204 protein-coding genes, 1 tRNA gene, 6 pseudogenes and 2 riboswitches are annotated in these 217,974 nt (G+C 68.3%); of the genes and pseudogenes, 88 read left to right on the top strand and 123 right to left on the bottom strand.

From position 1 onward, the window contains the following. Positions 1-690 precede the first annotated feature (690 nt). The 6 genes from J2728_RS15880 to sdhC form a co-directional block, all read right to left on the bottom strand. On the bottom strand, positions 691-1,011 hold the full coding sequence (locus J2728_RS15880) for a 2Fe-2S iron-sulfur cluster-binding protein (protein ID WP_013077360.1): 321 nt from the start codon (positions 1,009-1,011) through the stop codon (positions 691-693). Between the two features lie 27 nt (positions 1,012-1,038). Beyond that, positions 1,039-2,277, bottom strand: coding sequence for an NAD(P)/FAD-dependent oxidoreductase (locus J2728_RS15875; protein WP_310000657.1), 1,239 nt, complete (start codon positions 2,275-2,277; stop codon positions 1,039-1,041). 204 nt (positions 2,278-2,481) lie between these two features. Beyond that, positions 2,482-3,264 carry a succinate dehydrogenase iron-sulfur subunit gene (locus J2728_RS15870; RefSeq protein ID WP_013077358.1) on the bottom strand — a complete coding sequence of 261 codons (783 nt, stop codon included), beginning with the start codon at positions 3,262-3,264 and terminating at the stop codon, positions 2,482-2,484. 7 nt (positions 3,265-3,271) lie between these two features. Further along, entirely contained in the window at positions 3,272-5,059 is a 1,788-nt protein-coding gene (gene sdhA / locus J2728_RS15865) for a succinate dehydrogenase flavoprotein subunit (RefSeq protein WP_310000654.1), read from the bottom strand. Beyond that, positions 5,059-5,514: a succinate dehydrogenase, hydrophobic membrane anchor protein gene (gene sdhD / locus J2728_RS15860; RefSeq protein WP_310000683.1), complete on the bottom strand. Its 456-nt coding sequence runs from the start codon at positions 5,512-5,514 to the stop codon at positions 5,059-5,061. The genes sdhA and sdhD overlap by 1 nt, the downstream gene beginning before the upstream one ends. After that, complete coding sequence (gene sdhC / locus J2728_RS15855) at positions 5,481-5,888, bottom strand: succinate dehydrogenase, cytochrome b556 subunit (protein WP_310000652.1); 408 nt, start codon at positions 5,886-5,888, stop codon at positions 5,481-5,483. Before sdhC ends, sdhD begins: the two co-directional genes overlap by 34 nt. A 180-nt stretch (positions 5,889-6,068) precedes the next feature. Here sdhC and J2728_RS15850 point away from each other — a divergent pair, with 180 nt between their 5' ends. Then, the gene (locus J2728_RS15850) at positions 6,069-7,502 is read left to right on the top strand and encodes a sensor histidine kinase (protein ID WP_310000651.1); all 1,434 of its coding nucleotides are present in this window, start codon (positions 6,069-6,071) and stop codon (positions 7,500-7,502) included. On the opposite strand, the gene J2728_RS15845 is transcribed toward J2728_RS15850, so the two are convergent. Both J2728_RS15845 and zapE read right to left on the bottom strand, forming a co-directional pair. Continuing rightward, positions 7,499-8,086 carry an NUDIX hydrolase gene (locus J2728_RS15845; protein WP_310000650.1) on the bottom strand — a complete coding sequence of 196 codons (588 nt, stop codon included), beginning with the start codon at positions 8,084-8,086 and terminating at the stop codon, positions 7,499-7,501. The genes J2728_RS15850 and J2728_RS15845 overlap by 4 nt on opposite strands. 10 nt (positions 8,087-8,096) lie before the next feature. Further along, positions 8,097-9,215 (bottom strand): cell division protein ZapE, encoded by a 1,119-nt coding sequence (gene zapE, locus J2728_RS15840; protein ID WP_310000648.1) that lies wholly within the window; start codon positions 9,213-9,215, stop codon positions 8,097-8,099. An 86-nt stretch (positions 9,216-9,301) separates the two neighbouring features. Between zapE and tsaE the strand changes: the two genes are divergently transcribed. The 6 genes from tsaE to trxA (J2728_RS15810) all read left to right on the top strand — a co-directional run bounded on the left by tsaE (position 9,302) and on the right by trxA (J2728_RS15810) (position 18,449). Continuing rightward, entirely contained in the window at positions 9,302-9,748 is a 447-nt protein-coding gene (gene tsaE, locus J2728_RS15835) for a tRNA (adenosine(37)-N6)-threonylcarbamoyltransferase complex ATPase subunit type 1 TsaE (RefSeq protein WP_310000646.1), read from the top strand. Then, on the top strand, positions 9,738-10,823 hold the full coding sequence (gene amgK, locus J2728_RS15830; RefSeq protein WP_310000644.1) for an N-acetylmuramate/N-acetylglucosamine kinase AmgK: 1,086 nt from the start codon (positions 9,738-9,740) through the stop codon (positions 10,821-10,823). The genes tsaE and amgK overlap by 11 nt, the downstream gene beginning before the upstream one ends. Before the next feature lie 17 nt (positions 10,824-10,840). After that, positions 10,841-11,545 carry an N-acetylmuramate alpha-1-phosphate uridylyltransferase MurU gene (gene murU, locus J2728_RS15825; RefSeq protein WP_310000681.1) on the top strand — a complete coding sequence of 235 codons (705 nt, stop codon included), beginning with the start codon at positions 10,841-10,843 and terminating at the stop codon, positions 11,543-11,545. Then, a complete protein-coding gene (gene addB, locus J2728_RS15820) occupies positions 11,542-14,529 on the top strand; it encodes a double-strand break repair protein AddB (RefSeq protein ID WP_310000643.1) in 2,988 nt (995 codons plus the stop codon). Before murU ends, addB begins: the two co-directional genes overlap by 4 nt. Next, complete coding sequence (gene addA / locus J2728_RS15815) at positions 14,526-17,987, top strand: double-strand break repair helicase AddA (RefSeq protein WP_310000641.1); 3,462 nt, start codon at positions 14,526-14,528, stop codon at positions 17,985-17,987. The genes addB and addA overlap by 4 nt, the downstream gene beginning before the upstream one ends. 129 nt (positions 17,988-18,116) lie before the next feature. Continuing rightward, positions 18,117-18,449 carry a thioredoxin gene (gene trxA, locus J2728_RS15810; protein WP_066686019.1) on the top strand — a complete coding sequence of 111 codons (333 nt, stop codon included), beginning with the start codon at positions 18,117-18,119 and terminating at the stop codon, positions 18,447-18,449. Positions 18,450-18,515: 66 nt separating this feature from the next. Here trxA (J2728_RS15810) and J2728_RS15805 read toward each other — a convergent pair whose 3' ends face one another. From J2728_RS15805 to J2728_RS15770, 8 genes are all read right to left on the bottom strand, one after another. Beyond that, positions 18,516-18,623 carry a hypothetical protein gene (locus J2728_RS15805; RefSeq protein WP_004617960.1) on the bottom strand — a complete coding sequence of 36 codons (108 nt, stop codon included), beginning with the start codon at positions 18,621-18,623 and terminating at the stop codon, positions 18,516-18,518. Between the two features lie 85 nt (positions 18,624-18,708). After that, the gene (locus J2728_RS15800; protein WP_310000638.1) at positions 18,709-20,025 is read right to left on the bottom strand and encodes a bifunctional folylpolyglutamate synthase/dihydrofolate synthase; all 1,317 of its coding nucleotides are present in this window, start codon (positions 20,023-20,025) and stop codon (positions 18,709-18,711) included. Between the two features lie 8 nt (positions 20,026-20,033). Then, positions 20,034-20,960, bottom strand: coding sequence for an acetyl-CoA carboxylase carboxyltransferase subunit beta (locus J2728_RS15795; protein ID WP_310000636.1), 927 nt, complete (start codon positions 20,958-20,960; stop codon positions 20,034-20,036). A gap of 12 nt (positions 20,961-20,972) precedes the next feature. Further along, a complete protein-coding gene (gene trpA / locus J2728_RS15790) occupies positions 20,973-21,800 on the bottom strand; it encodes a tryptophan synthase subunit alpha (protein ID WP_099444535.1) in 828 nt (275 codons plus the stop codon). 12 nt (positions 21,801-21,812) lie between these two features. Continuing rightward, entirely contained in the window at positions 21,813-23,033 is a 1,221-nt protein-coding gene (gene trpB, locus J2728_RS15785) for a tryptophan synthase subunit beta (RefSeq protein WP_310000632.1), read from the bottom strand. A 16-nt stretch (positions 23,034-23,049) separates the two neighbouring features. Further along, complete coding sequence (locus J2728_RS15780; RefSeq protein WP_310000630.1) at positions 23,050-23,694, bottom strand: phosphoribosylanthranilate isomerase; 645 nt, start codon at positions 23,692-23,694, stop codon at positions 23,050-23,052. 48 nt (positions 23,695-23,742) lie between these two features. Then, positions 23,743-24,012, bottom strand: a complete 270-nt coding sequence (locus J2728_RS15775; protein WP_066686031.1) for an usg protein — start codon at positions 24,010-24,012, stop codon at positions 23,743-23,745. A 97-nt stretch (positions 24,013-24,109) separates the two neighbouring features. Then, on the bottom strand, positions 24,110-24,982 hold the full coding sequence (locus tag J2728_RS15770; protein WP_310000628.1) for an EamA family transporter: 873 nt from the start codon (positions 24,980-24,982) through the stop codon (positions 24,110-24,112). 123 nt (positions 24,983-25,105) lie between these two features. Between J2728_RS15770 and J2728_RS15765 the strand changes: the two genes are divergently transcribed. After that, positions 25,106-25,471: a PRC-barrel domain-containing protein gene (locus tag J2728_RS15765; protein ID WP_310000625.1), complete on the top strand. Its 366-nt coding sequence runs from the start codon at positions 25,106-25,108 to the stop codon at positions 25,469-25,471. Between the two features lie 44 nt (positions 25,472-25,515). Here the strand turns inward: J2728_RS15765 and J2728_RS15760 are convergent, their stop codons facing one another. Genes J2728_RS15760 through dapB form a run of 4 tightly spaced genes read right to left on the bottom strand, consistent with a single transcriptional unit; the run spans position 25,516 to position 30,181 of the window. Then, positions 25,516-25,872: a YdbL family probable chaperone protein gene (locus J2728_RS15760; protein ID WP_310000623.1), complete on the bottom strand. Its 357-nt coding sequence runs from the start codon at positions 25,870-25,872 to the stop codon at positions 25,516-25,518. Between the two features lie 14 nt (positions 25,873-25,886). Continuing rightward, positions 25,887-26,069 (bottom strand): YnbE family lipoprotein, encoded by a 183-nt coding sequence (locus J2728_RS15755; RefSeq protein WP_013077335.1) that lies wholly within the window; start codon positions 26,067-26,069, stop codon positions 25,887-25,889. 35 nt (positions 26,070-26,104) lie between these two features. Further along, the gene (locus J2728_RS15750) at positions 26,105-29,341 is read right to left on the bottom strand and encodes an intermembrane phospholipid transport protein YdbH family protein (protein ID WP_310000621.1); all 3,237 of its coding nucleotides are present in this window, start codon (positions 29,339-29,341) and stop codon (positions 26,105-26,107) included. A gap of 51 nt (positions 29,342-29,392) precedes the next feature. Then, positions 29,393-30,181, bottom strand: coding sequence for a 4-hydroxy-tetrahydrodipicolinate reductase (dapB, locus tag J2728_RS15745; RefSeq protein ID WP_310000619.1), 789 nt, complete (start codon positions 30,179-30,181; stop codon positions 29,393-29,395). A gap of 237 nt (positions 30,182-30,418) precedes the next feature. On the opposite strand from dapB, the gene J2728_RS15740 reads away from it, so the two are divergent. Next, on the top strand, positions 30,419-32,716 hold the full coding sequence (locus tag J2728_RS15740) for an NADP-dependent malic enzyme (RefSeq protein WP_310000617.1): 2,298 nt from the start codon (positions 30,419-30,421) through the stop codon (positions 32,714-32,716). A gap of 84 nt (positions 32,717-32,800) precedes the next feature. Here the strand turns inward: J2728_RS15740 and J2728_RS15735 are convergent, their stop codons facing one another. Together J2728_RS15735 and J2728_RS15730 are read right to left on the bottom strand one after the other, a co-directional pair. After that, positions 32,801-33,415: a flavodoxin family protein gene (locus tag J2728_RS15735; RefSeq protein WP_310000615.1), complete on the bottom strand. Its 615-nt coding sequence runs from the start codon at positions 33,413-33,415 to the stop codon at positions 32,801-32,803. Positions 33,416-33,556: 141 nt separating this feature from the next. Then, entirely contained in the window at positions 33,557-33,979 is a 423-nt protein-coding gene (locus tag J2728_RS15730) for an Rrf2 family transcriptional regulator (RefSeq protein WP_310000614.1), read from the bottom strand. A 181-nt stretch (positions 33,980-34,160) separates the two neighbouring features. Between J2728_RS15730 and J2728_RS15725 the strand changes: the two genes are divergently transcribed. The 3 genes from J2728_RS15725 (at position 34,161) to J2728_RS15715 (ending at position 37,822) form a co-directional block, all read left to right on the top strand. Further along, positions 34,161-36,146: a potassium transporter Kup gene (locus J2728_RS15725; protein WP_310000612.1), complete on the top strand. Its 1,986-nt coding sequence runs from the start codon at positions 34,161-34,163 to the stop codon at positions 36,144-36,146. Between the two features lie 3 nt (positions 36,147-36,149). Then, on the top strand, positions 36,150-36,512 hold the full coding sequence (locus J2728_RS15720; RefSeq protein WP_310000610.1) for a hypothetical protein: 363 nt from the start codon (positions 36,150-36,152) through the stop codon (positions 36,510-36,512). 83 nt (positions 36,513-36,595) lie between these two features. Further along, the gene (locus tag J2728_RS15715; RefSeq protein WP_310000608.1) at positions 36,596-37,822 is read left to right on the top strand and encodes an argininosuccinate synthase; all 1,227 of its coding nucleotides are present in this window, start codon (positions 36,596-36,598) and stop codon (positions 37,820-37,822) included. Between the two features lie 65 nt (positions 37,823-37,887). Here the strand turns inward: J2728_RS15715 and J2728_RS15710 are convergent, their stop codons facing one another. Next, the gene (locus J2728_RS15710) at positions 37,888-38,424 is read right to left on the bottom strand and encodes a hypothetical protein (protein ID WP_310000607.1); all 537 of its coding nucleotides are present in this window, start codon (positions 38,422-38,424) and stop codon (positions 37,888-37,890) included. A gap of 51 nt (positions 38,425-38,475) precedes the next feature. After that, positions 38,476-38,676, bottom strand: coding sequence for a KTSC domain-containing protein (locus J2728_RS15705; protein WP_310000606.1), 201 nt, complete (start codon positions 38,674-38,676; stop codon positions 38,476-38,478). Between the two features lie 172 nt (positions 38,677-38,848). On the opposite strand from J2728_RS15705, the gene J2728_RS15700 reads away from it, so the two are divergent. From J2728_RS15700 to J2728_RS15690, 3 genes are all read left to right on the top strand, one after another. After that, a complete protein-coding gene (locus J2728_RS15700) occupies positions 38,849-39,256 on the top strand; it encodes an MAPEG family protein (protein ID WP_310000604.1) in 408 nt (135 codons plus the stop codon). Positions 39,257-39,298: 42 nt separating this feature from the next. Continuing rightward, positions 39,299-39,931, top strand: a complete 633-nt coding sequence (locus tag J2728_RS15695; RefSeq protein WP_310000680.1) for a LysE family translocator — start codon at positions 39,299-39,301, stop codon at positions 39,929-39,931. A gap of 108 nt (positions 39,932-40,039) precedes the next feature. Next, entirely contained in the window at positions 40,040-40,633 is a 594-nt protein-coding gene (locus J2728_RS15690) for a CC0125/CC1285 family lipoprotein (protein ID WP_310000602.1), read from the top strand. A gap of 135 nt (positions 40,634-40,768) precedes the next feature. Here J2728_RS15690 and J2728_RS15685 read toward each other — a convergent pair whose 3' ends face one another. Further along, on the bottom strand, positions 40,769-41,551 hold the full coding sequence (locus J2728_RS15685) for an SDR family NAD(P)-dependent oxidoreductase (RefSeq protein ID WP_310000601.1): 783 nt from the start codon (positions 41,549-41,551) through the stop codon (positions 40,769-40,771). A 54-nt stretch (positions 41,552-41,605) separates the two neighbouring features. Here J2728_RS15685 and J2728_RS15680 point away from each other — a divergent pair, with 54 nt between their 5' ends. From J2728_RS15680 to J2728_RS15660, 5 genes are all read left to right on the top strand, one after another. After that, positions 41,606-42,016 (top strand): YkvA family protein, encoded by a 411-nt coding sequence (locus J2728_RS15680; RefSeq protein WP_310000598.1) that lies wholly within the window; start codon positions 41,606-41,608, stop codon positions 42,014-42,016. 7 nt (positions 42,017-42,023) lie between these two features. Then, positions 42,024-42,479 (top strand): nuclear transport factor 2 family protein, encoded by a 456-nt coding sequence (locus J2728_RS15675; RefSeq protein WP_310000597.1) that lies wholly within the window; start codon positions 42,024-42,026, stop codon positions 42,477-42,479. Positions 42,480-42,569: 90 nt separating this feature from the next. Further along, positions 42,570-43,751: a class I SAM-dependent methyltransferase gene (locus J2728_RS15670; RefSeq protein WP_310000596.1), complete on the top strand. Its 1,182-nt coding sequence runs from the start codon at positions 42,570-42,572 to the stop codon at positions 43,749-43,751. 106 nt (positions 43,752-43,857) lie between these two features. Continuing rightward, the gene (locus tag J2728_RS15665; protein ID WP_310000594.1) at positions 43,858-44,634 is read left to right on the top strand and encodes an AAC(3) family N-acetyltransferase; all 777 of its coding nucleotides are present in this window, start codon (positions 43,858-43,860) and stop codon (positions 44,632-44,634) included. Next, entirely contained in the window at positions 44,634-45,932 is a 1,299-nt protein-coding gene (locus tag J2728_RS15660) for a DUF4910 domain-containing protein (protein WP_310000592.1), read from the top strand. The genes J2728_RS15665 and J2728_RS15660 overlap by 1 nt, the downstream gene beginning before the upstream one ends. A 37-nt stretch (positions 45,933-45,969) precedes the next feature. Here the strand turns inward: J2728_RS15660 and glmS are convergent, their stop codons facing one another. Next, positions 45,970-47,805, bottom strand: coding sequence for a glutamine--fructose-6-phosphate transaminase (isomerizing) (gene glmS / locus J2728_RS15655; protein ID WP_310000590.1), 1,836 nt, complete (start codon positions 47,803-47,805; stop codon positions 45,970-45,972). Between the two features lie 217 nt (positions 47,806-48,022). Between glmS and glmM the strand changes: the two genes are divergently transcribed. Both glmM and J2728_RS15645 read left to right on the top strand, forming a co-directional pair. Beyond that, entirely contained in the window at positions 48,023-49,369 is a 1,347-nt protein-coding gene (glmM, locus tag J2728_RS15650) for a phosphoglucosamine mutase (RefSeq protein WP_310000587.1), read from the top strand. A 330-nt stretch (positions 49,370-49,699) separates the two neighbouring features. Then, positions 49,700-52,510: a TonB-dependent receptor gene (locus J2728_RS15645; protein WP_310000584.1), complete on the top strand. Its 2,811-nt coding sequence runs from the start codon at positions 49,700-49,702 to the stop codon at positions 52,508-52,510. A gap of 46 nt (positions 52,511-52,556) precedes the next feature. Here the strand turns inward: J2728_RS15645 and J2728_RS15640 are convergent, their stop codons facing one another. Then, the gene (locus tag J2728_RS15640) at positions 52,557-53,303 is read right to left on the bottom strand and encodes a DUF6065 family protein (protein WP_099444508.1); all 747 of its coding nucleotides are present in this window, start codon (positions 53,301-53,303) and stop codon (positions 52,557-52,559) included. Positions 53,304-53,381: 78 nt separating this feature from the next. Between J2728_RS15640 and J2728_RS15635 the strand changes: the two genes are divergently transcribed. The 4 genes from J2728_RS15635 to J2728_RS15620 all read left to right on the top strand — a co-directional run bounded on the left by J2728_RS15635 (position 53,382) and on the right by J2728_RS15620 (position 55,819). Next, the gene (locus J2728_RS15635; RefSeq protein ID WP_310000582.1) at positions 53,382-53,885 is read left to right on the top strand and encodes a prolyl-tRNA synthetase associated domain-containing protein; all 504 of its coding nucleotides are present in this window, start codon (positions 53,382-53,384) and stop codon (positions 53,883-53,885) included. Between the two features lie 113 nt (positions 53,886-53,998). Further along, positions 53,999-54,907 carry a thioredoxin gene (trxA, locus tag J2728_RS15630; RefSeq protein WP_310000580.1) on the top strand — a complete coding sequence of 303 codons (909 nt, stop codon included), beginning with the start codon at positions 53,999-54,001 and terminating at the stop codon, positions 54,905-54,907. 23 nt (positions 54,908-54,930) lie between these two features. Continuing rightward, the gene (locus tag J2728_RS15625) at positions 54,931-55,596 is read left to right on the top strand and encodes an LON peptidase substrate-binding domain-containing protein (protein ID WP_310000578.1); all 666 of its coding nucleotides are present in this window, start codon (positions 54,931-54,933) and stop codon (positions 55,594-55,596) included. Positions 55,597-55,621: 25 nt separating this feature from the next. Continuing rightward, positions 55,622-55,819: a Trm112 family protein gene (locus tag J2728_RS15620; protein ID WP_310000576.1), complete on the top strand. Its 198-nt coding sequence runs from the start codon at positions 55,622-55,624 to the stop codon at positions 55,817-55,819. Positions 55,820-55,931: 112 nt separating this feature from the next. Here J2728_RS15620 and J2728_RS15615 read toward each other — a convergent pair whose 3' ends face one another. Next, positions 55,932-57,179 (bottom strand): UbiH/UbiF/VisC/COQ6 family ubiquinone biosynthesis hydroxylase, encoded by a 1,248-nt coding sequence (locus J2728_RS15615; protein WP_310000575.1) that lies wholly within the window; start codon positions 57,177-57,179, stop codon positions 55,932-55,934. A gap of 45 nt (positions 57,180-57,224) precedes the next feature. Beyond that, positions 57,225-57,938: a MarC family protein gene (locus J2728_RS15610; protein WP_310000572.1), complete on the bottom strand. Its 714-nt coding sequence runs from the start codon at positions 57,936-57,938 to the stop codon at positions 57,225-57,227. A 97-nt stretch (positions 57,939-58,035) separates the two neighbouring features. Between J2728_RS15610 and pyrF the strand changes: the two genes are divergently transcribed. Further along, the gene (gene pyrF, locus J2728_RS15605; protein ID WP_310000571.1) at positions 58,036-58,737 is read left to right on the top strand and encodes an orotidine-5'-phosphate decarboxylase; all 702 of its coding nucleotides are present in this window, start codon (positions 58,036-58,038) and stop codon (positions 58,735-58,737) included. Positions 58,738-58,760: 23 nt separating this feature from the next. Here the strand turns inward: pyrF and J2728_RS15600 are convergent, their stop codons facing one another. Beyond that, on the bottom strand, positions 58,761-61,310 hold the full coding sequence (locus J2728_RS15600) for a cation-translocating P-type ATPase (protein WP_310000569.1): 2,550 nt from the start codon (positions 61,308-61,310) through the stop codon (positions 58,761-58,763). 128 nt (positions 61,311-61,438) lie between these two features. Continuing rightward, positions 61,439-61,663 (bottom strand): DUF1674 domain-containing protein, encoded by a 225-nt coding sequence (locus J2728_RS15595; RefSeq protein WP_310000567.1) that lies wholly within the window; start codon positions 61,661-61,663, stop codon positions 61,439-61,441. 92 nt (positions 61,664-61,755) lie between these two features. Between J2728_RS15595 and J2728_RS15590 the strand changes: the two genes are divergently transcribed. The 4 genes from J2728_RS15590 to J2728_RS15575 all read left to right on the top strand — a co-directional run bounded on the left by J2728_RS15590 (position 61,756) and on the right by J2728_RS15575 (position 66,425). Continuing rightward, complete coding sequence (locus J2728_RS15590; RefSeq protein WP_310000566.1) at positions 61,756-63,039, top strand: RsmB/NOP family class I SAM-dependent RNA methyltransferase; 1,284 nt, start codon at positions 61,756-61,758, stop codon at positions 63,037-63,039. 84 nt (positions 63,040-63,123) lie between these two features. After that, complete coding sequence (rpe, locus tag J2728_RS15585) at positions 63,124-63,783, top strand: ribulose-phosphate 3-epimerase (protein ID WP_310000564.1); 660 nt, start codon at positions 63,124-63,126, stop codon at positions 63,781-63,783. A gap of 4 nt (positions 63,784-63,787) precedes the next feature. Continuing rightward, complete coding sequence (locus J2728_RS15580; protein WP_310000562.1) at positions 63,788-65,536, top strand: heparinase II/III family protein; 1,749 nt, start codon at positions 63,788-63,790, stop codon at positions 65,534-65,536. A gap of 58 nt (positions 65,537-65,594) precedes the next feature. Then, positions 65,595-66,425 (top strand): DUF3800 domain-containing protein, encoded by an 831-nt coding sequence (locus J2728_RS15575; RefSeq protein WP_310000561.1) that lies wholly within the window; start codon positions 65,595-65,597, stop codon positions 66,423-66,425. A 227-nt stretch (positions 66,426-66,652) separates the two neighbouring features. On the opposite strand, the gene J2728_RS15570 is transcribed toward J2728_RS15575, so the two are convergent. From J2728_RS15570 to J2728_RS15560, 3 genes and pseudogenes are all read right to left on the bottom strand, one after another. Next, the gene (locus J2728_RS15570) at positions 66,653-66,745 is read right to left on the bottom strand and encodes a hypothetical protein (RefSeq protein ID WP_310000679.1); all 93 of its coding nucleotides are present in this window, start codon (positions 66,743-66,745) and stop codon (positions 66,653-66,655) included. A gap of 53 nt (positions 66,746-66,798) precedes the next feature. Then, positions 66,799-66,891 (bottom strand): annotated as a pseudogene (locus J2728_RS15565) (hypothetical protein); the annotation flags it as partial. Between the two features lie 126 nt (positions 66,892-67,017). After that, positions 67,018-67,317 carry a hypothetical protein gene (locus J2728_RS15560; protein WP_310000559.1) on the bottom strand — a complete coding sequence of 100 codons (300 nt, stop codon included), beginning with the start codon at positions 67,315-67,317 and terminating at the stop codon, positions 67,018-67,020. A 317-nt stretch (positions 67,318-67,634) separates the two neighbouring features. Here J2728_RS15560 and J2728_RS15555 point away from each other — a divergent pair. The 4 genes and pseudogenes from J2728_RS15555 to J2728_RS15540 all read left to right on the top strand — a co-directional run. Then, positions 67,635-67,783, top strand: a pseudogene (locus J2728_RS15555) (hypothetical protein); the annotation flags it as partial. Beyond that, positions 67,784-67,903 (top strand): annotated as a pseudogene (locus J2728_RS15550) (hypothetical protein); the annotation flags it as partial. A 237-nt stretch (positions 67,904-68,140) separates the two neighbouring features. Then, positions 68,141-68,413, top strand: a complete 273-nt coding sequence (locus J2728_RS15545; RefSeq protein WP_310000677.1) for a DUF4242 domain-containing protein — start codon at positions 68,141-68,143, stop codon at positions 68,411-68,413. Between the two features lie 70 nt (positions 68,414-68,483). Then, entirely contained in the window at positions 68,484-69,476 is a 993-nt protein-coding gene (locus J2728_RS15540) for a GlxA family transcriptional regulator (RefSeq protein WP_310000557.1), read from the top strand. 12 nt (positions 69,477-69,488) lie between these two features. Here the strand turns inward: J2728_RS15540 and J2728_RS15535 are convergent, their stop codons facing one another. Beyond that, entirely contained in the window at positions 69,489-70,367 is an 879-nt protein-coding gene (locus tag J2728_RS15535) for an isoaspartyl peptidase/L-asparaginase family protein (RefSeq protein WP_310000555.1), read from the bottom strand. A gap of 70 nt (positions 70,368-70,437) precedes the next feature. Between J2728_RS15535 and J2728_RS15530 the strand changes: the two genes are divergently transcribed. The 3 genes from J2728_RS15530 (at position 70,438) to J2728_RS15520 (ending at position 73,589) form a co-directional block, all read left to right on the top strand. Continuing rightward, complete coding sequence (locus tag J2728_RS15530; protein WP_310000554.1) at positions 70,438-71,436, top strand: NADPH:quinone oxidoreductase family protein; 999 nt, start codon at positions 70,438-70,440, stop codon at positions 71,434-71,436. 372 nt (positions 71,437-71,808) lie between these two features. Continuing rightward, complete coding sequence (locus J2728_RS15525) at positions 71,809-72,699, top strand: SDR family NAD(P)-dependent oxidoreductase (protein WP_310000553.1); 891 nt, start codon at positions 71,809-71,811, stop codon at positions 72,697-72,699. Continuing rightward, positions 72,696-73,589: a DMT family transporter gene (locus tag J2728_RS15520; RefSeq protein ID WP_310000552.1), complete on the top strand. Its 894-nt coding sequence runs from the start codon at positions 72,696-72,698 to the stop codon at positions 73,587-73,589. Before J2728_RS15525 ends, J2728_RS15520 begins: the two co-directional genes overlap by 4 nt. Here the strand turns inward: J2728_RS15520 and J2728_RS15515 are convergent. The 3 genes from J2728_RS15515 to J2728_RS15505 all read right to left on the bottom strand — a co-directional run bounded on the left by J2728_RS15515 (position 73,577) and on the right by J2728_RS15505 (position 77,500). Next, the gene (locus tag J2728_RS15515) at positions 73,577-74,551 is read right to left on the bottom strand and encodes an SDR family NAD(P)-dependent oxidoreductase (protein WP_310000551.1); all 975 of its coding nucleotides are present in this window, start codon (positions 74,549-74,551) and stop codon (positions 73,577-73,579) included. The two genes, J2728_RS15520 and J2728_RS15515, sit on opposite strands and share 13 nt — an antisense overlap. Beyond that, a complete protein-coding gene (locus tag J2728_RS15510; RefSeq protein ID WP_310000550.1) occupies positions 74,548-75,861 on the bottom strand; it encodes a UDP-glucose dehydrogenase family protein in 1,314 nt (437 codons plus the stop codon). Before J2728_RS15510 ends, J2728_RS15515 begins: the two co-directional genes overlap by 4 nt. A gap of 157 nt (positions 75,862-76,018) precedes the next feature. Continuing rightward, positions 76,019-77,500 (bottom strand): helicase HerA-like C-terminal domain-containing protein, encoded by a 1,482-nt coding sequence (locus J2728_RS15505; protein ID WP_310000549.1) that lies wholly within the window; start codon positions 77,498-77,500, stop codon positions 76,019-76,021. 97 nt (positions 77,501-77,597) lie between these two features. Here J2728_RS15505 and J2728_RS15500 point away from each other — a divergent pair, with 97 nt between their 5' ends. The 3 genes from J2728_RS15500 to J2728_RS15490 all read left to right on the top strand — a co-directional run bounded on the left by J2728_RS15500 (position 77,598) and on the right by J2728_RS15490 (position 85,141). After that, positions 77,598-78,698 carry an AI-2E family transporter gene (locus J2728_RS15500; protein WP_310000548.1) on the top strand — a complete coding sequence of 367 codons (1,101 nt, stop codon included), beginning with the start codon at positions 77,598-77,600 and terminating at the stop codon, positions 78,696-78,698. Positions 78,699-79,059: 361 nt separating this feature from the next. Continuing rightward, positions 79,060-83,880, top strand: a complete 4,821-nt coding sequence (locus J2728_RS15495) for an NAD-glutamate dehydrogenase (protein ID WP_310000547.1) — start codon at positions 79,060-79,062, stop codon at positions 83,878-83,880. 64 nt (positions 83,881-83,944) lie between these two features. After that, the gene (locus J2728_RS15490) at positions 83,945-85,141 is read left to right on the top strand and encodes a DUF418 domain-containing protein (RefSeq protein ID WP_310000546.1); all 1,197 of its coding nucleotides are present in this window, start codon (positions 83,945-83,947) and stop codon (positions 85,139-85,141) included. Here J2728_RS15490 and J2728_RS15485 read toward each other — a convergent pair. Together J2728_RS15485 and purH are read right to left on the bottom strand one after the other, a co-directional pair. Further along, on the bottom strand, positions 85,138-85,890 hold the full coding sequence (locus J2728_RS15485) for a dienelactone hydrolase family protein (protein ID WP_310000545.1): 753 nt from the start codon (positions 85,888-85,890) through the stop codon (positions 85,138-85,140). The two genes, J2728_RS15490 and J2728_RS15485, sit on opposite strands and share 4 nt — an antisense overlap. A gap of 16 nt (positions 85,891-85,906) precedes the next feature. Then, positions 85,907-87,496 (bottom strand): bifunctional phosphoribosylaminoimidazolecarboxamide formyltransferase/IMP cyclohydrolase, encoded by a 1,590-nt coding sequence (gene purH / locus J2728_RS15480; RefSeq protein ID WP_310000543.1) that lies wholly within the window; start codon positions 87,494-87,496, stop codon positions 85,907-85,909. 26 nt (positions 87,497-87,522) lie between these two features. Next, positions 87,523-87,603, bottom strand: a riboswitch (ZMP/ZTP riboswitch). 776 nt (positions 87,604-88,379) lie between these two features. Here purH and pgm point away from each other — a divergent pair. The 3 genes from pgm to J2728_RS15460 all read left to right on the top strand — a co-directional run bounded on the left by pgm (position 88,380) and on the right by J2728_RS15460 (position 92,306). Further along, positions 88,380-90,035 carry a phosphoglucomutase (alpha-D-glucose-1,6-bisphosphate-dependent) gene (gene pgm / locus J2728_RS15470; protein ID WP_310000542.1) on the top strand — a complete coding sequence of 552 codons (1,656 nt, stop codon included), beginning with the start codon at positions 88,380-88,382 and terminating at the stop codon, positions 90,033-90,035. A gap of 262 nt (positions 90,036-90,297) precedes the next feature. Next, the gene (locus J2728_RS15465; protein ID WP_310000541.1) at positions 90,298-91,956 is read left to right on the top strand and encodes a lysine--tRNA ligase; all 1,659 of its coding nucleotides are present in this window, start codon (positions 90,298-90,300) and stop codon (positions 91,954-91,956) included. 140 nt (positions 91,957-92,096) lie between these two features. After that, complete coding sequence (locus J2728_RS15460) at positions 92,097-92,306, top strand: hypothetical protein (RefSeq protein ID WP_310000540.1); 210 nt, start codon at positions 92,097-92,099, stop codon at positions 92,304-92,306. Between the two features lie 71 nt (positions 92,307-92,377). Here the strand turns inward: J2728_RS15460 and J2728_RS15455 are convergent, their stop codons facing one another. Continuing rightward, entirely contained in the window at positions 92,378-93,016 is a 639-nt protein-coding gene (locus J2728_RS15455) for a S24 family peptidase (protein WP_310000539.1), read from the bottom strand. Between the two features lie 199 nt (positions 93,017-93,215). Between J2728_RS15455 and J2728_RS15450 the strand changes: the two genes are divergently transcribed. The 7 genes from J2728_RS15450 (at position 93,216) to J2728_RS15420 (ending at position 101,372) form a co-directional block, all read left to right on the top strand. Beyond that, the gene (locus J2728_RS15450; RefSeq protein ID WP_013077278.1) at positions 93,216-93,695 is read left to right on the top strand and encodes a MerR family transcriptional regulator; all 480 of its coding nucleotides are present in this window, start codon (positions 93,216-93,218) and stop codon (positions 93,693-93,695) included. A gap of 66 nt (positions 93,696-93,761) precedes the next feature. Continuing rightward, positions 93,762-95,555, top strand: a complete 1,794-nt coding sequence (locus J2728_RS15445) for an acyl-CoA dehydrogenase C-terminal domain-containing protein (protein WP_310000538.1) — start codon at positions 93,762-93,764, stop codon at positions 95,553-95,555. A 2-nt stretch (positions 95,556-95,557) separates the two neighbouring features. After that, on the top strand, positions 95,558-96,721 hold the full coding sequence (locus tag J2728_RS15440; RefSeq protein ID WP_310000537.1) for an acyl-CoA dehydrogenase family protein: 1,164 nt from the start codon (positions 95,558-95,560) through the stop codon (positions 96,719-96,721). Beyond that, positions 96,718-97,098, top strand: coding sequence for a hypothetical protein (locus J2728_RS15435; RefSeq protein ID WP_310000535.1), 381 nt, complete (start codon positions 96,718-96,720; stop codon positions 97,096-97,098). The genes J2728_RS15440 and J2728_RS15435 overlap by 4 nt, the downstream gene beginning before the upstream one ends. 66 nt (positions 97,099-97,164) lie before the next feature. Then, the gene (locus J2728_RS15430) at positions 97,165-98,370 is read left to right on the top strand and encodes an acetyl-CoA C-acetyltransferase (protein ID WP_310000534.1); all 1,206 of its coding nucleotides are present in this window, start codon (positions 97,165-97,167) and stop codon (positions 98,368-98,370) included. An 18-nt stretch (positions 98,371-98,388) separates the two neighbouring features. Then, on the top strand, positions 98,389-100,590 hold the full coding sequence (locus J2728_RS15425) for a 3-hydroxyacyl-CoA dehydrogenase NAD-binding domain-containing protein (RefSeq protein WP_310000531.1): 2,202 nt from the start codon (positions 98,389-98,391) through the stop codon (positions 100,588-100,590). Positions 100,591-100,721: 131 nt separating this feature from the next. Further along, positions 100,722-101,372 (top strand): hypothetical protein, encoded by a 651-nt coding sequence (locus J2728_RS15420; RefSeq protein WP_310000528.1) that lies wholly within the window; start codon positions 100,722-100,724, stop codon positions 101,370-101,372. Here J2728_RS15420 and J2728_RS15415 read toward each other — a convergent pair. The 6 genes from J2728_RS15415 to hemC all read right to left on the bottom strand — a co-directional run bounded on the left by J2728_RS15415 (position 101,369) and on the right by hemC (position 105,998). After that, the gene (locus J2728_RS15415) at positions 101,369-101,668 is read right to left on the bottom strand and encodes a hypothetical protein (protein WP_310000525.1); all 300 of its coding nucleotides are present in this window, start codon (positions 101,666-101,668) and stop codon (positions 101,369-101,371) included. The genes J2728_RS15420 and J2728_RS15415 overlap by 4 nt on opposite strands. A gap of 97 nt (positions 101,669-101,765) precedes the next feature. Further along, positions 101,766-101,841, bottom strand: a tRNA-Thr gene (locus tag J2728_RS15410). Positions 101,842-101,882: 41 nt separating this feature from the next. After that, entirely contained in the window at positions 101,883-103,418 is a 1,536-nt protein-coding gene (locus tag J2728_RS15405) for a heme biosynthesis protein HemY (protein ID WP_310000521.1), read from the bottom strand. After that, positions 103,415-104,296, bottom strand: coding sequence for a COG4223 family protein (locus J2728_RS15400; RefSeq protein WP_310000517.1), 882 nt, complete (start codon positions 104,294-104,296; stop codon positions 103,415-103,417). Before J2728_RS15400 ends, J2728_RS15405 begins: the two co-directional genes overlap by 4 nt. 43 nt (positions 104,297-104,339) lie before the next feature. Further along, a complete protein-coding gene (locus J2728_RS15395) occupies positions 104,340-105,026 on the bottom strand; it encodes a uroporphyrinogen-III synthase (RefSeq protein WP_310000515.1) in 687 nt (228 codons plus the stop codon). A 3-nt stretch (positions 105,027-105,029) separates the two neighbouring features. Next, positions 105,030-105,998, bottom strand: a complete 969-nt coding sequence (hemC, locus tag J2728_RS15390; protein ID WP_310000512.1) for a hydroxymethylbilane synthase — start codon at positions 105,996-105,998, stop codon at positions 105,030-105,032. A gap of 70 nt (positions 105,999-106,068) precedes the next feature. Here hemC and tsaD point away from each other — a divergent pair, with 70 nt between their 5' ends. The 6 genes from tsaD (at position 106,069) to J2728_RS15360 (ending at position 111,195) form a co-directional block, all read left to right on the top strand. After that, positions 106,069-107,172, top strand: a complete 1,104-nt coding sequence (gene tsaD / locus J2728_RS15385; protein WP_310000510.1) for a tRNA (adenosine(37)-N6)-threonylcarbamoyltransferase complex transferase subunit TsaD — start codon at positions 106,069-106,071, stop codon at positions 107,170-107,172. Then, a complete protein-coding gene (locus tag J2728_RS15380) occupies positions 107,169-108,167 on the top strand; it encodes an NAD(P)H-dependent glycerol-3-phosphate dehydrogenase (RefSeq protein WP_310000508.1) in 999 nt (332 codons plus the stop codon). Before tsaD ends, J2728_RS15380 begins: the two co-directional genes overlap by 4 nt. 15 nt (positions 108,168-108,182) lie before the next feature. Then, positions 108,183-108,464 (top strand): YciI family protein, encoded by a 282-nt coding sequence (locus J2728_RS15375; protein ID WP_013077265.1) that lies wholly within the window; start codon positions 108,183-108,185, stop codon positions 108,462-108,464. 4 nt (positions 108,465-108,468) lie between these two features. Beyond that, entirely contained in the window at positions 108,469-108,834 is a 366-nt protein-coding gene (locus J2728_RS15370) for a Rieske (2Fe-2S) protein (RefSeq protein WP_310000501.1), read from the top strand. A 120-nt stretch (positions 108,835-108,954) separates the two neighbouring features. Then, on the top strand, positions 108,955-110,754 hold the full coding sequence (locus tag J2728_RS15365) for a methyl-accepting chemotaxis protein (RefSeq protein WP_310000500.1): 1,800 nt from the start codon (positions 108,955-108,957) through the stop codon (positions 110,752-110,754). A gap of 96 nt (positions 110,755-110,850) precedes the next feature. After that, a complete protein-coding gene (locus J2728_RS15360) occupies positions 110,851-111,195 on the top strand; it encodes a YciI family protein (protein ID WP_310000499.1) in 345 nt (114 codons plus the stop codon). A gap of 13 nt (positions 111,196-111,208) precedes the next feature. On the opposite strand, the gene moaC is transcribed toward J2728_RS15360, so the two are convergent. The 5 genes from moaC to moaA are packed head-to-tail and all read right to left on the bottom strand — an operon-like array spanning position 111,209 to position 113,987. Continuing rightward, positions 111,209-111,682, bottom strand: a complete 474-nt coding sequence (gene moaC, locus J2728_RS15355) for a cyclic pyranopterin monophosphate synthase MoaC (RefSeq protein ID WP_310000497.1) — start codon at positions 111,680-111,682, stop codon at positions 111,209-111,211. A gap of 13 nt (positions 111,683-111,695) precedes the next feature. Further along, the gene (gene moaB / locus J2728_RS15350; protein WP_310000494.1) at positions 111,696-112,250 is read right to left on the bottom strand and encodes a molybdenum cofactor biosynthesis protein B; all 555 of its coding nucleotides are present in this window, start codon (positions 112,248-112,250) and stop codon (positions 111,696-111,698) included. Positions 112,251-112,261: 11 nt separating this feature from the next. After that, on the bottom strand, positions 112,262-112,705 hold the full coding sequence (locus tag J2728_RS15345) for a molybdenum cofactor biosynthesis protein MoaE (protein ID WP_310000493.1): 444 nt from the start codon (positions 112,703-112,705) through the stop codon (positions 112,262-112,264). Further along, positions 112,702-112,941 (bottom strand): MoaD/ThiS family protein, encoded by a 240-nt coding sequence (locus tag J2728_RS15340; RefSeq protein WP_310000492.1) that lies wholly within the window; start codon positions 112,939-112,941, stop codon positions 112,702-112,704. The genes J2728_RS15345 and J2728_RS15340 overlap by 4 nt, the downstream gene beginning before the upstream one ends. A gap of 2 nt (positions 112,942-112,943) precedes the next feature. Further along, complete coding sequence (gene moaA / locus J2728_RS15335; protein ID WP_310000675.1) at positions 112,944-113,987, bottom strand: GTP 3',8-cyclase MoaA; 1,044 nt, start codon at positions 113,985-113,987, stop codon at positions 112,944-112,946. Between the two features lie 29 nt (positions 113,988-114,016). Here moaA and J2728_RS15330 point away from each other — a divergent pair, with 29 nt between their 5' ends. Beyond that, positions 114,017-114,676, top strand: a complete 660-nt coding sequence (locus J2728_RS15330; protein WP_310000490.1) for a nucleotidyltransferase family protein — start codon at positions 114,017-114,019, stop codon at positions 114,674-114,676. Here J2728_RS15330 and J2728_RS15325 read toward each other — a convergent pair. The 3 genes and pseudogenes from J2728_RS15325 to J2728_RS15315 form a co-directional block, all read right to left on the bottom strand. After that, entirely contained in the window at positions 114,648-114,866 is a 219-nt protein-coding gene (locus J2728_RS15325) for a hypothetical protein (protein WP_310000488.1), read from the bottom strand. The two genes, J2728_RS15330 and J2728_RS15325, sit on opposite strands and share 29 nt — an antisense overlap. Positions 114,867-114,937: 71 nt before the next feature. Further along, entirely contained in the window at positions 114,938-117,112 is a 2,175-nt protein-coding gene (locus tag J2728_RS15320) for a xanthine dehydrogenase family protein molybdopterin-binding subunit (protein WP_310000486.1), read from the bottom strand. Continuing rightward, positions 117,057-117,564 (bottom strand): annotated as a pseudogene (locus J2728_RS15315) ((2Fe-2S)-binding protein); the annotation flags it as partial. The gene J2728_RS15320 and the pseudogene J2728_RS15315, both read right to left, overlap by 56 nt. Positions 117,565-117,703: 139 nt before the next feature. On the opposite strand from J2728_RS15315, the gene J2728_RS15310 reads away from it, so the two are divergent. Both J2728_RS15310 and J2728_RS15305 read left to right on the top strand, forming a co-directional pair. Then, a complete protein-coding gene (locus tag J2728_RS15310; RefSeq protein ID WP_310000484.1) occupies positions 117,704-118,015 on the top strand; it encodes an MliC family protein in 312 nt (103 codons plus the stop codon). 17 nt (positions 118,016-118,032) lie between these two features. Next, a complete protein-coding gene (locus J2728_RS15305; protein WP_310000482.1) occupies positions 118,033-118,941 on the top strand; it encodes an NAD(P)-dependent oxidoreductase in 909 nt (302 codons plus the stop codon). Here J2728_RS15305 and J2728_RS15300 read toward each other — a convergent pair. From J2728_RS15300 to J2728_RS15285, 4 genes are all read right to left on the bottom strand, one after another. Beyond that, complete coding sequence (locus tag J2728_RS15300; protein WP_310000480.1) at positions 118,938-120,590, bottom strand: MFS transporter; 1,653 nt, start codon at positions 120,588-120,590, stop codon at positions 118,938-118,940. The genes J2728_RS15305 and J2728_RS15300 overlap by 4 nt on opposite strands. Before the next feature lie 66 nt (positions 120,591-120,656). Beyond that, complete coding sequence (locus J2728_RS15295) at positions 120,657-123,389, bottom strand: PAS domain-containing hybrid sensor histidine kinase/response regulator (RefSeq protein WP_310000477.1); 2,733 nt, start codon at positions 123,387-123,389, stop codon at positions 120,657-120,659. Between the two features lie 93 nt (positions 123,390-123,482). Continuing rightward, positions 123,483-124,166: a Fe2+-dependent dioxygenase gene (locus J2728_RS15290; protein WP_310000474.1), complete on the bottom strand. Its 684-nt coding sequence runs from the start codon at positions 124,164-124,166 to the stop codon at positions 123,483-123,485. A 149-nt stretch (positions 124,167-124,315) separates the two neighbouring features. Then, on the bottom strand, positions 124,316-126,625 hold the full coding sequence (locus tag J2728_RS15285; protein WP_310000472.1) for a TonB-dependent receptor: 2,310 nt from the start codon (positions 126,623-126,625) through the stop codon (positions 124,316-124,318). Positions 126,626-126,786: 161 nt separating this feature from the next. Then, positions 126,787-126,868, top strand: a riboswitch (ZMP/ZTP riboswitch). 23 nt (positions 126,869-126,891) lie between these two features. Here J2728_RS15285 and J2728_RS15280 point away from each other — a divergent pair. The 3 genes and pseudogenes from J2728_RS15280 to J2728_RS15270 all read left to right on the top strand — a co-directional run. Beyond that, complete coding sequence (locus J2728_RS15280; RefSeq protein WP_310000469.1) at positions 126,892-127,524, top strand: LysE family translocator; 633 nt, start codon at positions 126,892-126,894, stop codon at positions 127,522-127,524. A 66-nt stretch (positions 127,525-127,590) separates the two neighbouring features. Next, positions 127,591-128,295: a ribonuclease T2 gene (locus J2728_RS15275; RefSeq protein WP_310000466.1), complete on the top strand. Its 705-nt coding sequence runs from the start codon at positions 127,591-127,593 to the stop codon at positions 128,293-128,295. 1 nt (position 128,296) lies between these two features. Next, positions 128,297-128,427, top strand: a pseudogene (locus J2728_RS15270) (hypothetical protein); the annotation flags it as partial. Positions 128,428-128,435: 8 nt separating this feature from the next. On the opposite strand, the gene J2728_RS15265 reads toward J2728_RS15270, so the two are convergent. From J2728_RS15265 to rimP, 13 genes are all read right to left on the bottom strand, one after another. Then, on the bottom strand, positions 128,436-129,272 hold the full coding sequence (locus tag J2728_RS15265; RefSeq protein ID WP_310000463.1) for an alpha/beta fold hydrolase: 837 nt from the start codon (positions 129,270-129,272) through the stop codon (positions 128,436-128,438). A 129-nt stretch (positions 129,273-129,401) separates the two neighbouring features. Beyond that, complete coding sequence (locus J2728_RS15260) at positions 129,402-130,262, bottom strand: DUF1206 domain-containing protein (RefSeq protein ID WP_310000460.1); 861 nt, start codon at positions 130,260-130,262, stop codon at positions 129,402-129,404. A gap of 220 nt (positions 130,263-130,482) precedes the next feature. After that, positions 130,483-132,621: a polyribonucleotide nucleotidyltransferase gene (pnp, locus tag J2728_RS15255; RefSeq protein ID WP_310000457.1), complete on the bottom strand. Its 2,139-nt coding sequence runs from the start codon at positions 132,619-132,621 to the stop codon at positions 130,483-130,485. Positions 132,622-132,866: 245 nt separating this feature from the next. Next, on the bottom strand, positions 132,867-133,136 hold the full coding sequence (rpsO, locus tag J2728_RS15250) for a 30S ribosomal protein S15 (protein ID WP_096052942.1): 270 nt from the start codon (positions 133,134-133,136) through the stop codon (positions 132,867-132,869). Between the two features lie 14 nt (positions 133,137-133,150). After that, positions 133,151-134,083 carry a tRNA pseudouridine(55) synthase TruB gene (gene truB, locus J2728_RS15245; RefSeq protein WP_310000453.1) on the bottom strand — a complete coding sequence of 311 codons (933 nt, stop codon included), beginning with the start codon at positions 134,081-134,083 and terminating at the stop codon, positions 133,151-133,153. A gap of 2 nt (positions 134,084-134,085) precedes the next feature. Beyond that, a complete protein-coding gene (gene rbfA, locus J2728_RS15240) occupies positions 134,086-134,532 on the bottom strand; it encodes a 30S ribosome-binding factor RbfA (protein ID WP_310000451.1) in 447 nt (148 codons plus the stop codon). A 109-nt stretch (positions 134,533-134,641) separates the two neighbouring features. Next, the gene (locus tag J2728_RS15235; RefSeq protein ID WP_310000449.1) at positions 134,642-135,427 is read right to left on the bottom strand and encodes a dienelactone hydrolase family protein; all 786 of its coding nucleotides are present in this window, start codon (positions 135,425-135,427) and stop codon (positions 134,642-134,644) included. A gap of 56 nt (positions 135,428-135,483) precedes the next feature. Then, positions 135,484-136,047, bottom strand: a complete 564-nt coding sequence (locus J2728_RS15230; protein ID WP_310000447.1) for a hypothetical protein — start codon at positions 136,045-136,047, stop codon at positions 135,484-135,486. Then, complete coding sequence (locus J2728_RS15225) at positions 136,044-136,559, bottom strand: DUF2939 domain-containing protein (RefSeq protein ID WP_310000446.1); 516 nt, start codon at positions 136,557-136,559, stop codon at positions 136,044-136,046. The genes J2728_RS15230 and J2728_RS15225 overlap by 4 nt, the downstream gene beginning before the upstream one ends. 205 nt (positions 136,560-136,764) lie before the next feature. Continuing rightward, positions 136,765-139,815, bottom strand: a complete 3,051-nt coding sequence (gene infB, locus J2728_RS15220; RefSeq protein ID WP_310000445.1) for a translation initiation factor IF-2 — start codon at positions 139,813-139,815, stop codon at positions 136,765-136,767. Between the two features lie 292 nt (positions 139,816-140,107). Then, complete coding sequence (locus J2728_RS15215) at positions 140,108-140,758, bottom strand: RNA-binding protein (RefSeq protein ID WP_310000444.1); 651 nt, start codon at positions 140,756-140,758, stop codon at positions 140,108-140,110. 84 nt (positions 140,759-140,842) lie between these two features. Beyond that, positions 140,843-142,519, bottom strand: a complete 1,677-nt coding sequence (nusA, locus tag J2728_RS15210; RefSeq protein ID WP_310000443.1) for a transcription termination factor NusA — start codon at positions 142,517-142,519, stop codon at positions 140,843-140,845. A 2-nt stretch (positions 142,520-142,521) separates the two neighbouring features. Next, positions 142,522-143,097, bottom strand: a complete 576-nt coding sequence (gene rimP, locus J2728_RS15205) for a ribosome maturation factor RimP (RefSeq protein WP_310000441.1) — start codon at positions 143,095-143,097, stop codon at positions 142,522-142,524. Between the two features lie 238 nt (positions 143,098-143,335). Between rimP and ppa the strand changes: the two genes are divergently transcribed. Then, entirely contained in the window at positions 143,336-143,869 is a 534-nt protein-coding gene (ppa, locus tag J2728_RS15200) for an inorganic diphosphatase (RefSeq protein ID WP_310000439.1), read from the top strand. Positions 143,870-143,971: 102 nt separating this feature from the next. On the opposite strand, the gene trmB is transcribed toward ppa, so the two are convergent. The 14 genes from trmB to J2728_RS15130 form a co-directional block, all read right to left on the bottom strand. Beyond that, positions 143,972-144,652, bottom strand: a complete 681-nt coding sequence (gene trmB / locus J2728_RS15195; protein WP_310000437.1) for a tRNA (guanosine(46)-N7)-methyltransferase TrmB — start codon at positions 144,650-144,652, stop codon at positions 143,972-143,974. A 90-nt stretch (positions 144,653-144,742) separates the two neighbouring features. After that, on the bottom strand, positions 144,743-145,966 hold the full coding sequence (gene metK, locus J2728_RS15190) for a methionine adenosyltransferase (protein ID WP_310000436.1): 1,224 nt from the start codon (positions 145,964-145,966) through the stop codon (positions 144,743-144,745). Between the two features lie 109 nt (positions 145,967-146,075). Then, complete coding sequence (locus J2728_RS15185; protein ID WP_404979774.1) at positions 146,076-146,498, bottom strand: helix-turn-helix domain-containing protein; 423 nt, start codon at positions 146,496-146,498, stop codon at positions 146,076-146,078. 34 nt (positions 146,499-146,532) lie between these two features. After that, complete coding sequence (gene lnt / locus J2728_RS15180) at positions 146,533-148,125, bottom strand: apolipoprotein N-acyltransferase (RefSeq protein ID WP_310000432.1); 1,593 nt, start codon at positions 148,123-148,125, stop codon at positions 146,533-146,535. Further along, on the bottom strand, positions 148,122-149,042 hold the full coding sequence (locus tag J2728_RS15175; protein ID WP_310000431.1) for a hemolysin family protein: 921 nt from the start codon (positions 149,040-149,042) through the stop codon (positions 148,122-148,124). The genes lnt and J2728_RS15175 overlap by 4 nt, the downstream gene beginning before the upstream one ends. 8 nt (positions 149,043-149,050) lie before the next feature. Then, entirely contained in the window at positions 149,051-149,506 is a 456-nt protein-coding gene (gene ybeY, locus J2728_RS15170; RefSeq protein ID WP_310000672.1) for an rRNA maturation RNase YbeY, read from the bottom strand. Positions 149,507-149,524: 18 nt separating this feature from the next. Continuing rightward, positions 149,525-150,469 (bottom strand): PhoH family protein, encoded by a 945-nt coding sequence (locus J2728_RS15165; RefSeq protein WP_310000430.1) that lies wholly within the window; start codon positions 150,467-150,469, stop codon positions 149,525-149,527. Beyond that, complete coding sequence (gene miaB, locus J2728_RS15160; RefSeq protein ID WP_310000427.1) at positions 150,466-151,812, bottom strand: tRNA (N6-isopentenyl adenosine(37)-C2)-methylthiotransferase MiaB; 1,347 nt, start codon at positions 151,810-151,812, stop codon at positions 150,466-150,468. Before miaB ends, J2728_RS15165 begins: the two co-directional genes overlap by 4 nt. A 63-nt stretch (positions 151,813-151,875) precedes the next feature. Further along, a complete protein-coding gene (locus J2728_RS15155; RefSeq protein ID WP_013077224.1) occupies positions 151,876-152,283 on the bottom strand; it encodes a Fur family transcriptional regulator in 408 nt (135 codons plus the stop codon). A 46-nt stretch (positions 152,284-152,329) separates the two neighbouring features. Continuing rightward, complete coding sequence (locus J2728_RS15150; RefSeq protein WP_310000425.1) at positions 152,330-152,782, bottom strand: GNAT family N-acetyltransferase; 453 nt, start codon at positions 152,780-152,782, stop codon at positions 152,330-152,332. Then, the gene (gene tsaB / locus J2728_RS15145) at positions 152,779-153,423 is read right to left on the bottom strand and encodes a tRNA (adenosine(37)-N6)-threonylcarbamoyltransferase complex dimerization subunit type 1 TsaB (RefSeq protein WP_310000423.1); all 645 of its coding nucleotides are present in this window, start codon (positions 153,421-153,423) and stop codon (positions 152,779-152,781) included. Before tsaB ends, J2728_RS15150 begins: the two co-directional genes overlap by 4 nt. 3 nt (positions 153,424-153,426) lie before the next feature. Further along, positions 153,427-154,062: a DUF1131 family protein gene (locus tag J2728_RS15140; protein WP_310000421.1), complete on the bottom strand. Its 636-nt coding sequence runs from the start codon at positions 154,060-154,062 to the stop codon at positions 153,427-153,429. Between the two features lie 76 nt (positions 154,063-154,138). Next, positions 154,139-154,726, bottom strand: coding sequence for a malonic semialdehyde reductase (locus J2728_RS15135; RefSeq protein ID WP_310000419.1), 588 nt, complete (start codon positions 154,724-154,726; stop codon positions 154,139-154,141). A 77-nt stretch (positions 154,727-154,803) separates the two neighbouring features. Beyond that, positions 154,804-155,376 (bottom strand): NifU family protein, encoded by a 573-nt coding sequence (locus tag J2728_RS15130; RefSeq protein WP_310000417.1) that lies wholly within the window; start codon positions 155,374-155,376, stop codon positions 154,804-154,806. Between the two features lie 119 nt (positions 155,377-155,495). Between J2728_RS15130 and J2728_RS15125 the strand changes: the two genes are divergently transcribed. After that, complete coding sequence (locus tag J2728_RS15125) at positions 155,496-156,764, top strand: cytochrome P450 (RefSeq protein ID WP_310000416.1); 1,269 nt, start codon at positions 155,496-155,498, stop codon at positions 156,762-156,764. Between the two features lie 76 nt (positions 156,765-156,840). On the opposite strand, the gene trpS is transcribed toward J2728_RS15125, so the two are convergent. The 3 genes from trpS to murJ all read right to left on the bottom strand — a co-directional run bounded on the left by trpS (position 156,841) and on the right by murJ (position 159,695). Next, positions 156,841-157,887 (bottom strand): tryptophan--tRNA ligase, encoded by a 1,047-nt coding sequence (trpS, locus tag J2728_RS15120; protein ID WP_310000415.1) that lies wholly within the window; start codon positions 157,885-157,887, stop codon positions 156,841-156,843. Positions 157,888-157,983: 96 nt separating this feature from the next. Continuing rightward, positions 157,984-158,031, bottom strand: coding sequence for a hypothetical protein (locus J2728_RS22315; RefSeq protein ID WP_404979777.1), 48 nt, complete (start codon positions 158,029-158,031; stop codon positions 157,984-157,986). Positions 158,032-158,063: 32 nt separating this feature from the next. Beyond that, a complete protein-coding gene (murJ, locus tag J2728_RS15115) occupies positions 158,064-159,695 on the bottom strand; it encodes a murein biosynthesis integral membrane protein MurJ (protein ID WP_310000413.1) in 1,632 nt (543 codons plus the stop codon). Positions 159,696-159,815: 120 nt separating this feature from the next. Here murJ and J2728_RS15110 point away from each other — a divergent pair, with 120 nt between their 5' ends. Next, positions 159,816-160,424, top strand: coding sequence for a DsbA family protein (locus J2728_RS15110; RefSeq protein WP_310000410.1), 609 nt, complete (start codon positions 159,816-159,818; stop codon positions 160,422-160,424). A 13-nt stretch (positions 160,425-160,437) separates the two neighbouring features. On the opposite strand, the gene J2728_RS15105 is transcribed toward J2728_RS15110, so the two are convergent. The 5 genes from J2728_RS15105 to J2728_RS15085 form a co-directional block, all read right to left on the bottom strand. Beyond that, positions 160,438-163,260: a [protein-PII] uridylyltransferase gene (locus J2728_RS15105; protein WP_310000408.1), complete on the bottom strand. Its 2,823-nt coding sequence runs from the start codon at positions 163,258-163,260 to the stop codon at positions 160,438-160,440. A gap of 79 nt (positions 163,261-163,339) precedes the next feature. Continuing rightward, a complete protein-coding gene (gene mutS / locus J2728_RS15100; RefSeq protein ID WP_310000406.1) occupies positions 163,340-166,054 on the bottom strand; it encodes a DNA mismatch repair protein MutS in 2,715 nt (904 codons plus the stop codon). Between the two features lie 100 nt (positions 166,055-166,154). Then, on the bottom strand, positions 166,155-167,312 hold the full coding sequence (gene dnaJ, locus J2728_RS15095; RefSeq protein WP_013077212.1) for a molecular chaperone DnaJ: 1,158 nt from the start codon (positions 167,310-167,312) through the stop codon (positions 166,155-166,157). Positions 167,313-167,475: 163 nt separating this feature from the next. Continuing rightward, positions 167,476-169,374 carry a molecular chaperone DnaK gene (gene dnaK, locus J2728_RS15090; protein WP_310000404.1) on the bottom strand — a complete coding sequence of 633 codons (1,899 nt, stop codon included), beginning with the start codon at positions 169,372-169,374 and terminating at the stop codon, positions 167,476-167,478. A 333-nt stretch (positions 169,375-169,707) separates the two neighbouring features. Next, entirely contained in the window at positions 169,708-172,371 is a 2,664-nt protein-coding gene (locus J2728_RS15085) for a M1 family metallopeptidase (RefSeq protein WP_310000403.1), read from the bottom strand. Between the two features lie 93 nt (positions 172,372-172,464). Here J2728_RS15085 and J2728_RS15080 point away from each other — a divergent pair, with 93 nt between their 5' ends. Next, on the top strand, positions 172,465-173,076 hold the full coding sequence (locus J2728_RS15080; RefSeq protein ID WP_310000401.1) for an alpha-ketoglutarate-dependent dioxygenase AlkB: 612 nt from the start codon (positions 172,465-172,467) through the stop codon (positions 173,074-173,076). A 91-nt stretch (positions 173,077-173,167) separates the two neighbouring features. Here J2728_RS15080 and dnaA read toward each other — a convergent pair whose 3' ends face one another. The 9 genes from dnaA to J2728_RS15035 all read right to left on the bottom strand — a co-directional run bounded on the left by dnaA (position 173,168) and on the right by J2728_RS15035 (position 180,518). After that, a complete protein-coding gene (dnaA, locus tag J2728_RS15075; protein WP_310000400.1) occupies positions 173,168-174,643 on the bottom strand; it encodes a chromosomal replication initiator protein DnaA in 1,476 nt (491 codons plus the stop codon). Between the two features lie 402 nt (positions 174,644-175,045). Then, positions 175,046-175,321 carry a 30S ribosomal protein S20 gene (rpsT, locus tag J2728_RS15070; protein WP_004617408.1) on the bottom strand — a complete coding sequence of 92 codons (276 nt, stop codon included), beginning with the start codon at positions 175,319-175,321 and terminating at the stop codon, positions 175,046-175,048. Between the two features lie 146 nt (positions 175,322-175,467). Beyond that, on the bottom strand, positions 175,468-176,256 hold the full coding sequence (locus tag J2728_RS15065; RefSeq protein WP_310000393.1) for an enoyl-CoA hydratase: 789 nt from the start codon (positions 176,254-176,256) through the stop codon (positions 175,468-175,470). A gap of 181 nt (positions 176,257-176,437) precedes the next feature. Further along, a complete protein-coding gene (locus J2728_RS15060) occupies positions 176,438-176,779 on the bottom strand; it encodes a phosphoribosyl-ATP diphosphatase (RefSeq protein ID WP_310000392.1) in 342 nt (113 codons plus the stop codon). Continuing rightward, positions 176,776-177,558 carry an imidazole glycerol phosphate synthase subunit HisF gene (hisF, locus tag J2728_RS15055; protein WP_310000390.1) on the bottom strand — a complete coding sequence of 261 codons (783 nt, stop codon included), beginning with the start codon at positions 177,556-177,558 and terminating at the stop codon, positions 176,776-176,778. Before hisF ends, J2728_RS15060 begins: the two co-directional genes overlap by 4 nt. Then, positions 177,558-178,292, bottom strand: coding sequence for a 1-(5-phosphoribosyl)-5-[(5-phosphoribosylamino)methylideneamino]imidazole-4-carboxamide isomerase (hisA, locus tag J2728_RS15050; protein WP_167535147.1), 735 nt, complete (start codon positions 178,290-178,292; stop codon positions 177,558-177,560). The genes hisF and hisA overlap by 1 nt, the downstream gene beginning before the upstream one ends. Then, positions 178,280-178,921: an imidazole glycerol phosphate synthase subunit HisH gene (gene hisH, locus J2728_RS15045; protein WP_310000386.1), complete on the bottom strand. Its 642-nt coding sequence runs from the start codon at positions 178,919-178,921 to the stop codon at positions 178,280-178,282. Before hisH ends, hisA begins: the two co-directional genes overlap by 13 nt. Before the next feature lie 9 nt (positions 178,922-178,930). Beyond that, positions 178,931-179,521 carry an imidazoleglycerol-phosphate dehydratase HisB gene (gene hisB, locus J2728_RS15040; protein WP_066681513.1) on the bottom strand — a complete coding sequence of 197 codons (591 nt, stop codon included), beginning with the start codon at positions 179,519-179,521 and terminating at the stop codon, positions 178,931-178,933. Between the two features lie 7 nt (positions 179,522-179,528). Further along, positions 179,529-180,518: an adenosine kinase gene (locus J2728_RS15035; protein ID WP_310000382.1), complete on the bottom strand. Its 990-nt coding sequence runs from the start codon at positions 180,516-180,518 to the stop codon at positions 179,529-179,531. Between the two features lie 147 nt (positions 180,519-180,665). Between J2728_RS15035 and J2728_RS15030 the strand changes: the two genes are divergently transcribed. After that, a complete protein-coding gene (locus J2728_RS15030; RefSeq protein WP_310000671.1) occupies positions 180,666-181,523 on the top strand; it encodes an ATP-grasp domain-containing protein in 858 nt (285 codons plus the stop codon). Positions 181,524-181,660: 137 nt separating this feature from the next. Here J2728_RS15030 and nth read toward each other — a convergent pair whose 3' ends face one another. Then, positions 181,661-182,374: an endonuclease III gene (gene nth / locus J2728_RS15025; RefSeq protein ID WP_310000380.1), complete on the bottom strand. Its 714-nt coding sequence runs from the start codon at positions 182,372-182,374 to the stop codon at positions 181,661-181,663. Positions 182,375-182,426: 52 nt separating this feature from the next. Between nth and J2728_RS15020 the strand changes: the two genes are divergently transcribed. Then, positions 182,427-182,903, top strand: a complete 477-nt coding sequence (locus J2728_RS15020) for a DUF2244 domain-containing protein (protein ID WP_310000378.1) — start codon at positions 182,427-182,429, stop codon at positions 182,901-182,903. 62 nt (positions 182,904-182,965) lie between these two features. Beyond that, positions 182,966-183,907, top strand: a complete 942-nt coding sequence (locus J2728_RS15015) for a methylated-DNA--[protein]-cysteine S-methyltransferase (protein WP_310000376.1) — start codon at positions 182,966-182,968, stop codon at positions 183,905-183,907. Positions 183,908-183,992: 85 nt separating this feature from the next. Here J2728_RS15015 and hslU read toward each other — a convergent pair whose 3' ends face one another. Genes hslU through hslV form a run of 3 tightly spaced genes read right to left on the bottom strand, consistent with a single transcriptional unit; the run spans position 183,993 to position 186,752 of the window. Further along, positions 183,993-185,285 carry an ATP-dependent protease ATPase subunit HslU gene (hslU, locus tag J2728_RS15010; RefSeq protein WP_310000374.1) on the bottom strand — a complete coding sequence of 431 codons (1,293 nt, stop codon included), beginning with the start codon at positions 185,283-185,285 and terminating at the stop codon, positions 183,993-183,995. Beyond that, positions 185,282-186,121 (bottom strand): DUF4440 domain-containing protein, encoded by an 840-nt coding sequence (locus J2728_RS15005; RefSeq protein ID WP_310000372.1) that lies wholly within the window; start codon positions 186,119-186,121, stop codon positions 185,282-185,284. The genes hslU and J2728_RS15005 overlap by 4 nt, the downstream gene beginning before the upstream one ends. A 28-nt stretch (positions 186,122-186,149) precedes the next feature. Next, complete coding sequence (gene hslV, locus J2728_RS15000; RefSeq protein ID WP_310000371.1) at positions 186,150-186,752, bottom strand: ATP-dependent protease subunit HslV; 603 nt, start codon at positions 186,750-186,752, stop codon at positions 186,150-186,152. 5 nt (positions 186,753-186,757) lie between these two features. Here hslV and J2728_RS14995 point away from each other — a divergent pair, with 5 nt between their 5' ends. The 3 genes from J2728_RS14995 to J2728_RS14985 are packed head-to-tail and all read left to right on the top strand — an operon-like array spanning position 186,758 to position 189,497. Beyond that, a complete protein-coding gene (locus J2728_RS14995; RefSeq protein WP_310000369.1) occupies positions 186,758-187,558 on the top strand; it encodes a HesA/MoeB/ThiF family protein in 801 nt (266 codons plus the stop codon). Between the two features lie 32 nt (positions 187,559-187,590). Further along, complete coding sequence (locus tag J2728_RS14990; RefSeq protein WP_310000366.1) at positions 187,591-189,102, top strand: acetyl-CoA hydrolase/transferase family protein; 1,512 nt, start codon at positions 187,591-187,593, stop codon at positions 189,100-189,102. Then, on the top strand, positions 189,099-189,497 hold the full coding sequence (locus J2728_RS14985; RefSeq protein ID WP_310000364.1) for a group II truncated hemoglobin: 399 nt from the start codon (positions 189,099-189,101) through the stop codon (positions 189,495-189,497). The genes J2728_RS14990 and J2728_RS14985 overlap by 4 nt, the downstream gene beginning before the upstream one ends. Positions 189,498-189,537: 40 nt before the next feature. Here J2728_RS14985 and J2728_RS14980 read toward each other — a convergent pair whose 3' ends face one another. From J2728_RS14980 to timA, 3 genes are read right to left on the bottom strand one after another with little or no spacing between them, the layout of a single operon-like run. Beyond that, entirely contained in the window at positions 189,538-190,122 is a 585-nt protein-coding gene (locus J2728_RS14980; RefSeq protein ID WP_310000362.1) for a Smr/MutS family protein, read from the bottom strand. A gap of 1 nt (position 190,123) precedes the next feature. Continuing rightward, entirely contained in the window at positions 190,124-191,293 is a 1,170-nt protein-coding gene (mltA, locus tag J2728_RS14975) for a murein transglycosylase A (protein ID WP_310000360.1), read from the bottom strand. After that, the gene (gene timA / locus J2728_RS14970; protein WP_310000358.1) at positions 191,293-191,889 is read right to left on the bottom strand and encodes a TIM44-related membrane protein TimA; all 597 of its coding nucleotides are present in this window, start codon (positions 191,887-191,889) and stop codon (positions 191,293-191,295) included. The genes mltA and timA overlap by 1 nt, the downstream gene beginning before the upstream one ends. Positions 191,890-192,114: 225 nt before the next feature. Here timA and secB point away from each other — a divergent pair, with 225 nt between their 5' ends. Further along, the gene (gene secB, locus J2728_RS14965; protein WP_310000356.1) at positions 192,115-192,603 is read left to right on the top strand and encodes a protein-export chaperone SecB; all 489 of its coding nucleotides are present in this window, start codon (positions 192,115-192,117) and stop codon (positions 192,601-192,603) included. Positions 192,604-192,809: 206 nt separating this feature from the next. Here the strand turns inward: secB and J2728_RS14960 are convergent, their stop codons facing one another. Beyond that, positions 192,810-193,496, bottom strand: coding sequence for a response regulator transcription factor (locus tag J2728_RS14960; protein WP_310000670.1), 687 nt, complete (start codon positions 193,494-193,496; stop codon positions 192,810-192,812). Between the two features lie 75 nt (positions 193,497-193,571). Here J2728_RS14960 and J2728_RS14955 point away from each other — a divergent pair, with 75 nt between their 5' ends. After that, positions 193,572-194,081: a L,D-transpeptidase family protein gene (locus J2728_RS14955; protein WP_310000354.1), complete on the top strand. Its 510-nt coding sequence runs from the start codon at positions 193,572-193,574 to the stop codon at positions 194,079-194,081. 184 nt (positions 194,082-194,265) lie between these two features. Here J2728_RS14955 and J2728_RS14950 read toward each other — a convergent pair whose 3' ends face one another. Next, positions 194,266-194,919 (bottom strand): YggS family pyridoxal phosphate-dependent enzyme, encoded by a 654-nt coding sequence (locus J2728_RS14950; protein WP_310000352.1) that lies wholly within the window; start codon positions 194,917-194,919, stop codon positions 194,266-194,268. 13 nt (positions 194,920-194,932) lie between these two features. On the opposite strand from J2728_RS14950, the gene J2728_RS14945 reads away from it, so the two are divergent. Then, positions 194,933-195,553, top strand: a complete 621-nt coding sequence (locus J2728_RS14945; RefSeq protein WP_310000668.1) for a thiamine phosphate synthase — start codon at positions 194,933-194,935, stop codon at positions 195,551-195,553. A 6-nt stretch (positions 195,554-195,559) separates the two neighbouring features. On the opposite strand, the gene J2728_RS14940 is transcribed toward J2728_RS14945, so the two are convergent. Beyond that, positions 195,560-195,970: an NtrZ family periplasmic regulatory protein gene (locus J2728_RS14940; RefSeq protein ID WP_013081289.1), complete on the bottom strand. Its 411-nt coding sequence runs from the start codon at positions 195,968-195,970 to the stop codon at positions 195,560-195,562. 250 nt (positions 195,971-196,220) lie between these two features. On the opposite strand from J2728_RS14940, the gene J2728_RS14935 reads away from it, so the two are divergent. The 4 genes from J2728_RS14935 (at position 196,221) to holA (ending at position 201,058) form a co-directional block, all read left to right on the top strand. Beyond that, positions 196,221-196,748: a DUF3576 domain-containing protein gene (locus tag J2728_RS14935; protein WP_083778439.1), complete on the top strand. Its 528-nt coding sequence runs from the start codon at positions 196,221-196,223 to the stop codon at positions 196,746-196,748. A 135-nt stretch (positions 196,749-196,883) separates the two neighbouring features. Further along, positions 196,884-199,484 carry a leucine--tRNA ligase gene (gene leuS, locus J2728_RS14930; RefSeq protein WP_310000347.1) on the top strand — a complete coding sequence of 867 codons (2,601 nt, stop codon included), beginning with the start codon at positions 196,884-196,886 and terminating at the stop codon, positions 199,482-199,484. A 5-nt stretch (positions 199,485-199,489) separates the two neighbouring features. Further along, complete coding sequence (gene lptE / locus J2728_RS14925; protein ID WP_310000346.1) at positions 199,490-200,002, top strand: LPS assembly lipoprotein LptE; 513 nt, start codon at positions 199,490-199,492, stop codon at positions 200,000-200,002. A gap of 3 nt (positions 200,003-200,005) precedes the next feature. Continuing rightward, positions 200,006-201,058, top strand: coding sequence for a DNA polymerase III subunit delta (holA, locus tag J2728_RS14920; RefSeq protein ID WP_310000343.1), 1,053 nt, complete (start codon positions 200,006-200,008; stop codon positions 201,056-201,058). 387 nt (positions 201,059-201,445) lie between these two features. On the opposite strand, the gene J2728_RS14910 is transcribed toward holA, so the two are convergent. The 6 genes from J2728_RS14910 to J2728_RS14885 all read right to left on the bottom strand — a co-directional run bounded on the left by J2728_RS14910 (position 201,446) and on the right by J2728_RS14885 (position 207,459). Further along, a complete protein-coding gene (locus tag J2728_RS14910) occupies positions 201,446-202,360 on the bottom strand; it encodes a ParB/RepB/Spo0J family partition protein (RefSeq protein WP_310000341.1) in 915 nt (304 codons plus the stop codon). Positions 202,361-202,400: 40 nt separating this feature from the next. After that, positions 202,401-203,204: a ParA family protein gene (locus J2728_RS14905; RefSeq protein WP_310000340.1), complete on the bottom strand. Its 804-nt coding sequence runs from the start codon at positions 203,202-203,204 to the stop codon at positions 202,401-202,403. Then, entirely contained in the window at positions 203,194-203,760 is a 567-nt protein-coding gene (rsmG, locus tag J2728_RS14900; RefSeq protein WP_404979776.1) for a 16S rRNA (guanine(527)-N(7))-methyltransferase RsmG, read from the bottom strand. Before rsmG ends, J2728_RS14905 begins: the two co-directional genes overlap by 11 nt. 88 nt (positions 203,761-203,848) lie before the next feature. Continuing rightward, entirely contained in the window at positions 203,849-205,705 is a 1,857-nt protein-coding gene (gene mnmG / locus J2728_RS14895; protein ID WP_310000337.1) for a tRNA uridine-5-carboxymethylaminomethyl(34) synthesis enzyme MnmG, read from the bottom strand. Between the two features lie 165 nt (positions 205,706-205,870). After that, positions 205,871-207,211, bottom strand: coding sequence for a tRNA uridine-5-carboxymethylaminomethyl(34) synthesis GTPase MnmE (mnmE, locus tag J2728_RS14890; protein WP_310000334.1), 1,341 nt, complete (start codon positions 207,209-207,211; stop codon positions 205,871-205,873). A gap of 2 nt (positions 207,212-207,213) precedes the next feature. Continuing rightward, entirely contained in the window at positions 207,214-207,459 is a 246-nt protein-coding gene (locus J2728_RS14885; RefSeq protein WP_310000333.1) for a DUF6489 family protein, read from the bottom strand. 124 nt (positions 207,460-207,583) lie between these two features. On the opposite strand from J2728_RS14885, the gene J2728_RS14880 reads away from it, so the two are divergent. The 3 genes and pseudogenes from J2728_RS14880 to J2728_RS14870 form a co-directional block, all read left to right on the top strand. Then, on the top strand, positions 207,584-208,279 hold the full coding sequence (locus tag J2728_RS14880; RefSeq protein ID WP_310000330.1) for a dienelactone hydrolase family protein: 696 nt from the start codon (positions 207,584-207,586) through the stop codon (positions 208,277-208,279). Beyond that, complete coding sequence (locus tag J2728_RS14875) at positions 208,279-209,244, top strand: quinone oxidoreductase family protein (RefSeq protein ID WP_310000327.1); 966 nt, start codon at positions 208,279-208,281, stop codon at positions 209,242-209,244. The genes J2728_RS14880 and J2728_RS14875 overlap by 1 nt, the downstream gene beginning before the upstream one ends. A gap of 12 nt (positions 209,245-209,256) precedes the next feature. Continuing rightward, positions 209,257-209,355 (top strand): annotated as a pseudogene (locus tag J2728_RS14870) (hypothetical protein); the annotation flags it as partial. A 74-nt stretch (positions 209,356-209,429) separates the two neighbouring features. On the opposite strand, the gene rho reads toward J2728_RS14870, so the two are convergent. The 4 genes from rho to hemE form a co-directional block, all read right to left on the bottom strand. After that, on the bottom strand, positions 209,430-210,863 hold the full coding sequence (gene rho / locus J2728_RS14865) for a transcription termination factor Rho (protein ID WP_310000325.1): 1,434 nt from the start codon (positions 210,861-210,863) through the stop codon (positions 209,430-209,432). Positions 210,864-211,118: 255 nt separating this feature from the next. Beyond that, positions 211,119-211,634, bottom strand: a complete 516-nt coding sequence (locus J2728_RS14860) for a CopD family protein (protein ID WP_310000666.1) — start codon at positions 211,632-211,634, stop codon at positions 211,119-211,121. Next, positions 211,583-212,626: a ferrochelatase gene (gene hemH, locus J2728_RS14855; protein ID WP_310000324.1), complete on the bottom strand. Its 1,044-nt coding sequence runs from the start codon at positions 212,624-212,626 to the stop codon at positions 211,583-211,585. The genes J2728_RS14860 and hemH overlap by 52 nt, the downstream gene beginning before the upstream one ends. Continuing rightward, positions 212,623-213,678: a uroporphyrinogen decarboxylase gene (gene hemE, locus J2728_RS14850; RefSeq protein ID WP_310000323.1), complete on the bottom strand. Its 1,056-nt coding sequence runs from the start codon at positions 213,676-213,678 to the stop codon at positions 212,623-212,625. Before hemE ends, hemH begins: the two co-directional genes overlap by 4 nt. 446 nt (positions 213,679-214,124) lie before the next feature. On the opposite strand from hemE, the gene J2728_RS14845 reads away from it, so the two are divergent. From J2728_RS14845 to dnaQ, 5 genes are read left to right on the top strand one after another with little or no spacing between them, the layout of a single operon-like run. After that, on the top strand, positions 214,125-215,036 hold the full coding sequence (locus J2728_RS14845) for a pyruvate, water dikinase regulatory protein (RefSeq protein WP_310000321.1): 912 nt from the start codon (positions 214,125-214,127) through the stop codon (positions 215,034-215,036). A gap of 5 nt (positions 215,037-215,041) precedes the next feature. Continuing rightward, positions 215,042-215,641: a Maf family protein gene (locus tag J2728_RS14840; protein ID WP_310000319.1), complete on the top strand. Its 600-nt coding sequence runs from the start codon at positions 215,042-215,044 to the stop codon at positions 215,639-215,641. Beyond that, positions 215,638-216,507, top strand: coding sequence for a shikimate dehydrogenase (aroE, locus tag J2728_RS14835; protein WP_404979771.1), 870 nt, complete (start codon positions 215,638-215,640; stop codon positions 216,505-216,507). The genes J2728_RS14840 and aroE overlap by 4 nt, the downstream gene beginning before the upstream one ends. A gap of 4 nt (positions 216,508-216,511) precedes the next feature. Next, positions 216,512-217,111 (top strand): dephospho-CoA kinase, encoded by a 600-nt coding sequence (gene coaE, locus J2728_RS14830; RefSeq protein ID WP_310000316.1) that lies wholly within the window; start codon positions 216,512-216,514, stop codon positions 217,109-217,111. Between the two features lie 31 nt (positions 217,112-217,142). Further along, on the top strand, positions 217,143-217,856 hold the full coding sequence (gene dnaQ, locus J2728_RS14825) for a DNA polymerase III subunit epsilon (RefSeq protein ID WP_310000314.1): 714 nt from the start codon (positions 217,143-217,145) through the stop codon (positions 217,854-217,856). The last annotated feature ends 118 nt before the right edge of the window (positions 217,857-217,974 follow it).

The following is a 217,974-nucleotide window of genomic DNA, read 5'->3' as shown; positions in this document are numbered from 1 at the left end:
GTCAGCGTCAATGATCCACTCCGTAGAGTGAACCGCCAGAGCGCCGCCGCCTGCGTTTCTCTTTCCAAATCAACAATGTCAAAGACCCGAACCGCCCCAGAAACCCGGGAACCGGCCCCACCGTTTAGCGCCCGGTGTCGGCGGAGGCGGCTATCTATCCAACCTCGAATTCCGTGTCAAATCGTTTTTTCAAACTTTCTGAACCGGACCAGCGAGCCCTGGAAATCCAGGAAGCGCCAGCGTGGCGAGCTTCTAGAGAAGCCAACCAAGTCAGTCAAGAAGTTATTTCGAGAAGATCTCAAAATCTCTACTTAGCTAACCCTTCATCGCGCCGCTGAATTCTTGCGAACTCTTGGCGGCGATGATCGGAGCGGCGCTTCTAATGAAGCAACATTCCGAAGTCAACCAACCCTTTTCGACTTTTTCGCGTCACCGGAAACCCGGAAGCGAAGAGACAAAAAGAAGACCCTCAGGGCTGCCGAAGCCGCCCTCGCGGATCCATCATCGAGTCGATTGGAGCGCGGTATCTAGCCAAGCGTCTGGGCCGATGCAAGCTCCCTTTCGGGGGCCGCGTCGTCCGGTCGCGAAGCCGTTCCGAGCGAGGCGTTGATCTAGTCCCCGCCCCGCGCTCTGGCAACCCCCTCGCGACAATATAACGACGCTCTTTTGACGGCGTGGTTAGCGCGGCCTTTAGTGCTGGCTCTCGGGGAGACGCACCACCAGGCCATCGAGGGCGTCGGTCACCTTGATCTGGCACGACAGGCGGCTGTTGGGTTCGACGTTCTCGGCGAAGTCCAGCATCGACTCTTCCATGGCCGACTTGTCGCCCGTCTTATCGAGCCAGGCTTCGTCGACATAGACGTGGCAGGTCGCGCAGGCGCACGCGCCGCCGCAGTCAGCGTCGATGCCCGGCACGTTGTTCTTCACCGCGCCTTCCATGACGGTCAGGCCCGGCTTGACGTCCAGCGCGTGCTCGGTGCCGTCGTGTTCGATGTAGGTGATCTTGGCCATGTGGTTCTCTTGTTCCCCTAGGCGGTCCTAAGCCGCCACTTCCTTCATGGACACCGACGTGTCGGCAAGCTTCTCGACATTCACCGGCGCGCGTTTGGCGATCAACTGCTTGCCGGCCATGAATTCCGGCGGGGCGTTGACCGCTTCCACCGCCTGAAGCAGGTCGCCCTTCAGATGGAAGACCGCGAATTTGGCGGCGGCGACGTCGCCGCGCACCACCTGGCGGTCGGCCTCGAACGGCAGGCCGGCGATCTGGAGCTTCAGGTCGTACTGATCCGACCAGAACCAGGGGACCTCTGGCGCGGGACCAGCCCGGCCGAGAATCGCGGACGCTGCCTGCTTGGCTTGCTCCAGCGCGTTGGGCACGCTCTCCAGGCGGAACTGGCGCTCATAGAGCGGCAGCGGACGGTGCGCGACATCGCCGATCGCGAAGATCGCCGGATCGTCGGTGCGCGCGTCGAGGTCGACGACCACGCCGTTGGCCGTGGCCAGACCCGCGTCCTTGGCCAGCTCGTCATTGGGAATCGCGCCGACCCCGACCAGGGCGACGTCGCACGGCAACACCCGTCCGTCGGAAAGACGGACACCCGAGACGCGCTCGCGTTCGCCTTCGAAGGCCTCGACGCCGGCGTTCAGCTCGAACGCGACACCCCGGGCGCGGTGATAGTCCTGGAAGAAGGTCGACAGAGTCTCGCAGGCGACGCGGGCCAGGACCCGGCTCTCGCGCTCGACCACCACGACCTCGGCGCCGAGCGCCCTGGCCGAGGCGGCCGCCTCCAGTCCGACATAGCCGCCGCCGATGACCGCCAAGCGTTTGCCAGGACCCAGCGCGTGCTTGAGCAACTCCGCGTCGGCCGCGGTGCGCAGGGCCAGGACGCCAGCGAGATCCGCGCCGGGAATCGGCAGCTGACGGGCGCGGGCGCCGGTGGCCAGGATCAGGAAGTCGTAGGAAATGGCCTCGCCCGAGGCGAGGGTCACGGTCTTGGCCGCGCGGTTGACGCGCTCGGCCACGCCCGACAGGCGCAGGAAGACATTGTTCTCGCCGTACCAGTCCGCGGGCTTGAGAGCCAAGGAGTCGGCGTCGGCCTCGCCCTTCAGCCAGGCCTTGGACAGCGGCGGGCGCTGATAGGGCAAGAGCGGCTCGTCGCCGATCAGGACGATCCGACCTTGGTGACCATACTGGCGCAGAAACGCGGCGGCCGAACCACCCGCGTGACCCGCGCCGACGATCACGACGCATGCGTTCTGATTGGCTTCAGCGCTCAATGACGCCCTCCCTTTCGTCAAAAATGACGGTGGCGTCACCTTTTGGCAAGCGCCTTCGACGAGGCGGATATAGAGCGCGTCAAAGAAAGTGTCTGCGGTTTCGCGCCCGGACGCGCTCCTCATACGAAAAGAGCCCGCTAATGCAGGCTCTATGGGGCGGCCCGTTTCCGAAGCCGCCCCAAGCTTGTCTTGCTGACAAGCGCGTCAGACGACGCGCTCGACCATCATCTTCTTGATTTCGGCGATGGCCTTGGCCGGGTTCAGCCCCTTGGGGCAGACCTGGGCGCAGTTCATGATCGTGTGGCAGCGATAGAGCTTGAAGGGATCCTCAAGCGCATCGAGGCGGTCGCCGGTGGCCTCGTCGCGGCTGTCGATCAGCCAGCGGTAGGCGTGCAGCAGGGCCGCCGGGCCCAGATACTTGTCGCCGTTCCACCAGTAGCTGGGGCACGAGGTCGAGCAGCAGGCGCAGAGGATGCACTCATAGAGGCCGTCGAGTTTCTCGCGGTCTTCCGGCGACTGACGCCACTCGGCCTGGGGCTCGGGGGTGTCGGTGTGCAGCCAGGGCTCGATCGAGGCGTACTGGGCGTAGAACAGCGTCAGGTCCGGGATCAGGTCCTTGACCACCGGCATGTGCGGCAGCGGGCTGATCTGGACGGCCTTGCCCGGGACCTCGGCCCAGCCGTGGGTGCAGGCCAGGGTGTTGCGGCCGCCGATGTTCATCGAGCACGAGCCGCAAACGCCTTCCCGGCACGACCGGCGGAAGGCCAGGGTCGGGTCGATGGTGTTCTTGATGTACAGCAGCGCGTCCAGGACCATCGGCCCCACGGCGTCCATGTCGACGTCGTAGGTGTCCCAGCGCGGATTGCCGCCCGTTTCCGGGTCGTAGCGGTAGATCTTGAAGGTCTTGACCTTCTTGGCGCCCGCGGGAGCCGGCCAGTGCTTGCCCGACTTGACCTGCGAGTTCTTGGGGAGCGCGAGTTCGACCATCGTACCCTCAGTAGACCCGTTGCTTCGGCGGGATGTAGGCGATGTCATCGGACATCGTGTAGCTGTGCACCGGGCGGTAATCGATCTTCACCTTGCCGGTGTCGACGTCGAGCCACGCCAGGGTGTGCTTCATCCATTCGGTGTCGTTGCGGTCCGAGAAGTCCTCCCGAGCGTGGGCGCCGCGGCTTTCGGTGCGATTGACCGCCCCGTTCACCGTGACCACCGCCTGGCCGATCAGGTTGTCGAACTCCAGGGTCTCCATCAGGTCCGTGTTCCACACGAGGCCACGGTCGGAAACCTTGATGTCGCTCTTCTTGTCCCAAACGGCCTGAAGACGCTTCACGCCGCTTTCCAGGCTTTCGCCGGTGCGGAACACGGCGGCGTCTTCCTGCATGGCCTTCTGCATCTCGAGGCGCAGCTCGGCGGTGCCGGTCGAGCCCGAGGCGTTGCGGAAGCGATCAAAGCGGGCCAGGTGGGCTTCGGTCTGAGCGTCCTTCAGTTCCGGCTGCTTGGCGCCGGGCTTGAGGATCTCGGCGCAGCGCAGGGCCGCGGCGCGACCGAACACCACCAGATCGATCAGCGAGTTGGAGCCCAGGCGATTGGCGCCGTGCACCGAAACGCAGGCGGCCTCGCCCACGGCCATCAGGCCAGGGATGACCTGGTCGGGGTTGTCGCCGCTCTTGGTGACGACCTCGCCGTGATAGTTCGTTGGGATGCCGCCCATGTTGTAGTGGACGGTCGGCAGCACCGGGATCGGGGCCTTGGTGACGTCGACGCCGGCGAAAACCTTGGCGGTTTCCGAGATGCCGGGCAGGCGCTCGTGCAGGATCTTCGGATCCAGGTGATCCAGGTGCAGGAAGATATGGTCCTTGTTCGGACCCACACCCCGGCCTTCGCGGATTTCGATGGTCATCGCGCGGCTGACCATGTCGCGCGGCGCCAGGTCCTTCACCGACGGGGCGTAGCGCTCCATGAAGCGCTCGCCTTCGGAGTTGGTCAGGTAACCGCCTTCGCCGCGGGCGCCTTCGGTGATCAGGCAGCCGGCGCCGTAGATGCCGGTGGGGTGGAACTGCACGAACTCCATGTCCTGCAGCGGCAGGCCGGCGCGCAGCGCCATGGCGTTGCCGTCGCCCGTGCAGGTGTGGGCCGAGGTCGCCGAGAAGTAGGCGCGGCCGTAACCGCCGGTGGCCAGGATCACCATCTGGGCCTGGAAGCGGTGCAGGGTGCCGTCGTCAAGCTTCCACGCGGTCACGCCGCGGCAGACGCCATCGTCCATGATCAGGTCGAGGGCGAAGTACTCGATGAAGAACTCGGTGTCGTGGGCCAGGGACTGGCCGTACATCGTGTGCAGCATGGCGTGACCGGTCCGGTCGGCCGCCGCGCAGGTGCGCTGGATCGGGCCCTCGCCGAAGTTCTTGGTCATGCCGCCGAAGGCGCGCTGATAGATCTTGCCGTCCGAGGTGCGCGAGAAGGGCACGCCCCAGTGCTCGAGCTCATAGACCGCCGCCGGGGCGTTGCGCGTCAGGTACTCGATCGCGTCCTGGTCGCCCAGCCAGTCCGAGCCCTTGACGGTGTCGAACATGTGCCAGCGCCAATCGTCGTGGCTCATGTTGCCCAGCGAGGCCGAGATACCGCCCTGCGCGGCCACGGTGTGGCTGCGGGTCGGGAACACCTTGGTGATGCAGGCGGTCTTGAGGCCGGCCTGGGCGGCGCCCAGCGCGGCGCGAAGGCCCGAGCCGCCGGCGCCGATGACGACGACGTCGAACTTGTGGTCGATGAACTTGTAGGCCGACATCAATGGGCTCCGGTCACGGTCAGGGCCACCTTCAGGATCGAGAAGATCCCGACGGCGCCAGCCAGCACGCAGACGAACAGATTGCCGATCACCAGGGCCGACTTGCTCGTGAAGCGGTGGATATAGTCTTCGATCACCACCTGGACGGCGTTCGACAGGTGCACGAGCGCCGAAACCAGCAGCAGAAGAAGAAGCACGGCGTTCAGCGGCTGGCCGAGCCAGGCGGCGACCGTGTGCTGGTCCGCGCCGATCAGCTTCAGGGCGCTGTAGACGCCCCACAGGCTCAGGGGCGCCAGGGCCAAGCCCGATACGCGCTCGGTGATGAAGTGCGAGACGCCGTGGTGCGACGAGCCCAGGCCGCGCGCGCGCGACAGCGGCGTGCGGAACTGGATGGGCTGGAAGATATCGTTCTTGCTCATGATCAGAACGCTCCGTTCGCGCCGGCGATGACCCAGGTCACGATCGTCGCCACGACCGCGAAGGCGATCGCCATGGCGCCGGTCATGTCGGCGATGCGCGGCTGGAAGCCCTTGCCCGTGTCCCAGAAGGTCTGGCGGAGCGTGTAGGCGGCGTTGAAGAAGACCGCGAAGGTCTCGCCCAGCAAGACCAGCTTTCCGATCGGCGAGCCCAGCAGGCCAACGTAGCCGGCGTAGGCCTCGGGGCCCGCCGCGAGGGCGGCGGCCCAGCCGGCCAGGATCACGGCGCCGACCCACAGGCCCACCACGCAGGCGCGGTGAAGGATCGAGCAGGCCATCGTGATATGCCAACGCCACACCTGCAGGTGCGGCGACATCGGGCGCTCGGGCAGCCCCCGGCTCGTGTCGGTCATGGGAGGTCCAACCTCAGTAGCCTTTGTGCGTTGCGGGACGCTTTTAAGCTTGGGGACTTAGCTGTCAATTAAACCACGCCTCTTGAGAAACGTTCGCAACCCTGGCGGGGGCTGTTGGGGAACCACCAAGGCGTAGCTTGCGTTAGGCTCCACCAGGGTACGGGGCGGATTGTGCGTCAGATGACTGATCCGATCGATTTTCGCGAGATATTCGATCGCATTCCCTCGCCCTACATGCTGCTGGACCGCGAACTGCGCTACGTCGCGGCCAACGCCGCCTATCTCGAAACGCTCCATAGACGCTGGGAAGACATCGCGGGGGTGAACGTCTTCGACGCCTTTCCGTCTGAAGGCGAGAGCCGCGCCCAGGTCGAGGGCGCGCTGATCCGGGCCCGCGACACCGGCGAAGTGACCGAACTGCCGCTTATCCACTACGCGATCGAAAGACCGGCCCACCTCGGCGGCGGCTTCGAGGACAGGATCTGGAGCGCCACCCATACGCCGATCCCGGACGCGACCGGCGCGACCCGCTACATCCTGCAGCACACCCAGGACGTCACGGCGATCCAGCGCCTGAAGGAGGCCGCCTTCGGCTCGCGCTCGGCGACCATGCTGGGCGACGACGTGCTGCGGCGCGCCGAGACGGTCCAGTCGCAGAGCCGGGAGCTGCGCAACCTGTTCATGCAGGCCCCCAGCTTCATGGCCGTGCTGCGCGGCCCCGACCACGTCTTCGACCTGGCCAACAATACCTATGCTCAATTGATCGGTCACCGTGAGGTCACGGGCCTGCCGTTACGAGTGGCCCTGCCCGAGATCGCCGAGCAGGGCTTCGTCGATCTTCTGGACCGCGTGCTCGCCAGCCGCGAGGCCTTCGTCGGTCGCCGCGTGAAGGTCGCCCTGCGGCGCGAAGCCGGCGCGTCGCTGGAGGAGCGCTATCTCGACTTCGTCTACCAGCCGATCATCGAACCCGACGGGACCGCCTCCGGCGTCTTCGTCGAGGGCGTCGACATGACCGATCATGTCCAGGCCGACGAGCGCCAGCGCCTGCTGCTCGACGAGCTGAACCACCGCGTCAAGAACACTCTGGCCACGGTCCAGGCGATCGCCCAGCAGACCCTGCGCGGCGCCCAAGACTCGGCGACTTTCGCAGAGGCCTTCGAATCGCGCCTCCTGGCCCTGTCCCAGACTCACAACGCCTTGACCGACAGCCATTGGGCGGGGGCGGGCCTTCGGCAGATTCTCGGCCAGGAACTGGGGCCCTACGGCGCCGAGCGCATCTTGATGGAGGGCGAGGACGTCCACCTGCCCGCCCGCGTGGCGTTGTCGCTCGGAATGGTGTTTCACGAGCTGGCCACCAACGCCGCCAAATACGGGGCGCTGTCGACGGCCGGTCGGCTGCGGCTGGTCTGGTCGGTGACCGGCGACGAAAGCCTGGTCTTCGAATGGCGCGAGACCGGCGGACCGGCCGCGCCGCGCCCAAAGCGGCGCGGCTTCGGCTCGCGGCTGATCGAGCGCAGCATCGCCGGGGAGCTGCGGGGCCATATCGCCTTCGAATACGGCGATGACGGCCTGGTGGTCCGGTTCGACGCGCCGCTGACGCGCGCGCTCGACTAGGCCTTCGCGAAGACCGTCAGGGCCAAATGCTGCAGCAGCATGATGGTCTTGGCGTCCCGGATGCGCCCATCGGCGATCATGGCCAGGGCCTCGTCGATCGTCGGCTCCAGGACCTCGATGTCCTCGCCCTCATCGGGATGGCCGCCGCCGTCGCCGATCCGCATCGAGGCGTCGTACTCGGCCACGAAGAAGTGCAGGATCTCGGTGACCGAACCGGGGCTCATGAAGGCTTCGAACACCTTGCGCACATCGTCCAGGCGATAGCCCAGCTCCTCCTCGACCTCGGCGCGGATGCGAACCTCGGGCTCGGCGTCGTCCAGTAGGCCGGCGGCCGCCTCGATCAATAGATCATCGTAGCCGTTGACGAAGGCCGGATAGCGGAACTGCTTGACCAGCAGCACGGTCCGGTTGGCCAGGTTGTACGGCAGCAGCACCGCGCCGTTGCCGCGGTCGTAGTGCTCGCGGCTCTGGGTTTGCCAGGTTCCGTCACGGCGCTTCCAGTCAAAGGTCGTGGTCTTCAGGACGTACCAGTTGTCGGACAGCAGCTTGGTCTCGCGAACGCGGACGCGGTCATGGATGGACATCTATTCTTCCTCAATCGCGGACGCGCGAAACGTAGTCGGCCGAGCGCATTTCCTGCAGGCGGGAGACCGTGCGCTCGAATTCGAAGGCGCCCTCGCCCTCGGGGTACAAGGCCTCGGGCTCGGCCTCGGCCAGGGCCACCAGCTTGGCGTCGGCTTCATAGAGCGCGTCGATCAAGGTGTTGAACCGCTTGGCCGCGTCGCGTCGCGCCGGCGTGAGGCAAGGTACATCCTCGAGGAACACGGTGTGGAAGCGCTCGGCTAGGGCCAGATAGTCCTGGGGCCCCAGCGCTTGCTGGCAAAGACTGGCGAACGAGGCGCGGACCAGGCCGCCCGCCGCGCGCGGCAGGCGCATCTTGCGGCCCAGCACCTCCAGCGTCGCCCCTGTTTCCGGCGCGCCGTCCAGCAGGTCGGCCCAGAGGCGCTCGAACTCGGCCTGGCTATCCTTGTCGATCGGCGCGAGCCAGGTGCGGGCGGCCCGCAGGCGATCCAGGCGGAAGTCGACCGGCCCGCGCACGGCCACGATATCCAAGGCCGACTTCAGCATGTCGATGAACGGTAGGAAGAGCTGGCGGTTCAGCCCGTCCTTGTAGAGATCCTCCGGCGGCCGGTTCGAGGTGGCCACCAAGGTGACGCCTCGCGCGAACAGGGCCTCGAACAATCGGCCCAGGATCATGGCGTCGGCGATGTCGGTGACCTGCAGCTCGTCGAAGCACAGCAGGCGCACGTTCTGGGCGATCAGCTCGGCCGTGGGGGCGATCGGATCGTCGCCTTTCGACTGGCCGAACCGCGCCTTGCGCGCCGCCGCGTCGCCCTTGCGCCAGGCGTCGATGTCGGCGTGGACCTCGGCCATGAAGGCGTGGAAGTGGATTCGCCGCTTCTTGGCGACCGGGGCGCTGTCGAAGAAGAGGTCCATCAGCATGGACTTCCCCCGCCCGACCGGCCCCCACAGATAGACGCCGCGCTGGCTCTTGGGCTTGCGGCCGAACAGCGAGAAGCCGGGCTCGCCGGCGTTGTCGAGGTCGGCCTCCAGGCGGGACAGGGCCTCGACGGCGGCGGCTTGCGCGGCGTCGGGCCGGATTTCGCCCTGGGCCAGGCGCTCGCGATAGGCGGTGCGGAGGGATGTCGGCATCGGGGATTGCGGTTAGCGCGTGCGCGGCGCGGGGGAAAGGGCTTTGCGGCCTCAACATCGCCGGAGCGACGCGCTATGGGGTGGGCATGAACACCCTTTCCCTGCCCGATGAGGCCGCGACCCAGGCGCTGGGTCGTCAGCTCGCGACCGCGCTGCGGTCCGGCGACGCGCTTTGCCTGACCGGCCCGCTGGGCGCTGGCAAGTCGACGCTGGCCCGCGCCCTGATCCGCGCGCTCACGACGCCGGACGAGGAAGTCCCCAGCCCCACCTTCACCCTGGTGCAGTTCTACGAGACGCCAGCCTTCCCGCTGGCGCACTTCGACCTCTATCGCCTCACCGATCCCGACGAGGCCTATGAGATCGGCCTGGACGAGGCGCTGGACGGCGGCGTCGCCCTGATCGAGTGGCCGCAGCGACTGGAAGGGCGTTTGCCGCCGAATCGGCTCGATATAGACATCGCCCTGGACGGCGACGCGCGACGCGCCGCCATCACCGCGCACGGTAGTTTCGAAGGACGTTCCCTTGAGTTCTGAACGTGAAGCGGCCAAGGCCGCGTTCCTGGAAGCCCACGGCTTCGGCGACGTCCGCCGTCAGGCGCTGGGCGGCGACGCCTCGACGCGGAGCTACGAGCGCCTGCATCGCGGCGACCACAGCTTCATCTTCATGGACCAGCCGCCGTCGGTGGAGACCGCGCCCTGCCCGCCGGACGCGACGCCAGAGCAACGCGCGGCGCTAGGTTTCAACGCTCTCTACCGGTTAGCCGCCGGGCGGGTCGACGCCTTCATCGCCTGCGCGGGGTGGTTGAGCGCTCAGGGTCTGTCTGCGCCCAAGGTGCTGGCGGCCGACGCGGCGGCGGGCTTGGCCGTGCTCGAGGACCTGGGCGATGACCTCTACGCCCGCCTCATCGAGGCCGGGACCGACGAGGCGCCGCTCTACGACGCCGCGATCGACGCCTTGCTTGTCATGCACGCCGCGCCGACGACCAAGACGTTGAGCTACGACGGCTCGACCTGGCCACTGCTGACCTATGACGACCTGGCCTTGAAGACCGCCCACGACCTCTTCGTCGAGTGGCAGCCCAAGTTCCGCGACGTGGTCTTCGACGCCGAAGCCCTGTCCGAATGGGAAGCGATCTGGGCGCCGATCCGCGCCAAGGGCGAGGCCGAAGCGACCGTCTTCTGCCATCGCGACTATCACGCCGAGAACCTGATCTGGCTGCCAGAGCGCCAGGGCGCGGCGCGGGTCGGCATGCTGGACTTCCAGGACGCGGTCCTGGCCCATCCGGCCTGGGACCTGTCGATGCTGCTGCACGACGCCCGCCGCACGGTCTCGCCCGAGCGCGAGGCCGCCTGCCTCGACCGCTATCTGAAGGCGCGGCCTGAGCTGGACCGCACGGCCTTCCTGGCGGACTACCACGCGCTGGGCGCGCTCAACATCATCCGGATCCTGGGCATCTTCGCGCGCCTGGTGACCCGCGACGGCAAGCCCCGCTACGCCGACTTCATCCCGCGCCTGTGGGTCTATCTGGACGTCTGCTTCGCCGATCCGGCGCTGGCGGACCTGAAGGCCTGGTTCGACCGCCACGTTCCCGCGGAGACGCGCCGGTGAGCGGCCCTAAAGTCGCGATGGTGCTGGCCGCCGGCCTCGGCACCCGCATGCGCCCCCTCACGGACGACCGCCCCAAGGCCCTGGTGGAGGTCGGCGGTAAGGCGTTGATCGACCACATGTTGGACCGCCTGGCCGCCGCCGGAGTCGAGACCGCCGTGGTCAACGTCCACGCCTTCGCCGATCGGCTGGAGGCGCACCTCAAAGACCGCGTCGCCAAGGGCCTCGCCCCCCGCATCGTCATCTCCGACGAGCGTCCCCAGGCGCTGGAAACCGGCGGCGGCCTCAAGCATGCCCTGCCCCTGCTGGGCGAGGGTCCGGTCTGGGTCGCCAACATCGACTCGGTCTGGATCGAGACCGGCGCCGCCGCCCTCGACGCCATGGTCGCCGCCTGGGACCCGTCCAGCATGGATGTCTGCCTGATGCTGGCTCCGACCGCGACCTCGCTGGGCTTCCACGACAGCGGCGACGTCTTCCTGGAGGCCGACGGCGCGGTGCGCTTCAAGGGCCAGGGCGAGACGGGTCCCTTCGTCTATGTCGGCGTCCACATCTGCGATCCGGCCATCGTCAAGGACGGCCCCGAAGGCCCGTTCTCGCTGACGCCCCTCTGGAAGACCATCGCCGCCCAGGGTCGCGTCCACGGCGTGGCGCCCGACGGCTTCTGGATGCACGTCGGCGATCCAGTCGCCCGCGAGGCGGCGCAGGCGAGGCTTTCCGAAGCATGACCGCGCCGGCCCCCTTCTTCGAACGTGAGGGGCCGCGCTGGTTCTCGATCCCCGCGCACCGGCCGTTCGTCGACGACCTGGCGCGCGGCCTGCTGAATACCTTGGAGCCGCTGGGCCCCGAAGCCCTGCCCCGCGCCACGGTCCTCACCCCGACCCGCCGAGGCGCCCGCGCCCTGGCCGACGCCTTCCTGGCGGTCGGCGGCGGGCGAGCCTTGCTGCTGCCGCAGATCCGTCCCCTCGGCGACCTCGACGAAGGCGAGCCGCCGTTCGAACCCGGCGAACTCGCCATCGACCTGCCGCCGGCCATCGCCTCGCGCCGTCGCCGGTTCGAGCTGGCGCGCCTGGTGGTCGATCACGGCAATCTGCTGTCGTTCAAGCCCGGCCCGGTCCAGGCCCTGGAGCTGGCCAAGGCGCTGTCGGACTTCCTCGACAGCTGCCAGATCGAGGAGATCCAGTTCGAGGACAGGCTGGACGGCCTGGCCGAGGGGGACCTGGCCCAGCACTGGCAGGTCTCGGCCCGGTTCCTGAAGGCAGTGCTGCGCGCCTGGCCCGAGCGGCTGAAGACCCTCGGCCTGATCGACGTCTCCGAGCGCCGGGTCCGCCTGCTGCGCGCCTTGGAGAAGCAGTGGTCGGAGACTCCGCCAACCGAGGTGCTGGTCGCCGCCGGCTCGACTGGCACGGCCCCGGCCACCGCCGACCTGCTGCGCGTCGTCGCCGCCGCGCCCAAGGGCGCCGTGGTCCTGCCCGGCCTCGACGAAGATCTGGCCGACAGCGCCTGGGACCGGATCGAGGGCAGCCAGGGCGAGCAGCACCCGCAGGGCGCCATGAAGCGTCTGCTCGACAGGGCGGGCGTCAAGCGCGGCGACGTCCGCGCTTGGGTCCCGGACGCCGACAGCCGGGGCCGCTGGCGTCGGCGGATCGTCAACGAAGCCCTGCGTCCGGCCGAGGCCACCGCCGACTGGCTGGCCCAGATCGCATCTCTCCGCGCCGAGGCGCCCGACCTCGATCCGATCGCGGAGGGGCTGATGGGCTTTTCGGTCATCGCCGCCCGCGCCGAGGAGGAGGCCGCCGGCGCCTGCGCCTTGCTGCTGCGCGAGGCGCTGGAGACGCCGGACAAGACCGCCGCCCTCGTGACGCCTGACCAGACCCTGGCTCGTCGGGTGATGACGCGCCTGCAGCGCTGGGGCGTGATCCCCGACAGCTCGGCCGGCGCGCCCCTGGCCGCCGCCGGTTCGGCGATCCTGGCCTTGCACTTCGCGCGCCTCGTCGAAGAGCCGCTGAACCCGGTGCGCCTGCTGGCCGTGGCCAAGCATCCGCTCGTGCTGGGCGAGGACGAGGCGCTGGCCGCCGCCCTGCTGGAACGCAAGGGCCTGCGCGGCGCCGCGCCAAGCTCTGTCGAGGTTCTGCGGGCGCGGCTGAAGGACACCCCCGAGGCGCTCGCCCTCTGTGACCGGGTGCTGGCCGCCGTCGACCACGCCGCCAGCCCCTATGCCGACGGCTTCGCCCGCCCCTGCCACGCGGCCAAGGCCCTGGTCGAGGCGCTGGAAGGCCTGATCGCGCCCGCCCGTCTCTGGGCCGGCGGCGCGGGCGAGTGCCTGGGCGCGTTGATGGCCGCCCTGATCCAGGACGGCGAGCCGCTGCCCGACGCCTCGCCCCAGGCTTTCGCCGACATCCTCGACCGGCTGGTCAACGAGGAGACGGTCCGCGTCGGCGGCGCCACCCACCCGCGCCTGCGCATCCTGGGGGCCATCGAGGCTCGCCTGGTGCGCGCCGACCGCCTGGTGCTGGCGGGGCTGGAGGAAGGCGTCTGGCCGCAAGGCGCGCCAATCGACCCGTTCCTGTCGCGGCCTATGCGTTCGCGCCTCGGCCTGCCGCCGCCCGAGCGCCGCGTGGGCCTGACCGCCCACGACTTCGCCCAGGCCGCCAGCGCGCCCGACGTGGTGCTGGTCCACTGCGAGCGGCGCGGCGGCGCGCCGGCCGTCGAGTCGCGCTGGCTGTGGCGACTGAAGACCCTGGCCGCCGGGGCGGGTCTCGCCCTGCCCCGCCGCGACGACGTTCTGGACTGGGTCCGCGCCCTCGACGCGCCCGAGCCCTATTCGCCGATCAAGCGCCCCGAACCGCGGCCGCCGGTCGAGGATCGTCCGCGCAAGATGGCCGTCACGCGCGTCGAGGCCCTGACCCGCGACCCCTATGCCGTCTGGGCCCGCGATATCCTGAAGCTCTACCCGCTGGAGCGCCCCGACGAGCCGGTCGAGGCCCGCGCGCGCGGCACGGCCATCCACGCGGCCTTCGAAAAGTTCGCCGAGACCTATCCCGACGCGGTGCCGGCAGACGCGGCCGCCGTTTTCGAGCGGTTCTATATCGAGGCCCTGGTCGGCGCCGGCATGCCGCCGACGGCCCTGACCCGCGAGAGGGCCCTGGCCCGCGAGGCCGCCCAGTGGGTCGCCGACTGGGAGCGCCATCGCCGCGCCGGCGCGCGCAAGATCGTCGTCGAGGCCGAGGGTAAGCTGGAGCTCTCGATCAACGGCCGTCCCTTCACCCTGACCGCCAAGGCCGACCGCATCGAGCCGACGCCGGACGGAACAGCCCACATCCTCGACTACAAGACCGGCGCCGCGCCCTCGCAGAAACAGGTCGACACCGGCTTCTCGCCCCAGCTGACCCTGACGGCGGCGATCCTGATGAACGGCGGCTTCCCGGACCTGGGGAGCCCCACGCCCGGCGAGCTGACCTATGTCCGCGTCACCGGACGACGCCCCGCCGGCGAGGAGCAGGTTCGCGCCCTGCCCAACGGCGAGAGCGAGGAGGCCGCGCGCAAGGCGATGGACGGCCTCGTCAAGCTGATCGCCCGCTATGACGATCCCGACGAGCCCTACCGCTCGCGGGTCGCGCCCCAGTTCGTCAAGGAGCACCCCGGCGACTACGCCCACCTGGCGCGGGTGTTCGAATGGTCGACCAGCGGCGACGACGGAGAGGGCGAATGATCGACCCTCAGCGCATCGCCGCCGATCCGGCGATCTCGGCCTTCGTCACGGCCAACGCGGGCTCGGGCAAGACCAAGACCCTGATCGACCGGGTCGCGCGCCTGCTGCTGGCCAAGGTGCCGCCCGAAGCGATCCTGTGCGTCACCTACACCAAGGCCGCCGCCGCCGAGATGCAGCGGCGCCTGTTCGAGCGCCTGGGCAAATGGTCGGTGACCAGCGACGCCGACCTGCGCGCCGAGCTGGCCAAGCTGGTCGGCGAGAGTGACGACGTCTACGACGCCCGGCGCCTGTCCGAGGCCCGCGCCCTGTTCGCCCAGGCGCTGGAAACGCCCGGCGGCCTGAAGATCCAGACCATCCACGCCTTCTGCGAGAAGCTGCTGCGGCGTTTCCCGCTGGAGGCCGGGGTTTCGCCCGGCTTCACGGTCATGGACGACCAGGCCGGCGCCGCCATCGCCCGCGCCGCTCGCCGGTCGGTGGCCGCCCGGGTCGACACGCACGACGACGCGTTCTCGCAGGCCTATGCGCGCTTCTCGGTGGCGCTGGACTTCCAGAGCTTCGAGGCGATGTTCGCCGGGTTCGAGGCCCGGCGCGGCCAGATCGTGGCCTATGTTCAGCGTTGCGGCGGCCTGGCCGAGGCGATCGCCGACGCCTGGACGCGCTGCGGCTTCGACGCGCCGACCTCGGCCGAGGACCTGGCCGCCAAGGCCATGGCGCGCCTCGACCTCGGCGCCTGGCGCGCGGCGGCCACGGTGCTCTTCGACGGCGGCGGCAAGCAGGACGCCAAATACGCCGAGGCTTTGGCGGCCGTCGCCCGCGATCCGGACGCCACGCTGGAGTTGGCCCTGCGCGCCCTGTTCACCGAGGGTGGAGAGGGCACGCCCGCGACCTGGCCGGCCAAGACCTCGGGCCTGAAGAGCCGCGAGGACCTGCGCGAGGCCCTGCTTCTGGAGCAGGCCAAGCTGGAATCCGCCCGAGAACAGGTCCGCGCCGCGAAGGTGGCCGAGGACACCCAGAACGCCCTGCTGCTGGCCGGCCTCTATATCGAGCGCCACATGGCCGAGAAGGAGGCCCGCGGGGCGCTCGACTTCACCGACCTGATCGACAAGACCCGCGTCCTGCTGACCGAGAAGGTCGAGGCCGCCTGGGTGCTCTACAAGCTGGATGGCGGCGTCGATCACATCCTGCTGGACGAGGCCCAGGACACCGCCCCCGAGCAGTGGGAGATCCTGCGCGCCCTGACCGCCGACTTCTTCGCGGGCGCGACCTCGGAGGGCTGGAGCGGCCGCCGGGCCGAGCGCACCCTGTTCATCGTCGGCGACGAAAAGCAGTCGATCTATTCATTCCAGGGCGCGGACCCGACGCGCCTGCTGGAAGAGACCCAAGGCTATATCGCCCGGATCGAGGCGGTCGGCGCCGTCGGAAAGGGCGTGCCGCTGACCGTGTCGTACCGCTCGACCCGCGAGGTCTTGAGCTTCGTCGACGCCCTATTCTCCGATCCCGAGACGCGCGAGGGCGTGCCGCCGCCGGTGGGCCAGGACCTGGTCCGCCACGAGCTTTTCCGCCGCGGCCACCCCGGCTGCGTGGATCTCTGGCCGCTGACCCGCGAGCTGCCCGGCGAGGAGCGCGAGGCCTGGGAAGCGCCGCTGGACGCGGAGGGCGAGCGCAGCGCCAACCGACGCCTGGCCGAAGCCATCGCCGCCGAGACCGCCGCGATTCTCAAGCGTGGCGACGCGGTGTTCGACAAGGAGCTGGGCCGCCACCGCGCCGCCCACGCCGGCGACATTCTGGTCCTGGTCCGCCGCCGCAAGGTGCTGTTCGAGGAGATCATCCGCGCCTTGAAGCGGCGCGGGGTGCCCGTGGCCGGCGCCGACCGCCTGTCGCTGTCCAGCCACATCGCCTTCGAAGACCTGCTGGCCCTGGGCCGCTTCATCCTGTTCCCGGACGACGACCTCACGTTGGCGGCGCTGTTGAAAGCGCCGTTCTGCGGGCTCTCGGACGACGATATCTACGCCCTCGCCAAGGGTCGCCGCGCCACGCTGTGGACCGAGCTCCAGCGTCGATCCAAGGAGCGCACCGAATGGGCGGCCGCGCGGGCCGTGCTGGATTGGGCCCTGTTGGAAGGCCGCCGCCGGCAACCGTTCGAATTCTTCGCCGCCTGGCTGGGCCTCGCTGACGCCGCCGGACGCTCGCACCGCGCCAAGGTGCTGACCCGCCTGGGCGCGGAGGCCGAAGAAGCGCTCGACGAGTTCCTGGCCCAGGTGATGGAGGCCGAGCAACGCGGCGTCCGCGACCTCGAGGCCCTGGTCGCCGACTTCGCGGCCCTCGACATCATCGTCAAACGCGAGATGGAGGGCGCGCGCCGCGAGGTGCGGGTGATGACCGCCCACGGCTCCAAGGGCCTGGAGGCGCCGATCGTCTTCCTGCCCGAAACCACGGTGAAGCGCGGAGCCGGCGGCTCGCCGCTGCTGGTGACGGAGGATGGCGGGCTCCTGTGGTGCGCCAGCGGCAAGGGCGACTGCGAGGCCTCGGCCAAGGCCCGTCGGCTGCGCGAGGACAAGGAAAGCCAGGAGGCGCTGCGCCTGCTGTACGTGGCCCTGACCCGGGCGCGTGACCGGCTGATCCTGTGCGGCCGCATCGACGCGCGGACCAAGGACGACAAGGTCGGCGGCTGGTACGCGGCCGTCCGCGCCGCCTTCGCCCATGCCGACATCGCCCCGCACGTGCGCACCCTCGGCGAGGACGAGACCGCCTTCCTGCGCTACGGCCTCGATCCGGAACCCGCGCCGCGCGCCGAGGAGGAGGTCCGCGTCCCCGCCGCCGCGCCGGCCTGGATGGCCCACGCCGCGCCGCCCGAACCGGCGGCCGCCCGCTACGCCGCGCCGTCGCGGATCGAGGACAACGCCCGGGTTCCCGCGCCTTCGCCCTTGGCGCGCGTCGCGGGCCTGGGCCGATATCGGCGGGGCGAGCTGGTCCACAAGCTGCTGCAGATCCTGCCCGACTTGGCGCCCGCCCAACGTCCGGCCGCCGCGCGGCGGCTGCTCGCCGCCGAGCGCGACCTGACCGACGACCAGCGCGAGGAGATGGCCGCGGCCGCCTTCGGCGTTCTGGACGACGCGCGGTTCTCCGCGGTGTTCGGCCCCGGCTCGCGGGCCGAGGTGGCGCTGGCCGGAACCAGCACCCATCTGCCCAAGGGCCTGGCCGTCTCGGGCCGCGTCGACCGGCTGGTGGTGGACGAAGTCCGCGTCCTGGTCGTCGATTACAAGACCAACCGCCCCTCGCCCGACCGCATCGAGGACGCCGATCCGGCCTATCTGGCCCAGATGGCGGTCTACGCGGCGGTGCTGCGCGAGGTGTTTCCGGGCCGCGCGATCGAGGCGGCGCTGGTCTGGACGGATGGTCCGAAGCTGATGCCGGTTCCAGAAAAGGTGATGGCGCAGGCGCTGGCCAGGCTGGCTTAATCCCGTTGCCGGACGCGCCCTGGCCCCCTACATCTTTGAGCAACCGCCCGGAGCGACTCCGGGTAATTTGGAATTTGATCGCGTCCTCCGCGCCGGAAACCGCCGCGCGACGCCAGACTGGAGCAAGCCATGAGCACCGTTGCGGTGACCGACGCCACCTTCGAAGCTGACGTCCTGAAGGCCAGCAAGCCCGTGCTGGTCGACTTCTGGGCCGAGTGGTGCGGTCCCTGTAAGCAGATCGCCCCGGCGCTGGAGCAGCTTTCGGAAGAGCTGGCCGACGTCGTGACCATCGCCAAGGTCAATATCGAGGACAGCCCGACGACCCCGTCGCGCTACGGCGTTCGCGGCATCCCGACCATGATGCTGTTCCGCGACGGCCAGATGACCTCGATGAAGGTCGGCGCCATGCCCAAGCAGAAGATCCTGGAATGGCTGAACGAAGCCGGCGTCCAGGCGGCCTAAGCGGTCTTATTCCGCTGAATTGAAGACGCCCGCTCCGGTTTTCGGGGCGGGCGTTTTTCGTGGTCCCTATTTCTTGGGCGTCACGATGAACGGCGAGACCGAGACCGGCGGGGCCTTCTTCTCGGCCTTCGGTTTGCGGATTTCCTTGTTCGACTTCTTCTGACCCTTGGCCATCGGCGGTTCCTGCCAGGGCGGGCGCGCTCGCCGAGGATGTCCAGCGGGCCGTGCCGCCCTATCGGCGTGCCTCAGCCTTACGCGTTTAGGTCGGCCACGTCTCGGGGCTCATCGCCAGCACCTCGCCGGCCAGGTACAGCGAGCCGCAGATCAGAACGTGCGGCGTCGGCTCCATGTGAAGCGCGCGACTCAGCGCGTCCTCGACGCCGTCGCAGGCGGCGGCGCGCAGGCCGGCCAGTTCGGCGGCTGCGGCGGTCTCGGCGGCGCTGGCGGCGGCGTGGCCCTCGAAGGTCACGGCGAAAACCTTGGCCGCCACGCCTCGGAAGGGCGTGAAGAAACCGGTCGCGTCCTTGTTGGCCAGCAGGCCTGAAACCAGCGCCACGGGGCGGCCATCGCGGGCGGCGAGATCGGCGACGGCGCGCGCCACCGCGCGGCCGGCGTGGGGGTTATGGCCCCCGTCCAGCCAGAGATCGGCGCCGGCCGCCTTGGCGCGCTCGGCCAACGGGCCGGCGGTCAGGCGCTGGAAACGGGCGGGCCAGACGGCGCTGGCGATCCCCCGCCCCATGGCCGCCTCGTCGATGCGCGAATCGCCGAGCGCCAGCAGGGCGGCGACGGCGAGGCCGGCGTTGGCGAACTGATGCTCGCCGGGAAGCGACGGCGCGGGCAGGTCCAACAGGCGGTCCTGCATCTGCACCAGAAGCCGCCCCCGCTCGCCCCAAGCGTCGACGTCGCGGCCCATCAGGGTCAGCTCGACCCCGGCCAGGGCGGCCGTGGTCTCCAGCACGTCCTCGGCCTCGGCGTGCTGGCGGGCCGAGACCACCGGGGCGTCCGGCTTGATGATCCCAGCCTTCTCGACGGCGATCTGGGCGATCGTGTCGCCGAGGAACTCGCGATGATCGATGTCGATCGGGGCGATGACGCTGACCGCCGGACGCTGAATGACGTTGGTGGCGTCGAGAATGCCGCCCAACCCGACCTCGACGATACAGAGATCGGCCGGGACCTCGGCGAAGGCGACGAAGGCGGCGGCGGTGGTGATCTCGAAGAAGGTGATCGGATTGCCCGCGTTGGCCTGCTCGACCCGATCCAGCACATCGGCCAGGTGGTCGTCGGTGATCAGGGTCCCGGCCAGGCGGATGCGCTCGGAGAATCGGACCAGATGCGGCGAGGTGAAGACGTGGACCCTCAGGCCCGCCGCCTCGGCCATGGCGCGCAGGTAGGCGACCGTCGAGCCCTTGCCGTTGGTGCCGGCGACATGGATCACCGGCGGCAGGCGGTCCTGCGGATCGCCCAAGGCGGCGCAAAGCCGCCGCATCCGGTCCAGCGACAGGTCGATCAGCTTGGGATGCAGCGCCTTCAACCGCTCAAGGGCGGCGTCGTGGTCGCGGAGGTGGTCGCTCACACGGAGACTCAGGCCGCCTTGCGGTCGCGGCCCATCATCAGGGTGCCCAGGATCGAGCCCAGAACCCGCGGCAGCTCCTTGCGGTGCGTGACGCGATCGACCATGCCCTTTTCGACGAGGTACTCCGAACGCTGGAAGCCCGGCGGCAGGGTCTCGCGGATGGTCTGCTCGATGACGCGCGGACCGGCGAAGCCGATCAGGGCGCCCGGCTCGGCCAGATGGATGTCGCCCAGCATGGCGTAGGAGGCGGTGACGCCGCCCGTGGTCGGGTCGGTCAGAACCACGACGTACGGCAGCGCCGCGTCCTTGAGTTCGTTGATGGCCAGGGTCGTGCGGGCCATCTGCATCAGCGACAGCGCGCCTTCCTGCATGCGAGCGCCGCCGGCGGCGGTGAAGGCGATCAGCGGGACCTGGCGCTCAAGCGCGGCCTTGGCGGCGGCGATGAAGCCTTCGCCGGCGGCCATGCCCAGCGACCCACCCATGAAGGCGAAGTCCTGGACCAGGACCACGGCGTCGACGCCGCCGACCTGGCCATAGCCGATGGCCATGGCGTCCTGCTCGCCGGTCGACTTGCGGGCTGCCGCCAGGCGGTCCTTGTAGGGCTTGCCGTCCGAGAACTTCAGCGGGTCCTCGACCACCGACGGGCTGGGCAGAACCTCGTACTGGCCCTCATCGAAGGTGAACTTGAACCGGTTTTCCGGCCCGATCCTCATATGACGACCGGCCGGCGTCACCCACAGGGCCGCCTCGAGGTCGGAGCGGAAGATCATCTCGCCCGTATCGGGGCACTTGACCCAAAGGTTTTCCGGCGTCTCGCGCTTGGAGAAGGCACCGCGCACGCCGGGCGCGATCCGCGACAGCCAACCACCGCCTCGGCGGTCGCTCGCTGCTTTCTTGTCGCCCTTCTTCGGGTCCTGGGGTTCAGCCATAGCCATAGCCTTAGAGCCTCACTTCGTCCCGACTCGCGCCGAACGCACAGCCTTAGCCAGCTCCGACGCTTTTAGAAGAACCTTCTCGGTCACGTTTTCGTTCAACCGAGCCGCGGATTCGATTTCATCCACAAGCGCCGAGCCCACGACGGCCGCGTCGGCCACCTTGGCGACGGCGGCGGCCTGATCCGGCGTGCGGATGCCAAAGCCCACCGCCACCGGCAGGCCCGAGGCCTTGCGCAGACGCTCGACGGCGGGCGCGACCTCGGCCGCGTCGGCCGACTTCACGCCGGTCACCCCGGCGACCGACACGTAGTAGACGAAGCCCGAGGTGCGGCGCACCACCATCGGCAGGCGCGCGTCATCGGTGGTCGGGGCCGCCAGGCGGATCAGGGCGATGCCCTCGGCCTCCAGCGCGTCCGACAGCGGGTCGGCTTCCTCGGGCGGGCAGTCGACGATGATCAGGCCATCGACCCCGGCCTTGGCGGCGGCGGCCGCGAAGCTTTCGAAGCCCCGGTGCAGGACCGGATTGAGATAGCCCATCAGGATGATCGGGGTGTCCTGGTCGCCCTCGCGGAAGGCGGCGACGAGGTCCAGCGTTCCTTGCAGGGTCATGCCGGACTTCAGGCCGCGCTGAGCAGCGCGCTGGATGGTCGGCCCCTCGGCCATCGGGTCGGAGAATGGAAAGCCCAGCTCGATCAAATCAGCGCCGGCGGCCGGCAAGCCCTTGAGCACGCTAAGCGTCGTGGCCGCGTCGGGATCGCCAGCCATGACATAGGTCACGAAGCCGGCGCGGTTCTCGGCCTTCAGCGCCGCGAAGCGGCGGTCGATACGGTCTTTGGTCACGCGGGGTCGGTCCTAGATCTTGCGTCCGAGCGCTTCGGCCACCGTGAAGATGTCCTTGTCGCCGCGACCGCAGAGATTCATCACCACGATCTTGTCCTTGCCCAGCTCCTGGGCGATTTCGCCAACGCGGGCCAGGGCGTGGGCCGGCTCCAGCGCAGGGATGATGCCTTCGAGGGTCGAGCACAGCTGGAAGGCCGCCAGGGCCTCCTCGTCGGTGCTCGAGACATATTCGGCGCGGCCCACCTCGTGCAGGAACGAGTGCTCGGGGCCGATGCCCGGATAGTCGAGACCGGCCGAGATCGAGTGAGCGTCGATGATCTGGCCGTCGTCGTCCTGCAGCAGATAGGTGCGGTTGCCGTGCAGCACGCCCGGGCGTCCGCCGGTCAGCGAGGCCGCGTGCTTGTCGGTGGAGACGCCGTGCCCCGCCGCCTCGACACCGATCAGGCGCACGCTGGCGTCGTTCAGGAACGGGTGGAACAGGCCGATGGCGTTGGAGCCGCCGCCAATGCAAGCGACCACCGCGTCGGGCAGGCGGCCTTCCATTTCCAGGATCTGCTCGCGCGCCTCGGCGCCGATCACGCTCTGGAAGTCGCGGACCATCACCGGATAGGGGTGCGGGCCGGCGGCGGTGCCGATCAGGTAGTAGGTGTCGTGCACGTTGGTGACCCAATCGCGCATCGCCTCGTTCATGGCGTCCTTCAGGGTGCCCGTGCCCGAGGTCACCGGACGGACTTCCGCGCCCAAGAGGTTCATGCGGAAGACGTTAGGCTTCTGACGCTCGACGTCGGTCGCGCCCATGTAGACGACGCACGGCAGACCAAAGCGCGCGCAGACGGTGGCGGTGGCCACGCCGTGCTGGCCAGCACCCGTCTCGGCGATGATCCGGGTCTTGCCCATGCGCATGGCCAAGAGGATCTGGCCCAGGGCGTTGTTGATCTTGTGCGAGCCGGTGTGATTCAGCTCGTCGCGCTTGAAATAGATCTTGGCCCCGCCGAAGTGCTCGGTCAGCCGCTCGGCGAAATAGAGCGGGCTGGGCCGGCCAGCGTAGTGGGTGTTGTAGCTGGTGAGCTCCGCCTGGAACTCCGGATCGGCCTTGGCCTCGGCATAGGCCTTGCCCAGGTCCAGCACCAGCGGCATCAGCGTCTCGGCCACATAGCGGCCGCCGAAGTCGCCGAAACGGCCATTCGCGTCGGGGTAGGCCGAGTAGTCGTTAGGTTTCGCAGGAGCGTTCACGAAAGCTTCCCAGCTGTCAGGCGCGTTTGACGGCGTCCAGGAACGCCGAGATCAGGACCGGGTCCTTTAGGCCGGGACCGCGCTCCACGCCAGAGGAAACGTCCACGAACGGGGTTCCCGAGACCGTGATCGCCTCGGCCACGTTCCACGGATCGAGCCCTCCAGCCAGGAAATGCGGGCGCGAAAAGCGGCGTCCGGACAGTAGTCCCCAGTCGAAGCGGGCGCCGGTGCCGCCGGGCAAGGCCGAACCCTCGACGGGCTTGGCGTCGAACATCAGGTGCTCGGCGACACCGTCGAAGGCGCTCGCTTGGTCGACGTCGGCGGAGCTGGAGACGGAGAAGGCCTTGACCACCCCGACGCCGGCGCGGACGGCGATCTCGCGGACACGCGAGGGCGTCTCCTTGCCGTGGACCTGGATCAGGTCGGGCCGCATCGTCGCCATCAGGCGGTCAATCAAGGCGTCGTCGGGATCGACGGTGACGGCGACGGTCTTCACGCCCCGGCCGCGGACCGGCTCGACCAGCCGCGCGGCGGTTTGGGGCGTGAGGTTGCGCGGGCTCTTCTCGAAGAAGACGAAGCCCAGAAAGGCCGCGCCGCCGTCTAAGGCGGCCTTGACCGTCTCGGGCGTCGACAGTCCGCAGATCTTGGCTCCAGCGCTCATCGTCCGGGGAGTTACGGGCGACGGGCCGCCGAGGCAAGCCCAGCGAAACTATTGCAGCGTGAAGACCCCGTTCACCGCCCGCCATTCGCGCGGGCCGATCAGCTTGTTGTGAGCCACCCGGACCGAGTGCAGAACCCCGTCCAGCTCCTTGGCCCAGAAGTCGAGAAAGCCCTTCAGGGTCGGGAATTTCGGGGCGAGGTCGTAGTCCTGCCAGACGTAGAGCTGCAGCAGGTGGGGATGGTCGGGCAGGTGGTAGTGAATCTCGGCCGTCGTCAGGCCATAGCCCATAAGCTGTTTCTCGAACGCACTGATCGTCATCACAACGCTCCAAGCGGACGTGGCTTGAAGCTTCAGTCCACTGAGCGAGTCGCTCAAGAGTCATGATGTCGCGGGAACGGCGGCTCGGCGGATCTGCCTAAGGCGCGATCTCCTCGGCCACGGCGTTGGCCGGGGTGGTAAGGATCGCGCCGACGGAGGCGGCGACGATGGCGGTGATCGCCAGCCATTGCGAAGCCGCCAGGCGCTCGCCCAGGATCACCAGCCCCGCCAACGCCCCGACCGCCGGCTCGGCGCTGAGCACCACGCCGAAGCTGCGCTTGGGGATTCCGCGCAGGGCGATCATCTCGAGTGAATAGGGAATGGCGCTCGACAGCACCGCCACGACCAGGCCCAGCAGCATGATCTTCGGGTGGAACAGGTTAATACCGGCCGAGGCGATCCCGATCGGCGCGACGATCACCGCCGCCGTCGTCATGCCCAGCGCCACCGAGCGTCCCGCGTGCAGGTGGCCGGTCCGCTTGCCCAGGATGATGTAGAGCGCCCACATCACCGCCGCGACGCAGGCGAAGCCGACGCCCACGGGGTCGAGGGGCGCCGCGCCCGGATCGATGGGCAGCAGCAGGCCAAGGCCCAACGCGGCCAAGCCGATCCAGACGAAATGGATCAGCTTGCGCGAGCTGGCGACCGCTACCGCGAGCGGCCCCATGAACTCGATCGCGATCGCGAGGCCTAGCGGCACGGTGCGAATGGCCATGTAGAAACAGAGGTTCATCAAGCCCATCACCGCGCCGTAGGCGACGATGCGGCCAAGATCCGCGCGCGATAGGGGATGGCGCCAGGGCCGCCAGACCAGCAGCAGGATCAGGGCCGAAAAGCCGACCCGATAGGCCGTCGTCCCAGCGGCGCCAATCAGCGGGAACAGGCTCTTGGCGAAGGACGTCCCCACGCACAGCACGACGATCGCCGCCATCAGGGCGGCGTAGGGGATCAGGCGGGCGCGAGCGGACATGGCGCCGTGTTTAGGCGACCCCGGCACCGAGAGCTAGAGCGCCAGGACCGTCCCGACACCGCGTCCCGCAACACTTCGGAGCCGAGCCGCGTTGTCTCGACGTCTTTTGATAAGGAGCGGATCATGAAACTTGTGGTTCTGGGACTTTCGGTCGCCGCCGTGGCCACCGGCGCGATGGCGCAAACGACCATCGCCCACGTCGAGAGCCAACCGGCCAAGGGCGCTTTCACCGTCGGCCAGATCGAGGACGCCGACGTCATCGACTCGGCCAATCGCAAGGCGGGCGAGGTCGAGCACGTCCTGCTCGACGCGGCGGGCAAGCCGACCGCGATCGTCATCGAGATCGACCGCATGGGTCCAGACAAGAAGGTGGTCGTGGCCCTCGCCGACGTCTCGGTCGCCGCCGAGCCAGGCGATCCGGACGACCACATCGTCCGCGCCAAGCTGACCAAGGCGCAGCTGGCCGCCCTCCCCGATTGGAAGGGCTAGAAACCTTTCGCGGGGGCGGTCCTGACCGCCCCCGACTTTGGGCCTTACTTCTTCACCCAGCCGCCATCCAGCGGCTTCCAGTACTGGCCGGGCGCCAGGCGGCCGTAGAGCTGCTTGGCGGTGGCCTGGCCGGCGGCTTCGGGCGTCACGCCGGTCTTGGCGGCGATGTCCTTGTAGGCGGCGGCGCGGCCGATGTTGATCTCGGCCACGGCGGCGCGCAGGGCGGCGTCGCCGCCGGACACGATGCCCAGATAGCCGTCGGCCTGCTCGCCGACCGTGCCGGCGGCCTTGGCCGAATCCACGGCGGCCTTGGCGGCGGCCGATTGGGCGATCGCCAGATTGGCGCCGGCGGCGGTCATCGCCAGGCCCAGCGCCAGAACCGTCATCGTCTTGCGGATCATGTCGGTCCCTCCTCTTAGAACAGGTTCGGATTTTGCTGGATCAGCGACTGGACTTCCTTGTCCAGCCGCACGCGCACGTCGGCGTCCAGCTTGGCGTAGATGTTGATCGGGTCGACCTTCACCCGAACGGTGGGCGTGCAGGCGGCGGCCAACGCTCCCGTCATGGCCAGGCCCAGCAAGAGGGCGCGCTTTCTCATGCGTCTAGTCTCCAGTTAATATTCAGGATGACCGGTCACGGTTGAACCGGACCTGAACGAGGCGGGCTCGCCGTCCCCTGGCGCTCGAACCAGCTTCGCCAGTCGGCCAGAAGCTCGTCGAAGTTCAGGGACGTGTCGAGCGTAAGATCGACCGGCGTCTTGGCCGGCAGGGCGATGCGCTTGTCGAAGGCGCGGCCGCGGATCAGGTCGAGTATGCCCACCCTCGCCTTTTCCGGGACTTTCGGGTCGTGCTGGCCCTTGATGTGGAACAGGATCCCCAGACGGCCTTTGTCGGTGCTGTTCACGCCCGCCTCCAGTTGGTCGAAGGCCAGGTTCTCCATGGCCTGATAGGCGAAGTCCTGGATGGCGTTGACTTGAGCGGGCGGGGCGGGCGGCGCGCCGGGGGCGTCGGCGGGGCTCGCGGCGACATTGGAGAGCGCCGCGCGGGAGATCTCCAACCGGCCGGGCTGGATCGCGCTGATCTTGCCCTGCTGGAAGCGCAGGCCCGCCGGGCCGAAGGTGAAGGGCAGGCGGCCATCGACCACCGCCTGGATCTTCACCTTGTCGGCGAGGGACGAGGCGGCGAGCAACTCGCCAAGATCCAGGTGCTCGACGACGATCACGCCGCTGATCGTCTTGTCGACGCCCAGCGGCACGTCGGTGGGTTCGATCGAAATCCGGCCCTTGGCCGCCTCGAACGTCGCCTTGGAGATGTGCAGGGCGTCGGCGCCCAGCTGGAACACCGACTCGACCGCCGTCAGCGGGACCAGGGAGTCGATCTTGACGACTTTCAGCGATTGGCCGGGCCGCGTGGTCAGCGGCGCCAGGCTGTCGAAGTCGACCGTGCCGTCCAGGGTGGCGACGAAGCCGATCGGGCTGGTGAAGTCGATCTGGTTGGCGACCAGGCGGCCCCGGCTGGTCGCGCCCTTGCCGTCCCAGGCGAAGACCCCCGTGAAGCTGGCCGGTCCCTTGGCCTCGCGGGCGAAGCTGGCCATCGGCGACAGGTCGCCCGGCTGCAGGCCGTCCTTGGCGAACACCAGCTTGGAGGCGTCGATGTCGGCCTGGCCCTTGCCGGTCGCCACGACGTGGCGCAGGCGGATCTCGCCCAGCGCCGCCCCGGTCGGGGTCGAGCCCTGGAAGGTCCCGCCCCAGACGCCGCCCGCGAGCGCCAACTGGCCCTTGGCCAGGATCGGGTTGAAGCGCCGTTCGGGAGCCGCGTCGGTGACCGCGGCTTGCTCCACCCGCACGCTGGCCCGGTCGAAACCGCCGGCGCCGCCGAAGCTGGCCTCGCCCTTGATCCCTTGAAGCTTGACCTGGGCGACGGCCAGGGCGCCCTCGCCGTCCTCGAACTTCAAGGCCGCGTTCCAGCCGCCAGCGCTGGCCAGGACCAGCGGCGCCTTGGTGGGGCACAGCTTGGCCTTGATCTCGGTGACCGGGTTGTCGCCCAGCGCGTAGGCCTTGGCGGTCAGGGGCGAGCACTTCGACGTGATCAGGGTGAAGCGCCCGCCCGCCAGGCGCGCCTGGCCGTCCACCTGGCCGGTGACGCCCTGGATCGGGGGCAGGTCGAAGTTCTCGACCGCCAGCGACAGCGGCGAGGTCAGGACGCCGCCCGCCATCCGCCACTGGGGCGCCAGCGCCTTCACCGTCGGCAGGCCGCCGCCCGCCAAGGACACTTGCAGGGCGCCGCGCGCGCCCTCGGGGCCCGCGTCCAGCAGCAGACCCTTGGGCGCGGCGACCGAGACCGTCACGCCGTTCGGCGCCGACAGCCGCGCGCCCTGGGCCAGGGTCGCCCGCGTCCGGCCGCCCTTGATGTCGAGACCAATCCCTGGCGCGGCCAGTTCGAACGTCCGCAGGGCCCGCGATAGCGGCTTGCCGTAAGCCGGATTGGGGATGAGCGCCGCGAGCCGTTCGGCGTCCGGTCCGGAAATTCCGCTGCGCCCCGCGGCGGAGCCGTTGAGGGCGAGGTTCAAGCCGCCGCGCCCTTGGCTGATCTTGCCCCGCGCTTCCAGCCGCGCGTCCGCCAGCGCCACCCCGCCGTTCGCCAACCGGCTGGCGGTCGCCTGCATCGAGAGCGGGCCGTCGATCGCGACGCCCTGGGCGTCCAGCGCCAGACCCAGGTTCGACGAGCCGGCCGACGCCTTCAGACCGCGCAGCGCAGCGCCGCCGGCGAGGGCCTGTTCCGTCGTTAGCGCGGACTGGATGGCGCCTCGGACCGTCGTTCGCGCCCGGCGATGATCGATGGCCAGGCGCGGAGCCTCCAGGGAGAAGCTCGCAGAGCGCGCCTCCAGGGACGGGGCGGACATACGGTCGCCTCGCGCGACGGCGCGCGAGCGTCCCAGGAACGCGAAGGCGTCGGGACCACCGTCGAAACGCCCCGCCACGGTCAGGTCGGCGGCGAGATCGCGACCCTGGCCTTCGCCCACTCGGCCGTTCTCCGCCCGGAGCGCCAGCCGCGCCTCCAGCGGACCACTGGCTTTCATTCGCGCGAGGTCGGGATAGGGCAGGTCCGCCGACAGCTTGGCCGACGCTCCGGCCAGATCCGCGTCCTTGGCCTCCAGACTGTCGATCGCCAGGGACACCTCGACCGTCAGTCGATCGCCGCGCTTGCGGGCCGTCACCGTCGCCCCCTTGGCCGTCAGCGCCAGATCGGGAACGGCGTAGCGCAGCGGCGCTAGGCGCCCGTCCAGCCGCAGGAGCTGGCCGTCGTCCAGACTGGCGTCGCCGGTCAGGCGGACGCGGCCGCCGGGCGTTGACAGGTCCAGGCGCGCGTCCTCGACCAGGATCGCCGGGCCTGGGACGTTCGGCTTCTTGGGGGATTTCAGGGCCTCGTCGATCAGCGGCTGCAGGGGCCCGAACCGCACTTGGCCCTTGTCGTCGACGCTGGCCAGGATGCGGGGACGCACCAGGCGCACGGCCTTGGTCTGGATTCCGAAGCGTTCACCCGTCCAGGGCGCGGCCAGGTCGTAGGCGACCTCCAGCCGATCGGCGGCGAAGACAGGATTGTCGCGCGCCCCCAGACGGACCCGACCGGAGAAACCCGTGGCGTCCAGATCATAGAGCTCGACGGCCGCCTCGATCCCGTGGTCGCGCAGCCAGCTCTCCGCCAGTTCGCGACTGATCTCGCGGCGCCCGGACCATACGACGAGCCCCGTCGCGATGAAGGCCAGCATCGACAGGGACACGGCCTCGAGGCCGAGATCGACCAGGCGTCCGCGCGCCCACGCTTGGCGGGGCGGTGTTTTCTGGGTCGCGTCGGTGGAGGGTTCGGCCATCAGATCCCGAAGTCTGGTTCCTAAGAAGCCCCCCGGCTCAGCTTTGGATCCCTATCTTTTAAAGCCGAGCACGTCTTGCATGTCATAGAGACCCGGCGGCTTGCCCTTTGTCCAGGCCGCGGCGGCGATGGCGCCGCGGGCGAAGAGCCCCCGGTCGATGGCCGAGTGCGACAGGGTCAAGGATTCCGACTCGCCGGCGAAGATCACGCTGTGCTCGCCGACGATCCCGCCGCCACGCACGACCGAAAAACCGATCGCGCCGTCCTGGCGCGGGCCGGTGACGCCGTCTCGGGCGCGATCGGACACCTCGGCGAGATCGACGCCCCGCCCCCGCGCGGCCGCCTCGCCCAGCATCAGGGCCGTGCCCGACGGCGCGTCGACCTTGCGCTTGTGGTGGGCCTCGAAGATCTCGATGTCCCAGTCGGAGGCCGGCAGGGCGGCGGCGGCCTGGCGCACCAGGCCCATCAGCATGTTGACGCCCAGCGAATAGTTACCCGAGCGGACGATGACGACCTTCTGGGCGGCGGCCTCGATCCGGGCCAGTTGCTCGGGCGAGAAGCCGGTCGAGCCGATGACCAGGGCCGGCGCGTGGGCGTGATGGACGGCGCGGGCGGCGGCGGCTTCGGCCAGCAGGGACGAGGCCTCGGGCAGGGTGAAGTCGATCACCGCGTCGGCGGCGGCCAAGGCCGCGTCCGCGCCGACCAGCAGCTCGCCCTCGGCCTCCGGACGGTCGAAGCGCGCGGCCAAGACCACGTCGTGGCGGCCTTCCAGCGTCTGGATCACGGCCTGGCCCATGCGGCCGAGGGCGCCGGCGACGGCGATCTTCACGGGCTGGGTCAACGGCTGTCCTCTCGCGCTCTTCGCCTCGCTGATCGCCCATCCGCCCCCCGAAGGTCAACCTCGCGCCGAGTGACGTAAGGTCAGCTAGATTGACGCAACGCCAATTCCAACAAGCGTTTGCTGGACTTTTCGCTGTCTTGACCGGTTGTGACGCCGGTTCCCGGTCGCTACGCTGGCGGCGCATAAGGACGCGTTCGCATCGATCGGCGCGTCCCTTCATCGACTTGCGCAGCAGGAATGGGGAAACGTCGGATGAGCGACTCGGAACGCAAGACCTTCACGGACGCGGAGGCCCTGGCCTTCCACCGTCACCCGACGCCAGGAAAGATCGCTATCGTGCCGACCAAGCCGATGGCCACCCAGCGCGACCTGTCCCTGGCCTATTCGCCGGGCGTCGCCGTCCCCGTCCACGCCATCGCCGCCGATCCCGACATGGCCTACGAGTACACCTCGAAGGGCAATCTGGTGGCGGTGATCTCGAACGGCACCGCGATCCTGGGTCTCGGCGACCTGGGCGCCCTGGCGTCCAAGCCGGTGATGGAGGGCAAGAGCGTCCTCTTCAAGCGCTTCGGCGACGTCGACTCGATCGACATCGAGGTCACCTCCAAGGACCCCGACGAGATCATCACGGTGGTGAAGAACATCGGCGTCACCTTCGGCGGCATCAATCTGGAGGACATCAAGAGTCCCGAGTGCTTCCGCATCGAGACCGAGCTGCAGGAGCTGCTCGACATCCCGGTGTTCCACGACGACCAGCACGGCACGGCCATCATCTGCGCCGCCGGTCTGATCAACGCCTGCCACATCACCGGCAAGAAGCTGGAGGACGTGAAGGTCGTACTGAACGGCCCGGGCGCGGCGGGCATCGCCTCGCTGGAGCTGATCAAGGCCATGGGCGTGCGGGCGGAGAACTGCATCGCCGTCGATTCCAAGGGCGTGCTCTACCAGGGCCGCACCGAGGGCATGAACCAGTGGAAAAGCGCCCACGCGGTCAAGACCGACAAGCGCACGCTCGCCGAGGCCGTGGTCGGCGCCGACGTCCTGCTGGGGCTTTCCGCCAAGGGCGCGTTCACGCCCGAGATGATCGCCTCCATGGCCCCCAACCCCGTCATCTTCGCCATGGCCAACCCTGATCCGGAGATCACCCCGGAAGAGGTCAAGCGGGTCCGCAAGGACGCGATCATGGGCACGGGCCGAAGCGACTATCCCAACCAGGTCAACAACGTCCTGGGCTTTCCCTACATCTTCCGCGGCGCCCTGGACGTGCGCGCCCGTCGCGTGAACCACGAGATGAAGATCGCCTGCGCCCAGGCCCTGGCCATGCTGGCGCGCGAGGACGTTCCGGACGAGGTCGCCGCCGCCTATCACGGTCGCCAGCTGAAGTTCGGGCCCGACTACATCATCCCCTCGGCCTTCGACCCGCGCCTGTTGTGGTACGTGCCCCCGTTCGTGGCCCAGGCGGCGATGGACACCGGCGTGGCCCGCAAGCCGATCGCCGACATGGACGCCTACCGCGCGGGCCTGGCCCAGCGCCTGGATCCGACCGCCGGCTTCCTGCAGAAGATCTCGGGCTCGGTCCTGGCCAATCCCAAGCGCATCGTGTTCGCCGAGGGCGAGGACCCCAGCGTCATCCGCGCCGCCTACGCCTATCAGACCGGCGGCTTCGGCAAGGCCATCCTGTGCGGCCGCGAGAACCTGGTGCACGAGAACATGAAGCTGGTGGGCCTGGATCCCGAGACCGCCGGCCTCGAGATCGTCAACGCCCGCCTCTCCGATCGCAATCCGGACTATGTCGACGCCCTCTACGCGCGCCTGCAGCGCCAGGGCTATCTGAAGCGCGACGTCCAGCGCCTGATCAACCAGGACCGCAACAGCTTCGCCGCCTCGATGGTCACCCTGGGCGAGGCCGACGGCATGGTCACGGGCGTCACCCGCAGCTTCGACCAGGCGCTGGAAGAGGTGCTGCGCGTCGTCGACCCCGCCCCCGGCGGCCGGATCATGGGCATGTCGGTGGTGCTGGCCAAGGGCCGCACGATCTTCGTGGCCGACACCAACGTCACCGAGCTGCCCGAGGCCGAGGAGCTGGTCGAGATCGCCTGCGAGGCCGCTCGCGCCGTCCGCCGGCTGGGCTTCAAGCCGCGCGTGGCTTTCATGAGCTATTCGACCTTCGGCAATCCGATGGGCCTGCGCTCGGAGAAGGTGCGCGAGGCCGTGGCCATGCTCGACGAGATGGACGTCGACTTCGAGTACGAGGGCGAGATGCCGCCCGAGCTGGCCTTGGATCCGGAAAAGCGCGCCAACTATCCGTTCATGCGCCTGACGGACAGCGCCAACATCCTGGTCATGCCGGCCATCCACGCCGCCTCGATCTCGACCAAGCTGGTGCAGTCGCTGGGCGGGGCCACGGTGATCGGGCCGGTGCTGCTGGGCCTGTCGAAGTCGGTGCAGATCGCGCCGCTGTCGGCCTCGGTGTCCAAAATCCTGAACATGGCCATGATGGCCGCCTACGACCAACCGGTCGGGGACGAGGAATAGTCTAAAAAGAAAAAGGCGCGCGCCCATGACGGGCGCGCGCCTTCCTGGCCGCGGCTGGGAGGGGGAAGGCCGCGGCCTTGCGCTTTAGGCGGCCTTGGTCGCGACCGCCTCGGCGGCCGAGGCGCCGGCGGTCCAGCGGACGGCGGCCTTGGCCACGCGCTCGCCCAGCAGGCGGGCGGTCTCTCGGTCGCCGGCCGGCGGCGAAAGCTCGGGCGAGACGTTGTCCGATTGGGCGGCGACGCCGACGAACGAACCCACGCGATTCAGAGTGTCCGGCCCGCGCTCGGCGGCGGTCACGTTCGGCGGGGCGATGCCGAGGTTCACCCAGTTCATGCCGTGCTGAGCGGCCAGGATCGTCAGGCTGGCCAGGGCGTGAGCCTTGTCGCCGGAAAAGCTGTGCGAATTGGTGAAGCCGGCGGCCAGCTTGTCCTTCCAGGCGCTGGTGAAGAACGCCGCCGAGGTGGCGTCGGCGAACACTTTGAACACGCCCGAGACGTCGCCCATGTAGGTCGGCGCGCCGAAGATCACGGCGTCGGCCTTGCTGATCTCCTCGATGAACGGCGCGAAGTCCTGCGAAGCGCTTTCGATCTTCAGCAGCACCGGGGTCTGGCCGGCGTCGCGGACGCCTTCGGCGACCTTCTGGGCGAGGACTTCGGTGTGGCCGTAGCCGGAATGGTAGGCGATGGCGACGGTGGTCATTGTGATCCCTCCAATTGGGAACTGAAACGGTAGCGATTACGTAATAAGCGCAAGCGCGACCGCTAGAGGGATCAGCAACAAAACTTGGTGCAATTTTTCCGTGGGCGTTTTCAGCCCAACTGAAGGCCTATCGACGACGCTCTAGTGCGCGCTGGCCAGGAGGTCGGCGACCGTGATCTCGCCCAGGCGCGCGGCGGCGGCCGCGTCGGCGGCCTCGATCGCGGAACGAACCGCGTCCGGGATCTTCTCGCCCACGGGGCAGCCCTTGACGCCCTTGGGCGCGACACCGAGGTGAGCGCAGCCATTGACCGCCTTCAGCACGACGTCGAGCGTGATGGCCTCGGCGGGCTTGAGCAGCCAGGCGCCGCCGTTGGCGCCGGCGCGCGCGCCGATCAGCCCCGCCTTGCCCAGCATGGCGGTGACCCGGCGGACCACGACCGGATTGGTCGGGACCGACGCGGCCAGCTCGGCGCTGGCCACGGCGCGGTCGGCGGAAAACGCCTCCTTGTGCGCCAGATAGGCCAGGGCGTGGGCCGCCACGGGGAATTTTTGACTGTCGGACATGTCTACCGGGAACGTAAGGTTGTCGACGGCGCGTTCAACTGAAAACTGTTTAATCCTGACGCCTACGCGCAACGCGACGTTAGGGGACGATTGAACCCATCGTGAATTGGGTGTATCGCGCCGCGCTTGATCGATATGGGTTTGCCGATAGCCTTTTGCGAGGGCGGCCCGGAGGGATTGAATGGCTTCCGAAGCCTCAGGCGCACCCGCTTCCGACTGCGCCCCCGCGTCTTCCGACATTCCACTGCAGGATGGCGGCCCTCCCAATGGGTCCGGGAACAGTCATGACCTGAAGGGTCATGGCTTCTTCGCGCTCGCCCTGGGCTCGATCGGCGTCGTGTTCGGCGACATCGGGACCAGTCCGCTTTACGCCCTCCGCGAGGCCCTGGCGCACTCGCGCAGCACCACCGCGACCGAGCACGCGGTGCTGGGCGTGGTGTCGCTGGTCCTGTGGACCATGACCCTGTTCGTGACGATCAAGTACGTCATCTTCTTCATGCGCGCCGACAACAAGGGCGAGGGCGGCACCCTGGCCCTGATGGCTCTGGCCCAGAAGGCTTTGGGGGGCGCCGGTCGCAAGCGGTCGGTGGCCGTGTTCTTCCTGGGCGTGATCGGCGCGGCGCTGTTCTATGGCGACGGCATCATCACCCCGGCGATTTCGGTGCTCTCGGCCGTCGAAGGCCTCAAGGACGCGCCGCACGTGGGGCGGGCCCTCGCGCCCTACATCCTCCCGATCTCGGCGGGCATTCTGATCGCCCTGTTCCTGGTTCAGGCCAAGGGCACTCACCGGATGGCCTCGCTGTTCGGCCCGATCACGGCGGTCTGGTTCCTGATCCTGGGCGCGCTGGGCGCGTTCCACCTGGCCGACGACCTCTCGATATTCCGCGCCTTCAACCCTTGGTACGGCATCCGCTTCCTGCTCGAGAACGGCTTCCTGGGCTTCGTCATCCTGGGTAGCGTGTTCTTGGTGGTGACCGGCGCGGAGGCGCTCTACGCGGACATGGGCCACTTCGGGAAGCGACCGATCCAGGCCGCCTGGCTGTGCTTGGTCTTCCCCTGCCTGGCGCTGAACTATCTGGGCCAAGGCGCCCTGGTGCTGGACCAGCCGGCCGCCCGCCACAACCCGTTCTGGGAGATGGTGCCGAGCTTCGCCTACTGGCCCGTCCTTCTGATGGCCACCATCGCCACGGTCATCGCCAGCCAGGCGGTGATCACCGGCGCCTTCTCGATGACCCAGCAGGCCGTGCAGTTGGGCCTGCTGCCTCGCATCGAGATCAAGCGCACGTCCGAGACCCAGGCCGGCCAGATCTTCGTGCCGGCGGTCAATCAGTTCCTGCTGATCGGCGTCCTGGTCCTGCTGTTCGCCTTCCAGAGCTCGCACAAGCTGGCCAGCGCCTACGGCATCGCCGTCACCGGCGCGATGTTCGTCGACACCCTTCTGGCCTATGTCGTCATCCGCCGGATCTGGAAATGGACTCTGTGGCAGACCGCCCTGCTGCTGGTGCCGCTGGCGGCGCTGGACTCGGTGTTCATCGCCTCGAACATGCTGAAGATCCCCGACGGCGCCTGGCTGCCCCTAGTGTTCGGCGGCGTGCTGGTGCTGATCATGTGGACCTGGACCCGCGGCGCCAACATCCTGACGGCCAAGACCCGCCGCGACAGCGTGCCCCTGGTCGACCTGATGGAGATCCTACGCGCCAGGGCTCCGCACCGCGCGCCCGGCACGGCGATCTTCCTGACCTCCGACCCGGACATGACGCCCGTCGCCCTGATGCACAACCTCAAGCACAACAAGGTTTTGCACGAGCGCAACGTCATCCTGACGGTCCGCACCACCGAGACGCCGCGCGTCAACGAAGAGGACCGCGTCAAGATCGAGAAGGTCAACGACGACTTCAAGAAGGTCGTGGTCAGCTACGGCTTCATGGAGAGCCCGAACATCCCCAAGGCCCTGGCCGTGTGCCGCAAGCAGGGCCTGAAGTTCGACATCATGGCCACCAGCTTCTTCCTGGGACGTCGCTCGATCGTGCCGTCGGCCAACAGCGGCATGCCGCTGTGGCAGGACCGCCTGTTCATCTACCTGATGAAGAACGCCGCCAATCCGACGGACTTCTTCAAGATCCCGCCCGGCCGCGTGGTCGAGCTGGGCGCCCAGGTGACGGTGTAGGCCGTGGAAACGACCCTGCGCGTTCTCGGCGACGGCCTGTCGATCGCCGCCCTGGCCATCATCGCCGCCACCGCCCAGGGCGCGTGGAAGCGCGTTCCCAAAGGCGTGGCGGTGCCGATGCAGTGGGGCTTCGACGGCAAGCCGACCTGGCGCGCGCCCAAGGCCTTGGGCCTGCTGTTCATTCCGGTGGTCTCGATCGCGGTCCTGCTGTCTTTCACCCTGACCCAGGCCACCTTCACGCACGATCCCACCCAGGCGATGATCATCTTCCTGGTCCGCGCCACGACCGCCGCCATCCTGGCTTTGGCGCACCTGTTCCACCTGCGGTTCGTCATCAAGACGCTGCAGGATGAGGGTCAACTGTAGCTGGGCTCATTTGAGCTTGACCCGCGCGTCGTGATCCCGTTGAAGGCGCGCGACTTTGTGTTTCTCTCCGGAAGGACCCGCTCATGGCTGACAAGTCCGTGAAAAAGGTCGTGCTCGCCTATTCGGGCGGCCTCGACACCTCGATCATCCTCAAGTGGCTCCAGACCGAGTACGGCGCGGAAGTCGTGACGTTCACGGCGGACCTGGGCCAGGGCGAAGAGATCGAGCCGGCCCGCGCCAAGGCGCTGGCCGCTGGCGTGAAGCCCGAGAACATCTTCATCGAGGACGTGCGCGAGGAGTTCGTCCGCGACTACGTCTTCCCGATGTTCCGCGCCAACACGGTCTATGAGGGCCAGTACCTGCTGGGCACCTCGATCGCGCGCCCGCTGATCGCCAAGAAGCAGATCGAGATCGCCCGCAAGACCGGCGCCGACGCCGTCAGCCACGGCGCGACCGGCAAGGGCAACGACCAGGTCCGCTTCGAGCTCGGCTACTACGGCCTCGAGCCCGACATCACCGTGATCGCCCCCTGGCGCGAGTGGGACTTCAAGTCCCGCGAGGCCCTGCTGGACTTCGCCGAGAAGCACCAGATCCAGATCACCAAGGACAAGCGCGGCGAGGCGCCGTTCAGCGTCGACGCCAACCTGCTGCACTCGTCGTCGGAAGGTAAGGTCCTGGAGGACCCGGCGGTCGAGGCCCCCGAGTTCGTCCACATGCGCACGATCGCGCCGGAAGACGCCCCGGACAAGCCGACCATCATCACCATCGACTTCGAGAAGGGCGACCCGGTCGCCATCGACGGCGTGGCGATGAGCCCGGCGACCCTGCTGACCAAGCTGAACGAGCTGGGCCGCGACAATGGCATCGGCCGCCTCGACCTGGTCGAGAACCGCTTCGTCGGCATGAAGTCGCGCGGCGTCTACGAGACCCCCGGCGGCACGATCCTGCTGGCCGCCCACCGCGGCATCGAGAGCATCACGCTGGACCGGGGCGCCATGCACCTGAAGGACGAGCTGATGCCGAAGTACGCCAGCTTGGTCTACAACGGCTTCTGGTTCTCGCCCGAGCGCGAGATGCTGCAGGCCGCCATCGACTACAGCCAGACCAAGGTCTCGGGCCAGGTCCGCGTGAAGCTCTACAAGGGCAATGTCACGGTCATCGGCCGCACCAGCCCCTACTCGCTGTACGACCAGGACCTGGTCACCTTCGAGGAAGGCAAGGTCGCCTACGACCACCGCGACGCCGGCGGCTTCATCAAGCTGAACGCCCTGCGCCTGCGTGTCCTGGCCAAGCGCGACAAGCGCGGCTAGGCACGGCTCGAACCCCTCTGAATCACGCCGCGTCCGGTCACCGGGCGCGGCGTTTTTCTTGGTCGCTACTCGTCGCGGGAGGCGTTTCGGGCCAACTGCGCGCAGTAGCGGCCGAAATGCTCGGCCAAGGCCTTTCCCGGACCGGGAAAGCTTCTGGCCTTACCGGCGTATTCGACCCTGATCGTCTTGGTCGTGGCCAGCGACTTCAGATAGCCGTCCGGCAAGTCGCCGTGTCCTTCGACGAAGGCCGGCCCGCCGACGTCATACGGGCTGGACCGCATGCGAAACACCGCGTCGTCGGTGCGCACCCGCAACTGAGGCGAATAGGGCTCCGGCGCGTAGAACCGAGCCTGAACGCCGCCGGACTTGAGGCCCGAGCACGTAATCACCAAACCCTGTTCGCGGCCGTCGGAGCCTAGGGGGCCGCTGAACGAGACAGATCCCGTGAGGCCATGGGCCACGCGCCAGCTATGGGCTTGGCCGTACTGGACAAAGTCCTTCGGCGGCGGCGCGCTGTCGTTGGCCATGGCGTGAACGGCCCATACCGCGCCGGCGATCAGCGCGAGGCCCGTGGCGGTTCTAAAAGCGGTTGCAAGGCGCATCGGCGTCTCCATGAGTCGCCAAGATTAGACGCACAACCTGGAGACGCAAGCCTACACCCGGTTGTACGGATACCGGTCCCTGATCATCCGCTGGAAGAACCGCCCCTTGGACGGTGCCCGGAAGAACGCCCGGCTGATGCGCTCGGGAACGCCGACATAGACATATTCATCGCCGTCCTGGAACGTGACGAACAGCTTGCCGTGCTCGGGTGAGTAGTCGATCGCTTGGATCGCCGTGGAGTCCACATGCATGGCCTTACGAAGCCTCCGCGAAGGGGATCGTTCAGTCCTAGGAGCGAACGAAACCCGGCCGGGTTCCCGGCGTGCGCCCGCCCTATAGACCTCTGATCGTCGCGTGCAAACTCAGGGCGAATACGAATAGTGTCCCCGCGGAGCGGCGCGCGGCCGCGGGAGGAAACCGAACATGCATCAATCCCACGCCTTGGTGGCGATCGTCACCCTGCTGTCGCTGCTGGTCTATGTCTGGATGATCCTGCGTATCCCCGGCGCCCGGCGACGCACGGGGATCGACGCGCCCGCGATGACCGGCGATCCCGAGCTGGAACGCCACATCCGCGTTCAGGCCAACACGGTCGAGTGGCTGGTCATCTACCTGCCGGCCCTGTGGCTGTTCGCCATCTACTGGAACGACCTGGTCGCCGCCGCCCTCGGCGTGGTCTGGATGATCGGCCGCATCGTCTACGCCCTAGGCTACGCCGCCGATCCCAAGAAGCGCGAACTGGGCTTCGTCATCCAGGCGCTGGCGACGGCGATCCTGGTGTTCGGCGCCCTGGGACGAGCGATCTGGGTCTACGCGGTGATCGGCGCTTAAAGCGGCTTGGAGCCCCATTGCCCGGCGGCCTATATCCGCGCCATGGACCACCTGCCCGTCGATCCCGCCCGCTACGGCGCCTTTCTCGTCGCCATGTTCGTCATGGCGATCACGCCAGGCCCGGCCAACCTGTTCGCCATCGCCACCGGCATGGAGCGCGGCAAGGGCGCGGCCCTCTTAGGGGTGGCGGGCATGAACGCCGCCACCCTGGTCTGGTTCACCGGCTCGGCCCTGGGTCTGGGCGCCCTGATCATCGCCTTCCCCCAGGCCTTCCACGTGCTGGCCCTGGCCGGCGCGGCCTATCTGGTCTGGCTGGGCCTGAAGTCACTGTGGGCGGGGATCAAGAACCTGGAAAGCCACGCGTCGGCCACCGTGCGGGCCGGCCGCTCGGCCTTCGTGGACGGCTTCATGGTCCAGATCGCCAATCCGAAGATCCTGCTGTTCTTCTCGGGCGTGCTGCCGCCGTTCCTGGACATCAAAAGACCGCTGGCGCCGCAACTGGTCATGTTCGCCTGCGCAACCATCGGCATGGACCTGATCAGCATGTCCAGCTACGGCCTGGGCGGCGCGGCCCTGTCCAGTCGGATGAACGAGCCCGGCTTCCGGCGCGCCTTCGCCCTGCTGGTCGGCGTCCTGTTGATCACCGCCGCCGCCCTGATCGTCTCGCGCGGCTAGCGTCGACACCCTAGATTTCAAAACGGTTGCAAACTGCGCCTTGGCGAAACCACAAAGCCCAGCCAGAGTTGTATCTAATACCCAGGACTCCGCTTGAAGGAGCAAGTCATGTCTATGAAGAAGGTCGCCATCGCCGCGGCCCTAGTGATCGCCGCGGGCCTGTCCGCCTGCGCCACGCCAACGCCCTATCAGCCCAAGATCACCAAGGGCGCCGTCACCGGCGGCTTCTCCGAGCTGAAGCTGGAGGGCGATCGCTATCGCGTCAGCTTCGCGGGCAACAGCCTGACCTCGCGCGAGACCGTCGAGCGCTATCTGCTCTATCGGTCGGCCGAACTGACCGTGCAGCAGGGCTATGACTGGTTCGAGACCGCCGACCACCGCACCGACCGTACGGCCCGCACCTATGTCGAGCCCGATCCCCTGGCCCGCCCGGGCTTCGGCTACGGCTATCCGTACGGCTACTGGCGCCCGTCCTGGCGCTACTACGGCTCGCCGTACGGCTGGCGCACCTGGGACCCCTTCTGGGGTGACCCCTTCTTCGCCGACCGCGCCCAGATCCGCACCGTCGAGAAGTTCGAGGCCGGCGCCGAGATCGTGATGCACAAGGGTCAGAAGCCGCAAGGCGACCCGCGCGCCTACGACGCCCGCGAGATCATGGCGAACCTCGCCAGCACGATCCAGCGGCCGGCGCCGCCGAAGTAGGAAAGCAAGATGCTCCCCCGCGATGCGGGGGAGCTGTCACGGAGTGACTGAGGGGGCTACGCGGCCTACGCCCAGCTCGCCCCCTCCGGCCCTCTGGGCCACCTCCCCCGCATCGCGGGGGAGGATTTAGCTGCCTTACCGCGGGGCCATGCGGATGCCGCCGTCCAGGCGGACGTCCTCGCCGTTGAAATAGCCGCAGGTGATCATCGTCAGGGCCAGCTGGGCGTATTCTTCCGGGTTACCCAGGCGCTTGGGGAACGGCACCGAGGCCGCCAGACCGGCCTTCACAGCTTCCGGCGCGCCGTTCATCAGCGGGGTGTTGAAGATGCCCGGCAGGATGGTGTTGACGCGGATGCCCTCGCCCATCAGGTCGCGGGCGATCGGCAGGGTCATGCCGACGACGCCCCCCTTGGACGCCGAATAGGCCGCCTGGCCCATCTGGCCGTCCTCCGCCGCCACGCTGGCGGTGTTGACGATCGCGCCGCGCTCGCCGTCTTCCAGCGGCTCCAGGTCCAGCATGCCCTTGGCCGACTTGGCGATGCAGCGGAACGTGCCGACCAGATTGATCTGGATGATGCGGTCGAAGGCGTCGAGCGGGAAGTGCTTGGTCTCGCCGGTGGTCTTGTCGCGGCTGGCGGTCTTGGCGGCGTTGCCGGTGCCGGCGCAATTCACCAGGATGCGCTCCTGGCCGTGAGCCGCGCGGGCCTTTTCGAAGCCGGCGTCGACATCGGCGTCGCTGGTGACGTTGACCTTGCAGAAGACGCCGCCGATCTCCTTGGCCACCTGCTGGCCGCGCTCCTCGTTCATGTCGAACAGGGCGACCTTGACGCCTTGGGCGGCCAGGGCACGCGCGGTGGCCTCGCCGAGGCCCGAAGCGCCTCCAGTGACGACGGCGGCGACGGTGTTGTCGAGTTTCATGGACGTTTCCCCAGAGTTTGCGTTTAGGATCGGTTGGAAAAGAGAAATAGACCGATGAGCCGCGACGCCAAACCGTCCCCCGACGTAAACGTCAACGACGTGCTGGACCCCTCCAAGGCCCTGGTCCCGGCCACGGTGCGCGTCAACGAGGAACGCGTCGCGCGCGGCTTCCTGCCCAAGATCCGCAAGGTGGCCGCCAAGGTCCCCTTCGCCGCCGACGCCCTGTCGGTCTGGTGGTGCGCTCGCGACCCCGAGACGCCGACGGCGGCCAAGGGGATGATGCTGGCGGCCCTGGCCTATTTCGTCCTGCCGACCGACGCCCTGCCGGACATCCTGCCGGTGATCGGCTTCACCGACGACGCGGCGGTGTTCGCCGCCCTGATGGCGATCCTGGGCCGCACGCTGAAGCCCCGCCACAAGGAAGCCGCCCAGGCCTTCCTGCGCCGGCTGCCCGACGAAACCTGAGGCCGCCATGCTCGTCCCACTCATCGCCGCCGCGCTTCAGGCCGCCGCGCCCCCTCCCGCCGACGCCGAGGACAAGGCGGTTCTGGCGACCGCCCAGGCGTTCTTCGACGGCTTCGAGAAAAGCGACGTCGCGGCCATGCGCGCGACCCTGCTGCCGAACGCCCAATTGATGTCGCTGACCACCCGGCCTGGCGGCGAGATCGCCTTGCGTCGTTTCGGCTTCGAGGAAACCTTCGGAACCAAGCCGCCGGTCGGCGCCAAGGAATGGATGTGGTCGCCGGTGATCATCCGCCGCGGCGCGCTGGCGACCGTCTCGGCGCCCTTCGAGCTGACCATCAACGGCAAGACGGTCCACTGCGGGCTGGACGTGTTCACCCTGGCCAAGACCGAAGGCGCCTGGAAGATCGCCAGCATCAGCTGGACGGCCGAACCCGACGCCTGCCCCGAGCTGAGGAAGATGTAGGGCGACGCGATCGGCGTCATTTCGATCGCGATGCGCTTTCCTCCGTGTGCGACAGGTTGTCGCGGGCGTGCGACCGCTTAAGTTGGTCGGATGATCGAAGCTCTGCTCGCGAAGATGATCAAGACCGGCGACTTCACGGCGCACCTGCCCGGCGGTCGCATCGTCAAGGCCGGAGACGGTTCGGGTCCGCCCGTCGTCATCCGGATCAACAGCCGCGGCCTGCGGCGCCTGACCAATCCCAGCCTGGGCCTTGGCGAAGGCTATATGGAAGGCGACATCGTCTTCGAGCGGGGGACGATCTCGGACCTCTTGACCATCGTCGGCGAGAGCGGCGGGCGTAAACCCAAGCGCGGCTCGGCGCTGACCCGCATCCGCAAGGCGCTGAAGCGGCGGATCCAGCAGGTCAATGACCGCGTCGCCTCGCGCCGCAACGTGGCCCACCACTACGATCTCTCGAACGACCTCTACCGGCGCTTCCTGGACGCCGACATGCAGTACAGCTGCGCCTATTTCGAGCGGCCCGACATGACGCTGGAGGAGGCCCAGGCCGCCAAGAAGGCGCTGATCGGCCGCAAGCTCTTGATCCAGCCCGGGATGAAGACCCTGGACATCGGTTCGGGCTGGGGCGGGCTTTCCATGACCCTGGCCAAGGACTTCGGGGCCCAGATGACGGGCGTGACCCTGTCGACCGAACAGCTGGCCCTGGCCAAGGAGAGGGCCGAGAAGGCGGACCTGGCCGACAAGACCGACTTCCGCCTGACCGACTATCGCGACCTGAACGAGCCGTTCGACCGCATCGTCTCGGTGGGCATGCTCGAGCACGTCGGCGCCCCGAACTTCCAGACCTATTTCGACACCATCGCCCGCCTGCTGGATGAGGACGGCGTCGCCCTGATCCACTCGATCGGCAAGATGCACGGGCCGGGCGCGACCAACGCCTTCACCCAGAAGTACATCTTCCCGGGCGGCTACATTCCCGGCCTGTCTGAGATCGTCACCGCCATCGAGCGGGCCGGCCTGTGGATCACCGACATCGAGATCCTGCGACTGCACTACGCCGAGACCTGTCGCATCTGGCGCGAGCGCTTCATGGCCGATCCCGACATCCCCCAGATGTTCGACGAACGGTTCCGGCGGATGTGGGAGTTCTATCTGGCGGGCGCGGAGCTGGGCTTCCGGCACGGCGGCCACATGGTCTTCCAGATCCAGCTGGCCAAGAAACGCGACGCGGTTCCGCTGACCCGGGACTATCTGCTCGCCGCGGGCCATTGACCTCGCCGCTCACCCGGGACGCCATCGCTTGGGCCGCCTGTTCGACCGGTGGCGCCTTTGCTAGGCTCGACGCCCGCGAGCTGCCGATTCAGGGGCCAAGGCGAGCATGCTTGAAGACCTCAAGAACAGATGGCTCGGCGCCGGGATTGAGCCAGGGGACACGGTCCTCGTCCATAGCAACATCAAGCGGACGCTGGTTGATTTTCGGCGCGCCGGTTATGCGATTTCGCCCGAGGATATACTCCAGAGCTTCCTGGACGCGATGGGTCCCAAAGGAACGCTGATACTGCCGCTGTTCAACTTCGATTTCACCAAGGGCGTGGCGTTCGACATAAGAAGCACCCCGTCGCACATGGGGGCGCTGACCGAGGCGGGGCGCCTGCGCGCGGAGGCCGTCAGAACGGGTCACCCCATCTATTCCTTCGCGGTGATTGGGGACAAAGCCCGCTCTTTCGAGAACGTTGATAACGAAAGCGGCTACTCCGAGCAGTCGCCGTTCGGAATTCTCAGGGAATTGGATGGAAAGATCGCCGTTCTCGACCTGGACGACCAGAACAGCATGACCTTTTACCACCATGTCGAAGAGGTGAAGAAGGTCGACTATCGGTACTTCAAGAGTTTCACGGCGGACTATACGGATCGGCACGGGACGACGAGCGAAAAATCATACCAGCTCTACGTGAGAGACCTCGAACGCGGGGTCCTGACCGACGTCAATCCGGCCGGCGAACTGCTCTGGAGCCAAGGGCTCTACAAGGGCGACAGACCAAGGGTCGGCTCGGGCCTGAGGGTCATAAAAAGTCGACGGATGTTCGAGTTCGTGGAGGACATCATTGACCAGGGAAAAGCCCTGGGCGCGCTCTACTCCCTAGAGAAGAAATAATGACCATTGGACGTGAAATTCACCAACTGGCGACGCGCCTATGGGGCATTAATCGAAGCATCACTGGAGACGGCGTTCGGGAAACGCTGAGAATATTGAATGAGATCGCCCCAGGGCTTGGAATTCATGAGATCCCAAGCGGGACAAAGGTCTTTGACTGGGTCGTCCCCAAGGAGTGGAAGATCCGGGACGCCTACATAATCGATCCCGCCGGCCGGAAGATTTGCGATTTCAAATCGAACAACCTTCACGTGGTTGGCTACAGCACGCCCGTGAAGGCCAAGATGAGCCTCGGGGAGCTGGAGGCGCATCTGTACTCCCTGCCCGATCAGCCCACGGCGATACCCTATGTGACCTCCTACTATAAGGAACGCTGGGGGTTCTGCATCGCGCAGTCCGAAAGGGACGCGCTTGTCGACGGTGAGTACGAGGTCTTCATCGACTCCGAGCTCTTCGACGGCGCTCTAACCTACGGCGAATTGCTCATCGGGGGCGATTCCGAGGAAGAGATCTTTATCTCGACCTACGTTTGCCATCCGTCCATGGCCAACAACGAGCTCTCCGGCCCGACCGTCACGGCGCACATCGCCAAGTGGCTGCTTGAAAAGCCTTCGAGAAAATTCAGCTATCGGATCGTCTTCGTGCCCGAGACGATCGGGTCCATATCCTACCTGAGCCGAAACCTGGACCTGCTGAAGTCCAAGGTCGTGGCCGGCTTCAACGTGACCTGCATTGGCGACGACAGGGCCTATTCCTACTTGCCGTCGCGGAATGGAAAGACGATTTCCGACATCGCGGCCAAGCATGTCCTGGCCAATATCCACGCGGACTATAAGGCCTATACGTGGGGCGATAGAGGCAGCGACGAAAGGCAATACTGCGCGCCCGGCGTGGACTTACCAATCGCCTCGATCATGCGAACCAAATACGGGCGGTATCCCGAATACCATACGTCGCTCGACAACCTGATCGACGTCGTCACCCCCGAGGGGCTCGAAGGCGGGTACAACGCCCTCAAGCTCGCGATCGAGGCGATAGAGCGGAACCGCTATCCGAGAACAACCGTCCTATGCGAGCCGCAGCTCGGCAAAAGAGGTTTGTATCCAACCCTCTCCACGAAATCGAGCGGCGCGGAAGTCAGGCTGATGATGGACCTGATCACCTGGTCGGACGGAACGAAGTCTCTCTTCGAAATCGCGGATTTGTGCGGAGCTCCGGTCTGGGATCTTTATCCGATCCTGGACAAGCTCTCCGAACATGGCCTGCTGGAACTTCTGGACGCTCCCCTCGAGGTTTGACGCGTGAGCGGCTTGGCGGCGGCGGCCGCGCGCGCCCTCACTCCACCGTCACCGACTTGGCCAGGTTCCGCGGCTGATCGACGTCCGCGCCCTTCACCACAGCGACGTGGTAGGCCAGCAGCTGGATCGGAGCCGACATGACCAGGGTCGAGACCAGCGGGTCCGAGGCCGGCGCCGTGACCACCACCTTGGCCCCGGCCGGCGCGTGCTTCACGCCCTCGGTGTCGGTGATGAAGATCACCTGGCCGCCGCGCGCCATCACCTCGCTCATGTTCGAGGCCGACTTCTCGAAATAGCTGTCATAGGGGGCCAGGATCACGATCGGGGTCTGGTCGTCGACCAGGGCGATCGGCCCGTGCTTCAGCTCGCCGGCGGCGTAGCCCTCGGCGTGGATGTAGCTGATCTCCTTCAGCTTCAGCGCGCCTTCCAGGGCCAGGGCCGACATCGGGCCGCGGCCCAGATAGAGCACGTCACGCGCCTTGGCGACGTCGGCGGCGATCTCCTTGATGGCGTCCTCCAGGCCGATGGCCTCGGCGATCAGGCGCGGCGCTTCCAGCAGCACCTTCACCAGGCGCCGTTCCTCGGCGTCGTCGATCGTTCCGCGCGCCTTGGCCGCGGCGATGGCGAGCGCGATCATCACGCTGACCTGGGCGGTGAAGGCCTTGGTCGAGGCCACGCCGATCTCGGGGCCGCAGTGGATCGGCCAGACCACGTCGACCTCACGGGCCATGGTCGATTCCTGGGCGTTGACCACCACGGCGCTCTTCATACCCTTGGCCTTGCAATAGCGCAGGGCCGCCAGGGTGTCGGCCGTCTCGCCCGACTGCGACATGGCCACGACCAGCGAGCCCGGGCGTAGGGCTGGCGTGCGGTAACGGAACTCCGAGGCGATCTCGACATCGACCGGCAGGTCGGCCAGCTGCTCGATCAGGTACTTGCCGACCACGCCGGCGATGTACGAGGTGCCGCAGGCCACGATCTGGATGCGCTCCAGCTTGGCGAGGTCGATGTCGCCGGGGACCGAGGCGCGCGAGGTCAGGGTGTCGACATAGGCCGCGATCGTGCGCTGGCAGCCCTCCGGCTGGTCATGGATTTCCTTCTCCATGAAGTGCCGGTAGTTGCCCTTCTCCAGCATCACCGCCGAGGTCGGGACCACGCGCACCGGCCGGGTCACCGCCGCGCCCGAGGCGTCGAAGATGCGGCAGCTGTCGTGATCGAGCGCCACGTAGTCGCCCTCGTCCAGATAGATCACGCGGTTGGTGAAGGGGCCCACGGCCAGGGCGTCCGAGCCCAGGAACATCTCGCCCCGCCCCTCGCCCACCACCAGCGGGCTGCCGCGGCGAGCGCCCAGGATCAGGTTTTCCTCGCCGTCGATCAGCACGGCCAGGGCGTAGGCGCCGGTCAGGCGGTCGAGCGTCGCCTTGAAGGCCTCCAGCGGCGTAAGGCCCGTCGCCAGCTCCGCGTCGATCAACTGGGCGATAACCTCTGTGTCGGTGTCGCTCTCGAAGCTCCGGCCGGCGGCGGAGAGTTCGGCCTTCAACTCGGCGAAGTTCTCGATGATGCCGTTGTGGACCAGGGTGACCCGGCCCGCGGTGTGCGGGTGGGCGTTCTTGACGTTCGGCGCGCCGTGGGTGGCCCAGCGGGTGTGGCCGATGCCGGTGACCGCGTTCAGCGGCTCTTCGGCCAGCACGGCCTCCAGCGCCTTGATCTTGCCCTGGGCCCGGCGGCGTTCGACCTTCCCTTCGCCATGGGGACCGGCAACCACCCCGGCGATCCCCGCCGAATCATAGCCGCGATATTCAAGACGCTTGAGGCTCTCGATCAGACGGTCGGCGACGGGTTGCTTGCCGACAATGCCGATAATGCCGCACATGGGCCATGATCCCTTGTAGAACGCGTCACCGGATCGGGCGCGAGCGCTAGCTTTACGACGCCGCGTTTAGCACCCGTCCGGGATCGGCTCTGATAAATCTGCATTTCGGATCGTTTCGCGAGCCGAATTTCAGCGAGCCAATCTCTTCTGAATGGCTCAGAATTGGGGCAATGAGCGGCCCAACGACTGTAAGCTCGCCAAGAGACGACGAAATCATATGAGCAAGCGCGCCTATTTCGGCACCGACGGCATCCGCGGCCAGGCCAACAAGCACCCGATGACGGCCGAGGTGGCGCTGCGCGTCGGTCTGGCGGCCGGCAAGCTGTTCCGCTCTCAGGACCAGCGCCGGCACCTGGTGGTGATCGGCAAGGACACCCGCCTGTCGGGCTATATGATCGAGCCGGCCCTGGTCGCGGGCCTGACCAGCGTGGGCCTGGACGTGCGCCTGTTCGGCCCGCTGCCGACCCCCGCCGTGGCCATGATGACCCGGTCGATGCGCGCGGATCTCGGCGTCATGATCTCGGCCAGCCACAACAACTTCGCCGACAACGGCATCAAGCTGTTCGGCCCCGACGGCTACAAGCTGTCCGACGAGCAGGAACTGAAGATCGAGGCCCTGATGGACGAAGGCCTGCAGGAAGGCCTCGCCGCGCCGCGCGAGCTGGGCCGGGTCAAGCGGATCGACGACGCCCAGGCGCGCTATGTCGAGATCGTCAAGGCGACCTTCCCGCGCCACCGCAACCTGTCGGGCCTGCGTATCGTCATCGATTGCGCCAACGGGGCCGCCTACAAGGTCGCCCCCACCGCCCTCTACGAGCTGGGCGCCGAGGTGATCTCGCTTGGCGTCGATCCTGACGGCACCAACATCAACGAGGAGTGCGGTTCGACCCATCCCGAGGCCATGGCCAAGATGGTCCGCGAGTACCGCGCCGACATCGGCATCGCGCTCGACGGCGACGCCGACCGCCTGGTGATCTGCGACGAGAAGGGCGTGGTCGTCGACGGCGACCAGATCATGGCGATCATCGCCGGGTCCCTCGCCAAGGCCGGGACGCTGAAGGGCGGCGGCGTCGTCGCCACGGTCATGTCGAACCTCGGCCTAGAGCGTTGCCTGAACGCCCAGGGCCTGAGCCTGGAGCGCACCGCCGTCGGCGACCGCTACGTGATGCAGCGCATGCGCGAGGGCGGCTTCAATGTCGGCGGCGAACAGTCGGGCCACCTGATCCTGTCGGACTTCTCGACCACGGGCGACGGCCTGATCGCCGCGCTGCAGGTGCTGGCCGTGATGGTCGAGACCGGCCAGCCGATGAGCGCGCTGGGCCGTCAGTTCGAGCCGGTGCCGCAGCTTCTGGAGAACGTCCGCTTCGCCGGGGGCAAGCCGCTGGAGGCCAAGACCGTCAAGGAGGCCATCGCCGACGGCGAGGCCCAGCTGAACGGCTCGGGCCGCATCGTCGTCCGCGCCTCGGGCACCGAGCCCCTGATCCGCATCATGGCCGAGGGCGACGACCCGGCCCTGGTCCGGAAAGTGGTCAGGTCGATCGCCGGCGCGGTGAAGGCGGCCTGACGGAAGACGACGCCTCGCGATCGTCCCGCCGAGCCCAACGCTCCGGGTCTAGCCTATCCTAGGATATTCGACGCGGCGTCTCGGCGCGGCGCGCGCCCTCGCGCGTTAGGTCGTGGCGACCCGTAGTTGTCGGACATGAAGAGGCAAAAACCGAGCAGCGCGCTCCACGGCGCTGCCGTCGCGGCAAGTTGCATCCGCACAATAGCCGCACAAACATATTATAAATGGCATTAATTCTATTGACGGGCCTTCGCGCCTTCGTAGACATTTAGTCCGACAAAAAGAAGGGCGACGAGAGCAGTCTCGCGCCCGATCCTAGGGAGGAGACGAATGAAGCGCCTTGCGCTTATGCTGTCGGCTGCGCCGATGGTGTTTTCCGCCATGCCGGCGGCGGCTCAGATCGCCGAGAAGCCAGCTCAGACCCGGCCAGCGGCCGGCGGCAAGATCGAGGACTCGGCCGTGACCGAGGTCGTGGTCACCGGCCTGCGCAAGAGCCTGAGCTCGGCGCAACAGATCAAGCGCAACTCGGACGCCATCCTCGACGCCGTGGTCGCCGAGGACATCGGCAAGCTTCCCGACAACACCGCCGCGGAGACCCTGGCGCGTATCACCGGCATCCAGGTCGAGCGCTTCAGCGACGAGGCCAACAAGGTCCTGATCCGCGGCCTCCCGGACGTGGCCACCACCTACAACGGCCGCGAAATCTTCACGGCCGAGAACCGCCGCGTGCAGTTGCAGGATTTTCCGGCCCAGGCCCTGGCGGGCATCGAGGTCTACAAGTCCGGCACCGCCGACATCGTCGAGCCGGGCCTGGCGGGCCTGATCAACGTCCGCACACGGCGTCCGTTCGACTTCAAGGGCGGCTTCATCGGCGGCGGCGTGCGTCTGACCTACAACGACCAGAGCAAAAAACGCGACCCGAACGGCAACATCCTGGTCTCGAACCGCTGGGACACGCCGATCGGCGAGATCGGGATCCTGGCCAACGCCACCTACGCCGAGTCCAAGTACCGGAACGGGGTGCGCTACAACAACCAGTCGATCGTCAAGGTCAGCCCGCTGTCCGCCGTGTCGCCCGCCAGCGTCGGCGGCGACTTCTACTACCCCGCCTCCGTCGGCCTCTATAACGACGGCGGCAAGCGCTACCGCCCCTCGGGCAACGTCGCCCTGCAGTGGAAGCCCAACGACAGGCTGGAGATCTATTTCGACGGCATCTACCAGGGCTATCGCGGCCGCCAGGCGACCGACAACCTTGACGTCAATCTTCGCGACTGGGACTCGACCGTCCAAAAGGACCCGACCCTGACCAACGTGGTCCTGGTCCCGGGGACCACCAACCAGGCCGCCAGCTTCACCAAGAGCGGCGGGATGGCCCCCCAGGCCTATCGCTCGACCGGAGCGGATCAGACCAACACCTATCAAGGCGCGATCGGGGCCGTCTGGCGCGGCGACCGGCTGACCCTGTCCACCGACCTTGCCTACGAGGACAGCCGCTACACCGCGCGCAACTGGAGCCTGGACAGCACCTTCGCCTCGCCGCCGACCGTCAACGTCAAGTTCAACGAGAAGGACGGGGCCGCGTTCGACATCCCGGGCTTCAACGCCTCGGATCCCGCCAACTACGTCTGGCGCGGCTATTACGAGCGCCGCTACATCGCCAAGGGCAGCGGCGTGCAATGGCGCGGCGACCTGACCTATGACACCGGCTCGTCGCTGATCCCGGAGATCAAGTTCGGCCTGCGCTACACCGATCGCGACGCCTCGCTGATCCAAGGCTCGCGCTACGCCTGGGTGCTGCCGCTGAAGATGCCGCTGGCGGGTCTGCCGGTCGGCCAGTTGGAGCTGATCGAGGATCCGTTCCGGGGAAGCACGCAGGGCTTCACCCGCTACCTGATGCCTACCCGCGAGGGGGTCGCCGGCAACTTCGCGGCGCTTCGACAGCGTTCGGTCGACGCGCTCAAGCAGCTGGTGGCGCTCCACCCGAACGATCAGGGCTACATCGACAATCTGAAGGCGTTCAGCGCGCCCGACGTGCCGCTCGACCTGGCCGGCGCCTTCAACGCGAAGGAGCAGAGCTACGCCGAATACGTCCAGGCCAAGTACGCCTTCGACGTCGGCGCGATCGCGATCGACGGCGTCGCCGGCGTGCGGGTCGTCCAGACCACGGGCGAGTTCTCCGGCACCTCGCGTGTCAGCGCCAACGGCGTCACCACCCTGATCCCGCGCACGATCCGGCAGAACTACACCGATGTCCTGCCCAACGTCAGCCTACGGGTTCGGCCAGTCGACAAGGTGCAGCTGCGCCTGGCCTACACCCAGACCCGCACCCGGGTGAACTTCGGCGACCTCAATCCCGCCCTGAACATCAGCCAGGTGGTCCGCGATCCGTCGCAGCCGGTCGACCCGAACTCGCCGACCGCCAACATCAACGCCTATGGCGACGGCGGGAACCCCGACCTGCTGCCGCTGACCTCGAACAACTACGACGTCAGCGCAGAGTACTATTTCTCGAGCACCGGCAATATCTCGGTCGCCGGCTTCTATCGCGACCTGTTCGGGTTCACGAGCCGCTACACGCGTCAGGTCCAGGATCCGGTCTACGGCCTGATCCAGATCAGCCGCCCGGAGAACTCCGGCTCGGGTAAGATCAAGGGCTTCGAGATCAACGCCCAGAGCTTTCTGGACTTCCTGCCGGGCGCCTGGAAGGGCTTCGGCGTCCAGGCGAACGTCACCTACATCAACGGCCGCAAGATGCAGCCGGCGGTGCTGGGCGGCGACGGGGAGTATGTGCGGATCGAGGGCCTGTCCAAGTGGACCTACAACGCCGCGGTGTTCTACGAGCGTAACGGGATCACGGGCCGGCTGTCGTACAATCGCCGCTCGCCGTGGGTGGACTACTACCGCCAGGCCACGGACGGCTCGCGTTACACCGGCGTCGGCATCCGCGGCACGTCGCGCCTGGACGCCTCGCTCAGCTACGACGTGACCAAGAACATCACGGTCGGACTGGACGTGACGAACCTGCTGGCCAAGCCGTTCGAGAACTACAACAACTACTCGCCGACCCAGGCCTACCCGGTCGATGTGCGCTACGAAGGCCGCTACTACGGGTTGGGCCTGCGATTCCGCTTCGGCGGGTAGGCGCGGAGGCGGCCAGCGGCAGGGTCGCTGGCCGTCCTTTCCGTCGTCAGACCCCCAGCTTCGGAGCCTTCAGCCGCCGCTTGTTGACGTGGTGGCTGGGGGCCTCCGCCTGGATTTCCTCGGGGTATTCGCCCTTGAAGTAGAAGCGCTGCCAGGCCTCCTTGGTGGCTTCCGGGTCGCGCTTGAAGATCAGGCTGTTGAACTCGGTGCGCTTCTCGGCCCAGACGTCGTACTGGCGGCGCAGCTCGGGGTTGGAGTTCATCGAGCGGATCACCGGCTGGAACGACTCGATGGCCTTATCCTGCAGCAGCATCAGGAAGCAGAAGGTCTCGCCCTTCTCGAACCGCACCGTGCCGGGGCGCGTGAAGATCCAGTTCATCGTGAAGGGGAACGGCAGCCAATCGGTCTCGATGACCCCCGCCAACGGCTGGATGCCGTCCTTGACGTGGTTGGGCGGCCCCATGGCCATCATCGACCAGCCCGGCGGCGTGCGGAACAGATAGCCGGTGTGGAAGGTCACGACCCCCCGCGTGAAGTGCGACTTCACGAAGTCGGTGAAGCCCGGATAGGGGTGGTCGGGCTGGAACTTGATGCACTCCTGGTGCGCCCCGCCGTCCCAGGTCATCGAGAAGCCGACCGGACAGAGGATATCCCAGCCGGTGGTGTTGGCCATGGTCAGCGGCAGGCAGCGATAGGGATGGCGCTCGGCGAACCGATCCATCCAGGCGCGCTGCGGCCGCCCCGGCACGATCTCCGGCGGACGGTTCTCGGTGGGATAGCACTCCAGTTCCATGCCGGTCCTTTGCTGGGTTTCCTGCCCCTTGTGGATCAGGTCTAGCGGGCAAGACCCGAGGCCGTCTAGTAGAGCCGCATGAAGACCCGCGCCGACCTGTTCGCCTTCTTCGACGCCCACGGCGTCGACCACCAGACCCTCGACCACCCGCCGGTGTTCCGCGTCGAGGAGGGACTGGAGATCAAGGCCGCCCTGCCCGGCGGTCACACCAAGAACCTGTTCCTCAAGGACGCCAAGGGCCAGCTGTGGCTGATCTCGGCCCTGGGCGAGACGAGGATCGACCTGAAGAAGTTGCACCACGTGATCGGCTCGGGCCGGCTGTCGTTCGGCCCCGAGGCGATGATGATCGAGACCCTGGGCGTGACGCCGGGCTCGGTCACCGCCTTCGGCCTGGTCAACGATACGGACAAGCGGGTCCGCTTCGTGCTGGACAAGGCCCTGGCCGAGAGCGACCCGGTCAACTTCCACCCGCTGAAGAACAACGCCACCACCGCCGTCAGCCAGGCGGGCTTCCGCCGGTTCCTGGAGACCCTGGGGATCGAGCCCATGATCGTCGACTTCGAGGCGATGACCGTCGTCTGACCGGCGCCCGTCAAGCGAACGGATCATTGCGCGAGCGCCCGCCAGGGACCATCTTGGCGGCTGGCGCGTTTCCTGCCCCAAGTCCTCCTATCCCCGAGTACACGAGAGACCCGATGTCCCTGATCGGCGAAAAGCCCGCCGCCCCCGCCTCGGGCAAGAGCGAACACATCAAGGATGGCTCGGACGCCACCTTCATGGCCGACGTCATCGAGGCGTCGAAGACCCAGCCGGTCATCGTCGACTTCTGGGCCACCTGGTGCGGCCCGTGCCGTCAGCTGACCCCGACGATCGAGAAGGTCGTCAACGCCGCCAAGGGCGCGGTCAAGCTGGTCAAGATCGACGTCGACGCCAACCCGGCCTTCGCCGGTCAGCTGCGCGTGCAGTCGATCCCGACCGTCTACGCCTTCGTCGACGGCCGCCCGGTGGACGCCTTCCAGGGCGCCCTGCCCGAGAGCCAGGTGAAGGCCTTCGTCGAGAAGCTGGCCAAGGCCGGGGGCGGCGAAAACCCGCTCGACGAACTGATCGCGCTGGGCAAGGAATCGCTGGAGATCGGCGATGTCGGCGGCGCGGCCCAGGCCTTCGCCCAGGCCCTGCAGACCGACCCGACCAACATCAAGGCCATCGGCGGCATGGCGCGCGCCTATGTGATGGGCGGCGACCTGGAGGGCGCGGCCGAGGTGGTGGCCATGGCCCCCGCCGACGCCAAGGATCCCGACCTCGACGCGGCCCGCGCGGCGCTCGCCCTGGCCGAGGAAGCCCCGTCCGAGACCGCCGCCTTCGAGCAGCGCCTGGCCGCCGATCCCGACGACCACGAGGCCCGCTTCGAGCTGGCCAAGGCCCTGGCCGGCGCTGGGCATCTGCAGGCGGCGGCCGACCATCTCTTGACCATCATCGCCCGCGATCGCGCCTGGAACGACGAGGCCGCTCGCAAGCAGCTGCTGACCGTGTTCGAGGCCGCCGGCCCGACCTCGGAAGTCGCCAAGCAAGGGCGGCGGAAGCTGTCGTCGATCCTGTTCAGCTAGGACCTTAAGCCCACGGAGAGTCCATGCCGGCCGTCTATCGAAAGCTTGGCGACCTACCCCTGGTGATCCCGGTCTTTCCCTTGGACGGCGTGCTGCTGCTGCCCGGCGGTCAGCTGCCGCTGAACATCTTCGAGCCGCGCTATCTGAACATGCTGGACGACGCCATGTCCGGCGAGCGGATCATCGGCATGCTCCAAACCCGGCCGGGCGGCGATCACCAGCGCCCGGCCCTGGCGCCGGTCGGCTGCGCCGGCCGCGTGACTAGCTTCGCCGAGACCAGCGACGGCCGCTACCTGATCACCTTGACCGGCCTCTGCCGCTTCCGAGCCGGCGACGAGCTGCCGGTCCGCACGCCCTACCGGCAGATGCGCGTCGACTTCAGTCCCTATGAGCCCGACCTGCGCGAGGACGGCGCGGGCGAGCGCACCGCCGCCGACATCGACCGGCTGCTGGTCGCCCTGCGCCGCTATCTGGACCATCGGGGCCTGGCCATCGACTGGGGCGACGCCGAAAGCGCGCCCTCCGACGCCCTGATCAACAGCCTAGCCATGGCCCTGCCGTTCGACCCGATGGAAAAGCAGGCCCTGCTGGAGGCCGAGACCATCTTCGAGCGCAAGGCGACCCTGACGGCGCTGCTCGAGATCGACGCGGCGGGAGGCGACGATGACGAACCGACCTCTATCCAATAACCAAGAGGGCCAGTAGACAGGCGCCATGACCCAAGCCGCCCCTCCCCCCGTCGATGTCGATCCGCGCCTGTTGGAAGTCCTGGTGTGCCCGGTGACCCGGGGCCCGCTGGAATACGACCGCGCCAAGGGCGAACTGATCAGCCGCTCGGCCAAGCTGGCCTATCCGATCCGGGATGGTGTTCCGATCATGCTGCCGGAAGAGGCGCGGGAGCTGGAGGCTTAAATCCTCTCCCGATGGGAGAGGTGTCGGCGCAGCCGACGGAGAGGGGAATGGCCAGCTCAGCGGGACTTCCCCCTCCGGCACTTCGCGCCACCTCCCCCGCTAGGGGGAGGATTTAGAGCGCCTGCCCGCGCAACAGCTTCGGCAGATCGCCCACCCCACCGCCGGCTTCGTGCATGAAGAACCGCCGCGCCGGGGCGATGCGGTTGACCACCGCCAGGCCCGCGCCGCGCGCGACCCGCAGCAGCGGGTTGTCGTTCGAGAAGATCCGGACAAAGGCGTCGAAGGCCAGGGCGTTGGTCACGGTGTCGAACCGCCGCCAGCGGGCGTAGCGCTCCAGCACCGCCTCGGCGCCGATATCCTCGCCATTGCGCACGGCCTCGACCAGCACCTCGGCCAGGGCCGCGGCGTCCTTGAGGCCCAGGTTCAGCCCTTGGCCCGCGATCGGATGCACCCCGTGGGCGGCGTCGCCGATCAGGGCCAGACGCGGCGCGGTCATCCGCTCGGCCATCAGCAGCGACAACGGGTAGACGAAGGTCTGCCCCACCACCTCGACCTGGCCCAAAAAGTCACCGAAGCGGCGCATCAGGTGGGCGTGGAACATCTCCGGCGAGGCGTGGCGCAAGGCCTCGCCGCGCGCGGTGCTCTCGGTCCACACCAGGCTGGCGCGCTGCTCGGTCAGCGGCAGGATCGCGAACGGGCCGCTGGGCAGGAAGTATTCATGGGCGACGCCCTCGTGCGGGCGCTCCAGCTTGACCGTGCAGACGACGCCGCTCTGGCCATAGCCCCAGCCGATGTGGCCGATGCCGGCCGCTTGGCGAAGGACCGAGCCGCGTCCCTCGGCGCTGACCGCGAGCGGCGCGGTCAGGGCGCGGCCGTCGGAGAGGATCAGGCGGGCCGCGCCGGGCGTGACCTCCAGGTTCTTGGCCGCCATCGGCGCGATGACCGGAATCTCCCTCTCGATCACCGCCTTGGAGAGGGCCGCGCGGATCTGGCGGTTCTCGACCAGATAGCCCAGCGGCTCGCCCTCGATGCGGCCGGAGATCTCACTGGAGTCGAAGCGCAGGAACGACGCCGAGGGCTTGCGGGCCGCCGCGCCGGGCGTCCTGCCATCAGTGACCAGGATCTGCTCGATGCGCTGGGCGTGCGGCTCCATCTCGCCCGCGCCGATCGCCCGCCACTGGCGGAACGAGGAATAGGCGATGGCCGAGCTGCGGCCGTCGAAGGACGGCGCCAGCTGGGCGTCGAACGGCTGGGGATCGACCAGCAGGGGCTTGAGGCCGCCGGACTTCAGGGCCAGGGCCAGGGTGGCGCCGGCCATGCCGGCGCCCGCGATGATCACGTCTGCATCATGAGCGCGCATGACGGGGATATGGGCCCCGTCTCCCGGACCTGTCCAGACGCGCGGCTACTTCTTTTCCGCGTAAGGGGCCTTTTCGGCATAGGGGTTCTGGGCGTCGCCGCGGATCAGACCGCGCGTGGCGTCGCCGACGCCCATCATCACGAACTGGACGGCCAGGGCGCAGAGGATCAGGCCCAGGACCCGCACCACGATGCTCATGCCGATCCGGCCCAGCACCCGGCTGATCAGCGGCGCGGCCCAGAAGGCGGCCACGACCACGGCCGAGACCGCGGCGATCACCGCCACCCCGATCCCCGCGCCGGCCAGGCCCAGCGGCTTGGCCTCGGCGGCGTAGATGATCACGGTCGAGATCGCGCCCGGCCCGATCAGCAAGGGCATGGCGAACGGCACGATCAGCCGCTCGAACCGTTGCCGGGCATAGGCGCGCGGCGACTGGTCTTCCACGCCCTCGGCGGCGTCGGCGAACATGGTGGTGAAGTCGTCGCGCACCATGTCCAGGCCCAGGATGAACAGGATAATGCCGCCGGCGATGCGGAACGCCGGCATCGAGATGCCGAAGAAGGCCAGCAGGCCCACGCCCGTGAAGTAGAAGAAGATCAGGAACGCGGTCATGAACAGGCCGATGTAGACGGCCACCATCCGCCGCCCCGCCGCGGCCGCGCCCAGGGTGGCGGCGGCGAACAGCGGCACGTTGCCGATCGGGTCGATCAGCGCGAACAGCGCGACGAAGAAGTTGACGGCGAGTTTGGCCTCGGTCATTCGACGTCCCTACCTTTCAGATCGCGCCCAAGCTTGCCCTTCCTAGGGCGGCTGATCGCGCGCGCCAACCCTTGCGACCAAACATGGGGACTAGAATATGACCGCCGACCCGCGCCTGATCGTGCCGCTCGACCTGCCCACCGTCGAGGAAGCCCGCGACATGGTCGAGCGCCTGGGCGACGCGGTCAGCTTCTACAAGATCGGCCTGGAGCTCTTGGCCAGCGACGGCATGACCCTGGCGCGCGACCTGAAGGCTGGCGGCAAACAGATCTTCCTCGACTGGAAGCTGCACGACATCGGTGCCACGGTCGAGCGCTCGGCCCGCGTGCTGGCTCGGAGCGGCTGTGATTTGCTGACCGTCCACGCCGAACCGCAAGTGATGAAGGCCGCGGTCCAGGCGCGGGGCTCTTCGTCCCTGAAGATCCTGGCCGTGACCGTGCTGACCAGCCTGACCGACGCCGATCTGATCGAGATGGGCTACGCCTTCGGGGCCCGCGAGCTGGTCGAGCGCCGGGTGCGCCAGGCGATCGAATGCGGGGTGGACGGGATCGTCTCCTCGCCGCACGAGGCCGCGCTGGCCCGCGAGATCGCCAGGGAGGCCAGCCGCCCGGACTTCCTGATCGTCACGCCGGGCGTGCGCCCCTTCTGGTCGGCCAAGAACGACCAGGCCCGCGCCGCCACGCCGGAGGCAGCCATCCGCGCCGGCGCCAGCCATCTGGTCTGCGGCCGCCCGATCACGGCGGCGAACGATCCGCGCGAAGCGGCGCTCAAGGTCATCGCGGAAATCGCGGGGGTCTGATCGGAAGGCCCTATTTCATATACTTAGGGCGGGTTCGGACGGTTTAGCCGCGCACGCTTGAACCTAACGCGCTGTAGCGCGCGAACCGGGCCGAACCAGCCTCCGCCGACCATCGCCAGCGTCAGGGCCGCGAACAGCAGGCCCGGCGACGGCGGCGCGACCTTGAAAATGGCGGCCAGGGTCGGAATAGCGAAGATCAGGACCAGGGCGCCGGACGCCGCCGCGGTGATGGTCCAGTATATCCGGCGATGAGGCGAAAACAGCCGGCCGCCCGAGGACGAGGCGTCGGCCAGGGCCAGGATTAGATTGCCCGCCACCAACGTCAGGAAAGCCGCGCCGCGCGCCTGGTTTTCCGGATGGTGGCCCAGCGCCCAGACATAGATCCCCAGCACCGCCGCCAGCACGCCAGCCCCCTGCAGCAGGGCCAGGCCCACCTGGCGAGGCCCGAACAGCGGCTCGTCCCGCCCCCGGGGCGGACGCCGCATGGCGTGCGCCCCGCCGGGCTCGGCCTCGAACACCATGGCGCAAACGGGATCGATCAAAAGCTCCAGGAACACCACGTGCATCGGATACAGCAGCGGCGGCAAGCCCAGGACGATCGGAATGAGGGCGACGCCGGCGATCGGCACGTGGATGGCCGTGACATAGACGAGCGCCTTGCGCAGATTGGCGAAGATCCTCCGCCCCAGCCGCACCCCGCCCACGAGCGAGGCGAAACTGTCGTCCAGGATGACGAGGTCGGCGGCCTCGCGCGCCACGTCGGTTCCCTTCTGGCCCATGGCGATGCCGATATGGGCCGCCTCCAAGGCCGGCGCGTCGTTGACGCCGTCGCCGGTCATGGCCACGACCTGACCATCGGCCTTCAGGGCCTGGACGATGCGGAGCTTCTGGTCCGGCGTGATGCGGGCGAAAAGGCGCGTCTCGCGCAGACGCTCGGCCAAGGCCGCGTCATCGAGCGCGGCGATCTCGGGGCCGATCAGCACCCCGCCCGAGACGTCCAGCCCGGCGGTCTCGGCGACCGCCAGGGCGGTGGCGGGGTGGTCGCCCGTGATCATGACCACGGCGATGCCCGCCCCTCGCGCCTCTTTCAGGGCGTCCGGGACGTCCGCGCGGACGGGGTCCAGGAAGCCGATCAACCCCTCGAACGTGAAGCGTGCATCCTCTGGGCCGTCGGACAGCGCGCCCTGGGCCACGCGGGACGCCACGCCCAGCACGCGCAGCCCTTGGCGGGCGAACCGCTCCACGACGGGCGCCAGGTCGGCGGCCTGGGCCTCCGACAATCGGCAGAGTCGGAAGATCGCCTCCGGCGCGCCCTTGGCGACGACGCGCCACTGATCCTCGGACACGCGCCAAGCCTGGACCATCGCCATGCGCTCGGGCCGCAGAGGCCAGGTCCGTTCCGGGGCCTCCAGGGCCTCCGGGACTTGGCGGTCCTGATCGTCAAGCAGCGCCCGAACGGCCTTGTCCATCGGATCGACGGGACGGACGGCGCAGGCCAGTCCGGCCACGCGCAGAAATTCACGCGCCGGGCCGAGCGGAGGGGCGTCGGCGCCGACCGCCCAATCCTCCCCCGACGTCCAGATCCGCGCCACGCGCATGCGGTTCTCGGTCAGGGTGCCGGTCTTGTCGACGCAGAGGAATGTCGCGCCCCCCAGCGCCTCGATCACCGCGCCGCGGCGGACCAGCACCTTCCGCCGCGCCAGGCGTCCGGCGCCCAGCGCCAGGAAGACGGCCAGCACCATCGGGAATTCCTCGGGGATCAGCGCGATGGCGACGGTCACGCCGGCCAGAACGCCGCCGACCCAGTCCCCACGCATCAGACCGTAGGCGATGGCCACGACCGCGCAGAAGGCGATGGCCAGCCCACCCAGCAGCGTCACCAGCCGTCCAGCGGTCTTCTGCAGCGGCGTGGGCTGATGGACGATCGCGGCCAGGGAGACCCCGATGCGGCCGAGCGCCGTCCTGGCGCCGGTTCTCTCGACCCTGGCCACCGCCTGGCCGCGCACCACCATGGCGCCCGAGAAAAGATACGGCCCGATCTCCGCGCCGGGCTGGGCGTCGGCGTCGACCGTCTCCCCATCGGTCAAGGGACGCTTGGACACCGGGGCGGACTCGCCGGTCAGGGCCGACTCGTCGACGCTCAGGACGTCGCCGCCAACCAGCACGCCGTCGGCCGGGAATCGCTCGCCCTCGCCGATCAGGATGATGTCGCCCGGAACCAGGTCCCGCGCCGCCAGCCGGACCTCGACCCCGTCGCGCACCACGCGCGCATGGGGCTGGGAGAGGTCGCGCAGGGCCGACAGCGCCCGCTCGCTCCGCGCCTCCTGCAGCACCACCAGGCCGATGGTCGCCACGGCCCCCGCCATCAGGAACAGGCCCTCGCCCAGGTCGCCCAGCACCAGATAGAGGCCAGCCGCGCCGATCAGCAGCAGGAACATCGGCTCGCGAAGGGTGTCGAGCAGGATCTGGGCCAAGCCCCGCCCCGCGGCGCGCGGCAGGGCGTTGGGGCCAAATTCGGCGAGCCGCCTGGCCGCCTCGGCCTCGGTCAATCCGGTGAAGCCATCGCGCGACATGACGCTGTCCGATCCGCCGACTCTCGATTTCAGAACAAGACAAGATCGATCGCCGCGATCCAGGCCCGGAGTGTCGCGCCGCGGCGTCGGCCGCGTCCAGCGCCATCTCGACGGAGGCGGGCGACGGCCTAGAAGTCGACCGCGACGCCCTTCTTCTCCCAGTCGCCAAAGCGCGTCGGCTCGGGACCCTCGCGGCCGCCCTTCTCGGGGGGCAGGGCGAGCGCCGCCTCGGCCGCGCGGCGGGCGGCGGCCTCTTCCAGGGCGCGGCGGGCGGCGGGGCTCAAGGCCTTGCCGGGCGCGGCGCCGGGAACCTCGGGAGCGGCTTCGGACGGGGCATCGGGCGTGTCGGACATGAGCCGAGTTTAGCACCGCCCAAGGGCGCCTCGCCACCGCTCCCGGTGCGAATCCGCTTGCGCTCGCGCCCGCCTCTTGGCACGGCGGGGCGGTGACTCAAGAACTGAACGACGGCCTCCCCGCCCGGGAAGCCGCCCTGACCCTGATCGACGCGGCCCTGTCGCGGCGCGGCGGCCTCGACGAAGCCGCTTCCGCCAACGGTTTCCGTTTCCTGGAACCGCGCGAGCGGGCCTTCGCCCGCGCCCTGGCCATGGCGGTCCTGCGCCACCTCGGCCCCATCGACCGCGCTCTGGCCGCCCGCCTGCAGAAGGCCCCGCCGGACCGTGTCATGCACCTGCTGCGCCTCGGCGCGGCCCAGGCCTTCCACCTGGAGGTCCCGGCCTTCGCCGCCGTGGCGACCTCGGTCGAGCTGGCCGGGGCCAACAAGGCCAGCCGCCCGTTCAAGGGCCTGGTCAACGCCGTGCTGCGCGGCCTGCTGCGCGACGCCCCGCCCAGCGATGACCCCACCCTGCTGGCCCCGCCCTGGCTCTATTCGCGGTGGGTCGCCGCGTTCGGCGAGGCCACGGCCCGCGAGATCGCCGGCCAGATAGCCCTTGAGCCCGCCACCGACCTGTCCCTCAAGCCCGGCGCCGACGTGGCCGCCCTGGCGCAGGCGCTGGAGGGCGAGGTCCTGCCCGGCGGGACCTTGCGCCTTCGCCGCAAGGGCGACGTCGCCGCCTGGCCGGGCTTCGAGGACGGGAGCTGGTGGGTGCAGGACGCCGCCGCCGCCGTCCCCGCCCGCCTGCTGGACGTCAAGGCCGGCGAGGCCGTGCTCGACCTCTGCGCCGCGCCCGGCGGCAAGACCCTGCAGCTGGCCGCCGCCGGCGCGAACGTGGTCGCCCTCGACCGCTCGGCCGCGCGCCTCAAGCGCCTGGAGGAGAACCTGGTCCGCACCGGCCTGTCCGCCGAGGTCGTCGTCGCCGACGGCGCGACCTGGGACGACGCGCGGACCTTCGACGCCATCCTGCTGGACGCCCCGTGCAGCGCCACCGGCACCTTCCGCCGCCATCCGGACGTGCTGTGGGCCGCGCGCCCGGGCGATGTCGCCAGCCTCGCGGGCGTCCAGGCCCGCATCCTCGACAGCGCCGCCGGCCGCCTCAAGCCCGGCGGGCGCCTCGTCTATTGCGTCTGCTCGCTGGAGCCCGAGGAGGGCGAGGCCCAGGTCGAGGCCTTCCTGGCTCGCCGCCCGGACATGGCGCTGGATCCGATCAAGCCAGGCGAAGCCGGCGCGCACGAGGCCAGCCTGACGCCGCGCGGAACCCTGCGCCTGCTGCCCCACCAGCTGGACGGCGGTCAGGACGGCTTCTTCGCCGCCCGATTCCGCAAGGCGGGCTGAGCGTCCGCCCAAGCTTGGGTATTTCTACGCTTAACGAGTCCCGCCCGGGATGACAGAGCGACTCGGGCCCGCTATCCCAGGGTCATGACCGCGCCGCTCATCGCCCCGTCGATCCTCGCTTCCGACTTCGCCCGCCTGGGCGAGGAGGTCGCCGCCATCGAGGCGGCCGGCGCCGACTGGGTGCATGTCGACGTGATGGACGGCCACTTCGTGCCCAACATCACGCTCGGCCCCGACATCGTCAAAGCCATCCGGCCGCACGCCAAGATCCCATTCGACGTGCACCTGATGATCAGCCCGGCCGACCCGTATCTGGAGGCGTTCCGCGCCGCCGGGGCCGACATCATCAGCATCCACCCCGAAGCCGGCCCGCACCTGCACCGCTCCCTGAAGCGGATCCGCGAGCTGGGGGCCAAGGCCGGCGTCGTCTTCAACCCGTCCACCAGCATCGACCACGTCGAGTGGATCCTCGAGGACGTCGACCTCTTGCTGGTCATGTCGGTCAATCCCGGCTTCGGCGGCCAGAGCTTCATCCCGGGCCAGCTGCGCAAGGTCGAAGCCCTGCGCAAGATGATCGACAAGGCCGGCCTTCCCATCATTCTCGAGGTCGACGGCGGCGTCACCCCGGTCACCGCCCCGCAATGCGTGGCCGCCGGGGCCACCGCCCTCGTCGCCGGCTCGGCGGTGTTCAAGGGCGGCCGCCAGGCCTACGCCGCCAACATCCGCGCGCTGAAGGGCGGCTGATCCCTTGGCTCCAGCCGTCAAGCGTTCCGCCAACGGCTATCGTCCTCCCGCCAGGAAGCGGGCCCGGGTCCTTTGGCGGGCCCTGAGGGCCGAGCTTTCCACCCACGTCGAGCGCGAGTGGTTCGGCTCGGGTCCGCACCGCCTGATGCTCTCCGGCCGCAAGGTCGAGGCCCTGGCCGCCCATCCGCGCGACCCGCGCCCCGTCAACGCCGGCCAGGGCCGCCGCATCCTGGCCGGGACCCTGGCCCTGGACGGCGGCAGCTTGCGCCTGGGCGAGGCGGGCGACCCGTTCGACACCGCCAGCCCCACGCGCCGCTTCGCCGTCAGCCTGCACCGCTTCGACTGGCTGCCCGACCTGGTCGCCGCCGGCCCCGACGGCGCGCGCCGCGCCCTGCGCCTGCTCGACGACTGGCGGCGGGTGTTCGGCAAGTGGAACGCCTTCTCCTGGGGGCCCGACTGCCTGGAGCGTCGGGTCTTCCACCAGGCCTGCGCCGCCCGCCCCCTGGCCGCCGAGGCCAGCGACGCCGAGGCCGCCGACCTGCGGCGCGACCTCGCCCGACAGGCCCGCCACCTCTCGGAGATCAAGAAGATCCCCGCCCGCGCCCTGGAGCGCGCCGTCGCCGTCACGATCGCCGGCTGCGTCCTGGCCGGCAAGCCGGGCGAGGCCCTGATCGACAAAGGCTTGAAAGCCCTCTCCCGCCACATCGACCGCATCGTCCTGCCCGACGGCGGCCACGCCACCCGCTCGCCCGAGGCCGGGGTCGAGCTGCTGTTCGACCTGCTCACCCTCGACGACGCCCTGCGCCAGCGCGGCAAGCCGACGCCCGAGGCCGCCGCCCGCGCCATCGACCGCCTGTCGACCGCGACCCGCTTCTTCACGCTGGGCGACGGCGGCCTGGCGGCCTTCCACGGCGGCGAGACCGTCGGCCCCACGCGCATCGCCGCGGCCCTGGCCCATGACGACAGCGGCCCGCGCCCGCTGAACAGCGCCCCGCACAGCGGCTATGAGAAGATGGTCGGCGGCACGCTGGAACTGATCGCCGACTGCGGCCCGCCCGCCGCCGGCTTCCTGTCGATCGCCGCCTGCGCCCAGCCGGCCGCCATCGAGATCCTCTGCGCCAAGGACCGGCTGATCACCAGCTGCGGCTGGAGCCCCGAGGCCGCCGGCGCCCACGCCTTCCGCCTGTCGGACGCCGCCTCGACCGTCTCGGTCGGCGACGGCTCGGCAGGCCGCCCGCTCTCCGGCTTCCGCGCACGCGCGCTGGGTCCGTGGCTGGTCGACGGCGCGACCAAGGTCTCGGCCGAGCGCCACGACGACGTCGGCGGCGTGTGGCTGGACATCGTCCACGACGGCTGGCGCCACGTCGGCCTGACCCACACCCGCCGCCTGTTCCTGGACGCCGTCGCCGACGAGCTGCGCGGCGAGGACAGCCTGACGCCGATGGCCGCCGATCCCAGCGCGCCAAAAGACCCCATTGGAGGCCCCCGCCGCTACCTGCCGTTCGCCGTGCGCTTCCACCTGCATCCCGAGGCCCGCGCCTCGATCGCCCGCGACGGCAAGAGCGTGCTGATCCGGGGACCCAACAATATCGGCTGGTGGCTGAGGAACGACGCCGTCGACGTCGAGATCGCCCCCTCGGCGCACTTCGACCACGGCCTGGCCAGGAAGGCCGGCCAGGTGGTGCTCAAGAGCCAGGTCCGCCCGGAGGTGGGGGCCAAGATCCGCTGGAAGCTGACGCGGGCGGAGGGGTGAGACTCTAGAGCTTGTCTATTGTCTTGAGTTCCGCTCTCATGAATTTATGACTGAGCGATTGATCATTTTCTGCGACGAATCCGTAGAGAAAGGCCGCTTCTTTTCTCACTTTTATGGTGGGGTTCTCGTACGCGCCGACGATCGAGAAGCGTTGGAGCGCGAACTTCACGACAAAAAGAACGAGCTACAGTTTAAGGGTGAGGTTAAATGGACAAAGATCACTGAAAATTACGCGGATAAATATATCGAACTAGTCGACTTCATTTTCGATCTCGTGGAAGCTGGTCGAATGAAAATGCGAATTATGTTCACTCAGAACATAAACGTTCCGCCAGAATTGGACGAATATAAATTAGATAATCAGTACTTTATGTTATATTACCAATTCATAAAACATGCATTCGGACTTAGGTATTGGAGGCAGGAGGACAATTACGATACCGTTGAAGTTTCGGTATATATAGATGACCCACCTCAAAGCGGTCTGAAGTTCGATAAATTTGCTAATTATATATCTTCGCTCTCCGCATACATGCCCTTTAGTCAGGGCGGTGTTATCTTCCCGCGTTCTGAGATAGCGAAAGTAGTCTCTCATAAACACAACATTCTACAGGCGCTTGATATTATTCTGGGCGGAATCCAATCGCGCCTAAATGAATCTCACACCAAGCCCATACCACCCGCGAAAAGGCGCAGTAAGCGAGCGCGGGCCAAAGAAATTGTATATCAAAAAATTAAAGAACGCATTTGGCGCCTATATCCGAACTTCAACATCGGCGTGAGCACTGGCGCCCCAAACTACGTTGAACGCTGGACACATCCCTACCGACACTGGTGCTTTGTACCCAATGGCAGCACGATTGACCGTTCGCGGGGAAAGAAAAAGTAGCCCCACCGCCGCTACATCAATACCCCCAGTGGAACTAAGGGCTTCGCGAACGGCAGGGCCATTGACAATGTAGTGATTCGGCGCCTGTGCGGCTAGCCAAAATCGTCACGATTCGTGAGATCATGTTTTCCCAGAAAGTCCAAACCTTTGCTTAAGTTGAGAGAGATTTCTCAAGTTCAAACCTTACATCTCTCGAAGGCTGGAGCGTGCTGGACTGACCGGGTTGGTCAAGGACCGGCCTCCGGCCGGCCGCCGCGCGGCGGCGCTGCGCGCCGTCCTTGAGCAACCCGGGCAGCCCAGCGATCGTCTCGCCGTGAGATGTAAGGAGGGCTCCCGCCCTTGGGGTCGGAAGGTTTAGGGGTCCTCCCCCTCAAACACCGCCGTCATCCCGCGCTTTATGCGCGGGACCCATTTCTCCGCCGCACGTGCGGAGACGAAGGGGACTCTCACGCGGAAGCTGAACCATGGGTCCCGCGCATAAAGCGCGGGATGACGGGGTTTGGAGTTCCGCGCCAGGCTCGGCCAGGGCTTTACCCCTCTCCCGACCGCTCCGCAGCCACCCTCTCCCTCTGGGAGAGGGACCGGGAACGGGTCACAGCAGTCGCCAGGCCGTGACCAGGCCGGCGACGAAGGCGGCCAGGCTGATCAGGGCGAAGGTCAGCAGCAAGCGGCGGCGGCCGGGGGTCAGGCCGAGCGTGGCGTGACGGTCGGCCAGCCGCATCAGGGCCACGAAGCCGGCCGAGGCGGCGGCGAACGAGGCGATCACCGGCGCCAACAGGGCCCACTGACCCTCGCGGTACAGCAGCACCGCCACCACCAGGATCGCGCCCATGCCAGCCGCGTACAGGACGACCAGGGCCCGGCGCATCCGGGAAACGGCGTGAACGGTCATGACAAGCACCGCGGCGGCTCAAGTGACGCTAAGGTAACGACGTTATCTTGAGTCGCAAAGGCGGGGGCGGCTGGGCCCGCGTCCAGATCCTCCCCCGTGTCACGGGGGAGGTGGCCCAGAGGGCCGGAGGGGGCCAGCTCGGTCGATGTCCAGTTCGCCCCCTCCGTCGCTCCGCGACACCTCCCCCGCATCGCGGGGGAGGATCTTCACGAGCGTTCGCGGCGCTCTATCATCCGCGTATCCGGAATCGAACTTAGCGATTTCAATTACTTCCCACTTTTACACGCCGCTCTGTCCCCGGCGTTGAAACCGCCCTTATCCTTGAACCACCTCGTCGCGAGGAAAGGGCGCGTGGCCAGCGACCATCGTGGCGGCGGGGGGCGATCGAGCGGGGACAGGTTCGAGGGGGATACTCGGACGGTCCGGGGATCTGGTTGCTGGCCAGACCCGCCCGCCGTCGGCGTGGTTGGAGGCAAAGGGATGTGTCTTAGCCTGTAGTGGCTCGTCCTCTCCGACCTCTGGGCCTCTCGGAAACGAGGGAGCCCAGGTCCCGGTAAGGCCCAAACAGGGCCACCTGACGGGACGCTGGTGGATAACGGTCGCGCGGAGCGTCGGGCTTCGTCGAAACGGTATTACTCAAACTTCTCCGGACGTCGTCCGGCGCTCCGCGTCCCTTTCCAGAACTTCAGCGGGAAACCGCGTGAAGCGGCGCCGTCGTGTCCGCGACCGACCCGATCGCCCCCGCTTATTGTCCGGATCGTCCCCTTACGTCAAAGAACGTGGTTCGGCAGGTTCCCGCGCTCAATCGGAGATGGAGATCCTCATGAAGAAGTACGTGATCGAGCGCGACATTCCCGGCGTGCAGCAACTGGACGCCGAGCAGCTGAAAGGCGCGGCGGCGACGTCGAACGCCGCCCTCGCCAAGCTGGCCCCGCGCGTCCAGTGGGTCGAGTCGTTCGTGACCAAGGACAAGACCTTCTGCGTGTACCTCGCGGAGGACGAGTCGGTGATCCGTGAGCATGCGGCGCTGAGCGGCTTCCCCGCCACGCGGATCACCGAGGTGGCGGGCGTCATCAGTCCCGTGACGGCGGGCTGACGTCCGTGGTGGAGCCCCGCCCCCTCTCTCCGGGGCTCCGCATCCGACCCGAGGGCCAGGAGGCCAAGCGATGCTGGATGTGACGGTGGTGGTGCTGGAGGACGGCCTGGCCTCGACGGCCGTGATGCCGATGGAGATCTTCCATTGCGCGGGCCGGCTGTGGAACGAGCTGATGGGCGAGGCGACCGAGCCCGCCTTTCGGGTGCGGATCGTCTCGCCCACCGGCGCGCCGACGCTGAGCCCCTATGGCCTGATCCTCGGCCCACAGGACTCGATCGACGCGGTCGAGCGCTCGGACATCGTGATCGTGCCGACCTCGGGCCTGGAGATGGACGAGAAGCTGGTCGAGAACAGCGCGCTGCTGCCCTGGCTGCGCCGCCATCACGACCAGGGGGCGCACGTGGCGGGCGTCTGCATGGGCGCGGCCTATCTGGCCGAGGCGGGCCTGCTGGACGGGCGAGTGGCCACGACCCATTGGGCGGTCGCCGAGCAGTTGGCCGCGCGCTATCCCAAGGTGCGCTGGCGACCCGAGCTGTTCGTCACCGAGGACAGCCGCGTGCTGTGCAGCGGCGGGGTCTGCGCCTCGATGGACATCAGCCTGCACCTTGTCGAGAAGTTCTGCGGCCATGCGGTGGCGCTGCAAACCGCCAAGGCCCTGCTGTTGCCGATGCCGCGCGTGCATCAGTCCGGCTACGCCATGCTGCCCGTCTCGCGGGCTCACGCCGACGAGCGGATCCGCGCGGTCGAGAGCTTCCTGCACGCCAACTTCCGCCACGACGTCTCGGTGGCGACCCTGGCCGACCGGGCGGGACTGGGCGCGCGGACCTTCACCCGCCGGTTCAAGGCGGCGACCGGACGGCTGCCAGCCGACTATCTGCGGGCCCTGCGCATGGAGGCGGCCAAGGCCATGCTGGAGCGCGGCGCCGAGCCGGTGCAGACCATCAGCTCGGCCGTCGGCTATGACGACGTCGCCTTCTTCCGCCGCCTGTTCAAGCGCGGCTCTGGCATGACCCCGACCGAATACCGCGCCCACTTCGCGCCGATGGCGGTGCGGGGCTACTAGCGCGTGGCGGGGCTAGAACGCCGCGCTGACGATGGTCCCGTCGGGCAGCAGGGCGGCGCGCTTGAGGCCGCTGGAGGCGAACGGCATGGCGATCGTCCCGTCCTTGTCCACCGCGATCAGGCCCCCGTGGCCGCCGAGGGCGGCGACCTCCTGGATGGCGGCCTTCGCGGCGGTCTCCAGCGCCTCGCCGCCGAAGCGGACGCGGTGGGCGACTTGGGCGGCGACGGCGGCGCGGATGAAGTACTCGCCCTGGCCGGTGCAGGAGACGGCGGCGAGGCCGTCGGCATAGGTTCCCGCCCCGATCACCGGCGAGTCGCCGACCCGGCCGGGTCGCTTGCCGAACACGCCCGCCGTCGAGGTGGCGGCGGCCAGGCGACCCTCGACGTCGCGGACCACGCAGCCGACCGTGCCGGTGGGCAGGGTCTCCGGCGGATGATTGTCCTCGAACGCCCCGGCCCGGGTGAACCAGGTCTCGGGATCCTCGACGGGCTCGAGGCCCTGGTCGCGGGCGAAGTCGATCGCGCCCTGGCCGGCCAGCATCACGTGGGGCGTTTGCTCCATCACCGCGCGGGCGGCCAGGATCGGGCTCTTGAACCCCCGCAGCGCCGCGACCGAACCGGCCAGGCGCGTGGCCCCGTCCATCAGGCTGGCGTCCAGCTCGTATTCGCCGTCGGCGTTGGGCGAGGCGCCCCTCCCCGCGATGTAGAGGCCGCTGGCCTCCAGGGCGACGACGGTCTCGACGGCGACGTCTAGGGCGGCCGCGCCGGCGGCCAGGCGGTCGCGAGCGGCCTCGACCAGGCCGCGCATGTGGGCGATCTCGACGGCGTAGTCATGGCCCGGTTTCGCGCCGGCGCCGCCATGCAGGGCGAGACTAAAACACTTGTTTGACATTCTGCTTCCTTGGCGGCGCGTCCCGCGCTAGCGTCCGGCTTGATTAAAGACAATCGCAGGGAGAGGCGAGATGAAGGCGGTGCTCAGCAAGGCGGTCGGCGGACCCGAGACCCTGGTGCTGGAGGAGCTGCCCGATCCCGTCGCTGGTCCCGGTCAGGTGCTGATCGACGTCAAGGCCTGCGGCGTCAACTACCCCGACGTGCTGATCATCGAGGACAAGTACCAGTTCAAGCCGCCGCGCCCCTTCGCGCCCGGCGGCGAGGTCTCGGGCGTGATCGCCGCGGTCGGCGAGGGCGTCAGCCGCTTCAAGGTCGGCGACCGGGTGCTGGCCTCGACCGGCTGGGGCGGCTACGCCGAGAAGCTGGCCCTGGAAGAGACCCGCTGCACCCCCATTCCCGACAACATGCCCTTCGACGAGGCCGCCGCCTTCGTCCTGACCTACGGCACCTCGTACTACGCGCTGAAGGATCGCGGCCATCTGAAGGCGGGCGAGACCCTGCTGGTGCTGGGCGCGGCCGGGGGCGTGGGCCTGGCGGCGGTGGAGCTGGCCAAGGCGATGGGCGCCAAGGTGGTGGCCGCGGCCTCCAGCCAGGAGAAGGTCGATCTGGCCATCAAGCACGGGGCCGACAGCGGCGTCGTCTATCCGAAGGGCCCCTTCGACAAGGACGGCCAGAAGGCCCTGGCCGAGCTCTTCAAGGGCGCTTGCGGCTCGAACGGCTGGGACGTGGCCTATGACGCGGTCGGCGGCGACTATTCCGAAGCGGCGATCCGGGCGTCGGGCTGGGAGGGGCGCTTCCTGGTGATCGGCTTCCCGTCGGGCATCCCCAAGGTGCCGCTGAACCTGACCCTGCTGAAGTCCTGCGACATCGTCGGGGTGTTCTGGGGCGCGGCCGTGGCGCGCGATCCCAAGGGCCACGCGGCGAACCTGAAGGACCTGATGGACCTCTACGCCGCCGGCAAGATCCGGCCCTACGTGTCCGAGCGCTTCCCCCTGGCGCGGGCCGGCGAGGCCATCGCGCACCTCTCCAGCCGCAAGGCGATGGGCAAGGTGGTGATCACGATCGATTAACCCTGTTTCGTCGGGCTTGGTTAAGGTTCGCTAATCGTCCTTCTTAGCGAAGCAGACAGGTTGCTCGGCGATTGTGCCCCCGGTTCGGTCGCCGCCGAAGACGCTCACCCCACCGAGCGGACGCGGCGGAGGACCGGGCCGCTCACGCCCCGACGCGGACTTTTCGTGTCGAGGCCGCCTCAGGGGGCGCAAGGTGACGCTAGGCAAGCGCGGCGACGGACAGGGGCCTCTTGGCGCCGGCGCCGCGCTTGCCGAGTTGCTAGCCGGCGATAACCTTTCGGGTATCGCGCTCTAGCCAAGCACGCCTGACTTCGCGAAGATGATCATTGATCACCGATCCACGAGAGAGGTCGGACAGCGGAGGGTAAAGCCATGGTCGGACGTCTGGACGGCAAGATCGCCGTCATCACCGGGGGCTGCTCGGGCATCGGGCTCGGAACGGTCGAACTGTTCGCGGCGGAAGGGGCGCTCGTCGTCGCCGCCGACCTGCAGGACGAAAAGGGGGCGATGCTGGAGAAGCGCTTCCCCGACCGCGTCCGCTATATCCGCTGCGACGTGACCTCCGAGGCCGACGTGGCCGCCGCGCTGGGCTTGGCCGATAGCGCGTTTGGCGGGCTCGACATCCTCTTCAACAACGCCGGCCACGGCGGCACCCCGGCGGGCGTCGGCGACATGACCGTCGAGGGCTGGGACAAGACCTTCGCCCTGCTGGTGCGCGGCCCGGCGATCGGCATGAAACACGCCGTTCCGCTGATGGCCAAGCGCGGCGGCGGCTCGATCATCAACACCGCCTCGATCGCCGGCCTGCAGGCGGGCTTTGGTCCGCTTGCCTACTCGACCGGCAAGGCGGCGGTGATCCATCTGAGCCGTTGCGCGGCGGCCGAGCTGGCGTCAAAGAAGATCCGGGTCAATGCGATCTGCCCCGGCCTGATCGCGACCTCGATCTTCGGCGCCTCGATGGGCCTGCCGCGCGAGGTCGCCGACCAGATGGCCGCGCAGGTCGCTCAGATCGGCCCCAAGATCCAGCCGATCCCGAAGTCGGGCCTGCCCGAGGACATCGCCCGCGCCGCCCTCTACCTCGCCAGCGACGACTCCGAGTTCGTCACCGGCACGCACATCGTGGTCGACGGCGGCATCACCGTTGGCCCCCGCAGCGCCTGGGACGTCAACACGCCCTCGCCGATCCTGGCGGCCATGGGCATCACGCCCGAACAGGCCGAGCAGATGCGGGCGGCCCTGATCGCCTCCGGCGGGGCGGGGTGAGTCTCACCCCGAACCTGCGCGGCGCGCTGTGGATGCTGGCCTCGGCCGTCGGCTTCACAGTGATGACCACCTTGATCAAGTTTCTGGGCGCGGACTATCCGGCGGCGCTGCAAACCTTCTACCGCCAGTTGGCGGGCGTGATCGTCCTCTTGCCGCTGATCGCCCGCGACTGGCGCGGCGCGTTTCGCACGACGCGGCCGGGCATCCTGATCTTCCGCTCCAGCGCCGGGGTGCTGGGACTGATCCTGGGCTTCTACGCCTACCAGAAGCTGCCGCTGGCCGACGCAAACGCGCTGTCCTTCACCCGGACGCTCTGGCTGGTGCCGCTGGCCGCCTTCGTGCTGCGCGAGCCTATCGGACCCTGGCGGATCGGCGCGGCCTTGGTCGGCTTCGGCGGGGTCCTGATCATGCTGCGGCCGGGCGCGGGCGGGATGGACGCCTGGATGGGCTGGCCGCAGGCCTGCGCGCTGATTTCAGCGCTCCTGTTCGCCCTGACCATCACCGGCATGAAGGTCATGACCCGCGACCACCGCCCGTTCGTGCTGCTGGTCTACGCCGCCGTGCTGGGCCTCGTCTTCGCGATCCCCCCGGCGCTCTTCGTCTGGCGCTGGCCCAGCTGGCCGGATCTTGGCCTGCTGGCGGCGATGGGCGTGATCGGCACTCTGACGCAGGGAGCCTACATCAAGGGCATGGAGGCCGGCGAAGCCGCCGTCATGGCGCCGATCGACTATACCCGCCTGGTGTTCGCGGTCGGCGCGGGCCTGCTGTTCTTCCACGAGGTCCCGAAGCCCGCGACCCTCGCTGGAGCGGCGATCGTGGTGGCCTCGACTCTGTTCATCTCCTGGCGCGAGCATAAACTGGCGCAACGCGCCAAGGCTCAGCCGGCGTAGCCGCGACGCCATTCAACGAACTTGGCCAGCCCCTCGGCCAACTTGATCTTGGGCTTGTAGCCGCAGAGGGCGTGGAGCTTGTCGATATTGGCGTAGGTGGCGGTGACGTCGCCGGGCTGCATGGGGCGGAAGACCTTCTTGGCCTCGATGCCCAGCGCCGCCTCGAGCGTGGTGATCATGTCCATCAGGCCGACCGGGTCGTTGTCGCCGATGTTGTAGACCTCGTGTCCGCCCTGGGCGGGCGGACGATCCAGCACGCCGAGGATCCCATCGACGATGTCGTCGATATAGGTGAAATCGCGGGCCATCCTGCCCTCGCCAAACACCTCGATCGGCTCGCCCTTCAGCATCTTCTCGGTGAATCCGAAATAGGCCATGTCCGGCCGCCCCCAGGGGCCATAGACGGTGAAGAACCGCAGGCCCGACTGCGGGAAGCCGTAGAGCCTGGCGTAGCTTTGGCTCAGCAGCTCGCACGAGCGCTTGGTGGCGGCGTAGAGCGACACCGGGCTCTCGGCCGGATCGCTCTCCTTGAAGCCCTCGCCGTTCAGTGGCCGGTCGCCATAGACGCTCGAGGAGCTGGCATAGACCAGGTGCTCGACGCCGGCGTGGCGGCAGGCCTCCAGCACCGACAGGTGGCCGGCGAGGTTGCTGCGCTCATAGGCGAACGGGTTGTCGATCGAGTAGCGGACGCCGGCCTGGGCGGCCAGGTGGACCACGCGTCGCGCGCCCGAGGCGTTGACCAGCGCGGCCAAGGCCTCGTGCTCGGCTATGTCCATGCGAACCATCGTAAACGCGTCCCGACCATCCAGCCGCGCGGCGCGGGCCTCCTTCAGGGCGGGGTCGTAGTACGCGTTGAAGACATCGACCCCGATCACCGCCGCCCCGCGGTCGAGCAGGCGCTCGGCCACGTGGTAGCCCACGAATCCCGCCGCGCCCGTGACGATGATCGGAGGTTTGGTCATGCTCGGCCGCGTCCGATGCTGGCGTAGGTGAAGCCATGCCGGACCATCTCGGCCGGCTTGTAGACGTTCCGCAGGTCGACGACGACCGGAGCCTTCATCAGCAGCTTGACGCGGTCGAGATCCAGAGCCCGGAACTGGTCCCACTCGGTCAGGATGACCAGGGCGTCGGCGCCCTCGGCCGCCTCGTAGGCGCCGGCCTTGAAGTTCACGCCCTCGAGCATGTGGGCGGCCTCCTTGGCGCCTTCGGGGTCGAAGGCCTGGACCTGGGCGCCCATGGCCTGCAGGGCCGGCAGGATGTCGAGGCTGGGCGCATCGCGCATGTCGTCGGTGTTGGGCTTGAAGGTCACGCCCAGGACGCCGATCGTCTTGCCGGCCAGGTCCGTCGAGCCGATGGCCTCGGCGACCTTCGTGGCCATGGCCTTCTTGCGGGCGTCGTTGACCTCGACCGTGGTCTCGATCAGCCGGGTCGGCGCGCCGTATTGCTGGGCGGTCTTGACCAGGGCGATGGTGTCCTTTGGGAAGCAGCTGCCGCCATAGCCGGGGCCGGCGTTCAGGAACTTGCCGCCGATCCGCTTGTCCAGGCCAATGCCCTTGGCCACCGACTGGACGTCGGCGCCAACCTTCTCGCAGAGGTCGGCCATCTCGTTGATGAAGGTGATCTTCATCGCCAGGAAGGCGTTGGCCGCGTACTTGATCAGCTCGCTGGTCCGCCGGCCGGTGAAGACGATCGGCGTCTCGTTGAGGCTCAGCGGACGGTAGAGGTCGCGCATCACCGCCTGGGCCCGCTCGTCGTCGGTGCCCACGACCACGCGGTCGGGGCGCTTGAAGTCCTCGATCGCCGCGCCTTCGCGCAGGAACTCGGGGTTCGACACGACCGCGAACTGGGCGTCGGGGCGGACCTTCTTGATGATCGCCTCGACCTCGTCGCCGGTGCCGACCGGCACGGTCGACTTGGTCACCACCACCGTGAAGCCGTCGATCAGCCCGGCGATCTCCTCGGCCGCGGCGTAGACGTAGGACAGGTCGGCGTGGCCATCGCCCCGGCGGGTCGGCGTGCCCACCGCGATGAACACCGCGTCGGCCTCCTTGATCGCCTGGGCGCCGTCCAGGGTGAAGAAAAGGCGGCCCTCGCGCACGTTGCGCGCCACCAGGTCATCCAGCCCAGGCTCGAAGATCGGGATCTCGCCCCGCTCCAGCCGCTCGATCTTGCTCGGGTCCTTGTCGATGCACGTCACCACGTGACCGAAGTCGGCGAAACACGCCCCAGACACCAGGCCCACATAACCCGTGCCAATCATCGCTACGCGCATCGAAGTACCTTGATCTGGGCGCCGCTGTCGTACGCGGCGCCTCGCCTATTCCAGCAATCGTGACGCCGAGGCAAGTCACGCCCTCAAGACCCCCTCATGACATCGCCATGAAATCCTCGCAGGTCGCGCCCGATCGCCCAAGGCGCGCGGAGCGGGTCTATCGCCTACGACGCGTGAGACCGCCGAGAAGGCCGCGCATCAGCTCCCGCCCGGCTTGCGACGCGACGGTTCGGACCAGGGTGACGGCGAAGGCCTCCGCCATGGTCTGCCTGTTGGAGGCGCGGGATCGATTACCCGCCCCTCCGGCCGCCTCTTGTTCACGCGTCCGCGTCTCCGCCTCGCGCTGTCCCTGAACAGCTCGGCCTTGCAGAATTTCATAGGCGGAGGCGCGATCCTTGGGTTCGTCGTAAACCCCTCTCACCGGGCTCTGGCCCTGCAGCGCCGCGCGCTCTTGCGGCGTGATGGGTCCAAGGCGCGAGGCGGGGGGGCGGATCAGCGTCTTCTGGACCACTCGCGGGGCGCCCTTCTCGTCGAGGGTCGAGACGAGCGCCTCGCCCACGCCGAGGGCCTGGATAGCCTCGGCCGTGTCGAAGTCTGGATTGGTCCTGAACGATTGAGCCGCCGCCTTCAGGCCCTTCTGGTCGGCGGGGGTATAGGCGCGCAGGGCGTGCTGAACCCGCGCTCCCAGCTGGCCAAGCACCGTGTCGGGGATGTCGGCCGGATTCTGGGTCACGAAATAGACGCCCACGCCCTTGGAGCGGATCAGCCTCACCACCTGCTCGATCTTCTCGAGCAAGGCCTTGGGCGCGTCGTTGAACAGCAGGTGGGCTTCGTCGAAGAAGAACACGACCCTGGGCTTCTCCGGATCGCCCACCTCGGGGAGGACCTCGAACAGTTCCGACAGCAACCACATCAGGAAGGTCGCGTAGAGCCTGGGCGACTGGATCAGCTGATCGGCGGCCAGAAGACTGACATAGCCCCGCCCCGCCGCGTCGGTGCGCATCACGTCGGAGAGATCGAGGGCCGGCTCGCCGAAGAAGGCCTCGGCGCCCTGAGCTTGAAGGGTCAGAAGCTTGCGTTGGATCGCGCCGACCGTCGCGGCGGACACATTTCCGTATTGCGTGCCGATCTCGTCGGCATGGTCGGCCACGTACTTCAGCGCGGCCCGCAAATCCTTGAGGTCCAGCAGGAGCAGGCCCTCCTGGTCGGCGACGTGGAAGGTGATCGTCAGGACCCCTTCCTGTACGTCGTTCAACTCCAGTAGGCGCGACAGTAGCAGGGGTCCCATTTCCGAGATCGTCGCGCGGATCGGGTGCCCCTTCTGACCGAAGAGATCCCAGAAGATCACCGGCGGAGCGACCGGCGCCAGGGCCAGGTCCATCGCCGCGGCCCGCGCCAACATCTTCTCGTTCGGTGATCCCGGCATCGCCAGCCCCGACAAGTCGCCCTTAACGTCGGCGGCGAACACCGGCACGCCCGCCTCCGAGAAGGCCTGGGCCATGACCTGCAGAGTGACCGTCTTGCCTGTTCCGGTGGCTCCCGCCACCACGCCATGTCGATTCGCGCGATCAAGGCGTTGTGTGACCGGACCTTGCCCAAGTCCGACTAGGATCTCGTTGTCACCGATAGCCAGCGGCATGAGCAATCTCCTCTTGATCCCCGACCCTAGCCGGGGCCTTGCGCGCCGCCAATCGTAGCGGGCAATGTCGCCCGAGTTTCAGTAGAGCCTTTGAAAAATGCCCGCCCCCGCCTCGCCTCCCTCAACCACCCGAAACGCCGTGGTGCTCCTGGCCGTGATCGCCAGCGGCGCCGCGCTCTATTGGATGCAGGACATCCTCACGCCACTGGCCCTGGCGGTCTTCCTGGCGGTGATGGTCGACAGCTTCGCCCGGGTGCTGACCGCCCGCGCCCCCGGCTTCCCGGCGCGCGCCGCCCTGCCCGCCGCGCTCGTCATTTCGGTCTTGCTGTTCGGGGTGTCGTTCTGGGTTGTCATCGAGAACGGCCGAGACTTCTTCGATCAGCTCAAGGACTACGCCCCGCGCCTGAACGACATCATCGCCAAGCTGGCCCACGCCGTCGGCATCCACGTCGCCCCCACCATCGGCGGCCTGATCAACGAGCTCAACCCGCAACGCTACATCGGCCAGGCGGCGCAATCGTTCGGCAACTTCGCCTCCAGCGCGTTGCTGGTGCTGATCTATCTGGGTTTTATCATCGCCTCGCGTCGCGGCTTCGCGCGCAAGATCGTCTCGCTCTTCCCGCAGCACGCCGAGCGCGAGCAGAATCTGAAGCTGTTCCAGCGCATCCGCGACGGGGTCGAGCAGTACCTGTGGATCCAGACGGTCACCGGGCTGATGATCGCCGTCGCCGCCTGGGTCGTGATGATGCTTGTGCGGCTGGACAACGCCTTCTTCTGGGCCTTCCTGATCTTCCTGGCCGCCTACATCCCGATCCTGGGCGGCGCGATCGGCTGCTTCCTGCCACCGCTGTTCGCCCTGGTGCAATTTCCCGAAAGCCTATGGCCGGCGATCATCCTGTTCTGCGCGCTGCAGGGCATCTTCTTCGTGGTCGGCAATGTGATCCTCCCGCGGATGCAGGGCGACAGCCTGAATATGGACCCAACCGTGGTGCTGCTGTCCCTCGCCGTCTGGGGCGCGCTGTGGGGCGTGCCGGGCATGTTCCTCTCCACGCCACTGACCGTCGCGGTGATGCTGATCCTGGCCCAGTTCGAGGGCTCGCGCTGGATCGCGATCCTACTGTCGGAGGACGGCGATCCAGAGGGCGATCGCCTGCACGCGGCCAAGCCGCGGCCGACCACGCGCCCCCGAAAGAAATGAACGCCCCCCTTAAACTCACGCGCTGGGCGCCTATCTAGAGTTGGTCCGGCCTCCCCCACCCGGACACCCCCGCGGATGGCGGCTGGCGAGGCCGCCGCCATCGAAGCGGAAGACGCCCGCATCCCCCAAGCGGGCCCGCGCCGCCGGCTTCCCCCAGCCGGCGGCGTTTCCGTTTTCAAGCCTTCCTTTTCGCCCAACCGTTAACGACAAGCTTTCGCCCTGGCGCTAGGCTTTGAAGGTCGCGTCATCGCTCCCGGGCGGAGCTTATCGACGAGGCCGAAAGGTGGCTTATTCTCCGCATATGCGTTGAGTTTTTACCTTTCTTCGCTAGGTAGGTCGGAAAAATTTTTGAGGAAGCGGCATGAGCGGCGTAAAGATTGACCCAAACCACAGCCTTGCCGCCGCTTACGCCCGGACACGCGGGAAGAGCGTCCAGGAACTTTCCCTGGAAGAGCGCGACTATTTGGCCCAGGTCGACGCCGACTGGGCCGTGGAAGACGCCCCGGTCCTGTCCGCGACCGCCGCCGCCGCTTCTCTCGTCGAGTTTTGGGATTTCGCGGTGGACGTGAAGGGCGAGCAGCCCGCCGTTCGCCTCCGGTCCGCCATCGAAGGCGCCGCAGGCCGCGACCTGCTCGAGATCGTTCAACTCGACCGCCCGTTCCTGGTCGACAGCGTCATGGGCGAGATCACCGAGAGCGGCTTCCGCGTCCGGGCCATGTTCCACCCCGTCGTCGAGATCGACGGCGTCGCCCGTTCCTTGATCCAGGTGCACCTCGATCCCGTCGGCGAGGACCGCGTCGAGTTTCTGCTGGAGCAGGTCCGCGAGACCCTGTTCGACGTCCGTCGCGCCGTCGGCGACTTCAAGGCGATGCGCGAGCTGATGCACCGCGCGATCGGTGAGTTGTCGGCCACCCACGGCGTCACCAGCGAAGAAGGTCGTCAGGAGGAACTCGCCTTCCTGCGTTGGCTCGAGGACGACAACTTCGTTTTCCTGGGCGCCCGCGTCTACGAGTACCCGCGCTCTCCGGACGGGAGCTATGCCGCCGAGGAGCCCCTCTACGAAGCCGAGGCGGGCCTCGGGGTCTTGAAGGATTCCACGCGGGCGGTGCTGCGCCGAACCCACGAACCCGCGATCCTGTCGGCGCAACTGCGTCGGCAACTCGAGACGGGAACGCCCGTCGTGGTGGCGAAATCCAACCTGCGCTCGCGCGTTCACCGCCGCGGGTTCATGGACTATGTCGGCGTGCGCCGCTACGGCTCGGACGGCAAGCCCTCGGGCGAGGTCCGTTTCGTCGGGCTGTTCACCGCCGAGGCCTATGAGACGCCCGCCAGCGAAGTGCCCCTGATCCGCCACCGCGTGGCGCGGATCATGCGCCGCGCGGCCAAGGCCCCTGGCAGCCACAACGAAAAGCGCCTGCGCAACATCCTCGAAACCTGGCCGCGCGACGAGCTGTTCCAAACTAGCGAGGACACGCTGCTGTCCATGGCGCTGGGCGTCCTACATCTGATCGACCGGCCGCGCGTGCGTCTGTTCGCCCGCATGGACCCGTTCGACCGCTTCGCCTCGGTGCTGGTCTACATCCCGCGCGAGCGCTTCGACACCGAGGTCTGCGAGCGGGCCGGCGCGATCCTGGCCGACGCCTATGACGGCAAGGTCCTGGAGTACTATCCCGAGATCTCGGACGCCCCTCTGGCCCGCGCCCAGTTCATCATCGAGGTCACGCCGGGCGACCATCCCGACCCGGATCTGGGGTGGGTGGAAGCGCGCATCGCCGATACGGCGCTTACCTGGGAAGACCGCTTCGAGGCGGTCGTCCGCGCCGGCGGCGCGCCGACCGGCGGCGTCCGCGCCCTGCTGGCGAAGTACGGCCGCGCCTTTCCGCCGGGCTATCGTGATCAGTATGACGCCCAAGAAGCGCTTTCGGACATCGACGTCATCGAAACCCTATCGCCGGAGACGCCGCCGCGCGTGCGCGCCTTCCGCCGGGCCGAGGACGACGCCCGCACCTTCCGCTTCAAGCTCTATCTGCGCGGCGCGGCCGCTCCGCTGGCCGAGGTCTTGCCGATCCTGGAGCGCATGGGCCTTAAGGCGCTGATCGAGGACGGCTTCCGCCTCAGCATCTACGAACTCGACGGTCCGCATTCGATCTGGGTCCATGAGTTCGTTCTCGACGACCCGGCCGGCGAGCACCTCGTGTTCGACGAGATTCGCCAGGTCTTCGAGGAAGCCTTCATCGCGATCTGGACGGGTCTAGCCGAGAACGACGGGTTCAACCGGATCGTGCTTGAGCTGGCGATCGGCTGGCGCGAAGCGGCGCTGATCCGCGCCCTGGCGCGCTACCGCCAGCAGTCGGGCCTCGATCCGAGCCAGCAGGTCCAAGAAGCCGCGCTGCGCGACCATCCGGCCGTCACCCGGCTGATACTCGACCTCTTCCGCGTCAAGTTCGATCCGGCGATCGCCACCGACCTGAAGGGACGCGTCGCCCAGGCCAAAGCCGTCGAGGCCAAGATCGTCGAGGCGCTGCAAGCCGTCGAGAGCCTGGACGCGGACCGCGTCCTGCGTCGTCTGGCGGCCCTGGTCGGGGCGATCCAGCGCACCAACTTCTACCAGCCGGCGGCCGATGGCGGCCCCAAGCCCTACATCAGCTTCAAGATCGCCTCGCGCGAGCTGGAAGACCTGCCCGCGCCCAAGCCCTATCGCGAGATCTACGTCTCGGCGCCGCACGTCGAGGGCGTCCACCTGCGCTTCGGCCCCGTCGCGCGCGGCGGTCTGCGCTGGTCCGATCGCCGCGACGACTTCCGCACCGAGGTGCTGGGTCTGGTGAAGGCCCAGCAGGTCAAGAACGCCGTCATCGTGCCGGTCGGCTCCAAGGGCGGCTTCTATCCGAAGCAGCTGCCGCGCGGCGGCGACCGCGACGCGATCCAGACCGAGGCCATCCGCGCCTACAAGACCTTCCTGTCGGGCTTGCTGGACCTCACGGACAATATCAACGCCGACAACGAGGTCGTTCCGCCGGCCTCGGTTGTCGTCCATGACGGCCATGACCCCTATCTCGTCGTGGCCGCCGACAAAGGCACGGCGACGTTCTCGGACATCGCCAACGGCGTGGCCGAGGACTACGGCTTCTGGCTGGGCGACGCCTTCGCGTCGGGCGGTTCGGTCGGCTATGACCACAAGGTCATGGGCATCACCGCTCGCGGCGCCTGGGAAGCGGTCAAGCGCCACTTCCGCGAGCTGGGCAAGGACATCCAGACCGAACCGTTCACGGTGGTCGGCGTCGGCGACATGTCGGGCGACGTGTTCGGCAACGGCATGCTGCTGTCCAAGCAGACCAAGCTGCTGGCCGCCTTCGACCACCGCCACATCTTCCTCGATCCCAATCCGGACCCGGCGGCGTCGTGGGCCGAGCGGGATCGGATGTTCAAGCTGCCGCGCTCGTCGTGGGAAGACTATGACAAGTCGAAGATCTCGCAGGGCGGCGGCGTGTTCGCCCGAAACCTGAAGAGCATCCCGTTGTCGCCCGAGGTCCGCGCCATGCTGGACCTGAAGGCCGAGGCCGTGTCACCGGCCGAACTGATGACCGCGATCCTGAAGGCGCGGGCCGAGCTGCTCTATCTCGGCGGCATCGGCACCTATGTGAAGGCGAGAGGCGAGAGCAACGCCGACGCCGGCGACAAGGCCAATGACGCGATCCGCATCAACGGCGCGGACCTGCGGGTCAAGGTGGTCGGCGAAGGCGCGAACCTGGGCCTGACCCAGGCCGGCCGCATCGAGTTCGCCCAGTCTGGCGGCCATGTGAACACCGACGCCATCGACAACTCGGCTGGCGTCGACAGTTCCGACCACGAGGTCAACATCAAGATCCTGACCGGCATCCTGGAGCGCGGCGGCGAGCTGACTCGTCCCGATCGCAACACGCTGTTGGCCTCGATGACCGGCGACGTGGCCCACCACGTGCTGGAGCACAATTACGATCAGACCCTGGCCCTGACCCTGCTCGAGAGCGACGCCGCGTCAGAGGTCGACGCCCAGATCCGCTACATGGTCGATCTGGAGCAGCGCGGGCGCCTCGACCGTCGCGTGGAAGGCCTGCCGACCAATACGGCGTTGCTGGAGCGCAAGGCCGCGGGCAAGGGCATGACCCGTCCGGAACTGGCGGTGCTGCTGGCCTATGGCAAGCTCGACCTGTTCGACGAGATCGTCGCGTCCTCGGCGCCAGACGATCCGTGGTTCGAGGCCACGCTGAAGGGCTACTTCCCCAAGGCGCTCGGCAAGTACGCCGACGCCATGCAGAAGCACCGCCTGAAGCGCGAGATCATCGCCACGGTGGTCGATAACCAGATGGTCAACATGTGCGGCCCGACCTTCGCCAGCCGCCTGAAAGCGGCCGCCGGCTCGGACGCCAGCGCCGTGGTCGTCGGCTTTACGGCCGCGCGGGAGATCCTGGGGATCGACGCCTTGTGGGCCCAGGTCGGCGCGCTCGACAACAAGGCCTCGGCCGACGGTCAGACGGCGCTCTACAAGGCCTTGGCCTACGCCCTGCGCAGCCTGAGCTTCTGGTTGACGCGGCGCGCCTTCCGCGACAAGTCCAGCGTCAAGGCGCTGGTCGAGGCCTACGGCCCGTCGGTCGCGAGGCTGCGCGGCCAGACGCCGTCCATACTGTCGCCGTTCGAGCAGAAAGCCGTCGCCAAGCGGGCCAAGGCCTATATCGCCGACGGCGCGCCCGACGCCCTGGCCCAAGCGGTCGCGGCGCTGCAGCCCCTGACCACGGCCGCCGACCTCGTCGACCTCGCCAACGCCTCCAGCTGGAGCGTCGAGAACGTCGCGCGCCTGTATCACCAGGTCGGCGCGGCCTTCGGCTTCGACCGCCTGCGGGCGGCGGCCGGCGCCTTCGTCGGCGGGGACAGCTTCGAGCGCCTGGCGGTCCGCCGCCTGATCGAGGACATGCTCGGCGAGCAGGCCGCGATCACGCAGGCGGTGTTGAAGTTCGCCGCCAACGCGCAAGCTGGCGAGGACGAAGCGGGCGCCAAGGCCGCGATCAGCTCTTGGTCCGCCCTTCGCGGTGAACTCCCCCGGACGGTCAAGCGCACGATCGAGGAGATCGAGCAGGCCGGCGGCGGCTGGACCTTCGCCAAGCTGACGATCGCCAACGCCGCGTTGCGGGAGCTGTCGGCCGCATAGCCCCAAGGTTGCGCTCCGCGCCGCGGCGAGGCAGGCTCGCGGCGTGGGGGCCTTGGGGGCAGGCATGGACAAGGATCGGATCGTGCTGCTGGACGCCCTGCGCGGTCTCGGCGTGCTGGGTATCCTGCTATGCAACGCGCCGGACTTCGCGGTCCCGCCGGTCGTCGCCGAATCCGCCAGCCACTGGCCGCACGGAACGGGCCCGGCCACCTTGTCGGTCTGGGTCGTCACTCAGTGGCTGTTTCAGCGCAAGTTCGTGACCCTGTTCGCCATGCTGTTCGGCGTGTCGATCTTTCTGGTCGGGGGCGAGCGTTCGGACAAGGAGCGCGGCGCGATCCTTCGCCGGCGTCTCCTGTGGATGGTGGCCTTCGGCCTGCTGCACGGCTTCGCGATCTGGTACGGCGACGTCCTGCTGAGCTACGCCCTCGCGGGTTTCGCGATTCTGCTCGCGCGCTCCTGGCCAGCCCGGAAGCTGATCCGGACCGGCGTGACGATCTGGACCGCCTTCAGCCTCCTGGCCCTGGTCGGCTTGAGCTTCGCCGCCTTGATGCCCCAGGACGCGGCGCAAGAGGGGATTGAGACCGCCAAGATGCTGGCCAAGGCCAAGGCCGCCGAGGCGCAGTACAGCGCGGGCTTCGTCCCGTCGCTGGTGCGGAACGCCAAGGACCGTCTGGCCTTGTTGGCGGGCGAGCCGATCATTTTCGTGATGACCTCGGCGCTGATGATGCTCGGTCTGGGCGCGTTCAAGGCCGGCGTGCTGACGGGCGAGGCCTCCGATCGCGTCTATCGGCGCCTGGTGGCCTGGGGCCTGCTGGCCTCGGCCCTGGTCGGCGGCCTGTTCGTCGCCGAGGCGGTGATGGGCCTGCCGAGGGGCCTGGGGATGGTGTCCGTCGGCGTTCAGTGGATGCTCGCCCCGCCGACGACGCTGGCCTATGTCGCCCTGATGGTGTTCGCCACCCGCTCGAAGGTCTGGTCGGCGATCCCGAGGGTTCTGGCCCCCGTGGGGCAGATGGCCTTCACGAACTATCTGGCCCAGTCGGTGATCATGACCGCGATCTTCTATGGCGGTCGAGGCCTGGGGCTGCATGGCCAGGTCGACCGGCCGGGTCTCGCGGCGATCACGGTCGGGATCTGGATCGCCCAGATCCTGTGGTCGCGCTGGTGGCTGGACCGCTTCGCCATGGGTCCGCTGGAGTGGGTCTGGCGCCGGCTCTATCGGGGTCCGAGCCCCCTCCGTAAGCCCGCCCGGGTCGTCGCCTAGGCGCAGGCCTTCAAGGCGTCCGTGAAATAGGCCTGGACCTGCTCGAAGAGGTCCGGGCGATAGCGCGCCCGGGGGTCATTGGCCTTGTTGTCGTCGAAGGCGTGGGTGGCGTCGGGCAGGAACATCTGATCGACGGTGAGGCCGTCTCGCGCCAGGCGGTCCAAGGCCAGCTTCGGCGCGCGCCAGCCGACCACCTGGTCCTTCCCAGCCAGCACCGACCAGACCGGCGGCGGCGCCTCGCCCCAGCCGTGCCGCGTCGTCAGGGCCGGATAGCCGGCATAGGGATAGACCAGCAGAGCGCCCTTCACGACGGCCCGCAGCCGCGCTGGATCCGCATCGTCGACGCGGGTGATCGCCGCCGCGCGGCCGCCCAGCGCATAGGCGTCCATGATGGTCCAACCGCCATGGCTCCAGCCCGCCAGGAAGAGCCGCGAGGCGTCGGCCCAGCCCTGCCCTTCCAGCCAGGCCAGCATGGCGAAGACGTCGCCCGCCCGCCGCGGTCCGCGAACCCGCAGGCCGGTGCAGACCGTCAGCTTGGCGTCCAGGCTGGAGACCCCGCGCGGCAGGAACGAGTCGACCACCACGGCCGCCCAGCCCGCCGCCACGGCGACCTGGGCGTAGACCTCGAGGAACGGTGTCTTGCCGCCGCAGCCGTGCAGGATCAGCGCCACCGGGAAGGGGCCAGGCCCCTCCGGCTTGAACACCCGGGAGTGGCGGGCGATCTGCTCGCCCCAGGCGGCGCCGTCCATGTTCACCTCATGAGGTCTAGTGCCTGAACACCCGCACGCCGGTGAAGGCCATGGCCAGGCCCAGCTTGTCGGCCGCCTCGATGACCTCGGCGTCGCGCATCGAGCCACCCGGCTGGATGATCGCGGTCGCCCCGGCCTCCGCCGCCTGGATGAGACCATCCGCGAACGGGAAGAAGGCTTCAGAAGCGCAGGCGCAGCCCTTGAGATCGAGGCCGAAGTCGGCCGCGCGCAGGGCCGCGATCCGGGCCGAGTCCTTGCGGTTCATCTGGCCGGCGCCGACGCCCAGGGTCTGGCCGGCGCGGGCGTAGACGATGGCGTTGCTCTTGACGTGCTTGCCGACGGTGAAGGCGAACAGCATGTCCCGCACTTCCTCGTCGGTCGGCTGGCGCTTCGTCACGATCTTCAGGTCCGACGCTTTGATCCGCGCGTCATCACGCGACTGCACCAGGAAGCCGCCGGCCACGCTCTTGAAGGTGTCGCCGGTCGACAGGGCGTCGGGCAGGCCGCCGGTGACCAAGAGGCGCAGGTTCTTCTTGGCGGCGAAGACGGCCACGGCGTCTTCGTCGGCCTCGGGCGCGATCACCACCTCGGTGAAGATCTCGACCATCGCTTCGGCCGCCTCGCGGGTCAGGCGCGAGTTGACCGCCACGATGCCGCCAAAGGCCGAGGTCGGGTCGCAGGCCAGGGCCCGCTCATAGGCCTCGCGCTGGGTCGCGCCCACGGCCACGCCGCAGGGGTTGGCGTGCTTGATGATCGCCACCGCCGGGCCCTGGGCCGGGTCGAACTCGGCGATCAGCTCGAAGGCCGCGTCGGTGTCGTTGATGTTGTTGTAGCTGAGCTCCTTGCCCTGCAACTGGCGGGCCGTGGCCACGCCCGGTCGCGGGTTGGGGAAGGTGTAGAAGGCCGCCTTCTGGTGCGGGTTCTCGCCGTAGCGCATGGTTTGGCGCAACTCGCCGGCGATCGACTTGCGGGCCGGGAAGTCCTGACCCAGGGCCTCCGCGAACCAGGCCGAGATCGCCGCGTCATAGGCCGCCGTGCGGGCGTAGGCGCGGGCCGCCAGGGTCTGGCGCAGAGCCAGGGTCGTCCCGCCAGCCTTCAGGGCCTCCAGCACGTCGGCCAGATCCGCCGGATCGGTGCAGACGGCGACATAGCCATGGTTCTTGGCCGCCGAGCGGATCATGGCCGGCCCGCCGATGTCGATGTTCTCGACGCACTCGGCGTAGGACCCGCCCTTCGCGACGGTGGCCTCGAACGGATAGAGGTTCACATAGAGGATATCGATGCCGCCAATGCCGTGGTCGGCCATGGCTTTGGCGTGATCGGCCGCGTCGCGCACGCCCAGCAGGCCGCCGTGCACCACCGGGTGCAGGGTCTTGACCCGGCCGTCCATCATCTCGGGGAAGCCCGTCAGGTCCGAGACGTCCTTGACCGGGATCCCGGCCGCGGCGATCGCGGCCTTGGTGCCGCCGGTCGAGACCAGCTCGACGCCGGCTTCATGCAGGGTCTTCGCGGCCTCGACCAGGCCGGTCTTGTCGGAGACCGACAGCAGGGCGCGCTTGGGGGCGACGAAATCGGGGGCGGACGGATAGTCGGGGGCGGCGGGCACGGCGGACTCCAGGTTTCGTGATCGGAAATGGGAGCCCAGGCGCGCGGCTTATGCGTATCGAGCTCCCCGGTGGTTTCCCACCTTCAACGCCAGTCACTCGAACGCCGCGGAAAATACGGGGGCGGGCGGGGGAGTCAATGCGCGCACGGCTTCGCCGCTTCACGCGATCGCTCGCTGAAGGATTGGGAGGGACGCGGAGCGCCGGGCGCCGCCCGGAGGTTTGGATAGTGTGTACCGTTTCGACGAAGCCAGACGCTCCGCGCGGCCGTTATCCGGTGAGCCCTCGACGCGCGGGGTTTTAACCCGCTTCCGAAAGAGGCCCCCGACGGGCGGGCCGGGGCGACGAACCCCGGTCCCGGAACGCCCGGGCGATTTCAGCCCGAACCTGCCGCGTTCGCCTATGCCTTCGTCGCCAGGGCTTCGTCCCGATGTTTCAGGGAGCCTGCCGCTGGATCCGACGCGAAGACGCCTTCCCGAAAGAAGACCGGCGAGCGCGTCCCGCTCGACCACCCCCGACAGCCGTCACGATCGCCGGCCGGACGTCCCTTCCGCGCTATCGGGTAAGGACAAGTATGGAGCGTGATTCAACGCGGATGACAGAAACGGCTCTAAAAGCGAGAAGTCGTTGAAATCGTTCGTTTCAATTTCGGATACGCGGATGATAGAGCGCCGCGAACGCTCGTACTTGCCCCCTCCGCGCTGACGCGCGCCTTCCGCCCCCTCCGGGGGAGGACAACCACGCGGAGCGTGGTCAGGTGGGGACCCGCGGCGCTGACAAGTGACCCAAAACGGCGGAAAACAGACACGGAATAGTTCGTGAAATTGTCTTCCACCCCTTATAGGAGTTCGACTTCCGAGCCTCGCTCAAACTCTGCCAGGTGACTTGATGCACGACCGCGCCGGCCTTCGCGCTCTTCCCGAAGATCTTGTCGAACTTGACGCGCTGATCGGCGCCTATTTCGAGATCAAGCCGGACGTCTCCAATCCCGCGCAGAAGGTCGTGTTCGGCACCTCGGGCCACCGGGGCTCCAGCCTGGACGGCGCGTTCAACGAGGCCCACATCCTGGCCGTCACCCAGGCGATCGTCGAATACCGCGCCGCCCAGGGCGTGACCGGCCCGCTGTTCGTCGGCCGCGACACCCACGGCCTGTCCGAGCCCGCCTGGCGCTCGGTGCTGGAAGTGCTGGCCGGCAACGGCGTCGAAACCCTGGTCGACTCCCGCGACGGCTTCACCCCGACCCCGGCGGTGTCGCACGCCATCCTGACCCACAACCGCCAAGGCGGCGCGCAAGCCGACGGCCTGCTGCTGACGCCCTCGCACAACCCGCCGCGCGACGGCGGCATCAAGTACAACCCGCCCTCCGGCGGTCCGGCCGGGTCGGACGCCACCTCGGCCATCGCCGCCCGCGCCAACGAATTGCTGGCCCAGGGCCTGGCGGGCGTGAAGCGCGTCCCGTTCGAAGCCGCCCGCAAGGCCGCCGGCGACTATGACTTTCTCGGTCGCTATGTCGACGACCTGCCGGCGGTGATCGACATCGCCGCCATCCGCGCGGCCAAGGTGCGGATCGGCGCGGATCCGCTGGGCGGCGCGGCCGTCGCCTATTGGGGCGCGATCGCCGAGCGCCACGGCCTGGACCTCACGGTAGTCAACGACGCGGTCGACCCGCGCTGGGCGTTCATGCCGCTCGACACCGACGGCAAGATCCGCATGGACTGCTCGTCCTCCAGCGCCATGGCCAACCTGATCGGCATCATGAAGGGCGGCGCGGCGCCCCACACGGCGCTCTATGACGTCGCCACCGGCAACGACGCCGACGCTGATCGCCACGGCATCGTCACGCCCGACGGCGGGCTGATGAACCCCAACCACTACCTGGCCGCCGCCATCTCGTACCTGTTCAGCCATCGCCCCGGCTGGGGCGCCGACACGGCGGTCGGCAAGACCCTGGTCTCGTCCTCGATGATCGACCGGGTGGTCGCGGGCCTGGGCCGTCGCCTGCTCGAGGTGCCGGTCGGCTTCAAGTATTTCGTGCCGGGCCTCTTGGACGGCTCGGTCGGCTTCGGCGGCGAGGAGTCGGCGGGCGCGGCCTTCCTGCGCCACGACGGCGGGGTGTGGACCACCGACAAGGACGGCATCCAGCTGGCCCTGCTGGCCGCCGAGATCCAGGCGGTGACGGGCAAGAGCGCCAGCCAACTCTACGCCGGCCTGACCGACCAGTACGGCGCGCCGGCCTATGCCCGCGTCGACGCCCCGGCCAGCCGCGAGGAGAAGGCGCGCCTCGCCAAGCTCAGCCCCAGCGACGTCTCGGCCAAGACCCTGGCCGGCGAGGCGATCACCGACATCCTCACCGCCGCGCCGGGCAACGGCGAGGCGATCGGCGGCCTGAAGGTCTGCACGAAGAACGCCTGGTTCGCCGCGCGGCCCTCCGGCACCGAGGACGTCTACAAGGTCTACGCGGAGTCGTTCCTGGGCGCTGATCACCTCAAGCAGGTCCAAGCCGAGGCGCGCGAGGTGGTGGCGGGGGCGCTGAAGGGCTGATCCGCACGAGGTCGGCTCGACATTCAGCCCTGAATTTGAAACTCATAGCTCGCCTTCCTGGGCCTTGTGCCCAGGACCCAGGCTTGCGGCAGGCCGGGACCTTGAGGCGAGCCGAGGCTGAACGCCCCAGGACGCCGGTCAACCTCTGCGGCTGCGGAACGATGGGTCCTGGGCACAGGGCCCAGGAAGGCGGGGTTGTTTGCCGTTTTGAATATCGGCGCCACCCTAGCCCTTCGCCGCGTCAGCGCTTATACCGCCCCGCATGTTTGAAGGCCTCTCCCCCCTCGCCCGTGACGCCCGCTCCTGGCCCTTCGAGCAGGCGCGCGCCACGATCGCCCGCGTCCTGCGCGTGCGCCTCCCCGATCGCGCCGACCAGGAAGCCGCCAAGGCCCTGATCGACGCCGGCAAGACCGACGAGGCGGTGAAAGCCTATCCGGCCCTCTCCAAGGCCGTGATCTTCGAGACCGGCTACGGGCCGTCGGGCCTGCCGCACCTGGGCACCTTTGGCGAGGTCGCGCGCACCACGATGGTGCGCGGCGCCTTCCGCGCCCTGACCGACGAGGCCATCCCGACCCGCCTGATCGCCTTCAGCGACGACATGGACGGCCTGCGCAAGGTTCCCGAGAACATCGAGAACAAGCAGCCGCTGATCGAGGACCTGGGCAAGCCGCTGACCGTCGTCCGCGACCCCTTCGGCACCCACGATAGCTTCGGCGCCCACAACAACGCCCGCCTGCGCGCGTTCCTCGATAGCTTCGGCTTCGAGTACGAGTTCGTCAGCTCGACCGACTGCTACAAGGGCGGGATGTTCGACGCGACCCTGCTGACCGCCCTGGAGCGCTTCGACGCCATCCAGAAGGTCATGCTGCCGACTCTGGGCGAAGAGCGTCGCGCCACCTATTCGCCGTTCCTGCCGATCAGCCCGACCACCGGCCGCGTGCTGCAGGTGCCGACGCTGGAGCGCAACGTCGAGAAGGGCACGATCGTCTTCCAGGACGAGGACGGCCGTAATGTCGAGGTCCCGGTCACCGGCGGCCACGTGAAGATGCAGTGGAAGCCCGACTGGGCCATGCGCTGGACCGCCCTGGGCGTCGACTACGAGATGAGCGGCAAGGACCTGATCGACTCGGTCAAGGCCTCGGGCGCGATCTGCAAGGCGCTGGGCGGGGTTCCGCCGGAGGGCTTCAACTACGAGCTCTTCCTGGACGAGAACAACCAGAAGATCTCCAAGTCCAAGGGCAACGGCCTGTCGATGGAGGACTGGCTGCGCTACGGCGCGCCCGAGAGCCTGTCGTACTACATGTTCCAGAGCCCCAAGTCGGCCAAGAAGCTCTATTTCGACGTCATCCCCAAGGCCAGCGACGAGTACCTGCAGCAGCTGGACGCGTTCGGCCGCCAGGAACCGGCCAAGCAGCTGGACAATCCGGTCTGGCACATCCACGGCGGCAAGCCGCCCGAGCAAGGCTCGCCGGTGTCGTTCAGCCTGATGCTGAACCTGGTCTCGGCCGCCGACGCCTCGACCAAGGAAATCCTCTGGGGCTTCCTGTCGCGCTACATCCCGGGCGCCTCGCCGGAGAGCCAGCCGCTGCTGGACCGCCTGGCCGGCTACGCGATCAACTACTACGAGGACTTCGTGAAGCCCTCGAAGGTGTTCCGCGCCCCCAGCGACCAGGAACGCGCCGCCATGCTGGACCTCCTGGCCAAGCTGAAGGCCATGCCGGCCGGGACGCAGGACGCCGAGCTGATCCAGAACGAAGTGTTCGAGGTCGGCAAGACGCACGGCTTCGACCCGCTGCGCGCCTGGTTCCAGGCCCTCTACGAGGTGCTGCTGGGCCAAAGCCAAGGTCCCCGCTTCGGCTCGTTCGCGGCCATCTTCGGCATCGACCGCACGGTGGCGCTGATCGAGGCGAAATTGGGCTAGAGGTATTGGTGCGGCGGAAACGCGCAGCGACACCTTGCCGGGCAGATGAACGACAGCTGAATTCGGTATTAAGGGTCTGACCACTTTTGTGAGTCTAAGGTCCGATCTTCAGGACCAGAACAGTCTTCAAGGTCAGACCAATGGCTTCGTTCACCCTCCGCCCCACCGACCGACAGGAATTCGATTCTCTGCTCGGCGGCATCGTCCAGCAGTTCCCCGACGCCCGCGTCGAGGCCGCGCACAACGACACCTGGCAGTCGTACCGCGTCGACGTGTCGTGCGCCGATCCGGCCGCCGGCCCGCTGATCGCCTGGCTGCTCGACACGCACGGCGACTGCCCGCGGACGTAAGACGGATCTTTTAGCGCGCGCTCGAGCGGTTTAACCGCTCACACTTAAACCTAACGCGCGCTCCGGGCCGGCTACTGGCTGGCCCAGACGATCCGCGCGATCCAGGCGACCTCGTCCCGCGACAGCAGGCGCTCGCCCTCGCGCCCCAGGGCCAGGAGCTCGATCGTCCTGGCCGTGACCCGGCCCAGCTCCCGCACCAGCACCTCGCCCGTATGGGTCCGCGCCACCACGCGATCGCCCTTGCGCGGCTCGACCGTGGGCGAGACCAAGAGCCGGTCGCCGTCGCGATAGACCGGCGCCAGCGTTTCCCCCGACACCTCCAGGGCGAACAGGCCCTCCCCGAGATCCGGCGCGGCGACCTCGTCCCAGCCCGAACCCGTCGGCATGCCGGCCGAGTCGAAAAAGCCCTCCCGTCCAGCCTGGGCGAGGCCGATCAGGGGCGCGCCCCGCTTGGCGCCCGCTCCCGTCGATCGCTCGGTCAGGGCGGCGAATTCCGAGAAATTGACCCCCGTCGCCTCCAAGAGCTTGGCGAGGCTCTCGGTCGAGGGCCAGCGCGCCCGGCCATCGGCCTCCGTGGAGCCGCGCTTGGAGCGGTTGAAGCTCGTGGGGTCCAGCCCCGCCATCCGGGCCATGGCCGAGGGCGTCATGTCGAAACGCTCGGCCAGGGCGTCAATGGCCCGCCAGATTTCACCGTGAGAGAGGGTCGCCACCGGGCGTCTCCTTTGACGGTCATGGCCTTCGATCGGCGAGGGTACGCCGTCGGGCCTAGGAAAGTAAACCTATCCTCAAGGCCAAGATTGACGTTTACGTAAGCGTTGACGCTGCCCCGAGATCGGGTTTAGGGTGATCGTCGATAACTAAGCGGCCCGGCCGCGGTAGCCAGGCCCTCTTCATTGGGAGGTTTAAACCATGGCCGACCTGCGTCGCCCCGAGCGGACATTCACGATCCGCCAGCTCTGCAACGAATTCAAAGCCACGCCGCGCGCCCTGCGCTTCTACGAGGACAAGGGCCTTCTGAACCCCGCGCGCGAGGGGCTGAACCGCGTCTATTCGCACAAGGACCGCGTCCGTCTGCAGCTGATCCTACGCGGCAAGCGCGTGGGCCTGTCGCTGTCGGAAATCCGCGAACTGCTGGACCTCTATGACGAGAACGATCAGGGCGCGGCCCAGATGGCCCGCTCGCTGAAGAAGTTCCGTGAACGCGCCACGGCGCTGGAGCAACAGCGCGACGACATCGACAACGCCCTGGTCGAGCTGCGCGAGGCCTGCGACCGCCTTGAGCGCCGCCTGGCCGAGATCCGCCCCGACCTGCTGCCCCGCGCGGCCGACTACGAGCAGGTGCTGCGCGCCCGCCTGGACGGTCACGCCGAGGCCATGCTGGGCAAGTAAGACCCTGGCGTCGCCCCAGGGCGTCGCCGCACCCGTTTCCTCCCCGATCCTAGCCAGGACCGTTTCATGACCTACCAGCCGCCCGTTCGCGATCACGCCTTCATCCTGCGTGACGTGCTCAATATCGACCAGCACGGCGACCTGCCCGGCTTCTCGGACGCGCCGTTCGACGTCGTCGAGCAGATCCTGGACGCCGCCGCCCAGTTCACGGGCGAGGTCCTGGCCCCGCTCAACACGGTCGGCGACAAGAACGGCTGCCAGCTGGATCCGGCGACCAACACCGTCACCACGCCGCCCGGCTTCAAGGACGCCTACAAGCAGCTGTGCGAAGGCGGCTGGACTGGCCTGGGCTCGGACCCCGCCTATGGCGGCCAGGGCCTGCCCTATGTCGTGAACCTGGCCTTCAGCGAGATGTCGAGCTCGGCCAACATGGCCTTCTCGATGTATCCGGGCCTGGCCCACGGCGCCTATTCGGCCATCCACTTCGGCGGCACGGACGAACAGAAAGAGACCTATCTGCCCAAGATGGTGACCGGCGAGTGGACCGGCACCATGAACCTGACCGAGCCGCACTGCGGCACGGACCTCGGTTTGCTGCGCACCAAGGCCGTCCCGCAAGGCGACGGCAGCTACAAGATCACCGGCCAGAAGATCTGGATCTCGGCCGGCGAGCACGACATGTCGGACAACATCGTCCACCTGGTCCTGGCCCGCATCGAGGGCGCGCCGGCCGGGGTGAAGGGCATCAGCCTGTTCATCGTGCCGAAGTTCTTCCCCAAGGCCGACGGCTCGGTCGGCGAGCGCAACCAGGGCGTCAAGTGCGTCGGCCTGGAAGAGAAGATGGGCATCCACGGCAACGCCACCTGCGTTATGCAGTATGACGACGCCGTCGGCTATCTGATCGGCGAGGAGAACGCCGGCCTCAAGATCATGTTCGTCATGATGAACGAGGCCCGCCTGGGCGTCGGCATGCAGGGCGTGGCCCAGGGCGAGGCCGCCTACCAGGCCGCCGTCGCCTTCGCCAAGGACCGCCTGCAGGGCCGCTCGCTGACGGGCCCGAAAAACGCCGACGGCCCGGCCGACCCGATCATCGTCCACCCGGACGTGCGCCGCATGCTGCTGGAGAGCAAGGCCCTGATCGAGGGCGGCCGCGCCTTCCTGTTCTGGACCGCCCTGCACGGCGACCTGTCGCACGTCCACCCCGACGAGAAGGTCCGCGAGAAGTCGGCCGACTACATGGGCCTGATGACGCCGGTGCTGAAGGGCTACCTGACCGACAAGGGCTTCCAGGTCTGCTCGAACGCCGTCCAGGTGCACGGCGGCAGCGGCTTCACCGAGCACTTCCCGGTCAGCCAGTTCATGCGCGACTGCCGTATCGCCCTGATCTACGAGGGCACCAACGGCGTGCAGGCGCTGGACCTGGTGGGCCGCAAGCTGGCCTCCAAGGGCGGCCGCGCGGTCATGACCTTCTTCCAGGAGATCGACCAGTTCATCGGCGAGAACGACGCCGACGAGGCGATCAAGCCGTTCATCGAGGCCCTGGCCGGCGTGAAGGGCCAGCTGCAGGACGGCACCATGTGGCTGATGCAGAACGGTCTGCAGAACCCCGACAACGCCGGCGCTGCCTCCACCGACTACATGCACCTCTTCGGCCTGACGGGCCTGGCGTACATGTGGGCCCTGATGGCCAAGGCCGCCCAGGCCAAGATCGCCGCCGGCTCGTCCGATCCGTTCTACGCGACCAAGCTGACGACCGGCCGATATTTCATCGAACGCGTCTTGCCTGACGCCGCGTCGCATCTGGCCAAGCTGAAGACCGGTTCGGCGACCCTGATGGCGCTGCCCGCGGAGGCTTTCTGATCATGAGCGTGCTCAACGTGGAAAAACCGGCCTTCATGGCCGAGGAAGACATCGCGATCTTCGAGGACGCGGTGGGCAAATTCTTCGACGAGCACGCGCCCGAATCGACCGTCGCGAAGTGGCGCGAGAACCACTGCGTCGACCGCGACATGTGGACCAAGGCGGGGGAGGCCGGCTTGCTCGGCCTCTCCACGCCCGAGCAATACGGCGGCGCCGGCGGCGACTACCGGCACGAGGTCGTGCTGATGGAGCAGCTGGGCAAGAAGGGCGTCGACGGCTTCGGCGCCAGCCTGCACAACGCCATCGTCATGCCGTACATCGTCCACTACGGCACCGAGGAGCAGAAGCGGCGCTGGTTGCCGCGCATGGCCACCGGCGAGCTGGTCTCGGCCATCGCCATGACCGAACCCGGCGCCGGCTCCGACCTGCAAGGCATCAAGACCACCGCCAAGAAGGCCGGCAACCAGTACGTCCTCAACGGCTCCAAGACCTTCATCACCAACGGCCAGACCGCCAACCTGATCTGCGTGGTGGCCAAGACCGACCCGGCCGGCGGGGCGCGCGGCACGTCCTTGATCTTCGTCGAGACCGACGACGCCGAGGGCTTCGAGCGCGGCCGCAACCTCGACAAGCTGGGCCAGGAGGCCCAGGACACCTCGGAGCTGTTCTTCAACGACGTGAAGGTTCCCACCGAGAACCTGTTGGGGACCGACGAGGGCCAGGGCTTCTTCCAGCTGATGAGCCAGCTGCCGCAGGAGCGCCTGAACATCGCCGTCCAGGGCATGGCGACCATCGAGCGGGCGCTGGAGCTGACCATCGCCTACGTCAAGGACCGCAAGGCGTTCGGCAAGGCGATCCTCGACTTCCAGAATACCCAGTTCGTCCTGGCCGAGTGCAAGACCGAGGCGACCGTCGCCAAGGTCTTCGTCAACCACTGCATCGGCCAGCACCTCGAGGGCAAGCTCGACGCGGCGACCGCCTCGATGGCCAAGTACTGGGTCTCGGATCTGGAGAACAAGATCGTCGACCGCTGCCTGCAGCTGTTCGGCGGCTACGGCTTCATGAACGAGTACCCGATCGCGCGCATGTACAAGGACAGCCGCATCCAGCGCATCTACGGCGGCACCAACGAGATCATGAAACTGCTGATCGCGAGGACCCTGTGATCACGCTCTCCCTGATCGGGCTGCTGGCCGGCCCCGCCGCGGCTCCGCCGCCCAGCGACGCTCGCTCCGCCGTGGTCTGCGTGCGCGCCGTGCAAGGCCCCCGCCCCCTCACCTTCTCCGGCGAGCTGGTCGGCAAGCGACCGCAGCCGGGCGCCTTCAAACTGCCGCTGCAACCCGCGGGTCAGGACATCTGCAGCACGCTGCTGCGCTCCAAGATCGCCGAGTGGAGGCTGGAGGTCACGACCTCGGGCTTCACCGCCTGCGCGCTGCCGCCGCCGGAGTTCGGCTCGCGCCTCTACTACCGCGCCAAGGTCTCGGCCCGAGGCCTCAAGTGCGAGCCGATCGGCAAGTACCCGATCGGCAACTGGAAACCATAACGACGCGACCCGCCCCAAGGGCCGCGCCACGGACACGAACAACGCTTCGCAGGAAGGAGCCATTCCATGGCTGACGCTTACATCTTTGACGCCGTGCGCACGCCGCGCGGCAAGGGCAAGAAGGACGGGTCTCTGCACGAGATCACCTCGCTGTCCCTGGCCACCCAGGTCCTGGAAGCCCTGCGCGACCGCAACGGCCTCGACACCAGCAAGGTCGACGACGTCGTCCTGGGCTGCGTCGCCCCGGTCGGCGAGCAGGGCAGCGACATCGCCCGCACCGCCGTCCTGACCGCCGACTACGCCGAGAGCGTCGCCGGCGTGCAGATCAACCGCTTCTGCGCCTCGGGCCTGGAAGCGGTGAACATGGCCGCGGCCAAGGTCGCCTCGGGCGAGGCCCAGCTGGCGATTGGCGGCGGGGTCGAGAGCATGAGCCGCGTGCCGATGGGCAGCGACGGCGGCGCCTGGCCGACCGACCCCTCCTCGGCCTTCAAGACCTATTTCGCCCCGCAGGGCGTCTCGGCCGACCTGATCGCCACCCTCTATGGCTTCAGCCGCGACGACGTCGACGCCTACGCCGTCGAGAGCCAGAAGCGCGCCGCCGCCTCGTGGGCCGACGGTCGCTTCAAGAAGTCGGTGATCCCGGTGAAGGACCAACTGGGCCTGACCATCCTGGACCACGACGAGACCGTGCGCGGCAATACGACCATGCAGACCCTGGCCGCGCTGAACCCCTCGTTCACGGGCATGGGCGAGATGGCCTTCGACGCCGTCGTCACCCAGCGCTACCCGCAGGTCGAGCGCGTCAACCACGTCCACCACGCCGGCAACAGCTCGGGCATCGTGGACGGCGCGGCCGGCGTGCTGATCGGCACCAAGGAGATGGGCGAGGCGCTTGGCCTTAAGGCCCGCGCCAAGATCAAGGGCGCGGCCTCGATCGGCAGCGAGCCCTCGATCATGCTGACCGGCCCCGCGCTGGTCACCGAGAAACTGCTCAAGAAGCTGAAGATGGAGGTCAAGGACATCGACCTCTATGAACTGAACGAAGCCTTCGCCGCCGTCGTCCTGCGCATGATGCAGGCGCTGGACATCCCGCACGACAAGATGAACGTGAACGGCGGCGCCATCGCCATGGGCCACCCGCTGGGCGCCACCGGCGCGATGATCCTGGGCGCCATGGTCGACGAGTTGGAGCGCTCGGACAAGGAAACCGCCCTGATCACTCTGTGCGTCGGCGCCGGCATGGGCACCGCCACCGTCATCGAACGCGTCTAAGACCGAGGAACTAGCACCATGGAAAACTTCAAGATCGAGGTCGATTCCGACGGCGTGGCCCTGGTCACCTTCGACGTGCCCGGCCGTTCGATGAACACCCTGACCGCTTCGGTCATCAAGGAAATCGGCGAGATCGTCGAGCACATCAAGACCGACGAGGCCATCAAGGGCGCGGTCATCACCTCGGGCAAGGCCAGCGGCTTCTGCGCCGGCGCGGACCTCGGCGAACTGGGCGGCAATGGCGGCCTGGGCGGCGGCTCGGCTGGCGGTGAAGCCGGCCTGAAGGCGGCGTTCGACGCCGGCTTCGCGCTCAACAAGGCCTTCCGCGCCCTGGAGACCTGCGGCAAGCCGGTCGCCGCGGCGATCAACGGCCTGGCCATGGGCGGCGGTCTCGAGATCTGCCTGGCCTGCCACTATCGCGTGGTCGGCGACAATCCGAAGACCCAGCTGGCCCTGCCGGAAGCCAAGGTCGGCCTGCTGCCGGGCGCCGGCGGCACCCAGCGCCTGCCGCGCCTGATGGGCGTGATGGCCGCGGCGCCGTACCTCTTGGAAGGCAAGTCGATGAAGCCGCAGGAGGCTCTCGCCCTGAAGGTCGTCCACGAAGTGGTCGCGCCGGGCTCGGAAGTCGAAGCGGCCAAGACCTGGGTCAAGACCAAGGGCGACCCCGTCGCCCCGTGGGACAAGAAGGACTTCAAGCTGCCCGGCGGCGGACCCTACACACCGACCGGCAGCCAGGTGTTCGTCATGGGCAACGCCATGCTGCGCAAGCAGACCTATGGCAACTATCCCGCCCAGCTGAACATCATGAAGGCGGTCTACGAAGGCACGCAGGTCCCGTTCGACGCGGCCATTCGCATCGAGACCCGCTATTTCCTGAAGACGATGATGTCGCCCCAGGCCAAGGGCATGATCCGCACCCTGTTCCTGTCCCTGCAAGAGCTGGGCAAGGGCTCGGGCCGCCCGGCCAACGTCCCGCCGTCGGAAGCCAAGAAGGTCGCCGTGCTGGGCGCGGGCATGATGGGCGCCGGCATCGCCTATGTCCAAGCCATGGCCGGCATCGAGACGGTCCTGATCGACCAGAGCCAAGAAGCCGCCGACAAGGGCAAGGCCTATGCCGAGAGCCTGCTGAAGAAGGCGGTCTCGCGCGGGAAGATGAACCAGGAAAAGGCCGACAAGGTCCTGGCCCTGATCACCCCGACCACCGACTATGATCGCGTCAAGGGCAGCGACCTCGTCATCGAGGCGGTGTTCGAGAACCGCGAGATCAAGGCCGAGGTCACCAAGAAGGCCGAGGCCCAGCTGGCCGAGACCGCCATCTTCGGCTCCAACACTTCGACCCTGCCGATCACCGGCCTGGCCAAGGCGTCCGTGCGTCCGAAGAGCTTCATCGGCATCCACTTCTTCTCGCCGGTCGACAAGATGGGCCTGGTGGAGATCATCATGGGCGAGGAGACCTCTCAGGAGGCCCTGGCCAAGTCGATCGACTACGTCCTGAAGATCAAGAAGACGCCGATCGTCGTCAACGACAGCCGCGGCTTCTACACCAGCCGCTGCTTCGGCACCTTCGTGCAGGAAGGCCTGGAAATGCTGGCCGACGGCATCGCCCCGGCCATCATCGACAATGTCGGTCGCGCCACCGGCATGCCGCGCGGTCCGCTGGAGATGAACGACGACGTCGCTCTCGACCTTGGCTACAAGGTCACCCAGCAGACCAAGAAGGACCTCGGCGACAAGTTCGAGGATCGTCCGTTCGCCCCGATTATCGAGAAGATGGTGGTCGAGCTGCAGCGCTTCGGCCGCAAGAACGGCAAGGGCTTCTACGACTATCCGGAGAATGGCCCCAAGACCCTGTGGAAGGGCCTGTCGGACCTCGCTCCGGTGAAAATCGCCGAGGCTGACCAGGCGCTGATCCAGGAGATCCGCACCCGGCTGCTGTACCGCCAGGCCGTCGAAGCCGCCCGCTGCTTCGAGGAAGGCGTCATCACCGACCCGCGCGAAGCCGATGTCGGCGCGATCCTGGGCTGGGGCTTCGCGCCCTGGACTGGCGGCCCGATCAGCCTGATCGACGCCGTCGGCGCCAAGGCCTTCGTCGAGACCTGCGACGCCCTCGCCCAGAAGCATGGCAAGCGGTTCGCCCCGCCGGCCCTGCTGCGCGAAATGGCCGAGAAGGGCGAGACCTTCTATGGCCGCTTCGGCGTCAAGGCCAAGGCCGCCGCGTAGCGGTTCTTCGCATCGCTGAAACACGGGAAGGCCCGGCGGCGACGCCGGGCCTTTTTGTTGTCGGCCAAGGTCACGCTTGCGCCTTATCCCGCGCCTATCGAGGTCCCCGCGCCGCGGCGCCCGGAGAGACCATGAGCAAGGCGATCGCCATCGGAACCTGGCGACGGCCGCCCTCACGGCGGGAATCGCGGCGCACCCTCGTAGCCTGGATCGCGGTGCTGGCCGCTCACGCCCTGGCCCTGCTGGCCCTCGTCGCCGGCGCCCATTGGACGCCCAATCTCGTCGAGCCGCCGATCATAGAGGTCGAGCTTGTCGAAGCCCCGACCGCTCCGTCGCCGGAAAGGGCCGTGGCCAACCGCCCCGCCTCGGTTCGAACGCCACGCTCCCCCGTCGAGGCCCCGCCCCCGGTCGCCGCGTCTCCACCGGCGAAACCAGCACGACCAGCTGGCCCGCCCGCCGTCGTGGCGCCGCCAGGCTTCACCGCCCGCAAGCTGGTCGAGCAGAGCGACGAGACCCGTAAGAGCTTGCGCGACAGTCTGGGCTGCCGCCACGAACAGGTCACGGCCCTCACCCGCGACGAGAAGGCCGCCTGCGCCGAGGGCGACGGCAAGCGCGCCCTGACCGCGCCGATGTACGCCGCCATCGACCCAGACAAGAAGGCCGCCTTCGACGGCGACTGCAAGAAGGACGACGACTGGTGCCTCTATCGGACCGGCAAGGGGCCGTATCCGGGCATCTTCGCGCTTGGCAAGAAGAAGAAGCGCAAGGGCTGGGACGACTAGGCGTTCGAGACGTCCATGCCCAGCGTCGGCCCGATGCCGTTCGGATGCTCGCCGAAATAGTTGTGGCTCGCCCGCGCCTTCGCGAGCGCTTCGAGCCGGTCGCGGAGGCCGTCCTCGAGGCGCAGCGTCGGCGCGTCCTCGGGATCATCGCCCTCGGCGGCGGGAATCGCGGCGGCGATCACCTGACGCAGCCGCGCGACAAAGCGTTCATCGTCCGCCGAACCAGCCTCCGGCGGCGCGTCCAGAAAGGCCAGGACTTCCTCGAGGGCGGTTTCGTGGTCGACGACTTCAAGCATGGCGGGCTCCTTCGCCGAAGAAACGAACGCGCCAACACCCCAGTTCCGACGCGGCGCGGCGCCGGTTGGGACTTTTAGGAAGAAGAGAGAGGAAAAGTGGTGCCGCCTAGGTGACTCGAACACCTGACCTACGCATTACGAATGCGCCGCTCTACCGGCTGAGCTAAGGCGGCCCACGGACGCTTCGGAAGCGATCCCGGAGCGGAGGGAGCGCCTATTTAGCGGGGCGCGAGCCGCTTGCCAAGCGTCGTCTTGCACCAGAATTGCGACGCGGCGCGGGAGCCGGTTCCGGCGGGTCCGGAAGCGGGTGCGCGTCGAACACCCCAGGGTCGTCTGGAATGGGCATCAGAGCGCCGCCCGTCTCCGCGGCGCGGATGAACGGCGTCGATTCGACATAGGCCGACGGGACCTCTGGCAGGTCGCTCATCGTGCGCTCCCGGCGCTCGTGGCGCGGATGGATCAGCTGGCCGGTCTCGGCGTAGCTGACCGCCAGGCGCGCCCAGTCCTCGCGCTGGTAGGCGAAGGCGCGGCCCTCGGGGTCGAGATCCGACCAGTCCGGCTCCCGGGGCGCGTCAATCCCACGCGCGATCCACGCGCGCGCCTCGTCGGCCTGTCCGTTGGCGGCGGCGACGCGCGCCATCAATCCCGCGAAGCGGGCGGTGGGGGCCTCGTCGTCGAGCAGCCGCGCCGCCGCGCGGGCCGCGATCGGATCGCCGCCGGTCAGGGCCGCCTCGACCCGCAGGATCAGGCTCTCCCGAGCCTCCGGACGCAAGGCGGCGAGAGCGGCCAGTCGCTGGGCCCGAGCCTTGGGAGTCTCGTTGGTCTTCAGGTCGCGATAAGCCAGCCACAGCGCCGGATGCGGCTGGGCCTTCCAGGCTGTCTCGATCATCTGGCTGGCCTTGGCGGTCTTGCCGTCATCGGCCAACAGGCGCGCGGCCATGATCACGCCGGGCGTGAAGTCGGGCTTGAGCTTGACCGACTGGTTGGCGAAGTCGAGCGCCTGGGCGCGCGCCTTCGGATCCGGCGACTCCTCGAGGCTGGCGGCCGAGGCGGCCAGCAGGGCGGCGCGGCTGCGCTCGGCGAGGACCGGCGAGACGATCTTACGCTCCAGGGCGCCCTGGACCAGCTGCAGCGCGGCGGCCCAGTCGCCGACCTCCAGCCGCGCCTCCAGCAAGGCGCGCCAGGCCCAGCGAGCCGTGCGGGCCAGGCCATAGGCGGTCTCGGCATGACGGAGCGCCGTCTGCTTGTCGCCGTCGGCCAGGGCCGCCTGCATCAGACCGCGCAGGCCCGCCAGGCGCATCTCGGGAAAGCCCAGCATGGCGTTATAGGCGCTGGCGGCGCCGCCGCGATCACCGGCCGCCTCGGCGGCCTGGGCCGCGAGCACCCGGACCAGGCCGGGGGCGTCCTCGGCCAGCTCGGCGGATTTCTGGGCCAGGCGGCGGGCCTCGGAGCCGTCCCCCGCCGCCACGGCCAGGAAGCCGCGCGTCAGGGCCTCGATCGCCTGCTTGCGCTTGGCCTCGGCGCGGGCTCGGGCGGCGCGGCGCGGCGCCTCGACGATCCAGATCACGCCGCGCCACAGCACGGTGAAAAGCAGGGCCGAGAACAGGGTCAGCAGGGCGGCGGTGGCCGCTGTCATCTCGATGCGCCAGCCCATCCACTCCAGGGACGCCCGGCCGGGCTCGCCCGTCAGGGCCAGGACGCTGACCGCGACGGCGGCCACCAGGAAGAGGGCGAAGACGACACGGGTCATGGGGCGGTCCGCGCGATACGCGACAGGGCCGCCAAGGCGTCGGCGCGAACCGAGGCCACGTGGCGGTCGATCTCGATCCGGCGGTTGGCGGCCGCGAACCAGGGGGCCAGCACTTCGCGCGCCGGGTCGGGCAGCGCGCCCAGGGCGGCCACCGCGCCCTCGACATCGCCCTCGTCCAGCAGGACCTGGGCGCGGGCGAGGATCGCGTCGGGCGTCGAGCCCTTGAGCGACCCCACGTGGCGAATCGAAACGATGCTCGACAGCGCGTAACGGATGCGCGCGAAGAGATCGGCGTCGGCGCCAGGATTGCGCGCGGCGCTGGCGGCGCGGCCGGCGAGATTGCCGAACTGGACGGCGAGGCCGGCGCGGGTCGGCGCGCCTAGGCGGGCCAACGGCTCCAAGGCCCGCAAGCTGGGCGAGGCGGGCAGGATGCGTTGCAGGCCCGCCAGCGCCTCGGCGAAGGGGCGGGACTCGCTGGCCGCCTCGGCCAAGGTCGAGACCGCCAGGGCGGCGGCGGCGGCGTCCGCGACGCTCTGCTGGGCGGTCTCGAGAGCGGCGACACGGCCATCCAGACGCGCCACGTCCTCGGCGGGGGCGGTCGACGTCTCGGCCTGACCGGCGGGGACGGTCGGAACGGGCGCCGGCGCGACGCGCTCGGCGATCGGTTTGGCGCTGGGAACCGCGGAGATCGGCGCGGCGGGCGCCGGCCTGGCCGGGAATAGCGCCGGCCCGAACCAGGCGACGCCGGCGCCCAAGATGGCGCAGAGCAGACACAGGAACAGCCAGATCCAGACGCTGGGGCCCATCACCTTCTTGCGCGCGTACAGCGCGGGATCGCTGGGGGCGACGATTTCAGCGGGATCGGGAACGGCGTTCATACGCCATTCGTGCCCCACGCAGACGCGCCGCGCAACGTTGCGCTTAAGCCGAGAGCAGGGCCAACAGCGCGGTTTCGTCCGGCCGCGGCGCGCGGGCCACAGAGCCGCTTTCGACGAGCCCGTCCAGGGGCGCCGCGACCGCCTCGGAAAGACATAGCGCTCGCAACGCTTGGGCGGGTCGACACCTCAGGATGCCGGCCAGCCCGCGAGCCGCTCGGGGCGAGTGGAGAAGCACGGATAGGGGCCGGCCCAGAAGCGCCAGGGTCGCCTCGGAAGGCGCCCGATCGACCGTCTCGTAGACCGCCACGCCGCGCGCGGCCACGCCCGCGTCGTTCAACGCCGCCACCAGATCGCCGGCGGGCTCCCGGGCTCCGGCCCACAGGATGGAGTCCGGCCGGGCGGTAAGGATCAGACGGGCCAGGTCCTCGACATCGCCGTCCGCGCTGGAGACCTGAGTGAACCCCGCCTCGCGCGCCGCCACGGCCGTTGCGCGGCCAACGGTGAACACGGGCAAGGCCCTGGAATCGCACAGTCGCGAGAAGGCCTGGACGCCGTTGGCGCTCGTGAAGGCCAGGGCCGCGGCGTCCGCCAGATCGATCGACGCGGCGATCGGCGCGACCTCCAGCAGCGGATCGACGATTGGCGCGAAGCCAAGCGTCGCGACCTTGGCGGCGGTGGCCTCGGCGCCGGGCTGGGCGCGCGTGATCCAGACCGGCGCGCCCTCGTTCATGGCCTATTCCGGCAGCAGGATGGCGTCGCCGCCTTCGGCGCGGACCTCGCCGCCCAGCTTGAGGCCCAACGCCAGGGCTTCGCCGGCGTCGTCGGCTCCCGACAGGGTGATCTCGCCGTGGCGACGGAAACGTCGCGAGCCGTTCGGGGTCAGGGCCTCGACGATCATCGACAGGCGCGCGCCGTTCAGGGTGGCGCGGGCGCCGATGGCGGTGCGGCACGACCCTTCCAAGGCCAGCAGCGCCCCGCGCTCGGCGGCGACCGCGATGGTCGTGGGCCGGCAGCGGACCGCGTCGAGCCAAGGGGCGCCGACATCCTCGGCCCGCGTCTCGATGACCAGGGCGCCCTGGCCGGGCGCCGGCGGGCAGGCGTCGGGATCGATCCAGCTTTTGGTCAGGTGGCCAAGGCCCAGGCGATTGAGGCCCGACTGCGCCAACAGGATGGCGTCGGCCTCGCCGCGCTCCAACTTGGCCAGGCGCGTATCGACATTGCCGCGCAACATGACGATCTCGAGGTCGGGCCGCGCGTGCAGGGCCTGGGCCTGGCGGCGCAGGCTGGCGGTGCCGAGGCGCGCGCCCTTGGGCAGGTCTTCGAGCCGCTCGCACACGTGGCTGATGAAGGCGTCGCGCGGGTCTTCCCGTTCCGGCGTCGCGGCCAGGACAAGGCCTGGCGGCAGCTCGGCGGGCATGTCCTTCAGCGAGTGGACGGCGCAGTCGATGCGGCCGTCCAGCAGGGCTTCCTCGATTTCCTTGGTGAAGAGGCCCTTGCCGCCGATCTCCATCAGACGGCGATCCTGGATGCGGTCGCCGCTGGTGACGATCGGGATCAGCGGCGCGAAGGCCTCGATCTCGTCCTTGGAAGCGCCGGCCGGCGCGCCGAGCGCGGCGGCGATACGGGCCTGCATCAAGCCGGATTGCGCCAGCGAGAGCTTGGAGCCGCGCGCGCCGATGCGGATGGGAGGTTGCCGGGACACGGTCGGAACGTTACCTGCGGAAGCGAAATTCATCCTCGCTGCTACAGGAGCGGCGAAAGGCCCGCAACAAATGACCACCCTTAAGCCCTCGGGGCTCACGATCCTCGGCCTGGAGACCAGCTGCGACGAGACCGCGGCCTCGGTCGTGCGCCGCGAGGAAGACGGGAGCGTCAGCGTGCTGTCGTCGGTCATCGGGACGCAGTTCGAGCAGCACGCGCCCTTCGGCGGCGTGGTGCCCGAGCTGGCCGCCCGCGCCCATGTCGAGTCGATCGACGCCATCGCCGCCGAGGCGATGCGGGCGGCGGGTCTCGGCTTCGAGGAGCTCGACGGCGTGGCGGCCACCGCCGGCCCCGGTCTCGTCGGCGGGGTCATGGTGGGCCTGGCGTTCGGCAAGGCGGTCTCGCTGGCGCGCGGCGTGCCGCTGGTGGCGGTGAACCATCTGGAAGGCCACGCGGTCTCGGCCCGTCTTGGCGCGGATGTCGGCTATCCGTTCCTGCTGCTGCTGGTCTCTGGCGGCCATTGCCAGCTTCTGGAGGTCGCCGGCGTGGGGGCCTGCAAGCGCCTGGGCACCACGATCGACGACGCCGCCGGCGAAGCCTTCGACAAGATCGGCAAGAGCCTGGGCCTGCCCTATCCCGGCGGTCCGGCGCTGGAGAAGCTGGCCGTGGGCGGGAACCCCGACCGCTACCCGCTGCCCCGCGCCCTGCTGGGCCGCAAGGATTGCGACTTCTCGTTCTCAGGCCTGAAGACCGCCGCCGCGCGGATCGCCGAGACCCTGACCACCGACGAGGAACGCCGCGATCTGGCCGCCGGCGTCCAGGCCGCCATCGCCCGCCAACTGTCCGAACGGGTCGATCGGGCCATGAAGCTCTACAAGGAAAGTCACGAGCCGGCGGATCTCCGCTTCGTCGTCGCCGGCGGCGTGGCGGCGAATGGCGTGGTGCGCGCGGCCCTCTTGGCCAACTGCGAGAAAAACGGCTTCACCTTCGCCGCCCCGCCGCTGGCCTACTGCACCGACAACGCCGCCATGATCGCCCTGGCCGGGGCCGAGCGGCTGGCGCTGGGGATCTCCGACGACCTCGACGCCGTCGCCCGTCCGCGCTGGCCGCTGGACGAGGCCGCCGCGCTCGCCAATCCCGCCAACGCTTACGGCCGCAAGGGAGCCAAGGCATGACCTTCCACCATGCGGGCGTCATCGGCGCCGGCGCCTGGGGCACCGCCCTGGCCCAGGTCTGCGCCCGGGCCGGACTCGCGGTCACGCTGCAGGCGCGCGAGACCGAGGTCGTGGCCTCGATCAACGAGACCCACGAGAACGCCCTGTTCCTGCCGGGCGTGACGCTGGAGCCGACCATCCGCGCGACCGCCGACATGAGCGCCCTCGCGGACCGCGACCTGATCCTGGCCGTCGCGCCGGCCCAGCATCTGCGTTCGGCTTTGAGCGCCCTGGCGCCCCACCTGAAGGCCAGGGTCCCCGTCGTGCTGTGCGCCAAGGGCGTCGAGCAAGGCTCGCTGAAGCTGATGACCGAGGTCGCGGCCGAGACCATCCCCGGCGCGCCGATCGCGGTGCTATCGGGTCCCAGCTTCGCCGGCGAGGTGGCCCGAGGCCTGCCCACCGCCGTCACGCTCGCCTGCGACGACGAGGAGCTGGCGCGCGCCATCGCCCACGCCATCGCCACCCCGACCTTCCGCCCCTATGTGGCCGCCGACATGATCGGGGCCGAGGCCGGCGGAGCGGTGAAAAACGTCCTGGCCATCGCCTGCGGCGTCGTCGAGGGCAAGGGCCTGGGCCGCAGCGCCCACGCCTCGGTGATCACCCGCGGCTTCGCCGAACTGACCCGCTTCGCCGTGGCCCTCGGGGCTCGGGCCGAGACGCTGAACGGCCTGTGCGGCCTGGGCGACCTGGTTCTGACCTGCTCCAGCCCGCAGTCGCGCAACATGAGCGTCGGCCTGGCCCTGGGCCAGGGCCTGACCCTGGAGCAGGCCCTGGCCGGCAAGCTGTCGGTCGCCGAGGGCGTGGCCTCGGCCCCCGCCGTCCGGGCGCTGGCGCGCAAGCTGGGCGTCGAGGTTCCGATCTGCGAGGCGGTCGCCGCCATCCTCGACGGCGACCTGGCCGTCGACGCCGCCATCGCCGGGCTGCTGTCGCGCCCGCTGAAGTCCGAAGGTTTCTAGAACAAGGATCTCCGCATGGCCCTCTTCGCCATCATCTGCAAGGACAAGCCCGGCGCGCTGGACACCCGTCTAGCCACCCGCCCCACGCACCTCGACTATCTGAACCAGTCCCAGGGCCTGAAGCTGGCCGGCGCTCTGCTGGGTGACGACGGCAATCCGATCGGCTCGCTGCTGATCGTCGAGGCCGAGGACCTGGCCGCCGCCCAGGCCCAGGCCGACAACGACCCCTTCACCGCCGCCGGCGTGTTCGAAAGCGTCGAGGTCCGGCCCTGGCGCGTGGCGATCGGCGCGCTCTAGGCCCTTGCGCGGCGATCCCGACAATCTCGCCCGCCCCGCCGCCGGGACCCCGCTCTGCGCGCTGGACGAGATCCCCTCGCCCGGCTCGAAGGGCTTCCGCTTCCGCGAGGGCGAGGCGCTGTTCGCCGGTTTCGTGGTGCGCCGGGGCGAGACGCTGGTCGGCTATGTCGACAGCTGCCCGCACGCCGGCTGGCCGCTGGCGGGGTTCGCCGGCCGCTATCTGACGCGCGAGAACGACTACATCCTGTGCGCGGGGCACGGCGCGCTGTTCAAGATCGAGGGCGGCGCTTGCGTCGCCGGCCCCTGCCCCGGCCAAGCCCTGACGCCCTGGCCGGTGACCGTTCGCGACGGCCAGATCATCGTCGCCTAGGCGATCGCCGGACGACCCGGCGCGACACTATGCCACTGCCGGTTGGACGACGTGATTAAGCGCGGTTAGCAAATCGTCCCGCATCCTCCCACGCGATCAAGCGAAGGCGGAGAAGTCTAGATGGCGTCCCTCGGGCGGAAGGTCATGGGCGCGGCGGCGGGCGCGGCCCTGCTATGCGCGGCGACGGCCGGAACGGGACTTTGGGTGGCTCACAGCCTCGACTCCGCCCTGGTCCGCGAGGAAGGCTCGGCCCGCATCCTGCGCCTGCACATGCACGGCGACATGATGCACGACGCCCTGCGCGCCGACGTCATGGGCGCCATCATGTCCAGCGATCCGGCGCTCGGCGTGGATCTGAAGGCCGTCCGCGCCGACCTGGCCGAGCACACCGCCGCCTTCAAGGACGATATCGCTCAGGGGGGGCAACTGGCCCATGACCCGGCGATCAGCGCGGCGCTCTCCGAGGTGAAGGCGCCCCTGGCCGCCTATATCGCGGCCGCCAACGGCATCGTCGCCATCGCCGACACCGATCCCGCCGGAGCCCGCGCCCAGCTCCCCGGCTTCGCGGCCCAATTCTCCGTGCTCGAGGACAAGATGGAGGCGGCCTCCGGAAAGATCGAGGCCACCGCCACCCGCGACGCCGCGGCCGCCAAGTCGCTGGGCCTGCTGGGCCAGGCGGTGATGGGCGCCCTGCTGCTGACCGCCGCCGTGTTCGCCGGCGTGCTGATCTTCGCCGCCCGCCAAGGCCTGATCCTGCCCCTGACGTCCGTGACCCGCGCCCTGCGGGGCCTGGCGAACGGCGACGTCAATGTGGTCCTGCCCGTCATCAAGAGCCGCGACGAGATCGGCGAGATGACCCACGCCCTGCGCACCTTTCACGAGACGATCGAGGCGCGCCAGAAGGACCTGGAGGCGGCCGATGTGCGAGAAGCCCTGGAAGCCGAGCGGCGCGAGGCCGAGCGGCGTCGCGACGAGGCCGAGGCGGTGCAGAAAGCCGTCGTCAGCAGCCTCGCCGAGGCGCTGGATCACCTGTCGGACGGCGACCTGTCGCATCGCATCGATCGACATTTCCCCGAGGGCTATGAGCGGCTGCGCGTCGACTACAACGCCGCCGTCGAGAAGCTGTCGGCCGTGATCGCCTCCTCGCTGGAGGCCACCAACATGATCCACGGCGGCTCGCGTGAGATCACGTCCGCCGCCGATGACCTGGCCCGCCGCACGGAACAGCAGGCGGCCAGCCTGGAGGAGACCGCCGCGGCCCTAGACCAGATCACCGCCAAGGTGCGCCAGACCGCCGAGACGACCGGCCGCACCCGCTCGGTGGTGGAACGGGCGCGCGAGGCCGCCGGCGCCAGCGGCGACATCGTCGACCAGGCCGTCGGGGCGATGGAGGCGATCGAGAAGTCCTCCGCGCAAATCGGCCAGATCATCGTCGTGATCGACGAAATCGCCTTCCAGACCAACCTTCTGGCCCTGAACGCCGGGGTCGAGGCCGCCCGCGCCGGGGAAGCCGGCCGCGGTTTCGCGGTCGTCGCCCAGGAAGTGCGAGCCCTGGCTCAACGCTCGGCCGACGCGGCCAAGGAGATCAAGGACCTGATCGCGACCAGCTCGGCGGAGGTTGAACACGGCGTCGAGCGGGTGGGCCGCACCGGCGAGGTCCTGCGCGCCATCGCCACCGAGGTGCAGCAGATCGACGGTCTGGTCCGCGACATGGCCGCCTCCGCCGCCGAACAGGCGCGCGGCCTGGCCGAGGTCAATGGCGCCGTCGCCCAGATGGACCAGGTCACCCAGCAAAACGCGGCCATGGTCGAGGAGACCACCGCCGCCAGCCACGCCCTGGCCCAGGAAGCCACCCGCCTGGCCCAACGCATGGGCGAACTTCGGATCAGCGCCGAAGCGCGGACCGCGGCGGCGGCGTAAGCCGAGCGGCGGCCCTGGCCGCCCTGCACGACGGTCTGACGGCGGAAAGCCCAGGGCTTGCGGAGAACCGCCGTTAGACCTTCGCGTTCAGACCTCATGCCCCGGTTCATCACCATCGGCTATGGAGACAGGTCCGGTTACGATCGGACGGCCAAGGTGGCGCGAGACGCCGCGCATGCGGCCGACGCCCGGCGCGTGCGCGAAGGCGACGTCATGGGTGTGGCGGGTAGGCCCGTGCAGGTGCGAAATCATGACGCCGCGAAGGTGGAAGTGACGGAGGGCTCATTCTTGTCCGCCGATCTGCCGATAGCGGGTTTCGCCCTCATCGAGGCCCCGGACCTGGACGCCGCGATCGCCATCGCGGCCCAAAGTCCCTGCGCGGTGGCCCAGGGCGTCGTCGAGGTCTGGCCTCTGGATCCGGCGTCGGGCCCCAGGGATTAGACGCCCAGACCGCCTAGCGCTCCGCCAGCCAGTCTCCCGACTTGCCGCCGGTCTTTTCCAGCAGGCGCACGGCCTCGATGACCATGCCCTTCTCGGCGGCTTTCAGCATGTCGTAGATGGTCAGGCAGGCGATCGAGGCGGCCGTCAGGGCCTCCATCTCGACGCCGGTGGGGCCGGTGGTCTTGACCCTCGCCGTCACCGAAAGCCCGCCCTCGGCCGGCTCGACCGACACCTCGACCTTCGACAGCGCCAGCGGATGGCATAGCGGGATCAGGTCCGAGGTCTTCTTGGCCGCCATCACCCCGGCCAGCTCGGCCACGGCGCGCACGTCGCCCTTGCGGCCCGAGCCCGACACCGCCAACGCCAGGGTCTCGGGGCTCATCCGCACGAAGCCGATGGCGACCGCCTCGCGGGCGGTCGCCGGCTTGTCGGAGACGTCGACCATGCGGGCGCGGCCCTGGTCGTCGATGTGGGTCAGCTTGCTCACGGTTCCAGAAGCCTCATTGTTCGAGCAAGCGCGGCATCAGCTCGACCATGTTGCAGGGCTTGTGGCGGCTGTCGAGCTGGGCGCTGATCACCTTGTCCCAGCCGTCCTTCACCGCGCCGTTGCTGCCCGGCAGGCAGAAGACGAAGACCCCGCCGATCAGGCCGGCCGTGGCCCGCGACTGCAGGGTCGAAAGGCCCACCGAGGCGTAGGACACCAGGTGGAAGACCACCGAAAAGCCGTCGATCTTCTTGTCGAACAGGGGCTCCAGCGCCTCGACCGTGACGTCGCGGCCGGTCAGGCCGGTGCCGCCCGTGGTGACGATGGCGTCGACGGTCTGGCTGTCGATCCAGTCGCGGACCTGCCCCCGAACGCGCTCGATGTCGTCGCGGACCACGACACGGCCGGCAAGCTCGTGACCCGCGGCCTTGATCCGCTCGACCAGGATCTGGCCCGAGGTGTCGCTCGCCTCGTCGCGGGTGTCCGAAACGGTCAGCACCGCCACGCGCACCGGCTTGAAGGGCAGCTCCGGCTTGATCCCGCCGCCCGGCTTCAGGCCCGCGTCCGACATCGTCTCTCCCCTCAATCCCAGCGTTGAGCGTCTGACCTATCGCGGTCCGTCGGCTCGATCCAGCGCGCGCCGTCCGGACCGTGCTCCTTCTTCCAGAAGGGGGCGCGGCTCTTCAGATAGTCCATCAGGAAGTCACAGGCCTCGAAGGCCTCGCGACGGTGGCCGGCCGCCGTGGCGACGAAGACGATCGCCTCGCCCGGCGCGATGCGGCCCACGCGATGGACGACCTGGACGTCCCGCAGCCCGAAGCGCGCGACGGCCTGGTTCGCGATCTCGCCGATCGCCGCCTCGGTGAAGCCGGGATAGGCCTCGAGCTCGAGCGCCGCGGCGGCGCCCCGCTCGGCGCGGGCCAGTCCCACGAACGTCGCGACGGCGCCCGTCTCGGACCGATCGGCGCAGAAGGCCGTGACCAGCGCGCCCGGCTCGAACGGCTGGTCGGTGAGCGCGATCTTCATCCGCCGCTCATCGGCGGCAGGAAGGCGACTTCGGCGCCGGCCGCCAGAGCCGCCTCGCCCCGAACCAGGACCTTGTCGACAGCGACCTGCACGCCCGGCGCGGCCAAGGCCTCGCCCAGGCCCGCGTCCTCGGCGGCGAGCGCCGCGCGCAGGGCGGCGAGATCTTCCGCCTCGATCCGGCGGTCCCGCCAGCCGGCCTGGTCCGCCAGGCGTCCGAACAACAGCACGCGCGCCATCCCTAGCCTCCCGTCGTCGACATGTGGCGGGCGACGGCGGGACGCGCCGCGGCGATCTGGAAGTCATGCCCCTGGGGCTTGGTCCCGATGGCCGCGAAGATGGCCGCGCGCAGCCCCGCCTCGTCGGCGCCCGAGCGCAGCACGGCGCGCAGGTCGCTGGCGTCGTCGCGGCCAAGGCAGGTGTGCAGCGTTCCGGTGCAGGTCAGGCGCACCCGATTGCAGGCGTCGCAGAAATTATGGCTGAGCGGCGTGATGAAGCCCAGGCGGCCGCCCGTCTCGGCGATCCGGACGTAGCGGGCCGGCCCGCCGGTGGCGAGCGGGATGTCCTCCAGCGTCCAATACGAGGAAAGATCGCGCCGCACCTCGGCCAGGGACAGGAACTGGTCGGTGCGATCCTGGTCGACCTCGCCCAAGGGCATGGTTTCGATCAGGCTGATGTCGCGGCCCCGCGCGTGGGCCCAGGCGATCAGGTTCGGCAGATCCTTGGCGTTGTCGTCCTTTAGGGCCACGGCGTTGATCTTCACCGCCATGCCCGCGGCCTGCGCCGCGTCGATCCCGGCGATCACCCGCGCCACGTCGCCGCCTCGGGTCAACCGACGGAATGTCGCCGGGTCCAGGGTGTCCAGCGACACGTTGATCCGCCGCACGCCGTGGCTGGCGAGCTCGGCGGCATAACGCTCCAGCTGAGCGCCGTTGGTGGTCAGGGTCAGCTCGTCCAGGGCCCCCGACGCCAGGTGCCGCGACAGGCGCTCCACCAGGGTCATGAACCCCTTGCGGACCAGCGGCTCGCCGCCGGTCAGGCGCAGCTTGCGCACGCCCAGGCCGATGAAGGTCGAGGCCAGACGGTCCAGCTCCTCCAGGGTCAGCACCTCGGCCTTCGGCAGGAAGGTCATGTGCTCGGCCATGCAGTAGACGCAGCGCAGGTCGCAGCGGTCGGTGACCGAGACCCGCAGGTAGGTGACGGCGCGGCCGAAGCCGTCCACCAAGACGGGCGGGCTGGGCGCGGCCAAGACCGCTTGCGCGGCGCTGTCGTCATAGGGCGTCATGTCTGACCGCAAGATAGGCGCTGGAGCCGATGACGCAAAGCCATACCCCGGTCTTGGACGTTCCCGTCTTGGACGCCGTGCTTCTCGCGGCGGGACGCGGCGTCCGGTTCGGCGGTGACAAGCTGCTAGCCGACCTCAAGGGCGAGCCCCTGGCCAGTTGGGCGTTGTGGACCGCCCTCGCCGCGCCCGTGCGTCGGGTCTTCGCGGCGGTGGGAGACGATCCCCGGCTTATCTCGGCCCTCGGGAAGGCCGCCGCCCGCCGGGACGCTGGCGATCGGCTCGTGCTGGTCCCGGTCGTCAGCGCCGACGAAGGCATGGGCGCGTCGCTGCGGACCGCCGCCGCCGCGCTTCCGGCCGACACGCGGGGCGTGTTCGTATTCCTGGCCGACATGCCCGCGATCGCTCCCGAGACGCCGGCGAGGCTGGCCGCGGCGTTGGACAAATCCGACGGCATCGTCGTTCCCGTCCACGCCGGACGGCGCGGTCATCCGGTGCTGTTCGGCGCCGATTGGCGGGCCGCCCTCCAGAGGCTCTCGGGTGACGAGGGCGCGCGTATGCTGCTGGCCCAGGCCGGATCTCGCCTCATCGCGGTCGAGGTGGATGACCCCGGCGTCCTGCTCGATGTGGACAGGCCCGAAGACCTCGGCCGACTCCCGCGTCCTATTGGAGCGAGCGCTCCGGATCGCTGAGGATTTGCTGAATCTTGGCGACCAGGGCCAGGGCGCCTTCGGTATCGCCTCGCTCCTGCATCGCCGCGAGGCGCGGCACCAGGATCAGCAACACCCTCCGGTGATCCTCTCGGATTCGAGACAGCGCCGCCCGAAACTCCGCGACATCATCCTCGACTTGGTCTTCCGAGGAACCGGACAGCTCGGCCATGACCACCCCACGCTTTGGCGAACAGGGACACAATGCTCGGATAGGTCGATTCCGTCCAGCCTGCCGCGGCGTCAGGCGCCCCGGATTAGGGGAAGTCGGGAGGTGGCCCGCTGGTCCAGCGCCAGCAGGGCGTTGGCGACGGCCGGCGCGATCACGGGCGTGCCGGGCTCGCCCACCCCGCTGGGCGGTTTACCAGAGGGCACGATATGGGTCTCCACCATCGGCGCCTCATTGATCCGCAGCACGCGATAGGTGTCGAAATTGCCCTGATCGACCCTGCCGTCCGTCAGGGTCACTTCGCCAAACAGCGCCGCCGACAGGCCATAGCAAATCCCGCCCTCCATCTGGGCGGCGATCTGGTCGGGGGAGACGGCCACGCCGCAGTCGACGGCCGCGATCACGCGGCCGACGCGCGGGACGCCATCCTCGCGCTTGACCTCGGCGACCTGGGCGACCACCGAGCCGAAGCTCTCGTGCACGGCCACGCCCCGCGCCCAGCCGGGCGTCGCCTCAGGCCCGGCCTTGTCGATGGCGTGGTTCAGCGCCGCCAGATGCCGGTCGGCGCCGGCCTTGCGATAGAGCGCGCGGCGATAGTCGACCGGATCCTTGCCGGCCTTGCGGGCCAGCTGGTCGATCGTGTGCTCCATGACGAAGGCGGTGTGCGTCGCGCCCACCGAGCGCCACCACAGCACCGGCACGCCCACGTCCGGGAAAGCGACCTGGGCGTCGACCACGGGCGTGGCCTTCAGGTACGGCGATCCCGCCGCGCCCTCGATGGCGGTCTGGTCCGGCCCCTTGCCCATCGGCATGGGCGAGCCCTTCATGATCGACTGGGTGACGATCCGATGGCGCCAGGCCGCCGGATAGCCGTCCTTGTCCAGCGTGACCTTGACCGCATGGATCACGATCGGGCGGAAATAGCCGGCCCGCATGTCGTCCTCGCGCGTCCAGACCAGCTTCACCGGTCGGCCGTCGCCGACCTTCTTGGCGATGTGGACGCATTCGGCGACATAGTCGGACTGGAAGTTGGCCCGCCGACCAAAAGAGCCGCCGGCGAACAGGGTCTCGATCTCGACGGACCCCGGCAGGCAGCCAACGATCTTGGCCGCGTTCAGCTGATCCAGCGTCGGACCTTGCGACCCGAACACGAGCTTGACCTTCGAGCCGTCCACCGAGGCGACGCAGTTCATCGGCTCCATGGTGGCGTGGGCCAGATAGGGGAATTCGTAGGTCGCCTCGAACACGTCCTCGCCCTTGGCCGTGGCCAGGGACGAAGCGTCGCCGCGCTGATCGAACGGCTCCCATTCGACCGACGTATCCTTGCCGGCGAGGATGTCCTTGAAATGCTGGGCGATCGCGGCCGACCCCCGCTTTTCAGCCTTGTCCTCGTCCCAGGCGACATTCAGCGCCTCGCGGCCCAGCTTGGCGGCGTAGGTGTTCTGGGCGACCACCGCCACGCCGGACGGGACCTCGAACACATCGACCACGCCCGCGACCTTCTTGGCCTCCGTCGCGTCGAAGCTCTTCACCTTGGCGCCGAAGCGCGGCGGGTGGGCGACCATGGCGGTCAGCATGTTCGGAAGGCGGACGTCCTGGGTGTAGCGCGCCGTCCCGTCGCTCTTGGCCCGGGAGTCCTTGCGGCGCACCCGGTCCGTGCCGATCAGGGTGAAGGTCTTGGGGTCCTTCAGCTTGACGTCGGCCGGCGGCGGGACCTTGGCCGCGTCCGCGAGCAGGTCGGCGAAGGTCGCGGTCTTGCCCGAGGCGTGGGTCAGGAGGCTGTCCTTGACCGTGATCTCGCCGACCGGGACGTTCCAGCGATTGGCGGCGGCCTGGACGAACATGGCGCGGGCGGTGGCCCCAGCCTTGCGCAATTGGTCCCAGGAGTTGGAGATCGCCGACGAGCCGCCCGTCAGCTGCGCGCCGACATTGCCGTTGGAATAGAGCTTGGCGTTGGCGGGCGCCTGCTCCACCCGGACCCGAGCCCAATCGGCGTCCAGCTCCTCGGCGACGATGGCGGCGAGGCCCGCGTGGTTGCCCTGGCCGAACTCGATATGCTTGGAGATCACGGTCACCGCGCCGTCGGGCGCGATCTTGATGAAGGGGCCGAAGGCGCCGACCTCGACCTTGGAGCCCAGGCTCATCAGGTCGGCCGGCGAGCACCCCACCAGCAGCGATCCGCCGACCAGAGTGGCGGCCACGACCACGTCGCGACGGCTGGGCGCCTCGGGCTTGAAGGGCTTGTTCATCGGGCGCCCCCCTCGGCGACGTCCTTGATCGCCGCCCGGATGCGCTGATAGGCGCCGCAGCGGCAGATGTTTCCGGCCATGGCGGCGTCGATGTCCTCGTCCGAGGGCTTGGGCTTCTCGGCCAACAGCGCGGCGGCCGACATGATCTGGCCCGACTGGCAGTAGCCGCATTGGGGCGCGTCGTGGCGCACCCAGGCCTCTTGCACTGGGTGGGCGCCGCCAAGGCCTTCGATCGTGGTGATCTTGCCCGCGCCGACCGCGGCGATCGGCGTCACGCACGAACGGATCGGCTGGCCGTCCAGATGCACCGTGCAGGCCCCGCACTGGGCCACGCCGCAGCCGAACTTCGTACCGGTCAGCCCCAGCTCGTCCCTGAGGACCCAGAGCAGCGGCGTGTCGGGCGCGCCCCCCGCCGTCACCGTCTTGCCATTGATGTCCAGCGTGGTCGCCATGTTGTGTGCCTCCCGGCGGTCGCCCGCCCCAAAGCTAACACCGTTCACATCTGGATTGACCAGCGTAAATCGTGTCCGCCTGGATCGTGGTCGATCAAACCCGCTATGCTGACACGATCGATTACCTGGAGGCTCCGGTATGCGGCGCGCCCTCGTCCCCCTTGTCCTGCTGGCCCTGACGGCGGCGGGCTGCGCGACCCTGGCGCCGGACGCCACCGACGCGCCGATCCGCTACCGCTGCCAGGCGGGCAAGAGCTTCACGGCCGCCTACGCCCTGCACGGCAAGCGGGTCGTGGTCAGCGCCGGCGGCGTCACACGGACCTTGAAGCTGGCGCGCTCGGGCTCGGGCGCGCGCTACACGGCGGGCCAGGCCGAGATCTGGGGCAAGGGTCCGGACGCCACGCTGAAGGGTTTCCCCGGCGGCCCCTATCGGGATTGCCGGTCGCAGTAGTTCCAAAGGACCCGACGTTGGACTCTTTTCCCGCCTATTTCCCCCTGGCCGGGCGCAAGGTCGTGATCGCCGGTTCGGGCGAGCCGGCCGAGGCCAAGGCCCGGCTGTTCGAAGGCTCCCCCGCCGCGGTCGTGCGCCTGGAAGGCCCGGAGGCCTTCGCCGCCGACGCCTATCGGGACGCCGTCCTGGTGTTCGTGGGCGACGCCGACGAGGCCTTCGTCCAGGCGGCCGTCGCCGCGGCGCGGGCGGCTGGCGCGCTGGTCAACGTCGTCGATCGCCCCGCCCTCTGCGACTTCAACACGCCCGCCATTATCGACCGGGGCCAGGTCGTGGCGGCGGTCGGGACGGGCGGCTCGGCGCCGGTCATGGCGACGCTCTTGCGCAACGCCATCGAGACGCAGGTCCCCGAAGGCGTCGGTCGGGTCGCCGCCCTGCTCTCCCGATTCCAGGACGAGGTGCGCCGCGCCCTGCCGGTGCTGCACGAACGGCGCGCCTTCCTCCGCGCGGCCGTGCGCGGCCCGGCGGCGGAGGCCGCCCTGGCCGGCGACATGGCCCAGGCCGAGGCCCTGCTCCGCGAGGCCCTGGCCAACGGCGAAGCCCGCGCCGGCGGCGTGAAGCTGTTGGCCGCCGACGGGCCGGTCGATCTCCTGAGCCTGCGAGCGGTCCGCGCCCTCGGAACCGCCGACGTCGTGGTCATCGACGCGGCCGCCGATCCGGAGGTCGTCCGCCTGGCCCGCCGCGACGTCGAGCGGCTGGCGCCGGGCGAGGCCGACGCCGACCATCTGGCGTCTCTGGCGCGCGAAGGCCGTCAGGTCGTCTGGCTGCGCGCGGGACCGGTCTCGCCCGCGACGCTCGAGGCGCTGACGGCCGCGGGCGTCATCGTCGACATCCTGCCCGTGGCGAGGTCGGACGGAGCACGGCGCTAGTCCAGCGGCCGCCCCTTGGTCTCCGGCAGGAAGAACACCGTGGTCAGCACGCTGATCAGGGTGAAGGCCACCGGGTACCAGAGACCGGCGTAGATATCGCCGACGGCGGTGACGATGGCGAAGGCGAAAAAGGGCACGAAGCCGCCGACCCAGCCCGTGCCGATATGGTAGGGCAACGATAGCGCCGTGTAGCGCACGCGGGTTGGGAAGAGCTCGACCAAGCTCGCCGCCAACGGACCGAACAGGGCCGTGGCCGCGATCACGAACACGAACAGCACCCCCAGGATCATCGGCCGGTTCATCCGGGCCGGGTCGGCCTTGGCCGGATAGCCGGCGTCGGCCAGGGCCGCCTTGATCCTGGCCTCGACCGCCGCCTTGACGACCTTGGCCTCGGTCTTGGGCAAGCCCTTGGCGCTCTGGGACACGACCTCGACGCCGCCGACCTTCATGGTCGCCGCGGTTCCGGCCGGGGCCTTCTGGTTAGCGTAGGAAACGCCGGCGTTGGCCAGGGCGCTCTTGACGATGTCGCAGGCGGTGACGAAGGCCGCCTTGCCCACCGGGTCGAACTGCAGCGAGCAGTCCTTCGGATCGGCGACCACCACCACGGGCGCGCGGGCGCTGGCTTCGGCGAGCGCGGGGTTGGCGGCCTTTTCCAAGAGGTGGAAGCCGGGGAAGTAGAACAAGAGCGCCAAGGTCATGCCGCCCAGCATCACGGGCTTGCGGCCGATCCGGTCCGACAACCAGCCGAACACGACGTAGAAGACGGCGCTGATCGCCGTGGCGGTCATCATCAAGCCGTTGATGTCGACTGGATCGACCTTCAGGAACTTCTCCATGAAGGTCTGGACGTAGAAGAAGCTGGTGTACCAGACCGCCCCCTGCGCCGACATCACGGCGAAGAAGGCCAGCAGAACCAGTTTCAGGTTCTTCCATTGGCCGAACGCCTCGGCATAGGGCGCCTTGGAGGCTTCGCCCTCGGCCTTCATGGCCTCGAAGGCGGGGCTTTCGGTCAGCTTCATCCGCATCCACACCGAGACACCCAGCAGGCCTATCGAGACGGCGAACGGGATGCGCCAGCCCCAGGCGTCGAAGGCTTCCGGTCCGACATGAACGCCGAGGACCCAGCGGGTGAGCAGGATCACCAGGAGGGCGCCGAACAGGCCGAACGCGGCCGAGGTCTGCACCCAGGAGGTGGACCAGCCCCGCTGGTGCGGCGGCGAGTGTTCGGCGACATAGATCGCCGCGCCGCCGTACTCGCCGCCGAGGGCGAAGCCCTGCACGCAGCGCATCAACACGAGCAGGATCGGCGAGATGATCCCCGCCTGCTGATAGGTCGGCAGGAAGGCGATGGCGAAGGTCGCGCCGCCCATCAGCAGCACGGTGGCCAGGAACGCCCCCTTGCGGCCGGCCTGGTCGCCGATCTTGCCGAACACCAGGGCGCCCAGCGGGCGGAACGCGAAGCCCACCCCGAACAGGGCCAGGGCGGCGATGTAGCCCGCCGTCTCGGGCAGGCCGGCGAAGAAGGTCTTGGAGATGACCTGGGCCAGGCTGCCGAAGATGAAGAAGTCGTACCACTCGAACGCGGTGCCGGCCGAGGACGCCGCCACCACGGTGCGCATCGAGGCGCGTTCCTGACTTTGGTCAGCCATATGTTCCCCCCGATTTTCTCCTGCTTTAGCGCGCTTCAGCCAGCCGGGGAAAGAGGCGGAACGTTGTTAGGCGAACGCGCCTAGCGAAGCGCCCGCGCCGGATGCCCCATTGTTCGACAGACGGAGAATCTCGGCGACCAGGGCGGTTGGGGAAATAGGCTTGGCGGCGACGCCGTCCATGCCCGCGGCGCGGTAGGCGGCGCGCTGATGGGCCATGACATTGGCGGTTAGGGCGACGATCGGCGCCCGCCCGGCCGGGCCAGGCAGCGCGCGAATCCGACGGGCCGCCTCGAGCCCGTCCATGCCGGGCATCTGCACGTCCATCAGGATCAGGTCGAAGCCGCCGTCGCGCGCGGCGGCGACGCCGGCGGCGCCATCGTCGGCCACCGTGACCGCCGCGCCGAGCTGCTCGAGGATGCGCCGAGCCACTAGTTGGTTGGTGGCGTTGTCCTCGACCACCAGCACGCGCAGGCCCGCCAGCAGGTCCTCGGCGGCGGCTTCCGCGCCTTCGGGCGGCGCGGCGACCGGGGCGGCGATGGTCAGGCTGAAGGTCGCGCCGGCGCCTGGCTTGGAGCTGAAGGTGATGTCTCCCCCCAGCATGCGCGCGAGATTTCGGCTGATGGTCAGGCCCAGTCCCGATCCGCCGAACCGACGCGTGGTGCTGGCGTCGCCCTGCTGGAAGCGTTCGAACAATCGCGCCTGGGCCGCCAGCGGCACGCCGACGCCGGTGTCGATCACGTCGAAGACCAGGCGCTGGTCGTCGGGCGCTCCAAGCCTTCGCACCCGCACGGTGACCGAGCCCTTGACCGTGAACTTCACCGCGTTGCCGATCAGGTTGAACAGCGCCTGACGCACCCGGGTCGCGTCGGTCTCGATCCAGCCCAGGTTCTGAACGATGTCGAGATCCAGCCGCAGCCCCTTCTCGGACGCCGGACCCGCCAGCAGCCGGACCACGCCGCGCGCCAGCTCGGCGGGATCCACCGCCTCGTGGCTCAGCTCAAGCCGCCCGGCTTCGATGCGGGAAATGTCGATCACGTCGTCGAGCAGGGTGGAGAGCATTTGACCCGCCGCGAGCGCCTCCCCCAGCAGGTCGGCGTTCTCGCCGGCCGGCAGCTCGCGCTTGAGGACATGCAGCACGCCCAGGACGCCGTTCATCGGCGTGCGGATTTCATGACTCATATTGGCCAGGAACTGCGCCTTGGCCTCGCTGGCGGACTGTGCCGCGCGTTCGGCCGCCACCAGGGCCAGCTCGGCCCGCTTGTGTTCGTCTATATCGAGGACCAGACCGAACGCCTTGCGCGGACGGCCGGTGGGATCGCGTCGAACCTCGTGGAAGACCCTGATCCAGCGGGTCTCGCCTTCGGGCGGGCAAAGCCGCACATCGTATTCGTGCGCGCCGGTGTCGCCCTGTCGCCGCCACTCCGCCGCGGCGGCGTAGAGCTTCCGCCGATCCTCGGGATGGATCATCGGCCAGATCGCTTCGCGGACATCGTCGTAACCGACGCGCCGTCCCATCATCCGGTGAAACTCGGGCGAGCCCCAGAAGCTCTCGCGCTCGTGGTCGATCTCGTAGACACCGGCCCGGGCCGCGCCCAAGGCCACCTTCAGACGACGCGCGTTGATCCGCGCTTCCCGCCGCGCCGCCGCCAGCGCCGTCACCTCGTCCATGTAGGTGATGACGCCGACGATCTCGCCTTTCACGTCGCGCCAGGGGCGCGCTTCCCAACGCAGGCAATGCGCCTCGCCCTCGGCGTCGCGGAGGCGGTCCTCGCGGCGCGTCACCGTTTCGCCCGACAGCGCCCGCGCGACACCGGCCACGAAACGGCGCCGGCCGCCGCCCGTCAGCTCGTCCAGGGATTTGCCGATCACGTCCGCTTCGGACGCCTTGAAGATCTCGAGAAACTTGGGACTGACCAGGCGAAGGCGCATGTCGACGTCGTAGACGCCGACCGCGAACGGCGCGTCCTCGATCAGGCGGCGGGCGCGGCGCTCGCTCCAGATGGCCTTGTCGCGGCTGCGCGCCACGTCGGTGATGTTCTGTGAAATGCCCTTGAGGGCGTGGAGGCCGCCCGCGCGCGGCTCGGCGCGATAGGTGCCGCGGAAGGTCAGCCAGCGGCCGTGATGACCGCGCACGCGATACTCCATCGATCCGCCTTCGCCCCTCTCGACCGCCCGGCCGAAGGCTTCCATGACCTTGGCGCGGTGTTCCGGCGCGATACGGTCGAAGAACTGGGACGGCGTGGCGATGTCGGCCGGCGTCAGTCCCAGCGCCGCCACGGCGTCGGGCGTCCAGTCGATCCGGCCTTGCTCGGGTTCGTAGCTCCAGATGCCGATGCCGGCGGCCTCGGCCAGCATCTCGTGGGTGCGGCGAGCGGCCTCCAGTTCGAGCCGCGCCTCGACCTCGCCCGAGATGTCGTGCATCAGCCCGATCATCTCGCCACGCGGCCCCAGACGAGAGCGGCCCTGCAGCCAGACCCAGCGGCCGTCCTTGCAGAGAACCCGAACCTCGTTGATCGCCGATCCCGTCTCGCGCAGACGGCGCGAGGAGGCGATCAGTTCGGCGTGGCTGTCGGGATGGACGAACTTGATGGTCGGATGCCCCACCAGCTCATCGGCCGACCAGCCGGTGAGCATGGTCCAGGCGGCGTTGACCCTGACGAACCGCCCCTCCGGTGAAACGACGGTGAAGAGATCGCTGGCGTTGTCGAAGAACCAGCGCGCGGCCTCGGCCTCGTCGAAAGACGAGGGCCCGCGCGCTGTCGCTTGCGCGCCGTCCGACTTGATCGCCGTCTCCGACATTCAGTCTCCGCCAAGTTGGGCGGATCGTGCGGCGCAACCGTAAACTTTAGGTTCGCGATAGCGGCGTTCTTCCAACGACGCGACCGAAATCCGTCAGACCTCGGCCCACTGCCGAAGCAGGTTGTGATAGACGCCGGTCAGGGAAAGGATGCCCTCCTCGTCCTGATCGACCTTGCGCGACAGGCGCTGGATGGCGACGTCCATGTCCAGCAGCAGGGCGCGCTTGACGTCGTCGCGCACCAGGCTCTGGATCCAGAAGAAGCTCGCCACCCGCGCGCCGCGCGTGACCGGCGTGACGTGGTGCAGGCTGGTGCTGGGATAGAGGATCGCGTCCCCCGCGCCCAACTTGACGACGTGGTCGCCATAGAGGTCGTTCACGACCAGTTCGCCGCCGTCATAGTCCTCGGGCTCGGCCAGGAAGAGCGTGCAGGACAGGTCCGTGCGCAGCCGCTGGCCGGTCACGGGATCGCGGCGGATCGAGTTGTCGACATGGTCCTTGAAACCCATGCCCTCGCCGTAGCGGTTGAACATCGGCGACAGGATGGTGTGTGGCAGGGCGGCCGAGACGAACAACGGATTGGACTGCAGCGCCTGCACGATGATCGCCCCGACCTGTCGGGCCTCGGCGCTCTCCTGCGGCAGTTGCTCGTTGTTCTTGGCGCGCGCGGCCTGGAAGCCGGAGGTCACGTTGCCGTCGACCCAGGGACCGGCGTCGAGGATCGCGCGGCATTCGGCGACTTGGGCCTTGGTCAGCGCCTCGGGGATCTGCAGCATCATGAGCGACATCCTATTTGCGAACCATTCCTATCTGTATGGGCCGGCATCGCCCTTGATCCGGATCAGATCATCGCCTGGATCGAAAGGAAAAACGCCCCGACCGACGCAAGCCGGGCGGGGCGTTGATATGAAGCACCGTGAGGGGAGGATCAGTACTTCACATTCAAGGTCAGGATCGCTTGGCGGCCCGGCGCCGGATCGGCGTGGTGCACGCCGTTGGTCCGCAGAATGTAGCGCTCGTCCGTCAGGTTCTGAACGTTGAGCTGCAGGCTGGCCGTCTTGTTGATGGTCCACGAGGCGAAGGCGTCGTAGCGGGTGTACGACGGCGCGAAGACCTTGTTGGTCCCGCCGCCGGCGCCGCCCTGGTTGCCGCCGAACATCTTCGACACGTAGTAGACGCCGCCGCCGACCGACAGCCGCGGCAGCACGCGGTAGGTCGTGAACAGGCTGACGGTGTTCTTGGGCGTATTGGCCAGCGGATCGCCGATGTTGACGCTGGTGTAGGGGCCCTTCACCAGCTCGCTGTCCATGTAGGTGTAGCCGCCGAACACCTGCCAGGCGCGGGTCACATAGCCCGAGACGCCAATCTCGACGCCTTGCACGCGCACTTCGCCGGCCTGGGCGACCTCGGTCGCGCTGAGCGCGATCTGGGCGTTCTTGCGCTCGGTGCGGAAGACCGCGCCAGACAAAGCCAGCTTGTCGTTGAAGACGTTCCACTTGGCGCCAGCTTCGATGCTGGTGGTGTCCTCGGGATCCAGCACGACCTGAGCCGGCGACGCCGCCGTATTCTGGTCGCCGCCGGCGATGTTCGGCGGCGTCGAGGACGTGGCGTACGAGACGTAGAGGCTGCTGGACGGGGTCGGCTTGTAGTTCAGGCCGATCTGGTAGTTGACGAAGTCCCAGCTGGCCTTGGGCAGGTTGGTGTAGGTCACGCCCGTCACGACGCCGTTGGCGCTGGTGGCGGCGGCGTTGACGCCCTGGGTCGAATAGTCGTCGTAGCGGACGCCGACGTTCAGCAGCAGCTTGTCGGTCAGGTCGATCGTGTCGAAGGCGTAGATCGAACCGTTGCGGGTCTTCGAGGTCGAGAGCGGACCTCGGTTGATCACGCCGGTCCAGGCGTCGCCCGGATTGGGCGCGTAGAGCCGCGTGCAGTCACCCGTTCCCGCGCCGGTGAAGCCAGCCGGGCAGGCCGCGCCCGCCGTCGTGAAGATCACGTAGCTCGTGTTGTCATTGACCTCGCGCGACAGCTCCACGCCGATGTTGAAGCGGTTCTTCAGGCCGGCCAGTTCGAACTTGCCGGTCAGATCGGTCACGAAGGCGGTGGTGGTCGTCTCGTTCCAGCGCGACTTGGTCCCGCGCTTCATCCACCACTCGCCGGCCACGAACTGGGCCGCGCCGCCGTCGCCGGGGTTGGTGACCAGGTAGTCGTTCCGCGTCTTGCCGTAACGGACCACCTGACGGATCGCGAGGTCATCGTTGATCTCATGGCGGACAGCGACCGTGGCGATATCGGCCTTGGTCTTCATCCAGTCGCGCTCCAGGCCGTAGTAGGCGTCGCGCGAAACGTCGAGAATGCCGCTGGCTGGACGAGTCCGGCTGTCCGTGCCGGCGACGCCCCAGGTGCGCTTGGAGGCCAGCGGGATGCCGTAGTCCGGATCCTGGTCGGTATCCAGGTGATAGTAGCTCAGCGTCGCCTGGGTGTCGGTGTCGATCCCGAAGGCCAGCGAGGGCGCGACGCCCCAGCGCTTGAAATCCACGCCGTCACGTCCCGGCGTGTCGCCGCCGGTCGCCATCAGGTTCAGGCGGAAGGCCGCGTTCTTGGCGAAGGCATAGTTGCCGTCGGCCGTGACGCGATAATACTGGTCCGTACCGGCGGCGGCGGAACCGCCCACGAAGCTCTCGGCCTTGGGAGTCTTGGACGACAGATTGATGCTGCCGCCGCCCGAACCGCGGCCGCTATAGACCGAGTCCGGCCCCTTGATCACTTCGACCTGTTCGAGGTTGAACACCTCCCGCGTCTGACCGCCCGTGTCGCGCACGCCGTCGACGAAGACGTTGTTGCCCGAGCTCTGGCCGCGGATAAACGGACGATCGGCCAGCGGCTGACCGCCCTCGCCGGCGCCGAAGGTGATGCCGGGCGAGGTGCGCAGGATGTCCTGCAACGAGGTCGCGGCGGTCTGCTCGATGATCATGGACGGGATGACGGTCACCGAACGCGGCGTGTCCAGCAGCGGCGCGGTGAACTTGCTCGACGAGGGATCGGCCACGCGCTTGGCGTCGATCTTCACCGACGAGACCTCGGTGCTGTCGGCGGGCGCCGTGGCGATCGGGGCGGCGGCGTCCACGGCGGCGGCCGAGGCGGCCTGAGCCAGGCCAAGGCCCGCGAGGCCGGCGACGGCGGCGGCGCCCAGGGCGCGGCGTGGCCGGCTCACGATGCCGGCGAAGGTCGGATTACGCATATTGATCTTTCCCCAGAGAGCGCTTGGTGGCCCTTCCTGAAATTGCGAAGCGTTCTTATCGAGCTTGAGACGCGCTCGCAATGATAATCGCTCGCAATTGCGATTTCCGTGTCGCGTTGATGACCCCGCGCTCCCCTCGCCAGCCCTTGTGTGCTAAGGGGTGGCGTTCGCGCGACTGGCGTTCGGAGGGAAACGACCCTCGGGAAGCGCGGACGTTCAAAGCCGTTCGCCTGGGCGTCCCTCCCTATCGAAAACGGAGCCGCGCCATGCCCGACGCCAAGACCTGGATCGCTTTCACGCTTATCTGCCTGGGGATGGCCCTGACCCCAGGGCCGAACATGCTCTATCTGGTCAGCCGTTCGATCTGCCAGGGCCGCTGGGCCGGGATCGTGTCGCTGATCGGCACGGCCGCCGGCTTCATCGTCTATCTGTTGTGCGCGGCCCTGGGCATCACCGCGCTCCTGATGGCCGCGCCGATCGCCTATGACGCCCTGCGGTTCGGCGGCGCGCTCTATCTGGCCTGGCTGGCCTGGCAGGCGATCCGGCCGGGCGGCGCCGCGCCCTTCCAGGTCCGCGACCTGCCCAAGGACAGCCCCGCCAAGCTGATCAGCATGGGCTTCCTGACCAATCTGCTGAACCCCAAGGCGGCCATGCTCTATCTGTCGCTGCTGCCGCAGTTCATCCACCCCGGGCAGGGCGGCGTCTTCAGCCAGTCCCTGGCCCTGGGCCTGACCCAGATCGGCGTCAGCATCACCATCAACGGCGCCATATGCCTGGCCGCCGGATCCATCGCCGGCTTCCTGGCCCAGCGACCGGGCTTCGCGATCGTCCAGCGCTGGCTGATGGCGACGGTGCTCGGCGGCCTGGCCGTGCGCATGGCCACCGAGGCCCGGCGCTGAGCCACGGCTTGACGGAGACGTCGACGCGGGTCCCTATCCGCGCCGACCGACCCGCCGGAGCCGCCCATGAAGACCGCCCTTGTCGCCGCCGTCGCGTCTCTGGCCCTCGCCGGAGCAGCCCAGGCTTCGGACCTAAAGTCGTGCGCGGTTCCGATCTCGGTCACTCCGGCCCCGTCCGAGGTCCCGCCGCCGAACGAGATCCACACGGACGTCCCGATCGCCGCCTACCTGCTGGCGCTGTACTGGTCGCCGGAGGCCTGCCGGGCCGGCATCCCGGAGTCCGACAAGGCGATCCAGTGCCAGGCCAACAGTTTCGGCTTCACGGTGCACGGCCTATGGCCGAACGGGCCGGATAGGGTTCATCCTCGCTACTGCCGTCCCAGCCCGCCGATGAGCCCCGCCACCGTCAAGGCCAACCTGTGCATGACGCCTTCGCCCTGGCTGCTGCAACACGAGTGGCAGGCGCACGGCACGTGCAAGTGGGAGACGCCCGAGGCCTATTTCAAGAAGGCCCGCAAGATCCGCGAGAAGCTGAACGTGCCGGACCTCGATCCCGGCGCCGACGGGATCATGATGGCGGGCGAAATCCGCAAGGCGTTCCTCGAGCGCAATCGCAAGCTCTCGCCGGAGGGCCTCAACGTCCGCGTCAAGGACGGCCACCTGACAGAGGTCTGGGTCTGCATGGACCTGAAATTCAAGTGGGCCGCCTGTCGCGGCGGCAATGGCGTTCCCGACATGGCGGTCGTGAAGGTCACGCCGAAGCGGGGATAAAATCCTTCTCCCCTTGCGGGAGAAGGTGTCGCTGGAAGCGACGGATGAGGGGTCGCGCCGTTCATTTCGAGCGCCCCCTCACCCGACCCGCTTAGCGGGCCACCCTCTCCCGCGTGGGGAGAGGGAAACACGCATCGACCTCAACCCTCGATGAAGGTCAGCAGGTCGCGGTTGATGGTCTCGGCTTCCGTGGTGGCCATGCCGTGCGGGAAGCCCGGATAGGTGATCAGCTTGCCGGTCTTGACCAGCTTGATGGCTAGCTCGGCGCTGTCGGCGATCGGGACGATCTGGTCGTCCTCGCCGTGCAGGATCAGGACCGGGACGTCGATCGCCTTGAGGTCTTCGGTGAAGTCGGTCTCCGAGAAGGCGGTGATGCAGTCGTAGTGGGCCTTGGCGCCGCCCATCATGCCCTGGCGCCACCAGTTCTCCACCGTCGCCGGCGAGACCTTCGCGCCGTCGCGGTTAAAGCCGTAGAACGGGCCGGCGGCCACGTCGTGGAAGAATTGGGCGCGGTTGGCCAGCAGGGCCGCGCGGAAGCCGTCGAAGACCTCCAGCGGCAGGCCGCCGGGATTGGCGGGCGTCTTCAGCATGATCGGCGGCACCGCGCCGATCAGCACGGCCTTGGCGACGCGGCCAGGCTCGGCGCGGGCCACGTAGCGGGCGACTTCGCCGCCGCCGGTCGAGTGACCGATGTGGATGGCGTTTTTCAGGTCCAGATGCCTGGCCAGCGCGATGACGTCGGCGGCGTAGGTGTCCATCTCGTTGCCGGTGTCGGTCTGGCTGGAGCGCCCGTGACCGCGGCGGTCATGGGCGATGACGCGGTAGCCCTTGTTCAGGAAGAACATCATCTGGGCGTCCCAGTCGTCCGACGACAGCGGCCATCCGTGGTGGAACACGATCGGCTGGGCGGTCTTGGGACCCCAGTCCTTGAAGAAGATCTGGGCGCCGTCGTTGGTGGTGAAGAAGCCGCTGCTCATATCCGTTATTCCCTCTGCCTGGGAGGCCGCCTGGCCCGTCCCGTTGTTCCGATGAGGAGAGAATGGCCGCTGACCGACGGCGCAGATATAGAAATGGTCGAAATCTATGGTTTCCGTTTTTGACCTAAATCAAATCGACAGTTCTGGCGGAGGCGAGATGCGCCGATAGCGCGCCTCCACGAGGCCAAAGAGGCCGAAGGCGATAAGGCCCGCCGCCAGCGCGCCAAGCACGACGCCGCCGAAAGGCCTTTGCTCGACGGTCTGCAAAGCCTGTCCCCAACTGCGAGCCTCGGCCGCCCGCGCTTCCAGGCCCGCCAGCATGAGGAAGACACCCACCGGCAGCGTGGCCAGTCCCCGGGCGGCGTAACCGATCTTGGCCAGGGGCTCGACCCATCGACGCAGGTCCTTGTCGCACGCCAGGCGCCGACCAAAGTCCTGCATCAGGCCCTGAATGACGTTGCCGACGCCAAAGCCGATCACCACGAGACCCGCCAGGATAAGCAGCCAGTCGCCATGGGGCGCGCCGAGCACGGCGGCGGAGGTCCGCTGAATATCCCCGGCTTCGTCCGCCTCGCCGAAATCCTCGAAGACGTCGAGCAGTTCGAAGGCCGATAGCGCCAGACCCCCATAGACGAGGCCGCTGATCGCCTGCCCCGCCCGGACCGCCCACGCCTTGGGGGAGGTTCCATGACGGTCGGCGTCGAACACCGCCTGGATCGCGCGCCAGAGCGCGAAAGCCGTGAGGCCGCAGCCGACGCCAGCGATCAGCACCGTCCCCAGAGGCCAACCGGCCCAGGTCTCGAGGACGCCCTTGGCCCCCTTGGCCTGGGGCGTCAGGTCCATGGCCGCCAGCAAGGCGATCGCGCCCAGGCCGCAGTAGACGAGGCCTCGAGCCGCGTAGCCCAGGCGCGCGGCCCACTCGAGCAGGCGGAGCGGATCGATCCGGCTCTTGTCGATCAGGCGATGCGGAAGCGCCAGCAAGCGGTTCAAGGCGCCTAAAGCCCTTCCTCTTGGGCGCGGGAGCCAATGGACTTGCCCGGCGCGGCGTCGATCTCGCGGTCTGCTTGTTGCCGGATGTCCATGGCGGCGCTCCCTGTTCGCCAAGGACAACGCCCCATGCCGCCACGCGCTCCCAAAACGCGAAACGGGCGGCCCCTTTCGGAGCCGCCCGCCGCGTTCGTTCCGGAAAAAAGACCGGACTTCTAGAGGCTTACGCCTCTTCGGCCGCAGCTTCCTTCTTCGACAGGTCTTCGCCGGTTTCCTGGTCGACGACCTTCATCGACAGCTTGGTCTTGCCGCGGTCGTCGAAGCCCAGGAGCTTCACCTTGACCATCTGGCCTTCCTTCAGCACGTCCGACGGCTTGGCGACGCGTTCGTTGCTGATCTGGCTGACGTGGACGAGACCGTCCTTGGCGCCGAAGAAGTTCACGAAGGCGCCGAAGTCGACGACCTTCACGACCTTGCCGTCGTAGATCTTGCCGACTTCCGCTTCGTCCGTGATCGACTTGATCCAGTCGATCGCGGCCTTGATCTTGGCGCCGTCCGAGGCCGAGACCTTCACGGTGCCCTCGTCGTTGATGTCGACCTTGGCGCCGGTGGTGGCGACGATCTCGCGGATCACCTTGCCGCCCGAGCCGATCACTTCGCGGATCTTGTCGGTCGGAATGGTGATGGTCTCGATCTTCGGGGCGAACTCGCCGACGTCTTCACGCGGCGCTTCCATGGCCTTGTTCATCTCGCCCAGGATGTGCGCGCGGCCTTCCTTGGCTTGAGCCAGGGCCTGCTCCATGATCTGGGGCGTGATGCCGGCGATCTTGATGTCCATCTGCAGCGAGGTCAGGCCTTCGCTGGTGCCGGCCACCTTGAAGTCCATGTCGCCGAGGTGGTCTTCGTCGCCCAGGATGTCCGACAGAACCGCGAAGCCGTCCTTTTCCAGGATCAGGCCCATGGCGATGCCCGAGACCGGACGGACCAGCGGCACGCCGGCGTCCATCATGGCCAGCGACGAACCGCAGACCGTGGCCATCGAGGACGAACCGTTCGACTCGGTGATCTCCGAGACCAGGCGGATCGTGTAGGGGAAGTCTTCCTTGGCCGGCAGCATCGGGCGCAGGGCGCGCCAGGCCAGCTTGCCGTGGCCGATTTCGCGGCGGCCCGGGCTGCCCATACGGCCGGTTTCACCGACGCTGTAGGGGGGGAAGTTGTAGTGCAGCAGGAAGGATTCCTTGTAGGTGCCTTCCAGGGCGTCGATGAACTGCTCGTCGTCGCCGGTGCCCAGGGTGGCCACGACGATGGCTTGCGTCTCGCCGCGGGTGAACAGGGCCGAACCGTGGGTGCGCGGCAGGATGCCGACTTCGCCCAGGATCGGACGGACGGTGCGGACGTCGCGGCCGTCGATGCGCAGGCCGGTGTCCAGGATGCCGCGACGCACGACGTCGGCTTCCAGCTCCTTGAAGATCGCGCCCAGCTTTTGCGGGTCATGGCCGGCCGGATTGGTGTCCGACTTGCCCATGGCCTCGATGGCCTTCTTCTTGGCGTTACCGATCGCCTCGTAGCGGTCCTGCTTCTTGGTGATCTTGTAGCCGGCGGCGATGTCCGCGCCGACGATGCCCTTCATCTCGGCCTTGATCGCGTCGGTGTCTTCCGGCTCGAACGCGAAGGGCTCCTTGGCGGCATGCTCGGCCAGGTCGATGATCGCGTCGATCACGGCCTGCATCTGCTGGTGGGCGAAGTTGACGCCGCCCAGCACGATCTCTTCCGAGAGCTCCTGGATTTCGGATTCAACCATCATCACGGCGTCGGCGGTGCCGGCCACGACGAGGTCCATCTTGCTTTCCTTCAGCTCGTCGAGCGTCGGGTTGAGCACGTAACCGTCATTGATCCAGCCGACGCGCGCGGCGCCGATCGGGCCCATGAACGGGGCGCCCGACAGGCACAGAGCGGCCGAGGCGGCGACCATGCCCAGGATGTCGGGATCGTTCTCGAGGTCGTGCTGCAGCACGGTGACGACGACCTGGACTTCGTTCTTGAAGCCCTTGACGAACAGCGGGCGGATCGGACGGTCGATCAGGCGGGAGACCAGGGTCTCCTTTTCCGACGGACGGCCTTCGCGCTTGAAGTAGCCGCCGGGGATCTTGCCGGCCGCGAAGGTCTTTTCCTGATAGTTGACCGTCAGCGGGAAGAAATCTTGGCCCGGCTTCTGGGTCTTGGCGAACACGGCGGTGGCCAGGACGACGGTTTCGCCCATGGTGGCCAGAACGGCGCCGTCGGCTTGACGGGCGATGCGACCGGTTTCGAGGACCAGCGTCTTGCCGCCCCACTCGATCGTCTTGCGCTTGATATCGAACATTTTTCTTCTTTCGGTTCCCGCGGGCGGATTCCCGTCGGGGGCGGACAGGGGCGGACGGCTAACGGAAGCCGGCCCGATGATCCTCATCCAGTTTGACAGGCGGGTTTGAGGACGTGAACCCTCGGACAGTCGGACAGCCCGGTCGTGGGCCATCCTCGGAAACCTGGCGTCCGGCCTATCTCGGACACAAGGCTCCCAATACGCGATCCGCCGCCCTGCTCCCGCGGGGCGGCGGACCTTGTGCCTTAGCGACGCAGACCCAGCTTTTCGATCAGGGACTGATAGCGACCGGCGTCGGACTTCTTCAGGTGGTCGAGAAGCCGGCGACGCTGGGAAACCAGCTTCAGCAGGCCACGACGGCTGTGGTTGTCCTTCTTGTGCGTCTTGAAGTGCTCGGTCAGGTTGGAGATGCGTTCCGAGAGGATCGCGACCTGGACTTCAGCGCTGCCGGTGTCGCCAGTGGTGCGGGCGTGTTCGGCGATGAGCGCGGCCTTGCGCTCGATGGTGATCGACATCGGGTTGTCTCCGCTCAGGTGAGTTGGAAGACCCGCACCGGATTGAGCTTTCCGGCGCGCATCTCGCACAGGGCCACCAACCTGTCGCCGGACATGGCGGAAACGGTGCGATCGCCGGGCGGAAGCTCGGCTTTCAACGTTTCCACCTGACGCGGAAGCAGGACGATGGCGCGTCCCTGTGCAAGCCGAAAGGCGTCTTCGTCGGTCACGGCCAACGCCGGGATGTCGTCCAGCGCGGTCTCGACCGGAAGCAATGCCTCCGACAGCCGGGCCTCATAGCTCAAATTCTCGAGAGTTTCCAGCGATATCGCCCCGGCCTCGGAGAAGCCCCCCACGCGGGTGCGGCGCAGATCGGCCACGTGGCCGCACGCCCCGAGGGCCTTGGCGAGGTCGCGGACCACGGCGCGGACATAGGTGCCCTTGCCGCATTCCATCTCCAAGGTGATGTGATCGGGGTCCGACTGCTCGACGACCTTGAGGTCGAAGATCGTCACCTTGCGGGTCGGCAGCTCGAATTCGACCCCGTCGCGGGCCAGGTCATAGGCGCGCTCGCCGTCGACCTTGATGGCCGAGAAGTTCGGCGGGACCTGGTCGACCTCGCCGATGAAGGCGGGCAGGGCCGCTTCGACCTTGTCGCGGGTCGGGCGAACGTCGGAGCTGGCCGTGGTCTCGCCCTCGCGGTCGAGGGTGGTCGTGTCGCGCCCCCAGGCGATGGTGAAGCGATAGGCCTTGTCGGCGTCCATCAAGAACGGGACGGTCTTGGTCGCCTCGCCCAGGGCGATCGGCAGGATGCCGGTGGCCAGCGGGTCCAGCGTGCCGGCGTGGCCGCCCTTCTGGGCGTTGAACGCGCGACGCACGCGGCCGACGGCCGTCGTCGAGGTCAGGTCGTAGGGCTTGTCCAGGCAGATCCAGCCCGAGACGGCCTCGCCCTTCTTGCGGCGAGCCATGCTCAGTCCTCGTCTTCGTCGAGGACGTCCGAAAGGCGGCGGGTGTCCTGCTGGACCTTCGGGTCCAGGAACAGCTTGTCCATATAGGCGGCGGTCCCGAAGCTCTCGTCGTGGATGAACTTCAGGTCCGGCGTGAACTTCATGTCGATGCTGCGACCCAGGCGCCCGCGTAGGAACTTCGAGACCCGGTTCAGGCCCTTGATCACCTCGGTGGTGTCCTCGCCGGTCAGGCCCGCCCCCAGCGGCTCGACGAAGCAGACGGCGTGCTTGAGGTCCGGGCTCATCCGCACTTCGGAAACGGTGACCGAGATGTTGTGCAGCGCCTCGTCCTGAAGCTCCTCCTCGCGGAGAATCTCGACCAGGGCGTGACGGATCAGTTCGCCGGCGCGGAGCTGGCGCTGGGATGGGCCAGTCGCGGCGCCCTTCTTGTTGTCTGAATGGCGCTTCATGGCGCGGACGTCCTTGTGGCCCGGCCGGCGGATCGAACGCCGGTGCGCGGGGAAAATCGAAGGCGCGGTGTCTAGGCCTCCCGGCGGCGGAAGTCCAGCGCGGCGTCCATCAGGCCCCCACCCGCTCCCGAAGGAACGCGATCACCCGGTCGCGCGCCTTCATCGTCCCACAGTCGGGGATGGAGCGATGCAGGTGCAGGGTCAGGACGGAATGCGGGGCCATCGGCACACCGGGCGCGGCGTCGTGGTCTTCCAGCTCGATCACCTCGACCTTGTCGCCGAACTCGGCCTTGAGCCGCGCGACGCGGGCGTCGGGGACCAACTTGTCGGACCGGAAGCGCAGCGCTATCAGCGACAGGTCCTCGTCCGTGAAACGCTGTTTGGCGCAGGCCAGCTCGGCGGCCGAGCAATCGAGGCCGCCCCGGTCCGCGAACGGCAGCGACGGCTGGGACATCACCGGCGCCACCACGGTCGGTTCGGTCATCATCGCCAAGGCGAAACCGCCGGTGAAGCACATGCCGACGGCGCCAACGCCCTTGCCGCCGCATTCGGCGTGAACCTCGCGGGCCAGGGCGCGCAGCCAGTCGACGATGGGGCTGGAGCGGCCGTCCTTCCAGACACTGAACTCACGCCGCACGCACATGTTCTTCAGAATCTCGCCGGCCGCGTAGCCTTGCGTCACGGTCTTGCCGGGCTTGCCGAACAGGCTGGGGCAGATGGCGGTCATGCCGGCCTGGGCCAAGTCGCGGGCGAAGGCCAGCACGCCGGGATGCAGACCCGGAACCTCATGAATGACGATCACCGCCGGACCCGCGCCAATACGATAGACCTCGCGCGACCAGCGGCCGTCATCGAAGTCGAAGCGCTCGAACCCCGCCAGCGGATCGTCCGGCATCCCTTCGCCCTCCCTGCCCGCGCGAACGCTAGACCGGAAGACGAGAGCCGGCCAGATCAGTTCGTCGTGTCGGGGTGCTGGGGATTGTCGGTCCAGTCCTCCATCGGATTGGGCGCGCGCCCGTCGGGCAGCCGCCATTCGCCGCGATAGGAAAAGTCCAGCGTGCCGCAAAGCCGCGCCCGCTCCCGCGCCTTCGGGTCGTCGCCGAACGCCTGGATGCGCAGGTCGCGCCGGACGACGATGGTGCTGAACGACAGCCAAAGCCGCGTCGAGCCCGGACAGAAGGCGCGCACATAGATCTTGCCCTGAGCGGCGCTGGAGTCGACCTCGTAGAGCATCACGTCGGTGTCGACGCCCTCCATGGCCGAAAGGCCGCCCGGCCCAAGGTCCTTCAGCCGCCCATTCTTCAGTCGCGCCTCGGCCGGCACGCCGGTGGCCAGCACCTTGATCGGTTTTCCGCCGCCCAAGAGGCCCTGATTGAACAGGATCGTCACGCCCGCGCCGGTCAGCCGCTTGGCGTCGGGCGAGATCGGGTCGTAGGAGAACATCCGCGTCTCGGCCCGCGCGGCCGAGGCCGACATCAAGATCAGGGCCGCGAAGGCCCAGCCGGCCTTGATCATCGGCGGAGATGCAGGTTCGCCGCCTGCGGATCGAAGCCGGTCAAACGCCAGGTCGCGCCCTCGCGCGTGAAGGTCAGCAGGCAGGGCCCGTCCTTCTTCGCCGCGCAGACCCGACCGTCACCCGCCGGACGAAGCGTGCTGGCGATCGCGACCCGGCCGGGGATCGGGCGATCGGGGGTGTAGCCATAGTAGGTCGCGGCCGCGTGGAAGGTCTCGGGCCGGATCAGCGCCTCGCCGGCGACGTCGGCCAGTGGTCCGGCCGCCAAGGCCGCCAGGGCCGAGACCGCGTCGCTGGACCCGCCGCGACGGCGCGCTTCGTCCATCAACCGCGCCTCGATCTGCCCCTTCAGGGCCCGGCGATCGACATGAGCGTCGAAGCGCGCGCGGTCGTTGTCGCGGATCGCGACCAGCAGGTCATGGACGTCGCCCGCGGCGTCATAGCGGTCGGCCGTCGCGCAGGCGGTCAAGGACGCGGCGACGGCGGTCAGAGCGAGAAGAGGCTTGATACGCATGGTGAAAGGCGTAGCGCCGGATTGGGGCGATTTCCAGTCTGGCGAAGGCGCCTCAAGACAAAGGGCGCGGACCTCGCGATCCGCGCCCTTCGGCATTTCCGATCTCGCGACCAGCCCCCAGAGCTTGTCGGTGTCCGACAAGCTCCAGGTTTTACCTTGAGCGCGTTTTGAGGGCGAAACCGCCCACACTTTCGCCCAACGCGCTCTAGTCGAGCTGGCGCTTGATCTCTTCGACGGTGAAGCACTCGATCACGTCGCCGACCTTGATGTCCTGGAAGCCGGCGAACATCATGCCGCATTCCTGGCCGACGGGGACTTCGTTGACCTCGTCCTTGAAGCGCTTGAGCGTCTGCAGGGTGCCCAGTTCCAGGACCACGATGTCCTGACGGACGATCCGGACCTTGGCGCCCTTGCGGACCACGCCCTCGGTGACCTTACAGCCGGCGACCTTGCCGACCTTGCTGATGTCGAAGGCCTGCAGGACCTCGGCGTTGCCGAGGAAGGTTTCGCGCTGGATCGGGGCCAGCATGCCCGAGAGCACGCCTTTGATGTCGTCCAGCAGGTCGTAGATGATCGCATAGTAGCGGATCTCGACCCCTTCGCGTTCGGCCAGGGCTCGCGCCTGGGCCGAGGCCCGGACGTTGAAGCCGATGACCGGCGCGCCGGCGCCCTTGGCCAGCATGACGTCGCTTTCGCTGATCGCGCCGGCGCCCGACAGGATGATCCGCGCGCGGACCTCGTCGGTCGACATCTTGTCCAGCGAACCGATGATCGCTTCGGCCGAACCCTGCACGTCGGCCTTGATGACCAGCGGCAGTTCTTTCAGCTTCTTGTCCTGCAGCTTGGCCATCATGTCGGCCATCGAGGCGCCGGCGCCCACGGGGGCCATCGACTTCTCGCGCTTCTGGCGGATGCGGTACTCGGTCAGCTCGCGAGCGCGGGCCTCGTTCTCGACCACGGCGAAGGCTTCGCCCGGCGAGGGCACGCCGTCCAGGCCGAGGATCTCGACCGGGGTGGCGGGACCGGCTTCGGTCAGCTGCTCGTTGCGCTCGTTGAGGAGCGCGCGGACGCGGCCGAACTGGGCGCCGGCGACGACGATGTCGCCGCGCTTCAGCGTGCCGCGGTTGACCAGGACGGTCGAGACGGCGCCGCGACCCTTGTCCAGCTTGGCCTCGATCACCACGCCGTCGGCGGTGCGGTCGGGGTTGGCCTTCAGGTCCAGCACTTCGGCCTGCAGCAGGATGGCTTCCAGCAGCTCGTCGAGGCCCGTGCGGGCCTTGGCCGAGACCTCGATCAGCTGGGTGTCGCCACCCAGGCTTTCGACGACGATCTCGTGCTGCAGCAGCTCGTTGACCACGCGCGTGGAGTCCGCGCCCGGCTTGTCCATCTTGTTGACGGCGACGATGATCGGCACCTCGGCGGCCTTGGCGTGTTTGATCGCCTCGATCGTCTGGGGCATGACGCCGTCGTCACCGGCCACGACCAGCACCACGATATCGGTGATGTTGGCGCCGCGGGCGCGCATTTGCGAGAAGGCGGCGTGGCCGGGCGTGTCGAGGAACGTCACGCGCTGACCGTCCTTCAGGCGAACCTGATAGGCGCCGATGTGCTGGGTGATGCCGCCGGCTTCGCCCGCCGCCACGTCCGTCGAACGCAGGGCGTCGAGCAGGCTGGTCTTGCCGTGGTCGACGTGACCCATGATCGTCACGACCGGGGGTCGCGGCTCCATGTGATCGTCGATGTCCTCGGCGCCGATGAAGCCCTCTTCGACGTCGGCTTCCGACACGCGCTTGACGGTGTGACCGAACTCGGTCGCCACCAGCTCGGCGGTGTCGTTGTCGATGACGTCGTTGATCTTCAGCATCACGCCCTGACGCATCAGGAACTTGATGATGTCGACGCCGCGCACGGCCATCCGGTTGGACAGCTCCTGCACGGTGATGACGTCGGGGATGACGACTTCACGCGCCACGCGGGCCTGTTCGGCCACGCCGCCGCGACGCTTTTCCTTTTCACGTTCGCGAGCCCGGCGGACCGAGGCCAGCGAGCGCATCCGGTCGGCGGAATCCCCGTCGCCGGCGACGGCCTGGATGGTCAGGCGGCCTTCACGGCGCTGCGGAGCACCCTTGACGCGCGACACGGCCTTGTTCGGCGCGGCGCTCTTGCGACGATCATCGTCCTCGTCGGGACGACGGCTGACTTCGCCGCCGGGCCGCGGGGCCGAGCGCATGGCGCGTTGGATTTCCGGCGTGGCCGGAGCCGAGGCCGGAACGCCCGGACGCGGACCGCGCGGCGGACCGCCAGGACCGCGAGCGCCCGGCGCCGGACGCGGCGCGAGGGCCGAATAGCGGACGGTCTGTTGCGGGCGGTCGCCCTGAGGACGATCCCCCTGCGGACGGTCGCCGCGATAGCCGCCGCGATCGCCTTGCGGACGATCGCCCTCGGGACGCGGGCCGCGCGGGCGGTCGCCCTCGGGACGCGGCGCGCGCTGGCCGAAGTTGGCGCCGGCGTCTGGACGCGGCGCGCGCTGATTGAACGGGCGGTCGCCTTGCGGGGCGGGGCGATAGGTCGTCGTGGTCGGACGATCGTCGCGACGCTCGCGGCTGGGCTCGTAGGTGCGGGTCTGGCCCGACGTCTGCGCGCGTTGAGAATCCTGGCGAGGAGCCTCCTGACGCGGCGCTTCCGCGCGGGGCGCGGCCGGCGCTTGCGCGACCGGCTGCTGAACCGGAGCCGCCGGGGGCGGCGTCACGGGAGCGGCCGGAGCCGGGGCCGTTGGAGCGGGAGCCGCGGGAGCCGGGGCCGGAGCCGGAGCCGCGGCGGCGCGTTCGGCCGCCGCCTTGGCCGCGGCTTCACGCTGAGCGGCTTCCTGCGCCGCGCGGGCGCGAGCCTCGGCGGCCGCGCGATCGGCGGCTTGGCGGGCCTGGGCCTCGCGAGCGGCGTCGACGACGCGTTGACGAGCGCGCAGCTCTTCTTGCGAAAGACCGCCCGCCGAACCGCCGCCAGCCGAACCGCCGCCTTGCGACTGCGGTGGACGGGGCGCGGGGGCGTCGTGACGACGCTCGGCCGAGGACGGCGCGGCAAGATTGCCGGAGGCGGGCGCGTGAGGCCGCGTCCGCTTGGTTTCCACCACAACCGTCTTGGTCCGGCCGTGGCTGAAGCTCTGCTTCACGACCCCTGCGCTCACCGAGCCCTGACGGGGCTTCAGCGTGATCGGGGCTCGTCCGCCGGGTCGGCCGTTTTCGTTGTCGTCGCTCATGCGCTCGCTTGTACTTCCGCCAGGCGGTACCTGGCTAAAAAACCGTGTTTCCATGTGAGAAAGGGGCCTGGACGTACTCCCAACAGGAAGCGCGTTTCCCGACCCTTCACCCACGGACGCGACCCGAATAGCCGCGCCCAACTTCAAAGATTCTAGGGCTTTTCCATTCCACCGGAGGGCCCCGGTGAGATGCAAAAGCCCTAGAGCCTGCTTGGTCGGCGGGCCGACCAAGGCGAACAGGCTCGCCTGTTTTTCGCAGAGGTCTTCTGGTCCGCCGAAGGCGGGAAGATCTCTAGCTTTCCTCGCGTCCGTTCGCCGACCATTCGGGAGGCAAAAGCGGGCGGAAGCCTGACAATCGCTCGACATCCTGCGTCCAGCGATCGATGCCGCGCCCGGCAAGGAGAGCGGTGTGTATCACATTCTCCCCGCCCAAGGCCAAACCCAATTCGTCCGAATTGAACGCGCCCAGCAAACGGGGGGCCGAGGGAGCCCTGCGAGCGGCGGCTAGAATCTTGCGGCGACCGTCCTCGGCGCCGTCGGACGCCTCGATCAGCCAGGCCACCTTGCCCGTGGCCAGGGCGGCGACGACTTTCTCGTATCCCGAGATAATGCCGCCGGCCTTCCGCGCAAGGCCCAAGCCTTCCAAGACGCGCCGCGCCAGCAGGGTTTCCACCTGATCGGCGAGATCCGGCGCGACGGTCAACTTGGCCTTGGCCGCCCGCGAGAAGAGGCCCTTCTTCGCGGCGGTCGTGATCGAGTCCCGATCGGCGCCAACCCAGATCCCCCGGCCCGGCAGCTTGCGAGCCAGATCCGGAACCACCGCCCCGTCCGGCCCCGCCACGAAGCGGATCAGACGCGCCTCGTCGACCGCCTCGCCCAGGACGATGTCCTTGCGCTGACGGTTGGCTTCGGCGTGGGTCTTGGGCGAAGGGGTTTCGGTCATCTAATCCGCGACAGGGAGGGGTCTGGTCGAACGAACGGCCCCGCGGATCGCTCCGCGAGGCCGTCACGCAAGACGTCGAGGCCCTTAGGCTTCTTGTTCCGAGGCGACTTCCTCGCCGGCGGGCGCGTCGGCGGCGGCTTCGCCTTCGACCTCACCCTCGTATTCGGCTTCGGTTTCGGCCTCGTATTCGGGCTCCGGCGGCGCCTCGACCCAACCCATGGCGACACGAGCGCGCATGATCAGGGCCTCGGCGTCCTCGGGCGACAGGTTGAAGCTTTCCAGGATGCCCGGCTCGCGCACGCGCTCGCCGTTCTTGTTCTCGAACCAACCGCGCATGTCGTCGGGCACCAGGCCGGCGAGGTCCTCGACGGTCTTCACGTCGCCCTCGCCCAGGGCCACGGCCATGGCCAGGGTCACGCCCTCGATGCCCAGCACCTCGTCCTGGACGCCCAACTCCAGACGCTTGGCGTCCAGGGCGGCGGCTTCCTTGTCGAGGAATTCGCGGGCGCGGGCCTGCAGTTCCTCGGCGGTTTCCTCGTCGAAGCCCTCGATCGCGGCGATCTCGTGCGGCTCGACAAAGGCCACGTCTTCCACGGCGGCGAAGCCCTCGGTGACCAGCAGCTGGGCGATGACCTCGTCGACGTCCAGGGCTTCCTGGAACAGGGCCGTGCGCTCGGTGAACTCGCGCTGACGACGCTCGCTCTCCTGGCTCTCGGTCATGATGTCGATCTGCCAGCCGGTCAGCTGCGAAGCCAGGCGGACGTTCTGGCCGCGACGGCCGATGGCCAGCGACAGCTGTTCGTCCGGCACCACCACTTCGACGCGCTCGTCTTCCTCGTCCATGACGACCTTGGAGACTTCGGCCGGGGCCAGGGCGTTGACGATGAAGGTGGCCTCGTCTTCCGACCACTGAATGATGTCGATCTTCTCGCCCTGCAGCTCGGCCACGACCGCCTGCACGCGCGAGCCGCGCATGCCGACGCAGGCGCCGACGGGGTCGATCGAGCTGTCGTTCGAGATGACGGCCATCTTGGCGCGCGAGCCGGGGTCGCGGGCCACGGCGCGGATCTCGATGACGCCGTCGTAAACTTCCGGCACTTCCTGGGCGAACAGCTTGGCCATGAAGCCGCCGTGCGCCCGGCTCAGCATGATCTGCGGACCCTTGGTCTCGCGACGGACGTCGTAGATGTAGGCGCGGATGCGGTCGCCGACGTTGAAGTTCTCGCGCGGGATCGACTGGTCGCGACGCATGATGCCTTCGCCGCGGCCCAGATCGACGATCACGTTGCCGTACTCGACGCGCTTGACGCTGCCGTTGACGATCTCGCCGACGCGATCCTTGTACTCGTCGTACTGACGCTCGCGCTCGGCCTCGCGGACCTTATGCATGACGACCTGGCGGGCCATCTGGGTCTGGACGCGGCCGATCTCGAACGGCGGCAGGGCCTCTTCGTAGACCTTGCCGATCTCGGCGTCGCGCCAGGCGCGCTTGGCGATCGACAGCGGCATCTTGCCGATCTCGCCTTCCAGCTCGGCGTCGTCGGACACGACCTCGATCACGCGCTTCTGCGTCGTCTCGCCGGTCCTCGGGTCGATCTTGACGCGGATGTCGTGCTCGGCGCCGTAGCGGGCGCGGGCGGCCTTCTGCAGAGCGTCCTCGATGGCCTCGATGACGACTTCCTTCTCGATGCCCTTTTCCCGGGCGACCGCATCGGCGATCTGCAGGAGTTCAAGCCGGTTAGCGGCGATGCCGATGGCCATGGTCAGTCCTCTTCACTTTCGGACAGGTCTTCGTTGTCGGATTTGATGCGAGCGGCGCGCTGATCGGCCCCCCGCTTCATCAGGGTGTCGGTCATGACGAGCTTGGCGTCGATGATCCACGCGAAGGGGAAGTAGACGGTGACGTCGTCCTCGCCCTCGATGTTCAGGCCGACCTGGTCGTCCTCGATCCCGGCCAGCTCGCCCTTGAAGCGCTTGCGGCCCTCGGCCACGCGGTCGAGCTCGATACGGGCCTCCAGGCCCGCATAGTCGTCGAAGTCCTTCAAGCGCGTCAGCGGACGGTCGACGCCGGGGCTCGAGACCTCCAGCGTATACTCGCCGGCGATCGGATCGGCGGCGTCCATCACCTCGGAAATCGCGCGCGACAAGCGAGCGCAGTCCTCGACGTTCATGTCGCCGCCCGAGCCGTCTTCCAGCAGGGGGTGCTCGGCCATGATCTGCAGGCGGCGCTGCTCGGCGCCCCCCATCAGACGCAGCCGGACGATCTCGTAGCCGAGGCTCTCGGCGACGGGGTCGAGCATCTCGATCAGCTCTCGGTCTTCCTGCGTCTTGCCGCGCACGTGTCTCTCGAACTCTTTTCCGGTCGCCGACCGGCCAAACAAAAAGCGGCAGCCTTTCGGGCCGCCGCTCGAAAGCGCCATCTAGCGCTAACGGACGATGTGGATTGGTTTATAGGGGAATTGGGGAGGCTTGTCGACTCCGACCACGCTCGCCTCTTCCGCGCCGCGGCAATTTGGGCCTATAAGCCCGTCCGCGCAGGCCGCCTCCCCGCGGACCTCAAAAACTCAAAGAGTCACAATGGACCTTTCCAAGATTCCGACAGGCGCGAACCCGCCCTACGATCTGAACGCCATCATCGAGATCCCGCAGGGCGGCGAGCCGGTGAAGTACGAGATCGACAAGGAAAGCGGCGCCCTGATGGTCGACCGTTTCCTGCACACGGCCATGTTCTACCCGGCCAATTACGGCTTCATCCCGCACACCTTGGCCGATGACGGCGACCCCGCCGACATCATGGTCGTGGGCCCGACCCCGGTGGTGCCTGGCGCGATCATCCGCTGCCGGCCGATTGGCACCTTGATGATGGTCGACGAAGCCGGTTCGGACGAGAAGATCCTGGCCGTGCCGGTCGACAAGCTGCACCCGTTCTACACGGGCGTGTCCAGCTGGCGCGACCTGCCGACCATCCTGACCGAGCAGATCGCCCACTTCTTCCAGCACTACAAGGACCTGGAAAAGGGCAAGTCGACCAAGATCACCGGCTGGGCCGATCTCGACGAAACCGCCGAGATCATCCGCGCGGCGATCAAGCGCTACAACGAGACGTACTGATCGAAAAAGGCCGGCGCCCAGAGCGCGTTGGGTTCAAGCGTTAAGCGGTTAAACCGCTCGAACGCGCTCTAGCTATATGATCTAGCGCCGGCCTTTCTTCTTTCAGGTCCTGACGAAGTCCAGGAACACCGGCGCGCAGTCGCCGAGCTTCTTTTCCTCATAACGCGTGGTGACGTGGTCGGCTGGGATCGCGTCGCGGGCGGCTGTCTCGTCGGCGAAACGGAAGTTCGGATCGGCCAGAACCCGCTCTGTCGTCCACTCGGCGTAGTCGGCCCAATCGGTGGCGAACCGCAAGGCGGCGCCCGGCTTCATCACCCGCGCCAGCTTGGCGACGAACTCCGGCTGGACCAGGCGCCGCTTGTTGTGCCGCGCCTTGTGCCAGGGATCGGGGAACATGATGAAGACGCGGTCCAGGCACGCGTCGGGCAGCCAGTCGACAACGTCCCGGGCGTCGCCCTCGTGGATGCGGACGTTCTTGAGCGCCTGCTCCTCGACGTGACGGACCGCGCTAGCGACGCCGTTCACGAACGGCTCGGCCCCGATGATCAAGACGTCCGGGTTTCGGCCAGCCTGGGTGGCCATGTGTTCGCCGCCACCGAAACCGATCTCCAGCCAGACCGCCTTGGCGCCCGGCGCCAGGTCCAGCGGCTGGAACGGCCCCGGCGGAACGGCGATCTCGGGCAGCAGGGTGTCGAGCAGGGCCTGCTGGCGCGGCTTCACCGGACGCGACTTCAGACGGCCGAACGAGCGCAGCGGCCCGTGGGGTTGTTGCGGGTTGGTCATGGCCGGGGTCTTAAAGCGCTGGGCGGGAAATGAAAACGGGCTCCGACCCGTCCGGATCGGAGCCCGCTCGATCAAGGCGTGGCGCGAGGCTTAGGCCAGGCCCTTCAGTTCGCTGACCAGGTCGGTCTTCTCCCAAGAGAAGCCGCCCTCGTTGTCGGGCGTGCGGCCAAAGTGGCCGTAGGCCGCCGTGCGGGCGTAGATCGGACGGTTCAGCTGCAGGTGCTCGCGGATCGCGCGCGGCGTGGCGCCGCCGATCAGCTGGGGCAGGGTCTTTTCCAGCACCGCCGGATCGACCTTGCCGGTGCCATGCAGGTCGACGTGGAACGAGACCGGCTGGGCCACGCCGATGGCGTAGGCGATCTGGATGGTGCAGCGGTCGGCCAGGCCGGCGGCCACGACGTTCTTGGCCAGGTAGCGGCAGGCATAGGCGGCCGAGCGGTCGACCTTGGTCGGATCCTTGCCCGAGAAGGCGCCGCCACCGTGCGGCGCCGCGCCGCCGTAGGTGTCGACGATGATCTTGCGGCCGGTCACGCCGGCGTCGCCGTCAGGGCCGCCGATCTCGAAGCGGCCGGTCGGGTTGACCAGCCACTGGGTCTTCTTGGTGATCAGGCCGTCCGGGAAGACCGGCAGGATGTGCGGCTTGATCAGGTCCAGCACGCGCTTGGAGGTCGCGGCCTTGCCGTCGATCTTCTTCTTGTGCTGGTGCGACACGACGATCGACACCACGCGCTGCGGGCGGCCATTGCCGTCGTATTCCAAGGTCACCTGGCTCTTGGCGTCCGGCTCCAACTCGGAGAGCTCTCCCGAGTGGCGCAGCTCGGCCAGGCGCTTGAGCACATTGTGGCTGTACTGCAGGGTCGCCGGCATCAGTTCGGGCGTCTCGGTGCTGGCGTAGCCGAACATGATGCCCTGGTCGCCCGCGCCCTCGTCCTTCTTGTCGGTGGCGTCAACGCCCTGGGCGATGTGCGCCGACTGGCCGTGCAGATAGTTGGCGTACTTCGCCTTCTGCCAGTGGAAGCCCTTCTGCTCGTAACCGATGTCCTTGATGGCGGCGCGAACCTTCGGCTCCAGCGCGCCAAGGATGTCCTTGGTCAGCTGCTTGTTGGCCTTCTTGTCGCCGCCCGGCTGGCCGGCGCGAACCTCGCCCGCCAGGACGATGCGGTTGGTCGTCACCAGCGTCTCGCAGGCGACGCGAGCCTCGGGGTCCGCGCTCAGGAAGGCGTCGACGACGGTGTCGCTGATGCGATCGGCGACCTTGTCGGGATGGCCTTCGGAAACGCTCTCGCTGGTGAAGATGTAGGACGAACGGGTCAAGAGACAGCTCCGGCCATGGGAGGCGCGCGCACGAACGCGCGCCATTTGGGCGTTCAGTTAGACCGGAACCATATAAAGATATGTTTATGCGGGCAAGCGAGCCTGACGATCAATCGCTCTCGCCCAGCTCTTCCTCGTCGGCCATCGAGCGAACCAACTCCAGAATCCGCCGACGGACCTTCGACCGCGTGATCCGGGGAAACTGCGTGGCCAGCTCCAGACCCTCGGATGTCATCAGGAAATCATGGACGAACGGCTCCCCCGCGTCCGACACGCCGTCAGCCGTGGCCTCGAGGCCCTCGAAGAAGTAGCCGACCGAAGCCTGCAGGCTCCTGGCGATCTCATAGAGCTTGCTGGCGCTGACCCGGTTGGCGCCGCGCTCGTACTTCTGGATCTGCTGAAACGTCAGACCCAGGTCCTCGGCCAGACGCTCCTGGCTCACGCCAAGAATCTTGCGGCGCATGCGGATGCGCGCCCCGACGTGCAGGTCGACCGGATTGGGATGGCGTTCGGCGCCCGACAAATCGCTCATGCCCACGCTTGATAGCTGAAATTGCGGTTTTAATTCAGCGCGAGTCTTTCCGGCGCGCAATAGTCCACAAGGATTTACCTGCTCCCAGGCGAACCGACGCAACCATAGATATCAGTAGAAGCACCAAAAGAGCGCCATCGCCGAAGTCATCGAAACGCGTCACCTGGCCTCGGCCTGGTATTTGCGCATCGATAACGCCACGTTGTCCTAGATCCAGGCGGGCCCGGCCCACAACTCGACCATCCGCCCCGATGACAGCGCTAACACCCGTCGGGGTGGCGCGTAGAATGGGCGTCGCGTGCTCGATGGCGCGATAGCTGGCCAGGTTCAGATGCTGAAGCGGCCCCGACGTGACGCCGAACCAAGCGTCGTTCGACACATTGATCAGAACCCTTACATCCTTGTTTTTCCTGGCCAATCCAGGAAACAAGCTTTCGTAGCAAATCAGCGGTTGGGTCAGCAGGTTCGGCGCGACCAACAAGGGCGCGGGCCGGGGCCCGGTGGCGAAGCCATCTCCGAGATGGGCCAGACTCTTGAACCCAATTTGGGTAAGGAAGGCCTCCGCAGGCAAGTATTCGCCAAAGGGCACCAGCCGATGCTTGTCGTAGACGCCGACGACCTCGAGGTCGCCGGCCGTCCGACGCAGGGCGATCAGGCTGTTGTAGTAAACGGGTTTGTCGATCGGGCCTTCGTAGCGATAGCCGCCGATCAGCAGGGTCTGGCCAGGCCTGACGCTATCGAGAATGGCCTGACGCACCCAGGTCCCCGGCGCGAGATAGTCGTTGATCGCCGCGGGCAAGGCGCCCTCGGGCCAGATCACCAGGTCGGCTGGCTTTCCCGCGTAGGGCCGGGCCGTCAGCGACACATAGGCCTGGACGATCTGGGCGAAGCGCCCGGCGTCCCACTTGGCGTCTTGCTGGATGTCGGCCTGGACGATGCGCACCGAGACAGGCGGCTCCTGAAGCAAGGGCTTGCGCAGAGCCAAGGCGCCATGACCGTAAAGCCCCGCCAGCCCGACCATGGCCGAGATCAAGGCGACACGTCCGCCGCGCCCCTCGCGCCAGACCGCCGGGGCGGCGGCGATGGCCAAGGTGATCCAGGTCAGACCATAGGCGCCGACCAGCGCGGCCGCTTGCGACGGCGCCGAGCCAGCGCGCCACGTCTCGCCTGGCAGGTTCCAGGGAAAGCCCGTCAGGACATGGCCGCGCGCCCATTCCAGCGCGGCGAAGGCGCCGGCGAAGGTTAGAATCCGCCAGGCGCTCGCCGGCCGGACGAGCCGATAGAGCAGCCCCGCCAGGCCCCAGAACAGCGCCAGGCCGGCGGCCATGGCGGCGATCGCGAAGGGTGCCATCCAGCCCTGGTTGGCCGCGTCGACCAGGAAGGCCTCGCCGATCCACCAGGTGCCAAGTCCGAAATAGCCGACGCCCGCCAGCCAGCCGCGCCAGAACGCCGAGCGCAGCGGCTTGGCCACGGACGCGGTGTCCAAGAGATGAAGAAGCAGGGCGTAGCCCAGTAGCCCAGGCAACAGGCCGAAGGGCGGATGGGCGAGCGCCGCGGCGAGGCCCGCGCCTAGGGCCAGCAGCGGTCCGCTCCACGGGCGCTGGCGGAAGCGGCTCCAGAGCGTCACGAAGCGCCGACGCCCTCGGAGATCGCCTCGGCGGCGTCGGCCTGGCGCGTGGGACCGCCCCGCACGCGCACGCGGCGCACCCGGCGCGGATCGGCCTCGACCACCTCGAACTCATAGCCGTCGGGATGGGCGATCACCTCGCCCCGCTGCGGCACGCGCCCGGCCAGGGCGACCACGAGGCCGGCGATGGTGTCGATATCCTCTTCCATGTCGGCGGGCGCCAGCTCGCGTCCCAGCGCGGACTCCAATTCCTCGAGCGGCGCGCGGGCGTCGGTGTCATAGACCCCGCCCGGTCGCGCCACGATCGCGGCGGCCGCGGCGTCGTCGTGCTCGTCGTCGATCTCGCCGACCACCGCCTCGATCAGGTCTTCCATCGTCACCACGCCGTCCGTGCCGCCGAACTCGTCGATGACCAGGGCCATGTGAATCCGGCTGGTGCGCATGCGCAGCAGCAGGTCGGCGGCCTTCATCGAGGCGGGCACGTACAACGCCTCGCGGCGCAGCTTGTTCAGCACGAAATCGCCGGCGCTCGGCCGCTTCTCGTCCTCTGCCATCAGCCGAAACACGTCCTTGACGTGGATGACGCCCACGGGATCGTCCAAGGTCTCGCGATAGATCGGCATCCGCGAATGCCCGGCCTCGACAAATTGCGCGACCAGGATGTCGAACGGCGTGGAAAGCTCGACGGCGACGATATCCGCGCGCGGCGTCATCACGTCGGCGACCCGCAAGGTCTGGAAGGCCTCGGCCTGGTCGACGATATCGACCTCGCCGCTCTGGGCCGGAGGCTCGGGCGGACGCGGGGATTCTCCGCCGCCGGCGGTCAGCCGCCGACGCATGCGTCTAAGGAACGCCCGCACGCCCCGGCTTCTTCGCGCCGGCGCGGCGGGCTGTTGACTAGGCTCGTCGCTGGGCATGGCCCTGGTCAGCGTCCCTCTTCGTCACTGGCGTAGGGGTCAGGAACGTCCAGCCCCGCCAGGATCTCCCGTTCGAGCGCCTCCATGGCTTCCGCCTCGTCGTCGCCCTCGTGATCATATCCTAGGAGATGTAGCACGCCATGCGCCACCAGATGTTGCAGGTGGTGGCCCAGCGGCTTGCCCTGCTCCGCGGCTTCGCGCGCGCAGACGCCATAGGCCAAGGCGATGTCGCCGATCTGGCCTTCCGGGTTGGGTGGCGAAGGAAAGGACAGCACGTTTGTCGCATAGTCCTTCTGGCGGAAGTCGCGATTCAGGCCCTGAACGGTGTCGTCGTCGGTCAGCAGGATCACGATCCCCTGGCCTTCGATGTCCTCATGCGCGTCCAGCACGGCCTGGGCGGCGCGCCAAACCAGAGCCTCGGCGTCCTCGGCGCCGCTCGTCCAGGCCTCGTCCTCGATCTCGATATCTACGGTAATGGTCATTTAGCGCGGTGTATTCTGAGCCGCGTCGGCGTCATAGGCCTTTACGATCCGCTCGACGAGCGGGTGGCGCACGACGTCCGCCGAGGTGAAGCGCGAGACCGCGACGCCCTCGACCCCTTCCAGGATCGAGACCGCGTGGGCCAGGCCCGAGTCCCGAGGATTCAAGAGATCGACCTGGGTCGGATCGCCCGTGACCACCATGCGCGCGCCTTCGCCCAGACGGGTCAGCACCATCTTCATCTGCAGGCGCGAGCAGTTCTGCGCCTCGTCGACGATGACGAAGGCGTGGCTCAGCGTGCGGCCGCGCATGAAGGCGATCGGGGCAACCTCGATCTCGAGCTTTTCCCGACGCCGGCGCAGCTGGTCGGCGCCCATGATGTCGGTCAGGGCCTCCCAGACCGGGGCCATGTAGGGGTCGACCTTCTCGTTCAGGTCGCCCGGCAGGAAGCCCAGCTTCTCGCCCGCCTCGACGGCGGGACGGGTGACGATCAGACGATCGACCTCGCCCCGCAGCAGCATACCCGCCCCATGGGCCACGGCCAGGAAGGTCTTGCCGGTGCCGGCGGGGCCCAGGCCAAAGCTCAGCGGGTGGCTGGCCATGGCCTCCATATAGCGGGCCTGGCCCTTGGTCTTGGGGGAGACATTGCCCTTGCGCACCGCGCGGGGCGAGGCCTGACCGCCGGCCTGGTGCGCCGCGCCCAGGGCGATACGCACATCGGCCTCGACCACTTCCTCGCCGGCGTCGGCGCGATTGGCCAAGGCTTCGAGCACCCGCTTGGCGCCGGTGCGTCCCCGCGCGTCGCCGGTGATGGTGACGCCGCCGCCCGGCGTCTCGATCAGCACCTTGAAGGCGTCCTCGATCAGGGCGGCGTGACGGCCGGACGGACCGGAGACGGCGTGGACGGCGTCGTCGGACAGCGGCAGGAACTCAGGCGTGCGGCTCAAGCGGTCTCCAGGACAGGTTCGAGAGCCCCGCCCAAGCTCATCTTGGCGGCGCTCTCGATACGAACGGGAACGATCTTCCCGATCAATTGTTCGCCGCCCTCGCAATGGACGGCTTGCAGATAGGGGCTGCGGCCGACGATCTGGCCGGCGTGACGGCCGGGCTTTTCGAACAGCACGGGCAGCACCTTGCCGACCTGGGCGGCGTTGAACGCGCGCTGTTGCTCGTCCAGCAGCTGGTTCAGGCGCTCCAGGCGCTCGGCCTTGACCTCTTCCTCGACCTGACCGGGCATGGCCGAGGCCGGGGTGCCGGGACGGCGCGAATATTTGAACGAGAAGGCGCTGGCGAAGCCGACCTCGCGGACGAGGTCCAGGGTCTTCTCGAAATCGCCGTCGCGCTCGCCGGGGAAGCCGACGATGAAGTCGCCGCTCATGGCGATGTCCGGACGCGCGGCGCGGATTTTCTCGATCAGCTTCACATAGCTCTCGGCCGTGTGGTCGCGGTTCATGGCCTTGAGTATTCGATCGCCGCCCGCCTGCACCGGCAGGTGCAGATAGGGCATCAGCTCCGGCAGTTCGCCGTGCGCCTCGATCAGATCCTCGCCCATGTCGCGCGGATGGCTGGTCGTGTAGCGGATGCGGTCCAGGCCATCGATCTTGGCCAGCTGGCGGACCAACTTGGCCAGGGTCGAGCCGTCGCCGTCATAGGCGTTGACGTTCTGGCCCAGCAGGGTGACCTCGCGCACGCCCTGATCGGCCAGGCGCTTGGCCTCCTCGACGATGTCGTTGACCGGCCGCGACCATTCGCCGCCGCGCGTATAGGGCACCACGCAGAAGGTGCAAAACTTGTCGCAGCCTTCCTGAACCGTGAGGAAGGCGGTGACCCCGGTCACGTGGCGTTCGGCCGGCAGGGCGTCGAACTTCTCGTCGGCGGCGAAGTCGGCGGCCAGGCGCTCGCCGGTCGCGCGGTGGGCGCGGGCGATCAGCTCCGGCAGCTGGTGATAGGCCTGGGGCCCTACGACCAGATCGACCGCCTTCTGGCGATGCATGATCTCCTTGCCCTCGGCCTGGGCGACGCAGCCGGCCACGGCGATGGTCATGCGACCGCCCGCCTCGGCCTTCCGGTCCTTCATCTGCTTGATGTAGCCGAGTTCGGAATAGACCTTCTCGGTGGCTTTCTCGCGGATGTGGCAGGTGTTCAGCACCACCAGGTCCGCGCCCTCGGGATCATCGACGACGCCATAGCCCAGCGGGCGCAGGACATCGGCCATGCGCTCGCTGTCATAGACGTTCATCTGACAGCCGTAGGTCTTGATAAAGAGGCGCTTTCGCGGGGTCTCGCTCATCCGGCGAGGTTATGGGGTCGAGAGGCCCGTTCCGCAAGGGCGGCGGGCGTCGCGGCCCGCCCCCTACTCCTCCAGCGGCACCCCGTAGAGCTCGAGCCGGTGGTCGACCAGCTTGTAGCCCAGCTTGCGGGCGATGGCGTTCTGAAGAGCCTCGATCTCCTCGTCCACGAACTCGACGACCTTGCCGGTCTTCATGTCGATCAGGTGGTCGTGGTGGTGGGTCGGGGTCTCTTCGTAGCGCGAGCGGCCGTCCCGGAAGTCGTGGCGCTCGATGATGCCGCTCTCCTCGAACAGGCGCACGGTGCGATAGACCGTGGCGATCGAGATGTGCGGATCGATGGCGTGAGCGCGGCGGTGCAGCTCCTCGACATCGGGATGGTCCTCGGCCGACGACAGCACGCGCGCGATCACGCGGCGCTGGTCCGTCATGCGCATGCCCTTTTCGATGCAGGCCTTTTCGAGTCGATCCAAGGCGGGAGCCTCCGTCTGAGTCGCGGGCAAGATAGGCAATCAGCCCTTAAGTGTTAAGCGCTCGCCGCATGACCACCGCGTCCTTGGCGCCATCTGGGTGGGGATAATAGCCTTTCCGCAGCCCGACCTTGGCGAAACGGGTCGACTGATAGAGCGCGATCGCCGCGGTGTTGTCGACCGCCACTTCCAGAAAGAGCGCCTCGGCGCCCGTCTGGACAGCGATCCCAGTGGCGACCTCGACCAGGGCCGCGCCCCAGCCGCGGCGTCGCGCGGCGGGATCCACGGCGATGGTCAGGATCTCGGCCTCGCCCGCGATCGAGCGGCACAGGATGAAACCCTTCGACTCGGCCGGCTCCCCCGCCTCGCCCAGCACGGCGAAGACGCCGGGCGAGTTCAGAAGCGCTTCGAACTCCAGCGCCGTCCAGGGCCGATCGAAGGCCTTGTCGTGCAGGTCGGCGAGATCGAACGAGGCCTCGGCCCCGACAGGACGCAGGTTCATGACGACGAGACGTCCGGCAAGGTGGCGTAGGGCGCGCGCAGGTAGAGCGGTCGGGGAGAATGGTTCGGCGCGGGCCGGGCGGCCGCCAGCCTGGCGACGGCGACAGGGTCGGGCGCGGCCGGCGTCAGCACCTTGGCGCCGCTCAGCGCGTCCGCCAACAACGGCGCGCCCGAGCCGATCAGTGTCGCCGGACCGCCGGAATAGAGCTCGGCAAGGCGCGCGGCCGCCTCGCCCACGCCCAAGGCGTCGGGCGCCATCAGCGCGGCGCCGTCGGCGAAAATCTGGATGTAGACCTGGCCCATCCGCGCATCGAGCACGGACGCGACGAAACCTTCGACGCCGAAGGCCAGCGCCTCCAAGGTGGTGACGCCGACGCAGGGAATCGACAGCGCGGTGGCGAGGCCCTTGGCGAACGCCAGCCCCACGCGCAGGCCTGTAAAGGAGCCCGGGCCCACGGTGACACCGATCCGGTCGAGGTGCGTGAAGGCCACGCCCGCTTCGGCGGCGGCCTCGCGGGCGACGATCCCGATCCGCTCCTGATGACCGCGGGTCATGGGCTCGCTACGCGCGGCCAGCGCGCGCTGGCCGTCGACCACGGCGGCCGAACTGGCGCCGAGGCAGGTGTCGATGGACAGGATCATGGATCAGGCCGCGCCGACCGCGGCGCCCTCGGCCGGTCGCCAGACCAGGGCGTTGAGCTGGCCCTTGGCCTTCAGCACGGCCTCGGGCGGCACGCCACCCTGGGTCCAGCCGGGAACGCCGAACACGTAGGACACCGTCGTCGCTTCCGGACGAACGCAGATCACCTGGTTAACTTCGCGCCCCTTGCCGGCCCGGCATTGATCGACCGTGAAGCCAAGATCGGCCCACTTGGCCAGCAGTTGCTCGCCCTTCGGGCCTCGGACATCGCCGCCGGTCGCCGCGACATAGGCTATGGCGCCTTCGTCCGTCTTGCCGATCTCCAGCACCGGCGTGTTGTCCTGCTCGACATTGATGATCGGCTGGGGCGGCCCTTCGCCAAAGTGCAGGAAGGCCTGCTCGACCTTGGCCTTGGGGAACAGCGCCTTCAGCGTCGGAAGGTCGAAGGCCGTCGCGCCGCCGATGGGGCCCACCCCGTCCTTGCCGACCGTCAGCGGACCTCCGGCGTAGGGCGTTACCGCGACGGCGACCGGCGCCTTGTCGGTCGGTTTGGCGGCGTTGGCTGTTTCGTCCTTCTTGGCCGGCCCGCAGGCGACCAGCAGAACGAGCGGAAGAGCGAGGAGAGCGTGGCGCGGGGTCATGGCGTCCTTTTAACGCGCGAGGGCCCCCGCCGTCACGTCGCCTGTCGACAAACGCGCGGCGGGGGGACGCCAGCGCTTAAAGGATTTTCGCCGCTTCCTCGAAATCGAGGCGTGGATTGCGCGGGAACAAGCCCTCGTCCGTGCCGTGGCCGATCGACACGATGAAGTTGCTCTTGATGGCCGTGCCGGCGAAGAACTCGGCGTCGACGGCGGCGTTGTCGAAGCCCGACATCGGGCCCGCGTCGAGACCCAAGGCCCGCGCGGCCATGATGAAATAGCCGCCCTGCAGCGAGCTGTTGCGTAGAGCGCCCCATTCGCGCGCCTGCAAATCGCCGAACCAGTTCTTGGCGTCGGAGACGTGCGGGAACAGCTTGGGCATGGTCTCGGGGAAGTCGAGATCGTAGCCGATGATCACCGTGCACGGCGCCTGGCGGATCTTCGGGCCGTTCGAGCCGGAGGCGTGCTTGGCCAGGCGCTCCTTGGCCTCGGGCGAGGTCACGAAATAGAACCGCGCCGGGGTCGAGTTGGCCGCCGTCGGGCCGAACTTCACGAGATCATAGAGGGCGCGCAGCGTCTCTTCCGGCAGTGGCGCCGGATCCCACCCGTTGCGGGTGCGGGCCTCGGTGAACAACTGGGCGAGCGCGGGCGTGTCGAGCTTGGCCATCGGCGATCCTCAAGAAGACAATTTGCAACTTATGTGGTTGCAATATGACGCTTCCGGCGCGAGGCGCAAGCCGTAGGTCAGCCCAGCGTCTGCTCGACCCGGGTCACTTCCGGAACGTAGTGCTTGAGCATGTTCTCAACGCCCGACTTCAGCGTGGCGGATGAGGATGGGCAACCCGAGCAGGCGCCGCGCATGTGCAGCCAGACGACGCCCGTTTGCGGTTCGAAGCGAGAAAACACGATATCGCCGCCGTCCTGAGCCACGGCCGGACGGATACGGGTGTCCAGCAGGTCCTTGATCTCGGCGACGATCTGCGAGGTTTCCTCGTCATAGTCGCCTTCGTCGTGGCCACCGGCTTGCTCGGCGTCCAGCAGCAGCGGCCGGCCGCTGGTGAAGTGGTCCATGATCGCCGCCAGGATCGGCGCCTTCAGGTGCGGCCACTGGGCGGCCTCGCCCTTGGTAACGGTCAGGAAGTCCGGACCGAAGAACACCCGCGTGACGTCGCCGAGGTCGAACAGCGCCTTGGCCAGCGGCGAGACCTCGCCCTCCTCGGCCGTGCGGAACTCGCGGGCGCCCTCTCCCAGGACCTCGCGGCCGGGCAGGAACTTCAGCACCTCGGGATTGGGCGTGGTTTCGGTCTGGATGAACATCGCCTCCAGATGGACCTCGCGGCCCCGCGACGCAAGACCGGGGCGCCGCCAACAAAGAAAGTGACACTGGCGTCATTTTCTGGCGTGATACGTGGAACAATGATCTTCGGGAGGATCAGATGAGCGACGGTTCTGTGGACCTGAAGGAGACCGCGCGCGCGCAAGCCTATGCGACGCCGCTGGAAGACATCCACGTGGCCAACCCGGCCTTGTTCCAGGCCGACGCCATGTGGCCCTATTTCGAGCGCCTGCGGAAAGAGGCGCCCGTCCACTATTCCCAAGGTGACGAGGAGACCGGCCCCTACTGGTCGATCACCCGCTACAACGACATCATGACGGTGGACACGACCCACCAGGTGTTCTCGTCGGATGCTCACCTGGGCGGCATCACCATCCGGAACTTCGACGAGGACTTCGTCCTGCCGATGTTCATCGCCATGGACCCGCCCAAGCACGACATCCAGCGCAAGACCGTCAGCCCGATCGTCTCGCCGCAGAACCTGGGGCGGCTGGAAGGGATCATCCGCGAGCGGGTCTGCCAGATTCTGGACAACCTGCCCCTGAACGAGCCCTTCGACTGGGTCGACAAGGTCTCGATCGAGCTGACCACCCAGATGCTGGCCACCCTGTTCGACTTCCCCTGGGAGGAGCGCCGCAAGCTGACCCGCTGGTCGGACGTCGCCACCGCCTCGCCAGAGAGCGGCATCGTGGAGAGCGAGGACGCCCGCCGCGCCGAACTGCTGGAGTGCCTGGGCCATTTCACCAATCTGTGGAACGAGCGGGTCAACCAGACCGAGCCGGGCAGCGACCTGATCTCGATGCTGGCCCACGGCGAGGCCACGCGCGACATGCCGCCGATGGAATATCTGGGCAATGTCATCCTGCTGATCGTCGGCGGCAACGACACCACCCGTAACTCGATCACCGGCGGCCTCTACGCCCTCTCCAAGAACCCGCAGGAAGAGGCCAAGCTGCGGGCCGATCCCAGCCTGATCCCGAACATGGTCTCGGAGATCATCCGCTGGCAGACCCCGCTGGCCCACATGCGCCGCACGGCGCTGGAGGACTACGAGCTCTCGGGCCAGACCATCAAGAAGGGCGACAAGGTCGTCATGTGGTACGTCTCGGGCAACCGTGACGACACGGTGATCGAGGACGCCGACAAGTTCATCATCGACCGCCCCGGCGCTCGCCGCCACCTGTCGTTCGGCTTCGGCATCCACCGCTGCGTCGGCAACCGCCTGGCCGAGATGCAGCTGCGCATCGTCTGGGAAGAAATCCTCCAGCGCTTCCCGCGGATCGAGGTGTTGGAAGAGCCCAAGCGGGTCTTCTCGACCTTCGTGAAGGGCTATGAGCGGATGATGGTGCGGATTCCGGAGCGGATCTGACCGGCTGAACCACCAAAGGAAAGCCCCGCGTCAGCTCTCTGGCGCGGGGCTTTTTTGTTCGCGCTTGGCGGCCGCGTCAGGCGCCCCAGAAGCCGACCAGCTTCTTGACCTCGGCCAGGGTCGGGGCGGCGGCTTCACGAGCCTTTTCCGCGCCCTTGGCCAGGATCGCGTCCAGCACCGCCGGATCGCCCAGCAGGCCGCGCATCTTCTCGCCGACCGGGGCCAGCTTCTCGACCGCCAGCTCGGCCAGGGCCGGCTTGAAGGTCCCGAAGCCCTTGCCGGCGTACTCGGCCAGCACCTCGGCCTTGGTCTTGCCGGCCAGGGCCGCGAAGATGCCCACCAGGTTGTCGGCCTCGGCGCGGGCGGCCAGCTCCTCGATCGTTTCCGGCAGCGGCTCGGGATCGGTGCGCGCCTTGCGGACCTTGGCGGCGATGTCGTCGGCCGTGTCGGTCAGGTTGATGCGCGAATAGTCCGACGGATCGGACTTGCTCATCTTGGCCGAGCCGTCGCGCAGGCTCATGACGCGCGCGCCCGGCCCCTGGATCAGCGGTTCAGGCTGCGGGAAGAAGGCCGGCGCCCCGCCGGGAATCCCGAAGTCGTGGTTGAACTTGCCGGCGATGTCGCGGGTCAGCTCCAGGTGCTGCTTCTGGTCCTCGCCGACCGGCACGTGGGTGGCCTTGTAGACCAGGATGTCGGCGGCCTGCAGCACCGGGTAGGTGTAGAGACCCACAGAGCTGCGCTCCTTGTGCTTGCCGCTCTTCTCCTTGAACTGGGTCATGCGGTCCAACCAGCCGAGGCGGGCCACGCACTGGAAGATCCAGGCCAGCTCGGCGTGCTCGCGCACGGCCGACTGCGGGAAGATCGTCGCCTTGTCCGGGTCCAAGCCCGAGGCGATGTAGGCCGCCGCGATCTCGCGGGTCTGCTGGGCCAGGGCCGCCGGGTCCTGCCAGACGGTGATGGCGTGCAAGTCGGCCACGAAGATGAAGGTGTCGATCTCGTGCTGCAGGCGGGTGAATTTCACCAGCGCGCCGAGATAGTTGCCCAGGTGCAGGGCGCCCGAGGGCTGGACGCCCGAAAGCACGCGGGACGGACCCGCATAGGTGACGGGAGCTTGGTCGGTCATGGCTCTAAGCCTTGCTGTCGAATGCGAGAAGGATGGCGAGCGCGCGAAAGCGCGAACCGCGCGCCAAATCCGAGGAATGGAGCGCGGGAATCGGGGTCAGTAGGAGCCGCGCCATCGCGGCGCGAGGGAACCGATCGGAGCCATGGCCCGCTGGTTAGCGCCCTCGCCCGCACGGATCAAGCCTTGCCCCGCCGCAACGCCGCCTTCAGCTCGGCCGGCTTGACCCCGCCGAACAGGAACAAGAGCGGCGGATAGACCGCCAGGCCCGCCAGGCACGTCAGGACCAGGGCGAACTCCTTGGCGCCGATGGCGTGGCCGGTCAGGCCGATCGCGCGCAGCGGCGCCTCGATCAGGTCGCGATAGTGCGAGGCCGCCGCCATCAAGGTGCCCATGCCCAGGCTGGCGAGCAGGATCCGCAGGAGGCGCGACCAGGTCTGGGCCGACGGGCCGTACTCGCCATTGCGGCCCAGGACGACCGCCATCTGGGCGACGTTCAGCCACGAAGCAAGCGCGGTGGCGGCGGCGATGCCCTTCACGCCGATCAGCTTGAACAGGACCACGCCGAAGATGATGTTCACGGCCACCGAGACCAAGGCGAAGCGCATCGGGCTCTTGGTGTCGCCACGCGCGAAGAAGGCCCGCGAATAGAGCTGCTGCAGCACGAAGGCCGGGGTGCCCAGGCCGTAGAAGAACAGGGCCGCCGCCGTCTGGCTGGCGTCGAAGGCGGTGAATTCCCCGCGCGTATAGAGGCCGTCGGACAGGAAGCCCGGCATGGCGACCAGGGCCGCGGCCGCCGGCAGGGTCAGGGCCATGGCCAGGGTGATGCCCTGGTCCATGGCGCTCTGGGCGTCGTCACGGTCGCCGGAGTTGACCGCCCGCGACAGGCGCGGCAGCAGGGCGACCCCGATGGCCACGCCCACCAGGCCCAGCGGCAGCTGATAGAGGCGATCGGCCGTCGCCAGCCAGGTGCGGCCGCCCGGCACGTGGCTGGCCAGGTTTCCGGAGATGAAGATGTTGACCTGGGTGGCGCTGGCCGCCAGCGCGCCGGGGATCGCCTTGCCGATCAGCTCGCGCACCTCCGGCGTCAGCCGCGGCAGTCGCCAGTGAACCTTGGCCCCGGACTTGTTGACGCCCCAGACCAGCAGCGCCGCCTGAGCCACGCCGGCCACGACCACGCCGACCGAGCCCCATTGAGCCGCCCCAACCGCGGTGGTCTGCGGCAGGATGAAGGCCAGGGTGGCGATGTTCAGCAGGATCGGCGCGCCGGCCGACAGAATGAAGCGGTCGCGGGCGTTCAGCACCCCCGAAAGGTGCGCGACGATCGCCATGCACGGCAGGTAGGGCATGGTGATCTGGGTCAGCAGCACCGCCAGCTTGTACTTCTCGGTGCCCCAGCCGAAACCGGGGCTGATCAGCATCATCAGCCACGGCATGGCCAGTTGGCAGACGACAGTGATGATGATGGTCGAGGCCGCCAGGGTCGCCATGGCGTCGCCCGCCAGGATGTCGGCCTTCTCCTCGCCGTCGCGCTGCAGCGACTTGGCGTAGGCCGGCACGAAGGCGGCGGCGAAGGCGCCCTCGGCGAAGAAGCGGCGGAACAGGTTCGGAAACGCCAGGGCGGCGTTGTAGGCGTCGGCCGCCGGCGTGGCGCTGGCGCCCATCCGGTAAGAAACCGCCAGATCGCGCGCGAAACCCATGAACCGGCTGACCAGGGTCAGGCCCGAATAGATCGCCGACGACTTCAGCAGCCCGCCCTTCTTGGGCGTTTGAGGCTGTTCGGACGAGGCGGGCGCGGCGGTGTCGGTCACGAGCGGCTTCTGGGCGTTTGGCGGGTGGGCGTCAAGGGCGCCGCGCCCCGGTCGGCGATTGACCAGAACGGCGTTCCTCCCTTTGATGGCGCGCCGCTAAACCAAAGGTTCGAAATCTCGATGCGCCGCCTCGCCCTCGCCGCCGCCCTGCTCGCCAGCCTCGCCCTCGCCGCCTGCGACAAGACCTCCGCGCCCGGCGCCATGGCCGACGACATGAGCCTGGGGAACAAGGACGCGAAGATCACCGTGATCGAGTACGCCTCGGTCGGCTGCCCGGTCTGCGCGGCCTGGCAAAAGGAGGTCTATCCGGCCTTCAAGGCCAAATATATCGACACCGGCAAGGTGCGGTACGTCTTCCGCGAAATGCTGGTCGGCGGCGGTTCGGAGGTGACGGTGGCCTCGGCCGGCTTCCTGCTGGCGCGCTGCGCCGGCAAGGACAAGTACTTCCCGGTCATCGACGCGGTGTTCGCCAGCCAGCCGGGCGTGTTCGACACCCCTCGCGAAACCCTGCTCGAGATCGCCAAGTCGTCGGGCATGAGCGAGGACCAATTCACCCAGTGCGTGACCGACGAGGCCCAGATCAAGGCGCTGAACGCGCGGGTCGAGCGCAACGCCCGCGAGAACGACGTCACCGCCACCCCGACCTTCGAGATCAACGGCCGCAAGATGGAGCCCGGCTATCACCCGCTGGCCGAGATCGACGCGGCGATCGAGGCGGCCGGCAAGTAGGGGCGGCCCGCCCCTACCGCGCCACGCTGGCCCTGGCCCGCCGCAGGCCCGGTCGGGCGGCGGGGGCGCTGGCTTCGTTCAGCTCCAGGGCGTCCAGCAGATCGGCCTTCAGCGCGTTGATCTTGCGCGTCTCGGTGATTTTCTCGCCCTGCGCGGTCTGGACATAGAAGGCGTCCACCGCCCGCTCGCCATAGCCGTCGATATGGGCCGACTGGATCGACAGGCCGCTGTCGGCCAGGCTCTTGGCCAGGGCGTGCAGCAGGCCGGGACGATCGCGGCCCGACGCCTCGACCACGGTCGCGTCATCCGAGGCGTCGTTGTCGACCGTGACGCTGGGCGCGATGGCGAAGGCCGCCGCGCGGGCCTGCTCGGCGCCCCGACGCGGCTCCACCACGAGCGGCTCGCCCTTGCCGGCCGCCTCCAGGGCGTCGGCGAGGCGGCGCAGGGCGCGGGGGTTCTCGCAGCCCAGCGGCGCGCCCGTCACGTCCTGCACATAGAAGACGTCCAGCGCCTGGCCCTGGCGCGAGGTGAAGACCCGCGCGCCGACCACGTTGCCGCCCAGCGACGAGATGGTCAGAGCCAGATCCGCGAACAGGCCGCGCCGGTCCTTGGCGGCGACGACGATCTCGGAGGCGTTCTGGCCCGATCGCACGCGCCCCTCCGCCGCCGCGCCGCCCTCGGCCGCCGCTCGACGCGCCAGGACGGCGTGCTCGAGCAGATCCTCCTGGGAAAAGGCGCTGAAGTAGGCGTTCTCCATCGCCGCGACCCAGCTTCTGGCGTCGGGATCCGCCTCCAACAGGGCCGCGCGCGCGGTCTCGGCGGCGGCCTCCTGGTGGCGCTGGACATTGGCGGCGGCGTCGCTGCCGCGACCGCCGCGGAACACCGCCTCGGTGGCGTTATAGAGCTCGCGCAGCAGCTGGCCCTTCCAGCCGTTCCACACGCCCGGGCCCACGGCGCGGATGTCGGCGACGGTGATGACTAGCAAGAGACGCAGACGCTCGGGGTTCTCGACGATCCGCGCGAAGGCCGCGACGGTGCCGGGATCGGAGACATCGCGCTTCTGGGCGAAATCGCTCATCACCAGGTGGTTCTCGACCAGCCAGGCGACCAGCTCGACCTTGCTGCGCTCGACGCCCAGGCGCTCGCAGGCGCTGCGGGCCGAACGGGCGCCGGCCTTCTCCTGTCCGCCGACCCCGCCCTTGCCGGTGTCGTGCAGCAGCATGGCCAGGAACAGGGCCTCGCGGTCCTCGATCAGGGGCATGATCGAGACGGCCAGCGGGTGGTCGTCGGCCAGGCGTCCGGCGGCGATGTCGCCAATGATCCCAACCGCCCGCAGGGTGTGCTCGTCCACCGTGTACGAGTGGTACATGTTGAACTGCATCTGGGCGACGACGCGGCCGAACTCCGGAATGAAGCGGCCCAGCACGCCGGCGTCGTTCATCAGGGTCAGGGTGCGGTAGCTGCGCTTGCCGCGCGCCAACAGGTCCATGAACGCCCGACAGGCCTCGGGGGCGCGGCGGACCTTGGACGTGATCAGCGACAGGCTGCGGGTCACGGCCGTGAAGGCGTCGGGATGCAGGTCGAGGTCGCGCTCGTCGGCGATCTTGAACAGGCGGATCAGATTGACCGGATCGGCCTCGAAGATCTCGGGCCCCTCGATGTTCAGGCGGCCGTTGTCCTCGAAGAAGCCCTTGACCTCCAGCGCCTTGCGCTTGGGCTTGCCGCCCTGCAGGAAGCGCGAGATGCCCTTGGGCTCGTGCTTGAAATGCTCGGCTTCCAGCTTGGCCGAGAAGGCCCGGGTCAGGGCCCCGACCTCCTTGGCGATCAGGAAGTAGCGGCGCATGAACCGCTCGACGGCCGGCGCGTCGCCCCGGTCGCCATAGCCCATGCGGCGGGCGATCTCGGGCTGCAGGTCGAACGTCAGGCGCTCCTCGGGCCGTCCCGTCGTGAAATGCAGGTGGGCGCGCACGGCGTGCAGGAAGTCGAAGGCGCGGATGAAGGCCTTGGTCTCGCGGGTCGAGAACACCTCCAGCTTGAAGACGTCCTCGGGACGGTCGACCGGGTGCAGGTATTCGGCGATCCACATCAAGGTGTGGAGGTCGCGCAGACCCCCCTTCCCTTCCTTGACGTTGGGCTCGACCATGTAGCGGCTGGCGCCGGCGCGAGCCTGGCGGTCGTCGCGCTCCTTCAGCTTGGCGGCGACGAACTGGGCGCCGGTGCCCTTCATCACCTCGTCGCGGAAGCGGCGCTTGAGATCCGCGGCCAGGCGCTCGTCGCCGGTCAGGCGACGGGCCTCCAGGATCGAGGTGCGGATCGTGAAGTCTTCCTTCGACAGCCGCACGCACTCCTCGATGGTCCGCGAGGCGTGGCCGACCTTGAAGCCCAGATCCCACAGCGCATAGAGCATGTACTCGATCACGCTCTCGGCGTGCGGCGTCTGCTTGTAGGGCCGCAGGAACAGGAGATCGATGTCCGAGAACGGCGCCAGGGTGGCGCGGCCGTAGCCGCCCACCGCCAGCAGGCACAGGCGTTCGCCCTCGGTCGGGTTGCGGGCGCGGAACACGTGGACCGTCGTGAAGTCGTAGAGGGCGGTGATCACCTCGTCGGTGACGCCGCTGAGCAGGCGGGCGGTCTCGACGCCGCTGGCGCCGTTCTCCAGCCGTTCCTTGGCGATCATCCGGCCGCGAAACAGGGCCTGCTTGAGAATCTCGATGGCACGGGCCCGTTGCTCGGCCTCGTTGCCGATCGAGTCGAGGGCGGCGGCCGAGAGGCGCGCCCGCAGGGCGTGACCGTCGACGACGTGTTCCAGGCGGGTGGGGCGAAGGCGACGGGGCATGTTGACTATATGGGTACCACAGCGTGACAGCGAAAAGTGGAAGCCGGTTTTGGCGATCGTCACGCTGCCACTAGAGACTCTAGGTCTTCAGCAGACCCTTAAGACGATAGAGCGCCTCCAAGGCCTCGCGCGGGCTCATGCCGTCAACGTCGAGGTCCTCCAGCGTGGTCTCGACGGCGCTGGGCGCCGCCTTGGCGGGCGCCCCAGTGGACGTCGAGACCACGGCTTGGCTCATGGCGAACAGCGGCAGGTCGTCCAGCTTGGCCGGCGACTGGTCCTTGGTCTCCAGGCGGTCCAGCACCTCGCGGGCGCGGGCCACGACCGGCATGGGCACGCCGGCCAGCTTGGCGACCTGGACGCCGTAGGAGCGATCGGCCGGGCCGGACACCGCCTCGTGCAGGAAGACGAGGTCACCGTTCCATTCCTTGGCCCGCAGGGAGAGGTTCGAGACGAAGCTCATCCGCTCCTCCAGCGTCGCCAGCTCGTGATAGTGCGTGGCGAACAGCGCGCGGCAGCGGTTGACGTCGTGCAGGGCCTCGGCGCAGGCCCAGGCGATGGCGAGACCGTCGTAGGTCGCCGTGCCCCGGCCGATCTCGTCCAGGATCACCAGGCTGCGCGGGCCGGCTTGCGTCAGGATCGCGGCGGTCTCGACCATCTCCATCATGAAGGTCGAGCGGCCGCGCGCCAGGTCATCGCCCGCGCCGACACGGCTGAACAGGCGATCGACCACGCCCAGCCGGAAGCTGGCGGCCGGCACATAGCAGCCCGACTGGGCCAGGATCGCCAGCAGGGCGTTCTGGCGCAGGAACGTCGACTTACCGGCCATGTTCGGGCCGGTGACGATCGACAGGCGCGGCCCGCCCTCGCCCGAGGCGTCCAGACAGCAGTCGTTGGGGGTGTAGGGCTCGCCGGCGCGCTTGACGGCGGCCTCGACCACCGGGTGGCGGGCGCCCTTGGCGTCGAAGGCGTAGGAGGCGTCCACGATCGGGCGCACCGCCCCGGCGTCCTCGGCCCATTCGGCCAGGGCGGAGGCGACGTCGATGCGGGCCAGGGCCTCGGCGGCGATCTGGATGGCGTCGGCCAGCAGGCGGGCCTGCTCGCGCCAGTCCTCGAAGGCGGCGACCTCCATGGCCAGGGCTCGCTCGGCGGCCTGGGCGATGCGGGCGTCGAGATCGGCCAGCTCCACCGTGGTGAAGCGCACCTGGTTGGCCAGGGTCTGGCGGTGGATGAAGGTGGCGTTCAGCGGCGGCTGGAACAGGGGATCGGCCTTGCCGGCCGTGGCCTCGACGAAATAACCGAGCACGCCGTTGTGGCGGATCTTGAGCGGCACGCCGCTCTCGGCCATTAGCTGGGCTTCCAGCGCGATGATGACCTTGCGGCTGTCGTCGCGCAGCGCGCGGGCCTGGTCGAGCTCGGGCCGGACGCCGGCGGCGACAAAGCCGCCGTCGCGGGCCAGGGCCGGCAGGTCGGGGCCAAGGCCCTGCTCCAGGACGTTCAGGAATTGCGACAGGCCCTCGTGCAGCGATGGGGTCAGCGCCTTGAAGGCGTGCTCCAGCTCGAACGGCGGCGGTGACAGCGGGTCGGGCGAGCCGCCCGCCATGCCGGCCAGACGCTCGCCGACCTTCAGGGTGTCGCGGATGCAGCCCAGGTCGCGCGGACCGCCGCGGCCCAAGGCGAGACGCGACAGGGCGCGGGCCATGTCGCCAGCGCCCTTCAGCACCTCGCGCAAGCGCTGACGCAACTGGCGGTGCTCGACGAACCATTCGACGGCGTCCAGGCGCTGGTCGATGGCGGCGGGATCCAGCAGCGGCCGGGCCAGGCGCGAGGCCAGCATGCGCGCGCCGCCGGCGGTCACCGTGCGGTCGATGACGGCCAGCAGCGAGCCATTGCGGTCCCCGGTCTGGGTGCGGTCGATCTCCAGGCTGCCGCGCGTGGCCGGATCGATCGCCATGACGTCGGCGTCGGCCGCCCGGCGCGGTGCCCGAAGCGCTGGCAGCTTGCCGGCCTGGGTCATCTCCAGGTGGGCGGCGATCAGGCCCAGGGCGCCAATCTCGGCCGGCGACAGCCCGCCGAAGCCATCCAGCGTCTCGACGCCGTAGAGACGCTTGACCCGCGCCTCGGAGGCCTGCGGCTCGGACAGCGCCGAGGGCATGGGCTGCACCAGGCCCCCGCAGATTTTCAGGGTCTGGGAAAGGGCGTCGTCCGACAGCAGGCGGTCGGCGACCAGGGTTTCGGACGGGGCCAGGGCCGCCAGGATGGGCGCGACGGCTTCCTTGGCGAGCGCGAAGACCTCGACCTCGCCGGTCGACAGCTCAACCGAGGCCACCGCCGCCTGCCCCGCTCGGATCGCCACGGCGGCGAGGCGATTGGCGCCCCGGGCGTCCAACAGGCCGTCCTCGGTCAGGGTGCCCGGCGTCACCACGCGAACGATGTCGCGGCGGACGACGGACTTGGAGCCACGCTTCTTGGCCTCGGCGGGGTCTTCCATCTGCTCGCAGACGGCGACCTTGAACCCCATGCGGATCAGCTTGGAGAGATAGGCCTCGGCCGCGTGCTGCGGCACGCCCGCCATCGGGATCGGCTGGCCGTTGTGCGTGCCCCGGAAGGTCTGGCTGATGCCGAGCGCGGCGGCGGCCTTGTAGGCGTCGTCGAAGAACAGCTCGTAGAAGTCGCCCATGCGGAAGAAGATCAGCGCATCGGGCTGACGCGCCTTCATCTCGAAGAACTGGGCCATCACCGGCGTCGCGCCGGTGGGGTCGAGCGTGGCGGCTGAGGGCGTCGTGTGGGCGTTCATCGCCCCGGAAACTATAGAGCGTCGCGGGTCGCGTTAAGAGGCGGCGTTAAGGTTTTCCGGGGACGGAACGCCCAAAAATCGGAGACGCCGACGGGAGAGGTTAATTCCCGGTGACCTCTTCCCAGAAGCGCTTGGCCTTGCCGACGAAGTTGGCGGACTTGGGGTTCTGCTTTTCACCGCACAGGCCGGCCAGCTCCTTGAGCAGCTCCTTTTGGCGGGCGGAGAGGTGGGTTGGGGTTTCCACGAACAGCTCGACCACCAGATCGCCGCGCTGACGGCTGCGCAGGGAGGGCATGCCGCGCCCCTTGAGGCGGACGGTCTTACCGGTCTGGGCGCCCTCGGGCACCGTCACCTTGACCTTGCAATTGCCGTCGCAGTTCTCGCCGCCCAGCAGGCAGGGGGCGTCGATATCGCCGCCGAGCGCCGCCGTGGTCATCGGCACCGGCACGGTGCAGAGCAGGTCGAGGCCATCGCGTTCGAACAGCTCGTGCGGGGTCACCGACAGGAAGATGTAGAGGTCGCCGCGCGGACCGCCGCGCGCGCCCGCGTCGCCCTCGCCCGCCAGGCGGATCCGGGCGCCGTCGTCGACGCCGGCCGGGATGCGGACCGACAGGACGCGCTCGCGACGCACCTGGCCGTGGCCGTTGCAGTTCGCGCAGGGATCGAGCACCAGACGGCCCGAGCCGCCGCAGCGTGGGCAGCCGCGCTCGACGGCGAAGAAGCCCTGGGTGGCGCGGACGCGGCCGGCGCCGCCGCAGGTGCCGCAGACGGTGGGGCTTGTGCCCGGCTTGGCGCCCGAGCCTTCGCAGACCTCGCAGGTCATGGCGGCGGGGACGGTGATCTCGACCTCGGCGCCCGCATAGGCCTGCTCGAGGCTGATCTCCAGGTCGTAGCGCAGGTCCTGGCCGCGCTGGGGGCCGTTCGACTGGCGACGGCCGCCGCCGAACATCTCGCCGAAGACGTCGCCGAAGACGTCGTTGAAGATATCGCTGGCGTCGAAGCCCTGGCCGCCGAACCCGCCCGGACCGCCCTGCGGACCGTTGACGCCGGCATGGCCGAAGCGGTCATAGGCCGCGCGTTTCTGGGGATCGGACAGAACCGAATAGGCTTCGTTGATTTCCTTGAACCGCCCGGTCGCGTTTTCGCAGCCGCCGTTGCGGTCGGGGTGGTGTTCCATCGCCAGCTTGCGGAACGCGGACTTCAGACCTGCCTCATCGACAGTCCGGGTCACGCCGAGAATTTCGTAATAGTCGCGCATCGTCAGCGTCTGGCGCCCAAAAGGCCCACGAGAGTGGCGTTGATGAAAGGAGAGGTGGGATGACCCGCGGCCCGGCGCAAGGCGCTCATGGCCCCCGAGACAGAAGGTCGCGGCCGCGGAACGATCCTTTGGCGAATGTTCCGCGGCGCGCGCATGGCTGGCTTTAAGCCGCCGGCTTGTTGTCGTCGACTTCCTCGAACTCGGCGTCGACCACGCCGTCGTCCGCGGCCGGGGACTCACCGCCCTCGGCCGAGCCTTGCTGGGCGGCGTACATGGCCTCGCCCAGCTTCATCGAGGCCTGGATCAGGGCTTGGGTCTTGGCCTGGATGACCTCGACGTCCTCGCCTTCCAGAGCCGACTTCAGGTCGGCCAGGCCGGTTTCGATCGCGGTCTTCTCGGCCGCGCCGACCTTGTCGCCGTGCTCGGCCAGGGCCTTCTCGGTCGAGTGCAGGATCGCCTCGCCCTGGTTCTTGGCCTCGACCAGCTGCTTTTTCTTCTCATCCGCGGCCTTGTTGGCCTCGGCTTCCTTGACCATGCGCTCGATGTCGCTGTCCGAGAGGCCGCCATTGGCCTGGATGCGGATCGAGTGCTCCTTGTTGGTCGCCTTGTCCTTGGCGTGGACCTGGACGATGCCGTTGGCGTCGATGTCGAAGGTGACCTCGATCTGCGGCACGCCGCGCGGCGCCGGCGGGATGCCGACCAGGTCGAACTGACCCAGGATCTTGTTGTCCTGCGCCATCGGGCGTTCGCCCTGGAATACGCGGATCGTCACGGCCGACTGGTTGTCGTCGGCGGTCGAGAAGGTCTGCGAGCGCTTGGTCGGGATCGTGGTGTTGCGTTCGATCAGCGGGGTGAACACGCCGCCCAGGGTCTCGATGCCCAGGGTCAGGGGGGTCACGTCCAGCAGCAGCACGTCCTTGACGTCGCCTTGCAGAACGCCGGCCTGGACGGCCGCGCCCAGCGCCACGACTTCATCGGGGTTCACGCCCTTGTGGGGTTCGCGACCGAAGAAGTCCTGCACCGCCTGCTGGACCTTGGGCATGCGGCTCATGCCGCCGACCAGGATCACTTCGTCGATGTCGCTCTTCTTCAGGCCGGCGTCCTTGAGGGCCTGTTCGCACGGACCGATGGTGCGGGCGATCAGGTCGTCGACCAGGGCTTCCAGCTTGGCGCGCGACAGCTTGATGTTCAGGTGCAGCGGGCCCGACGCGTTCATGCTGATGAACGGCAGGTTCACTTCGTACTGAGCCGTGCTCGACAGTTCCTTCTTGGCCTTTTCGGCCTCTTCACGAAGGCGCTGCAGGGCCAGCTTGTCCTTGCGCAGGTCGACGCCCTGCTCCTTCTTGAACTCGTCGGCCAGGTAGTCGACGATCCGAAGGTCGAAGTCTTCACCGCCCAGGAAGGTGTCGCCGTTGGTCGACTTCACCTCGAAGACGCCGTCGCCGATTTCCAGGATCGACACGTCGAAGGTGCCGCCGCCCAGGTCGTAGACGGCGATCTTCTTGTTGTTGTCCTTGTCCAGGCCATAGGCCAGGGCCGCGGCGGTCGGCTCGTTGATGATCCGCAGGACTTCCAGGCCGGCGATCTTGCCGGCGTCCTTGGTCGCCTGACGCTGGGCGTCGTTGAAATAGGCCGGAACCGTGATGACCGCCTTGGTCACCGGCTCGCCCAGGTGGGCCTCGGCGGCTTCCTTCATCTTCTGAAGGATGAAGGCCGAGACTTCCTGCGGGCTGTAGTCCTTGCCGTGGGCCTTGACCCAGGCGTCGCCGGTCGGACCCTTGACGATCTCGTAGGGCACCATGCCCTTGTCCTTCTCGACCACCGGGTCGCTGGCGGTGCGGCCGATCAGGCGCTTGATCGCGAACAGCGTGTTGGTCGGGTTGGTCACGGCCTGGCGCTTGGCGGGCTGGCCGATCAGGCGCTCGCCGTCTTCCAGGAAAGCCACGACCGACGGCGTGGTCCGAGCGCCCTCGGCGTTCTCGATCACCTTCGGGGTCTTGCCGTCCATGATGGCGACGCACGAGTTCGTGGTGCCAAGGTCGATACCGATAATCTTGCTCATCTTCGTACCTGTCGCTCCTTTAGGCGGACGGCGGTGACAAGGGCCTTCTCGGAAGCGCCCCGGTTTTTCTCGTACCGTCCCCGTGGTTCGCACTCTCTCGGGTTTACGTTCCACATCCTGTCCGATCGACGAAAGTCGAGCGGGCAAAATGCGTTGTGCGAAGTTGACGAGCCCGTCAACCCCGCTTTCGAAGCCGGATATGGGGGATAGCCAGCGGCGCGCAAGACCATAACCCCATGGAGCGAGGGGGAATCTGGCCGCGCGGGCCATAAAAGTGGCCGCGCCCGGGGGACGCGGCCACGAAAAGTCTTGAACTTTTAGGCGCTTATCGAGCTAGCCGGCCTTGGCGACCCAGGCCGTGATGGCCGGTAGGCGGTCCTGGCGGATCTTGGCGCGGTTGAGCACGGAGGCCGCCGCTTTTTCCGCTTCTTTCCGCGAGCCCTCGGCCAGGTTGGCCGCGGCGTAGGCCTTGATCTTGTCGGCCATGACCGGGTTCGACGAGCCAGCGCCCAGACCCGGGATGAAACGGGTGCGCGAGCTTGTGTCGACCTTGGCGTTGACGGCGTCCTTGTTGGCCACCGCCCAGTCGAAGGTCATGTCGGGGAAATTGTCGGCGACGCGCGAGATCATGGTGCTGGACATCGTCTCGCCCGGCTCCGGCGTCAGGGCCAGCTCCAGGGCCCTCTTGGCCAGGGCCTCGTCCTCGCTGGACGCCAGCAGCGAGTAGAGCTGGGCCTTGATCAGCGGGGTCTTCTCGGCCTGGGCTTGGGCGTGGATGGTGTCCCAGGTGGCCGCGTCGGCGCCCTTGGCCACGACGCCCAGGATGGTCCGGCGCAGCGGGCCCGGAATGGCGGCCGGGTCGGTCTTGTCGGCCTTGAAGCGGCGGATGGCCTCGGCCACCACGTCCGGGTCGCCCAAACCGCCCAGGGTCCCGATCAGGTTGGCGCGCAGGATGGCGATGGTGTCCGGCTCGCCAGCCTGGGCCGTCCAGCCGACCTTGGCCAGCAGCGGTCGCAGCTTGGCGATGGCGAACGCGCGGAACTTGGCCCGTTCGGCCGGCATGCCTTCATAGTAGGCGTCGATGGTCGCGTAGACGCCGGCGACCTTGGACAGCACCTGCGGATCGGCGTCGGCCGGCGTCGCCTTGGCCAGCTCCAGGAAGTCGGTGGCGGGCTGGTAACCGGCCAGGCCCATCGACCAGGCGTCGCTCATCACGCCCAGCTGGTCGATCGCCGGCAGCCTGGCGAAGCTGTTCGCGATGCCGGCGAAGCGCTCGGCGCCATACCGGACGCGGAAATAGCCGCTCTGGCCGGCGTTGACGACGACCGGGCCGCAGCCCTCGACGGTCACCGAGCCCTTGCCGCCGGTCACCAGCGTCTTGGCCTCGCCGCCGCCCACCGCCTTGACGGTGACGGGCGTGCGCCAGGCCAGCGGCGTCTTGTTCGGCGCGTCCTTGCTGAACTCGCCTTGGGTGAAGGTCAGCGTGGTCTTGCCCGCCGCGCAGGTCGCGCCGTCGACCGTGATCAGCGGCACGCCCGGCTGCAGGGTGAAGTCGTGGGCGATGGCCTTGATCGGCTTCTTGGCCGCCGTCTCGACGGCCTGCCACAGGTCGTCGCTGACCGTGTTGCCGTGGGCGTGCGTCTTCATGTAGGCGCGCACGCCGTCACGCCAGGCGTCGTGGCCGACATAGCTCTCCAGCATGCGGATAACGGCCTCGCCCTTCTGGTAGGTGATGCCGTCGAAGGCCTGGCTGGCCTGCTCAACCGTCTCGACGTGCTGGACCACCGGGTGGGTGGTCGACAGGGCGTCCAGCCCCATGGCGTATTCGCGGCCGCCGACCGCGGCGAGGGCCGAGTTCCATTCGGGGTGGAAGTGCTCGGTCGCCCGGCCTTCCATCCAGGAGGCGAAGCCTTCGTTTAGCCAGAGGTCGTCCCACCAGGCCATGGTGACTAGGTCGCCGAACCACTGGTGGGCCATCTCGTGGGCCACGGTCGTGAAGACGTTCTGCTTGTCCGTCTCGGTGGAGATCTTCGGATCCAGCAGCATGGCGTATTCGAAGTAGAAGATCGCGCCCCAGTTCTCCATGGCGCTGAAGAACTGGCTGCGGCCCGGGGCGGCGATGTTGTCCAGCACCGGCAGCGGGTAGGGCGTGCCGAAGTAGTCGTTGTACCAGGGCAGGATGTCGGCGGCCGACTTCAGGGCGAATTCTGCCTTCGGCGTGTCGCCCTTCTTAGTGACCACGCCGACGTCGACGCCGGCGACCTTGACCGAGGCGCGGTCGAACTCACCCAGGCCGAAGAACAGCAGATAGGTCGACATCTTCGGCGAGGTCGCGAACGTCACGACGGTCTTGCCGCCGCCGATGTCCTTGGACGCGGCCACCGGCATGTTGGAGAGCGCCATCTGGCCGGTGGGGACCGTCGCCTCGACGCGGTAGGTGGCCTTGTAGAACGGCTCGTCCCACGAGGGGATGAAGCGGCGGGCGTCGGAGTTCTCGAACTGGGTGTAGAGCGCGCGCTTCTTGCCGGTCTCGGTCTCGTAGTCGAGGGCGAACAGGCCGGCGGCCTGGGTGTAGATCTTGCCGGCGTAGTCGATCGACAGGACGTACTTGCCCTTGGCCAGCGGCTTGGCGAACGTGAAGCTGGCCGTCTGGGCCTCCGCGTCGACCTTGACCGCGGCGGCGCCGATCCTTTCCCCCTTGGGTCCGGCGATCTCGGCCTTGTCGAAGGTCAGGTCAGCGGCTTGCAGGGTCACGGTGGCGGTCGGCTCGACCACCTCGATCGAAATCTTCACCCGCGCCTTGAAGCTCATCTTGTCGGCGTCGGGCGTGAACGCCAGATCATAGTGCGAGGGCCGGACATCGCGCGGCAGCTGGGTCGTGACGGTGGCGAAGGTGGCCCCCTTCGAACCGGCGGTCGTGACCGGGGCGGCGGCGCAAGCACCTCCGGCGGCCAAAAGGATCACGGCCGCGGCCGTAGAGGACAAAAGACGACGCATGTTGGCTTCCAGACTGGAAAATTCATCCGGCCCCCTCAGCCGGCGGCGCAAACCAACACCTTCCGCCCGCGCGCCGCGCGTTAAAAATCCGTAATGTCGCGCGCCCTCTCCATCGCTCCGGGTTTCGACCTGTGGCCGGGTCTTCTGGACCTCGAGACCCAGAAGGCCCTGGTCGCCGCGATCCTGGCGGCCGCCGAAACCGCGCCCTTCACCCACTACGAGACGCCGCAAGGCAAGGCGATGAGCGCGGCCATGACGGCTTTCGGGCCGCTGGGCTGGGTCAGCGACCGCGCTGGCTATCGCTACGTCGACCGGCATCCTGGGACGAACGCGCCCTGGCCAGCCATGCCGGACATCCTGCGCGATCTTTGGACGCGGCTGGGCGATCCGGAGACGCCAGCGGACTCGTGCCTGATCAATCTCTATCGGGGCGAAGCCCGCATGGGCCCGCACCAGGATCGCGACGAGGCCGACCCGCGCTTTCCTGTCCTGTCGGTCTCGCTGGGCGACACGGCGGTGTTCCGGATCGGCGGGACAAGCCGCAAGGACCCGACGCGGAGCCTGCGCCTCGCCTCCGGCGACGTGTGCCGCCTCTCCGGCCCGGCGCGGCTGGCCTTCCACGGCGTCGATCGGATCTTGCCTGGCTCGTCCAGCCTGGTCCCCGGCGGCGGACGGATCAACCTGACCCTGCGGCGGGCGCGCTGAGGCCGGACAGCGGCAAGAAAAAGGGCCGCCCCTTCCGGAGCGGCCCTTTCATGTCTTCCGTTGGAAACCCGATGTCCGAGCGACGTCCGGATCAGCCGCGCAGCTTGCGCGTGATGGTCTCCAGGTCCTGGTTCAGCGCGCTGTCCTCGGCCCGCAGGGCCTCGATGCGGCGCACGGCGTGCAGAACCGTGGTGTGGTCGCGGCCGCCGAAGCGACGCCCGATGTCCGGCAGCGAGCGGGTGGTCAGCTGCTTGGCCAGCCACATGGCCGCCTGACGCGGACGCGCCACGGCGCGGTTGCGGCGCTCGCTGAGCAGGTCGGCCTGTTTCATGCCGTAGTGCTCGGACGTGGCCTTCTGGATGTCGTCGATGGTGATGCGCTTCTCGCCCGACCGCAGGTGCGGACGCAGAATGGCTTGAACCTCGTCCAGGGTCATGCGCGACAGCCCTTCCCCGGCGCGAGCCGACAGGGTGTTCAAGGCGCCTTCCAGCTCACGGACGCTGTCGGTGAAGCGGTCGGCGAGGAATTGCAGCACGTCCGGACGCATGGTCGGCTCGAAGCCGTGCGCGGTCGACAGGGTCTGGATCTTGCGCTCCAGGATGCCCAGGCGCAGCGAGCGGTCGGCGGGCTCCAGGCCGCAGACCAGGCCCGCCGACAGGTGCGAGCGCAGGTGGGCGTCCATCTCGGTCATGGCCGACGGCGGACGGTCGGCCGAGAACACGACGCGGCGGCCTTCCTCGACCAGGGCGGTCAGGGTGTGGAACAGCTCTTCCTGGGTCGACTGCTTGCCGGCGATGAAGTGGACGTCGTCGATGATCAAGAGGTCGGCGGCGCGCAGCTCTTCCTTGAAGGCCGCCGTCTGGCGATCCATCACGGCGCGCACGAAGGTCGACAGGAAGCGCTCGGCGGTCAGGTAGACCACGCGCTTTTCCGGCGCGTTGCGCATGGCTTCCCAGGCCAGGGCGTTCAGCAGGTGCGTCTTGCCGAAGCCGTAAGGGCCGTGGAACAGCACGGGATTGAAGTGACCATCCGCCCAATTGGCGATCCGGCGCGCCACGGCGTGGGCGAACTCGTTGGCCGGACCCGGGACGAAGGTCTCGAAGGTGAAGCGCTCTTGCAGGCCCTGCGTGCGGGGCGACTTGGCGCTGGTCGGGGCCAAGGCGGGGGCGTCGGTCGACACCGGCAGGACGATCTCGAACGGCTCGGCGACGGCGGCCGGCTTGGCGGCGGCCTCGACATAGACTCCAGCCAGGGCTTCGAACTCCAGGCGCGACTTCAGATCGATGCGACGGCCGGTCGGGTCGGTGGCGGCCCAAAGCTCGCCGATACGGCGCCAGGCGCTGCGACGGATCCAGTCGCGGGCGATGCCCGTCGGAGTCACCAGGACGACGTCGCCAGCGGCGGCCTCGCGCAGCATGGCGGGCGCGATCCAGGACCCGAAGGCCGCGTCGCCCAGCTCGCGTTTCAACGCCACGCAAACCTTGGACCAGACCGCCGCCGCGGGCTCGCAAGCCGCCGCGATCGCCGCCGAGAAGTCTTGGCTGGCTACCCCACCCTTCATCGTCATTCGTCCACCGCCTCGTAAAAAAGTAACCGCCGCATACAATCAGCCGCCGCCCCCCATGGCGCGCGACCGGTTCGCCTCAACACACACAGGTTCTCACCCGGCGAACACGATCGGTCCGCCGCCGCCTTGTTTTGTTCAAGACTGGAAGAGCGTTGAGACGCTTAAACTAGCCAGCGGCGGGGGCTGGTCAAACGGAAAACTTGCGTCCGGTCGCGGATATTTCTGTTGACTCGCGAGAGGCCCTCGCCCCGCAAGGGAATACCCGGAAAGGGGTCTCAGATCACAGTTTGCAACGTCAGGAAAAGAGCGCTGGACTCAAAGCAAAAGCCGGCCAAGCGAACCTGACCGGCTTTCGTAAATACTTGAATTCGCTCGACGAACGACGTTCGTCTAGAATTTGGACTAGGCCGCGGCCTTATCCAACTTCTTCAAACGAGCCGCCAGGCGCGACACCTTGCGAGAGCCCGTGTTCGGATGAACCACGCCCTTCGAAACGGCGCGCATCAGTTCCGATTGCGCCTCGACGAACGCGGCCTTGGCGACGGCGACGTCACCCTTGGCGATCGCGTCTTCGAACTTGCGCAGGAAGGTGCGCACGCGCGAGCGACGTGCGGTGTTGACTTCGGTGCGGCGAGCGATCTTGCGGATCGCTTTCTTGGCGCCGGGATTATTGGCCATGGATCGGACCTTCAAACGGACAGCCGCGCGGGCGGCCGCGAAGCAAGGAAAACAGAGCGCGCGGATATACGGGAAGCGGCGCCCGGGGTCAACGGTCCACAGGTGGATTCCTGAGAGCCGGATCGACGCAATCGTTTCAGGCCCGATCACATCCCCTTGAAGCTTGGCTTTCGCTTCTCGACGAAGGCCGCCATGCCCTCTTTCTGATCTTCGAAGGCGAACAGCGAGTGGAAGAGGCGCCGCTCCAGCGCCACGCCCGTCGTCAGGGTCGTCTCATAGGCGGCTTCGACCAGTTCCTTGTTCATGGCGACGGCCAGCGGCGACTGGGCCGCGATCTTGGCCGCGACCGCCAGGACCTCGTCGATCAGGCTGTCGGCCGGGAAGATACGCGACACCAGGCCCGCGCGCTCGGCCTCGGCGGCGTCCATCATCCGGCCGGTCAGGATCATGTCCATGGCCTTGGACTTGCCCACCAGGCGCGTCAGGCGCTGGGTGCCGCCGATGCCGGGCGCGACGCCCAGGTTGATCTCGGGCTGGCCGAACTTGGCGGTGTCCGACGCCAGGATGAAGTCGCACATCATGGCCAGCTCGCAGCCGCCGCCCAGGGCGTAGCCAGACACCGCGGCGATGATCGGCTTGCGGCACTGCTCGACCGCCCGCGCGCCGGCGGTGAAGAAGTCGGCCTTGAACATCTGGGCGTAGGTCTTGTCCGACATCTCCTTGATGTCGGCGCCAGCGGCGAAGGCCTTGGCCGAACCGGTCAGCACGATGCAACCGACGCCATCGTCGGCCTCGGCCGCCGCGAGGGCCTGGGCCAGTTCGCCCAGCAGCTGGGTGTTGAGGGCGTTCAGCGCCTCGGGCCGGTTCAGGCGGATCAGGGTGACGCCGGGAGCGCTCTGCGGCGCCTCGACGATCAAGGTCTGGTAATCGGCCATCGGTGTCTCCTGCGGGATCACGGCCTTTATAGAGTGGCGCGCGCCGTTGGGGAGCCCCGCCGTGGCGTTGGCCACGCCGCGGACGTCCGCGAATTTCCCCCAGCGGGAAGGCCACCTTGACCGCCGCGCATATCCGCTCGCTGTTCGCGGCGCGGGCGAGCGTTGGCGGGCCTTGAGGACTCTACCCTTTTCGCGACGCCTTCTCGGCGATCCCCGAGGTCCCCTCGCGGGCTTCCAGCTTCTCGGCCACCGCGTCGAGCGAGACGCCCGAGGCGGCCATCAGGGCCAGCCAGTGGTAGAGCAGGTCGGCGCTTTCGGCGGCCAGGGCGTCCGGACCCACTTCTTGCGACTTGAGGGCCACGGCGGCGATCACCGTCTCGACGGCCTCCTCGCCCAGCTTCTTGGCGGCGAGGGCGGGGTCGTTCAGCAGTTTGGCCGTATAGGACACCGAAGGATCGCCGCCCTTGCGGGCCTCGATCGTGGCGGCCAGGCGGTGCAGGACGTCGGTCAGGCGCTGGCTCATGCGACGTCCTTCAGAGTATCGAGGCGAACCGGAATCCCCGCCTCGGCCATGGCCCGCTTGGCCTCGCCGATCGAGATCTCGCCGAAGTGGAAGATCGAGGCGGCCAGCACGGCGGCGGCGTGGCCGTCGCGGGCGGCCTCCACCAAGTGCTCGGTCTTGCCCGCGCCGCCCGAGGCGATCACCGGAACGTTCACCGTCGAGGTCACGGCCTTCAGCAGCGGGATGTCGTAGCCGATCTTGGCGCCGTCGCGGTCCATCGAGGTCAGCAGGATCTCGCCCGCGCCGCGCTCGACGACCTTGGCGGCCCACTCGACCACGTCGATCCCGGTGTCCTTGCGGCCGCCATAGGTCCAGACGTTCCAGCCCGAGCCGTCCTCGCGCGCCTTGGCGTCGATGGCCACGACCACGCACTGGGCCCCGAAGGCGTCGGCGCCGCCGGCGATCAGGTCGGGGTTCTCGACGGCGGCGGTATTGACCGAGACCTTGTCGGCGCCGGCCAGCAAGAGGCGGCGCATGTCACCGACCTGCCGCACGCCCCCGCCCACCGAGACGGGCATGAAGCAGACCTCGGCGGTGCGCGAGATGACGTCCAGGATCAGGCCCCGGCCCTCGCTGGAGGCGGTGATGTCCAGGAACATCAGCTCGTCCGCGCCGGCCGCGTCATAGGCCCTGGCCTGCTCCACCGGATCGCCGGCGTCGCGCAGGGAGACGAAGTTGACCCCCTTGACCACCCGCCCGTCCTTCACGTCGAGGCAGGGAATGATCCGGGTCTTCAGCATCAGGCCGCCGCCGCGATCAGGGCGTCGGAGGGTCGGATCGTGCCGGCGTACAGCGAGCGGCCCAGGATCGCGCCGGCGATCTCGACGCCCTTGCGGGCCTTCAGCCGCTCGATGTCGGCCACCGAGGCGACGCCGCCCGAGGCGATGACCGGGATCGAGACGGCGTCGGCCAGCTCGCCCACGCCCTCGACATTGACGCCGGTCAGGGCGCCGTCACGGCTGATGTCGGTGACGATCAGGGCGGCGACGCCCGCGTCCTCGAAGCGCTTGCCCAGGGTGATGGCGTCGAGGTCCGAGAGGCCCGTCCAGCCGTCGACGGCGACCTTGCCGTCACGAACATCGACGGCCACGGCGATCTGCTCGGGCCACAGGCGCGCGGCCTTGCGGACCAGGTCCGGGTCGTGGACGGCCACGGTGCCGAGGATCACGCGGGACACGCCCGCCTCGATCCAGGCCTCGACGCCCTCCAGCGTGCGGATGCCGCCGCCCAGCTGCACCGGGATCGAGATCGACTCCAGGATCGTCTCGACGGCCGCGGTGTTGACAGACTTGCCCTCGATGGCGCCGTTCAGATCCACGACATGCAGCCACGAGAAGCCGTCCTTGACGAAGCGCTGGGCCTGGTCGGCGGGCGAGGTGTTGAAGACCGTGGCCTTCTCCATGTCGCCGTGCAGCAGGCGCACGCACTGGCCGTCCTTCAGGTCGATGGCGGGATAGAGGATCATGGGCGCCATTCCAGGAAGTTGGCGAGCAGGGCGAGCCCTGAGGCTTGTGACTTTTCGGGGTGAAATTGTACGCCCGCGACGTTGTCCTTGGCCACCGCGGCCGTGAACGGTCCGCCGTGGTCGGTTGTCGCAACGACATCTTCCGGGTTGGAAGGGTTCAGGGCGAACGAATTGGCGTAGTACATGTGGGCGCCGTCCTCGATGCCCTTGAACAGGGCATGAGCGCGCGTGAAGGCGATCGCGTTCCAGCCCATGTGCGGGATGGTCAGCGAAGGATCGTTCGGCTCGAGCTTCTTCACCTGGCCCTTGATCCAGTCCAGGCCCGGCGTGACGCCGAACTCCAGGCCCTCGGTGGCCAGCAGCTGGTGGCCCACGCAGATGCCCATGAACGGAACGCCCCGGCCGTGCACGGCCTGGTTCATCGCCTCGTAGACGCCGGTGGCGTCCAGGCCGGCGCGGCACGAGGCGAAGGCCCCGACGCCGGGCAGGAACACACGATCGGCCTTGGCGACAAGGTCGGGATCGGCGGTGACGACGATGTCGGCGTCGAGCGCGCGGCGGCGGGCCGCCTCACGCAGGGCCTTTTCGGCCGAACGCAGGTTGCCCGACCCGTAATCGATCAGGGCGACGGTCTGCATGGAGTGTCCTTACAGCACGCCCTTGGTGGACGGAGCCTGGCCGCCGGTCTTCGGGTCGATCTCGACCGCCTGACGCAGCGCCCGGGCCAGGGCCTTGAAGCCGCTTTCGGCGACGTGGTGGGTGTTGTCGCCGTACAGGGTCTCCAGATGCACGCACGCCCCGCAGTTCATCGCGAACGCGTGGTGGAACTCCTTGAAGAGCTCGGTGTCCATCTCGCCGACCTTGGGCCGCTTGAAGTCGACCTTCCAGACCAGGTACGGGCGGTTGGAGAGATCGATGGCGCAGCGCGTCAGGGTCTCGTCCATCGGGATATAGGCCGAGCCGAAGCGGCGGATGCCCTTGAAGCCGTCCAGCGCCTTGTTCACCGCCAGGCCCAGCACGATGCCGGTGTCCTCGACGGTGTGGTGCATGTCGATGTGCAGGTCGCCCTTGGTCTCGACCTTCAGATCGAAGCCGCCGTGGCGCGCGAAGCTCTCCAGCATATGGTCGTAGAAACCAATGCCGGTGGAGATCGTCGAGGCGCCGGTCCCGTCGAGATCGATCCAGACCCGGATCTGGGTCTCCTTCGTCTCGCGGACCACTTCAGCGGTGCGGGCCATCTGAGTCCTAAAGTCCGTTCTTTTGAGCCAGTTCGCGCAGGGAAACCTGCGGACGCGGGCCGTAGTGGTCGATCACCTCGGCGGCCGCCAGGCTGCCCAGCTGGCCACAGACCGGCAGCGGGCGGCCCTGGGAAAGGCCGAAGAGGAAACCCGCCGCGTATTGGTCGCCCGCGCCGGTCGTGTCCACGACTTTTTCCACCGGGTAGGCCGAGATTTCATGCAACTGCCCGTTCGAGGCCACGACCGAGCCTTTTTCGCTGCGCGTGACGGCGGCGATCTCGCAGCGGGCGGCCAGGGCCTTCACGGCGGCGTCGAAGTCGGCGGTCTCGAACAGCGAGCAGACTTCGCTCTCGTTGGCGAAGACGATGTCGCACTGGGTTTCGATGAAGCCCAGCAGGGCCGAACGATGGCGGTCGACCATGAAGCTGTCGCTCAGGGTCATCGAGATCTTGCGACCGGCGCCGTGGGCCAGGGCGGCAGCCTTGGCGAAGGCGCGGCGGGCTTCGGGCGGATCGAACAGATAGCCTTCCAGATAGGAGATCTGCGCGCCCTCGATGATCTCGGGGTCGACGTCGGCCGGGTTCAGCTCCACGCAGGCGCCCAGATAGGTCGACATGGTGCGCTGGGCGTCGGCGGTGACGTTGATCAGGCTCTGGGCGGTCGCCGGGCCTTCGGCCAGCGGCGGGGTCGTGAACACGCAGCCGATGGCGTTCATGTCGTGGCGGAACACGCGGCCCAGCTGGTCGTCGGCGACCTTGCCGATGAAGGCGGCCTTGCCGCCGAAGCTGGCGACGCCGGCCACGGTGTTGGCCGCGCTGCCGCCCGAGGCTTCGATCCCCGCCGACATCGCGTCGTAGAGGCTGGCCGCCCGCGCCGGATCGATCAGGGCCATCGAGCCCTTCACCAGGCCTTCACGCGCGAGGAAGGCTTCGTCGCACTGAGCGATGACGTCGACGATGGCGTTGCCGATGGCGGCGACGTCGTGGAGCGCGGTCATGGGGCGGAGCAAACCTTTGAAAGAACAGGGCGGTGAGCCCAAGTAGAAGCGCGATTAAAGGAAGTGGGCCTTCAAGGCAACGCGAGCCTTGCCCATAAGCCTGCGACACTCTAACCGCCCAAGCTTAAAGCAAGCGTGAGCAAACCGATGGTCGATGTCCTGATCCTGGTTCCCGCCCGAGACGAGCCGCGGTTCGCCACGACCTGGACGCCGCTGTTCGAACGCCTGGCCGCGCCGCTGCGGGCCCGTGGTCTGCTGGTCGGCGCCCAGCCCTGGACGGATCCGATCGAAAAGGGCCGGGCCCGCCTCGTCATGCCTTCCCTGGCCTGGGGCTATCATCACCGCCAGGCCGAGTGGTTCGCCCTGCTGGATCGGCTCGAAACCCAGGGAACGCGGGTGGCCAACCCGGCGCCGGTGATGCGCTGGAACGCGACCAAGACCTATCTTCTGGAGCTGGCCGCCAAGGGCGCGCCCGTGGTCCCGACCCAAGCCCATGAGCGACTGACGATGGAAGATGTCGAGGCCGCGCTGGACGCGTTCGGCGTCGACGAGGTGGTGGTCAAGCCGCAGGTCTCGGCCGGCTCGCAGGACACCATCCGCGTCAAGCGCCACGGTTCGCTGGACGGCGGCCCCAAGGGCCCGGCCCTGATCCAGCCCTTCCTGCCGGCCGTGGGCGAGGAGGGGGAGCTCTCCCTCTTTTATTTCGACGGCCATTTCAGCCACGCCGTGGCCAAGGTGGCGGTCGAGGGCGACTTCCGCGTCCAGCCGCAGTTCGGCGGCAAGGTCAGCGAGATCGCCCCCGAACCCGAGGCCCTGCACGCCGCCGAAATGGTGCTGAACGCCGCGCCGGGGAACCTGACCTACGCCCGCGTCGACTTGATCCGCGGCCTCGACCACACGCCCCAACTGATGGAGCTGGAGGTCATCGAGCCCGACCTCTTCCTCGAACACGCCCACGACAAGGGCGCGGCCTTCGCGGCGGCGGTGATGCGGGCGATTGGATGACAGGATGAAAGATGCTCCCCCGCGATGCGGGGGAGCTGTCGCGGAGCGACTGAGGGGGCAAGCGCCTTGAAAGCCGAGCTCGCCCCCTCCGGCCCTCTGGGCCACCTCCCCCGCATCGCGGGGGAGGACCTTGAGAGCTACGCCCCCAAAAACAGCTCCCGCGACGGACAGAGGTCACTGATCTTGCACACCTCGCACTTCGGCTTCCGCGCCACGCACACATACCGCCCATGCAGGATCAGCCAGTGGTGCGCCCGGGTCTGATAGGGGACCGGCACGATGCGCATCAGGTCCTGCTCGACCGCGTCCGGCGTCTTGCCGACCGACAGCTTCAGGCGGTGCGAGACGCGGAAGACGTGGGTGTCGACGGCGATGGCCGGCTCGATGTCCAGCTCGTTCAGCACCACGCTGGCGGTCTTGCGGCCGACGCCGGGCAAGCTCTCCAGCGCCGCGCGGTTCAGCGGCACCTCTCCGCCGTACTGGCTGACCAGGATATTGGCCGTGGCGATGACGTTCTTGGCCTTGGTCCGGTAGAGGCCGATCGAGGCAATGTAGGGGATCAGCCCCGCCTCGCCGAGGTCCAGCATGGCCGCCGGCGTATTGGCGACCTTGAACAGCTTGTCGGTGGCCTTGTTGACGCTGACGTCGGTGGCCTGGGCCGACAGGGCCACGGCGGTGACCAGCTCGTAGGGGTTGGCATAGTTGAGCTCGGTCTTGGGGCGGAGTTCGAGGCTCTCGAACCGCTCGAACAGCACCTCGACCCGTTCGCGTTCGGCCGGAGAAATGCGCTTGGCCGCCTTTTTCGCGGGCTTGGACTTGGCGGAAACGGGTTTGGCCATGGCGCGGACCATGCCTTGATGCGCCCCTCTCGCCAAGCGGGCCGGCGGCTCCTAAATTCGCGCCATGGCCTCGCCGCTCTACATGGACCGGGTGATCGCGCCGCACCGCTCCCTCACCCCGCAGGGCGCGGCGGTGCTGCTGGCCGTGGTCATGGCCTTCAACATCCTGGTGGCGGTGTTCCTGCTGGTGGTGGGCGCGCCGCCGGTGCTGCCGTTCCTGGGCCTCGACGTCCTGGCCCTGTGGCTGGCTTTCCGCGCCAGCGACCGGGCCGCCAAGAGGGTCGAGCGGGTCCAGGTCACCGCCGAGGCCGTGACCGTCAGCCGCGAGGACGAGAAAGGCGCCCGCACCGTCTGGACCTCGCCGACCGCCTTCACCCGGGTCGGCGTCGATCTGCCCGGCGAGCATGACGCCCGCGTGCGGCTGATGATCCACCGCAAGCGCCTGACCCTGGCCCGGTCGCTCAGTCCCGACGAGCGGATCAGCTTCGCCAACGCGCTGCAGGACGCCATTCGCGCGGCGCGCAACGAGCGCTGGTCGTGAGCGGCGACATGGCCGCAAGAACCGGGCGGACGGCGTTATCCGACGCGGCTAGCGTGTCGGACATGGCATACGACGCATCCTTCCCCTCGACCGGCCTTCCGGAGGCCGCCAGCCAAGAGCTGGCGCGTCTGGCCGAACGCTCGGTCGACTACCACCGCATGGCCAAGGCGCTCGACTGGCTGGCCGAGCGGTGGTCCGATCACCCCTCGCTGGACGAGGCCGCCCAGGCCGTGGGCCTGTCGCCCTTCCATTTCCAGCGCGTCTTCACCCGCTGGGCGGGGGTCAGTCCCAAGACCTTCGTCTCGGCCATCGCCCACGCCGAGGCGCGGCGGTCCCTGGAGGCCGGCGGCACGGTTCTGGACGCGGCCTTCGACGCGGGGCTCTCCGGGCCGTCACGGCTGCACGACCTGTTCATCGCCCAGGAGGCGGCGACGCCGGGCGAGGTGCGGCGGCGCGGCGCGGGCATGAAGCTGCGCTGGGGCTGGGCCCCCACGCCGTTCGGCAAGGGTTTGTTCGTGATGGCCGAGCGGGGGCTGGCGGGTCTGGCTTTTTCCGACGGTGACGACGAAGCCAGCTTCGCCGACATGCACCGCCGTTTTCCGGCCGCCGACTGGACCCGTGACGACGTGGCCGCCCAGGCCATGGCCCTGCGCGCCTTCGCGGGCGGTGAGGGCCCGTTGCCGGTGGTTCTGATCGGCTCGCCGTTCCACATCCAGGTCTGGAAGGCCCTGCTGACCATCCCGACCGGCGCGACGGCTACCTACGGCCAGGTCGCCGCCTGGGCGGGCAAGCCCGGCGCCTTCCAGGCGACCGGCGGCGCCATCGGGGCCAACCCGATCTCGTTGCTGATCCCCTGCCACCGCGCCATCGCCAAGAGCGGCAAGCTCACCGGCTACCACTGGGGCCTGGCCCGCAAGGCGGCGATCCTGGGGATGGAGGCGACGCAGAGGTTCCCTCTCCCAGAGGGAGAGGGCGGGGCCCGTCGCGAAGCGATGGGAGGGTGAGGGGGTAAGGCGTCGACGCCGTAACCCCTCATCCCCCACGCCTGCGGCGCGGGCCCCCCTTCTCCCTCAGGGAGAAGGTTTCAAACTACAAAATAAACCGGCTCAGATCCGCGTTGGCCGCCAGCGCGCCGACCCGCTCCTGCACATAGGCCGCGTCCACGGTCACGGTCTCGCCCCCCCGATCCGCCGCCGTGAAGCTGATCTCCTCGACCACCTTTTCCAGGATGGTCTGCAGGCGCCGGGCGCCGATGTTCTCGACCGAGGCGTTCACGGCCACGGCCGCGTCGGCCAGGGCGTCGATGGCCTCGTCGGTGAAGACCAGGGTGACCTCCTCGGTGGCCATCAGCGCCTGATGCTGGCGGATCAGGTTGGCTTCCGGCTCGGTCAGGATGCGGCGCAGGTCGTCGCGCGTGAGGCCCTTCAGCTCGACGCGGATCGGCAGGCGGCCCTGCAGCTCGGGCAGCAGGTCCGACGGCTTGGCCACGTGGAAGGCGCCAGAAGCGATGAACAGGATGTGGTCGGTCTTCACCGGGCCGTACTTGGTCGAGACCGTCGTGCCCTCGATCAGCGGCAGCAGGTCGCGCTGAACGCCCTCGCGAGAGACGTCCGCGCCCGAGCGCTGCGACGAGCTGGCGACCTTGTCGATCTCGTCGAGAAAGACGATGCCGTGGTTCTCGGCCAGCTCCAGGGCTTCCTGGGTCAGGGCCTCCTGGTCCAGCAGCTTGTCGCTTTCCTCGGCGATCAGCGGCGCCCAGGCGCCGGATACCGTGGTCTTGTGGGTCTTGGTGCGGCCGCCGCCGAAAGACTTCATCATGTCCGACAGGTTGAACATCGCCGCGCCCGGCTGGCCGGGGATCTCGAAAGTCTGGCCGCCGGTGTCGGCCAGCTGCAGCTCGACCTCCTTGTCGTCCAGCTCGCCGGCGCGGATCTTCTTGCGGAAGGCCTCGCGGGCGGCTGTGGAACCCGGACCGGTCAGGGCGTCGAGGATGCGCTCCTCGGCGGCGCCCTCGGCCTTGGCCTTCACGGCGGCGCGGCGCTTGTCGCGGACCATGGCCAGAGCGCTCTCCGCCAGGTCGCGGACGATCTGGTCGACGTCGCGGCCGACATAGCCGACCTCGGTGAACTTGGTGGCCTCGACCTTGAGGAACGGGGCTTGGGCCAGCTTGGCCAAGCGCCGGGCGATCTCGGTCTTGCCGACGCCGGTCGGGCCGATCAGCAGGATGTTCTTGGGCGTCAGCTCGTCGCGAATGTCGGCCGGCGCGCGGCGGCGGCGCCAGCGGTTGCGCAGGGCAACGGCCACGGCCTTCTTCGCGTCGGCGTGACCGACGATGTAGCGGTCCAGTTCGGAAACGATCTCGCGGGGGGAAAATTCAGTCATCGGTCGTTGATCAGGGCCTCGAAGATCAGGCGCCACCCTTCGGGGCGCTTCTGCCAGACATGCATATAGTGCGCGGATTGGAGGTTTGCCTGGGCGTCGGGCCACTGGGCCTCGCCCTGGGTCCAGACAAAATCGCCGGCCCTGGAGGCGCCGCCGCCCCTGAGCGCCAGCGTCATCCGGGAGGGGCGAACCGCCAGACGTTCGGTCAGGGCCTCGGGCGTCAGACCCTCGGCGCCCTTGGGTCCTAGCAGCCAGGCGTCGGCGGCGAGGGCGGCGCGATAGGCGCCGGGCGCGTCGGTCTGGGCCGTCTGGGCCAGCGCGTTTTCCGCGGTCCGGATCTTGTCGAAGGCTAGGGCGGGCGAGCGCTCGCCACCCACGGCCGGGACGTCGAGAACCGTGGGTGCCTCGGGGCCCGGCGCCTTGGACGCATCGGCCGCCGCGCCGCCGTCATAGATCCATTTCCAGCCGCCGTTCGGCTCCCGCCGCCAGATCGTGGCGAAGTAGCCGCCGCGCTTGCCGTTGATCACCGAGGGGCCGACCGACAGCGCCAGGTCCCCGGAGCGCGCCGCCACGACCTTTCGCGGCCACCATTCCAGCCTGGGAGACTTGCTGGAGGGCCGCTTCTCGAACAGCGCCTTGGCGCTGACCGGGCCGGGCGCGAACAGGATCGCGTCGTCGGCCATGTGCTTGAGGAACGAGTCCCGCACGCCCAGCGCCAGCCCGTCGGCGGCGAAGGCGCGTTCGGCGGCCTCGACTTGCGCCGCGGGAGTCTGGGCGGCCTGGGCCGAGGCGGTGAGCGCCAAGGCGAGCCCGGCGCCAAACAGGGTCTTAAGCATGCGGAAATCCTCCCGGCGGGAGTAAAGCCTACAAGCTTTCGACGGTCAGGTTACCGTTCGTATAGACACAGATCTCGGCGGCGATGCCCATCGCCTTGCGAGCGATGTCCTCGGCCGAGAGGTCCTGGTCGATCAAGGCCTTGGCGGCCGCCAGGGCGTAGTTGCCGCCCGAGCCGATGGCCGCGACAGCCCCGCCGCCGGCGCTCTCGCCCGGCTCCAGCACGTCGCCGACGCCGGTGACGGTGTAGATGACGGTGTTGTCGGCCACCAGCAGCATGGCCTCCAGGCGGCGCAGGTACCGGTCGGTCCGCCAATCCTTGGCCAGGTCCACGCAGGCGCGGGCCAGCTGGTCGGGATACTGTTCCAGTTTCGCTTCCAAGCGCTCAATGAGCGTGAAGGCGTCGGCCGTGGCGCCGGCGAAGCCCGCGACCACCTTGCCGCCGGCCAGGCGCCGCACCTTGCGGGCGTTGCCCTTGACGACGGTTGGGCCCATTGACACCTGTCCGTCGCCGGCGATCACGGTCTGGCCGTTCTTGCGCACCGCCAGGATCGTCGTGCCGTGCCAGTCTGGGAAAGTCGAGTTGTTGCCTTGCATGGCTTCGCATGTGGCGAGCCGAAGGCGGAGGGTCAAGCGCGTTGGGGTTTTCTCAAGACGAGGTCGAACGCTACGCCCGCCATCTGGTGCTGCGCGAGGTGGGCGGTCCGGGCCAGCAGAAGCTGAAGGCGGCAAAGGTGCTGATGGTCGGCGCCGGCGGCCTGGGCGCGCCCGCGGCGCTGTATCTTGCCGCCGCCGGGGTCGGGACGATCGGCCTGGTCGACCCCGACACGGTGTCGCTGTCGAACCTGCAGCGCCAGGTGCTCTACGCGGCGTCCGACGTCGGCCGGTCCAAGGTCGAGGCGGCGAAAGAGCATCTGAACGCCCTCAATCCGCACGTGACCGTCGCGACCCACGCCGTCTGGCTGGATCCCCAGAACGCCAATGAACTGGTCCAGCGGTACGACCTCGTCCTGGACGGGACCGACGACTTCGCGACCCGCTTCGCCGTCAGCGACGCCTGCCTGGCCCACGGCAAGCCGCTGGTCAGCGGGGCCCTCGGCCGCTGGACCGGGCAGGTGGGCGTGTTCCACGGCAAGCCCTGCTACCGCTGCCTGGTGCCCGAGGTTCCGCCGGACGCCGAGACCTGCGCCCTGGTCGGCGTGGTTGGCGCCCTGGCCGGGGTGATCGGCTCGATGATGGCGCTGGAAGCGGTCAAGCTGATCACCGGCGCGGGCGAGCCCCTGTCGGGCAAGCTGCTGATTCATGACGCCCTGGCGACCGAGACGCGGACGGTCCGGATCGGGGCGGATCCGGTCTGCCCTGCCTGTGGCGCGAGCGAACAAGACGGATCGTCGCGTCCGGGCTCCTACGGAAGCGACGGCGGGTCGGCCATCCGCTAAGGCCACCCGCGTACCGCTGGAGTAGAGAAGCCATGAGCCGGATCGCCCTTCCAAGCCTGCAAGCCAAGGTGATGTCGGCCGAGGCCGCCGCCGCCCTGATCGACCCCGCCAGCACGGTGGGCATGAGCGGCTTCACCGGCTCGGGCTATCCCAAGGCCGTGCCGCTGGCCCTGGCCAAGCGGATCGAGGCCGAGCACGCCGCGGGCAACCCGTTCCGGCTGCGGGTCTGGACCGGCGCCTCGACGGGGCCGGAGCTGGACGGCGCCCTGGCCAAGGCCGACGGCATCGAGTTCCGCCTGCCCTACAACTCCGACCCCATCGCCCGCGACAAGATCAATCGCGGCGAGATGGACTATTTCGACATGCACCTGTCCCAGGTCGCGCCGATGGCGTGGCAGGGGTTCTTGGGTCCGCTGGACACCGCGATCATCGAGGTCAGCGGGATTCGCGCCGACGGCTCGCTGATCCCCTCGTCCTCGGTCGGTAACAACAAGACCTGGATCGACCGGGCCTCGAAGGTGATCCTCGAGGTCAATCGCTGGCAGAACCCGGCGCTGGAGGGAATGCACGACATCTACTACGGCACGGCCCTGCCGCCGAACCGCGTGCCGATCCCCCTGACCCGTCCCGACCAGCGCATCGGCGAGCCCTACTTCCGCTGCGACCCATCCAAGGTGGTCGCGGTGGTCGAGACGGACTCCCCCGACCGCAACCTCCCGTTCGACGCGCCGGGCGAGGACCACAAGGCCATCGCCGGCCATCTCTTGGAATTCTTCCGTCACGAGGTGGCGCGCGGTCGTCTGCCATCCAGCCTGCTGCCGCTCCAGTCGGGCGTCGGCAACATCGCCAACGCGGTGATGTCGGGCCTGGTCGACGGACCGTTCGACAACATGACCGCCTATACCGAGGTGCTGCAGGACGGGATGCTGGAGCTGATGGAGTCCGGCAAGCTGCTGACCGCCTCGGCCACGGCCTTCTCGCTGAGCCCCGAGGCCGCCGCCGCCCTCAATGCCGACATGGCTCGCTTCCGCGACCGCCTGGTCCTGCGCCCGCAGGAGATCAGCAATCACCCCGAGGTGATCCGGCGCCTGGGCTGCATCGCCATGAACGGCATGATCGAGGCCGACATCCACGGCGCGGTGAACTCCACCCACCTGATGGGCTCGCGCATCCAGAACGGCATCGGCGGCAGCGGCGACTTCGCCCGCAACGCCTATGTCTCGATCTTCATGGCCCCCTCGACGGCCAAGGGCGGCAAGATCTCGACGATCGTGCCCAAGACCCCGCACGTCGACCACATCAACCAGGACGTCCAGATCCTGGTCACCGAACAGGGCCTCGCCGACCTGCGCGGCCTGTCGCCCCGCCAGCGGGCCGAGGTGATCATCGAGAACTGCTCGCACCCGGACTATCGCCCGGCCCTGAAGGACTATCTGGCCCGCGCCCGCCGCGACTCCTACGGCCAGCAGTCGCCGACCCTGCTGATGGAGGCCTTCGCCTGGCACCAGCGGTTCGTCGAGACCGGCGACATGAGGCCGAAATGAGCGACGCGGAAACGGCCGTCGCCCAAACCCCCTTCGACCAGATCGGCGGCGCGGCCCGCGTCCAGGCGGTGGTCGACGCCTTCTATGACCTGATGGACGGCGATCCGGCCTATGCGCGCCTGCGGGCCATCCACGCGCCGGACCTGACGCCGATGCGCGCCTCGCTGGCGGGTTTCCTGACCGGCTGGCTGGGCGGCCCCCGCGACTGGTTCGCCGCGCGGCCGGGCGTCTGCATGATGTCGCTGCACCGATCGATGCCGATCGACGCCGAGTTGGCGCGGCAATGGACCGACGCCATGGGCCGAGCGCTGGACCAGGTCGGCGTGGAACCCGAGATGGCCAACGCTCTACGCGAGGTGTTCGGGCGGATGTCGGGAAACATGACGACGCGGTGAGCGGGCGAGAAGGGCTGGGAAGCGGCCTTTTCCCTGGCCCTCAGACCCGCCGCTTCAGCGCCACGTACAGCGCCCCTTCGCCGCCGTGGCGACGGTCGGCGGTGGAGACGCCGGCGACCATCTCGCGCATCGACGGATCGGCCAGCCATTCGGGCGCGCGGGCGCGCAGCACCCCCTGCCCCACCTTGCCCTTGCCGGTGATGACCAGCACCGCCCGATGACCCTGGCCGAACGAGCGGCGGATGAAAGCCTCCAACGTCGCGCGGGCCTGGTCCTGATCCAGGCCGTGCATGTCGAGCCGCGCGCCGATCGGGTCGCGTTCCTTGACGATCCGCAGCTTGCGATTGGGCTCGATGTGCCCCGCGGGACCCTTGAGCGGCTTGGGCGCGGCCGGCTTCAGGTCCTCGGGATGCAGCCGCAGTGGCGCGATGGAGGCCAGGCGCGTGGGCGGCTCGGCCGGTAGCGCGGTGTCGGACTTCAGCGACGGCCGGATCCGCGCCTTGCTGCGCATCTTCTCCGGCTTGGCCGCCCCGCGCGGGGTCACGGTCGAGGCGACCAGCCGCCAGAGGCGCTTGTCGTCCTCCGGGCCCGTTTTGCCTGGAGGGGGCGGCGGCTTCTTGCTCACCTTACGGCTTCGGAACGAGGCGGTAGAGGCGCAGGACGTGGCGCACACGGCCCGCCTCGGCCCCGGCCTCGGGACCCGTTCCCATATAGAGGTCGGCGCGCACCTCGCCCTTGATCGCCCCGCCGGTGTCCAGCGCCACGGCCAGGCGCCGATAGGCCGGAAACGCCCCCGCCAGGGCCGGAGCGCTGGCGTCCAGCCAATAGAGCGCGCCATAGGCGTGGCGGCTGGGATCGATCGCGATGGCGCGGCCCGGCGGCAGGGACACGCCAGCCGAGCCCACGGGTTCCTTGCCGTCGTCCTCGGCCATCTTGAAGAACACGTAGCGCGGGTTCAGCCGCATGATCGCGTCGGCCTCGGGCCCGCGATGCTCGGCCAGCCAGGTCCGGATGGCGTCGCCGGAGGTGTTGTTGTCGGGCAGCAAGCCCTTGTCGCGCATGGGGCTGGCGACGCCAACGAAGGGTCGGCCATTTGTGCCCGCGAACACCGCCTTCACCCGGCGGCCGTCGGGCAGGACCAGCACGCCCGAGCCCTGGATCTGGAGGAAGAACAGCTCCTCGGGCCGCATCCAGGCTAGGGGCTTGTCGGTCGGGACCGCCTCGATCTCGGCGCGGTCGGGATAGGGGACGAAGGTCTTGCCCTCGACGTGGCCGGTGACCTTCTTGCCGATCAGGGCCGGCTCGAACGGGCCAAGGTCGAGGACCACCAAGTCATCCGGCAGCCGGCGCACGGGCGCCGAGAACTCGGCGTTGCGCGACATGCGCGCCTGATACTGGGGGGCGAAATAGGCGGTCAGCAGCCCCTCGTCGCCGACCGACTGGGGCTGGAAGTTGGTTTCGAAGAAGGCGCGCGCGGCGGCGGGGTCCGAGGTGTCGGCCGCCCGAGCCAAGCCGCAGACGCGGCTCATGGCGGGATCTTTCGACACGCCGCAGCCGGCCTGAAAGGCCTTCAGCGCCGCCGCGTGATCTTCCCGCGTCCAGCCCGGCAAGTCCTGGAAGGACAGCGCCGAGGGCGACGAAGGGGTCAGGGGCGGGGTGGGGATAGTCTTGGGCGGCGGGAGGCCCGGCGGTTCGATCGGCGGCGGGGGCGTCACGACGCTGGCGCAGGCGCTCAGCAGCAGGACCGCCAAGGCCAGCGGGGCGATGGCGGTCGAAGCGGTCCGGACGCGGGTCATCACGCCTCGGCGGCGGCGACGAACGACAGCAGCCAGTTCGGATTGGCGCTCTTGACCTCGCGCTCGAAGGTCCAGAGCTCGGCGGTGCGGCGGTCATCGACCCCTTCGCCACGCTCGTCCTTGGTGCGGGTCCGCACCTCGGCCAGGATGCGCACCACCGCCTTGGCGGTGTCGCCGACCACGTCGACGCTTTCCAGGTCGAGGCGCGGCGGGGCCATGAACTCGACCTTTTCGGTGCGACCCGCGGCCTCGCGCGTGGCCATGGCTTGCTCGAAATTCGCCATCACCTCGGGCGCCAGCAGCGGCCGGAGGGTCTCGCGATCGCCCGCGGCATAGGCCGTGACGATCTGCTCGTAGGCGGCGCGGGCGCCGGTCATGAACTTGGCGGGATCGAAGTCGGGCTGGCGCGCCTTCAGCGCGGCCAGGCCTTCCGAGCGCAGCACGGGATGAGGATCGGTGGCGACGGGCGCGGGGCCGCCGGGGCCCGCCTTGACGGACGCGTCCTCGGGCTGACGACCCACCCGCCGCCCAAGCGTGGCGTAGAGTTGGTAGAGGACGATGGCGGCGACCGCGGCGAGGAACAGGATCTGGAGCACTTCAAGGTCCGGCGACGGGCTTCTGGGCCCAGGGGATGTCTAGATGGGGAACGCTCGTCGGCGTCGGAAAACGTGATCCGAGCCAGGCGAACGCCCCGCGTCTTTCCTATATAGGCGAGACACGCTCTCCCGTCAGGCGCCTGGCGTTGCGCCAGACGGGCCCTCATGGTAGCAGCGCCCACCTTACTCAAGGCGTTTTAGGCGCCGATCACGGATTTTGTCCTAATGACCGACACGACCGCCCCCGAGGCGACTTCGGAAGACGCCGCCGGCCAAGTGGGCGTCCGCATCCTGGCCCAGTTCGTTCGCGACTTCTCGTTCGAAAACCCGCTGGCCCCCGACAGCCTGCGCGCCGGCGCGGCCCAGCCCGCCATCGACATGGGCGTCGAGATGAACGCCCGCGGCCGCCCCGACGGGCTGTTCGAGGTGGACCTGAAGCTCTCGGCCCGCGCCCTGCGCGACGAGCAAGCCGTGTTCCACGTCGAAGTGGTCTATGGCGGCCTGTTCCACATCGCCGGCGTTTCCGAGGAAGATCTCGAGCCGGTGCTGCTGATCGAGTGCCCGCGGTTCCTGTTCCCCTATGCCCGTCGTCTGATCTCGGACGTGACGGCCGAGGGCGGCTTCCCGCCGTTCCTGATCGACCCGATCGACTTCGCCGGCGTCTACGCCGCGCGCAAGGCTCAGGCCGAAGGCCAAGTGGTTGGCAACGCCTGAACCTAAGGCGGATTGGTTGTTGGAAAGGGCTCGGTCGCAAGGCCGGGCCTTTTTCTTTTTTCACCAACACCCGTGTCATCCCGGAAGCCTCGGAGAGGCTATCCGGGACCCAGGGGCAGGCGCACTGCGGTAACCCCTGGGTCCCGGCTCTACGCTTCGCTACGGCCGGGATGACACGGAGTTTCTTAGCTTAGCTGCGCCTGCCCCTACGGCTGCAGCCGGTAGCCGCCCATCTCGGTGATCAGGATCCGCGCCACGGCCGGATCGGGCTCGATCTTCTGGCGCAGTCGATAGACGTGGGTCTCCAGCGTGTGGGTCGTGACCCCGGCGTTGTAGCCCCAGACCTCGGTCAGCAGCTCCTCGCGCGACACGGGCTTGGAGCCGGCGCGATAGAGGTACTTCAGGATATTGGTTTCCTTCTCGGTCAGCCGCACCTTCTTCTGCTTCTCGTCGACCAGCAGCTTGGCCGACGGGCGGAATTCGTAGGGACCGATGCGGAACAGCGCGTCTTCCGAGGCCTCGTAGCTGCGCAGCTGGGCGCGGATGCGGGCCAGCAGCACGCCGAAGCGGAAGGGCTTGGTCACATAGTCGTTGGCGCCGGACTCTAGGCCCAGGATCGTGTCGCTGTCGCTGGCGGCCGCCGTCAGCATGATCACCGGCGCGGTGACGCCGTTCTTGCGCATCAGCCGGCAGGCCTCCCGGCCGTCCATGTCGGGCAAGTCAACGTCCAGCAGGATCAGGTCGGGCTTGAGCTCTCGCGCCATGCGCACGCCCTCGCCGGCGCTGGCGGCCTCGTTGACGGCGAACTCCTCGTGGAGCGCCAACTGCTCGGCCAGGGCGCCGCGCAGGTCGTCATCGTCGTCGATCAGCAGAAGGGTCTTGCGTTGCGCCATAAGGCGAAACATGCACCGCTGCGGCCCTCGGGGACAACCCCGGCCAAGCCTTAATGTCCGGGAGTCGACGTCTCGATGCTGTTCCGCGCCCACGCCGATGGCCGTTTTGAACTCGAAGGCCGAACCCTACGCTGCGCGATCGGCAAGGCCGGCGCGATCGCCGCGAAGAACAAGCGCGAGGGCGACGGCAAGAGCCCAGTGGGCGTCTGGCGCATGCGCGAGGTCTGGTACCGGCCGGACGTCTATACGCAAGGCCCCGCGACCGCCCTGCCCGTCCGCGCGACGCGGCCAGAGGACGGCTGGTGCGACGCGCCAGGCGATCCGAACTACAATCGCCCGGTCACCCTGCCCTACCCGGCCAGCGCCGAGCGCATGTGGCGCGACGACGCCGTCTACGATCTGGTGGTGATCCTGGGCCACAACGACGACCCGCCAGTTCCGGGGATGGGCTCGGCGATCTTCATGCACCTGGCGCGAGAGAACTATCCGGGCACCGAAGGCTGCGTGGCCCTGGCGCGCGCGGACCTGGAGGCGGTGCTGGCGGCGGCCAAGCCTGGGGACGCGGTGGAGATCGTGAACGACTAGTCGCGAGCTCCGTTCTAACGCGCCTTCCTCGCCCTTGTGGCGAGGACCCATGGTTCGGCTTGGCGTGGCGATCGTCCGCGCGTCCCGACGGCGCACTGAACTCCGGCCAGTTCAAAGCCCGCTGAACGCTGGGCCCCAGGCACAAGGCCTGGGGAGGCGGAATCTCGATCTATCCTGAAGCGTCTCAGCCGTAGTTCCTTACCCCAAACAGCGCCGAGCCCACCCGCACCGAGGTGGCCCCCTCGGCGATGGCGATCTCGAAGTCGTCGCTCATGCCCATGGAAAGCTTTTTGACGCCGTTCCGCCCGGCGATCGCCCTTAGCTGCGCGAAATGCGGCGCGGGATCGGTGTCAAAAGGCGGGATGCACATCAGCCCCTCGACCGCGAGGCCATAGGTCTGACGACAGGCGGCGATGAACGTGTCGGCCTCCCCTGGCGCGATCCCGGCCTTCTGTGGCTCCTCGCCCGTATTGACCTGGACGTAGAGGCGCGGCGCCTTGCCGGCGCGCTGGATTTCCTCGGCCAGCACGCGGGCCAGCTTTTCGCGGTCGACCGTCTCGATCACGTCGAAGAAGGCCACGGCCTCGCGGGCCTTGTTGGTCTGCAACGGACCGATCAGGCGCAGCTCGAGCCCCTCGCGACGTTGGCCCCAGCGCTCCATCGCCTCCTGCACGCGGTTCTCGCCGAACACTTTCTGTCCCGCGTCCAGCACGGGCGCGATATGCTCCCACGGCTGGGTCTTGGAGACCGCCACCAGCGTGACCGAGCCTGGCGCCCGCCCGGCGCGGGCCTCGGCGGCGACGATACGGCTTTGAATGTCGGCGAGGGCTTGGGACATGGACGGAAGAGCCTTGCGAGGCGACAGCGAATTGGAGGTCCTGTCTAGGACGGCGGCGGGCTTCCCGCCAAGGACCGAGCGCGGTCACATCCTCCCGAACCTGCTGTTCTTCACCGATCCCGCCCGCGTCGCCGACCCCGAGGCGGTCGCCGAGCGCCTGCCGCGAGGCGCGGGGATCGTCTTCCGAGCCTTCGCCGCCGCGGACGCCGTGGACCAGGGCCGTCGCTTGCGGGCGATCGCCAACGCGCGCGGCCTTCTTCTGCTGGCCGGCGCCCATCCGGGCCTGGCTGAAGGGATCGGCGCCGACGGCCTGCACATGCCCGAGCGGCTGGCCGGCGAAATCCCGAAACTGCGCGCCGAGCACGGCCGCTATCTGATCACGGTCGCCGCGCATGACCTGGCCGCGGTCCAGGCGGCGGAAAAGGCGGGCGCCGACGCCGTGATCGGCTCGCCGGTCTTTCCCAGCAACAGCCCTTCGGCGGGGCGGCCTCTCGGCGTCGAGGGCTTGAAGGCGCTGGTCTCGGCGACGGCCCTCCCGGTCTATGCGCTGGGCGGCGTCCGCGCGGATACGGTCGCTCAGCTCACGGGAAGCGGTGTTGTCGGGATCGCGGCGGTCGAAGCCCTGTCGGGCTAACGCGCTCTAGAATTTGAAAGCGGTCTCGAGGCGAACGCGCGGCGCGGCCTCGGGCTGCTGGGCCTTGCGAGCGGCCAGGGCCGGGTTGGATTCGCCCAGGCTGACGGCGCCGCCGACGCGGATCGACGGCGTGACCTTGAAATAGGCCCCGGCCTGGACGTCCTGCATTTCCATTTCGCGGCTGGTCGGCTGGTCGAGGTCCAGCTTCAGGCCCCAGCGGCCTTTCTTGGCGTCCCAACGCAGGGTGCGCTTGTCATCCTGCGGGTATTGGACGCCGGCGGCGGCGCTGGTGAAGTCGTTCTTGGCGCTGAAATCCGGCGCGACGGCGTGCGGCTTGGCCTGCGCGAACGCCATCGACGCCGATCCCGTCAGGATCAGCGCGGCAGTCCCCGCCAGGAAAAAACGCTTCGCGAACATCGCTACCCACCGCCTGTACTCGGTTGCCCCCTATCCCATATAGGTGAGGCGCCCTTAGGTTTCGATTAAAGGCTTGGCCGAAACGCGGTCAACCGGCCTTTGGTCGCACTCGCGGCCGTATTGTACGATTCAATCGACTCGTGTGGCGGTGAGGTCACGCGATTCCTGTTTTGAGGCGGCGCGGCCATGCTATAGACCGGCTCCCGGCCGCGGGGGCGCGCCAGGCAGCGTAATTCGCGGCGGCGAGACATTGGAGCGAGGTACTATGGCGTTTGAGCGTGGGTCTGTGATGCGCGGCGTCGCCGCGGGCGTCCTGGCTCTGTCCATGCTGGGCGTATCGGCCTGCAGCAGCAACAAGCCCCCGAAGACGTTCTCGACGCAGAGCGACGAGCCGGGCCTGAACCCGTTCAAGCGCTTCGGCGGCGGCGGCAGGGCTCCGGCGACGGAAGGCTCGATCGGCGTGAACGGCTATCTGTGGCGCGCCAGCCTCGACACCCTGGCGTTCATGCCGCTGGCCTCGGCGGATCCTTACGGCGGCGTGATCATCACCGACTGGTACGTGAACCCGGAAACCCCGGCCGAGCGCTTCAAGGCGACGGTCTACATCCTGGACACCCGCCTACGCGCCGATGGCCTGAACGTCACGGTGTTCAAGCAGTCCAAGGACGTGAACGGCAACTGGGTCGACGCGCCCGTCGCCGACCAGACCGCGACCGACATCGAGAACGCGATCCTGACCCGCGCCCGTCAGCTTCGTCTCTCGAACATCAAGGGCTAAGGCCCGGCGGGGTCCGCTTCCGAGCGAAGGGGACCCCGAGACCCCATATTCCTGCGCGCTCCGGCCGCGAAACCGCATAGTCTTGTCGCGGCGTCGCCTTCGGGGCGCGTTCCTGCATCCAAGACCTGGTTTCCGATGGCCCGCTACAATCCCAAAGACACCGAGCCCAAGTGGCGTGAAGCCTGGGCGAAGGCCGACGTCTTCAAGACCGGCGAGATCAACGACGGCCGTCCGAAATACTACGTCCTCGAGATGTTCCCGTACCCCTCGGGTCGCATCCACATGGGCCACGTGCGCAACTACGCCATGGGCGACGTGGTGGCCCGCTACAAGCGCGCCCAGGGCTTCAACGTCCTGCACCCGATGGGCTGGGACGCCTTTGGCATGCCGGCCGAAAACGCGGCGATGGAGCGCGGCGTCCACCCCAAGGGCTGGACCTACGACAACATCGCCGCCATGCGCGAGCAGCTGAAATCGCTGGGCATTTCGGTCGACTGGTCGCGCGAGTTCGCCACCTGCGACCCGGAATATTACGGCAAGCAGCAGGCCTGGTTCCTGCGCCTGCTGAAGCGCGGCCTGGTCTATCGCAAGGAAGCCTCGGTCAACTGGGACCCGGTCGACATGACCGTCCTGGCCAACGAGCAGGTGATCGACGGCAAGGGCTGGCGCTCGGGCGCGACGGTCGAGAAGCGCAAGCTGACCCAGTGGTTCCTGCGCATCACCGACTACGCCGACGCCCTGATCGACGGCCTGAAGACCCTGGACCGCTGGCCCGACAAGGTTCGCCTGATGCAGGAGAACTGGATCGGCCGCTCCAAGGGCCTGCGCTTCAAGTTCCAGTTCGACGGCGAAGCGCCCGATGGCATGGCCGAGGGTCTGGAGGTCTACACCACCCGTCCCGACACCCTGTTCGGCGCCAGCTTCGTCGGCATCGCGCCCGAGCATCCGCTGGCCGAGCGCCTGGGTCTGGAGAACTCCGAGGTCCAGCGGTTCATCGCCGACTGCCGCAAGGGCGGCACCTCGGAAGCCGAGATCGAAAGCGCCGAGAAGCTGGGCTACGACACCGGCCTGCGGGTGAAGCACCCCTTGGACCCGTCGATCACCCTGCCTGTCTGGATCGCCAACTTCATCCTGATGGACTACGGCACGGGTGCGATCTTCGCCTGCCCGGCCCACGACCAGCGCGACCTGGACTTCGCCCGGAAGTACGACCTGCCGGTCAAGCCCGTCGTGCTGCCGAACGGCGAGGATCCGGAGACCTTCCAGGTCGGCAAGGAGGCCTATGTCGGCCCCGGCAAGATCTTCAACTCCCATTTCCTGGACGGGATGGACGTCGAGACCGCCAAGGCCGAGGCCGTGGCGCGCATCGAGGCCACCGGCCAAGGCCAGGGCGCGACCGTCTATCGCCTGCGCGACTGGGGCGTCTCGCGTCAGCGCTACTGGGGCTGTCCGATCCCGGTGATCCACTGCGCGTCTTGCGGCGTCGTCCCCGTGCCGGAAGATCAGCTGCCGGTCGCCCTGCCCGAGGACGTCACCTTCGACAAGCCGGGCAACCCGCTGCTGCGCCACCCGACCTGGCGTCACACGACCTGCCCGTCGTGCGGCGGCGCGGCCGAGCGCGAAACCGACACGCTGGACACCTTCATCGACAGCAGCTGGTACTTCGCCCGCTTCGCCGACACGAAGGCCGCCGAGCCCGTCGGCAAGGCCGCGGCCGACTACTGGCTGCCGGTCGACCAGTATATCGGCGGCGTCGAGCACGCGATCCTGCACCTGCTGTACGCCCGCTTCATCACCCGCGCCCTGAAGGACGAGGGCCTGGTCTCGGTCGAGGAGCCGTTCGCGGGCCTGTTCACGCAAGGCATGGTCACCCATGAGGCCTACAAGAACGAGGCCGGCGAATGGGTCGAGCCCTCGGACGTGGTGATCAAGGTCGAGGGCAACAGCCGCTCGGCCACGCACGCCAAGACCGGCGCGCCGATCGTCATTGGCGACATCGAGAAGATGTCGAAGTCCAAGAAGAACGTCGTCGCGCCCGAGGACATCTTCGAGGCCTACGGCGTCGACAGCGCCCGCCTGTTCGTGATGTCCGACAGCCCGCCCGAACGCGATGTCCAGTGGACCAACGCCGGCGTCGAGGGCAGCTGGCGCTTCACGCACCGTCTGTGGAACGAGTTCGACAGCCAGCCGGCCGGCGACTTCGCTCATGACGACAGCGATGAAGCCGCCCTGGCGCTGCGCAAGGCGGCCCACAAGTTGATCGGCTTTGTCACCGACAGCATCGAGGGCTTCCGCTTCAACAGCGGCGTGGCGCGCCTGTACGAGTTCCTGAACGCCCTGAAGGCCGCTCCGGCCGCCAATGGGGACGGGACTTCCGCCTCGAACGCCGTCCTGGCGGCCCGCGCCGAGGCCCTGAACATCCTGGCCCGCCTGGTCGCTCCGTTCACCCCGCACCTGGCCGAGGAAGCCTGGGCACGGATCGGCGGCGAGGGCATGGTCGTGAACGCGCCCTGGCCCAAGGCCGACCCGGCCCTGGCCGCGGACGACGAGCGCGTCCTGCCGATCCAGATCAACGGCAAGCGTCGCGGCGAGGTGAAGGCCAAGGCCGGCGCCCCGGACGACGAAGTGACCAAAATCGCGCTGGCGGATCCCAACATCATGGCCCACCTTGAGGGCCTCACGGTCCGCAAGGTGATCGTGGTGAAGGACCGCATCGTCAACATCGTGGCCAATTGAGACCGATGAAACGCTTCCTGCTGATCGGCGCCCTTAGAACATCGCTTCTGGCGCTCTCGACCCTGGGCGTTTCGGCCTGCGGCTTCACGCCCCTCTATGCCCGTCCGGGCGTCGAGAGCGGCCTGTCAGGCATCGAAACCATCGCCGCCGAAGGGCGCGGGGGCTATCTGCTGCGTGAGCAGCTGGACGACGCCCTGGCCCACCGCCAGGGAACGCCGGCCGCCTACAAGTTGGCCTTCGCGGTCAACGAGCAGCGTTTCGCCCGCGGTGTGCGCCTCGACAACGTGGCCAACCGCTACGAACTTCGCATGACCGTCAACTGGCGGCTGCTGGACGCCAAGACGGGCTCGGAGGTCCACAAGGGCTATACCGAGGTCTCGGTGACCTACGACTCCGCCGACCAGCCCTACGCGGCCATCGCGGCCCAGCAGGACGGTCAGGAGCGCGCGGCGACCGAGGCGGCCCGCAAGATCCAGCTGGACCTCGCCACCTGGCTGGCGGGCAAGAAGCCGGCCTAAGAGATGATCCTCTCCAAGCGTCCGGACGTCGAACGCTTCCTGAAGGAGCCGACCCCGGACATCCGGGCCGTGGTCATCTACGGCAAGGACCGGGGCGTCGTGCGCGATCGCGCCAACGCCCTGGCCAAACGCGTGGTTGAGCGCCCGGATGACCCTTTCGACACCGCCCAGCTGACCGAGAGCGACGTCGAGGCTGATCCCGCCAAGCTAGAGGACGAGCTCTCGGCGATGTCGCTGATGGGCGGCCGGCGCCTCGTGCGCCTGCGTCTGAACGGCGAGAAGGCCGGACCCGACAAGGCCGCCGCCGAGGCCGTCGCTCGCCACGTCGAAGGTCATCTCAATCCCGACGCCTTCTTCCTGATCGAGGCCGGGGCCCTGGGCCGCGACTCCCAGCTGCGCAAGGTCGGCGAGAAGGCCAGCGGCTGCGCCGTCATCCCCTGTTACGAGGACGAGGCCGGGGATCTGGCGCGCCTGACGCGGGATACGCTGGCCAACGACAAGGTCAGCCTCAACAGCGAGGCTCTGGACCTCTTCGTCTCTCGCCTGCCCAAGGAGCGCGGCGTGGCTCGCGCCGAGATCGAGCGCCTGGCGCTGTTCCTGGGTCCGGGCAGCGGCATCAACGCCACGGCCGCCGACCTGACAGACTTCCTGGGGGTCGAGCCCGAGGCCTCGCTCAGCGACGCGGCCGCCGACGCCTTCGGTGGCAAGGTCGCGGCGGCCCAGGCCGCCCTGCGCCGCGCCGCCGCGGAGGGCGAAGGCGGTCCGGCCGCCGTCCGGGCCATGAGCTACTATCTGGGCCGCCTGCGGCGCGTCCTGACCCTGCACAAGAACGGCGTCGACCTGCAGGCCGCCGCCAAGGCCTCCGGCGTCTTCTGGAAGCAGGAGCGCGAGTTCCTGCGCCAGGCCCGCGCCTGGAACCTGGAGGCCATTCTCGAGGTCCAAGGCGAGGTGCTGAACGCCGACCGCGCCTGCAAGACCTCCGGCTCCCCCGACCAGCTGATCGCCGAACGCCTGGCGTTGATGATCGCGGGGCGAGCGCGGCGGCTGGGGCTGTAGGGCGGCCTCTACGCCCAAAAAACTTCCCCACCACTTTTGCGTGTCATCCCGGCCGAAGCGAAGCGCGGAGCCGGGACCCAGGGGCTACCGCAAAGAGCTTGACCCCTGGGTCCCGGATAGCCTCTTCGAGGCTTCGGGGATGACACGGAGATGGAGCGGGTCAAAGCCGCCCCAAACACCCGCTTTGCGGCGCTGTGGACGCTTTCCAAGAAACCCTTAAGCCACAAGCGCTTGCAGCGGAAAACCCTATAAGCCGCCCTCGCCTCACGAAAACGGCGCCTCCCTGGGTACGGAAAGGCGCCGCTCGGTGCGCGACAGAGGCGATTTTCCGAGAGCCGAAAATCGCTCATTCGCACGCTTTTTAGGTGCGCCTGAACGGATCGGAAATCAGACCCCGCGCGTCAGCCGATTGCACAGGTCATCGAGCTGCTCGAGCGTCGCGTAGCTGATGGTCAGGGAGCCGGCGCCGCCGCGATGATCGATGGTGACGTCGAGACCCAACACCGAAGACAGATCGGCTTCCAAGGCCTGGGTGTCGGTGTCCTTGACCTTGGGCGGACGGCCGCCCTTGTTCTTGGCCGACGGCGCGGTCGGAGCCTTGCGCGCCAGGGCCTCGGTCTCACGGACCGAAAGACCGCCATCGATGATCTGCTTGGCCAGGGCCACCGGGTCGGCGGCGGCCGCGATGGCGCGAGCATGACCGGCCGACAGCTCGCCGCTGACCAGGTATGACTGGACTTCTTCCGGTAGGGCCAGCAGGCGCAGGGTATTGGCCACATGGCTGCGGCTCTTGCCGATCGTCTGGGCGATGGCGTCCTGCGTGCGTTCGAACTTCTCCATAAGCACTTTGTACGAAAGCGCTTCTTCGAGGACGTTCAGGTCGGCGCGCTGGACGTTTTCGATGATGCCGATTTCCAGCACCGCCAGGTCGTCCAGTTCGCGCACCATGATTGGCACGCCCCGCAGGCCCGCACGCTGGGCCGCGCGCCAGCGGCGCTCACCCGCGACGATCTGATATTCGCCCGGTGTGGTGGGCGACGGCCGCACAAGGATCGGCTGCAGAACACCCTTCTCGCGGATCGAATTGGTCAGCTCCTCGAGATCCTCCTCGCGGAAGGTCCGTCGCGGCTGGTCGGGATTGCGTTTCAGCAGTTCGATCGGCGCTTCGCGCGAGCCGGCGGACTGATCGCCCGGCGCCTGGGCGGGCGCGGCCTCGACCTCGCCCAGCAAGGCGGACAGACCGCGTCCCAGTCCCCGACGCCCTTCGGCCATACCCGGCTCTCCCACCACGGCGGACTCCATCACTCTCTCAGACAAGCTTCAAATTCGAATTCTAGATCGCTCAGGCGGCCTTGGCCTGCCGGTCGCGTTCGCGGCTGATCACCTCGCGCGCCAGCTTCAGATAGGCTTGGCTACCCGCGCATTTCAGATCGTACAGCAGAACCGGCTTGCCGAACGACGGCGCTTCCGAGACGCGGACATTGCGCGGGATCACCGCGTCATAGACCTTGTCGCCGAAGTGCGCGCGGACATCGCGCGCCACTTGATCCGAAAGGCTGTTGCGGCGGTCGTACATGGTCAACACCACGCCCTGGATCTCCAGGTGCGGGTTCAAGCTACCGCGGACACGCTCGATCGTGCGCATCAGCTGGGTAAGGCCTTCCAGGGCGAAGAACTCGCATTGCAGCGGCACGAACACCGCGTCGGCGGCGGTCATGGCGTTGACCGTCAGCACGTTCAAGGACGGCGGGCAGTCGATCAGCACGTAGGTGTAGGGGCCGTTGGCGCGTATGGCCTCAAGGGCGTCGCGCAGCCGGTATGACCGGCGCGCGGTCTGACCCAGTTCGATCTCGATACCGGACAGATCGGCGTCGGCGGGTATGACGTCCAGGCCCGGCAGCTCGGTCTTCACGGCGGCGTCGACCACCGGCGACTCCCCCATCAGCACGTCGTACAGCGTGGTCCGGCGTTGGGTGCGGCCGATGCCCAAACCCGTCGAGCAGTTGCCCTGCGGGTCGGCGTCAATCAGCAGCACGCGCTCGCCGCACGCCGCCAGGGCGGTGCCGAGGTTAATCGCGGTCGTGGTCTTGCCCACGCCGCCTTTCTGGTTGGCGATCGCCAGGACGCGGAGAGGATTAGCGGACACGAGACAGCCCCTTCACTTGAACGATCCGACCCCGAGGGTCGCTTTGGCTAGGTCGCAATTGCGCGTCGAACTTCCAAGCCTTCGCGGCTTCGGAAAGCTCGGCCGCGACATCCTGTCCCTTGAGGAACAGGCCGGTCGCGCCGCCGCGTAGATAGGGTTCGGCGAAGCCGAGCAGCTTGGTCATCGGCGCGCAGGCGCGCGCCGTCACGATATCGACCTTCAGCTTCAGGTCTTCGGCCCGGACGTTGTGAATCTGGACCGGCAGGTCGAGATCCTTGGCGACCACCTCCAGGAAGCGGCAGCGCTTGGCCATCGACTCCACGAGATGAACCTTCGCTCCGGCCCTACCCTTCAGAAGTATGGCCAGCACGACCCCGGGCAGACCGGCGCCGGCGCCAAGATCGGCCCACGTGTTCGCTTCCGGCGCCAGATCCAGCAGCTGCGAGCTGTCCAGGGCGTGGCGCGTCCAGTAGGTGGCGATGGTCAGAGGCCCGACGAGGTTCATGACCTCGTTCCACTCGGCCAGCAGCTCTTGGAAACGGACCAGATCGGCCATCTGGGTGTCGCTGACGCCGGTCAGGGCCTGGTAGCCGGCAGCGTCCAGGACCGGGGGTTCGGCGACCTCGGCGATTTTGGGGGCGACCTCAGGCTGCACGGGTGCGCCGCACGTGGGCCAGCAGCGCGGTCAGCGCTCCTGGCGTCACGCCCTCGATGCGGGCCGCCTGGCCCAAGGTCAGCGGTCGAACGCGGGCCAGCTTCTCGCGGACCTCGTTCGACAGACTGCCGATATCGCCGTAGTCGAGATCGGCCGGCAGGCGCAGGTCCTCATCCTTCCGGAGCGACTCCGCATCAGCGCGTTGACGATCCAAGTAGCCGGCATAGGCCGCCTCGATCTCGATCTGCTCGCGGACGTCGGTGTTCCACGTGAAAACCTCGGGCCAAACGCGGCCGAGGTCGTCGAGGGTCACGTCCGGATAGGCCAGCATGGCGAAGACGTCGCGGCGAACGCCGTCGCTATTGACCTTGAAGCCGGCCTTCACCGCCTCGTTCGGGGTCAAGCTGACCGAGCGGGCGAAGGCGCGGGCCGCGTCCAGCCGCGCCTTCTTCTCGGCCCAGGCCGTGGCGCGGCGCTGACCGACCACCCCCAGCGCGATCCCCCGATCGGTCAGGCGTTGGTCAGCGTTATCGGCGCGCAAGGTGAGTCGGAACTCGGCCCGGCTGGTGAACATGCGATAGGGCTCGGTCACGCCACGGGTGACGAGGTCGTCGATCATCACGCCGATATAGGCCTCGTCTCGAGCGAAAACGGCCGGCTCCCGGCCCTGCTCGGCGAGGGCCGCGTTCAGGCCGGCGACCAGGCCCTGAGCGCCAGCTTCTTCGTAACCCGTGGTGCCGTTGATCTGGCCCGCCAGGTAAAGTCCCGGCAGGCGCTTGGTCTCCAGCGTGGCGTACAGCTCGCGCGGATCGACATAGTCGTACTCGATCGCATAGCCGTAGCGCAGGACCTCGACGGTCTCGAGGCCTGGGATGGTGCGCAGGAACAGCAGCTGGGTCTCTTCCGAGACCGACGTGGAAATGCCGTTCGGATAGACCGTCGGATCGTCCAGACCCTCTGGCTCCAGGAAGATCTGGTGGCTGGTCTTGTCGGCGAAGCGGACGACCTTGTCCTCGATCGACGGGCAATAGCGCGGACCGACACCCGTGGCGCGGCCGCTATAGACCAGGGACTCGCCGATCCGCTCGGCGATGATCCGGTGGGTTTCTTCAGTCGTGAAGGTCACGCCGCAGGCGATCTGCGGCACGTCGATCTTGTCGTTCAGATACGAAAAGGGGATCGGCTCGTCATCGGCCGCCTGGCTATCGAGACGATCCCAGGCGATCGTGCGGCCGTCGAGGCGCGCCGGCGTTCCGGTCTTCAGGCGGCCCATCTGGAAGCCTAGACCATACAGACGATCCGACAGACCGATGGCCGGCTGGTCACCGACGCGGCCGGCGGGGATGCGCTCCTCGCCGCGATGGATGACGCCCTTCAGGAAGGTGCCGGTGGTCAGGATCACACGGGGGGCATGATAGGTTTTCCCCTCCCCGTCGATCGCGCCCGCTACCTTTCCGTCTTCGACGATCAGGTCCTCGGCGGCGGCGGCGATGATGTCGAGGTTTCCCGTGGAAAACAGCTCGGCCTGCATCGCCTCGCGATAGAGCTTGCGGTCGATCTGCGAGCGCGGTCCGCGCACGGCGGGCCCCTTGGAGCGGTTCAGCATCCGGAACTGGATACCGGCCTTATCGGCCATGCGGCCCATGACGCCATCCAGGGCGTCGATCTCACGAACCAGATGCCCCTTACCCAAGCCGCCAATGGCCGGGTTGCAAGACATCTCGCCGATGGTTTCCAGCTTGTGAGTGAGCAACAGCGTGCGCGCGCCGGTGCGCGCGGAAGCGGCCGCCGCTTCACAGCCGGCGTGGCCGCCGCCGATGACAATGACATCCCAGGACTTGGACAAGACGCTCGCCTCAATGCGAACGCCCCCGGGCAAGCGGGGGCGCTGGACTCGATATATACGCCAATCAGCCGGGAGGGTCGATCCGAGTCAGCGTTTCACGTGAAACACCGCCACCCTAGCTGTGAGCGCGCTGTGGACAATATGGGGAGGGTTTCACGTGAAACATCACTTGCCGATGCAGAAGGTCGAAAAGACGCGCCCAAGCACGTCCTCCGGGTCGACCCTCCCGGTGATCTTCTCCAGCGCCCGAGCGGCGAGACGCACGTCCTCCGCGGCCAACTCCACTTCGAGCCCCACCTCCGAAAGCGCCCGGGACAGATAGCCCCGCGCCTCGCTCAGTCGCTCCGCATGACGAAGACGGGTCGCGGCCGGGAACTCGGAACCCGACAAGGCCTGACTCACGTGATGGGCCAGCCCAGCCCGCAAGCCCGCCACGGCCGTCTCGGATCGCGCTGACAGCGGAACCACCGAAAGTCCCTGTTCGATCCAACGCGTCTCGGCCGCGGCCAAGGTGGCCGCATCGGCGATATCGACCTTATTCAGGACCAGCCAATCGCCCGGTCGGACAGTGGTCTCCAACGCATCGCCATGTTTCACGTGAAAACCGTCGACGACCCAAAGACGCAGGTCCGCCTCTTCAGCCCACCGCCGAGCGCGCCGGATGCCCTCTGCCTCGATCGCATCCTCTGTATCGCGAAGCCCAGCGGTGTCGGCGACCAGCACCCGATACCCGCCCAGGACCAGAGGAACTTCAATGACGTCCCTAGTGGTTCCGGGCATGTCCGTCACGATCGCCGCGTCGCGCTCGACCAGACTGTTGAGTAGAGTGCTCTTGCCGGCGTTCGGGGCGCCGACCAGGGCGATCCGATAACCGTCCCGCACGCGGCGGCCACGGGAAACATCGGCGAGCGCCGCGTCCAACTCCTCCGCCAGAATACGCAGCCCGGGCCGGGCGCGCTCGGCTACCTCTTCCGGAAGGTCCTCGTCCGGGAAGTCCACGGCCGCTTCCAGCATGGCCAAGGACTGGACCAGCAAATCGCGCCACCGGTCATAGCGCTGGCTCAACGCCCCGCCGACCTGGCCAAGCGCCTGCCGACGCTGCGCCTCGGTCTCGGCGTCGATGAGGTCCGCGACGCCCTCGGCCTGGGCCAGGTCCAGCTTTCCGTTCTCGAAGGCCCGGCGGGTGAACTCGCCCGGCTCGGCTAGGCGCAGGCCAAGATCGTTCAGCGCCGCGAGAAGCGCCTCGACCACCGCCCGACCGCCATGCACGTGAAACTCGGCGCTGTCTTCGCCGGTATAGCTGGCCGGTCCTTCAAACCGTAGGACCAAGGCCTCGTCCAGCTCTACCCCGTCATGCCGAAGCTTTCGCAACGCGGCCATGCGCGGCGCGGGCGCCCTCCCCGCCAGAGCCTCGACCGTGCGGAGCGTGTCTGGTCCCGAAATACGCACGACGGCCACCGCCGCCCGCCCGGCCGCCGTGGCCAGGGCGAAGATCGTATCAGCCATGGTCAGTCGGGTTTTCCGGCGGCGGCGTTGGCGGCGGCGGTCATCAACTTACGGAAGGACTCCTGGGCGCCGGTCCCGAACGCCATCCAGTTCTTCAGCAGCTCCTCGGGCGCCAGCATCGCCATATTGGCGTCCATCCGCGCCTGCATCTCTTTCACCAGATGGTCGTTCAAACCACTGACATCCGGCAGGCCTAGAAAGGCCCGCGCTTCGACCGGCGTGCAGTCGATCTCTATCGTCATCTTCATCGGAAAGTTCCCTTCGGTCAGGGCACGATATTGTTATGGGCCTCGCCCGTCGGCGCAGGTTAGAGCGCTTTGGTCGAAAGTCACATTCGTCCCGCGAGGGACCTGAGCACGACGGAGAATCCCGATGAGCGAGACCCTCACCATCACCACGCCGGATGGCGCCTTCAACGCCTATGTGGCGCGCCCGAAGGCGGCCTCGGCGCCGGCGATCGTCGTCATCCAGGAAATCTTCGGCGTCAACAAGGTCATGCGCGATATCTGCGATGGCCTCGCCGCCCAAGGCTATGTCGCCATCTGCCCGGACCTGTTCTGGCGGATCGAGCCGGGCATCGACATCACCGACCAGTCGGAGGCCGAGTGGAAGAAAGCCTTCGAGCTGTTCAACGCCTTCGACGTGGACGCTGGCGTCAATGATATCGCCGCCACGATCACCGCCGCCCGCGAGTTGGACGGCGTCAACGGCAAGGTCGGCGCGGTCGGCTATTGCCTGGGTGGCCTCTTGGCGTTCCTGACGGCGACCCGCACCGACGTCGACGCCTCGGTCTCTTACTATGGCGTTGGTCTGGAGAAGCATGTCGGCGAGGCCGAGAAGCTGGCTCACCCGCTGCTGATGCACATCGCCGAGAAGGACCAGTTCGTGCCGCCCGAAGCCCAGCAGGTCATCCTGCAAGCGCTGAAGGATCACCCGCAGATCGAGCTTCACACCTATGCCGACCGCGACCACGCCTTCGCCCGGGAAGGCGGGGCGCACTATGACGCCGCCGACGCCGCCAAGGCCAACGGCCGCAGCCTGACGTTCTTCCAGAAGGCGCTTGGCTGATGCTGGCGATCCGGTTCTCCCGCGCCGGCGGTCCGGAGGTCCTGGAGGCGGTCGAGGTCGAGATCCCCTCACCCGCCGCCGGCCAGATCCTGATCCGTCACGCGGCCGTCGGCTTGAACTACATCGACACCTATCACCGCTCGGGGCTCTATCCGCTGAAGCTGCCGAGTGGCGTCGGCCTTGAGGCGGCTGGGACGGTCGAGGCCGTTGGCGAAGGGGTCACCCGCTTCAAGGTCGGTGACCGCGTAGCATACAACGGCACGATGGGCGCCTATGCCGAGGCCGCCGTCGTTCCGGCCGAGCGCGCGGTCAAGGTGCCCGAAGGCGTGAGCCTGGAAACGGCGGCCGCCGCTCTGCTGAAAGGCATGACCGCCGAGTTCCTGGTGCGCCGATGTTTCCACGTGAAACATGGTGACACGGTGCTCGTCCACGCGGCCGCCGGCGGCGTCGGTCAAATTCTGGTCCAATGGTGCAAGGCGCTGGGCGCGACGGTGATCGCCACGGTCGGGTCCGAAGCCAAGGCCGCGATCGCGCGCGAGCTCGGCGCGGACCACGTGATCGACTATGGCCACGAGGACATCGCCGCCAGGGTCACCGAGTTGACCGGCGGCCAAGGCGTCGCGGTTGTCTATGACGGCGTCGGCAAGGACACATGGGCGGCCAGCTTGAAGAGCCTGGCGCGTCGCGGCGTGATGGTCACCTTCGGCAACGCGTCCGGCCCCGTGCCCGCGTTCGCGCCGTTGGAGCTCAGCGTCAAGTCGCTATTCGTGACCCGGCCTCGCCTGTTCGACTACATCGCCACGACGCAGGAGCTGGATGAGAGCGCCCAGGCGCTGTTCGCGGTCATCGGCTCTGGCGCGGTGAAGATCGACATCGGCCAGACCTTCCCGCTCGGCGAGGCGCGGGCCGCGCATGAGGCGCTGGAGGGGCGGCGGACGATCGGGGCGACACTGCTGGTTCCGTGACGCAAATCCTCTCCCCAACGGGGGAGGCGGCCGAAGGCCGGAGGGGGAAGTGCCGCCGATCCCGCTTCTTCCCCCTCCGTCGGCTTCGCCGACACCTCCCCCGCTAGGGGGGAGGATTTAAGACAAACAAAAAGGCCCCGGATCGCTCCGGGGCCCTTCTCGTATCCGACTGAGTCTGGCTGGACTCAGGTATTCATCGACTGGAAGAAGTCACCGTTCGTCTTCGACTGGCGCAGCTTGTCGAGCAGGAACTCGATCGCGTCCGAGGCGCCCATCGGGTTGAGGATGCGGCGCAGGACGTAGGTCTTCTGCAGCTGGTCGCGCGGCGTGATGAGCTCTTCCTTGCGGGTGCCCGACTTGAGCACGTCGATGGCCGGGAAGATGCGCTTGTCAGCCACCTTACGATCAAGGACGATTTCCGAGTTACCGGTGCCCTTGAACTCTTCGAAGATGACTTCGTCCATGCGGCTGCCGGTGTCGATCAGGGCCGTGGCTATGATCGACAGCGAGCCGCCCTCCTCCACGTTCCGCGCCGCGCCGAAGAAGCGCTTCGGGCGCTGCAGGGCATTGGCGTCGACACCGCCGGTCAGCACCTTGCCCGACGACGGGACGGTGGTGTTGTAGGCGCGGCCCAGACGCGTGACCGAGTCCAGCAGGATGACGACGTCGCGCTTGTGCTCGACCAGGCGCTTAGCCTTCTCGATGACCATCTCGGCCACCTGGACGTGACGGGTCGCGGGCTCGTCGAAGGTCGAGGCGATCACCTCGCCCTTCACCGTGCGCTGCATGTCAGTGACTTCTTCCGGGCGTTCGTCGATCAGCAGGACGATCAGGTAGCACTCGGGGTGGTTCGTCTCGATCGACTTGGCGATGTTCTGCAGCATCACCGTCTTACCCACGCGCGGCGGGGCGACGATCAGGCAGCGCTGGCCCTTGCCGAGCGGGGCGACGATGTCGATGACCCGGCCCGAGCGATCCTTCACGGTCGGATCGGGCAGCTCCATGTTCAGGCGCTCTTCGGGATAGAGCGGCGTCAGGTTGTCGAAGTGCACCTTGTGGCGCACGTTCTCGGGGCTCTCGAAATTGATCTTGGTGACGCTGGTCAGGGCGAAGTAACGCTCGCCCTCGCGCGGCGAGCGGATCGCGCCCTCGACGCTGTCGCCAGTGCGCAGGCCATACTTCCGGATTTGCGACGGCGAGACGTAGATGTCGTCCGGGCCCGGAAGATAGTTGGCTTCCGGCGAGCGCAGGAAACCGAAGCCGTCCTGAAGCACTTCCATGGTGCCCGAGCCCGAGATCTCCACGCCTTCCTCGGCGAGGGTCTTCAGGATCGCGAACATCATGTCCTGCTTGCGCATGGAGTTGGCGTTCTCGACCTCGAAGGTCTCGGCGAACGCCAGCAGGTCGGCCGGGGATTTCTCCTTCAGCTCCTGCAGGGACATGGACTTCAGGCCTAGGGCCGCGACGGCCTCGGCGATGCCAGAGCCTTCGTCGTCGCCCTCACCGTCCGCTTCGGTTTCGACCGAGGCTTCAGTGGCCACGTCGGCCACATCGGCGACGGTCTCTTCAATGGTCGCCTCTTCGGCGGCCGGAATTTCGTTTTCGGTTTCTTCGGTCATGACAAGACTCAAGGGTGGGCGCGGTCTCCAGGACGGAGTCCGGCCGGTAGAACTTCATGGGTCACGCCCGGTAGGACCGGGACATGCGCGTCGATTGACGATGACGCGGATCGTTCGGGGGACGGACCTTGGAGCGGATCGCTCGCGGGGCGCGCCAGGACGGGCGCCGGTCCGTGAAAGAAAGCGGTCCAGCGAGGCCGAACCTATCGGCGATGCAAATCACGCGGCGCGCGGCGGGTCAAGCGCCGCGGCTCGTCAGTGGTTCAGGAACTTGGTCGTCACCGAGACGACGATCACGATCGCCAGCACGAACGGGATCTCGTTGACCATCCGCCAGAACTTCTCGGGGCGGGTGTTCTGGCCCTTCTCGAACTTCTTGCGCGAGGCCGACAGGAAGCCGTGGAAGCCATACAGCCCGACCAGCGCGACCAGCTTGGTGGCCATCCAGGGTTCGAGGAGGAAGCTCCAACCGCGCATCTGGGCGTCGGCCAGGATTAGGCCCACGCCAAACAGCGCCGTGGCGATCGAGGCCGGATTGATGATGCCGCGCAGAAGCCGGCGCTCCATCACCTTGAAGGTCTCGTCCATCCGTGAGCCCGGCTCGGCCTGGGTGTGATAGACGAATAGGCGCGGCAGATAGAGCATCCCGGCCATGAAGGCGATGACCGACAGGATGTGGAGACCGCGCACCAGGTTGAAGTGCGCCACCAGGAAATCCGTCACGCGGCGGCTCCTTCTCGACGGGGGCATTGAGACCATTCGGCGCCACAGCGCCAGCCGCAGGCCGGGGCCACGGAACCAGCGCGCTCATCGAGCGCCTTGCGGACCGCGCCGACCAGACCGTCGATGAACTCGGGCGCGCCGCCCAGGGCCGGAACCCGGACATAGGGCGCGGCGCCAACGTCCTTCGCCAGCTCGGCGTACTCGTGGTCGAGCTCGACCAGGGTCTCGACGTGTTCGGAGACAAAGGCGATCGGGGTGATCATCACCCCCTTGCCCTCGGCGCCGGCGCGGCGGATCTCCTCGTCGGTCGATGGGCCGATCCACTTCAGCGGCCCGACCCGGCTCTGGTAGCAGACCGTCCAGTCGATCCCGGCCGGCAGCTTGGCGGCGACGGCAGCGGCCGTGGCCTCGATCTGCTTCTGGTAGGGGTCGCCAGCCAAGATCACCTTCTCGGGCAAACCGTGGGCCGAGAACAGCAGGCGGATGTTGGTCGGCGAACCGGCCTTCTCCCAAGTCTCCCGGATCATCCGGGCGTGGGCCTCGACCAGACCGCCGTCCGTCGGATAGCAGCAGACCGTCGTCTCCGCGCCCGAGCCCTTGTAGGCTTTACGCCAGGCCTTCAGCGACGAGCCGGTCGTGGTCGTCGAGAACTGCGGATAGAGCGGCAGCAGAACCACCTCGTCCGGCGCGAAGGCCGCCACCTGGCGCGCGGTCTCGCCGGTCAGCGGATGCCAGTAGCGCATGGCGATGAAGCACTTGGCCTCGACGCCTGGCAGAGCGGTCGCGAGGGCTGCCTCCAGCGCCTCGGCCTGCTTCCTGGTTTCCGGCAGCAGGGGCGAGCCGCCGCCCATGATCGCGTAGTTGGCCTTGGCCATCTTTTCGCGCGTCGTCGAGATCAGGGCCGCCAGCGGATAGCGGATCAACGCGGGTGCGCCGATGATCGCCGGGTCGCGGAACAGGTTGAACAAGAACGGCCGCACCGCGCGGGGACCATCGGGTCCGCCGAGATTGAACAGGACGACGGCGAGCTTCTTGCTCACTTGACCACCTTCTGGCCGGTCACCCGCTCCAGCACCGCCTCGACGTGCGCGATCGGCGTATCCGGCAGGATCCCGTGGCCCAGGTTGAAGATATAGGGACCCTGGTTCCACTGTTCGAGCAGTTCGTCCACGCGCTTCAGCAGCGCGTCGCCGCCGGCCCGCAGCAGCAGCGGATCCAGCGCGCCCTGGATGGTCTTCGTTTTCTGGATCGCCTGGCCCAGCTTGGCGCTGGCCTGGGTGTCGAGCGCCACGCCCTGTACCGGAACCTGGGCGGCGTAGCCTTCGACCAGGGCGCCGGCGCCGCGCGGGAAGCCAATGATCGGCACGGTGACGCCGCGGGCCCGCAGACCCTCGACGATCTTCTTGTGCGGCTGGGTGACCAGACGATCGAACAACGGCTCGGACAGGCCCTCGGCCCAGCTCTCGAACAGCTTCACGGCTTGCGCGCCGGCGTCGACCTGCATGGCCAGGTAGTCGATCGTCGAGTCGACCAGCACCTGGATCAGGGCGTCGGTCGTCTCGGGGTTCTGATAGGCGTAGGTCCGCGCGCCGCTACGGTCGCTGGAGCCCTTCTCGATCATGTAGGTCGCCACGGTCCACGGCGCGCCGGCGAAGCCGATCAGGGCCTTGGACGGGTCGAGCGCCGAGCGAACCCGCGTCAGCGTCTCCCCGACGAGCGATAGGGCCTTGCCCGCCTCGCCGGCCTTTTCGGCCATGGACTCAACCGACGGCATGTCGCCGAGCTTGGGACCCTCTCCGGCCTCGAACCAGACCTTCTGGCCCAGAGCCCCCGGGATCAGCAGGATGTCGGCGAAGACGATCGCCGCGTCGAACGGAAAGCGCCGCATCGGCTGCAGCGTGACCTCGGCCGCCTTTTCCGGATCGAAGCAGAAGCTGATGAAGTCCGGGGCCGTGGCGCGGACCGCGCGGTATTCCGGCAGATACCGTCCCGCCTGGCGCATGAACCAGATCGGCGGATGGGCATGGGTCTGGCCCGACAGCGCGGCGAGAAACTTGGGAGGCGTGCTGGGCGTTTGGGAAGGCGACGTCATGGCTCGGGTTAAAGCCCGGCGCGGGCTTTGGCTCAAGCCCGGAGTCCCCTTAAGCCCTTTCTAACATATCTTAATAAGAAATTAGGTTTTGGAAGAGGGAGCAGGAGGGCAACTGCAAACCGTGGAAAACCATCCATCGGCGCCGGACTCCCACACGTCACCGGCCTTTGCCCACAAGGCCCCGCACATGTGATTAACCTTCTGTTAATCCTGTGGAAGACGTCGCAGCGCATTGAAGCTCTTAATGAAAACTTAATTAACGGCGGCGCGCGAAAGACCCCTCGCGGGACTCGTCCCCGGATAGGGAAAACCGGGATTCAGACTTCGGGGGATGCGGGTCGAGCCTGGGGATGGTACGCGAGCAATGCGACCGTTGATCACAGCGGCGCCATGTCACGACGCCTCGTGGGCCATTCGGCGCCCAGGCGTCCCCAGAGGCAGGGCAAGTGGTTAAACAACCGTTAACGGATGATCCACAGGAGAGTCAGGCCGCCAGCGGCGAGAGCGAACGACTTCCTCCGCGTTTCGCGACCTATTTCCACATCCATCTGGTGTCGGACTCCACGGGCGAGACGCTGAACGCCATGGCGCGCGCGGTCTGCGCCCGGTTCACCGACATCCTGCCGATCGAACACATCTATGCGCTGGTTCGCTCGACCCGGCAGTTGGACCGAGCGCTGGAGGAAATCGGCGGCGCGCCGGGCGTTGTCATGCACACCATCGTCGATCCGGGCCTGCGCGCGGCGCTTGAGGAGGGCTGCCGCAAGCTCGAAATGCCGTGTATCGCCGCCCTTGATCCTGTCGTCAGCGCCATGTCGCGCTATCTGGGCGCGCGGATCTCGACCCGTGTCGGCGCGCAGCACGCCTTGACCAACGACTATTTCGACCGGATCGAGGCGCTGGACTACGCCATCGCCCACGACGACGGCCAGGGCGGCCAGGACCTGACCCAGGCCGACGTGATCCTCGTCGGGGTGTCGCGGACCTCCAAGACGCCGACCTGCATCTATCTGGCCCACAGGGGCGTGCGCGCCGCCAACGTGCCGCTGGTGCCCGGCCGTCCACCGCCCCAGGAGCTGTTCGAGTTGAAGAACACCCTGATCGTCGGCCTGATCACCTCGCCGGACCGCCTGATCCAGATCCGTCGCAACCGTCTGCTCTCCCTGAAGGAGAACCGCGAGAGCGACTATGTGGACGGCGACGCCGTGCGCCAGGAGATCATCGCCGCCCGCCGCCTGTTCGAACGCCAGGGCTGGCCGGTGATCGACATCACTCGGCGCTCCGTCGAGGAAACCGCGGCGGCCGTCATCAACCTTCTGTCGGGCGGCCGCGGCAAGGTCGAGGTCCTGGGAGCCTGACGTCCGTGGCGCTTACCCCCGTAACCCTGGCGTCCAAGAGCTCGGCCCGCCAGATGATCCTGAAGAACGCCGGCGTCGCCTTCGAGGCGGTCGGCGCGGGCGTCGACGAAGACGCGGCCAAGGCGGCCTTGCTGGCCGAAGACGTCACCCCGCGCGACGTCGCCGACGCCCTGGCCGAGATGAAGGCGGTGAAGGTCTCGACCAAGCGGTCCGGCCTCGTCATCGGCGCGGACCAGACGCTGGATCTGCGCGGCAAGCTGATCGACAAGGTCGACACCCTGGACGAGGCGCGCGCGCGCCTGCTGGAGCTGCGCGGCCAGGTCCACAAGCTGCACTCGGCCGTGGTGGTGGCCCGCGACGGCCAGCCGATCTGGCGGATCGTCGAGACCGCCAAGCTGTCGGTCCGGCCGTTCAGCGACGCCTGGCTCGACCAGTATATAGAGAGACGCGGCGAGGCCTTGCTGTGGTCCGTCGGCTGCTACGAACTGGAGAGCGAGGGCGTGCAGCTGTTCGACGAGGTCGACGGGGACTACTTCGCCATACTGGGTCTGCCCCTGGTCGGACTTCTGGATTTCCTGCGTCTTCACGGAGCCCTGGTCGCATGACGTCGACGATTTCGGGGACGATTTCGGGCGCGGCCATCGTCGGCGGCGTCTGCGGCCAGCCGATCAAGCACTCGATGAGCCCGGTGATCCACAACGCCTGGATCGCTGCGGCCGGCCTCGACGCGGCCTATGTGCCGTTCGCCCCGGCGGCCGAGCGGTTCGAGACCTTCGTCGACGGCCTGCGCGGCGGCGCGGTGCGGGGCGTCAACGTCACCATTCCCTTCAAGGAGCGGGCGTTGGCGATGGCCGACACCGCCAGCGATCTGGCCAGGATGGCCGGCGCGGCCAACCTCCTGCTGTTCGCGGCCGACGGCTCGGTCCATGCGGACAACACCGACGGCCCTGGTTTGCTCGGCGCGGTCGAGGCACAGGCCCCGGGCTTCGACGCCAAGGCCGCCCCGGTCGTGATCCTCGGCGCCGGCGGCGCGGCGCGAGGAGCGGTGGCCGCCTTGCTGCTGGCCGGCGCGCCGGAAATCCGCATCGTCAACCGCACCCTGGCCCGCGCGCAGGAGCTGGTGGAGGCCTTCGGGGCTAAGGTCGTCGCCGCCGATGAAACCGTTCTCCCCGCCCTGCTGGCCGACGCGGGCCTTGTCATCAACGCCACCTCGCTGGGCTTGGGCGGCGGCGAGGGCCCGGCGGCCGACCTGTCCCTGACGCCGAAGACCGCCGTCGTCATGGACATGGTCTACAAGCCGCTGCGCACCGAGTTCCTGCGTCGCGCCGAGGCCGCGGGACGCCGCACCGTCGATGGCCTGGAGATGCTGCTGCGCCAGGCCATACCGACCTTCGAGGCGATCTATGGCGTGGCGCCCTCCCCCGACGTCGATGTCCGGGGCCTGGCCCTGACGCTGCTGGGCGAGGCCTAATCCAATGCTGGTGCTGGGTCTCACCGGATCGATCGGGATGGGCAAGTCCACGACCGCGGCCATGTTCGAGGCCGAGGGCGTCCCGGTCTACGACTCCGACGCCGCCGTCCACGCGCTCTATGCCGTCGGCGGCGCGGCCGTCGCGCCGGTCGAGGCCGCCTTCCCCGGCGTCGTGGTCGATGGCGCCATCGACCGCGCCAAGCTCAGCGCCAAGGTGGTCGGCGATCCGGAGGCCTTGGCCAAGCTGGAGGCGATCGTCCACCCGCTGGTCGGCGCCCACCGGATTGGCTTTTTTCAGAAGGCCCAGGCCGAGGGCCACGACATCGTCGTTCTGGACGTGCCCTTGCTGTTCGAGACCGGCGGCCAGAAGAGCGTCGACAAGGTCGTCGTCGTCTCGGCCCCGCCCGAGGTCCAGCGCGCGCGGGTCCTGGCTCGGCCCGAGATGACGCCCGAGAAGTTCGAGGCGATCCTGGCGCGCCAGCTGCCCGACGCGGAAAAGCGCGCGCGCGCCGATTTCGTCATCGACACTGGCCAGGGCGTCGAGCACGCCCAAGCGCAGGTCCGCGACCTTCTGACTCTGTTGAGAACTTCCCGCTCCGCTTGAAGCGCGGATCGAACCGGCTCAAAGAAGGGCCATGGCCCGCGAGATCATCCTCGATACCGAAACGACCGGCTTCGACCCCAAGACGGGAGACCGCCTGGTTGAAATAGGCTGCATCGAGGTGGTCGACTTCATGCCGACCGGACGCTCGTTCCACGAATATTGCGACCCGCTGCGCGACATGCCGGCCGAGGCCGAGAAGGTCCACGGCCTCTCCAGCGCCTTCCTGACCGGAAAGCCGAAGTTCCACGAGATCGCCGACCGCTTCGTCGAGTTCGTCGGCGACAGCGTCGTGGTCGCCCACAACGCGGCCTTCGACCGCCAGTTCGTCAATTTCGAGCTGGAGAAGTGCGGTCGCGCCCCGATCCACGAGGAACGCTGGATCGACACCCTGGCCATGGCCAAGAAGCGCTTTCCGGGCATGTACAACTCGCTCGACGCGCTGTGCAAACGCTTCAAGATCAGCCTGGAAAGCCGCGACAAGCACGGCGCGCTGATCGACGCCCACCTGCTGGCCGAGGTCTATCTCGAACTGCAGGGCGGTAAGGAGCGCGCGCTGGAGCTGACCCACGTGGTCGAGACCCTGGCTGTCTCGGCCGCGATCCAGGGGTCGTACGGGTCGCGCCCCCGCCCTCTGGCCCCCCGGTCGACGGACGTCGAGCGTGAGGTCCACGCCGCCTGGGTTCGGAAAAACCTCAAGGACCAAGCCCTGTGGATCAAGTTCGGGGTGGTCGCGGCCGAGGGCTGAGCCTTTAGCCTCGCCGCTCTAGAAAAGTCCTGCGCGCCCCAGCCTAGAGATCCCAAAAATTGGTCTGATCAAGCCCCGTGACGAAAAGAGCATCACCTGAAAAGCTCCACGTCTCGGC

The sequence above is a fragment of the Caulobacter segnis genome (assembly GCF_031454995.1).
Taxonomy (GTDB): Bacteria; Pseudomonadota; Alphaproteobacteria; order Caulobacterales; family Caulobacteraceae; genus Caulobacter; species Caulobacter segnis_E.
This window is presented reverse-complemented; position numbering and strand designations above follow the sequence as displayed.

Bases quoted from the DNA above. Each gene is read 5' to 3' on its own strand.
- J2728_RS15375 (WP_013077265.1), top strand. From the start codon at position 108,183: ATGGCCCTCTTCGCCATCATCTGCAAGGACAAGCCCGGCGCGCTGGAC.
- zapE (WP_310000648.1), bottom strand. From the start codon at position 9,215: ATGCCGACATCCCTCCGCACCGCCTATCGCGAGCGCCTGGCCCAGGGC.
- rpe (WP_310000564.1), top strand. From the start codon at position 63,124: ATGACCGCGCCGCTCATCGCCCCGTCGATCCTCGCTTCCGACTTCGCC.
- J2728_RS15345 (WP_310000493.1), bottom strand. From the start codon at position 112,705: ATGAAGATCGCGCTCACCGACCAGCCGTTCGAGCCGGGCGCGCTGGTC.
- tsaE (WP_310000646.1), top strand. From the start codon at position 9,302: ATGAACACCCTTTCCCTGCCCGATGAGGCCGCGACCCAGGCGCTGGGT.
- J2728_RS15535 (WP_310000555.1), bottom strand. From the start codon at position 70,367: ATGTCAAACAAGTGTTTTAGTCTCGCCCTGCATGGCGGCGCCGGCGCG.
- murU (WP_310000681.1), top strand. From the start codon at position 10,841: ATGGTGCTGGCCGCCGGCCTCGGCACCCGCATGCGCCCCCTCACGGAC.
- J2728_RS15265 (WP_310000463.1), bottom strand. From the start codon at position 129,272: ATGAGCAGCGGCTTCTTCACCACCAACGACGGCGCCCAGATCTTCTTC.
- J2728_RS15005 (WP_310000372.1), bottom strand. From the start codon at position 186,121: ATGCTTAAGACCCTGTTTGGCGCCGGGCTCGCCTTGGCGCTCACCGCC.
- J2728_RS15735 (WP_310000615.1), bottom strand. From the start codon at position 33,415: ATGACCACCGTCGCCATCGCCTACCATTCCGGCTACGGCCACACCGAA.
- trxA (WP_066686019.1), top strand. From the start codon at position 18,117: ATGAGCACCGTTGCGGTGACCGACGCCACCTTCGAAGCTGACGTCCTG.
- J2728_RS15440 (WP_310000537.1), top strand. From the start codon at position 95,558: ATGAGCGTGCTCAACGTGGAAAAACCGGCCTTCATGGCCGAGGAAGAC.
- J2728_RS14940 (WP_013081289.1), bottom strand. From the start codon at position 195,970: ATGTTCGCGAAGCGTTTTTTCCTGGCGGGGACTGCCGCGCTGATCCTG.
- infB (WP_310000445.1), bottom strand. From the start codon at position 139,815: ATGAGCGACGACAACGAAAACGGCCGACCCGGCGGACGAGCCCCGATC.
- hisF (WP_310000390.1), bottom strand. From the start codon at position 177,558: ATGCTGAAGACCCGGATCATTCCCTGCCTCGACGTGAAGGACGGGCGG.
- J2728_RS15085 (WP_310000403.1), bottom strand. From the start codon at position 172,371: ATGCGTCGTCTTTTGTCCTCTACGGCCGCGGCCGTGATCCTTTTGGCC.
- rbfA (WP_310000451.1), bottom strand. From the start codon at position 134,532: ATGAAGCGCCATTCAGACAACAAGAAGGGCGCCGCGACTGGCCCATCC.
- J2728_RS15175 (WP_310000431.1), bottom strand. From the start codon at position 149,042: ATGCCCAGCGACGAGCCTAGTCAACAGCCCGCCGCGCCGGCGCGAAGA.
- J2728_RS15460 (WP_310000540.1), top strand. From the start codon at position 92,097: ATGGCTTCGTTCACCCTCCGCCCCACCGACCGACAGGAATTCGATTCT.
- dnaK (WP_310000404.1), bottom strand. From the start codon at position 169,374: ATGAGCAAGATTATCGGTATCGACCTTGGCACCACGAACTCGTGCGTC.
- J2728_RS15640 (WP_099444508.1), bottom strand. From the start codon at position 53,303: ATGGAACTGGAGTGCTATCCCACCGAGAACCGTCCGCCGGAGATCGTG.
- truB (WP_310000453.1), bottom strand. From the start codon at position 134,083: ATGGCTCGCCGCAAGAAGGGCGAGGCCGTCTCGGGCTGGATCTGCCTG.
- J2728_RS15510 (WP_310000550.1), bottom strand. From the start codon at position 75,861: ATGCGCGTAGCGATGATTGGCACGGGTTATGTGGGCCTGGTGTCTGGG.
- J2728_RS15395 (WP_310000515.1), bottom strand. From the start codon at position 105,026: ATGAACGAGGGCGCGCCGGTCTGGATCACGCGCGCCCAGCCCGGCGCC.
- hisB (WP_066681513.1), bottom strand. From the start codon at position 179,521: ATGGCCCGCACCGCTGAAGTGGTCCGCGAGACGAAGGAGACCCAGATC.
- J2728_RS15485 (WP_310000545.1), bottom strand. From the start codon at position 85,890: ATGGACGGCGCCGCCTGGGGCGAGCAGATCGCCCGCCACTCCCGGGTG.
- J2728_RS15610 (WP_310000572.1), bottom strand. From the start codon at position 57,938: ATGACCGAGGCCAAACTCGCCGTCAACTTCTTCGTCGCGCTGTTCGCG.
- J2728_RS15700 (WP_310000604.1), top strand. From the start codon at position 38,849: ATGCATCAATCCCACGCCTTGGTGGCGATCGTCACCCTGCTGTCGCTG.
- J2728_RS15775 (WP_066686031.1), bottom strand. From the start codon at position 24,012: ATGACGATCAGTGCGTTCGAGAAACAGCTTATGGGCTATGGCCTGACG.
- hslU (WP_310000374.1), bottom strand. From the start codon at position 185,285: ATGACTGAATTTTCCCCCCGCGAGATCGTTTCCGAACTGGACCGCTAC.
- ppa (WP_310000439.1), top strand. From the start codon at position 143,336: ATGGACCTTTCCAAGATTCCGACAGGCGCGAACCCGCCCTACGATCTG.
- tsaD (WP_310000510.1), top strand. From the start codon at position 106,069: ATGACCACCCTTAAGCCCTCGGGGCTCACGATCCTCGGCCTGGAGACC.
- J2728_RS14990 (WP_310000366.1), top strand. From the start codon at position 187,591: ATGAGCCGGATCGCCCTTCCAAGCCTGCAAGCCAAGGTGATGTCGGCC.
- J2728_RS15450 (WP_013077278.1), top strand. From the start codon at position 93,216: ATGGCCGACCTGCGTCGCCCCGAGCGGACATTCACGATCCGCCAGCTC.
- J2728_RS15495 (WP_310000547.1), top strand. From the start codon at position 79,060: ATGAGCGGCGTAAAGATTGACCCAAACCACAGCCTTGCCGCCGCTTAC.
- sdhC (WP_310000652.1), bottom strand. From the start codon at position 5,888: ATGACCGACACGAGCCGGGGGCTGCCCGAGCGCCCGATGTCGCCGCAC.
- J2728_RS14910 (WP_310000341.1), bottom strand. From the start codon at position 202,360: ATGGAGTCCGCCGTGGTGGGAGAGCCGGGTATGGCCGAAGGGCGTCGG.
- J2728_RS15065 (WP_310000393.1), bottom strand. From the start codon at position 176,256: ATGGCCGATTACCAGACCTTGATCGTCGAGGCGCCGCAGAGCGCTCCC.
- J2728_RS15845 (WP_310000650.1), bottom strand. From the start codon at position 8,086: ATGTCCATCCATGACCGCGTCCGCGTTCGCGAGACCAAGCTGCTGTCC.
- J2728_RS15705 (WP_310000606.1), bottom strand. From the start codon at position 38,676: ATGCATGTGGACTCCACGGCGATCCAAGCGATCGACTACTCACCCGAG.
- J2728_RS15015 (WP_310000376.1), top strand. From the start codon at position 182,966: ATGGCATACGACGCATCCTTCCCCTCGACCGGCCTTCCGGAGGCCGCC.
- J2728_RS15295 (WP_310000477.1), bottom strand. From the start codon at position 123,389: ATGTCGGAGACGGCGATCAAGTCGGACGGCGCGCAAGCGACAGCGCGC.
- J2728_RS15685 (WP_310000601.1), bottom strand. From the start codon at position 41,551: ATGAAACTCGACAACACCGTCGCCGCCGTCGTCACTGGAGGCGCTTCG.
- J2728_RS15560 (WP_310000559.1), bottom strand. From the start codon at position 67,317: ATGACCGTTCACGCCGTTTCCCGGATGCGCCGGGCCCTGGTCGTCCTG.
- J2728_RS15130 (WP_310000417.1), bottom strand. From the start codon at position 155,376: ATGTTCATCCAGACCGAAACCACGCCCAATCCCGAGGTGCTGAAGTTC.
- J2728_RS15615 (WP_310000575.1), bottom strand. From the start codon at position 57,179: ATGCGCGCTCATGATGCAGACGTGATCATCGCGGGCGCCGGCATGGCC.
- J2728_RS15515 (WP_310000551.1), bottom strand. From the start codon at position 74,551: ATGACCAAACCTCCGATCATCGTCACGGGCGCGGCGGGATTCGTGGGC.
- J2728_RS15215 (WP_310000444.1), bottom strand. From the start codon at position 140,758: ATGACCGAAACCCCTTCGCCCAAGACCCACGCCGAAGCCAACCGTCAG.
- trxA (WP_310000580.1), top strand. From the start codon at position 53,999: ATGTCCCTGATCGGCGAAAAGCCCGCCGCCCCCGCCTCGGGCAAGAGC.
- J2728_RS15105 (WP_310000408.1), bottom strand. From the start codon at position 163,260: ATGCCCCGTCGCCTTCGCCCCACCCGCCTGGAACACGTCGTCGACGGT.
- pnp (WP_310000457.1), bottom strand. From the start codon at position 132,621: ATGTTCGATATCAAGCGCAAGACGATCGAGTGGGGCGGCAAGACGCTG.
- J2728_RS15760 (WP_310000623.1), bottom strand. From the start codon at position 25,872: ATGATCCGCAAGACGATGACGGTTCTGGCGCTGGGCCTGGCGATGACC.
- J2728_RS15365 (WP_310000500.1), top strand. From the start codon at position 108,955: ATGGCGTCCCTCGGGCGGAAGGTCATGGGCGCGGCGGCGGGCGCGGCC.
- mnmE (WP_310000334.1), bottom strand. From the start codon at position 207,211: ATGGCTGATACGATCTTCGCCCTGGCCACGGCGGCCGGGCGGGCGGCG.
- J2728_RS15290 (WP_310000474.1), bottom strand. From the start codon at position 124,166: ATGATGCTGCAGATCCCCGAGGCGCTGACCAAGGCCCAAGTCGCCGAA.
- J2728_RS14960 (WP_310000670.1), bottom strand. From the start codon at position 193,496: ATGGCGCAACGCAAGACCCTTCTGCTGATCGACGACGATGACGACCTG.
- dnaJ (WP_013077212.1), bottom strand. From the start codon at position 167,312: ATGCGCGACTATTACGAAATTCTCGGCGTGACCCGGACTGTCGATGAG.
- J2728_RS15235 (WP_310000449.1), bottom strand. From the start codon at position 135,427: ATGCCGGACGATCCGCTGGCGGGGTTCGAGCGCTTCGACTTCGATGAC.
- lptE (WP_310000346.1), top strand. From the start codon at position 199,490: ATGAAACGCTTCCTGCTGATCGGCGCCCTTAGAACATCGCTTCTGGCG.
- glmM (WP_310000587.1), top strand. From the start codon at position 48,023: ATGAGCAAGCGCGCCTATTTCGGCACCGACGGCATCCGCGGCCAGGCC.
- addA (WP_310000641.1), top strand. From the start codon at position 14,526: ATGATCGACCCTCAGCGCATCGCCGCCGATCCGGCGATCTCGGCCTTC.
- J2728_RS15730 (WP_310000614.1), bottom strand. From the start codon at position 33,979: ATGTCCGACAGTCAAAAATTCCCCGTGGCGGCCCACGCCCTGGCCTAT.
- aroE (WP_404979771.1), top strand. From the start codon at position 215,638: ATGACGTCGACGATTTCGGGGACGATTTCGGGCGCGGCCATCGTCGGC.
- J2728_RS15725 (WP_310000612.1), top strand. From the start codon at position 34,161: ATGGCTTCCGAAGCCTCAGGCGCACCCGCTTCCGACTGCGCCCCCGCG.
- trmB (WP_310000437.1), bottom strand. From the start codon at position 144,652: ATGACCAACCCGCAACAACCCCACGGGCCGCTGCGCTCGTTCGGCCGT.
- sdhA (WP_310000654.1), bottom strand. From the start codon at position 5,059: ATGTCGGCCTACAAGTTCATCGACCACAAGTTCGACGTCGTCGTCATC.
- nusA (WP_310000443.1), bottom strand. From the start codon at position 142,519: ATGGCCATCGGCATCGCCGCTAACCGGCTTGAACTCCTGCAGATCGCC.
- J2728_RS15310 (WP_310000484.1), top strand. From the start codon at position 117,704: ATGCGGCGCGCCCTCGTCCCCCTTGTCCTGCTGGCCCTGACGGCGGCG.
- J2728_RS15505 (WP_310000549.1), bottom strand. From the start codon at position 77,500: ATGCCGCTGGCTATCGGTGACAACGAGATCCTAGTCGGACTTGGGCAA.
- J2728_RS15525 (WP_310000553.1), top strand. From the start codon at position 71,809: ATGGTCGGACGTCTGGACGGCAAGATCGCCGTCATCACCGGGGGCTGC.
- holA (WP_310000343.1), top strand. From the start codon at position 200,006: ATGATCCTCTCCAAGCGTCCGGACGTCGAACGCTTCCTGAAGGAGCCG.
- J2728_RS15280 (WP_310000469.1), top strand. From the start codon at position 126,892: ATGCCCGACGCCAAGACCTGGATCGCTTTCACGCTTATCTGCCTGGGG.
- tsaB (WP_310000423.1), bottom strand. From the start codon at position 153,423: ATGATCCTGTCCATCGACACCTGCCTCGGCGCCAGTTCGGCCGCCGTG.
- J2728_RS15710 (WP_310000607.1), bottom strand. From the start codon at position 38,424: ATGCGCCTTGCAACCGCTTTTAGAACCGCCACGGGCCTCGCGCTGATC.
- J2728_RS15445 (WP_310000538.1), top strand. From the start codon at position 93,762: ATGACCTACCAGCCGCCCGTTCGCGATCACGCCTTCATCCTGCGTGAC.
- J2728_RS15340 (WP_310000492.1), bottom strand. From the start codon at position 112,941: ATGGCGCGCGTGCTGTTGTTCGGACGCCTGGCGGACCAGGCCGGCTGG.
- J2728_RS15635 (WP_310000582.1), top strand. From the start codon at position 53,382: ATGAAGACCCGCGCCGACCTGTTCGCCTTCTTCGACGCCCACGGCGTC.
- J2728_RS15665 (WP_310000594.1), top strand. From the start codon at position 43,858: ATGCTTGAAGACCTCAAGAACAGATGGCTCGGCGCCGGGATTGAGCCA.
- moaB (WP_310000494.1), bottom strand. From the start codon at position 112,250: ATGTCGGACGCGGGCCTGAAGCCGGGCGGCGGGATCAAGCCGGAGCTG.
- J2728_RS15320 (WP_310000486.1), bottom strand. From the start codon at position 117,112: ATGAACAAGCCCTTCAAGCCCGAGGCGCCCAGCCGTCGCGACGTGGTC.
- J2728_RS15545 (WP_310000677.1), top strand. From the start codon at position 68,141: ATGAAGAAGTACGTGATCGAGCGCGACATTCCCGGCGTGCAGCAACTG.
- moaA (WP_310000675.1), bottom strand. From the start codon at position 113,987: ATGACGCCCTATGACGACAGCGCCGCGCAAGCGGTCTTGGCCGCGCCC.
- J2728_RS15420 (WP_310000528.1), top strand. From the start codon at position 100,722: ATGAGCAAGGCGATCGCCATCGGAACCTGGCGACGGCCGCCCTCACGG.
- J2728_RS15110 (WP_310000410.1), top strand. From the start codon at position 159,816: ATGCGCCGCCTCGCCCTCGCCGCCGCCCTGCTCGCCAGCCTCGCCCTC.
- J2728_RS14950 (WP_310000352.1), bottom strand. From the start codon at position 194,919: ATGTCCCAAGCCCTCGCCGACATTCAAAGCCGTATCGTCGCCGCCGAG.
- J2728_RS15530 (WP_310000554.1), top strand. From the start codon at position 70,438: ATGAAGGCGGTGCTCAGCAAGGCGGTCGGCGGACCCGAGACCCTGGTG.
- J2728_RS14885 (WP_310000333.1), bottom strand. From the start codon at position 207,459: ATGAAGATGACGATAGAGATCGACTGCACGCCGGTCGAAGCGCGGGCC.
- J2728_RS15715 (WP_310000608.1), top strand. From the start codon at position 36,596: ATGGCTGACAAGTCCGTGAAAAAGGTCGTGCTCGCCTATTCGGGCGGC.
- leuS (WP_310000347.1), top strand. From the start codon at position 196,884: ATGGCCCGCTACAATCCCAAAGACACCGAGCCCAAGTGGCGTGAAGCC.
- J2728_RS15660 (WP_310000592.1), top strand. From the start codon at position 44,634: ATGACCATTGGACGTGAAATTCACCAACTGGCGACGCGCCTATGGGGC.
- J2728_RS15675 (WP_310000597.1), top strand. From the start codon at position 42,024: ATGCTCGTCCCACTCATCGCCGCCGCGCTTCAGGCCGCCGCGCCCCCT.
- J2728_RS15770 (WP_310000628.1), bottom strand. From the start codon at position 24,982: ATGTCCGCTCGCGCCCGCCTGATCCCCTACGCCGCCCTGATGGCGGCG.
- J2728_RS15740 (WP_310000617.1), top strand. From the start codon at position 30,419: ATGGGGAAACGTCGGATGAGCGACTCGGAACGCAAGACCTTCACGGAC.
- J2728_RS15850 (WP_310000651.1), top strand. From the start codon at position 6,069: ATGACTGATCCGATCGATTTTCGCGAGATATTCGATCGCATTCCCTCG.
- J2728_RS15690 (WP_310000602.1), top strand. From the start codon at position 40,040: ATGTCTATGAAGAAGGTCGCCATCGCCGCGGCCCTAGTGATCGCCGCG.
- rpsO (WP_096052942.1), bottom strand. From the start codon at position 133,136: ATGTCGATCACCATCGAGCGCAAGGCCGCGCTCATCGCCGAACACGCC.
- J2728_RS15400 (WP_310000517.1), bottom strand. From the start codon at position 104,296: ATGAACGCCGTTCCCGATCCCGCTGAAATCGTCGCCCCCAGCGATCCC.
- J2728_RS15275 (WP_310000466.1), top strand. From the start codon at position 127,591: ATGAAGACCGCCCTTGTCGCCGCCGTCGCGTCTCTGGCCCTCGCCGGA.
- mutS (WP_310000406.1), bottom strand. From the start codon at position 166,054: ATGAACGCCCACACGACGCCCTCAGCCGCCACGCTCGACCCCACCGGC.
- J2728_RS15135 (WP_310000419.1), bottom strand. From the start codon at position 154,726: ATGGCCAAGCTCGACACGCCCGCGCTCGCCCAGTTGTTCACCGAGGCC.
- J2728_RS14880 (WP_310000330.1), top strand. From the start codon at position 207,584: ATGAGCGAGACCCTCACCATCACCACGCCGGATGGCGCCTTCAACGCC.
- J2728_RS15150 (WP_310000425.1), bottom strand. From the start codon at position 152,782: ATGAACCTGCGTCCTGTCGGGGCCGAGGCCTCGTTCGATCTCGCCGAC.
- J2728_RS15225 (WP_310000446.1), bottom strand. From the start codon at position 136,559: ATGCGTATCAAGCCTCTTCTCGCTCTGACCGCCGTCGCCGCGTCCTTG.
- J2728_RS15300 (WP_310000480.1), bottom strand. From the start codon at position 120,590: ATGGCTGACCAAAGTCAGGAACGCGCCTCGATGCGCACCGTGGTGGCG.
- J2728_RS15880 (WP_013077360.1), bottom strand. From the start codon at position 1,011: ATGGCCAAGATCACCTACATCGAACACGACGGCACCGAGCACGCGCTG.
- J2728_RS15425 (WP_310000531.1), top strand. From the start codon at position 98,389: ATGGAAAACTTCAAGATCGAGGTCGATTCCGACGGCGTGGCCCTGGTC.
- J2728_RS15620 (WP_310000576.1), top strand. From the start codon at position 55,622: ATGACCCAAGCCGCCCCTCCCCCCGTCGATGTCGATCCGCGCCTGTTG.
- J2728_RS15795 (WP_310000636.1), bottom strand. From the start codon at position 20,960: ATGGCTATGGCTGAACCCCAGGACCCGAAGAAGGGCGACAAGAAAGCA.
- J2728_RS15380 (WP_310000508.1), top strand. From the start codon at position 107,169: ATGACCTTCCACCATGCGGGCGTCATCGGCGCCGGCGCCTGGGGCACC.
- J2728_RS15600 (WP_310000569.1), bottom strand. From the start codon at position 61,310: ATGTCGCGCGATGGCTTCACCGGATTGACCGAGGCCGAGGCGGCCAGG.
- J2728_RS15750 (WP_310000621.1), bottom strand. From the start codon at position 29,341: ATGGCCGAACCCTCCACCGACGCGACCCAGAAAACACCGCCCCGCCAA.
- J2728_RS15870 (WP_013077358.1), bottom strand. From the start codon at position 3,264: ATGGTCGAACTCGCGCTCCCCAAGAACTCGCAGGTCAAGTCGGGCAAG.
- J2728_RS15230 (WP_310000447.1), bottom strand. From the start codon at position 136,047: ATGATCAAGGCCGGCTGGGCCTTCGCGGCCCTGATCTTGATGTCGGCC.
- rsmG (WP_404979776.1), bottom strand. From the start codon at position 203,760: ATGGCCGATCTGGTCCGTTTCCAAGAGCTGCTGGCCGAGTGGAACGAG.
- J2728_RS15695 (WP_310000680.1), top strand. From the start codon at position 39,299: ATGGACCACCTGCCCGTCGATCCCGCCCGCTACGGCGCCTTTCTCGTC.
- J2728_RS15415 (WP_310000525.1), bottom strand. From the start codon at position 101,668: ATGCTTGAAGTCGTCGACCACGAAACCGCCCTCGAGGAAGTCCTGGCC.
- J2728_RS15465 (WP_310000541.1), top strand. From the start codon at position 90,298: ATGTTTGAAGGCCTCTCCCCCCTCGCCCGTGACGCCCGCTCCTGGCCC.
- secB (WP_310000356.1), top strand. From the start codon at position 192,115: ATGACCGACACGACCGCCCCCGAGGCGACTTCGGAAGACGCCGCCGGC.
- J2728_RS15670 (WP_310000596.1), top strand. From the start codon at position 42,570: ATGATCGAAGCTCTGCTCGCGAAGATGATCAAGACCGGCGACTTCACG.
- pyrF (WP_310000571.1), top strand. From the start codon at position 58,036: ATGACCGCCGACCCGCGCCTGATCGTGCCGCTCGACCTGCCCACCGTC.
- hisA (WP_167535147.1), bottom strand. From the start codon at position 178,292: ATGGCGCCCATGATCCTCTATCCCGCCATCGACCTGAAGGACGGCCAG.
- glmS (WP_310000590.1), bottom strand. From the start codon at position 47,805: ATGTGCGGCATTATCGGCATTGTCGGCAAGCAACCCGTCGCCGACCGT.
- J2728_RS15430 (WP_310000534.1), top strand. From the start codon at position 97,165: ATGGCTGACGCTTACATCTTTGACGCCGTGCGCACGCCGCGCGGCAAG.
- J2728_RS15360 (WP_310000499.1), top strand. From the start codon at position 110,851: ATGCCCCGGTTCATCACCATCGGCTATGGAGACAGGTCCGGTTACGAT.
- dnaA (WP_310000400.1), bottom strand. From the start codon at position 174,643: ATGACGATGAAGGGTGGGGTAGCCAGCCAAGACTTCTCGGCGGCGATC.
- J2728_RS15080 (WP_310000401.1), top strand. From the start codon at position 172,465: ATGTCGCGCGCCCTCTCCATCGCTCCGGGTTTCGACCTGTGGCCGGGT.
- J2728_RS15595 (WP_310000567.1), bottom strand. From the start codon at position 61,663: ATGTCCGACACGCCCGATGCCCCGTCCGAAGCCGCTCCCGAGGTTCCC.
- miaB (WP_310000427.1), bottom strand. From the start codon at position 151,812: ATGAGCGAGACCCCGCGAAAGCGCCTCTTTATCAAGACCTACGGCTGT.
- J2728_RS15805 (WP_004617960.1), bottom strand. From the start codon at position 18,623: ATGGCCAAGGGTCAGAAGAAGTCGAACAAGGAAATCCGCAAACCGAAG.
- J2728_RS15680 (WP_310000598.1), top strand. From the start codon at position 41,606: ATGAGCCGCGACGCCAAACCGTCCCCCGACGTAAACGTCAACGACGTG.
- J2728_RS15020 (WP_310000378.1), top strand. From the start codon at position 182,427: ATGGCCTCGCCGCTCTACATGGACCGGGTGATCGCGCCGCACCGCTCC.
- hemE (WP_310000323.1), bottom strand. From the start codon at position 213,678: ATGACGTCGCCTTCCCAAACGCCCAGCACGCCTCCCAAGTTTCTCGCC.
- J2728_RS15140 (WP_310000421.1), bottom strand. From the start codon at position 154,062: ATGACCCCGCGCCACGCTCTCCTCGCTCTTCCGCTCGTTCTGCTGGTC.
- mltA (WP_310000360.1), bottom strand. From the start codon at position 191,293: ATGACCCGCGTCCGGACCGCTTCGACCGCCATCGCCCCGCTGGCCTTG.
- dnaQ (WP_310000314.1), top strand. From the start codon at position 217,143: ATGGCCCGCGAGATCATCCTCGATACCGAAACGACCGGCTTCGACCCC.
- J2728_RS15765 (WP_310000625.1), top strand. From the start codon at position 25,106: ATGAAACTTGTGGTTCTGGGACTTTCGGTCGCCGCCGTGGCCACCGGC.
- J2728_RS15285 (WP_310000472.1), bottom strand. From the start codon at position 126,625: ATGCGTAATCCGACCTTCGCCGGCATCGTGAGCCGGCCACGCCGCGCC.
- nth (WP_310000380.1), bottom strand. From the start codon at position 182,374: ATGGTCCGCGCCATGGCCAAACCCGTTTCCGCCAAGTCCAAGCCCGCG.
- J2728_RS15330 (WP_310000490.1), top strand. From the start codon at position 114,017: ATGACGCAAAGCCATACCCCGGTCTTGGACGTTCCCGTCTTGGACGCC.
- J2728_RS15185 (WP_404979774.1), bottom strand. From the start codon at position 146,498: ATGAGCGATTTGTCGGGCGCCGAACGCCATCCCAATCCGGTCGACCTG.
- J2728_RS15500 (WP_310000548.1), top strand. From the start codon at position 77,598: ATGCCCGCCCCCGCCTCGCCTCCCTCAACCACCCGAAACGCCGTGGTG.
- J2728_RS15780 (WP_310000630.1), bottom strand. From the start codon at position 23,694: ATGAGCGCTGGAGCCAAGATCTGCGGACTGTCGACGCCCGAGACGGTC.
- J2728_RS15755 (WP_013077335.1), bottom strand. From the start codon at position 26,069: ATGAGAAAGCGCGCCCTCTTGCTGGGCCTGGCCATGACGGGAGCGTTG.
- trpS (WP_310000415.1), bottom strand. From the start codon at position 157,887: ATGACCGACCAAGCTCCCGTCACCTATGCGGGTCCGTCCCGCGTGCTT.
- J2728_RS15125 (WP_310000416.1), top strand. From the start codon at position 155,496: ATGAGCGACGGTTCTGTGGACCTGAAGGAGACCGCGCGCGCGCAAGCC.
- J2728_RS15325 (WP_310000488.1), bottom strand. From the start codon at position 114,866: ATGGCCGAGCTGTCCGGTTCCTCGGAAGACCAAGTCGAGGATGATGTC.
- J2728_RS15540 (WP_310000557.1), top strand. From the start codon at position 68,484: ATGCTGGATGTGACGGTGGTGGTGCTGGAGGACGGCCTGGCCTCGACG.
- J2728_RS15035 (WP_310000382.1), bottom strand. From the start codon at position 180,518: ATGACCGCGCTCCACGACGTCGCCGCCATCGGCAACGCCATCGTCGAC.
- J2728_RS15030 (WP_310000671.1), top strand. From the start codon at position 180,666: ATGGTCGATGTCCTGATCCTGGTTCCCGCCCGAGACGAGCCGCGGTTC.
- J2728_RS14985 (WP_310000364.1), top strand. From the start codon at position 189,099: ATGAGCGACGCGGAAACGGCCGTCGCCCAAACCCCCTTCGACCAGATC.
- coaE (WP_310000316.1), top strand. From the start codon at position 216,512: ATGCTGGTGCTGGGTCTCACCGGATCGATCGGGATGGGCAAGTCCACG.
- J2728_RS15625 (WP_310000578.1), top strand. From the start codon at position 54,931: ATGCCGGCCGTCTATCGAAAGCTTGGCGACCTACCCCTGGTGATCCCG.
- J2728_RS15490 (WP_310000546.1), top strand. From the start codon at position 83,945: ATGGACAAGGATCGGATCGTGCTGCTGGACGCCCTGCGCGGTCTCGGC.
- rho (WP_310000325.1), bottom strand. From the start codon at position 210,863: ATGACCGAAGAAACCGAAAACGAAATTCCGGCCGCCGAAGAGGCGACC.
- J2728_RS14955 (WP_310000354.1), top strand. From the start codon at position 193,572: ATGCTGTTCCGCGCCCACGCCGATGGCCGTTTTGAACTCGAAGGCCGA.
- hisH (WP_310000386.1), bottom strand. From the start codon at position 178,921: ATGCAGACCGTCGCCCTGATCGATTACGGGTCGGGCAACCTGCGTTCG.
- rpsT (WP_004617408.1), bottom strand. From the start codon at position 175,321: ATGGCCAATAATCCCGGCGCCAAGAAAGCGATCCGCAAGATCGCTCGC.
- J2728_RS15405 (WP_310000521.1), bottom strand. From the start codon at position 103,418: ATGACCCGTGTCGTCTTCGCCCTCTTCCTGGTGGCCGCCGTCGCGGTC.
- addB (WP_310000643.1), top strand. From the start codon at position 11,542: ATGACCGCGCCGGCCCCCTTCTTCGAACGTGAGGGGCCGCGCTGGTTC.
- J2728_RS15645 (WP_310000584.1), top strand. From the start codon at position 49,700: ATGAAGCGCCTTGCGCTTATGCTGTCGGCTGCGCCGATGGTGTTTTCC.
- J2728_RS15060 (WP_310000392.1), bottom strand. From the start codon at position 176,779: ATGAGCCAGCGCCTGACCGACGTCCTGCACCGCCTGGCCGCCACGATC.
- J2728_RS14875 (WP_310000327.1), top strand. From the start codon at position 208,279: ATGCTGGCGATCCGGTTCTCCCGCGCCGGCGGTCCGGAGGTCCTGGAG.